The sequence below is a fragment of the Pseudomonas sp. BT76 TE3572 genome, from assembly GCF_050435365.1.
Lineage (GTDB): Bacteria > Pseudomonadota > Gammaproteobacteria > Pseudomonadales > Pseudomonadaceae > Aquipseudomonas > Aquipseudomonas fluorescens_W.
The window spans coordinates 1,370,285-1,600,970 of sequence record NZ_JBNDKE010000001.1; the positions used below are offsets into that span (position 1 = coordinate 1,370,285).

The following is a 230,686-nucleotide window of genomic DNA, read 5'->3' on the forward strand; positions in this document are numbered from 1 at the left end:
CCCCGACGCCGACCTCAGTTTTGATGAGCGCGACAGTGCGCCGTTCGTGCCCAAGTGCAAGGTGATCGACCCGGCCCATACCTGGGGCAATGATCAACGGGTCAGCATCCCGTGGGACAAGACGATCATTTATGAAACCCACCTGCGCGGCATCAGCATGCGTCACCCCTCCGTCCCCGAGAACGTGCGCGGCACCTGCGCCGGGTTGATGGTCGATGATGTGCTGGAACACATCCGCAAGCTCGGCGTGTCGACGGTTGAATTGCTGCCGATTCATGCCTTCGTCAACGACCAGCATCTATTGCACAAAGGCATGACCAATTACTGGGGCTACAACAGCATCGCGTTCTTCGCCCCCGACCCGCGTTACCTGGCCAGCGGCAAAATCGCCGAGTTCAAGGAGATGGTCGCGCACCTGCACGAAGCCAATCTTGAAGTGATCCTCGACGTGGTCTACAACCACACCGCCGAGGGCAACGAACAAGGCCCGACCCTGTCCATGCGTGGCATCGACAACGCCTCTTACTACCGCCTGATGCCCGACGACAAGCGCTACTACATCAACGATTCCGGTACCGGTAACACCCTCGACCTGAGTCACCCGTGCGTGCTGCAAATGGTCACTGACTCCCTGCGCTACTGGGCTTCGGAAATGCACGTGGACGGTTTTCGCTTCGACCTGGCGACCATTCTCGGGCGCTACCACGATGGCTTCGACGAACGTCACAGCTTCCTGGTGGCCTGCCGTCAGGACCCGGTGCTGCGCCAGGTGAAGATGATTGCAGAAGCCTGGGATTGCGGCCCCGGTGGCTATCAGGTCGGTAACTTTCCGCCAGGCTGGGTCGAGTGGAATGACAAATTCCGCGACACCGTGCGTGCGTTCTGGAAAGGCGACGACGGCCAACTGGCGGACTTCGCCAGTCGCATGACAGCCTCCGGCGAGATGTTCAATCAGCGTGGTCGGCGGCCATACGCCTCGGTGAACTTCGTCACCGCCCACGACGGTTTCACCCTCAACGACCTGGTGTCGTACAACGACAAGCACAACGAAGCCAACGACGAGAACAATCAGGACGGCAGCAACAATAACCTGTCCTGGAACCACGGCGTCGAAGGCCCGACCGACGATCCCGAAATCAATGAGCTGCGCCAGCGGCAGATGCGCAATTTCTTTGCCACGCTGCTGCTGTCCCAAGGCACGCCGATGCTGGTGGCCGGCGACGAATTCGCCCGCACACAGGAAGGCAACAACAACGCCTATTGCCAGGACAGCGAGATCGGTTGGGTCAATTGGGACCTGGGCGAAGACGGCAAGGCCCTGCTCAAGTTTGTTAAACGCCTGATCAAGTTGCGCCTGACCTACCCGATCCTGCGTCGCGGCCGGTTCCTGGTGGGCAATTACAACGAGGACATCGGCGTCAAGGACGTCACCTGGCTCGCGCCGGATGGCAGCGAAATGTCCACCGAACAATGGGAAGAAGGCCATGGCCGCTGTCTCGGCATGCTGATGGATGGCCGTGCCCAGGAAACCGGTATCCGCCGCAAGGGCGGTGACGCGACCCTGTTGCTGGTGGTCAACGCGCACCACGACATCGTCAACTTCACCTTGCCGGAAGTGCCTGACGGCTATCACTGGACGTGCATGATCGACACCAATCAACCGTCGATTCGCGGGCAGGAACGCTTCGAGTTCGGGCACGAATATTCCGTCACCGGTCGTTCGCTGCTGCTGTTCGAATTGCAGCATGAGGAAGAAGAGTGAAGTGGGCCTTCAGGGCGTAGCCCGGATAAAAAAACGTATTGAATGGAGCATCGAGGCGACGAATAGCGTGACATGAGCAATACTCTGCTCGCGGCAATCCAGGGTTTGGAGCGCCGCACATTGCTATCAACGAGAACAAGGACGTAGCCATGAAATCGGTTTCCATCAGTGAAAGCAGCCCTCCAGTACAAATCTGGAACAGCGCCCCGCAACTGGACAACATCCCTGTCATCAGCACTCAGACCCTGGTCCCCGCCGGCGCACGCGCGGTAGTGATTGCCCCACACCCTGGCGATGAAGTCGTGACCTGCGGCGGCCTGCTGCAATTGCTCAGCGCCCTGGGTCATCCCCTACAATTGATCTCGATTACCGACGGCAGCGCCAGCCATCCAGGCTCGCAACAGTGGTCGGAGAAGCGCTTGAGCGTTTTCCGCCCCCAGGAAAGCCTCGAAGCCTTGCGCCGGCTCGGGCTGCCGATGCACAGCCTGAAATGGATTCGTGGCGGCTTCACCGACAACGCCCTGGCGGAACGGGAATTTCAGATGAGTCAATTCATTGCCCGTTATCTACGCCCCGGGGATGTGGTGTTCAGCACCTGGCGCGAGGATGGCATTGTCGACCATGACGCCGTCGGCCGGGCTAGCGCCAAGGCAGCAGCAATGGTCGGTGCGGAATTCAACGAAGTACCGGTCTGGGCCTGGCACTGGCCGACGCGTGCTCGAGGGCTCATCCCGTGGCATCGCGCACGCAAGGTGCGCCTGGACACCTGGACCGTCGCGCGCAAAAGCCACGCTACCCACGCCTATGCCAGCCAGCTCGACGGCGAACCGGCCATCGGCCTCGCCCCGCTGCTGCCCCCGGTGCTTCTTGAGCGGATACGGTTGCCCTACGAAATTGTCTTCGTCTGAAGCTGCACTGGCAGCAGCCTGTAGCAGCTGTCGAGCCTGCGAGGCTGCGTTCGGCTGCGCAGCAGTCGTCATCCAGAACATGCAGTTTGCCTGACACACCGCATTGCCGGGTCTTACGACTGCTGCGCAGCCGAACGCAGCCTCGCAGGCTCGGCAGCTGCTACATTCTGGTGTGAAGGCTGCTGGTGACGAATCACTCTGAACTGCCCGCCGCTGCATCAGTCGCATACATAACCAGCCCTGATTCAGAGGAGTGAACGTGACCAGTGATTCCAAGTGGCAGGCCGTCGACTCATCTCCATTGAATACGCCCCCGGCGATTCATCGACTGAGAGTGCTGACAGTCAATACCCACAAGGGTTTTACCGCACTCAACCGACGTTTCATTCTCCCGGAACTGCGTGAAGCGGTACGCAGTACGTCGGCGGACCTGGTGTTCCTGCAGGAAGTCGTCGGTGAACACGACCGCCATTCCTCTCGCTACAACGATTGGCCGCAGACCTCACAATATGAGTTCCTGGCCGACAGCATGTGGAGCGACTTCGCCTACGGTCGTAACGCGGTCTACCCCAACGGTCACCACGGCAATGCCCTGTTATCCAAATACCCGATCCGCGAACATCGCAACCTCGACGTCTCGATCACCGGCCCCGAACGCCGCGGCCTGCTGCATTGCGTGCTGGATGTGCCGGGGCACACTGAAGTCCATGCGATCTGCGTGCACTTGAGTCTGTTGGAAAGCCATCGCCAGTTGCAGCTCCAGCTACTGTGCCAACTGCTCGAATCGTTACCCGACGATGCGCCGGTGATTATCGCCGGCGACTTCAACGACTGGCAGCTGCAAGGCAACACCGCCCTCGCCCGACGCGACTACCTGCATGAAGCCTTCGAGCGCCACCACGGCCGACCGGCCAAAACCTATCCGGCGCGCTTCCCGCTGCTGCGTCTGGATCGAATTTATCTGCGCAATGCCAGCAGTCATGAGCCACGAATACTGGGGCACAAGCCCTGGACGCATTTGTCGGATCACTTGCCGTTGGCGGTAGAAGTGCATCTGTAGCGGTTCAACCACGAACCGAAACGAATGTTCGGTTTCAGCCTCATTATTGACAGTAATAAACAGCGAGAATCAGTCAGCAAATTAGCTGGACAAAGGCCGCTCGAAGACCGGCTGTCGGCTGGTGAGCGGCTCTGATTCGCGGGTTTCGCGATGATTTTTCGTACAAACAAGAACTTAGATAAACGCCAAAAAACAATTAGTTGCATAGGCCAAATTAGCCATACCGCTCATCGTTCATTTTCTTGACGCAGTGGCATCGCTCTTCTTAGCTTCACGTTACTACCCCCGGAAATATCACCCGGGGCACCCCCCCAGACTCCCGCGAAATCGGGCGGCCAGAGGCTTGCCCCACTACATTCGGTCGCCCCTCATTCAGGGTAGGAGAGAGACGCCAGAGCGAGATACGGCATGCGATTGCAAGGTAGACCGCCATGAAAACTTCATTCACCCAACAAGAGATCAAAGTTACTTTTTGCGCTGTCTCGAGTTCACTCCTTCTGTGCTCGTCCATGGATGTACAGGCAAGGCCTGCAGAAGATGAAACCACGCCTTGGTACCGTCAGGATGTTCCGGTCATGACCTTGCCAGCCGTCACTTTCACCACCCCCTACCCCGGCCGCTTCAACGCCGCCTCCGATACACGAACTTCGCACCTGATCATCGAAGACGCTGCGCCTTCGGCCTGGGATCAGGTGTATGGAGAGGCCTCGCGGCAGGCGCAAACCGATGTTCTGGCTCAGGGGTTTGCTATCCCTGGCAGTAGCGAATTCAAAGGTCCGGCGATCCTGACTCTGCAAAGCGGTAGCGGTAATACCCAGCGGGTCGGACTGGTTGGCGGCACCACTCAGTTACAAGGCAACAGCAACGGGCTGCTGACCGGTCGCGCCTTTGCTGACCCCGGCAACGACACCCTCAACCTCGAAGGCCAGAGCCTCGGCGCCTACTGGAGCCTGACCGGGCCCCAAGGCTGGCACGTGGATTTGACGGCCAGCGGCGGCCGGGTCAACGGCTATAGCCTCAATGACCAGGGCGCCCGGCAAGCGACTGAGGGCAGCGCGGTGACGCTGTCGGTAGAAGGTGGTTTCCCCATCGGTCTTAGCGATCACTGGGTAGTGGAACCCCAGGCACAGTTAATCAATCAACGCATTACCCTGGACACCCCGTATGCCGGGTCAGGCAATGCCTCGTCCAGCGATCTGACGTCCTGGAGCGGCCGGGTCGGTGCACGGTTGAAAGGTAGTTACGACATCAACGGCCTGGGGGTCGAACCCTATGTGCGAACCAACTTGTGGCACACGGTGTACACCAGCGATACCGTGAACCTCGATCAGGTCGAGAAGATCAGCAGCAGCCGCTATTCATCGACCGTCGAAGTGGGTTTGGGCCTGGTGGCCAGAGTGACACCCGCCGTGAGTCTCTACGTCAGCGCCGACTACAGCAGTAGTGTGGATGACAATGATTTGAACGGGCTGATTGGGAGTTTGGGTGTGCGGATGCGGTGGTAGAAATATCAAGAGACCTGATCGTTCCCACGCTCCGCGCGTGGGAACGATCAGTATCAGAAGAAGCCTAGCCCTCCGGACGCAGCATCAACACCGCCAACGGCGGCAGGTTCAATACCAACGAGAGGGGCTGGCCATGGCTCGGCTCCTCCTCGGTAAACGCCCCGCCGCTGTTGCCATAGTTAGAACCGGCGTAAGTGGCCGCATCGCTGTTGATCACCTCGGTCCAGCGCCCGGCAAACGGTACGCCGATGCGATACCCCTCACGCGGCACCGGCGTAAAGTTAGCCACCACCAACACCGGCCGCCCATCCCTGCTCCAGCGCATGAAGGCGTAGACGCTGTTGATTGCATCATCACCGATCAGCCACTGGAAGCCTTGCGGCGCGTCGTCCTGATCATGCAGCGCCGGTTCCTCGCGATACAGCCGATTGAGATCGCCGACGAGTTTCTGCACACCTTTGTGTTCCGAGTACTGCAGCAAGTACCAGTCGAGTTGCTGATCGTGGTTCCACTCACGCCACTGACCAAACTCGCAACCCATGAACAACAGCTTCTTGCCCGGATGTGCCCACATGAAACTGAGGTAGGCGCGCAGGTTGGCGAATTTCTGCCAGCGATCGCCCGGCATCTTGTCGATCAGCGAGTGCTTGCCGTGTACCACCTCGTCGTGGGAGATCGGCAGGATAAAGCGCTCGGACCAGGCATACACCAGGCCGAAACTCAGTTCGTTGTGGTGATGGGCGCGGTACACCGGGTCCTGCTGGATGTAGTGCAGCGAATCGTGCATCCAGCCCATGTTCCACTTGTAGTCGAAACCCAGTCCGCCCTGTTGCGTGCCCTGGCTGACACCCGGCCATGCGGTGGACTCTTCGGCAATCACCAGCGCGCCAGGGGCTTCGAGGTTGACCACGTCATTGAGATGGCGCAGGAAATCGATGGCTTCGAGGTTTTCCCGACCGCCGTGACGGTTTGGCACCCATTCGCCGGCCTTGCGCGAGTAATCGCGATACAGCATCGAAGCCACGGCATCGACCCGCAGGCCGTCGACGTGGAAATGTTTGAGCCAGTGCAGCGCCGAGGCCAGCATGTAGCCGTGCACTTCGGTGCGGCCCAGGTTGTAGATCAGCGTGTCCCAGTCCTGATGGAAGCCTTCCTGCGGGTTGCCGTATTCATACAGCGCGGTGCCGTCGAACTGCGCCAGGCCGTGGGTATCGGTCGGAAAATGCGCCGGCACCCAGTCGAGGATCACGCCGATGTCGGCCTGGTGGCAGGCATTGACGAACGCGGCGAAGTCATCCGGCGACCCGTAACGGGCGCTCGGGGCAAATTGCGACAGCAGCTGATAGCCCCAGGACCCGCCGAACGGGTGTTCCATGATCGGCATCAGCTCGATGTGGGTAAACCCCAGATCCTTCACGTAAGGAATCAGCCGCTCGGCCAACTCATGCCAGGTGTACTGGCGGGCGACCTCGCCCAGATCATCCAGCTCACATTGCCACGAGCCAGCATGCAGTTCGTAAATCGACAGCGGCGCACTCGGGCGATGACGGTCGCCCCGGGATTGCATCCACTCCTGATCCTGCCAATCGATGTTCAGCGGCGAAGCGACTTTTGACGCGGTGTCCGGCGGCAGCGAGGTGGCCAGCGCCATCGGGTCAGCCTTGAGCGGCAGAATGCCGTGGGAACCGAGGATTTCGTATTTGTACGTTTCCCCCGCTTGCATGCGCGGGACGAAAATTTCCCATACACCGGTCGGATGACGCAGGCGCATCGGGTGCCGGCGACCGTCCCAGTTGTTGAAGTCACCCACCACCGAGACCCTTTTGGCGTTCGGTGCCCACACGGCGAAACGCACGCCATCGACACCGTCGACCGTTTTCAGCTGCGCGCCCAGGCACGCGCTGAGATCGCGGTGATTGCCTTCGGCGAACAGGTACAAGTCCATCTCGCCGAGCAACGGGCCAAAGCTATAAGGGTCCTCGGAAACCTGTTCGCCGCCGGCCCAGCGGGTTCGCAGCAGATACGGCTGCGCCCGATCGAAGTGCCCGACGAACAGGCCCGGTGTCTGGGTAGACTCAAGGTTGCCGAGTTCTTCCCCGGAGTCCTTGGCCAATACCTGCACGCTCAAGGCGTCCGGTAAATAGGCCCGAATGAATTGCCCACCATGACCATCGCCGTGGGGGCCAAGAATTGCAAAGGGGTCGTGATGTTCGGCGCGAACCAATGCGTCGATGTCCCGCGATCTGGGCAGCAACGCTTCTTTAGCGTGACCCTGTTCCTTGTTCGAGAAACTCATGACTACTCTCCACCAAGATCGGAAAAGGGTTTAAGCCCACTCAATAACCCATACAAACCGTGCAACGGCACGGGCAACCATGTGGGGCGATTTTCTGCCTCATAGGCCACTTCATACGCTGCCTTCTCCAGGCTGAACAACGCCAACGCGGCGTCCTCGCCTTCCGGATCTTGCCATGCATGAGCAAGACTAGCTGCCGCCAGCCGATAAGCGTCGACAAATGCTTGTCTTGCTTCATTTAAATAGCGATCAGCGACACGCTGACGAGCGGCTTGGGCATCGGCCGTGTTGTCGACGTTGTGCACGTTGATCGCCATCGCCGCAGCGTAGTCAAAGGAGCGCAATACGCCACTGACATCTTTGTACGGGCTGTGTTTGCCCCGTCGCTCAGGCAGCGGCCGCGCTGGCTCGCCTTCGAAGTCGATCAGGTAGGCGTCGCCCTTGATCACCAGCACCTGGCCCAGGTGCAAGTCGCCGTGGACGCGAATGCGCAGACCACCGACGGTTTTTTTGCCCAGCTCCTGAACATGACTGAGGATGGCTTTTTTGTTGTCCAGTAAACGAGTGACCAAGGCTTTGTCTGCCGGGTTCAATTCGCCTTGATGCTGTTTGAGCAACTTCAGCGCGTGCTCCAGTTGCGCCGACACGTCCTTGGTGCAGGCCAGGACATCTTTCTGGCTGGTGACCTTCGGGGTGAAGTCCGGGTTGTCGCTGGGCGCCGCCAGCACTTGGTGCATTTCACCGAGACGCTGACCGAGCATGCTGGCGAAGTCTTTTAGTTCACCCAAGGCGTTGTAGTGTTGCTCCTGCTCGGACATGGCGTCTGCCAGCTCGTCGCGCAGTGCCCGTTCGAGGTTGTTCTGGGTCCATTCCCAGGCGTCGCCCTGATTGCTCAAATAGCCCTGAGCAATCATCAGCAGATTGTCCTCACCCGCCGGATCGCGGCGAACCACCGAACCCAGCAGCGGCGAGATATTGCGGAAACCGGCGTGAGTCAGGAACGCGCTCATTTCCAGTTCCGGGTGCACGCCAGTCGCGACCTTGCGGATCAGTTTCAGCACCAGGCTGTTGCCGATCACCACCGAACTGTTGGACTGTTCGGCGGACAGGTAACGCACTTCCGATTCACCGGTCAGACCGAGTTTCGCCAGTTCCCACGTCGGCTCAAAGCAGATATCGCCCGCACTGGAGGGCAGTACGGTATTACTTTGCATGCCCTGCAATACCGCATGCACAAAGGTGTCGAGACTGAAGGCATCAGTGATCAAGCCGACCTGACGCACGCGCCGGACCCGGGACAAGGCCAGTTGCTGAGGCAGCGCAGCACCCACCTGATCTTCGGAGATAAAACCGAACGGCAACTGATAGCGGCTGGTCTGGCCGCCACTGGTGACGTCGATTTCACTCAACAACACGGGGTGCAGCGGATCGCCGAAGCGCACGCCGTAAGCGATGTTGACCTGCTCGATGGCCGCGTCCTTGCCGGCAAACCAGCGGCGATTCTGCAACCAGTTCGGCAAGATGCCCTGCTCCAGCGTGTCGCGGGACGGTGCTTCGAGCAGTTCTTCCATGCGTTTCTTCAACACCAGCGTGGTGAAGTCCGGCAGGCTTTGCGCCGGTTCCACGTGCCAGCTCGGCATCTGGTTTTCCGCCGCCAATGCGAACCAATAGAAACCGTAAGGCGCCAGGGTCAACAGGAAATTCAACTGACCGATCGGCGGGAAGGCGTTACCGCCGAGCATCTCCACCGGCACCATGCCGACGTAGGCCGACAGGTCCAGCTCCGCCGCTTGCGCGCTACGGGACACGTTGGCCACGCACAAAATGATTTCGTGCTTGCCGTCCGGTCCGGTGAATTCCCGGGTGTAGGCCAGGATCCGGCGGTTGCTCGGCGAGAGCATTTTCAGGGTGCCACGACCGAAGGCCTTGGACTGCTTGCGCACGGCGAGCATGCGCCGGGTCCAGTTCAGCAACGAATGCGGGTCGCCGGCCTGGGTTTCGACGTTGACCGACAGGTAACCGTATTGCGGGTCCATGATCGGTGGCAGCACCAGGCTGGCCGGATCGGCGCGGGAGAAACCGCCGTTACGGTCAATCGACCACTGCATTGGCGTGCGCACACCGTCACGGTCGCCAAGGTAGATGTTGTCACCCATGCCGATTTCATCGCCGTAATACAGGGTCGGCGTACCGGGCATCGACAGCAGCAAACTGTTCAGCAACTCCACACGACGACGGTCGCGCTCCATCAACGGCGCCAAGCGGCGGCGAATGCCCAGGTTGATCCGCGCCCGACGGTCGGCCGCGTAGTAATTCCACAGGTAATCGCGTTCCTTGTCGGTGACCATTTCCAGGGTCAGCTCATCGTGGTTGCGCAGGAAAATCGCCCACTGACAGTTAGCCGGGATCTCCGGGGTCTGACGCAGAATGTCGGTGATCGGGAAACGGTCTTCCTGGGCCAGCGCCATGTACATGCGCGGCATCAGCGGGAAGTGGAACGCCATGTGGCATTCGTCGCCGTTCAGGCCTTTGGCATCGGTGTCGCCGAAGTACAGCTGCGTGTCTTCCGGCCATTGGTTGGCCTCGGCCAGCAGCATGCGGTCCGGATAGTTGGCGTCGATTTCGGCACGGATCTGCTTGAGGACGTCGTGGGTCTCGGGCAGGTTTTCGTTGTTGGTGCCGTCGCGCTCGATCAGGTACGGAATCGCGTCCAGCCGCAGACCGTCGATGCCCATGTCCAGCCAGTAACGCATCACCGACAGCACGGCTTTCATGACTTGCGGGTTATCGAAGTTCAGGTCTGGCTGGTGGGAGTAGAAACGGTGCCAGAAGTACTGACCGGCGACCGGGTCCCAGGTCCAGTTGGACTTTTCGGTGTCGAGAAAGATGATGCGAGTGCCATCGTACTTTTGATCGTCATCGGACCAGACGTAGAAATCCCGTGCCGCCGAGCCTTTTTTGGCCTTGCGCGCGCGCTGGAACCAGGCGTGCTGGTCCGAGGTGTGGTTGATGACCAGTTCGGTAATCACCCGCAGGCCACGTTCGTGGGCTTCTGCGATGAACCGCCTGGCGTCGGCCATGGTGCCGTAGTCGGGATGCACCCCACGGTATTCGGCAATGTCGTAGCCGTCATCGCGCCGTGGCGAGGGATAGAACGGCAACAACCAAATGGTGTTGACACCCAGGTCGGCAATGTAATCGAGTTTGGCGATAAGGCCGGGAAAGTCGCCGATCCCGTCGTTGTTGGAGTCGAAAAAAGACTTAACGTGAACCTGGTAGATCACCGCATCCTTGTACCAGAGCGGGTCCTTGATAAAGGTGGCAGCCTTGGGTTTCTTCGCCATTTGTAACTCCTGTTGAATTCGATATCGCCACTGAGCCGAACGCCTACTTGCGGCGAGGAAGCTTGTCGGATCGCCGCACCGTCCCGCTCGGCTGCGAAGCAGTCGTAATCTGCTAGCGAGATGTGACTGACAAACTGTCTTGGGGCCGCTACGCGCCCCAGCGGGAGCAAGCTCCCTCGCCACAAAGACAGTCTCAGGAAATGCTGATTCGCCAGATCCCGAACGGTTGATGCGCCGGGTCGATCCGCATGAATTGGTACTTGCCGTGCCAGGTCCAGCGATGACCGCTCATCAAGTCTTCGCCCTGGGTGCTGGCGTCGTCGGGCAAGCCCATTTCCCACAGCGGCAATTCGAAGTTCGCTTCCTGGACGTTATGCGGATCAAGGCTGACAGCCACCAGAATGAAATTGCTGCCATCCGCGCTGCGTTTGCCGAAATACAGAATGTTGTCGTTCCAGGCGTTGTAGACCTTCAGGCCCAAGTGCGTGTGCAGCGCCGGGTTCTGCCGGCGGATGCGGTTGAGCTGGGCGATCTCGGCAATGATGTTGCCCGGCGCGTTGAAGTCCCGTGGGCGGATCTCGTACTTCTCGGAATTGAGGTATTCCTCCTTGCCCGGCACCGCTGCCGCTTCGCACAGTTCAAAGCCTGAATACATGCCCCACAGACCGGAGCCCATGGTGGCCAGCGCCGCGCGAATCAGAAAACCGGCGCGCCCCGACTCATGCAAAAACGCCGGGTTGATGTCGGGTGTGTTGACGAAGAAGTTCGGCCGGAAGCATTCGCGCCACGGTGATTCATTGAGTTCGGTGAAGTAGGTGGCCAGCTCGGACTTGTTGTTGCGCCAGGTGAAGTAGGTGTAGCTCTGGGAGTAACCGACCTTGCCCAACCGCGCCATCATTGCCGGGGTGGTAAAGGCTTCGGCGAGGAAGATCACCTCGGGGTACAGCGCTCGCACATCAGCGATCAGCCATTGCCAGAACGGCAGCGGTTTGGTGTGAGGGTTGTCGACGCGAAACAGCTTCACGCCCTCCTCGACCCAACCCACCACGATGTCGCGCAACTCGACCCACAGGCTCGGAACCGCATCGGTGGCATAGAAGTCGACGTTGACGATGTCCTGGTATTTCTTCGGCGGGTTCTCGGCGTATTTGATCGTGCCGTCCGGCCGCCAGTTGAACCAGCCCGGATGCTGTTGCAACCACGGGTGATCCTGGGAGCACTGAATCGCGAAGTCGAGGGCGATTTCCAGCCCGTGGTCAGCGGCTGCCGCGACAAGCCGTCGGAAGTCCTCGCGGGTACCCAGTTCGGCGTGAATGGCTTCGTGCCCGCCCTCTTCGCTGCCGATGGCATACGGACTGCCCGGATCGTCCGGCCCGGCGGTCAGGGAATTGTTCGGGCCTTTGCGGTAACTGCGGCCGATCGGGTGGATCGGCGGGAAGTACAGCACATCGAAGCCCATGTCCTGAATCATCGGCAGCCGTGAATGCACATCGTTGAAGGTGCCATGACGGGCCGGATCGTCAGTGATCGAACGGGGAAACAATTCATACCAACTGGCGAACTGCGCCAGGTCTCGTTCGACGTCGAGCGGGTACTCAGGGCTGATGCTCAAATAGGCACGATGATTGGCCTGCGCCATCAGCTCGGCGCTACGTTGGTGCAGAAACAGTTCGACTTGCTCGATTTCGAGCAGACCCGACAATTCATGGTGCAACGCCGCCAGTTGTTCACTCAGCGGCCCTTCGGTACGTTCGGCTGCGTGCTGGACCAGCGTTCGCCCCTCCTGCAACTCCAGGCTGATCGGCACCCTGGCGGCATGTTTTTTCTCCAGCTCATAACAGAAGCTGGCGAACTGATCGATCCAGGCTTCGATGCAAAACACATAACGGCCCTGGCGCGCGACCTGGAACTGGCCCTGCCAACCGTTATTGCCCAGGTCGGCCATGACCTCGCTTTGCCAGGTCTCGTCACCGTCGGCGTGCCAGCGCACTCGCACGGCCAACTTGTCGTGACCATCGGCAAACACTTTGCTGGTCACCACCACGTCCTGACCCACCACGGCTTTGACGGCGAACTGCCCGCCATCAAGGGTCGGCATGGTGTCTTCGATGGCGATGCGCGGTAGCAGTAAAGCCTGCGACAGCGGCATATGAGGGTTGTAGTTGAGCTCTGTCGGTTTTTCAGCAGTCATCGAGCATCTCTCCTTTACGCCCCATGGACGCTCTTGTGTCTGTGGCTTGTAACAAGATAGCCATCCCGCAGGATCGTCCGCCCCGGAATGAACTCACTTAGGTTCCGAGCGACAGGCACCGGTAAAAGTTCACGAGGATTTGCCTGGGCCTTCGGTGGAATCAATTCCTTTACACAGTGGTCAACACACTTAAGCACGACTTACGCCATGTGCCACTGGAGGCTACATTCATGAGCATTCCGATCCCTGCCGAAACGCCTGATCCAAACATCGACAGCCCGACCATTCCGTCGACCGAGCCTGAACCTGTGCCTGAGCAAGACCCGCCCGGTACTGCCCCGCCTCCTCGGGAAGAGCCACCGAGCACCATGCCGCCGGTGGTGTCACACCTACGGGGAATCGCGTTCCAGCATTTTTACGATCTTCGGCATCACGCTGAAGATAGCCAACGCCAGCAACGTGCTAAGCACCGCCGTCGCCTCTCGCCCTAACCCGGCCGAGACACCGATGGCGGCGGTCATCCACAACCCGGCGGCGGTGGTCAGGCCTTTGACGTGCCCCTCGTCGCCCTCGTGGTTTTTCAGAATAGTCCCTGCGCCCAGAAAGCCGATCCCCGCGATCACGCCCTGCACCACCCGGCTCATGGCATCGGCCTGCGAGCCGGACATTTGCGGCACCAGCACGAACAGCGCGGCGCCGAGCGCCACCAGCATGTGGGTGCGAACCCCGGCGGCCTTGCCCTTGTGCTCGCGTTCGAAGCCGAGAATCCCGCCCAGTACCGCCGCCATCAGCAAGCGCACGGTAATGCGCGTCAGCTGTGAAGCGTCGCCAACGTCGGCGAACTCCGCTTGCAGGGTCACCCAAACCTCATGCCACCAGGCGTTCATGGTGTTGTCCTTGTGATGACTGAATAGAAAGTTGCTCTATTGAGGATGGACCGCGTCGACCATTAATCGGTTGCACAGAACGATGATCCTCGGCTGTGTCCTAACACTTAAGAACCCGCAGAAAAAAGGACACTTTCATGACTGTGCGCATCGAAAACCAGACCTGCTTCTTCATTACCGAGACCGGCGAAGAAATTCGTTTGTGTCCCGACGTCACCATCATTACCGACTCGGAAAAAGCCATGTCGGCGGTGGAGCTCAACGGCCAGCGCTTCTACATTACCGAAGCAGAAGCCGACGCATTGACCGTAGCAGGCGCAGTCGACGGGCGTAAGCATTTGAAGGCCACCGACAGTGATTCGGTGATTTGACTGACCCGGATCAACAACCCCCGCAGACGCTTGATATAGGCACCTGCGTCCCGTTGCAGCGGGTGCATCAACTTGTCGCAGGAAGCGGTTCAACGTCCATCTGATCCGCTTTTTATTGCAATAGGTGAGTCTGTTATGCAAACAGATCGCCGCTCATAGTGCTCATGCCTGATGGAGGCTGATGAGCGAAAGACCATGAGCGATAGAATCCCCGTCCGAATTGTTGAAAGTGCCCCGCTAGTGCAAAGCTACGAGCCTTCGCGTCCAAAGATGAAGGCCAAGTCCAGCGACAACCTGATCCACACCCGCAGCTTCACTGGTTTATTCCGTACCCTGCGCATGAGCGGCACGGGGTTTCTGTTTTTGCTGTTTTTCGGCACGGTGTGGTTGAACTGGGGCGGCCGCCAGGCGGTGCTCTGGGACCTTTCCGAAAGCAAATTCCACATCTTCGGCGCCACCTTCTGGCCGCAGGATTTCATCCTGCTGTCGGCGCTGCTGATCATTGCCGCGTTCGGCCTGTTTGCGATCACCGTGTTCGCCGGGCGAGTCTGGTGCGGTTACACCTGCCCACAGAGCTCCTGGACCTGGATCTTCATGTGGTGCGAGAAGATCACCGAAGGCGAACGCAACCAGCGAATCAAGTTGCAAGCCGCACCCTGGGGCCTGAACAAACTGATCCGCCGCTCGGCCAAGCACACCTTGTGGCTGGCCATCAGCCTGTTGACCGGCCTGACCTTTGTCGGCTATTTCACCCCGATCCGGCCGCTGGCCGAAGAACTGCTGACCTTGCAGATGGGCGGCGTCAGCCTGTTCTGGGTGCTGTTTTTTACCGGCGCGACCTACATCAACGCCGGTTGGCTGCGTGAAGCGGTGTGCATGCACATGTGTCCGTATGCGCGGTTCCAGAGCGTGATGTTCGACAAAGACACCCTGACCATTTCCTACGACGTGGCCCGTGGCGAAAACCGTGGCCCGCGCAAACGTGACGTGGCACCGGCTGAAGTCGGCCTCGGTGATTGCATCGACTGCCAGGTGTGCGTGCAGGTCTGCCCGACCGGCATCGACATCCGTGACGGCTTGCAGATGGAATGCATCGGTTGCGCCGCGTGTATCGACGCCTGTGATTCGATCATGGACAAAATGGGCTATGCCCGTGGGCTGATCAGCTACACCTCGGAGCATCAATTGCAGGGTGGCAAGACTCATTTGTTGCGGCCGCGTTTGATCGGCTACACCGCCGTCCTGCTGGTGATGATCGGTGCGCTTGCCCTGGCGCTGGTGGAGCGGCCGATGGTTTCGCTGGACGTGAGCAAGGACCGTGGCCTGTTCCGCGAGAACAGTCAGGGGCAGATCGAAAACATCTACAGCCTGAAAGTCATCAACAAGACCCAGCAACGTCAGGCTTACCGTCTGACCCTGGTCGATGGCGACGGCTTCCTGCTGCAAGGCAAGACCGAACTGAGCCTGGCACCGGGCGAGATTGTGGATGTGCCGGTGTCGGTGGCAATGACCACGGAACGGCCGAGCAGCAGTTCGCAGACGATCAGCTTCAAGATTGTCGACAGCGATGAGCCAGAGATTTATAGCGTGGCGAAGAGCCGGTTTGTTGCGCCGATGAATCGGTGAGCCTTTAAGATGCAATCCTCTGTCAGATGCAGTCCTCTGTGGCGAGGGAGCTTGCTCCCGCTCGGCTGCGTAGCAGTCGTAAATTCTGGGGGCGCTTCGCACCCCAGCGGGAGCAAGCTCCCTCGCCACAACAGCGCACCAACTGAATAACTTCAAACCAGGCCCTCCGATGAAACGCTACGAAAAATTCGCCGACGACATCGCTGAACTGATCCGCTCCGGTGTTCTGGGCCCCGGCCAGCGCGTGCCGTCGGTGCGCTACGCCAGCCAGACCTACGGGGTCAGCCCGTCCACGGTGTTCCAGGCCTACTACCTGCTCGAACGCCGCGGCCTGATCCGCGCTCGCCCGCGTTCCGGCTACTTCGTCAACGCGCACGCGCCGAGCCCGTTCTCGGAGCCGGTGATCAGCAGTCAGGTCAACGAGTCCACCGAAGTCGACGTCAGCGAACTGGTGTTCTCGGTCCTGGACTCGATCAAGGACCCGAACACCGTGCCCTTCGGCTCGGCCTTCCCCAGCCCGACGCTGTTCCCGTTGCAGCGCCTGTCCCGCTCCCTGGCCAGCGCCGCCCGCGAGATGGACCCGCGCATGGTCGTCACCGACATGTCGCCGGGCAACCCGCAATTGCGTCGACAAATCGCCCTGCGCTACATGGTCGGCGGTCTGATGCTGCCCATGGAGGAACTGCTGATCACCAACGGCGCGCTGGAAGCGCTGAACCTGTGCCTGCAAGCGGTCACCGAGCCTGGCGATCTGGTGGCCATCGAAGCCCCGGCGTTCTACGCCTGCCTGCAAATCCTGGAGCGGCTGAAGCTCAAAGCCGTGGAAATCCCAGTGCATCCTCGCGATGGCATCGACCTTGGGGTACTCGCGCAAACCCTGGCACGGCACCCGATCAAGGCCGTCTGGTGCATGACCAGTTTTCAGAACCCGATGGGCGCGACGATGCCCGAGGCGAAGAAACAGGAACTGGTTGAGCTATTGCGCAGCCATCAGGTGCCGTTGATCGAGGACGATGTCTACGCCGAGCTGTATTACGGCCAGCAGGCGCCGAAACCGGCCAAGTCTTTTGATACCGAAGGGCTGGTGATGCATTGCGGCTCGTTCGCCAAAAGCCTGGCCCCCGGCTACCGCATCGGTTGGGTCGCCGCCGGGCGCTATGCGCAGAAGATCGAACGGCTGAAACTCATGACCTCGCTGTGCGCGTCGATGCCGGCCCAGGCCGCCATTGCCGATTACCTGCAACACGGTGGCTACGACCGGCACTTGCGAAAACTGCGCTACGCCCTGGAAGAACAGCAAAGCGCCATGCTCGCCGCTATCGCGCGCTACTTCCCGGCGCAGACTCGTGTCAGTCAACCGGCCGGCGGTTACTTCCTGTGGCTGGAATTGCCAGCGCAGATGGATTCGCTGAAGTTGTTTCAGATGGCGTTGGCGCAAGGGATCAGCATTGCGCCCGGGCCGATTTTTTCACCGACCCAGCGCTTCAGGAATTGTATCCGGCTGAATTACGGCAGCCCCTGGGATGAAACTGCCGAGAAAGCGATGGAGACGTTGGGCCGGATTGTGCGGTCGTTCTAACCACCCCTACCCGATTAAGGTTAGCGTCCGCCACCAAGGTCAACGAATGTCCCGGTCGCATAGGACGCCTTGTCCGACAGCAACCACACAATCGCCTCAGCCACTTCTTCCGGACGCCCGCCCCGAGCCATCGGAATCGCCGACTCCAGCTTGCTGACCCGATCCGGGTCGCCGCTCAATGCGTGGAAATCGGTAAAGATGTAACCAGGGCGCACCGCGTTGACGCGAATGCCTTCGCCGGCCACTTCTTTGGACAGGCCGATGGTGAAGGTATCCAGCGCACCTTTGGAGGCGGCGTAATCGACGTATTCATTTGGTGCGCCCAGGCGTGAGGCCACCGAGGACACGTTAACGATGCTGCCACCCTGCCCGCCATGCTTGGGCGACATGCGCAGGATCGCGTGTTTGGCGCAGAGGATCGGCGCCAGGACGTTGGTTCTGAGAATTTTGAGAATACGGAATTCCGACATTTCATCGATCCGCGACTTTTGCCCGACGGTGCCGGCGTTGTTCACCAGTGCAGTGACCCGGCCCAACTCCGTGTCCACGCGGTGGAACAGCGCGATCACTTCATCTTCGATGCTGACGTCAGCGCGCACCGCGATGGCTTGGGCGCCGAGGGCGCGGACTTGTTCCAGCACAGTTTGCGCAGCGGATTCGTCGGCCTGGTAGTTGATGCAGATCCGATAGCCTTGTTCGGCGGCCAACAGGGCTGTCGCGGCGCCGATACCGCGGCTGCCGCCAGTGATAACGATGACTTTGTCCATGCGAAATGTCCCCCATTCCAAGCGTTAGCGGTCGGGGCCAAGAATAACCGTCATCGCTGGCTTTTGCATGGACTCACATCAATCACATTGTTCTCAACTCACCGCCAATTGCTCTGCACGCAGAATATCGACCATGAAGCGTTCGGCCGGCAGCGGGTGCCCGAGCAGATAGCCCTGCAGCGAATCACAACCGAGTTGCGTCAGGAAGTCTTGCTGCGAGTCGGTCTCCACCCCTTCGGCGACGATCCGCAACCCTAGCGCCTGACCGAGAGCGACGATGGCGGAAACAATGGCGGCGTCATCGCTGTCACGCTCCAGGTCGCGGACAAAACCCCGGTCGATCTTCAGTTCGTTGGCCGGCAGGCGCTTGAGGTACATCAAGCTCGAATAGCCGGTGCCAAAGTCGTCGATCGACAGGTCGACCCCCATGGTCGACAGCTCCTGCAGCACCGTCATGCTCGCATCGGCATCGCTCATGGCGGTGGTTTCTGTGATCTCGAGGGTCAGGCTGTTGGCTGGCAAATGGTGAGTGGCCAAGGCTTTGGCGACGCTCTGGACCAGGCCCGCGTGGCAGAACTGCAAGGCTGAAAGGTTCACCGCAATGCGCCATTCGGTGTACCCGAGCACGTACCACTCGCGCATCTGACGGCAGGCTTCGTTGAGCACCCACTCGCCAATCGGAATAATCAGGCCGGTCTTTTCCGCCAGTTCGATGAACTTGTCCGGCAACAGCATGCCCTGGGTCGGATGTTCCCAGCGCAACAACGCCTCGGCACCGACCGGCCGGCCATTGTTGGCATCGAACTTGGGTTGGTAATAGAGACTGAATTGCTGCTGATCAATGGCGATACGCAAGTCCTGCAATAACTGCAGTTGTTTGCGCGCGTTGCTGTTCATCGAGGCATCGAAGAAGCTGTAGCCGTTTTTCCCGGCGCCCTTGGCGTGGTACATCGCCGCGTCAGCGTTCATCAGCAATTCCTCGGCGGTTTCACCGTTGCCCGGGTATATAGCGATGCCGACGCTGGCGGAAATCTGCAAGTCATGTTCGCCGACCCGGAACGAACGCCCGATCAGCCCGACCTGACGGGCCGCCAGGTTCAATGCGTCATTCTGCTCGCCGAGTTGCACCAGCAATACGAACTCATCACCGCCGATCCGTGCCAGGGTGTCCTGGCTGCGCAAATCCTCGCGCAGGCGCAAGCCGACCTCACGCAACAACAGATCGCCCATATGGTGCCCAAAGGCATCGTTGACCGGTTTGAAACCGTCCAGATCGATGAACATCAACGCAAAACAACCGCTTTGCTCGCGCACCATGGACATCGCCTGATCGATGCGGTCAGCCAGCAACACGCGATTTGGCAGGCCGGTCAGGGTGTCATGCAGGGCCAGTTGCGTCAGTTCGCGGTTGGCCTCGGTCAATGAGTGGGCAAGGCTTGCGGTGCGGGCCTCGAGGCGCGCATCGAGGATCGAGGTCAACAGGGCCAGGCTCAACACGGCCAGGGTGGTGATCAACACCAGATTGTCCAGGCCCTTGCCGTTCAGGCCGCTGACGGCCGCGCCACAGAAACTGCCATCCGGGAAGCGCGCTGCCGCCATGCCGGTGTAGTGCATGCCGACAATCGCGAACCCCATGATCACCGCCGCACCGCCACGGATCAGGCCGACATAAGGTGTGTGCTGGCGCAGGCGGAAAGCGATCCACAACGCGGCGCCCGAGGCGACCACGGCGATCAGCAGCGAGGCGCCGAATAGCGTCGGATCGTAATCGATACCCGGCTGCATGCGCATGGCGGCCATGCCGGTGTAGTGCATGGCGCTGATCCCGGAACCCATGACCAGCGCGCCGAATGCCAATTGCCAGGCTGGCAATCGTGGCTGGCTGACGAGCCACAGGGCAAAGCCGCAGGACAGGATGCCAATCAGCAGAGACAGCAGCGTGATGCCGACGTCGTAACCAAGGTCGATGGGCAAGTTGAACGCGAGCATGCCGATGAAATGCATCGACCACACGCCAACCCCCATGGCAAAGGCGCCGCCCGCCGTCCATAGATGCACGGCCCGGCCCTTGGCCGTGGAGATGCGTTCGGTCAGGTCGAGCGCGGTATAAGAGGCGAGAATCGCCACAAAAAGCGAGATGACAACCAGCGTGGGGGAATAGCTACCGATAAGCATGAGACTACTCGCGACAGCCCCTCCGTACTGCTTCCGTTCTCGGGGGGCAAATCGGGCGATTGTACTGATTGCGCAAAAGAACGCACTGACAAAATAAGCAAATGGCCATCAAGCCGATGAAACGCTTGTTTGACACTTAGCGACGACCGCGTCCTCTGGTAACAGCTGTCGAGTTGCCGTTAGAGAATGGGCGCCTACTCTTTTTCGCTCACTTGCAACGCCCCATCCCAGCCACCGCCCAATGCCGCGATCAACTGCACACTGGCAATCAACCGGCTCTGCAACAGGCTCAGCACGCTGCGTTCATTGTTCAATGCGGTGGCCTGAACGACCACCACGCCCAGGTAAGCGATCACACCGGCCTTGTACTGGTTCTGGGTCAGGCGCAAGGACTCACGCGCCGCGTCCAGTGCTTCCTGGCGCACGCCCGCTTCGTCTTCCAGGACCTTGAGCTGCACCAGGTAGTTTTCCACCTCACGGAAGCCATCGAGCACGGTCTGGCGGTACTTGGCCACGGTCTCGTCGTAGGCCGCTTCGCTGCGGTCGACTTCCGCGGAGCGCTGACCGCCGTCGAACAGGGTCATGGCCAATTGCGGCCCGACCGACCAGAAGCGGTTCGGCACGCTGAACCAGTTGGAAGAGGTACTGCTGCTGTAACCACCGTTCAGACTCAGGGTGAAATCCGGGTAATAGGCCGCCTTGGCCACACCGATGTTGGCATTGGCCGCCATCACCGAGCGTTCGGCGGAGGCGATGTCCGGGCGGCGCTCGAGCAATTGCGAAGGCAGGCTCAGCGGTATCTCGGGCAACGCAGGAATGTCTTGGGTTTCAGCCAGGCTGAACTCGGCCGGCGCTAGCCCGATCAGTACGGCAATGGCGTTCTCGAATTGAGCACGCTGCCAGATCAAATCAACCCTGTCAGCCTGGGTGGTTTTGAGCTGAGTCTGGGCCTGCGCCACCGCATCCTTGCCGGAGACACCGGCGCGGTACTGGTTTTCAGTCATTGTCAGCGAGCGCTGATAGGCCTCGACCGTCGCCTCCAGCAGACGCTTCTGCTCGTCGATCACCCGCAGTTGCAGATAGTTCTGCACCAGTTCCGACTGCTGACTCAAGCGCATCGCCGCCAGATCGGCAAAACTCGCCTCGGCATTGGCGGTGTCGGCTTCAAGGCCTCGGCGCAGCTTGCCCCAAACGTCGGCCTCCCAACTGACGCCGGCCTGTGCGGTGTAAGTGTCACGAATCCCGCTGGAAGAACTGGTCAGGCTCGAACTGCTGCTGCCGGTGCCCTGGCTGGAGCGGTTTTTCCCGACGGTCAGGTCCACAGTCGGGAAAAACGCGCCACGGGCACTGCGTACCAAGGCCTGGGCCTGACGGTACTGGGCTTCGGACTGCGCGACGGTCTGGTTGGAACTGTTGAGTTTTTCAACCAGGCCATTGAGCTGCTGATCGCCATACAACTCCCACCAGGCGCCACGGGCCAGGGAATCACTGGGATTGGCCTGACGCCAGCCGGCCGCTTCCTTGTATTGCGCCGGCGCAGCCGCTTGCGGGCGCTGGTAATCCGGGCCGATGGCGCAGGCGCTGAGCATCGCCACGCACAGCGCCAGGCTCAACAAACGCGAGCCTCGGGCCGTTACCAGCGGTGCAGCCAGAGTGATAAGCGAACGGTCAGTCATAGCGGAGTTTCCAGAGCAGCATCGGTACGCACCCCACGCCAGTGGTTGAAGCGATGGCGCAGTTTGTCGAGATAGAGGTAAACCACCGGGGTGGTGTAAAGGGTCAGCACCTGGCTGAAGATCAGCCCGCCAATGATGGTCAGGCCCAACGGCTGACGCATTTCCGCACCTTCGGCGCGGCTCAGCAGCAACGGTAACGCGCCGAGGATCGCCGCCAGGGTGGTCATCAGTATCGGCCGCAGACGTTGCAGGCAGGCGCTGCGAATCGACTCCAGCGGCGCCATGCCTTGATGTCGCTCCAGCTGCAAGGCCAGGTCGATCATCAGAATGGCGTTTTTCTTCACCACCCCGATCAACAAGAACAGCCCGAGCAGCGAGATCAGGCTGAACTCACCGCCCAGCGCATAGATCGACAGCAACGCGCCAACCCCGGCCGACGGCAAGGTCGAGAGAATAGTCAGCGGATGAATGTAGCTTTCATACAGCACACCAAGCACCAGATACACCGCCACCAGCGCGCCGAGAATCATCCAGGGCTGGCTCTTCTGGGTCGCGGCGAAGGCGTCGGCGGTGCCGGCCATTTTCACGATCACGTCTTCCGGCATACCCAGTTTGGCGATGGCCCGCTCGATGGCCGCCGTGCCCTGCTCCACCGTCACGCCTTCGGCCATGTCGAAGGAAATGCTCTCGGAGGCAAACTGGCCTTCATGGCTGACGCGGTCTTCTTCCAGGCTGTTTTCGTAATGCGCGATGGTCGAGAGCGGAATCCGCGCACCGTCAGCGGTGATCACCTGAACCTGTTTGAGGGTGATCGGGTCCTGGGCATATTTCGGATTGACCTCCATGACCACCTGATACTGGTTAAGGCTGTCGTAAATCGTCGAAATCTGCCGCTGGCTGTAGGCGTTGTTCAGCACCGCGGTGACCATGTCCATGTCGACGCCCAGGCGTTTGGCCTGATCACGGTCGACGATCAGGGTCACCTGTTGGGCGCCGCGCCCTTCACGGGCATCAATCGCCGTCAGCTCCGGCAACGCCTTGAGCGCAACCACCACTTTCGGATACCACTCGCGCAACTCGCCAAGGTCGGCGCTTTGCAGGATGTAGGAATACTGCGACGAGGTCTGTTCACGACCGCCACCAAACTGCAGGTCCTGATCGGCCATCAGCATCAACTGCGCACCGGCGACCTTGGGCATTTCCTTGCGCAGGCGTTCAATGACCTTTTGCGCAGAAATGTTGCGTTCCTTGATCGGCTTCAGCCGTACCAGCATGAAGGCATTGTTGGTGCCGTTGGTGCCGCCGATGAAGCCGGCGACGCTTTGCACCGCATCATCCTTGAGCACGGCACGGCGGAAGGTTTCCATTTTCGGCTGCATTACACTGAATGACAGCCCGTCGTCGCCGCGCACGAAACCGATCAGCTGGCCGGTATCCTGCTGAGGCATAAATGTTTTAGGAACAACAACATACAGTGCAATGTTAACGCCGACTGTCACGAGCAGACTGAGCAAGGTCAACCGACGGTGGCGCAACACCCAGTCCAGACTGGTCGCGTATTTGCCGACCATCCACTCGTTGGCGTGCTGACTCCAGCGCTGCAAACGGTTTTCCTCACCCGGCGTATGCGGCTTGAGCCAGCGGGCGCAGAGCATCGGTGTCAGTGTCAGCGAGACCACCAGCGACACCACGATGGACGCCGCCAACGTGATGGAAAACTCGCGAAACAGGCTTTCGACGATCCCGCCCATGAACAGGATCGACAGGAACACTGCCACCAGCGAGACGTTCATCGACAGCAAGGTGAAACCGACTTCCTGCGCCCCGAGGTAAGCGGCCTTCATCGGCGGTACGCCTTTGTCGATGTGCCGGGAAATGTTCTCCAGCACCACAATGGCGTCGTCCACCACCAGTCCAGTGGCCAGAATCAGCGCCATCAGCGACAGATTGTTCAGGGAGAATCCGTAGAGGTACATCACCGCAAAGGTGCCGACCAGCGACACGGGCACCGCTAGAGTCGGAATCAACGAGGCGCGGAAGTTACCGAGGAACAGGAACACCACCAGAATCACCAGCGTCACGGCAATCAGCAGGGTCATTTCCGCTTCGTGCAAGGTCGCCTTGATCACCGGCGACCGGTCCATCGCCACGTTCAGCTTGACGCTGGCCGGCAACACAGCCTGCAACGCCGGTAGCTGAGCCTTGATTTCGTTGACCGTCTCGATGATGTTGGCGCCGGCCTGACGGTTGATCACCAACAGTACCGCCGCGTCGTTGTTGAAAAAACCGCTGTTGTAGCGGTCTTCGACGCCGTCGCTGACCTTGGCCACGTCCTTCAGGCGCAGGGCCGCGCCGTCCGCGTAGTGAATGATCAGCGACTCGTAATCCTTGGCTTTCTCGAGTTGATCGTTGGCTTGAACCTGCCACAACCGCTGGCTGTCTTCGACCGAGCCCTTGGGCCTGCGCACGTTGGCATTGGCGATGGTGTTGCGCACGTCGTCCAGCGCCACGCCGTACTGGTTGAGCGCCTGCGGTTCGAGTTCGATGCGCACCGCCGGCAAGGAACTGCCGCCAATCTGCACTTCGCCGACACCCTGCACCTGAGACACACTCTGGGACAGAATCGTCGAGGCCAAATCGTAGAGCTGGCCTTTTTCCAGTACGTCGGAGGTCAGCGACAGCACCATGACCGGTGCCTGGGACGGGTTCACCTTCTTGTAGGTCGGCATGCTGCGCATCCCGCTCGGCAGCAAATTACGCGAGGCGTTGATTGCCGCCTGCACTTCCCGCGCCGCGCCGTTGATGTCGCGGTCCAGGTCGAACTGCAAAATCACCCGGGTCGAGCCCTGGCTGGAACGGCTGCTCATGGTGTTGACCCCGGCGATGGCGCCGAAGGAACGCTCCAGCGGCGTGGCCACGGTCGAGGCCATGACCTCAGGGCTTGCACCGGGCAGACTCGCCTGGACCACGATCACCGGGAAGTCCATCTGCGGCAAAGGCGCCACCGGCAACAGGCCGAAGCTCACGCCGCCCAGCAGCAGGATCGCCAGGCTCAGCAACATCGTCGCGACCGGGCGCTTGATGAAAGGTCCGGACAGGTTCATGGCTGTTCTGCCGCTTCCACGGCTTCAGGCTTGCGACCCCAGCGCCGACCGAGGCGGTCGAAGTACAGGTAGATGACCGGAGTGGTAAACAGCGTCAGCACCTGACTCACCAACAAGCCACCCACCATCACCAGACCCAACGGTTGACGCAGTTCCGCGCCGGAACCGGTCGCCAGCATCAGCGGCACCGCGCCGAACAACGCGGCCAGTGTGGTCATCAGAATTGGCCGGAAACGCAGCAGCGCCGCCTGATAGATCGCCGTTTCCGGGTCCATGCCCTGATTGCGTTCAGCGTCGAGGGCAAAGTCGATCATCATGATCGCGTTCTTTTTCACGATACCGATCAACAAAATGATGCCGATGATCGCGATCATGCCCAGGTCATTGCCGCTCAACAGCAACGCCAGCAAGGCACCCACCGCCGCGGAGGGCAAGGTCGAGAGAATGGTGATCGGGTGGATGTAGCTCTCATAGAGCACGCCAAGCACGATGTACATGGTCACCACCGCCGCCAGAATCAGCAGCAAGGTGCTCGACAGCGACGCCTGGAATGCCTCGGCCGCGCCCTGGAACTGGGTCTGCACGCCAATCGGCATGCCGATGTCCTTCTGCACCTGGTCAATGATCTGCACCGCATGCCCCAACGCCACGCCGGGCGCGAGGTTGAAGGACATCATCACTGCCGGGAACTGACCGATGTGGGTGATCGCCAGTTGCGCCTGACGCTCCTCCATGTGCGCCAGACTGGACAGGCGCACTTGCCCGCCGTCAGTGGTTTTCACGTGAATCTGGTTCAGCGCATCCGGGCCGATCCTCTCGCCCGACTGCGATTGCAGCACCACGCGGTATTGGCTGGCCTGGGTGTAGATGGTGGAAATCTGCCGCTGACCGAAGGCGTCGTACAGCGCATCGGTGATGTTCGACACCGACACGCCGACCCGCGACGCCGCATCGCGGTCAATCACCAGATAGACCTGCAAGCCCTTGTCCTGCAAATCGCTGGCGACGTCGGTCAGTTCCGGCCGTTCAGCCAGTGCGTCTACCAGACGACCGCTCCACAGACTCAGCAACTCCGAATCCGGCGACGACATGCTGAACTGGTATTGAGTCCGGCTGACGCGGTCTTCGATGGTCAGGTCCTGCACCGGCTGCATGAACAGGCGGATGCCGGGGAGCTTGTCCAGTTCCGGTTGCAGACGTGCAATCACCTCGGTGGCGCTCAGGTCGCGGTTGCTGTGGGATTTGAGGTTGATCAGCAGACGACCGCTGTTCAGCGTCGAGTTGTCACCGTCGACCCCAATGTAGGACGACAAGCTTTCCACCGCCGGATCCGCCAGGATCACTTTGGCCAGTTCCTGCTGACGCTCGCTCATGGCCGCAAAGGAAATCGACTGCGGCGCCTCGGAAATACCCTGGATCACCCCGGTGTCCTGCATCGGGAAGAAGCCCTTGGGCACCACCATGTAAAGGAATACGGTCAACGCCAGGGTGCCGATAGCCACCATCAAGGTCAGCGGTTGATGCTTGAGAACCCACTTTAACTTGCGCCCGTAAGCCGCGATCATCCAATCAATTGTGGCGCCGCTGGCCCGGTAGAAACGACCCTGTTCTTCTTCCTTGGGTTCACGCTTGAGCAACCGCGCGCACATCATTGGCGTCAGGGTCAGGGACACCACCAGGGAGATCAGGATCGCCACTGCCAGGGTGATGGCAAATTCGCGGAACAACCGCCCTACCACGTCGGCCATGAACAACAGTGGAATCAACACTGCGATCAGCGACAGGGTCAGGGAAATCAGCGTGAAGCCGATCTGTTTGGCGCCCTTGAGCGCCGCATTCAGGGGGCTGTCGCCTTCTTCGATAAATCGGGAAATGTTCTCCAGCATGACGATGGCATCGTCCACCACGAAACCGGTGGCGATGGTCAGTGCCATCAGGGTCAGGTTGTTGACCGAGAAACCCGCGAGGTACATCACGCCGAAGGTGCCGATCAGCGACAGTGGCACGGCCACGGACGGAATGATCGTGGCGCTGGCCCGACGCAGGAACAGAAAGGTCACCATCACGACCAGCGCAATGGCGATCAACAATTCGTGCTGCACGTCGGTGACGGAGGCGCGGATAGTCTGGGTGCGGTCGGTCAGCACGGTGACTTCGAGACCGGCCGGCAGGTTGTCGGTGATGCTCGGCAGCAGGGCTTTGATCCGGTCTACCACTTCGATGACGTTGGCGCCAGGCTGACGCTGGATGTTCAGCAGCACGGCCTGGTTTTCGTTGGCCCACGCCGCCAGACGTTCGTTTTCCGCACCATCGACGATCTCCGCCACGTCCTTCAAACGCAACGGCGCGCCGTTGGCGTAGGCGAGAATCAGGTTGGCGTAGTCCTTGGGCGAGGTCAGTTGATCGTTTGCATCGAGCATCGACACCCGGGTCGGGCCGTCGAAGTTGCCCTTGGGCTGGTTGACGTTGGACGCGCCGATCAAGGTGCGAACATCAGACAGGTTCAAGCCATTGGCGGCCAGCGCCTCGGGGTTGACCTTGATCCGCACGGCCTGACGCTGGCCGCCGGCAATGCTGACCATGCCGACGCCGCTGATCTGGGCAATTTTCTGCGCCATGCGCGTGTCGACCAAGTCATTGAGCTTGGGCAGCAGCATGGTCTTGGAGGTGATGGCCAGCGTCAGTACCGGGGTGTCCGCCGGGTTGACCTTGTTGTACACCGGCGGCGCCGGCAGGTCCTTGGGCAGCAAATTGGTCGCGGCGTTGATCGCCGCCTGCACCTGCTGCTCGGCGACGTCCATGTTGATGTCGAGGCTGAAACGCAGAGTCAGCACCGAAGCGCCGCCGGAACTGGTCGAGGCCATCTGGGTCAGGCCGGGCATCTGCCCGAATTGACGCTCAAGGGGCGCGGTCACGGCGCTGGTCATGACATCCGGGCTGGCGCCGGGATACAGCGTCATGACGCGGATGGTCGGGTAATCGACCTGAGGCAATGCCGACACCGGCAACAGCCGATAGGCGATCACGCCGGCCAGGATAATGGCCAGCATGCTCAGGGTCGTGGCGACCGGGCGAAGGATGAACAGCCGCGAGAGGTTCATGCGCCGCCCTTTTTCGCCTTGTCGGTGGTCGTCGCGTCAGGCGCCGTGGTGGCCGATTTGCCTTGCAGGTGCCCGGCCGGGGTGGCTGGCACGTCCTTGGTGTCGTTGACCACTTCCACTTCGCTGCCTTCCTTCAAGCGGTCGGTGCCTTCAAGGACCACGCGATCCCCAGGGGCCAGGCCTTCGGTAACCACGGTGTTTTCACCGTCACTGGCGCCGACTTTCAACTGGCGAATCGCGACTTTCTTGTCGCCGTCCAGGGCGTAGACAAACGTACCATTGGTGCCGAACTGAATCGCTGCCGAAGGTGCGAGCACCACGTCTTTGAGGGTGTCGGCCAGCAGGTGGACGTTGACGAACTGATTCGGGAACAGCGCCTGATCGCGGTTCTCGTAACGAGCCTTGAATTTCAGGGTGCCGGTAGTGACGTCGATCTGGTTGTCCAGGCTCTGCAAGACGCCGGTGGCCTGCAACTTGGTGTCGCCACGGTCCCAGGCTTCGGCGGGCAGTTTGGCGCCGGTGCGATAACGGGCCAGCACGGTGTCCAGGGTGTTTTCCGGCAAGGTGAAGGCAACGCTGATCGGTTGCGTCTGGGTGATGATCACCAGCGCGGTGGTGTCGTTGGCTGCCACCAGGTTGCCGACGTCCAGCTGACGCAAGCCCACACGCCCGGCAATCGGGGCGCGGATCTTGGTGAATTCCAGATTGAGCTTGGCGTCGTTGACCGCCGCCTGATTGGTTTTGACCGTGCCCTGATACTGGCCCACCAGCGCTTCGGCCGTGTCCAGGGTCTGCTTGGCGATACTGTCTTCGCGATACAGGCCGCGATAGCGTTCTACATCAACTTGAGCGTTTTTCAGTTGTGCCTGGTTCTGCAGCAACGTGCCTTCGGCCTGAAGCAAGGCATTCTGGTAAGGACGCGGGTCAATTTCAGCCAGCAGATCGCCTGCCTTGACCATCTGCCCTTCTTCGAAGGAGATCTTCATCAGCTCACCACCGACGCGGCTGCGCACATTGATGGTGTTCAACGCCGTCACGGTGCCCAGCGCCTTGTAGTACAGCGGGAAGTCGCCCTTGACCGCTGGCGCGACACGCACTGGAACAGGCCCGGTCGCCCCGCCGAAACCCGGACGCATCCCCCCCGACCTGCCGGTATGCCCGGCAACGGCTTTTTGCCCTGCGCCCTCTTTTTGGGCAGTGCCGGCGGGCCAGAATTTCCAGCACAGGCCAGCGATGACCAACAGGACAAGCAGGCCAAACAGCCAGCGACGGGGACTACGGGAAACGGAGGATTGCATGGAATGATCAACCATTGGGCGCGTGGGCTTCTTCTACAGGAGGCTGAACGATAAGCACTGGCGGGCATTAAGCAAAGCGGCTTTACCGGCAATTTACCTTCGGCTTACGTAACAGGAGATTTATCTAAGACACTGAAGCACAAATGAAAACGGCCTGGACAGGGCCAGGCCGTTAACAATTGTAAAACTACTTTTACTTCAGAACGGCGAGTGCTGCTTCGTAGTTCGGCTCATCAGCGATTTCCTTGACCAGTTCGCTGTGCAGAACGTTGTCGTTTTCGTCCAGAACCACGACGGCACGGGCGGTCAGGCCTTTGAGCGGGCCGTCAGCGATGGCAACGCCGTAGTTCTCGATGAACTCGGCACCGCGCAGGGTCGACAGGTTCTGTACGTTTTCCAGGCCTTCGGCGCCGCAGAAGCGAGCTTGAGCGAACGGCAGGTCAGCGGAGATGCACAGCACGACAGTGTTGGCGACATCACTGGCCTGGGCGTTGAACTTGCGAACCGAAGTGGCGCAGGTCGGGGTATCAACGCTTGGGAAGATGTTCAGCACTTTGCGCTTGCCGGCGAAGCTCGCCAGGGTCACGTCGGACAGATTGCCGGCAACCAGGGAAAAGGCTGGCGCCTTGGAACCGGCTTGTGGCAGTTGGCCGTTGACTTGAACCGGGGAGCCTTTAAGAGTGACTTGAGCCATGAACGGAGTCCTTCTGAACGTTGTTGTAGAGAATTTGAAGAGGCCGAAGTTAACCACGAAATGGCCCGACGACCTATGCCCAGATACAAATTGTGATGTCTCGTCGCACACATTGGATACAACCCGAATCCCGCAGGAGCGAGAGATGCGGTCGGTGTACAGCGTACCGCCCTCACCGGCCGCCACCCGGTGTTCATGACGAAAGGCAGCCAGCGTTGTCGATTCAAGCGACGGCCATTCGACTAGGCTGTGAGTCACTCACATCCAGCGGAGATAAGACCATGCGATTCATGATCATTGTGAAAGCCAGCCAGGATTCCGAGGCTGGTGTGATGCCCAGCGAGGAACTGATGACCGCAATGGGCAACTACAACGAGGAACTGGTCAAAGCCGGCATCCTCATCGAGTGCGATGGCCTGCAACCCAGCAGCAAAGGCGCCCGCGTACGTTTCTCGGGCGAAAAGCGCACGGTGATCGACGGCCCGTTCGCCGAAACCAAGGAGCTGATCGCCGGCTATTGGCTATGGAACGTGAAGTCGAAACAGGAAGCGATCGAGTGGGTCAAGCGCTGCCCCAACCCGATGCCAGGCACCGACGCCGAGATTGAGATTCGCCAGGTGTTCGAGGCTGAAGATTTCGGAGACGAGTTCACACCGGAACTGCGGGAGCAGGAAGAGCGGGTGCGTGCGCAGATGAAGAAGGACTGAATAACGGATCATTGTGGCGAAGAGGCTTGCCCTCTCGCCACAGCTAGCAGTCCATCGATTTCAACCCCCTGTTTCGCATTAACTTTTCAGTACACATAATTTCACGCAAACGTGTACAAAAAACCAAAGAGTCCCCCGCTGCGACTGGCGAACCCCGAGTTAGCTGCTAGTTTCAACAGACGTGTCCTACAGGCTTGATAGGAAAGAGATTTCGCAGTAACGGCCGAGAAGTGCCGAGTCGTCCAATGAGCCACGAAGGAACGGGGGATACAGCACCGGTGTAGGTGATCTGAACATTTTCGACATCTTCTTGCTCAAGACTGACGGTGTGCAGCTGGGCATCGGTCCGCAGATCACTGCACCCACCGCCGATCAGGACGAACTGGGCACCGGCACCTGGACGTTCGACCTGAAAAACGACACCCACTACATCCCCATCGGGTTCGGTGGCGGCAAGGTCTGGAAATCCGGTTCCAATATCCTCAATGCATTCGTCGAACCTCAGTGGACCGTGGAACGCAAAGGCGATGGCCTGCCGCAGTTCACGCTGTTCGCCGGGATCAATGTCACGTTTGGCAAATAAGGACTTTCTTATGCACGGTGCAATTCGCGCAGCCGGTTTCAGTTTGATGACCATGTTCGTCAGTTGCGGTGTCGGCGCCCAGGATCCAGATACGCGGATCGGCAAGATCGCGATGGAAGGCGAACTGCCGGCCCATGAGTCCATAGCCAAACTCTACGCCGAGCTGGATTTCCAACAGGCGACCCAGAATTATCTGTGGGCGTTGCCGCTGGTGTCCTACGCGCAATGGCAGGCAGAGTTTCGCGACAAACTCGGCGCCCGCAGCGGCGACCTGATGGTGCTCAACAGTTACGAAGACAAACTGGGCGTGATCACCGCCAACGCCACCACGCCGTACATCCTTGGCTTCGTCGACTTGAATGAAACCGACCGCAAGGTGCGCCTTGCTGGACCTGCGCATAGCGCCACCGCTGGTGAATGCCGATGCGGGCTTCAACGAACGGATGAACGCACACGAGCAACGCCTGATGCAGTTTTATCGGGCGAGTCTGCATGCTTATGAGGGTGACCGCGACGCGTGGGCCAGGGATATTCGCGAGGTGATGCGCGGGGATGGGGGGGATCCGTATTTCCGGTGGTTTTTCGGGGAGTGATACAGCGCCTGCGCAGTGGATCACAACCTCATTTGACAGACGCCGGCCTTCCGGCAAAGCTGCGTCGAGCTTGAATGCGCGCCTGACGGCAAACGCACCCGGACTATGGAAGTCGCAATGCCGAAACATAAAAATAAAGCGGTACAGACACACCCTGATTCGCCACCGACCTTGATCAGCCGTTACCTGTTTCCCGTCACCCTCGGCGTCTTGCTATTGGCCATAGCGGGCATCGGCTGGTTCCTGTTCAGCAGCACACCGGCCCCCATGACGTATGCGCCTGTCAGTACACCGGTCGCTCAGCCGGTCAAACCGCAACCGGTTGCCGTGGCACCGGCAGCGATGGTTGATGAGCAACAATGCCAGGGCTGCCACAGTGAGCAGGTCAAGGACTGGCAAGGCTCCCATCACCAATTGGCGATGCAGGAGGCCAATGCCGAGACGATGTTGGGCGACTTCAAAAACGTCACCTTCAAAGCGGAAAACGAAACCACCCGTTTCTCGCGCAAGGGCGACGAATTCTGGGTCAACACCCACGGCATTGATGGCAAGAATACCGACTTCAAGGTCGCCTACACCTTCGGCATCGCGCCGTTGCAGCAATACCTGATCGAGGTCGGCGAAGGTCGGTTGCAAGCCCTCGGCGTGGCCTGGGATACCGAGAAGCACCGCTGGTTTCACCTCTATCCGGGCCAGGGTGTGAATTTCAAAGACCCGTTGCACTGGAGCAAGCCGAGCCAGAACGCCAACTTCATGTGCGTCGAGTGCCACACCACCGGTTACAAGCGCAATTTCGATACCGCGAAAAACACCTTCGACAGTCACTGGAACAGCCTCGGTGTCGGCTGTCAGGCGTGCCACGGCCCGGCCTCCAATCACCTGGCATGGACGGCAAAAAAAGGTGACCTGGTCCATGCCGGTTTTGCCGTCGACCTGAAGGACAAGAACGCCACCGTCGAAATCGAAACCTGTGCCCGCTGCCACTCGCGCCGCGCGCCATTGGGCGACGGCTTCACCGCCGGCAAGCGCCTGATGGATGACTACCTGCCGAGCCCCCTGACCCGCGAGTTGTACGCGCTGGACGGCAAGATCAAGGACGAAGTGTTCGAACACGGCTCCTTCGCCCAGAGCAAAATGTTCGACAAGGGTGTGCGCTGCAGCAACTGCCACAACCCGCACAGCACCGAGCTCAAGGCACCGGGCAACGGTGTCTGCCTGCAATGCCACAACACCGCCGGCAAGACGTCAATGGACGGCGTCGACGGCAAAGGGCTGCAAGCGAAGAACTACGATTCCATCGAACACACGCGCCACACCATGGGCCAGCCGGGTTCGCAGTGCGTGGATTGCCACATGCCCGGCAAGTTCTACATGGGCAATGACTTCAGGCATGACCACAGTTTCAGCATCCCCAACCCTGAGCGGGCGAAACAACTCGGCACGCCGGATGCTTGCCTGACCTGTCACCAGGGCAAGGCGGGCGACAAGGTCACCGAGCAATTCAAGCTCTGGAACACCACCACTGCGCAGGCACCGCGTTACGACGAAAGCCTGTGGCTGATTCGCAACGGTCAGCCCGGCGCGGCACAAGCCTTGTACGAGCAGCTTCAACTTAGCCATTTGCCAGCGATTCAGCGCGCGACCCTGCTGGCCGAGTTGCCGCTGTACCCAAGCGAACAGGCTTTAAAACTCGCCACCCAGGACTTGAACAACCCGGCCCCGCAAGTGCGTGAAAGCGCCGTCCGGGCGATCAGCGCGTTCCTGCCGCCACAGGAGCGCGCGTCGCTGCTGACGCCATTGCTGGGTGACCCGGTGAAGGCTGTGCGGATTGTCGCGGCCCGGGATCTGCTGAGCGTGGCCCGTAATGGATTGGGCAACGCCCAAGACAACTGGAACACGGCCATCGCCGAATACGAGGACGTTCAGAAGAACCTGGCCGAACGCGCCGAAGCCAATCTCAACCTGGCCATGCTCTATCAAGCCAGCGGTCGTAGCGGCGAAGTCGAATCACTGTTGCGCACAGCCCTCAAGCGCGATCCGGATTTCTACCCGGCGCTGGTGACACTGGTGCAATGGCTGGAGGCGAACGGACGCAGTCAGGAAGCTCAGACGCTGCTGGCACAGAGCCTGAAAGAACATCCGGATGCCGCCCTGCTGCAACACACTCAAGGCCTGTCGCTGGTGCGGGCAGGCAAATCCGCCCAAGCCATGCCGGCCCTGCGCAAAGCCGCACAACTGGAGCCTCAGAACGCCCAGTACGGTTACGTGTTGGCGGTGGCGTTGCACGACAGCGGCAAGGTCGATGAGGCCTGCCAAGAGCTGGAGCGGCTGTTAAAAGTGCAGCCGGCCAATCGCAATGCCCGGTTGTCGTTGATCCAGTACTACCTGGACAACGGGCAGGAGCCGAAGGCGCAGGTGCTGTTGCAGGGCTGGAAGAAAATGAACAGGGGGGATCCTGCGTTGAAGTGATTGATGGTGTGCATCCTTGAAATCCACCCCTCACCCCCCGCCCTCTCCCCATGGGGGCGAGGGGAAAGGGAGCCGATCTTCAAGCCTTTCAAAACCTGAGGTCGACTCGAAATTTCAGGTCGATGTAACTCGAAAAAACACCTCGTTCAGTCCCCTCTACCCCCTGGGGCGGTCCGACGTTTCGGGAGGGTTAGGGTGAGGGGGTGGATCTAAATGACACCCCTCATCTTCACCATGACGACCCGCTCTTCAACGCCAACGCCCGCCGACTGTTCGCCCGCATCGCCTTGATCAGCGACACCGTCCCCACCAGCAAAATCGCCGCGCCAAACAGGAAGTCAATGTTGTACAGCTGAAAGTCCTGCAACGGCCCCACCAGCAATATCCGGATCGCCCCGATACTCACCAGCGTGGCGAGAAAATCGATGCCCGGCTCGTCGCGATAAAACACGTGCATCAGCGGCAGGCAAATCACCAGCAGCAACAGCAAGACGATCACCTTGAATGAGCCTTTGCGCTCGACGCTGAACGCGCATTCATGGGAGGTGAAGGGTTTGTAGTCTTCCTCGCGCACCAACGCGTTTTTCTCATTGATGTACTCGGCCCGGTTGTACTTCTGAACGGGCGTAAAGGTGTTCGACATCTCCATCACCGCGGTGATGTGGCGGAAGCGCAGGTCGATGCGCTCATTGCCCTTGAGGTAATACAGCACCGGTTTGTAGCCATAGCGGTAGGTGTCGAAGGGAAACTCGGTGGCGCGCCCCTGCACGCCAATCGGTCGCGGCTCGAGCTCCGCGTAGGCACTTTTGTTGTCAGAAGCGAGGTTACGGCTCAGGGGGTTGATCCTGACCTGTTCGAGGAAAATCGGCGTGGCGCCGTAGGACCATTGCAGCGGTTCCAGGCGCAGGCGCAGCTCGTTTCGGCCCAGGTCGTAGCGGTTGAAAGTGCGCTCGGAAACAATCACCGCGCCGCTGAGCATGAACTCGCCACGCAGGTTGTTGGTGATGCGCAGGGTCAGCTGATCCTTGCCCAGCGACAGCACATCAGCGGCCGGTGGCGTGCCGCACCAGGCGTAACTGTCGAACGCGCCACCCAACTGACCGCCGCGGTTCTCCTGGAACACATAAAAGTAACCGCCCCACAGGGTCAACATCAGCAGAAACGCGGTTAACCCTAAAATCTTCTTGCCCACACTCAAACCAGACTCCTTTCGGTACGACTTCCTTGTGAGGTGCGGACTCTACCAAAGTGCCATCATCGACCCAAGTACAAATTCCTTGCACCTCCACACAACATTTCCCAAGGCGTGCGGCTAAACCGAATTAATTTAAATTCCGAATGATGGCTCACTGCTATTAGTGCTAGAGTCCGCGCCGGGCAGTCAGCCCCCAATAGTCACATCGAGGCCACATGAAGCGTACCTCGGCCAATGACGGCAAATCCCGGTCTCAAGGATCATCAATGAAAGCTCTCCGCACGCTGTTCACCGTTACCGCCCTGACCGCCACACTGCTGACTTCGGGCTGTGCAAGCATCGTTGGTGACAGCAAATACCCAGTGAACGTTTCGAGCACTCCAAGCGGTGCCGACTTCACCATCAAGAACAAGGACGGAGTTGTCGTTCATAACGGTTCCACACCCAATACCGTTACCCTGCCTTCAGGTCGTGGCTACTTCAAAGGTGAGGCCTACACCATCACCTTCAAGAAAGCAGGTTATGCCGACACCAGCGCTACGCTGGAAACCAGCATGAGTGGCTGGTACTGGGGCAATCTGTTGTTCGGTGGGTTGATTGGCATGCTCGTTGTCGATCCACTCACGGGCGCGATGTACAAACTTCCCGCCGACGCTGCGGGCAATTTCGGCAGCCCACTGCCTGGTGAAGCGCCAAAGAGCCTGACACTGCTCGAAATTGATCAGCTTTCTCCAAGCGATCGAGCTGCTCTGGTCCGTATCAACTGACAGCGCTCGGCGCATCCTGCTCTACAGGATGCGCCATCCTCACCGGGGTTACTCCCGTCGCCTGAACAACGGTCGCGGCTCAATCACCGAACGCCCATACAAAACACTCATCCCGGCCAGCCCCTTGAGCGCATCTTCGGCGGACTTGTCTTCGCGCACCGCGAAGCTGTCGAACCCGCATTGACGCATGTGGCTGAGTTGATCGCGCAGGACGTCGCCGACAGCACGCAACTCGCCCGTCCAGCCCAATCGAGTGCGCAGCAAGTACGCCTGGCTGTAACCGCGACCGTCACGGAAACTCGGAAAATCGAGGGCAATCAGCGGCAGGTGTGAAATCCACGGCTGGAGGCTTTCCACTTCATCGTCCGGCCCCAACCACACGCCCTTTTGCGGTGGACCTTCAAGCCAGCGGGCCAACGGCAGAATCACTGCACCCGTCGGCCATTCATCGTTGACGTCCCTGACCAGGGTCCATGGATCATCAGTGACAATCCGCGCCACACCCTCCTCCAGCCGCAGCACATTGTTCATGCCGACACCTCCAGCAGCTTCGAATAGACCTGCTCTTTGAACGGTTCCAGACCGATACGCTGCAAGGTGTCGACGAACACTTCCTCGCTCTCGCGGTAATTGATGAACGTGGCGATGATCTGCTCGATCACCCCGGGCACTTCGGCGGCGCTGAAGGACGGGCCGATGACTTTGCCCAATGCGCTGTTCTTGCCCTGAGCCCCGCCGAGGGTGATCTGGTACCACTCGCTGCCGTTCTTATCGACCCCAAGAATGCCGATGTTGCCGATGTGGTGGTGGCCGCAGGCGTTCATGCAGCCGGAAATGTTCAGGCTGATGTCGCCCAGGTCATGCAGATAGTCGAGGTCTTCGAAGCGTGCCTGAATGGCTTGTGCGATGGGGATCGACTTGGCATTGGCCAGCGCGCAGAAGTCGCCACCGGGGCAGGCGATGATGTCGGTCAGCAAACCGATGTTGGCGCAACCCAGGCCCTGTTTGCAGGCCAGGCACCAGAGCGTGTAGAGATCAGCCTTCGGCACGTCGGGCAACACAATGTTCTGTTCATGGGCGATGCGAATTTCGCCAAAACCGAACTGCTCGGACCAGTCGGCCACGGCCTCCATTTGCTCGGCCGTGACATCACCCGGCGGTGAGGCGATGCCCGGTTTGGTCGACAGCACCACGCTGGCGTAGCCCGGCACTTTGTGCGGCTGAACGTTGCGCGACACCCAACGGGCGAAGGCCGGGTTTTCGGACAGGCGCGTGCCGAAGTCGAGGTCGGTGTCCGCCAGTGCGCGGTAATCCGGCGGCACAAAGGCACTGGCCACGCGCTCATATTCGACGTCGGTCAACTGCGCCGGGCCGTCCTTGAGGTACTGCCACTCCTCCTCCACTTCCCGGGCAAAGGCTTCGATGCCCAGCGCCTTGACCAGAATCTTGATCCGCGCCTTGTACTTGTTGTCGCGCCGACCGTGGCGGTTGTAGACCCGCAGCACCGCTTCGACGTAGGACAGCAAATGCTGCCACGGCAACCCTTCGCGAATCTGCAACCCGAGGATTGGCGTGCGCCCCAACCCGCCGCCGACGATGACCCGCAGCAACATCTGCCCGTCGGTGCCCGGGTAAAGATAGAGGCCGATGTCATGCATCATGATCGCTGCCCGGTCCTGTTCCGCTGAGCAGATGGCGATCTTGAACTTGCGCGGCAGGAACAGGAATTCCGGGTTGATGGTCGACCATTGGCGCAGGATTTCCGCCAGCGGCCGCGGGTCGATCATTTCATCCGCGGCAACCCCGGCAAAGGCTTCGGTGGTGATGTTGCGCACGCAGTTGCCGGAGGTCTGGATCGCGTGCATTTCCACTTGAGCCAGGCGTTCGAGGATGTCCGGCACCTGAGCCAGTTCGATCCAGTTGAACTGCATGTTCTGCCGGGTGGTGAAGTGGCCGTAGCCGCGATCGTATTCCCGGGCGATGCTCGCCAGCGTACGCATTTGTGGCGCGCTTAACGTGCCGTAAGGAATCGCCACGCGCAGCATGTAGGCGTGTTTTTGCATGTACAGACCGTTTTGCAAACGCAGCGGCAGGAATTCTTCTTCGCTCAACTCATCCGCCATGAAGCGTTCGACCTGATCGCGAAACTGCGCGACCCGCTCAAAGACCAGGGCCCGGTCATAGTCATCGTACTGATACATGTGGCTACCTCATCAGGATTGATCGCACGCTCTGCCCTGTAGCAGCTGTCGAGCACCGCGAGGCTGCGTTCGGACGTAGCAGTCGTAAACCCTGTGCACACGGTTCACCTGACAGACCGAGTCGCTTGGTTTGACGACTGCTTCGCAGCCGAACGCAGCCTCGCGGTGCTCGACAGCTGCTACAGGGTTTGGCAGTGCTTGTGGTAGCGACTATGGACCTGCGGCGCAGCGCGTTACAGATTCACCTGAACGCTAAAAAACCGTATCAGGTTGTGGCAAACGGCCGCAGAGTTACCTCAAATCTGATCCGCATAAACTCGGTTTTTCTGAGTCTGTTTTGTTTCCGGTGGGGTTTCTACAGTGGGCGACATGCCAGTCCGGGTGGCCTGGCAAGACTTTGCAACCGTGGAAGCATTGACCATGAGCACAGCAACAATCGGACAGGCCTATAACTACAAGGTCGTCCGCCAATTCGTCGTGGCAACCGTGGTTTGGGGTGTCGTGGGGATGGCGATGGGGGTGTGGATCGCCTCGCAACTGGTGTGGCCGCAGATGAACCTCGACCTGCCATGGACCACCTTCGGCCGCTTGCGCCCGCTGCACACCAGCCTGGTGATTTTCGGCTTTGCCGGCAGCGCGCAATTCGCCGCCAGTTACTACGCGGTGCAGCGTACCTGCCAGGTGCGGCTGTTTTCGGACAAGCTCGCGGCATTCACCTTTTGGGGCTGGCAGTCGGTGATCGTGGTGATGCTGATCAGCCTGCCGCTGGGCTACACCACCACCAAGGAATACGCCGAGATCGAATTCTCCGGCGCGGTATGGATGACGGTGGTCTGGGTCGCCTACGCCATCGTGTTCTTCACCACCGTGGTGCAACGCAAGACCAAGCACATCTATGTCGGCAATTGGTTCTTCGGTGCGTTCATCGTGGTCATCGCGATGCTGCACGTGGTCAATCACCTGGCCATTCCGGTGGACTGGTTCAAGTCCTATCCGGTGTATTCCGGGGCGACCGACGCCATGGTGCAGTGGTGGTACGGGCACAACGCGGTGGGTTTCTTCCTGACCACCGGGTTCCTCGGGATGATGTATTACTTCGTGCCGAAACAGGTCGGAAGGCCGGTGTATTCCTATCGGTTGTCGATCGTGCACTTCTGGGCGCTGATCACCCTGTACATCTGGGCCGGCCCGCACCACTTGCATTACACCGCGCTACCGGACTGGGCGCAGTCGCTCGGCATGGCCATGTCGCTGATCCTGCTGGCACCGAGTTGGGGCGGGATGATCAACGGGATGATGACCCTCTCGGGTGCCTGGCATAAATTGCGCACCGACCCGATCCTGCGCTTTTTGGTGTTGTCCCTGGCCTTCTACGGGATGTCGACCTTCGAAGGCCCGATGATGGCGATCAAGACGGTCAACGCCCTCTCCCACTACACCGACTGGACCATCGGCCACGTGCACGCCGGCGCTCTGGGCTGGGTGGCAATGATCACCTTCGGCTCGCTGTACCACATGATCCCGAAAGTCTTCGGCCGCGAGCAGATGTACAGCACACCACTGATCAACCTGCACTTCTGGCTGGCGACCATCGGCACCGTGCTGTACATCGCCTCGATGTGGGTCAACGGCATCACCCAGGGCCTGATGTGGCGCGCGATCAACGATGACGGCACGCTGACCTACTCGTTCGTCGAAGCCTTGCAGGCCAGCCATCCGGGATTTGTAGTGCGCTTTGTCGGTGGGGTGTTCTTCCTTAGCGGCATGTTGCTGATGGCTTACAACGTCTGGCGCACGGTGCGGGTTTCGGACGTCGAAATGGCCGAACGCGACGCGCAGATTGCCTGAGGCAAGGGGGCTGAGATGATTGAGGTCGTGCTGAATGTGTTGGGTGTGCTGGCGCTTTGGCTGGCGGTTGAATACTGCCTGAAACACCAGACGGCGGAGAGCCTGGATGAAGCCAGTTTGATTCCGTTTGCCGATGACCCGGAGGTGGCGCGGCGGGTGGAATTGGCGACGGGCAAGAGTGTGAAGTCGGTGGCGCCGGAAGAAGCGAAACCGGGTTGGGGCAACCTGGAAATCTGATACACCACTAAACCACTGTGGGAGTGAGCCTGCTCGCGATGGCGGTGTATCAGTCGACGTCAATGTTGACTGATACACCGCCATCGCGAGCAGGCTCACTCCCACAGGGTTGTGTGTCAGGTCAGGGGGATCAGCTACGCTCGCGGGGAATCAGGCTCTGCAACTGCTGCGCCAAAAAGTTCGCATCGAACGCAAAGGTATCCGGGTCTTTCAAGCCGTTGGTTTTGCGCCATTGCCAGCTACTGGACGGCGGCAGGCACACCAGCGAAATGCTGCCATAGCGCGCGGCCGTCAGGCCCATCACAGCCAGTGAAATCTGACCACCGGCACCCATCACATCCGGCACAAACTCCACCGGTTTACCGGCAATCACAATCGTCAGTTTCTCGGTCTTGAAGGTCGACGTTTCGACCGGAACGCTCGGCCCCGAGGCGACATACGCCTCGCGACTCACCTCCAGCAGATTCGGCGCCTGGACCGGTTCCAGCCATTGCTGGATCTGATCGAACAGCTCACCAATGCGCGTCGCCCACACGGCCGATTGCGACTCGAACAGTTGTTTCTTGTGCGCTTCGCTTTCTGCGTAATGGCGAAGCATCTCACCCAGTTGCTGTACGTCGTCCATTGCGGTGTTCCTTTGTTGAAGCGGTGCTGCGGACTTTGAGCATGGCAGATGCAAGCGGCCAGCGTACGACTAAAAGCGTGAACGGTATTGGCTGGGGGTCATGGCCAGGTATTTGCGAAAGGCACTGCCCATGTGGGACTGATGGGCGAAGCCGGCGTCCAGGGCGATGTCGGCCAGGGACAGGTCGGTGTGTTCGATCATCCGGCGTGCCGCCTGAAGCCGCACTTCAACCAGGTAAGCGTGGGGTGTCAGGCCGATGGCCCGGGTGAAGTCGCGCAGAAAGCGCAGCTCGTTTTGCCCGTAGGTGGCGGCCAATTGTTCAAGGGTCAGGGGTTCGTGGAACTGCTCGGCGATCTGATCAAGCACTTGGGTGAAAACCTTCGGCGTGACACGTTGCGCGGTACTGGCCTTCGGGTTCATCAAACCAACGAATTCCACAGCTCTTTGCTCAAGCGCCAGCCTGTCCGGTTGCGGAGCGAGCAACAGACGCCGCAGTTCCCGGCCCAGCATCAGCGCGCGGCGATTACCTGAAGACTGCACACGGTGGTCAACCGCGGGTAAATGCTGATCGGCCAGCGGCTGGTTCAGACGCATCAGCAGGTATTCGCCACCGCTGGCCGATTCGGAAAACACTTCCACGCCGACCGGGGTGTAAGCCAGCACGCCAGGCAACGTATCGAAATCCACCCGGTGATCCGAATCGATAGCGTGCACGCCTTGTTGACGTTCCAGTGTTACCCCAAGGGTTTGCCACTGCACTGGGTCACGCGCGCTGTAAGCCGCCCGAGGCAAAAGCTGTAAGCAGAGTCTGCCACCCAGCAACTCCTGGCTCAGAACCGTTGGCATGTGAAATTTCCTGATAGATCGCGATGAAGAGCCACGGGTACTCTCAAATAAGGGCATGCTCAAAAACAAAGGGTGGCCATCAACAGGAGCACGACATGCGCACCATCGGCCTTATCGGCGGCATGAGCTGGGAGTCCAGCGCCGAGTATTACCGTCTCATCAATCAGCAGGTGCGCGACCGGCTCGGGCCGTTGCGTTCGGCGAAATTGCTAATGTACAGCGTCGACTTTGGCCCTGTCGAACAGGCCCAGCATGCCGGGCGCTGGGACGATGCCGCGGCGATTCTGGTGGACGCGGCGCAACGGTTGCAGGCGGGTGGTGCCGATTGCGTGGTGCTTTGCACCAACACCATGCACAAAGTGGCCAGGCAGATTCAGGCAGCAATCGACATTCCATTCCTGCACATCGCCGACCCTGTCGGTCAGGCTGCCGTCGAGGCTGGCGCGCTGAAGATTGGATTGCTCGGCACAGCGTTCACCATGGAGCAGGACTTCCTCAAGGAACGCCTGATTTCAATGGGGCTGACCGTACTGGTGCCGGAGGCCGATGAACGTCAGGCCGTCCACCGGATCATCTATGACGAGTTGTGTGTCGGGGTGATCCGCGAGGCGTCACGCAAGGTCTATCAGCAGGTCATCGAATCGCTGACCCGACGTGGCGCCCAGGCGATCATCCTCGGCTGCACGGAAATCGGCCTGCTGATAAAACCCGAGCACAGCGCCCTGCCCTTGCTCGACACCACCGAACTGCATGCTCAAGCGGCGGTGGCGTTCGCCTTGGGCGAGTGACTCAACCGGCCTTGGGTGTGCGTCGCAGACGCGCCATGCTCAAGGCATCCACCAGCGCGCCGTCACGCACGGCGTAGTCGCGAAACAGTCCTTCGGTGTCGAAGCCGAACTTGCGGTAAAGCCCGATGGCGGCTTCGTTGTCGGCGTAGACCGAAAGCTCGACCCGTTGCAGGTTCATCCAGTTGTCGGCGACGTCCAGCGCCGCCGCCAACAGCTTCGAGCCGACGCCCTTGCCCTGCCAGGCCACCGCGACGCCCATGCCGAGATTGCCGGCATGGCTGCGGCGGATCCGTGAAAACTGCTCGAGGCCAATATTGCCGATGACCGTCCCTTGATGCAGCGCTACCAGCTGCACCACGCGCTCGTTGTCGGGCGCCAGGCGCTTGCGCCAGACTTCCGCGGACTGAAATGGCATTTGCAGCACCTGACGGGTAATGGCCGGGTCGTTGTAGAGCGCGGTAATGCCGTCGATGTGGGATTCGTTGAAACGTTCGAGGGAGATGACAGCGTCAGTGGCGGGCATGGGTGATTCATCCTTGAGACAGACATGGCCGCCCACTCTATACCGCCGCAGGTTGTTCGAACCACTCCCGTCGCTCTTCGAAGGTGTTCTGAATCAACTCGACGATCATCTGCACTTGCGCTGCCCCCTCGGACTCGGCATTGACCGCCATCCACACCTGACGCTGCATCGGTTGACCGAACAGCCCCGGCAATTCAATCAGGCCGCGGTCGAAGCGGCTGATGTAGCCGGGCAGCAGGCCAATGCAGGCGCTGCAACGGATCATCTCCAGCATCAGCTGATAGGAATGCAACTGCACCACCCCGGCCAGACGCTGGTCCACGAGGGTATTCCACGGCCGAAAACAGTCGACCTGACGGTCATGCTGCCATTGCACCAGCAGGAAATCCGCCAGGTCATCGAGGCTGTCAGGGCGGGACGCGACCCGTGAATAACGTTTGGCGATGTGGGGCAGATAGTCGAGCCGTGCCAGACACCGGGGCTCGCTGACAGCAAAACTCGGGCCCGGCAGCGGTGAGTCGGTGCCGGCCAGCCACAGCACCACATCGGCACTGACCGCTTGCAGGGAGAGTTCGCTGTCCAGGGTGATGATGTCCAGGCGCACGCTGGCGTTGCGCCGCAACAGAGCCACCAGATCGCGACCGAGAATGTCATGCAGGATCGATTCGGCGACGGCCAGGCGAATCAACGGTTGTTCGATCACCGGCAAGTCGCGCTCGTGGGCCAGGGCAATCAACTGCGATTGCAGCTGCAATCCGTCACGACTGAGGGCCACACCATTCTCTGAGTGGCTGAACAGCGAACACTGCAGGTGCGCTTCAAGTTGCGCCAATTGTTTGCGCAGTTGGGTGGCCTTGATATTGAGACTGCGGGCTGCCTGCATGAAACAGCCGCAACGGGCACTCACCCGAAAAGACTGCGCCAACACCGGATCGATCCCTGCCGCCAGTGTGCGCCAGGGTGAAGTTTTTTCTACGGGTGAGCGGTACTTGGCAACTTGCTGATGACCTGTGGTTTCCATGAATGGCATCGCTGACTCCCTGTCGATCTGTCCTTGAAAGCTTCATCCTGCGCAGGGTTTATGAACCTGATGTGACGCTCAGGGCAGAAAATCGATTCAGCCTCCGGGGGTTTGCCGGAAGCTCACCGCCAGGCGATTCCAGCTGTTGATCGTGGTGACGGCGATGGTCAGGTCGACCATCTCGCCTTCGCTGAACTGCTCCCGCGCCTGCGCGTAGACCTCGTCTGGCACATGGCTCTCAGAGAGCAAGGTGACGGCTTCGGTCCAGGCCAGCGCCGCACGTTCTCGCGGGTTGAAGAAGCCGCTGTCGCGCCAGACCACGATCGAATACAACCGACGGTCAGTCTCGCCCAGGCGCCGGGCATCCACCGAGTGCATGTCGGTGCAGAAGGCGCAGCCATTGAGTTGCGAGGCACGGATCTTGATCAAGTGCAGCAAGGCCGGCTCGATGCTGAGGTTGCTGGTCAAGGCCTCCATGGCAATCATCGCTTTCATCGCTTTGGGCGATGCGCTGTAGTAGTCCAGTCGGGGGTTCATGGAGTGACCTCGTGGATCGAATGTGTGCCCCCCAAGGTAGGCGTTGATACGCAGGCGTTACAGGTCCAATTCTACGAAATACCCGTGGACCACTCAGGCACCAGACCAATTGGAGGTTTTTCGCCCACGCAACTTTTGCGCAGGCGCTCATGCGGGTAATCTGGCCCGACGCACACGCGCTTCAATCGCCCCAGGAGCTTCGCCGGTATGGAACTTCACGTTGTCATCAACGGCCGCAAGGACCTGGCAGGCCAGTTGTATAACCAACTGCGCAGCGCCATCGAATCCGGCCGTCTGGCAGCCGGGACACAGCTACCGCCCAGTCGTTTACTCGCTGAACAATTGGGCATTTCCCGCAAAACCATTTCCGACACCTACACGCAACTGACCTACGAGAACTTCCTCACCGGGGTCATCGGCAAAGGCACCTACGTCAACGCCCGACCGGCGAAAGTTACCCGTAAACAGAGCCATTCGGAGTTGGCCAGTGCCGAGGTCATCGAGTCCTGGCGCAACCTGCCGGTATTTCTGCGCCATCCGACGCTGGAAGGCTCGTTACGCTACGACTTCATCGGCGGCGCCACCAGCAAGGGCCAGTTTCCCCAGGATGACTGGCGGCGCTGCACCGCTCATGCCTTGCGCCAGATCTCCGCTTCCAAGGGTTTCTACAGTCTGCCCGAAGGCCTGCCGGCGCTGCGCAATGCGATCGCACGGCACATCGCGTTTTCCCGCGGGGTCAATTGCCAGGACGAAGACGTGGTGGTGTGCAACGGCGCGCAACAGGCACTGGACCTGATCTCCCGGGTGCTTACGCGTCCCGGCAGCCTTGTCGCCATGGAAGACCCCGGCTATCCGCCCGCACGCCTGTTGTTCGGCACCCACGGCGCGACGGTAATCGGCGTCCCGGTGGATGCCGAAGGCATTCAGGTGGACAAAATCCCCCTTGGCACCCGGCTGATTTACGTCACGCCGTCCCACCAGTTCCCGCTCGGCATGCCGATGAGCCAGGCGCGCCGGGTGGCGCTGCTGGAGCGGGCCCATGAGTTGGGCGCGATCATCATCGAGGACGATTACGACAGCGAATTCCGCTACGAAGGCCGGCCTACCGACTCGCTGCAAAGCATGGATGAACGCGGCATCGTCGCCTACGTCGGGACCTTTTCGAAGACCCTGCTGCCCGAGTTGCGCCTGGGTTATGCGATTCTGCCGCCAGCGATTCTCGACGCGGTCATTCGCGCCAAGCAGCTCACCGACCTGCACACCTCAACCCTGCCTCAATGGGCGCTGGCCAAGTTCATCGCCGAAGGTTGCCTGCTCAAGCACATCCGGCGCTGCCATACGATCTACGCCGGGCGCCGCGAACGGATCCTCGCGCGCATGGCTGGCGATCTTTCACCGTGGCTCGAGGCGGTCCCGACCACCGCCGGGTTCCACATGGTGGTTATGTGCAAAGTGTCTATCGATATTCCATTGGTGATTGAGCTGGCAAAAAAAGTCGAAGTCGGGGTGTATCCCATCGACAGCTTTTTCTATCAGCAAGCGCCGCAGTCCGGGCTTTTCCTGGGTTTTGGCGCCATCGAAACCCTGGACATCGACATCGCCCTGGACCGCCTGCGGGACATTTTGCAGCAGGTCGCCTGACAGATTGGTCTGCGTTTTTATCCCGCGATTGGCTATTGGTGGTCCGGGGATGCAGGCCTATCCTGCATAAGCGTTATCCCTCAATGAGCAGGATTCGTCCGGCCTGATTCAGGAGTGTGAGCAATGTCCAACGAAGTGATCAATACCGTTAAGGTGCAGGCCGCCGCCGGCCGCTCGGACGAACTGGGCAAGCAACTGCAAAAAATTGTCGACACCCTGCGCGAACTACCGGGCTGCGACTCCTATATGGTCGACCGCTGCCCCGAGGACGACAACCGCTGGACTGTCAGCGCCCGCTGGCAATCGGAAGCGGCCATGCAAATGCATTTCAACTGCCCTGAAGTACAAGGCTTTATCGGCCTGATCGACAGCCGTCTGGCCAACAGCGTCGACTTCAACAGCTTTCCTATCGTTTAAAAATTAGGTCGCCGTCTTCGGCCACTCCTACAGGGCAATGGGTACCTCTGCAGGAGTGGCTGGAGGCGGCGATCTTGTTTTTTCAACGCGCATGATTGGTCCCCTCGCCTTCACGAAAATTGGCTGTTTGATTGGCCTGGGCCGAGACTTACTGTGGTCCCTGACAACTAACCACAGCAGGTGATAACCCATGAACGCCTTCCGCTACTGCGCTGCGCCCCTCGCCGCCCTGGCCCTGACCGTTTCCGCCGCGGCATTCGCCCACGACCCTTCGGAAAAAGTCACGGTGTTGCAGGACCAGATGCTGACAAACGTGCCGGGTAAAAAAGCGCTGATGATCGAAGTCGATTACAAACCCGGCCAATCGTCCATCGCCCACAAGCACGAGGGCACGGCCATGGCTTACGTCCTTTCGGGAGCAATCACTTCCCAGGTCAAAGGTGAAAAGGCGATCACTTACAAGGCCGGTGAATACTGGTACGAACCGGCCGGGTCGGAGCATTTGGTCTCGAAAAATGCCAGTACCACCAAACCTGCCAAACTGTTGGTGTTTATGGTGTTAGCGCCAGAAGAAAAAGTATTGATCCCTTTGGAAAACTGATAGCTGTCGCGCCAGCCATAAATAAACAGGCTCGAATTAAGCATTCGGGCCTTTTTATTTCCCGGCGTCATTAACCGGCGCCTTTTAAACCAAACAAAACTAGTGACCACCTGACAAGTGCGGTGATTGGCTATTTCTTTGGGCAACGACAGGTTTAGTCTGGAATTTCCGCCGACTGTGTCCGGCCTATTAACTTTCCGACTCAAGTTGTTTCACGGGAGAAACACCATGAAACTTGCACTTGTCAGTACCTTGACGATAACGGCTCTTTTAACAGGTTGTTCAATACCCACTGCACCGAAGGCTGTTTCTTCGCTCGACGGTATTTTCACCGAGCCGGTGGGCCGCAGCAGTGCCACGCATGTCACCAATGGCAGCAACGTGTCCCTGGGCATCGTCTACAGCCGCAACACTCAAACCAACCGCGCCTACCTTCAAGACTACCAGGCCAACGCCGGCACCGGCTTCGGTCAGAGCCTGCTGGTGCAATCGATTCACAACGCCTACGTTGCCACCTCCAAACCGGACATGGCGGTGGACTGGGTCAAAGCGTCCTTGCAACGTCAGTTTGGCTCGGTGACGGTGTACCCGGACATGCAAAGTCTCAGGGCCGCTAAACCGGACGTGGTCGCCATCGTTGACACGCGCAGTCAATTGATGACGTCGCGCAGTTCGGATATCAGCGCGAATGTCAGCGCTGCGTTCTACGATGCCAACTTCAACTACATCGGCACTGCGCAAGGGCATGACGCTAAAGAACTGAGTCCGGTATGGGCGGACTATAAACGCAGCGAAGAGATAGTTGCCGATATTAACGAACAGCAGAATATGCAAGTCAGGGCTTTGCAGAAGTTTGACCAGTCGCTCAGTAATTTATTGACCAGGCCGACAGATAAAGTGTCGATGATCGATAACACAACAGGTCGGAAGTTGTATTAAGGCGGATGGCCCCATCGTCGGAATGCCGCCCAGACACCCCAAATCCTTCAGACAAAAAAAAAGCCCCGCCTCTTTCGAGACGGGGCTTTTTCATTCAGCGCCTGATCAGGCAGCCGGCTCCAACTCAGCGCTGGCAGTAACAGCGGCAGCGACAGGCACTACCGCTTGACCGCTCAACGCCAGATCCAGCAACTCACGGTTGGCTACCGCATACATGGCGTAATCAGTGCCGCTGGCGGCACGGATTTCTACCAGCATGGCGCGCCAGCGTTCGATCATGCCTTCGTGCTCTTCCATCCACAGCTCCAGACGGGTTTCCACGTCTTGAGTGCCGTCGCCCTGTTGCAGGACGGAGATGGTGATCGCACGTTGTTGCCAGTCGACGTCATCGCGGAACGCTTCACGGGCCAGGGCCTGCCAGTTGTTTTCAACCGGCAGAGCGCTGATCTGTTGCAGGTACCAGGTGATGTCCAGCGCGCTGCCCACGGCGAAGTAAGCCTTCGCCACGTCGGCTGCGTTCTGACCGGTCACGTCGGACGCTTCGATGATCGGCAGCAAGGTGTACAGGTGAGTGGTGCCTGCAACCATGCGTGCCAGCAACTCAGGAACGCCAGCCGCGACGTACGCCTGATAACGGGTCTGCCAGCCTTCGCGAGTCGGGCCTTCCAGCAGTTCGTCGAGCTTGAGGCCCAGCGCTGCCAGATGTGGACCGAAGTGCGCGACGTCACGGGCAGCATTCTGCTCGTTGCGACGGCTGCGCAAGAACCAGCGCGTAGCGCGACGGCCCAGACGCATCAGCTCATCCATCAGCTCCAGTTGCACGTCAGCGGAAACCTGATAGTCCAGGGCTTCGATCTGACGGAACCAGTGCGGGAGGTGGAAGATGTCACGCACGATCACATAAGCACCGGCCACGTTCGCCGGGCTCATGCCGGTCGACTCTTTGAGTCGTTGAACGAAGGTAATGCCCATGTGGTTGACCAGATCGTTAGCGATCTGGGTGCTGACGATTTCACGCTTCAGACGGTGACGGCGCATGGCGTCGGAGAACTTGCTCACCAGGGTCGGCGGGAAAGCGGTTTCCATGTCGCGCGTCAGGTAATCGTCGTCCGGTACCTGAGAATTGAGCAGCGCTTCCTTGAGGTCGATCTTGCTGTAGGAGATCAGCACCGACAGCTCGGCACGGGTCAGGCCATGGCCTTCCGCGAGGCGCTCGTTGATTGCCTCTTCAGCCGGCAGGAACTCGATAGCGCGATCCAGCTTGCCGCGGCCTTCCAGATCGTTCATCAGACGCTTGTATTCGGCGATCCGCACGAAGGCACGGCGCGCTGCCAGGGACAGGGCCTGAGTCTGCTTGTAGTTGTTGCCGAGCACCAGGTTGCCGACTTCGTCGGTCATGCTCGCCAGCAACTGGTTACGTTGCTTGTCGGTCATGTCACCGGCGTGAACCACTTCGTTCAGCAGGATCTTGATGTTTACTTCATGGTCGGAGCAGTCCACACCACCGGCGTTGTCGATGAAGTCGGTGTTGGAACCGCCGCCATTGAGGCCGAATTCGACACGACCCAGCTGGGTCATACCGAGGTTACCGCCCTCGCCCACGACTTTGCAGCGCAGTTCGTTGCCGTTCACGCGCAGTGCATCGTTGGCCTTGTCGCCGACATCGGCGTGGCTTTCGCTGCTGGCTTTGACGTACGTACCGATACCGCCGTTCCACAACAGGTCTACTGGTGCCTTGAGCAAGGCGTTCAGCAGTTCGGTCGGGGTCAGCTTGTCAGCCTGAATGTCGAAGCGCTCTTTCATCTGCGGGGAAATCGCGATGCTTTTCGCGCTACGGGAGAAGATCCCGCCGCCTTCGGACATGATGCTGGTGTCGTAATCCGACCAGGCCGAACGCGGCAGGTCGAACAGGCGCTGACGTTCGGCGAAGCTGTTGGCAGGCTCCGGGTTCGGGTCGATGAAGATGTGCAGGTGGTTGAACGCTGCGACCAGTTGCAGCTTGTCGGACATCAACAAGCCGTTACCGAACACGTCACCGGCCATGTCACCGACGCCGACCACCGTGATGTTGTCTTCCTGAACATTGATGCCGCGTTCGCGGAAGTGACGTTGTACGCCAACCCACGCGCCCTTGGCGGTGATGCCCATTTTCTTGTGGTCGTAACCGGCCGAGCCGCCCGATGCGAACGCATCGCCGAGCCAGAAGCCGTAGTCGATGGCGATACCGTTGGCGATGTCGGAGAAGGTTGCAGTGCCCTTGTCCGCTGCCACTACCAGGTACGGGTCATCGTCGTCATGACGCACGACGTTGGCCGGCGGTACCAGCGCGCCGTCTTTCAGGTTGTCGGTGATATCCAACAGGCCCGAGATGAAGATGCGGTAGCAGGCGATGCCCTCGGCCGCGATCTCGTCACGGCTGCCGCCCAGTGGCAAGCGACGCGGCAGGAAGCCGCCCTTGGCGCCCACTGGCACGATGACCGAGTTCTTCACTTGCTGGGCTTTTACCAGGCCCAGGACTTCGGTGCGGTAGTCTTCTTCACGATCAGACCAGCGCAGACCACCGCGAGCAACGTTGCCGAAGCGCAGGTGCACGCCTTCGACGCGTGGCGAGTAAACGAAGATTTCGAACTTCGGTACTGGCTTCGGCAGCTCTGGAATCTGGTGCGGGTTGAACTTGAAGCTGAAGTAGGACTTGTTCTGACCGTGCGCGTCGGTCTGGTAGAAGTTGGTCCGCAGGGTGGCCTTGATCAGGTCCAGGTAGCGACGCAGGATACGGTCTTCGTTCAACACCTGGACGTCGTCCAGTGCGCTCAGAATCGCGTGTTCCAGACGTTGCTGCTTGTCTTCCAGATCGTCAGAACCGAGCTTGCGCGCCAGGTAGAAACGGGTTTTGAACAACCGGGTCAACTCGCGAGCGATGTCGGTGTGGTTGTTCAGGGTGCTGGCGATGTAACCCAGGTCGAAGCCCAGGCGGATCTGCTTCATGTAACGGGCGTAGGCACGCAGCAGCGCGACATCGCGCCATGGCAGGCCGGCGGTCAGCACCAGGCGGTTGAACGCATCGTTCTCGGCATCGCCGCGCACGATGTGGACGAACGCGTCCTGCAAGGTGTCGTTGAGTTGCTGGATGTCGAGTTCCAGGCCTTCAGCGGCGGTGAACGCGAAATCGTGAATCCAGAACTCGCGGCCACTGTTGTGACGCAGGCGATACGGGAATTCACCCAACACGCGCAGGCCGAGGTTTTCCAGGATCGGCAACACGTCGGACAGTGCCAGCGGGGTATCGGCGTGATACAGCTTGCAGTGCAGCTCGCGCTGACCGGAGACCTGACCCAGTGGCTGATAGAAGCTCATCACCAGCGGATTGGATTCTTTCAGGCTCAGCAGGTGCTGCATGTCGACCACAGCCGAATGCGCGGCGAAACGCTCGCGGTAACCGGCCGGAAAGCCTTTCGGGAAGTCGGCCAACACGTTGGTGCCGTGGGCTTCGCCGAAGGTTTCGACGGTCAGGGCCGAGTAGTCGTCCTGCCAGCTGCGGCAAGCCTGGATCACTTCGTTTTCCAGCTGCTGCGGGTCGATGTCCAGACGGTTTTTCGGATCGACGCGCAGAATCAGTTGCACGCGGGCCAGCACGGACTCGGAGAAGAAGGTCCAGAACTCGCAGTCCGAGGCTTTCAGGCGATCCATCAGCACTTGCTGGATCTTCTGGCGCACTTCGGTGGAGTAGATGTCGCGCGGCACGTAGGCCAGGCAGTAGCAGAAGCGGCCGTACGGGTCTTTGCGCAGGAACACGCGAATCTTGTTGCGTTCCTGGATCTGCACGATCGACATCACGGTGGCAAACAGCTCGTCGACCGGGGTCTGGAACAGGTCGTCGCGCGGCAGCACTTCAACCACCTGGGCCAGTTCCTTGCCCAAGTGAGCCTTGGCCTGGAAGCCGGAACGGCGTTCGATTTCTTCGACCTTGCGGCGGATGTACGGGATGACCCGCACGCTCTCGCCATACACCGAGGAGGTGTACAGGCCCATGAAACGGCATTCCTTGATGACGTTGCCGTCGGCGTCGATTTCACGGATCGACACGTAATCCGGGTAAGCCGGACGGTGTACACGGCTTGGGTGCGCAGCCTTGGCGAACGACAGCAGGGTCGGTTCGCGCAGGTAGTTCACGGCGTAGTCTTCGATGCGCAGGTCATCGTAGGTCAGGCCGGTGCGCAGCAATTTGGTCAGGCCGAGGAAGGAATCCTGGTCGTAGACGATGTGGCCGCCATCGGTTTCATCGCGAACCACGAATTCTTCATAGCCCAGGAAGGTGAAGTGGTTGCCCACGAGCCATTCCAGGAAGCTTTTGATTTCGGCTTTTTCTTGCGGATCAACCTTGAACTGGCTGTTGTCCAGGCCGGTGAGGATCTCCTGGACCTTGGCTTTCATCGGTTCGAAATCGGCGACCGCAACGCGGACTTCACCGAGAACCTGTTCCAGTTCCTTGCTCAGGACATTCAGTTCGGCCGGGTTGGCGCAACGGTCGATTTCCAGGTACATCAACGACTCTTGCAGCACGTCGTCGCCCTGGGTGCCTTTCGGCAGGATTTCCAGCAGCTCGCCCTTGCTGCCGCGACGTACGCTCAGCACAGTGGTTTGCAGGGTATGGATGCTGTAGCCGCGACGGTTCAGCTCGGTGCGTACCGAGTCCACCAGAAATGGCAGGTCGTGGTGCAGCACTTCGACCGCGGTGTGGGTCGACTGCCAGCCGTGGCGTTCGTAATCGGGGTTGTAGACGCGCACTTGCGGTTGCGCGTGATCGAAGCGCTCAAGCAGGCGCCACGCAGAAAGGGTGCAGCCGGCGAGGTCGGACAACCGACGCTGGGTCAGCTCGTCCAGGGAAATGATGCCGAAAAATTGTTCCGCGAACAGCGCCACTTGTGGCAGTGCCTGTTCACTGATGTGCTGGGCCAGTGCCGCTCGCAGTTGGTGCTGGAAGTCGGCTTTGCTGGCTGCGGTGAAGAACGCCATCTGTGGTACTCCGCTTGGGCTTGTTATTGATGGAAGCGTCGCGTGCAAACCCCTTTCGGGGCAATCCGTCACCCTGTTCCTGATTCTCGGGCAGAGGAAACAGGATGACAGGTGGGTGAAGCTGGACGAGACACTCAGGTCACATTCACCTTCCATGAATGGGCATCTGCAAAAACGACTGGGCAAGGTGCAGCGCAATGCCTTTACAGGTGCTCATCCGTTGCGCAGCTTAACCAGTGCGGCAAGCCCCGTGCTTGCAGCGCTGCGACATATTCGGTCATCGGTACGCAGCTTGCGCCTTGTGCATCGAACAACACTAGCAGCCGCACGGTAAAACGGGGGGTTTAAGCCCGGTTTTGCGCCACATCCGTACCAGAAATGACCAGCAACACCCCAGATGTTCACGACACATCCTCTGACAACCAGACGAGCAGAAATTCCCGGCTGCTGGCAGAATCGCCCTTTGTTCGTCTTCACAATGCTCGTCGAGCCAGGAATTCCCCATGCAAATGACCACCGCCCTCTTGATCGTCAACCCGTGCGACGACGAAGAAGACAACATGGCCATGCTCTGCTGCCACAGCGATCAGGGCGATATGTTCCTGATGACCCGTTACCCGGACGAGGACGCGCTGGACATCAGCCTCGGCGACGAGCCTTCGACGCTGGACGGCGTAAAAGTCACCCTCAGCCCTACCCGCCTGCTGATCGAAATCGCCGCCGCTGACGCCGATGCGCTCAATGGTGATGATTCGCTGGAAATCATTCACAGCACTGATGCGGCGGATTTGGCCGAAGTGGAAGAAACGTTGCAAAACATTCTCAAGGGTACTGGCACCTATATCAGCGAGCTTTGATGGTGTCTGAGCGGGCGCCTTCGCGAGCAAGCCCGCTCCCACATTTGATCGCAGTCCACTGAAAGAACGCGGTCACCTGTGGGAGCGGGCTTGCTCGCGAAGAGGCTCGAAAGAGCACCACATCCTTCGAACCTCACAAATCTCCAACAGTTTCCTCAACCATTTCCCGCACTTTGCACAAAATGCCGTTAGTCGCCGCCCCCCGCGATAGATTAAAGTAACGCCCCCAGCCCTGGCGTTATACGAACGTCTTCGGTCACCCTTTCCAGGAACAGTCATCGATGGAACATCGTGAAGCGCTGCTAGCGCTGCGAACCTTTCTTTCAACGCAGATTCTCGGCCAGGAAAAACTCATCGAGCGCTTGCTCATCGCCTTGCTTGCCGACGGCCACATGCTGGTCGAGGGCGCTCCGGGCCTGGCCAAGACCAAGGCCATCAAAGAACTTGCCGAAGGCATCGAAGCCCAGTTCCATCGCATCCAGTTCACCCCCGACCTGCTGCCCGCCGACATCACCGGTACGGAAATCTATCGCCCGGAAACCGGCAGCTTCGTGTTCCAGCAAGGTCCGATCTTCCACAATCTGGTGCTGGCGGACGAAATCAACCGCGCCCCGGCCAAGGTTCAATCCGCCCTGCTCGAAGCCATGGGCGAACGCCAGGTCAGCGTCGGGCGCAGCACGTATGAGCTTTCGCCGCTGTTTTTGGTGATGGCCACGCAAAACCCGATCGAGCAGGAAGGCACCTATCCACTGCCTGAAGCGCAGCTCGACCGCTTCCTGATGCACGTGAAAATCGGCTTCCCGGACGCCGCCGTCGAACGTCGGATCCTGCAACAGGCCCGTGGTGAAGCGCTGAACGGCGAAACCAAGCCCGAGCGCCGGGTCAGCCAGCAGGCGATCTTCGCCGCGCGCAAGGAAATCCTCGGTTTGTACATGGCCGACGCGGTGGAGGAATACCTGGTGCAACTGGTCATGGCCACACGCACCCCGGCCAAGTTCGACCCGGAGATGGCCGAGTGGATCGCCTATGGCGCCAGCCCGCGCGGTTCGATTGCCCTCGACCGCTGCGCCCGGGCCCACGCCTGGCTGGCCGGTCGCGACTTCGTCAGCCCGGAAGACATTCAAGCGGTGCTGTTCGACGTACTGCGCCACCGCATCATTCTTTCCTTTGAAGCCGAAGCCGCGGGCATCGACCAGGACCGGGTGGTCCAGCGGATTCTCGACGTCGTAGCCGTCGCTTGACCCCGATGAACGCCCTCCTGCCGCCCGAGCCGGGCATCCGTGTCAGCCTCGCCGAGCTGATCGAGATGCGCCATCGCGTGCGCGAAGTGCAACTGTTTTCCACACCGAGCCAGCGCAGCCCGCTGATCGGCCTGCATCACTCCAAACTGCGCGGGCGCGGGGTGGACTTCGACCAGGTGCGGGTCTATCAGGCCGGCGATGACGTGCGAAGCATCGATTGGCGCGTTACCGCACGGACCCAGGAACCCCACACCAAGCTGTTCCATGAAGAGCGCGAGCGACCGATTTTCATCATGGTCGAGCAAAGTCGCCGGCTGTTTTTCGGCTCGGGGCTGATGTTCAAATCAGTGCTCGCCGCCCAGGCTGCGAGCCTCATCGGCTGGGCCGCACTGGGTCATAACGATCGGGTTGGCGGACTGGTGTTCGGCAACAACGAACACTATGAAATCAAGCCACGACGCAGCAAACAGAGCCTGCTGCAATTGCTCAACCGTCTGGTGCGGGTCAATCAGTCGCTGCAAACGGAAAACGAGCCGGACCGGGACGCCTTCAACATCGCCCTGCGCCGTGCCCGGGAAGTCCTGCGCCCCGGCAGCCTGGTGATCATCATCTGCGACGAACGCACCTTGTCCGATGGCGCCGAGCAACAGCTGAGCCTGTTGTCGCGGCATTGCGATCTGTTGCTGCTGCCAGTGTCCGATCCACTGGACCACGCCCTGCCCGCCGCCGGGCTTTTGCGCTTCGCCGAACGCGGTGCGCAACTGGAACTCGACACCCTTAATTTCGAGCTGCGCCAGACCTATCGCGCCCAGGCCGAAGCGCGCATCGCTCGTTGGGAATTGCTGGCGCAGAAGCTGCGGGTATTGCTGATGCCCCTGAGCACCCAGAGCGAGATGGTCGAGCAACTGCGCGAGTACCTGAACCCACAGAAACCAGGGAAAGGCCGATGAGCAGCCTCGATCAATTGCAACCGCTGATCTCCCCGCCACCGATCGAATTCTGGCCACCGGCACCGGGCTGGTGGTTGCTGCTGCTGTTACTGCCGCTCATCGGTTTCGGTCTGTGGAAGGCAAGGCACTTCTTTGCGAACAAACGCCCAATCGTGCGCGCCGAACAACCGCTGGACCCGGTGCGCCTCGCCGCGCTGGCAGAACTGGCGCGGATGCCCAAACCCTACGACGGCGCGCCGGCCGGTGCCTGGTTGCAGCAACTCAACGGTTTGCTCAAACGCCTGTGCCGTAACCACTACCCCTACAGCCAGAGCCATACCCTCAATGGGCGCAAATGGCTGGCATTCCTCGACAATCGTTGCCCGGCCGCCGGCCTGACCCGCTGGATGGTGCTGGTCGAAGGCGCCTACAAACCCGAATGCAAACTCGACGACAAGGCCATCGCCGGCCTGACGCAAGCGGTCGACACCTGGATTCGTAAACATGTTTGAGTTCGCCTGGCCGTGGATCTTTGCCCTGCTGCCGCTGCCCTGGCTGATGCGCATCGTGCTGCCTGTCGCCGACAGTGGCGAGCCGGCGCTCAAAGTCAGCTTCCTCGGCGACCTCGAAGGCCTGGTCCGCCGCCGCGCCCGGGCCAACCTGCCGGCCTGGCGTCAACAGGCTCCGTTCATTCTGCTGTGGCTGTTGTTGCTGATCGCCGCAGCGCGCCCGCAATGGCTCGGCGAACCGCTGCCCATCGCCGCCAGCGGTCGCGATCTGCTGGTAGCGGTCGACGTGTCCGGCTCGATGGATTACCCCGACATGCAATGGCAGGACGAAGACGTCAGTCGACTCACACTGGTTCAGCACTTGCTCGGTGACTTCCTTGAAAGTCGCGACGGCGATCGTGTCGGCCTGATCCTGTTCGGCAGCCAGGCTTATCTGCAAGCACCGCTGACGTTCGACCGGCACACCGTGCGCGTGTGGCTGGACGAAGCGCGGATCGGCATCGCCGGCAAGAACACCGCCATCGGCGATGCCATTGGCCTGGCCCTCAAACGCCTGCGCCAACGCCCGGCACAAAGTCGCGTACTGATTCTGGTCACCGACGGCGCCAACAACGGCGGCCAAATCGACCCGCTCACGGCTGCGCGGCTGGCGGCGAGCGAAGGCGTGAAAATCTACCCGATCGGTATCGGCGCCGATCCGGAGCAAAGCGGCACGGTGGGTTTCCTGGGGGTCAACCCGAGCCTCGACCTTGATGAGCCCTCCTTGATGGCGATCGCCGAAGCCACGGGCGGCCAGTATTTTCGCGCTCACGATGACAAGGAACTGCAAGCGATCAAGGACACCCTCGACCAACTGGAACCGGTGACCCAGCAACCGACCCAGGCCCGCCCGGCGCAGGCGTTGTACCACTGGCCTTTGGCGCTGGCGTTGCTGCTGAGCATGCTGTTGGTGGTTCGCGAGCGCTGGCCGGATAACCCGTTGCGGCGACTGTTCACCAAGGACCTTCTGCAAACGCAATTGCCCGACTGGCGCCAGCGGCTTAACCGCCTGCGTCTGCGGAGGCGCCGATGAGTGCACTCTGGCCGTACTTGTTCCGCCCCTGGTGGTTGCTGTTGTTGCCATTGCTGGGCTGGTTGCTCTGGCAACTCTGGCATCGGCAGAAACGCGCCGGGCGCTGGCAGATGATTCTGCCACCGGCCTTCCATGCGGCGTTGCTCAGTGGTGGCAACGGTCGCGACAGCAAATTGCCGTGGGTCATCCTGGGATGTGCCTGGGTGCTGACCGTTCTGGCGCTGCTCGGGCCGAGCTGGGAACGTGTCGAGCAACCCAGTCAGAAACCCGCCGACCCGCTGGTCGTGGTCCTCGAGCTAACCCCTGAAATGCTCGCCACCGACGTACCACCCAACCGGCTGGAACAGTCCCGGCGCAAGCTGTTCGACCTGTTGGAGAACCGCAGCGATGCCCAGACCGCGATTGTCGTCTACGCCGGCAGCGCTCACACGCTGGTGCCGCTGTCGGATGACCTGTCGACCAGCCGTAATTTGCTGGATGCCCTCAAACCTTCGCTGATGCCCCTGGCGGGACATCGCGCCGACCTGGCGGTGACCAAGGCCCTTGCCCTGCTGGCTCAGAGCGCCCTCGGTGACGGGCGGATCCTGCTGATCGGTTCGACCTTGACCGAACTGGAACGCCAGGGGATTCAGCAGGCGCTGGACGGCAAGTCGACACAATTTCTGATGCTCGGTATCGGCACTGCCGAAGGCGCGCCGATCACCCAGGAGGACGGCAGTTTTCTGAAGGACGACCAGGGCGCGATTCTGGTGCCGCATCTGGACGAGCCAAGCCTGAAAGCCTTTGCCAACGACCTCAACGGAAGCTATCGCCACGCGCGCCTGGACGATGCCGATTTGCGCGCACTCGGCTTGTTCGAGGAGCCACGCACGCTGCGCAACAACGGCCAGACCCTGCGCCTCGATACGTGGGCCGATCAGGGTTATTGGCTGTTGTTGCCGTTGCTGCTGCTCGCAGCGTGCGCCGGTCGTCGCGGCTGGTTGTTCTGCTTGCCACTGCTCTTGCTGCTGCCACAACCGAGTTATGCCTTCGACTTCAACGATTTGTGGCTGCGCCCCGACCAACAGGGTCTGGTCTTGCTGAAGCAGAAACGCCCGGCCGAGGCTGCGCAGCATTTCGAAGATCGACAATGGCAAGGCGTGGCGCTCTACGAGGCCGGCGACTACAGCGGCGCCGCCCAGCGGTTCGCCGAAGGCAGCGACGCCCACGCCCACTACAATCGTGGCAACGCCCTGGCCAAAAGCGGTGAGCTGGAAGCCGCGCTGGATGCCTACGAACAGGCGCTGGAGCGTCAACCGGATTTACGCCCGGCCCTGACCAACAAGGCGCTGGTGGAAAGTCTGCTCAAGCAGAAAAACACTCCGCCGCCCGTTGCTCCAGACAAAAACGCCGAAAACCAGGCCGAGCCCCACACACAAGAACCGCCGCCGGGCGCGGCCACGCAACCGTCGGATAATGGCGAACCGAAAACCGACGGCCAACAAACCACGACGGACTCCGACCAACAGAGCAAAACGCCGTCGAAACCCGGCACCAATGAAGTCCCTGGCAGCGAGCTGGGGAATGAAGACACCACCAGACCACCGATGCGTCCGGCCAGCGACAGCATCGATGGTGAACAGCGCCAGGCGCTGGAGCAATGGCTGCGCAAGATCCCGGATGACCCGGGAGAATTGCTCAGACGCAAATTCTGGTACGAACAGCAACAACATCAGGATCAGGGAAAAACTCGATGACCCGCTTCACCACTTTCTTGCTCGCACTGCTGCTCTGGACTGCTCAGGCCCAGGCTGCGGGGCTGGTCGCCAGTGTGGATCGCAGTCGCCTGAACAGCGGCGAAACGATTGAACTGACCCTGGAATCCAACGACGTGACGCAGTTCGGCAAGCCTGATCTGGCACCGCTGGAGCCGCTGTTCGAAGTGCGCGGCACCCGTCAGGTCAACCAGTTGACCACCCTGAACGGCGACAACCGTGCGACCACCCGCTGGATCATCACCCTGCTGCCTCGGCAGAACGGCAGCGTGGTAATTCCGCCACTGCAACTGGGTGACGTACAGAGCCAGCCAATCACTGTGCAAGTGGTCGAGACCGAAACCCAGGACAGCCCGGACAAACGGGCCCCGGTGTTCATCGACGCCAGCCTCGATCAAAACAGCGTGTACGTGCAAGCCCAGGCGATCCTGACCTTGCGCATCTACCATTCGGTGTCGCTGTACGACGACAGCAGCCTGCCCCCTTTGCAAATTCCCGATGTGCGCATCGAGCAACTGGGCGAAGCGCGCACCTACGAGAAAGACATCAATGGCCTGCGCCACGGCGTGATCGAAATGCGCTACGCGATCTACCCGCAACACAGCGGCGAGTTGGTCATTCCGCCGCAAATATTCAATGCCGCACTCGTGGACGCACAGCCCGCCAAGGACTCCGCTGCGCAGGCACCGAAATCCGGCAAATTGATGCGAGTCAGCTCCGCCGAGATTCTGCTGACGGTCAAGGCCAAACCCCTCACCTACCCGGCCGACGTGCCATGGCTGCCGGCCCGCAGCCTCAGCCTGAGCGAAAGCTGGAACCCGGAACCGGACCATGCGCTGGTGGGTGATTCGTTGACCCGCAGCCTGACGGTGAAGGCTGAAGGCCTGGACAGTTCGCAATTGCCGCCGCTGCCCGCTACCGACGTCAACGGCTTGCGGCGCTACCCGGATCAACCGGTGCTGGGCAACCAGAACAGCGAGCGCGGGCTGATCGGCAGTCGCGAAGACCGCGAAGCCCTGGTGCCGACACGTAGCGGCGCAATCGAGTTGCCAGCGGTTGAAGTGATCTGGTGGAACACCTTCGAGGACCACCTCGACCACAGCAGCCTGCCGGCGCGAACCCTGCCAGTGGCGAACAATCCGAGCCTGATGGTCGACACCCCGGCCGGCACACCTCAAGTCTTTTCCGCAGCCGACAACGAAGCCCTCTGGTGGTGGAAACTCAGCACCCTGATCCTGGCCTGCACCACCCTGCTGGGCTTCGGTCTCTGGTGGCGCGCCCGCTGGCAACCGGCGATCCTGCGCGCGGCGCAGACAGGTCCGAGCCCGCGCACCGTACTCGACGATCTCAAGCGCGCCTGTCAGGCCAACGACTCCCACGCCACCCGCCAGGCCCTCGACGCCTGGGCCCGGCAACAACCGGAAACCCTGGCCGATATGGCGGCGCGTTTTGTGCCGTTGTCCGACGCCCTCGACGGCTTGAACGGCGCGCTCTACAGCGAAACCGGCCAGCATTGGCAAGGTGAAGACTTGTGGCGGGCGATCAAGGCGATTCCGATTGCCGAGCGTGTTCAGGACCCGGTGGGCGACAGTGGCCTGCCGCCGCTGTACCCGAAATAACACTAACCCCTGTGGCGAGGGAGCTTGCTCCCGCTCGGCTGCGCAGCAGTCGTAAATCCTGGCGACTCGGTGCGTCAGAAATATCGTAGGGGGCTGCTTCGCACCCCAGCGGGAGCAAGCTCCCTCGCCACAAGATCACATCCATCGCACGATCAGGCTTTTTTGCCAGTAAACTCCCTCCCCTTTGGCCGCCATCATTTTCCTCGCGGCCATCACCTTATTTCCTACGGAGTTTCCCTTGCGTCTGTTTCACACCTCCGACTGGCACCTCGGGCAGAACCTGCACGGCCAGGAACGCGATTTCGAACACGCCTGCTTTCTCGAATGGCTGCTGCGCCAGCTAAAGCTGGACCAGCCAGACGTGCTTCTGATCGCCGGCGATATCTTCGACACGGTCAACCCGCCGGTCAAAGCCCAGGAACGTCTCTACGATTTCATCGTCAGTGCCCATGAACAACAGCCGAAGCTGACCATCGTGATGATCGCCGGCAACCATGACTCCGGTTCGCGCATTGAACTGCCCGCACCGCTGATGCGGCGTTTGCGCACGCATGCGCTGGGTCGTGTGCTGTGGCTGGATGATGGTCAACTCGACGCCGAGCGCTTGTTGCTGCCATTGCCGGATGCCAAGGGCAAAACCGTCGCCTGGTGCCTGGCGCTGCCGTTCCTGCGCCCCGCCGAAGTGACCGGCGCGCACCTGGGTGACAACTACCTGCGCGGTATCGGTCAGGTTCACGAGTGGCTGATCGAAGCGGCCAATGCCAAGCGCAAGCCAGGTCAGGCGCTGATCGCCATCAGCCACGCGCACATGGCCGGCGGTTCGGTGTCGGAAGACTCCGAGCGCAGCCTGATCATCGGTAACGCCGAAGCGCTGCCCGCCAGCCTGTTCGGGCCGAGCATCAGTTACGTCGCCCTCGGCCACTTGCACAAGCCGCAGAAGGTCAATGGTGAAGAGCGCATCCGCTACTGCGGCTCGCCGATTCCGTTGTCGTTCTCCGAGATCGGCTATCAGCACCAGATTCTCGACATCCAACTGAAAGGCGAAACCCTGGTCAGCGTCGAACCCAAGCTGATTCCCCGAGCGGTGAATCTGCAACGCATCGGCCCCGCGCCACTGGCGGACATCCTGCTTCAACTGGCCGACTTGCCGAACATCGACCTGCTGGCCGATATCCAGCGCCAGCCATGGCTGGAAGTTCGGGTGCGTCTCGATGAGCCGCAACCCGACTTGCGTTATCAAGTGGAATCCGCCCTGCAAGGCAAAGCCGTGCGTCTGGTGCGGATCGCCGCTGAATACGCGGGCAACGGCAGCCGCGATGGCGTCGATGACGGCACGACCTTGATCGAACTCGACCAGCTCTCGCCTCAAGAACTGTTCAGCCGCGCCTGGCAGGACAACTACGGCAGCGAGGTCGACGAGCAAACCCTCAAGGACTTCGCCGAGCTGTTGCAAGACGTGCAGATGGAGAGCGAACAACCATGAAGATCCTCGCGATTCGCCTGAAAAACCTCGCTTCACTGGCCGGGCCTTTTGAAATCGATTTTACCGCTGAGCCGTTGGCCAGCGCCGGTCTGTTCGCGATCACCGGGCCGACCGGCGCCGGTAAAAGCACCTTGCTCGACGCCTTGTGCCTGGCGCTGTTCGGTGCTGTGCCTCGGCTGAGCAATGCCCAGGTGTCTGCCAAAGCGCCAGACGCCGACGGCGAGATCAGCACTGGCGACCCGCGCACGCTGCTGCGTCGCGGTACTGGTGAAGGTTATGCCGAAGTAGATTTCGTTGGCATCGATGGCCGTCGCTACCGCGCTCGCTGGGAAGCCAATCGCGCCCGCGAGAAGGCCGGCGGCAAGCTGCAAGCCAGCCGCCAGAGTTTGCGCGACATCGATCTGGATCAACTGCTGGCCAGTCAGAAAGTCGAATTCAAGACCCAGCTCGAATCCGTACTGGGCTTGAACTTTGAGCAATTCACTCGCGCGGTGCTGCTGGCTCAGAGCGAATTCAGTGCGTTCCTCAAGGCTAACGACAACGAACGTAGCGAACTGCTGGAAAAACTCACCGACACCGCGCTGTATACGCGCCTCGGTCGCCGGGCGTTCGACAAAACCAAAGAGGCTCGCGAAGCCCACAAGTTGCTGCAGGATCAGGCCACTGGTGTGACGCCGTTGTCGCCAGAAGCGCGGGCAGAACTCGACGAACGCTTCAGCGAGGCTCAGCAACAACTCAAGACCCAGCAAGCGCAACTCAAGCAACTAGAACTGCAACACACCTGGCTCAAGGAATTGCGCCAGTTGCAGGACGAGCAGCAGAGCGCCACCGAACAGCTGCAATCGGCCCAGCAGCGCTGGGAAGGTCTGGCCGGCGAACGCTTGAAGCTGACTCGCCTGGAGCAACTGGCCCCGCAACGGCACCAGTTCGCCCGCAAGACCGAACTCACTGCCCGGCTCACACCGCTGGCCGCACAGATTCAGCAGCACACCCAACAGCAAACCGAACTGAATGAGCGCCAGGCGCACCTCGAACATAGCCTGAGCGCCGCGCAGACTGCACTGGTCGAAGCCCAAAGCCAACACACCACCAGCGCACCACTGCTGCGTCAGGCATTTGAAGAGCAAAGCACCCTCGCCCGTCTGGCCAAGGATGCCGGCCTCAGTGCCGATCTCAAGCAGCAGGCAGAACTGGCCTGCACTCAGGGCCAAAACACGATCCAAGGCTTGCTCGACCAACAGAAACAGGTCGCCGAACGTTTGCAGCGGATTGCCGGGGAGCTTGAGCAAAGCACCCCTCTGGCGCCCTTGAGCGATGCCTGGAACGCCTACCGTGATCGCCTGCAACAGCTGATGCTGATCGGCAATCGCCTGAACAAGGGCCAGGCTGAACTGGCCGCCCTGGAACAGAGCGCCGCTCGCGCTGCCGAGGATCTGTCCACTCAGCGCCAGAGCCTTGAAGTGCTGTACAAGGAGGCCGGCGCCGAACCGGAAGCGGTGGCCGAGCAGATTCAGATTCTCGGTAGTCTGTTGCAAGACAACCGCAAGCAGCAGCGGGCCTTTGAAGAGCTGACGCGCCTGTGGGCCAGTCAGCAGGAACTGGACAAGCGCGCGTCCGAGCTCCAGCAACGTCAGCTGATCGCTCAGCAAGCGCGTGAGCGTCTGACCCAGGACGGGGTGAAAGCCAAGAACGAATTGGTCGTTGCCGAACAGACCCTGACCGTCACCCGCGAACTGCTGGAACGTCAGCGCCTGGCCCGCAGCGCCAGCGTCGAAGAACTGCGCGAGCAGTTGCAGGACGATCAGCCGTGCCCGGTCTGTGGCAGCCCCGACCATCCCTATCATCAACCCGAAGCCCTGCTGCAAAGCCTCGGTCGACATGATGAAAGCGAACAGGCCAACGCCCAGAAAGCCGTCGACCTGCTGAAAGAAACGCTCACTGACCTGCGCGCTGAAGTGGGCGGCGTGATTGCGCAGCAAAAGGAGTTGCTGCAACAGCAAGAACACCTCGCGACCCAGCAGCAGAGCCTGACGCCTAGCCTTGAGGCACATCCGTTATCTGCGCAACTGCTCACGCAGGATGCGGCTAAACGCGATGTCTGGCTGGTGCAACAAAACAACCAGTTGAACCAAAGCATCACTCAGGATGAACAACGGCAGACCGCCCTGCTCACCCTGCAACAGGACGCCGCGCGCCTTCAACAGCAACTGCGTAGCGCTGAAACGGCGAGCCAGCAAGCTGCCCAACACCTGGCCAACCAGCAACGTGAGTTGAGCAGCGATCGCCAGCGTCTGGACGAGGAGCTGACGGCGTTCAGCACCCTGCTCCCGGCCGATACGCTGCAAGCGCTGCGCAACGAACCGGCCGCGACCTTCATGCAATTGGACCGGCAGATCAGCCAGCGCCTGGAACAACTCGATCAGCAACGCGATGAACTCAGCGAACAGCAACAGCGGCAGCAGACGCTGGAGAAAGAACAGGACCGCCAACTCACTCGCCTCCAGCAGTTGGAAACGGCCCGCCAGCAGTTCGCCGCTCTCGCCGACCAGCAACAGGCCTGCCAGCAAAAACTCACGCAATTGCTCGGCGAACACACCAGCGCCGAGCAGTGGCAGCAGCAACTGGATCAAGCCGTCGAACAGGCGCGCAATGCTGAGGCGACGGCCAATCAGGAACTGCAAACCGTGCGTACGCGGCTGGTGCAGCTGGGCGCCGAACTCAAGGCCCAGCAGGAACGCTCGCAGGCACTGGAAACCGAAGATCGCGAGTTGAGCGGCAAGATTGCCGACTGGCGCGCCTTGCATCCGGAGCTGGATGACGGTGGTCTGGAAGATCTGCTGAGTATCGACGACCAGCAGGTCAGCGAACTGCGTCAGCAATTGCAGCAAAGCGAAAAAGCCATCGAACAGACTAAGGTTCTGCTACAGGAACGCGATCAGCGTCTGCTCAATCATCAAGCACAGCACAACGGCAATCTCGACGCCGAACAGCTGGCGACAGCACTTGCCGAATTGCAAAACCTGTTCACCGCCAGCGAACACCGTTGCGCCGAACTGCGTGCCGAACAGGCCGAGGATCAGCGCCGGCAAAACGCCAATCAGGCCCTCGCGCAGCAGATCGCCGACGCCTACACCGAATACCAGCGCTGGGCACGTTTGAATGCACTGATCGGTTCGGCCACGGGCGACACCTTCCGCAAGATCGCCCAGGCCTACAACCTCGACCTGCTGGTGCATCACGCCAACGTTCAGTTGCGGCAACTGGTGCGGCGCTATCGCCTCAAACGTGGCGGCAGCATGCTCGGGTTGTTGGTGATGGACACCGAAATGGGTGATGAACTGCGTTCGGTGCATTCGTTGTCCGGCGGCGAGACGTTCCTGGTGTCGCTGGCCCTGGCGCTCGGTTTGGCGTCCATGGCATCGAGCACGCTGAAAATCGAATCATTGTTCATCGACGAAGGCTTCGGCAGCCTTGATCCGGAATCCCTGCAACTGGCCATGGACGCGCTCGACGGTTTGCAAGCCCAGGGACGTAAAGTCGCGGTGATCTCGCACGTGCAGGAAATGCATGAACGGATTCCGGTGCAGATTCAGGTCCGCCGTCAGGGCAATGGCCTGAGTACGCTGGAGGTGAAATGAATACGCTGTATTCCTTCCGCCGCTGCCCCTACGCGATGCGGGCGCGCATGGCCCTGCGCTACGCCGGCGTTGCGGTGAACATTGTCGAGGTCAGCCTGAAGGCTAAACCTGCCGAAATGCTCGCGCTGTCGAGTAAAGGCACGGTGCCGGTGCTGAGCGTCGACGGTCGGGTGATCGATGAAAGCCTGGCGATCATGCACTGGGCCCTGGCGCAGAGCGATCCGCAGGATTGGTTGCTCAAGGATGATCCTGTCGGGCAGCAACTCATCGCCGGGCTGATCGAAGAAAACGATCAGGTGTTCAAGGTGTACCTGAATCGCTACAAGTACGCCGAGCGATACCCCGAGCAGCCAATGGCGTTCTATCGCGCCGAGGGCGAGGTGTTTTTGCGCAGGCTTGATGAGTTGCTGGAGGGACGCGACTACTTGCTGGCCGAGCATCCGAGTCTGGCGGATGTGGCACTGATGCCGTTCGTACGGCAGTTCGCCCATGTGGATCGCGAGTGGTTCGGGCAGACGCCCTATCACCGTTTGCAGGCCTGGTTGCAGCAGTTTCTGGAGTCGGATTTGTTTATTGGTGTGATGCAAAAACAAGAAAATACATAAATAAATTGTGGCGAGGGAGCTTGCTCCCGTTCGGCTGCGAAGCAGTCGTGAATCGGCGGATAGAGTATTCCTGAAGAGCCAAGGTTGCAGGTTTTGGGGCCGCTTCGCAGCCCAGCGGGAGCAAGCTCCCTCGCCACAATGGACCTCATCGCTGCCGGCATTTACGCCAACACTTCACACATCTGCAACGCCGAGCAATCTACGTGGAACGGCCCGAAGAAATCGTCCTGACGTTCGATCGGCGGATTGCCGGCCATCAGGCCCAGGGCCTTGGCAGTTTCAATGTTGCGAGCAAGGTTGTGATTGGCTTCGATAGTCCGTGCCACCGACCCCGCCGAGCCCTGTCCGATCCCCAACAAGGAAGATCCATTGGTCATGAACGCCAGGAAGGCGATGACCCAAAGTCTGTGCCCTTTCATTCCCCGGCGACTCCCGAGAGTTCAGCCTGATCGACCATCGCGGTTTGCGAACGGTGTTCAAACTGGATGCCGGGATGAGCGACTTGAATCGGCGCTTCAAGCGGTTGACGCGATTGTGGCGAGAGGCTGACAACCAGCACCAGGACCACGTAAAGAACGATAGCCAGGTAGGCGCCGTGTTTGGCAGAAGTGATGATTGCGCTGGCCATGATGTTCTCCGCAGGCATGTTTCGATGCCCACAGATTCGATCAAAAAAGCGGTGATAACCACTCAGGGTTATCCATAGTAACCATCAGCTTCGTTAATCATTAAGCCAAACTATCTCAGTCTTCAATAAAACTCATCAAGCGCTCGCGGGCCGCATCCGGCTCTTCTGGAACGGGCTGGGTGGCCGAAAGAATGGGGGTGGAATAGAGAAACAGAAGAACCACGGCCAGACGCATTGCCATGCTGTCGATCCTTATCAGGAGAAGGAGTCAAAAAATCAGCGTCAAATTTAAACTTGTGGCCATGTGATATCAAGCAATACATTGATAGCAATATGATGCTGTCGTAAACGCGTTATGCAGGAGCGACATCACTCAGGTTTCTCGAAGCTTTTCAGCTCGATCGGCGCAAGTGACTTCGCTCCTGCATAAAGGGTGCAGGGGTCAAATTTCAAGCTTGGGTTTTGTGATCCAGAGCCGCGTAAAAGTTGGCGCTCTGTTGCAGGTATTTCTGGGTGTAGCTTTGGGCGTGGGATTTTTTGTCGCTGATTTCAATGTTGGCGCTGGCCGGCAACGCAACGGTGGCAGAGATAGCGGAAGCGGCGATTACAGAGAAGAGATTGAAGTTCATGGCGGTGTTCCTCGGATTCAGTTGGCTTGCTTGCCCGGTGGGGCCGTGAAGCAAACTTAACCGTCGAGGTTGGCGCCTTGAAATCTTTTGTAGCATTAGCAGATATCAGCGTCATTAATAGAAGGATGCAGGCCCCATCAACCGGGGCCTGCGGCCTATTGACGCACCATGAACTTGAGATCGCTCGGGGCATCCATCGGCAGTTTTTGCACGGTTTTACCCAGCAGGCCTGTCTTTGAATCGCGCTCGACAACGACAATCTGGTTACTTTTCTGGTTAGCGATCAGCAAGAACTTGCCACTCGGATCGAGGCTGAACTCACGCGGGTGATCACCTTCAACAGAACGGCGCTGCAGTTCCTTGAGGTGCCCGGTCGCAGAATCGATGGCGAACACCAACAGCTGATTGGCGGTGCCACGGTTGCTGACGTAGAGGAACTTGCCATCGCGCGACGCGTGAAGCGCAGCGGCTGCCTTGTCCGAAACGGGCTGACCCGTCGCCAACTCGATCATTTGCGTTTGCTTGAGTTGGCCGTCCTTGTAATCGAACACCGCAACCTGCGCACTCATTTCCATGGTCAGCCACGCGTGCTTGCCATCGGCGCTGAACAGCAGATGACGCGGCCCGCTACCGGGTGGCAACTGGACGGACGCCGGAGTCGCGGCGGTCAAGGGCAGTTCCGGGTTGGCCTTGGGGTCGAAGCGGTAGGCAAAGATCTTGTCGGCGCCCAGGTCATTGGAGAACACATACTTGCCGTCCGGCGACGCAACCGTGGAATGCACGTGCGCCGACATCTGCCGCTCGGGATTGACCCGGCTCGATGGATGGCTGCTCATCTGCACCACGGTTTTCAGCTTGCCGTCGGCGTCCACCGGCAATACCGCCAGCGTGCCGCCCGGATCTTCAGCCACTGAGTAGTTGCTGACAAACAGGTGACTGGCTTCAACGCTGAGGCCCGAGTGCGTCGGTTCGTTGCCCAGGCTCTGCACCTGATTGATCAGGCTCAGCGCATGGGTTTCGGGATCGATCGCATAACTGCTGACGCGCCCTACCGGATCAGTCTGTCCCGGGCCGTTTTCGTTGACCACGAACAGGTGACGCTGATCCTTGGACAGGGTCAGCCAGGACGGGTTTTCACTCTTGACCACTTGCAGCGGTTTGGCATCGATCTGCCCGGTGGCGCTGTCGAAGTTCAGGCGATAAATCCCCTGGCTCTGACCGGCTGTGTAGGAACCGACCAGCAACTGATAGTCGTCGGCCGACGCAACCTGAAAGCCCATTGCGCCGACGCTGCCGGCCATCAGCAGTGGCCAGAGCTTACGCATCCTCATTCACTTCTTCCTCGTCGTCATCACCGCGGAACGCGGTCATGCACACCAACCGGTGCTCGCCGGAACTGCCGGTGATCAGCCAGCTTTGCAAGTCTGGATCGAAGGTCGCGGCCTCGACTTCGGCCGGGGTGAACTCCCAGTGCTTGGACACACGACCGTCCAGGCATTCGATGTGCAGGTTATCGTCTTCATCGAGGGAAAATTCGAAAGCGTGCAGCCCATCGATTTCCACCATATCGCAGTGTTCGAGGGTGGCGAGCAAGGTGTCGGTTGCGGCAGTCATGGCAGTCAATCTTTGAATGGGAAAGACGCAATGATAGCTCATCCCCCTATGATCGTTCCCACGCAGAGCGTGAGAACGATCATCCGTTAGAGGGCTTCGCGCGAAGGTTGGCCATCCACCAACCGTTGAATACGCAGCGGATTGCCATTCTTCAAGGCATCCGGCAGCAAGCTGTCGGGGTAGTTCTGGAAGCACACCGGACGCAGGAAACGGTCGATGGCCAAGGTGCCCACCGACGTACCACGCGCATCGGATGTTGCCGGATACGGCCCGCCGTGGACCATCGAATCGCAGACTTCCACGCCAGTCGGATAGCCGTTGAGCAGGATCCGTCCGACCTTCTGTTCCAGCAACGGCGTCAGCTCAGCGAACTGCTCGAAGTCTGCCGGCTCGCCAATGATCGTCGCCGTCAGCTGTCCGTGAAGACCGTTCAGCGCGGCGCTGAGCTGCGCCTGATCGGCCACTTCGACAAACACCGTGGTGGGGCCGAACACTTCTTCCTGCAGCACTTCATCGCCCTTGATCAACAGGCTGACATCCGCTTTGAACAACTGCGGTTGCGCCTGATTGCCTTGTTGCGGGCTACCGGCCAGATGCTCGATACCGGGATGCGCGAGGAGTTTTTGCAGACCTTTGCCATAGCTGCCCAAGGTTCCGGCATTGAGCATGGTTTGCGCTGGCTGATCGCCGATCAGGCTCGCCACCTGTTGCACGAACGCACTGAATTGCGGCGAACGAATACCGATCACCAAACCGGGATTGGTGCAGAACTGACCACAGCCCTGGACCACCGAAGCGGTGAGGTCGCGGGCCACCGATTCGGCGCGGGCTTGCAGTGCCTGCGGCAACACGATCACCGGGTTGATGCTCGACATCTCGGCAAACACCGGGATCGGTTGTGGACGCGCGGCCGCCATGTCGCACAACGCACGACCACCTTTCAACGAACCGGTAAAGCCAACCGCCTGAATCGCCGGATGCTTGACCAACGCTTCGCCGACGCCACCGCCGTAGATCATGTTGAACACGCCGGCCGGCATGCCGGTTTTTTCTGCGGCGCGGATGATCGCGTCAGCCACCCGTTCAGCTGTGGCCATGTGACCGCTGTGGGCCTTGAACACCACCGGGCAACCGGCGGCCAACGCCGACGCGGTGTCGCCGCCGGCCGTGGAGAACGCCAACGGAAAGTTACTCGCGCCAAACACGGCCACCGGCCCGAGGCCGATGCGGTACTGACGCAAGTCCGGACGTGGCAACGGTTGGCGCTCGGGCAATGCCCGATCGATCCGCGCACCGTAGAAATCACCGCGACGCAGCACCTTGGCGAACAGGCGCATCTGACCGCTGGTGCGACCGCGCTCGCCTTGAATCCGTGCGGCGGGCAGCGCGGTTTCGCGGCAGACCAGCGCAACAAAGTCATCGCCCAGCGCGTCCAGTTCATCGGCAATCGCATCGAGAAATTGCGCCCGACGTTCGGCGCTCAGGCTGCGATAGGTCGGGTACGCCGCGGCGGCAGCCTTGGCGGCGGCATCGACTTCTTCCGGGGTCGCCTGGAAGAAATCGTACGGCAACGCTTCGCCCGTGCTGGCGTCGACGCTCTGTAGTTTGAGCGGGCCGGCCGCATTACGCTGGCCGCCGATGTAGTTGTGACCAAGAATCTGGGTCATGCGTATCTCCTTAAAGGGTGCCAACGGTGCCGGGCTCGAACGCTGCTGCAACCGGTGCAATCCCGTTGATCAACGGTGCACCGAACTCGGCCTGACTGATCTCGAACACGTCACCCGGCCGGGTGCGAATGCCGTCGGCAAAGGACAGGGTCGCGGTGCCGAAGAAGTGAATGTGCACATCGCCCGGACGCAGGAACTGGCTGTATTTGAAATGGTGGTACTCAAGGTTTTCCAGGCTGTGGCACATGTTGGCCTCGCCACTGAGAAACTCGTTCTGCCACAGCACCTCACCGTTGCGCAGGATGCGGCTGGTGCCTGCCAGGTGCTCCGGCAATTCGCCGACCCGAAGTTCCGGGCCATAGCTGCAACTGCGCAGTTTCGAATGGGCCAGGTAGAGGTAATTCTTGCGTTCCATCACATGGTCAGAGAACTCGTTGCCCACGGCGAAACCGAGTCGATACGGTTTGCCGTCGTGGCCGATGACGTAGAGACCGCTGAGCTCCGGCTCCTCCCCCGCGTCTTCGGCGAACGGTGGCAGCGGGAACGGTTGGCCCGGACGCACGACGATGCTGCCGTCGCCCTTGTAGAACCATTCCGGTTGTACACCGGCCTGCCCGGCCACCGGTTTACCGCCCTCCACTCCCCATTTGAAAATGCGCATGGTGTCGGTCATCGCGGCTTCGTCGCCGGCTTGCTGATGCATCTTGTCCCGCGCCGACGCACTGCCCAAATGGGTCAGGCCCGTACCGCTGACCAGCATGTGCGCGGGATCCGGGTGATCCAGCGGCGGCAATATACGCAACGCGGCCAACAGTTCTGCATAGTCATGGCTGATGCCCAGGCCGAGGTTTTTCACCTGCTGCTCAAGATTGACGCCCGCCTCGATCGCGGCCAACGCCAGGTCACGAACGGTGCGTGCGTCTTGCACTTCGCGCACCAGACTGTCTTCGACCACGCCCACCCGGCGCTCGCCGTTACTCAATTCGAACTGAACTAAACGCATGATTTTCTCCTTTGTTATTCAGAACACCGCAGATCCCTGTAGGAGTGAGCCTGCTCGCGATAGCGGTCTAACCTTCAACATCTATGTCGAATGACACTCCGTCATCGCGAGCAGGCTCACTCCTACAGGGGGCGGTGTCAGTCATTCAGGTGCGGGTTGCGCCACGGGCGCTGGCAGCGAATTGGTCGGCCGGCAGTACGTGCTTGCGTTCCAGCAGGCGATAGACCACACCGGTCAACACCAGACCGAACACCATCACGCCAGACAAGAAGTACAGGCCCGAAGCCAGGTTGCCGGTGTATTCCTTCAGTGCGCCGATCACGAACGGGCCGATGTAGCCGCCGAGGTTGCCCACCGAGTTGATCAAGGCGATCCCTGCCGCCGCACTGGCGCCGGCAAAGAAGCGGCCTGGCAAGGTCCAGAACACCGCGGTGCAGGAAAACAGCGCAAAGGCCACCAGGCACAACGCCGCCAGTTGCAGCACCGGCACGGTCAACCAGGCACTGAGAAACAGGCCGATGGCGCCCAACACGTAAAGCACCGCCAAGTGGCCGTAGCGATCATTCAAGCGGTCGGAACTGCGCGGAATGATCAGCAACCCGATGATCCCGAAGATGTACGGCACCGACGACACAAAACCGGTCACCAGATCCGTGCCACCGAACTGTTTGATCAAGGTCGGCAACCACAAGCCCAGGCCGTAGATGCTCAGGGTCACCGGCAGATAGAACAGCGCCAGCAGCAACACGCGTTTGTCCTTGAGGGCGTGCAACGGATTGCCGTGGCGGGTCTGGCCGTACTCCTCAAGATCCTTTTTCAGTTCGCCGGTCAGCCAGTCTTTTTCGGCCTGGTCCATCCACTTCACTTGTTTCGGACCATCCGGCAGCCAACGCAGCACTGGCCAGGTCAACAGGATCGCCGGAGTGCCGATGACGATGAACAGCCACTGCCAGCCATGCAGGCCAAGAACGCCGTCCATGCCGAGCAGACCGCCGGACACCGGGCCGGTGATCAACATGGCGATGGGTTGGGAAAGGATGAATAGTCCAAGGATCTTGCCGCGATGGCGCACCGGGAACCACTGAGTGATGTAGTAGAGAACGCCCGGGAAGAACCCGGCTTCCGCCGCGCCGAGCAGAAAGCGCATCACATAGAAACTGTGCGGCCCCTGGACGAAGGCCATGCCGATGGTGATGGCGCCCCAGGTGACCATGATCCGCGCGAACCAGCGCCGCGCGCCAAAGCGTTCGAGCATCAGGTTGCTGGGAATTTCCAGCAGGAAATAGCCAATGAAAAACAGCCCTGCACCGAGCCCGTAAGCCGCGTCACCGATACCGAGGTCGGCGCCCATGTGCAACTTGGCGAAACCTACGGCGGAGCGATCCACATAGGCGATCAGGTACAGCAGGATCAGGAAGGGAATCAGTTTCAGCGTGATGCGACGAATAAGCCGCAGTTCCTGGCTCATGAGATCGGTCTCCGATTGTTGTTGTTATAGAACCTCGGGGGACGCCTCTCGCGGAAAACCGCCAGGGCCATCCCTCCGTTGAAACGGACTATATAGTAATACTATTTATGCAACAACACTTCCAAACGGCGGAAATTGCGCTTATGTTACGCCTCAGCTCTAACTATATAGTCATACAATAAGAGAACCGATCATGTCTGATAAGAAACCCACCCTGCGCTCCGCCCAATGGTTTGGCACTGCCGACAAAAACGGCTTCATGTACCGCAGCTGGATGAAGAATCAGGGCATCGCCGACCACCAGTTCCACGGCAAGCCGATCATCGGCATCTGCAACACCTGGTCGGAACTGACCCCGTGCAACGCGCATTTCCGCCAGATCGCGGAGCACGTCAAACGCGGGGTGATCGAGGCTGGGGGCTTTCCCGTGGAATTCCCGGTGTTTTCCAACGGCGAGTCGAACCTGCGTCCGACCGCCATGCTCACCCGCAACCTGGCGAGCATGGACGTCGAAGAAGCCATTCGCGGCAACCCGATTGACGGTGTTGTGCTGCTGACCGGTTGCGACAAAACCACCCCGGCGTTGTTGATGGGCGCCGCCAGTTGCGACGTGCCGGCGATTGTCGTCACCGGCGGGCCGATGCTCAACGGCAAGCACAAAGGTCAGGACATTGGTTCGGGCACCGTGGTCTGGCAGCTAAGCGAACAGGTCAAGGCTGGCACCATCACCATTGACGATTTTCTTGCGGCCGAGGGTGGCATGTCCCGCTCGGCGGGTACGTGCAACACCATGGGCACCGCGTCGACCATGGCCTGCATGGCTGAAGCACTGGGCACTTCCCTGCCCCACAACGCGGCGATTCCAGCGGTCGATGCGCGTCGTTATGTGCTGGCGCACATGTCCGGCATGCGCGCGGTGGAGATGGTTCGCGAAGATTTGAAACTGTCGAAAATCCTCACCAAAGAAGCCTTCGAAAACGCCATTCGCGTGAACGCCGCCATCGGTGGCTCGACCAACGCCGTGATCCATTTGAAAGCCATCGCCGGGCGCATCGGTGTGGAACTGGATCTGGATGACTGGACCCGTATGGGTCGCGGCATGCCGACCATCGTCGACCTGCAACCGTCCGGGCGCTTCCTGATGGAAGAGTTCTACTACGCCGGCGGCCTGCCAGCGGTGCTGCGTCGTCTGGGTGAAGCCAACCTGATTCCACATCCGAATGCACTGACCGTCAACGGCAAGACCCTCGGCGAGAACACCAAGGACGCGCCGATTTATGGCCAGGATGAAGTAATCCGCACCTTCGACAACCCGATCCGCGCCGACGGCGGCATCTGTGTGTTGCGCGGCAACCTCGCACCACTCGGCGCAGTGCTCAAGCCTTCCGCCGCCAGCGCCGAACTGATGCAACATCGCGGGCGTGCGGTGGTGTTCGAGAACTTCGACATGTACAAGGCGCGGATCAACGATCCGGAACTGGACGTGGATGCCAACTCGATTCTGGTGATGAAAAACTGCGGACCGAAGGGTTATCCGGGCATGGCGGAAGTCGGCAACATGGGCTTGCCGGCCAAGTTGCTGGCCCAGGGTGTGACGGACATGGTGCGCATTTCCGATGCGCGCATGAGCGGCACGGCGTACGGCACCGTCGTTCTGCACGTGGCCCCGGAAGCGGCCGCCGGCGGACCTTTAGCGACCGTGAAGGAAGGCGACTGGATCGAACTCGACTGCGCCAACGGTCGTCTGCACCTGGACATTCCCGACGCCGAACTGGCGGCGCGCATGGCCGATCTGCAACCGCCACAGCAATTGATCGTGGGCGGTTATCGTCAGCTGTACATCGATCATGTGCTGCAGGCAGATCAGGGCTGCGATTTCGACTTCCTGGTGGGTTGCCGTGGCTCCGAAGTTCCCCGCCACTCCCACTGATCCCCCCCTGTAGGAGTGAGCCTGCTCCGGGCTCACTCCTACATTGGTTGTTCATCTGATTCAGGACCGGGTCCACGCCTGTTATCATGCGCAGCACCCCATCGCCCAGGATCACGCCGTTCCCCATGGATTACCGCAAACCCTCCGACCGCAAAAGCATGCATTCGCGCATCGTCCAGGAACTGGGCATGCAGATCGTTTCCGGACGCTTCAAGCCGTGTGACAAACTGCCCGCCGAAGCCCTGTTGTGCGAGGAGTACGCGGTCAGCCGTCCAGTCCTGCGCGAAGCCACCCGGGTGTTGGTCGCCAAGGGCCTGGTGTATTCCCGTCCGCGAGTGGGCACGGTGGTCAAGCAGCGCAAGGAATGGCACATGCTCGATCCGGATGTGCTGCACTGGCTGATGCAAAGCAGCCCGCAAAATGAATTCTTCGACCTGCTGACCAGCGTGCGCAGCATCATCGAACCCGCAGCGGCTGCCCTCGCCGCGCAGTTCGCCACGGAGGCTGACATCGCCTCTATCGGTGAAGCCTACCAACGCATGGAAGCGGCGCCGACACCGGAAGCGCTGCTGCAACCGGACCTGGATTTCCATAGCCGGATTGCCGATGCGACCCATAACGACTTGCTGGCCAACCTGTGCAACATGCTGTCGGTGGCGATTGCCGAAGCCTTGAAGCATTCCAATCAGCGGCCGAATCTGCATGAACTGGCATTGCCCCGGCACAAGGCGATTCTGACGGCGATCGAGAACCGGGATGCGCTGGGTGCGCGGCATGCGACGTTGGTGCAACTGGATGATGCGCGTAGTGCGTTGAATGCGGTGTTGGGTACCGATCCTTCCTGACACAACACAATCCCATAGCTACAAAAATCCCCTGTAGGAGTGAGCCTGCTCGCGATGACGGAGTGTCATTCGACATAGATGTTGAATGTTAGACCGCTATCGCGAGCAGGCTCACTCCTACAGGGGGGTAGTGTGGAATTCGGGATGTAAAAAAGCCGCAACCAAGGTTGCGGCTTTTCTATTTCAGCCTGGGATCAGTGAGCAAACAACGAATTGCCCTTCTGCCCCGCCAGTTTCTCCGGTTTGATCAGGAACCGTGCCAGCGCTGGCAGTAGCCACAGTGCGCCGAACATGTTCCAGAGCAGCATGAAGGTCAGCATCAGGCCCATGTCGGCCTGGAACTTGATGGCCGAGAAGATCCAGGTGCACACGCCGATCGCCAGGCACAGACCGGTGAACAGCACGGCTTTACCGGTGGACTTCAGCGTCTGGTAGTACGCCTCTTGCAACGGCAGACCGGCACGCAGGAAGCTTTCCAGACGGCTGTAGATGTAGATGCCGTAATCCACGCCAATCCCCACCCCGAGCGCCACAACCGGTAGGGTCGCAACTTTTACGCCAATGCCCATGAAGGCCATCAGGGCGTTGCCGAGAACCGAAGTCAGTACCAGCGGCAGCACGATGCACAACGTCGCCGCCCATGAACGGAAGGTGATCATGCACATGGTCGCCACGCAGATGTACACCAGGACCAGGATGGTCAGCTCGGATTCCTTGATCACCTCGTTGGTGGCGGCCTCGATCCCGGCGTTACCGGCGGCGAGGATGAATTCCAGGCCTTCCTTGTTGTTCTCCTTGGCGAAGTCCTGCACCGCATGCACGGCGCGATCCAGGGTTGCGGCCTTGTGATCGTTTAGGAACACCAGCACCGGAGCCAGGGAGCAACTGTTGTTGTACAGGCCATCAGCCCGAGCGATCGAGTTGTTCAGCACATCCGGGTTACGCGACAGCGTTTCCCATTTCAGGTTGCCCTCGTTCATGCCCTTGATCATCTGCTTGGACACGGTCACCAACGAGATCGCCGACTGCACGCCCTCGGTGTTCTGCATCTTCCACATCAGCTCGTCGATCGGTGCCATGGCTTCGTAGCGCGAGCAGCCTTCTGACTTGGTCTTGACCATCACCACCAACACGTCGGAACTGGTGGAGTAGTTGCTGATGATGAAGTTGTTGTCCTTGTTGTAGCGCGAGTCCGGACGCAGTTCCGGAGCGCCCTGGTCAAGGTCACCGATTTTCAGGTTCTGGCTGTACCAGAGGCCACCGCTGAAAGCCAACAAGGCCAAAACAATCGACACCGGCGCCACTTTCGGGCTGGCAAAGTTCGACAGCAAACGCCAGAACGGATGTTCGCGGTGCGCGTCTTTCTTGCTGCGATCGACGGCGCGTTTGCTGATACCGACGTAGGAAATCGCCACTGGCAGCAGGATCAGGTTGGTGAACACGATCACCGCCACACCAATGGATGCGCCGATCGCCAGTTCACGAATCACGCCGATGTCGATGATCAGCAGCGTGATGAAACCCACCGCATCCGCGAGGATCGCAATCATCCCCGGCAGGAACAGCTGACGGAACGTACGTCGTGCTGCAGTCAGTGCGTTGTCCGCCTCGCTGGACTGCAAGGCAATCCCGTTGATCTTCTGCACACCGTGGGAAATACCAATGGCGAAAATCAGGAACGGCACCAGCATCGAATACGGATCGAGCCCGAAGCCGAAGAAGTGCATCAAGCCGAGCTGCCAGACCACCGCCACCAGCGTCGTACTCAACACCGCCACGGTGCTGCGCATGCAGTTGGTGAACCAGTACAGCAGGATCAACGTGATGATGAAGGCAACGCCGAAGAACATCACCACCATGACCAGCCCATCGATCAGGTCGCCGACTTTCTTGGCGAAACCGACGATGTGGATCTGCACGTTGGGGTTCTGGGCTTCGAATTTATTGCGGATCTTGTCTTCGAGTTCGTGAGAGAACTTGCGGTAATCCAGCGCCAGCAACTTGCCCTGGTCCTGCGGGTCAGGGTAGGACTCCAGCAGCGGGATATCGACAATGCTCGACTTGAAGTCGTTGGCCACCAGACGCCCGACCTGACCGGACTTGAGTACGTTGTTGCGCAACAGGTCGAGGCTTTGCTGGGAACCGTTGTAGCTCTGCGGAATCACTTCACCACCGGCGAAGCCCTCCTCCGTCACTTCGGTCCAGCGTACGCTCGGGCTCCACAGCGACTTGAGGCCGGAACGGTCAACACCGGAGATGTAGAACACCTCGTCGTTGATCTGACGCAGGGTCTCCATGTACTCCTTGGAGAAGATGTCGCCATCAGTGGCTTCCACCGAGATGCGCACCGTATTGCCCAGGTTCGCCAGATCGTTGCGATGCTCCATCATCTTTTGAATGAATGGATGCTCGAGCGGGATCATTTTTTCGAAACTGGTGGACGGCCGGATCAGCGTCGCCTGCCAGAACAGGAAAATACTGACCAGCAGGCAGATGACGATCACTGCCGGGCGGTTGTTGAAAATCAGGCGCTCGAGAAACGTCGCCTTGTCATGATGATGAGTGCTCAAGGATGTCATAGACCCGCCTTCTTATTATTTGCCCGGCTCATTTGGACGACCCATTTTTTCCATTCTCTGCGCCGGCGCCGGTTGGCGAAGTGACACGAACGCCACCCTGTCCTGCCAGAATCAGATTGCCGTTGCCCGCTGCGGTGACTGCCGAAACGGAAATGCGATCCGGACGGTTGAACACGCTGAAGGTTTCGCCGTTGTCGTTACTGCGGATCACCGAGCCACCGTTGCCGACGATCACGATGGAACCGTCATCAAGCAGCGTCGCGCCGGACAGACCGAATTCCAGCGCACCGCGAGCGGCCTTGAGTTCAACCGGCTCCCAGGTCGTGCCGAAATCGGTGGAGCGAAACAGATTGCCTCGCAGCCCGTAGGCCAGCAGCGTATTGGCTTGAGCGGTGCCGATCACGCCGAACAGCGAGCCTTGGTAGGGACCTTCAAGCTTTTCCCAGGTCTGGCCCTCGTCGGCAGAGCGGAACATGCTGCCCTGCTCGCCGACGATGAACAGCCCGGCATCCTTGACCGCGGCAATGCCGTTGAGGTGGTACTGGTCTTCGTTGTCGAGGCGATCGCTGACATCTTCCCAGTGCTTGCCGCCGTCGGTGGTGGCGATCAACGCACCGTAGGCGCCCACGGCAAAGCCGCTGTTGACGTCCTGGAACCAGACGTCGAGCAGCGGCGATTCGCGTTTCAGGTCTTCGAATTGCTTGGTCCAGGTGACGCCGCCGTCCTCGCTCGCGAGGATCTGCGCATCATGGCCGACGGCCCAACCGTGTTTGTCGTCGACGAAATACACCGACGTCAGCATTTGCCGCGTCGGTACCTTGGCTTGGGTCCAGGTCGCGCCCTGGTCATCGGAATACAAAATGTGCCCGCGATCCCCGACTGCCACCAGGCGTTTGCCGGCGTGCACGACGTCGAGCATCAGGCTCTTGCTGGCTTTGGCAGATTCAACGGAATAAACAATGTCGGATGCTGGCGCCGCAGCGGCCAGCGCAGGTGCCGACAGCGCGGCACAGCCCAACAGCGAGAGCGCTGTAGCCAGCAACGCGAATTTGCGTAGTGCCGGCGGGCGGCAGATACCCACACCCATGACAGGCTCACTCATAGACCTTCCCCCATTATTATTGTTAGGTCGTTCAACCTTTCTGGGCGCCATAAGGGATGCTCTTTGCGAATGCCTTTTCTGGAGCATAGTCCTGAAATGCGCAATCTAGAGCCCCCTTCGGAAGCTGGCTTATCCTATCGGGGTTTGGAAAGGTCTGACAATCGACGCCACGTTATGTTTTGTTAACCTGGGGGGGTATGGGGGTTGGGTGAATGTTTGGGTATCAGGTGGGGTGATTGGGGTTTGGGGTTTGGGGTTTGGGGTTTGGGGTTTCGGGGTTTCGGGGTTTCGGGGTTTCGGGGTTTCGGGGTTTCGGGGTTTCGGGGTTTGGTGTACATATCCATTTCTGCGGTAACGGCTACTTATGGTTTCGCTCTTACAGCGAGTCACTTTTCCAGACGCCGAAAAGTAACCAAAAGGCTTCGCCCCGGCGTACGGCGCCTCGCTAAAGCTCCGCGTTCCCTCGCTCCGGTATCCATCAGGGGGCATCGCCTACGGTCTGCTTCGCGACGACCTCCTCTCGATGTGTGCGGCTTCGCCGCACGGCGCTACGCGCCTAACCCCCTGATGAACACCTACGCTCGGCCTGCCGAAGGGGCGAGAGATCAAAAGCAGAATCAAGATCTAAAGCCACAGCCACAGCCACAGCCAGATCAAAAGATCGCAGCCTCGTTTCACTCGACAGCTCCTACAGGGGATGGGTGTACACCCGCTTCTCACCACTCAACAGGCCGAGCGTGAGCTCGCCAGCAGCTTTTGATCTTGATCCACCCGCCCCTTCGGCAGGCTGAGTGGAGGTGTTCATCCGGGGAGTGGCGCGCAGCGCCGTTCGACGCAGTCGAACACGCTGCATGTAGGTCGTCGCGAAGCAGACCGGAGGGCAGTGTCCCCGGATGGATACCGGAACGAAGGAACGCCGAGCCTAAGCGAGGGGCCGGACGCTTGGGGTGAGCGTTTTTTTGCTTACTTTTTTTAGGCGTTTGTAAAAAAAGTGAGTCGCCGTAAGGGCGAAACCCTAAGTCGCCGTTACCGCAGCAACGGATATGTACTCAGTCAACAACAGCATGGTCGGCCCGAAGGCCGCCATAGCAAACCCAAACTCAGGCCAGGCTTTTGCTGACCACCTCAAACACATCACTCGACAACTGACCCGAAGCGCGAATCCGCTCCAGCTCGCCTTTCATCAACGCCTGACGCGCATCGTCATATTTGCGCCAACGAGTCAGCGGCGCCAACTGCCGAGAAGCAATCTGCGGGTTAAACCCGTTCAACTCGATCACCAGATCCGCGAGGAACCGATAACCCGAACCATCCGCCGCATGGAAATTAATCAGGTTCTGCCCGGCAAACGCCCCCACCAGCGCCCGCACCTTGTTTGGGTTCTTGATGTTGAATGCCGGATGCTGCATCAACGCCTTGACCCGCTCCAGACCACCGGGCAACACGCTGCCGGCCTGGACGCTGAACCACTGATCCATGACCAGCGGATTGTCCTTGAAGTGCTCGGCAAAACTGGCCAGGGCCTTGGCTTTCTCGTCTTCGAACGACGAATTGACCAGCACCGCCAACGCCGTCAAACGCTCGGTCATGTTGTCGCTGGTCTCGAACTGCTCAAGCGTCGCCGCCAACACTTCCGGTTTACCGATGAGCATCAGGTACGACAGCGCAATGTTCTGCAACGCGCGACGAGCGAAGTGCTCGGCCTCGGCGACATACGGGGTTTTCTTCGACAGATCGCGATTGGCCTGATAACGCAGCCACAACGCCTCGAACAAACCTTCTGCCAATTGCTTACGAGCAAACTCGCGAGCGATGTGAATGGCGTCAACGTCAGCCACTTCGCTGATCTCGGTCAGATACGCCTCGCCCGGCAGCGAAAGCATTTCCGCGACCATCGCCTGATCCAGCGTCTCGTCCGACAGCACAGTGCGCAAAGCAGAAACCAGACGCTGATCCAGCACCAGCTTCTCGCCCTTTTGCTGCTGAGCAATCAGCTCTTGCAGCACCTGAACCGACAATTGCTGACCCGCATCCCAGCGGTTGAAACCGTCGCTGTCGTGCTGCATCAGGAACATCAGCTGATCGCGGTTGTACGGGAAGCTCAGTTTCACCGGCGCCGAGAAGCCACGTAGCAACGAAGGCAATGGCTGTTCCGCGATGTCGATGAAGGTGAATGTCTGCTCGGCTTCGGTCACCGAAATGACCCGTGAGGTGCCCTGAGCGCTGGCTTCACCGGAAAGACGCAACGCAATGGCCGCGCCTTTGGAGTCCAGCAGGCCCAACTCGACAGGAATCACGAACGGCAACTTCTCAACCTTGTCCGGGGTTGCCGGGCAGCTTTGACGGAACGTCAGGCTGTAGGTTTTCGCCGCCGCGTCGTAGGACTCGCTGACCGCCAAACGCGGTGTGCCGGCCTGGCTGTACCAGCGCTTGAACTGGGTCAGGTCGACGCCGTTGGCGTCTTCCATGGCCTTGATGAAGTCGTCGCACGTCACGGCCTGGCCGTCATGGCGTTCGAAGTACAGGTCGCTGCCTTTGCGGAAGCCTTCGGCCCCAAGCAAGGTATGGATCATGCCGACCACTTCCGAACCCTTTTCGTACACGGTCAGGGTGTAGAAGTTGGAAATTTCGATGAAGCTGTCCGGGCGCACGGCGTGAGCCATGGGGCCGGCGTCTTCGGCGAACTGGTGGGTGCGCAGGTACGCCACGTCCTGGATGCGCTTGACCGTGGCCGAGTTCATGTCGGCGGAGAAACCCGAATCGCGGAACACGGTGAAGCCTTCCTTGAGCGACAACTGGAACCAGTCGCGGCAGGTCACGCGGTTGCCCGACCAGTTGTGGAAGTATTCGTGGGCAACAATCGCCTCGACCCGCTGGTGTGCGGCGTCGGTGGCGGTTTCGGCGCGGGCCAGCACGGCGCTGGAGTTGAAGATGTTGAGGCCCTTGTTCTCCATGGCGCCCATGTTGAAGTCGTTGACCGCGACGATCATGAAGATGTCCAGGTCGTACTCGCGACCGTAGACCTCTTCGTCCCAGCGCATCGACTTCTTCAGACTGTTCATGGCGTGCTGGCACTTGTCGATGTTTTCCGGCTCGACGTAAATGCGCAGCGCCACGGAGCGCTCGGTCATGGTGGTGAAGCTGTCTTCGACGCACCACAAATCACCGGCCACCAACGCAAACAGGTAGGCCGGTTTCTTGAACGGATCTTCCCAGGTCGCCCAGTGCCGGCCGTCTTCGCCAGGACCTGAGGCAATCGGGTTGCCGTTCGACAGCAGCACCGGATAGCTGTGCTGCTCGGCAACCACCGTGGTAGTGAACGTACTCATCACGTCCGGACGGTCGAGGTAATAGGTGATCTTGCGGAAGCCTTCGGCCTCGCACTGGGTGCAGAACATCGTGCCGGATTTGTACAGGCCTTCCAGCGCGGTGTTGGTTTCCGGGTGAATGCGCACGCTGGTGTCGACCGTAAAGCGTTCGCTCAAGGGTTGCAGCGTCAGATGGTTCTCGGTCAACACGTAGTCGTCGGCGCCGAGTTCGCGGTCGGCGAGGTTCACCGTCAACAACTCAAGCTGCTGACCATCCAGCACCAGCGGCGGCAGGCCCGGGCCACGTTCAGGATTGCGGCGCATCACCAGTTGCGCATGGACCAGGCTGTGGTCCTCGAACAACTCGAAGGTCAGGTGCGTCTCGTCGATCAGGTACTCGGGCGCTTGATAGTCCTTCAGGTAGATCATCTTCGGTTGTTCGGTGCGCATGCTGGAGTCCTTACTGATGCACGGCGAGCTGATAGGCCGTGTATTTACGAATATTGATCACGCCAGTGTCGAAGATCAGGTATTGGCCTTTGATCCCTAGCAGCGTGCCTTCGGCAATCGGATTCTTGTCCAGGTTGAAGCTGACGATTTTGGCCGGGTATTGCTCGACCGGATAGCGGATTTCGAGCGTTTCTACATCGGCAATAGTCTGGATCGCCTGTAGGCCGAATCGTTCCTGCAAACCTTGCAAACCTTCGGCGCAACTGTCGAACAGCTGATCACGAACCTGCGCCAGGTCGACCGACACCGCATCGCCCTTGAGTAAAGCACGCCAGTTGGTCTTGTCCGCCACCTGACTGCGGAACAGGTCTTCGACGAAGCCCGACTGCTGACGGGTCGAAACCCGCATGATTGGCAAGGCCTGACGGGCGCCCTGATCGATCCAGCGGGTCGGCAGCTGGGTGGCGCGGGTAATCCCGACCTTCACCCCCGAAGAGTTGGACAAATACACAATGTGATCCGTCATGCAGAACTTCTCGCCCCACTCCGGCTCACGGCAGGTGCCAGCGTCATAGTGGCAACGCTCCGGGCTCATGATGCAGATATCGCATTGGGCCAGTTTGGTCATGCACGGGTAGCAGTAACCCTGGCTGAAACTGGTTTTGGTCTTGCGTCCGCAATGGGAGCAATGAATCGCCCCCAGGTATTCCAGGCGCACCGTGGTCCCGATCAACGGATTGACCGGCACCTCGACGTCGTCCAGACGAAACGCGTACTGCACGTTCGGCCCGTCAAGGCGCGCCGACATTTTGCTGATTGCACCGCGGCCAATCTCGATCAATGGACGGCATCCGATTTGAACAGGATATTCGGCACTTCGATCGACTTGGAGCCGCACTCCTGCACGCCCATGTAACCGGTGCGCTGGTCTTCGGGCAGGTTCTGGATTTCCCAGGCGATCATCGCTTGCAGCGACAGTTCGCGTTGTTCGGCGGTGAGTTTGCCACCGTCGGACCATTTGCCGATTTCCACCGCCAGTTTCAGGCTCTGGTAGATATCAGGGGTGATGTTGTTGATCATTTCGTTAAAAGAGGACATCAAGGGCTCCGCGCTCTTTAATACATAACTGTTTTAGGCGGCCAGTTTACGGCGGTTGTACAAACCACCCAACAAGCCGGTCAAGCATCCGACGAGCAACCCGCCGACGTGGGCCGCATTGGCAATTTCACCGAAGCCGATCATCGAGACCAGCCCCGACAGACACAGCAGCAGCCACACCAGCATCATCACCAGCACGCCGCGCGGCAGGCGATAAGCACGGTTCGGCGACAATATCTGGAAAATCCAGCAATGCCCGAGCAGGCCGTAGAGCACGCCGGACAGCCCGCCGAACAGGGTCGGGCCACTGAAATAATACTGGGCGTAGTTCGAGACCAGGCCGAACAGCAACGTCAGGCCGATCAGGTTGATGCTGCCCTGGCGCGACTCGATACGTCGCCCCAGTTCCCAGTACCACATGCCGTTCATGGCCAGGTGCAGGATGCCGAAGTGGATCAGCATCGGCGTCACCAGACGCCACCACTGCCCCGCCGCCAGGCTGTCGGCCAAGGGCACGAAGTGGATGTACTCGCCGACAACGCGGAAATCAAGGAAGGTCAGCCAGCGCATCGTGTCGAGGTTTTCGCCCAGCAGCGTCACCGCGCCGACAAGCAGGCTCAGCAGCAACACGAATGCTGTCGCCTTGGCGTGGCGCAGTTGCTCGACGAACCCGGGACGATTGATGGTTTGCGCCACCGGAATGTCCAGCTGTTGATCGGGATCACCGGCCGGGAAGCGCTCATACAACACACGCACGTCTTCGCTGATGTTGGCCGGCACCCATAGCACCTGTTCACCCGCCTCTTCGCTGACCCGATGCGGCACCTGCATGCGCTGCAACAGTTTGACGAACCCGCTCAAGTCCACCGCCAGCGGCAGCCGTAAAACGGCAACGGCACTCATCGCAGCACCTCCGGCCGCTCGACATCGACCCAGACAAATTTATGCGGGTCGAGACGGGTTTCCTGGTCCAGGCGGTAGGCAACCAGTTTGCCGTAGAGCACCGCGCTGTAATCCAGGCAGGCCAGGTTCGGCCGGATCGGCGCCGGTTTGCCGCTGCGCCAGTAATGGCCCACGAACAACAATGGCTCATCGACGCCATAGCGCAGCAAGGTGTTTTTTTCAGTGGACGACAGCGGCGTCCGGGCAACGGGTTCGGGCAAGGCGTCGGGCTGGAACACGATGTCTCCGTAAGTTTGCGGGTCGTCTTCCCAGAACTTGGTGCGGAAGAACGAACGCGTCAGGCCATCGCCACTGGTCATGGTCAACCCATGAGGCAAGCGCATGTCAGTGCCACGCAGCAGGCGGTCGAACACGGTGCAGGCGAAACTGCCCGGTACGGCCGAGGCCTGGAGGAAATGTTCATCGACGCAACCATTGGGGAATAGCGCGCGCAGCGGTTCGATCAGCCCCGCGTCCCAGCAGGCATGCACCACCCGGAATCGCCCGGCATCGACGAACAATGGCATCTCATAGAACCATTGCAGGAAATCATGCCAGTCAGCCGGATGGTCTTCGAACTGGGTGAGGGTTTCGCTCAGCAAACGGGCATGGCGCGGGGTGTGCTCACGCACGAACTGCTTGCCGCTGCCCGGGGGTGCCGGCGTGCTCCAGCCGAGGGCGTTGAATTCATGGTTACCCATGATGCACAGCGCCTGGCCGGCTTCGACCATGTCGTGAACGATGTGCAGCGCTTCGCGAATCCGCGGGCCGCGGTCGATGATGTCGCCGACGAACACCGCCATGCGCGACGGATGCCGCCAGACACCACCGTGTTTTTGGTAACCGAGCCGGTCGAGCAAGTGCTCAAGGGTCAGAGCGCAACCGTGCACGTCACCGATCAGGTCGTAGCTACGCGCGGGATCGAGCATCAGTCGCCTCCACCACCCAACTTGCTGCCCCAGCCGAGTTTGGTCCGGCAGACTTCATAGTAGTTGTGATCGAGCGGGTGAATCAGCCGCAGCTTCTGGGCCTTCTTGCTGATGGTGATGGTGTCACCCGGTGCGCAGGTGAAATGGTTCTGCCCATCACAGGAGACTTGCGGGTAAATCTGCATATCTTTGGACACGACGATTTTCAGCTCACTGTTGCCATCGACCACAATCGGCCTGCCCGACAAGGTATGGGGGTACATCGGCACAATCACAATAGCGTCGAGCTTGGGATGCATGATCGGCCCGCCCGCCGACAGCGCGTAGGCCGTCGAACCGGTCGGCGTGGCGACGATCAGGCCGTCGGCCTTCTGGCTGCAGACAAACTGGCCGTCAATGTACAACTCGAACTCGATCATCCGCGTCGACTTGCCGGGGTGCAGCACCACGTCGTTCAGCGCGTCGCCCTGGCCGATGGCCTCGGCGTGACGGCGGACTTCGGCTTGCAGCAGGAAGCGGTTTTCCACCAGATAGTGGCCGTCGAGCACTTCGGCGACTTTGACTTCCAGCTCATCGGGGCGAATATCGGTCAGGAAGCCCAGGCTGCCACGGTTGATGCCGAGCACCGGAATATTGTGTCGGGCCAGCGCGCGGGCGGCGCCCAACAGACTGCCGTCACCACCGACCACAATCACCATGTCACATACTTCACCGAGCATCTTGCGCGACGAGGTTTGCAGGCCATGACCGGGCAAGACTTCGGCGATGGTGTCTTCGAGGATCACGTGCAGGTGACGATCGAGCAGAAACCGTTTCAGTCGGCGGACGGTATCCAGCACCTGAGAACTGCCCAGGCGACCGATGATGCCGATATTACGAAATTGCTCCATGAGGTTCCTGCGCGACGGTGAAAAACACGATTATGGGCGAAAGCGCAGGATAGACAAAATCCTTTCAGCCACAACGGTGTACTCACGATTGAGGCTATGCTCGCAAGATGATCTTATTTCCCGATTTGCTGCAGTTACCCCACCAGTTGCGCCACCCCGAAGTGCGCGACCTGGCCTGGGTCATCCTCGCGCCGCCGATGCTGGGCGTCACGACGTGGCCGCAGCGTCATCCGCTGACCGGCAGTGACTGGGTACAAGCGCCGGAGCGGCTGGAACAGTGGCTGCGGCAACTGGATCGAGACAGTTATGACTTGCTGCACTGGCTGGCGCAGGCCCGAACCCGGCGACTGGGCTTGTACTACGAACGCCTCTGGCAATACGCCGTGCGGCACGCACCGGGTATCGACCTGATTGCCGCCAACATGCCGATCCGCCGCGAAGGTCACACGCTGGGTGAGCTGGACATGCTGCTGCGCGATCGTGACGGCGTGCATCATCTGGAATTGGCAATCAAACTTTACCTCGGCCCGCAAAATGGCGACGGACACGACACGGCGCAGTGGCTCGGCCCCGGCTGCCACGATCGACTGGACCGCAAACTGGCCCATCTGACTCAGCATCAATTACCGATTTCGGCGCGCCCGGAGAGCCGCGAAGTATTGGCCGCGCTGGATATCCAGCAGTTCAGTGCGCATTTGTGGCTGGGCGGCTATTTGCTGTATCCGTGGCCGGGACCTGCCGAGCCACCGAATGGCGCACATCCCCTGCATTTACGCGGTAGCTGGCTGCATCAGAAGGACTGGGCAGACTTTGTCGTGCAGCGCCCGTTCGGTCGCTGGCAACCCCTGCCCCGCCATGCCTGGCTGGCACCGGCCTACTATCCGGTGGAGCAGACCTGGAGCACTGAACAGCTGAATGCCTGGCTCAGCGACCTGGAGCCACTGGCCCCGGCGCGGTTGCTGGTGCGACTCACAGAAAACGCCCAGGGCGATTGGGAAGAAGCCGAGCGGCTGTTTCTGGTGGCGGATCTTTGGCCGAATGTGCCGGGTAATGGCTAGTTTTTGTGGTGATAGCACTGGCCCCATCGCGGGCAAGTCGGATCGCCGCACCGCCGCTCCCACAGGGATTTGTGTTGATCAAAAATATGAGCTTCGCAGGTCCATGTGGGAGCGGGCTTGCCCGCGATGGGGCCAACTCGGTCTAAACGGATAACCGCACAGCCAGCGCCGCCAACGTCACCAACAACACCGGCACCGTCAGCACAATCCCGACCTTGAAGTAATACCCCCAACCGATCCGAATGCTCTTGCGCTCCAGCACATGCAACCACAGCAACGTCGCCAGGCTGCCGATCGGTGTAATCTTCGGCCCCAGGTCACTGCCGATGACGTTGGCGTAGATCATCGCCTCCTTCACCACCCCGGTCGCCTGGCTGGCATCGATCGACAGCAAACCGATCAGCACCGTCGGCAAATTATTCATTGCCGACGACAGCAGCGCCGTCAGCACGCCCGTGCCCATGGCCGCGCCCCACACGCCGTAACCGGCAAAACCATCCAGCCATCCGGCCAGATACCCCGTGAGTCCGGCGTTGCGCAGGCCATACACCACCAGGTACATGCCCAGCGAGAAAATCACGATGTGCCACGGCGCTTCTTTGATGACTTTGCGCGTGGAAATCTTGTGACCACGGGCCGCGATGGCCAGCAGCAACACCGCGCACACCGCAGAGATGGCACTGATCGGAATCCCCAGAGGCTCGAGCGCGAAGCAGCCGAGCAGCAGAATCACCAACACGGCCCAACCGGCATAAAACGTGGCGTGGTCGTGGATCGCTGAAGCCGGATGCTCCAGTTGTTCGGGGTCGTAATCCTTGGGAATGGAACGACGGAAAAACCACATCAGCATCGCCAGGGTTGCCGCGACACTCACCAGGTTGACCGGGATCATCACCGCCGCGTAACGGTTGAAACTGATGTGGAAGAAGTCCGCGGAAACGATGTTCACCAGGTTCGACACCACCAACGGCAGACTCGCCGTATCAGCGATGAAACCGGCGCCCATGACGAACGCCAGGGTCGCCGCCGGGGAAAAGCGCAACGCCAGCAGCATGGAAATCACGATGGGCGTGAGAATCAGCGCTGCCCCGTCGTTGGCGAACAACGCCGACACCAACGCACCGAGCAACACCATGTAAGCAAATAGCTTGCGTCCGCTGCCCCGCCCCCAGCGGGCCACATGCAACGCTGCCCAGGCGAAGAATCCCGCCTCGTCCAACAGCAGACTGATGACAATCAGCGCGACAAAGGTCCCGGTGGCGTTCCAGATAATCTGCCACACCAGCGGGATGTCGCTCAGGTGCACGACCCCGAAAATCAGCGCAAGCACCGCGCCGAATACTGCGCTCCAGCCAACGCCAAGGCCTTTTGGCTGCCAGATCACCAAGGTGATGGTCAGCAGGAAAATCAACGATGCGATCAGCATGCAGTACAGCCTTGTCGAAAAAACAAACCGCGATTCAGCCGCAATGCACGAGCGGAGTAAAGCCCAAACTTGCTTTCCTATCCCTAAACACACCAAGGTCGATGTAGCAGCTGCCGAGCCTGCGAGGCTGCGTTCGGCGACGCAGTCGTCGTAAACCCTGCGAACGCGGTATTCCTGGGACACCGCAGTGCCTGATTTCACGACGACTGCGTCGCCGAACGCAGCCTCGCAGGCTCGACAGCTGCTACGACGGAGCGGTGTGTCATAGCCGGATCACACGGCCCTCGATCGGGACGCTATAGCCTGATCACATGCCCTTCGATCGGTGCGATCTGGCCGTGAAACAGCCGGGAAATCACACTCTGCGCGGCTTCATAGCCTTTGCTCTCGACCACTTCCAGCAATGGTTTGTCAGCCGTAGTCAACTGCCGGTAGAAACGCTGCAAGCCCTCACCAATATGCTGACTGACCCCTTCTGGCCCCCACTCGGCATTGCGCTTGCGGATCTGGATCGGCGCAAAAAAGAACACCGGTTGCGGCCCTTCAATGGCCGTCAATCTAGCCTCATCGGTGCTTTGCGCAGAACCGGCGAAGCAGCTGTAAACCAACTGCCCGGCAAAATGCTGGTGGACCTGATCCCGTAAATCCAGGTCGCCGGAAAAATCTACATACAACGTAGGACGGTCATTGGCCAGGCTCGCCAGTTCTGCATAGGCCACCGTTCGCTCGTAACAACCGAGTTTCTCGACAAACGCCTTGTTGCCGGTCGAGGTCAGCGCCACTCGCTCCAGTCCCGGGTGATTGTCCAGGCAGACCGCCGTGCCATAGGCGGTTTTGCTCGAAGCGCTGGAGATCACCAGTCGAGTTGCGCCGAAGAACTGTTGATCCTGCAGGAAATCCGCGAGCATCGACGAGGTCAGGAACAACGGTTTCAGCAATATCTGCAGGTTTTCGGTTTCAGGGCTGTAGTACGAATCCCAACTGCAACGGGTGTATTGGTTGTACGCCGACGTCAGCGCCTGCCGATGCTCGGCGGCGTCATAGAAACCACGCTCGGTGACCCGTTCCGGGCGCATCCACAGATGGCTGGCAATCGGAAAATACCCGTAGAAACGCTCCCCGACCTCGATGCCGGCCACATCAGACGCCACGACATCGGCAAAACCCCACGCCGGGACGTGCCCCCATTCCGCTAACCCTGTAGGAAAGAATTCCCAGTAGTTCATCGAGTTGCCATAGGCCGCGTAGGTAATGTTGTTGGTGGTCAACGCGCACCGGTCGATCTTGACAATCACCTCGCCGGCGGCCGGAATCAGGCTACGTTGCTCCTGCTCGATTCGACTTTGGTCAAGGGCGTTTTTGCGGGTAATCAGCCGTGTTACCGTGCTTGAACTTTGCATCTTTCAGACTCCTGCTGCGCGTGAGTGGCGGGTCGCACCAGAGTAGTGGCAGCCGATGAAGAGCGGGTTCGGAAATTCCAGGGGCAGCACCTCCACGCTCAATCCCCGCGCCAAGCCGTTGAAACGGCCGAGCCAGGCCCGGGCGATTTTCACCGTAGAGGCAATTTACGAAGCGTTTGTTCGGATTTGGCAACGCGACGGCTGGTCGGGGTTGACCACGCGCGCGGTGGCCCTGGAAGCAGGCGTCGCCATTGGCACGTTGTACGACTATTTCCCGAGCAAGGAAGCCTTGCTGTCAGGTTACGTCCGACATTGCCTGGAGCATCTGTTGCAGCAGGTGGATGAACAGGTCGTACAGCCCACGGATCTGGATTGGCAGACCCGGACCCAGCGTCTGATACGCCTGACCTGTGACCCGGTCGAGACCAGGCAACCGTTGTTCGACTATGAACTGATGACCCTCGAACACCAGATCGCCGAACCCAAACATCATCGGCGAGTGTTCCAGGAGCTGTCGCAGAAGTGGCGCGAAGCCTTCGCAGCCTGTACCGATTTGCCCGTATGCCCTTCAGAAACAACCATTGATGCCTGGCTAATCACGGCGTGGGGCGGTCGCCGGTATTGCGTCACCGCACAACCTGCGGCGGCGCAAACCGCCGCATGGCTGCTGGAGATCGAATCGATGATCTGTGGCCGGCTCCGTGGCTAAGTGAGCGTCATTGCTTTTTATGCTGCTCGACCCACTGCCCATAAGCATTGATGAATTTTTGCAAAAACGGTTTGAGCGACTCGGACAGGTTACCCGCCTCGTCGAACGCGGAACCGGCGCCGCTCAGATAGGCTTCCGGTTGCTGCATGCACGGCACATCCAGAAACACCATCGACTGACGCAGGTGATGGTTGGCGCCAAAACCACCGATAGCGCCCGGCGAAGCACTGATCACCGCTCCGGGCTTGCCGCTCCAGGCACTCTTGCCGTAGGGACGCGAACCCACATCGATCGCGTTCTTCATTGGCGCAGGCACCGAACGGTTGTATTCGGGGGTGACGAACAGCACCGCGTCGGATGAGCTCACTTGTTGCCGGAAAGTGCTGTAGGCTGCCGGCGGTGAATCACCATCGATGTCCTCGTTGTAGAGCGGCAGATCGCCGATTTCGACGATAACCAGTTTGAGATTGGCAGGCGCCAGTTCGGCCAGGGCCAGCGCCACCTTGCGATTGATCGATTCCTTTCTCAAGCTGCCGACCAGTACAGCGATCGTATAGACGTTGCTCATGGAAGATTCTCGACTGTCCGATGGAAAGAGCTTGTAGTTATAGATGACGATTCAACCCGTGGGCGACTGAAAATCGCCGCCCCTGACTATTTTTTTCCTGTAGGAAAACTTACCTCGCCCAACCACGGTCTACTGAGCCGCAAATTGAGTGATTTATCCCCAGAGGTTCTAAGCAGATGGCAGCAGTACTCGTCGGTCAGTTCCATGCAAGAGACGCGGAAGGCCGCGTTTATTCCGTGCATGAGTTCCAGGAATCCACCCCGTCGGCAGACGGCCTCACTGGCTCGGTGCCTGTCACCACTTATAAGCTGGCCATTGGCGATCGCGTTAAAAAGCTCGATGACAACCAGTTTTTGCTGGTGCAATCAGACGTCACTATCGTGCGCGAGCCCGACACCTATGTCGGCAGCCGGCCGGAACCCACGATCGCCTCATAACTCCGTGTTATGAGCAGAAGTCATATGCGCGCACTTGAGTTAGGATTCAGCCACTGACTCCCTCACCTGCTGAACATGGACTTCACGCATGCGTTTACGTCATATCGAAGTGATCCAGGCGCTCTTGCAGACCGGTCACCTAGGCACCGCGGCCGAATGGCTGCAGTTGCCTGTGGCCGAAGTCGAAGGGATTCTGCGCGAAGCCGAGGATCAGTTGGGTTTCATGCTGTTTTCCAGCGTGCGTGGACGCTTGCAGGCTACGCGCGAGGCGCGGGAGTTACAGGCCCAGATCGCCCACGTCTATGAAGCGCTCGAGCCGGTCCAGCGCCTGGCCAACAGCCTCAAGCAATATCAGGCTCCGCCCTTGCGGATCGTCTGCACGCCGCCCCTCGCACAGCAGTTATTGCCACAGAGCATTGCCGCCCTGCGCCGACGCCTTCCTGATGCCCCTTGCACCCTTCTGAGTCAACCGACTCGCGAGATCGTCAGAAACCTGCTGCTGCGCGAAAGCGATCTGGGCCTGAGCCTGCATGACCCCGATCACGCCGACATTCATTGCCAGGTGATCGCCCAAGGCAAACTTCAGCTGCTCGCGCCCCACGGCTGGTTGCAACCCAAACAAAAGTACATCTCGCTGCAGGACCTGGCCGGCCAATCGATGGTTGGCCTGGAAGGTCATGATCCGCTGAGCCCGGCGCTGGAAAACAAGCTGCATGCCCTGCGCCCTGCCCCGGTCATTCAGACCCGGGTACAGACTCACCAGATGATGCGCAGCATGGTCGAGGCCGGTGAAGGCCTGGCCATCGTGGACCCTTTCACCGCCCTCGGGGCCAAATCGGCTGGACTGGATGCCTGCCCGCTGGCGCCGGCCGTGCCGATCAGCCTTTATGCCTTGACCCTCAACAACGGCGAGCCATCAGCGGCGATTCAGGCACTGCTGGGCATCATCACGGAACAAGCCGTGGCGATGCTGGCGAACTAAGCGGCGCTTCCAGCGGGTTATCGAACAATCGATACCAGAACAGCGCCACTTCGGCGGTGTTCGGATCGATCCCGCGATAACGCAGATGATCGATTCCGCCCAGGACGTAACCGCGGCGCTCATAGAGCCGGCAGGCCCCCAGGTTGTTGTTCTGGGTTTCGAGCATGATGCCCGGCAGTTTCTTTTTTCGACTCCAGAACTGCGCCACATCCAGCAACGCCTTGGCCACGCCATGACGGCGCGCCGGCGCATGCACCGCCAACTCGTCGATATGGGCGAAGCCGTTCCAGTTGGTGCTGACCACCAGGTGACCCACCGGCTCATCATCGAGATAAGCCATGAAAATCGCGCTGTCAGCGGCATCGCGGAAACTGCTGAATTCTTCGGGATCAATGCCGTAGCACTTGCGATAGGGCGTGATCGGCGTCACCAGCCACTGCTCCACCGGTTTACCGATTTCGGCTGCGCCGTAGGCCACGACTTCAAAACTGAAGTCACTGCCCCAGATGTAGGCTGCAAAACCATCATCGGCAACGCGTACCGACAGCCCTGGGAATTTCGGATTCATGATCGGTTGCATACTCGGAAAGGTCCTCATTCCTTGATGCAATCAACGGTGTAATGCCGTCCATTGCCCTCGTCTTCGTGTTGCAATCCGTGCACATCAGCGACAAACCCCGGGAAGCTGCTATCGAACGTGCGCGCAAATGCCAGGTAATCGATGATCGAGCGCGTCGACTCGGTAAAGCGCTCGCCGGGCATGATCAACGGAATCCCCGGCGGGTACGGCACCAGCATCACCGCGGCGATCCGCCCATCCAGAGCATCGATCGACACGGCTTCAACTTCGCCACGCACCAATTGATCATAGGCGTCAGACGGCTTAATGGCGATTTCCGGCAGCACCGTGTACATGCGCTTGAGGTGTTTGGCCGTGGCATTGCTGCGGTAGCAGGCGTGCAATTGATCGCACAGATCGCGCAAACCCATGCCCTGATAGCGCGCGACATTCTCTTGCGCCACGCACGGCAGGCAGGTCGCGAGGCTGACATTGGCATCGTAGCTGCGCTTGAACTCCAGCAACTCGGTCAGCAACGTGCTCCATTTGCCCTTGGTGATGCCCATGGAGAACAGCACCAGGAACGAATACAGCCCGGTCTTTTCAACGACCAACCCACGTTCCCAAAGGAATTTGCTGACCACCGCCGCCGGAATCCCGCGCTCGCTGAGGGCGCCGCCTGCTGTCAGGCCAGGCATCACCAACGTGACTTTGATCGGATCAAGCAACACGTAGTCGTCGGTCACGCCGCCAAAGCCGTGCCAGTCAGCGTCGGGCTGCAGCAGCCAGTCATCGGTGATCACCCGATTGATGCCCTCCACCGACGGCGGCTGCCAGATGGAAAACCACCAATCGTCAGCAGCGATGTGCTGGCGCAAATTGGCCAGCGCCCGGCGAAAACTCAGCGCCTCGTCAAACATTTCCTGCAACAGCGATCGTCCGGCCGGGCCTTCCATCATGGCCGACGCCACATCCAGCGAAGCGATGATGCTGTACTGCGGCGAGGTAGAGATGTGCATCATGAACGCTTCATTGAAGCGATCCCGATCCAGCTGCCGCGCGCCGCCGTCCTGCACGTGAATCATCGACGCCTGGCTGAACGCCGCCAGCAGTTTGTGGGTGGAATGGGTGGTGAACACCAGCGGGCCGTCTTCACTGCGGGACGTGCCCATGCCGAAACGTCCGGCGAAGAACTCGTGAAACGCCGCGTAGGCGTACCAGGCCTCATCGAAGTGCAAGACCTCGACGCTGTTGCCCAGTTGCTGCTTGATCAGCTCAGCGTTGTAGCAGAGGCCGTCGTACGTCGAATTGGTCACCACCGCCAACTTGACCTTGGGCGCCCGGCCTTTGGTCAGCGGGCTGGCGTCGATCTTGGCCTGAATCGATTCGCGGCTGAATTCGCTCAACGGAATCGGGCCGATGATCCCCAGCTCATTGCGCTCCGGGCACAGGTACAGCGGAATGGCGCCGGTCATGATGATCGAGTGCAATATCGACTTGTGGCAGTTGCGATCCACCAACACCAAATCATCGCGAGCGACCATCGAATGCCAGACGATTTTGTTGGCGGTTGAGGTGCCATTGATCACGAAGAAGGTGTGATCGGCGCCGAAATTGCGCGCAGCACGGGCCTCGGCTTCTGCCAGCGGACCGGTGTGATCGAGCAAAGAGCCGAGTTCCGGCACCGACACCGACAAATCGGAACGCAGGGTATTTTCCCCGAAGAACTGGTGAAACGCCTGACCCACCGGGCTCTTGTGGTACGCCACGCCGCCGCCATGGCCGGGTGTGTGCCAGGAATAATTGGAGTCGGCCGTGTGCTGCACCAGCGCTTTGAAAAACGGCGGCAGCAGACCATCCAGATACTTGCGAGCCGCTCGGGCGACCTGCCTGGCCAGAAAAGGCACGGTGTCTTCGAACAGATAAAGAATCCCGCGCAGCTGATTGAGTTCAGCCATGGCGTCGGCCGGAGCATTCTCCAGGGTCACCTGCTCACCCAGCGCGAAGATCGGCAAGTCGGGCGCACGCACCCGTGCCAGGCCAATCAGCTCGGCCATGTTGTGCAATAGATGAGAGTGAGTGCTGGCGTCTTCGGCCGCAATCAACATGCAGGAAAGACCGTGATGGGTCGAGGCAACCAGACGCCCTTCGGTGTAATCCACCGCCGAGACAATGCTGAAGCCTTCCTGCTCCAGCTCCCGGGCGATGCCACGCACGCGGTCACCGGCGACGGTGTCGGCCTTGATGTCGCGATGGACGATCAGGACCGGGAATTTCAAATCTTTATACATGGGGCTCAGTGTCCTGAGGCGGCAGACCGTGGTCCGCCAATCACCTCAGGGTAGAGGGTTCGAGCGCATGTGGCGAGTGCGGCGCCCCGAAGGAGGTCATCGCGCGCACCATCGTGTAGCGAGGAATCCAAAGTCGAGATGAGTACTTGTGGCGAGGGAGCTTGCTCCCGCTCGGCTGCGCAGCAGTCGCAAATCCTGAAAATCTGGTGTTACTGGAAGAATGCAAAGGGTCGCTACGCAACCCAGCGGGAGCAAGCTCCCTCGCCACAACAGCCCTTTCACTTAAGGCAGATTTATCAGGCTTGAGCCTTGGCCTCGGCCAGTTGCTGCCAGAGCGATGGGGCGCCGGCGGATTTGGCGATGGTTTCCAGGCGTGCCACGTGTTGGGCCAGGTCATCTTCGCTGGCACGGATAATCCGCGTCGGCTGACGATCGGCCGGCAGACGGCGGATCTCGGTGGCGGAATTGTCCGCGCCTTCCCCGGACCCGTTGCCATCGGAGGCATTGCCGGCAAGGGACAGGCTGGTCTGGCCGCCCGTCATGGTCAGGTAAACGTCGGCGAGGATCTCGGAGTCGAGCAAGGCGCCGTGCAGTTCACGACCGGAGTTGTCGACGCCATAACGTTTGCACAAGGCGTCGAGGCTGTTGCGCTGCCCCGGGTGACGTTCCCGGGCCATCATCAGGGTGTCGAGAATCGAGCAATGTTGCGTGATGTCCGCACGATCGTGCTGGCCCATCAGGGCGAATTCGTTGTTGATGAAGCCAACGTCGAACGCCGCGTTATGGATGATCAGCTGCGCACCCTTGATGAATTCAAAGAACTCATCGGCCACTTCCGTGAAGCGCGGCTTGCCGACCAAAAATTCGTTGGTGATGCCGTGGACGCCAATCGCGCCTTCATCACTCTCGCGGTCCGGTTGCAGGTAAACGTGAAAATGCCGGCCCGTCAGGCGCCGACCGATCAACTCGACACAACCGATTTCGATAATCCGGTGGCCGTCGGTCACCGGCATGCCGGTGGTTTCGGTATCGAGTACAACGGATCTGGTGGCCATCAGTGCTCAGCTCTCAACGGGTCATTCGTGCAAAAGCGGCGATGTTAACACGCTCGCCGGGGTCTTTCAGGTGCCGGCGCTGATCGCTCCCACGCTCTGAGTGGGAACGATCAGTCTGAGGCTTAGGCTTGTTTGTAACCGCGCACTTCGTCTACGCCACGGTTGGCCAATTGGTCGGCGCGTTCGTTGCCATGGTGACCGATGTGCCCGCGCACCCATTTCCAGGTAACGTTGTGGCGATTGACCTGTTCATCCAGCAACTTCCACAGATCAGCGTTTTTCACCGGTTCTTTCGCGGCGGTTTTCCAGCCGCGCTTCTTCCAGTTGTCCATCCACTCGTTGATGCCTTTCATCACGTACTGCGAGTCGGTGACCAGCAGCACGTCGCAAGAGCGCTTGAGTTCTTCAAGGCCGCGGATCGCGCCCATCAGCTCCATGCGGTTGTTGGTGGTGTTGGCTTCGCCGCCCCACAGTTCTTTTTCAATGCCTTTGCACACCAGCAAAGCGCCCCAGCCGCCTGGGCCAGGATTGCCTTTACAGGCGCCGTCGGTGAAGAGTTCTACGCTATCGCTCATGCCAATCTATCCAGAAAATGCGGTGGCTCGCCGATCGGTGATCGACGATGCCCGAGGCCGGGGCAAACCCGGCCGGGAAAATAAAAAGTGTATTACGGATCGATGCGGCGACGATTGACCTTGGCCATCGGCAATGGAATCAGCTTGCCCATCGGTTCGCGCCGCTCCTGACGGACGGGCCGCAGGCCCACCACGATCTTGCGCGCAACCAATAAATAGAAGCCGCCACCCGACAGTTGCCAGTCACCGGCCTTGCGCTCCCAACCGGCCAGACGAGCCTGCCAGGCGGGTGACGCAAGCGGCGGACGATAGCACCCGAAGCGGCGTTTCTCCAGCGCGAAACCCAGCAGGTTCAACCAGTCACCGACTCGCGACGGGGAGATGCAGCGAGCCTTGCGCAAGGCGTCGTGAGCAAAAACGTGACGCAAGCCCCAGGTGCTCCAGGGGTTGATCCCGACGATCAGCAGATGCCCGCCGGGCCGCACGCTGCTCGCCGCTTCGCGCAGCAGGCCGTGGGGTGACAGGCAGAAATCCAGCCCATGCTGCAACACCACCACGTCGGCGGCATGCTCGCTCAAAGGCCACGCCTGCTCTTCGCAGACGATCTCGACACCCGGCAATGGCGCGCCGAGCCGCACATTGCGCTGGACTTGCGGCGCCGACGGCGGCGTTTGGGCCGACGGACCGTAATGCACCAGGTAGCCACCGAAGAACCGTCCCAACTCGTCTTCGAGCATGCGACGTTCTTCGTCCAGCAGAAATTGCCCGATGGGGCCGGACAGCCATTCACGGGCCGCGCTGATCAATGTCAGCCATTCAGGATCAGCCTGAGCGAACGCTTTATCGGTCATTGCATTCTCCAACGCGCCAGGAAGTTCTAAGATGCGCCATTGTTTTCCGCTTGGCGAATCCGACGATGATACAGATCAGTGCCCTGCCCGCCTTCACCGACAACTACATCTGGTTGTTACAAGACCACCGCACCCAGCGCTGTGCAGTGGTCGACCCGGGCGATGCCGCGCCAGTGCAGGCCTGGCTCGCCGCGCATCCGGGTTGGGTGTTGAGTGATATTTTGATCACTCACCATCATCATGACCACGTCGGCGGCGTCGAGCAGCTGAAAAAAGCGACAGACGCGACAGTCTACGGTCCAGCCAGCGAAACCATCCCGCTCCGAGACGTTGCCCTTAAGGACAACGACCGCGTCAGCGTGCTGGGCTGGGACTTCGATGTCTTTGCCGTCCCCGGCCATACCTTGGGGCATATCGCCTATTACCATCATGGTTTGCTGTTCTGCGGTGACACCCTGTTCGCTGCCGGTTGCGGACGCTTGTTCGAAGGCACGCCGGAGCAAATGCATACCTCACTGACGCGCCTTGCCGCGCTGCCTGAAGATACGCTGGTCTACTGCACTCACGAATACACTTTGAGCAACTTGAAGTTTGCCGCAGCGGTCGAACCAGGCAATCCGGACACCGCCGCACGTCTGGAAAAAGTCACCGCACAACGTGAAGCCGGAATCATGACGCTGCCCTCTACTCTGGCGCTTGAAAAGCTGACAAACCCGTTTTTGCGTGTCGACGAAACATCCGTTAAAGAAAAAGTGGACGAACGGAGTGGAACCCAAAACCGGGCTCCGAGTGCGGTCTTTGCTGCTCTTCGTGCTTGGAAAGATAAGTTCTAAGTAGCCATCATGTTGGTACAAAAGTTCTGAATGGTTGACCGCAGGGGGTACGCTTTCTAGAATCGCCCGACATTTTTGCCCGGAACTTACTTCCAGCCAATGTCGTCATCTATTCGTAAAGCCATCAATTCAGACGCATTGACCCGCTTGGCTCAAGCCATTGCGGTGGCTGTGTCCGCCACTTTGGCGGGCTGTTCCAGCCATGTGCCGCAGACCGACGCGACACACACTCCGAACATCGCCGCTCGAGCCAAGCAGAAACCCATCTGGCTCAGCGAAAAACCGACTCCACAAATTCCACAAGACGTCTGGGAGCGCATGCGCCAGGGCTTCCAGCTGCAAGACAACGTGGGCGTCAACCCGCGCATCGAGCAACAGCGCCTGTGGTTCGCCAGCAACCCGTCCTTCCTCGAAAACGCCGGCGAACGCGGCAGCCTCTACATTCACTACATCGTCGAACGCCTTGAAGAACGCAACATGCCGCTGGAACTGGCGCTGCTGCCGGTGATTGAAAGCGCCTACAACCCGATGGCCTATTCCCGGTCCGACGCGGTGGGTCTTTGGCAATTCATTCCTTCCACCGGGCGTTACTTCAACCTGCGTCAAACCCGTTTCTATGATGGCCGTCGCGACATCACCGCCTCGACCACCGCGGCCATGGATTACCTGACCCGCCTGCACGACATGTTCAACGGCGACTGGCTGCTGGCCCTGGCGGCGTACAACGCTGGCGAAGGCACGGTCAGCCGGGCCATCGAGCGCAACGAAAAACTCGGTTTGCCGACCGATTACTGGAACCTGCCGCTGCCGGCAGAAACCCAGGCCTACGTGCCAAAGCTGCTGGCCCTGTCGCAAGTGGTGCTGGCACCTGAAGCCTACGGCGTGAACCTGAACCCGATCGCCAACGAACCGTACTTCCAGGTCGTCGAAATCAACCAGCGCATGGACCTGTCCAAGGTCGCCGCGGTGGCTAACATCGACGAAGACGAACTGTTCCAGCTCAACCCGGCCTTCAAGCAGCGCACCACCATCGATGGCCCCCAGCATTTGCTGGTGCCAACGTCCAAGGCGCAACTGCTGACGGCCAGTCTGTCGACCATGCGTCCTGAAGAGTTGATCAGCAAAAAATCGTTCAAGCCGGTCTTCGAAGGCGCCGACGACTCCGAAATCGCCAGCCTCAAACGCGCCTATCGCGTAAAACGTGGCGACAACCTGGTAGCCATCGCCAAGGCCAACAAGGTTGACGTCAAGGACCTGCAGCGCTGGAACAAGATGAGTGGCAAGGACCTCAAGGTGGGTCAGACCCTGGTAATGCAGGACACCACCAAGCGCAGCGGCGGCCGTGTCAACACGGTCGTGGCGGCAAACAGCAAAACCAACAGCAAAGCAGTCAAGGAAAAGCCGCAGACCCAATACAAGGTCCAGCAAGGCGATTCGCTGTATATGGTTGCCAAACGTTTCAACGTTGAAATGCAACACCTCAAGCGCTGGAACCCGCGTGTTGGCCAGGCGCTGAAGCCGGGTCAGATGCTGACGGTGGCTTCGCCACGCTAAAATGAGCCCCTGATTTCAGGGGCTTTTTTTCGCCTGCCATTTGAGGTCTCGTGTGGTTGCAATCGTATCTGTGGCGAGGGAGCTTGCTCCCGTTGGGCTGCGAAGCAGCCCTGAACCCTGAACATGCGGTGTGTCAGAAATAATAGAGGCGCAGGTTTGGGGCCGCTTCGCAGCCCAGCGGGAGCAAGCTCCCTCGCTACGGGCTCTGTGGCTTGCCGAGCTATCGTGCCAGCAATTAACCCTGCATTAAGTCCCGTCTTTTTCCTGTCGATACAAGCTGTTACTGTACGGGCCACAAAGCCCAAGCCGCCTGGATCGGATCCCTGACTTGAAGCGTCCCCTCCTCCTGCTCCTGATCAGCCTGGCCTTGAGCTCCCCCGCAAGCGCGACGATCAGCGAAAGCCATGGTTATGCGCAGTTCGGCACGCTCAAGTACCCGGCCAGATTTACCCACTTCGACTGGGTTAACCCGCAAGCGCCCAAGGGCGGTACGTTGCGGGTGATGGCGTTTGGCACCTTCGATACGCTCAATCCCTACACCTTCAAGGGTTCAAGCCCGGTTTCCACGCCGAATTTCCTGCAATACGGCATCAACGAGCTTAACGAACCGTTGATGGTCGGCACCGGCCAGTACGCGCCGTCCGGCGATGAGCCGACCTCCAGCTATGGCCTGATTGCCCAATCGGTGGAATACAGCGAAGACCGCAGCTGGGTGGTGTTCAATCTGCGCCCCGAAGCGCGTTTCCACGACGGCACGCCGATTACCGCCTATGACGTGGCGTTCTCTTACCGCTTGCTGCTCAAGGAAGGCCATCCGCAATACCGCACCAACCTTCAGGAAGTGTCGCGGGTCGACATCCTCAATCCGCAGCGCATTCGTTTCGTCTTCAAGCGCGCCGGCAATCCGTTGCTGATCCTGCGCCTGGGCGAATTGCCGGTGCTGCCCCAGCATTACTGGAAAGGTCGCGACTTCAAGGCCACCACCTTCGAACCGCCACTGGGCAGCGGGCCGTATCGCATCACGTCGGTAGAGCCAGGACGGCGGATCGTTTTCGAACGGGTCAAGGATTACTGGGGCAAGGACTTGCCGGTCAATCGCGGCAAATACAACTTCGACCGCATGGAAGTCGAGTTCTACCGCGACAGCGACGTCGCGTTCGAAGCCTTCAAGGCCGGCGAGTTCGACATCTATATCGAGCACCAGGCGAAGAACTGGGAAAACGGCTACAGCTTCCCGGCGGTGCGACGCGGCGACGTCATCAAGGCGCAGATCCCGCATCAGATCCCGACCCAGAGCCAGGGTCTGTTCATGAACTCCCGGCGCCCCGCCTTCTCCGAGACCAAAGTCCGTGAAGCGCTGGGCCTGATGTTCGACTTCGAGTGGACCAACCGCACGCTGTTCAGCGGCGCCTACAAACGCGCCATGAGTTACTACCCCAACAGCGAGTTCTCCGCGACGGGCCTTCCGGTCGGCCATGAATGGCTGATGCTCACGCCGTATCGCGAGCAGTTGCCCGCCAAGCTCTTCACCGAGCCGTTCAGCCTGCCGCAGACCCAAGGGCGCGGCATCCCCCGGGAAACCATGCGCAAGGCCCTGGGCCTGCTTGCCGAGGCTGGCTGGAAGCTCAGTGGCCAGCATGTTCAGAACGCCGCTGGCCAACCGTTGCGTTTGGAGATCCTGCTGGTCAACCCGAACCTGGAACGCATTCTTCAGCCTTACGTCGAGAACCTCGCCAGCATCGGCATCGACGCCCGGCTGCGCACGGTCGATCGCGCCCAGTACAAGCAACGCCTCGATCAGTTCGATTTCGACATGATCCTCATGACCCTCAACCAGACGCTCAGTCCGGGCCTGGAACAATGGCAGTACTTCCATTCCAGCCAGGTCGGGGTCAAGGGCAGCAAAAACTACGCCGGTATTGCCAATCCGGTGGTCGACCATTTACTCGAACAATTGCTCGCCGCCCAGACCCGCGATGAACAGGTCGCCGCCGGCAAGGCCCTGGACCGGGTGTTGCTGTGGCAGCACTACAGCATTCCCAACTGGTACCTCAATTATCACCGCCTGGCCTACCGCAACCGGTTCGCCTTCGTCACCACACCGCCCTACACATTGGGCCTGAGCGCGTGGTGGCTGAAATCTTCGGAGAAGGATCGATGAAACCCGTACGCAACCTGCTCTTGCAGGCCAGCGGTCTGTTGTTCGCCGGGCTGGCCTGTGCCGCCCCGCAACATGCCCTGACCCTGTACAACGAGCCGCCGAAATACCCGGCCGATTTCAAACATTTCGATTACGTGAACCCCGACGCGCCCAAGGGCGGGATCTTCCGTCAGGCCGGTTTCGGCGGCTTTGACAGCCTCAATCCCTTCATCAACAAGGGTGTCGCGGCCGACGACATCAGCATGATCTACGACACTCTGGCCAAACAGGGCCTGGATGAACCGTTCACCGAGTACGGCCTGGTCGCCGGCAAGATCGAAAAAGCCCCGGACAACAGCTGGGTGCGTTTCTACCTGCGCCCCGAAGCGCGCTTCCACGACGGGCATCCGATGCGCGCCGAGGACGTGGTGTTCAGCTTCCAGACCCTGATCAAGGACGGCGCGCCGCTGTACCGCGGTTACTACAGCGATGTCGAGGAAGTGGTCGCTGAAGATCCGCTGACGGTGCTGTTCAAGTTCAAACACAACAACAACCGTGAACTGCCGCTGATCCTCGGTCAGTTGCCGGTGTTGCCGAAGCATTGGTGGGCGACGCGCGATTTCACCAAGGGCAACCTGGAAATACCATTGGGCAGCGGCCCGTACAAGGTCAGTGAAGTGAAGGCCGGGCGTTCGGTGCGCTATGAGCGGGTCAAGGATTACTGGGCCAAGGACCTGCCGGCGAACCGCGGGTTCTACAACTTCGACGTGATGACCACCGACTACTACCGCGACAACACCGTGGCCCTGGAAGCACTCAAGGCCGGGCAGTTCGATTACTGGCTCGAAATGGCAGCAAAGAACTGGGCCAACGCCTACAACATTCCGGCCGTCACCGAGGGCCGGTTGGTCAAGGAACAGATCCCCAACGGCAACCCCACCGGCATGCAGGGCTTTGTCTTCAACCTGCGCCGCCCGGTGTTCCAGGACGTGCGCGTGCGCCAGGCCCTGACCCTGTTGCTGGACTTCGAATGGACCAACAAGCAACTGTTCAACGGCGCCTACGCACGCACCCGTAGTTACTTCGAGAATTCGGAAATGGCTGCCAGCGGCCTGCCGGACGCCGATCAACTGGCGATCCTCGACCCGTTCCGCGGCAAAATTCCCGAGCAGGTGTTCAGCGAGGCGTTCCAGAACCCGGTGACCGACGCCAGCGGCATGATCCGCGCCCAACAACGCAAAGCCTATCAATTGCTGCAAGAGGCGGGCTGGCGGATCGTCGATGACAAGATGGTCGACGCCACTGGCAAACCGGTGACCATCGAGTTCCTGTTGGCGCAGACCGAATTCGAACGGGTGCTGCTGCCGTTCAAGCGCAACATGAGTGACCTGGGCATCGACCTCGTGATCCGTCGGGTCGACGTCTCGCAGTACATCAACCGCGTGCGTTCAAGGGACTTCGACATGATTGTCGGCAGCTTCCCGCAGTCCAACTCGCCGGGTAACGAGCAACGCGAGTTCTGGATGTCCGACGCCGCCGACAAACCCGGCAGCCGCAACTCCATGGGCCTGAAAGACCCGGTGGTGGACCAGTTGGTCGAGCAACTGATCAACGCCGATTCGCGCAAAAGCCTGGTGGCCCATGCACGCGCGCTGGACCGCGTGCTGCAATGGGGCTATTACGTGATCCCCAACTGGCACATCAAGACCTGGCGCGTGGCGTACTGGAACCACATCGGCCACCCGAAAATCTCACCCAAGTACGACATCGGCATCAACACCTGGTGGGTCAAGCCCGACGCCAAACCGGCGGTAGAAGTCGAAACCAAACTGCAAGCCGACCCTGCGGGCACGGAGTAATCAATGCTGGCGTATATTTTTCGGCGACTGCTGCTGATCATCCCGACCTTGCTCGGCATTTTGCTGATCAACTTCGTGATCATCCAGGCCGCCCCCGGCGGGCCGGTGGAGCAGATGATCGCCAAGCTCGAAGGCTTCGAAGGCGCCACCAGCCGCATCGCTGGCGGCGGTGCCGAAGTCTCGGTGGCGGGCTCCGCCTATCGCGGTGCCCAGGGCCTGGACCCGATGCTGGTCAAGGAAATCGAGCACATGTACGGCTTCGACAAATCGGCGCCGGAACGCTTGTGGATCATGATCAAGAACTACGCCACCCTGGATTTCGGCGACAGCTTCTTCCGCGACGCCAAGGTCATCGACCTGATCAAGGAAAAGATGCCGGTGTCGATCTCCCTCGGGCTGTGGAGCACGCTGATCATGTACCTGGTGTCGATCCCGCTGGGGATCGCCAAGGCGACGCGACACGGCAGCCACTTCGACGTCTGGACCAGTTCGGCGATCATCGTCGGCTATGCGATACCGGCGTTCCTGTTCGCCATCCTGCTGATCGTGGTGTTTGCCGGCGGCAGCTATTTCGACTGGTTCCCGCTCAGAGGGCTGACCTCCAACAACTTCGACGAGTTGAGCATGGGCGGCAAGGTTCTCGATTACTTCTGGCACCTGGCATTGCCGGTGACGGCGCTGGTGATCGGCAACTTCGCGACCATGACGCTGCTGACCAAAAACAGCTTCCTCGACGAAATCAACAAGCAGTACGTGGTCACCGCCAAGGCCAAGGGCCTGACCAATCACCGCGTGCTCTACGGCCATGTGTTCCGCAACGCCATGCTGCTGGTGATCGCCGGGTTCCCGTCGGCGTTTATCGGCATCTTCTTCACCGGCTCGTTGCTGGTGGAAGTGATCTTCTCCCTCGACGGCCTCGGGCTGATGAGTTTTGAGGCGGCGATCAACCGCGATTACCCGGTGGTTTTTGGCACGCTGTTCATCTTCACCCTGCTGGGATTAGTGGTGAAACTCATCGGCGACCTCACCTACACCTTTGTCGATCCGCGTATCGACTTCGAAAGCCGGGAGCATTGAGATGAATCTGTCCCCTCTCAATCGCCGACGCTTTGAACTGTTCAAGGCCAACAAGCGTGGCTGGTGGTCGCTGTGGCTGTTTCTGCTGCTGTTTGGGCTGAGCCTCGGCGCCGAGCTGATCGCCAACGACAAACCGCTGGTGGTGCACTACGACAACGGTTGGTACTTCCCGGCGCTCAAGCGCTACCCGGAAACCGCGTTCGGCGGCGAATTCCCGCTGGAAGCCAACTACAAGAGCCCGTACATCCGCGAATTGCTCAAGGAAAAAGACGCCTGGGTGTTGTGGGCGCCGATTCCCTACAGCTATCAAAGCATCAACTACGACCTGAAAGTCCCGGCCCCGGCGCCACCCTCCGTCGACAACCTGCTGGGCACTGACGATCAGGGCCGCGACGTGTTGGCGCGGGTGATCTACGGCTTCCGGATTTCGGTGCTGTTCGCCCTGACGCTGACCATTCTCAGCTCGATCATCGGCGTTATTGCCGGGGCCTTGCAGGGTTTCTACGGCGGTTGGGTGGATTTGGCCGGGCAGCGCTTTCTGGAGATCTGGTCCGGGCTGCCGGTGCTGTACCTGCTGATCATTCTCGCCAGCTTCGTCCAGCCAAATTTCTGGTGGCTGCTGGGGATCATGCTGCTGTTCTCGTGGATGAGCCTGGTGGACGTGGTCCGCGCCGAGTTCCTGCGTGGGCGTAATCTGGAATACGTGCGTGCCGCACGGGCGCTGGGGATGCAAAACGGGGCGATCATGTTCCGTCACATCCTGCCCAACGCCATGGTCTCGACCATGACCTTCATGCCGTTCATCCTGACCGGCGCCATCGGCACCCTGACCGCCCTGGATTTCCTTGGTTTCGGTTTGCCGCCTGGTGCGCCGTCCCTCGGTGAGCTGGTGGCCCAGGGCAAGTCCAACCTGCAAGCGCCGTGGCTCGGCATGAGCGCGTTTGCCGTGCTGGCGTTGATGTTGAGTTTGCTGGTATTCATCGGCGAGTCCGCTCGCGATGCCTTCGACCCGAGGAAGTGAAATGAATCAGGACAATCTGATCGAAGTACGCGACCTGGCCGTCGAATTTGTCGTCGGCGAGCGCGTCCAACGGGTGGTCGAAGGTGTCAGCTTCGATATCAAGCGCGGGGAAACCCTGGCGCTGGTGGGCGAAAGCGGCTCCGGCAAATCGGTGACGGCGCACTCGATCCTGCGGCTGCTGCCCTACCCGCTCGCCCGGCATCCGTCCGGCACCATCGAGTATTCCGGGCAAAACCTGCTGAGCCTGAAAGAGAAAACCATCCGCCACATCCGCGGCAACCGGATCGCGATGATCTTCCAGGAGCCGATGACCTCGCTCAATCCGCTGCACTCGATCGAGAAGCAGATAAACGAGGTGTTGAGCACCCACAAGGGCCTGATCGGCAAAGTCGCGACCAAGCGCACGCTGGAGCTGCTGGAAATGGTCGGCATCCCGGAGCCCGAGAAACGCCTCAAGGCGCTGCCCCATGAATTGTCCGGTGGCCAACGGCAGCGGGTGATGATTGCCATGGCCCTGGCCAACGAGCCGGAACTGCTGATCGCTGACGAACCGACCACCGCGCTGGACGTCACCGTTCAGCTGAAAATCCTCGAATTGCTCAAAGAATTACAGGCCCGATTGGGCATGGCGCTGCTACTGATCAGTCACGATTTGAACCTTGTGCGAAGAATTGCGCATCGCGTATGTGTCATGCAGCGCGGTTGCATCGTCGAACAGGCATCGTGCGAAGAGCTGTTCCGCGCGCCGCAGCATCCGTACACTCGGGAACTGCTGGCAGCGGAGCCCAGCGGCAAGCCGGCAACCAATGTAATTGGCCCGCCGCTGCTGCAAGTCGAGGACCTGAAAGTCTGGTTCCCGATCAAGAAAGGCTTTCTGAAAAAGACCGTCGACCACATCAAAGCGGTGGATGGCATCAATTTCAGCCTGCCTCAAGGCCAGACCCTGGGGATTGTGGGAGAAAGCGGTTCGGGCAAGTCGACACTGGGTTTGGCGATTTTGCGGCTGATCGGCAGCAAAGGCGCCATCCGTTTTGAAGGCAAGCAGCTAGACTGCCTGACGCAGCAACAGGTTCGGCCGCTACGGCGGGAGATGCAGGTGGTGTTTCAGGACCCGTTCGGCAGCCTGAGCCCACGGATGTGCGTGAGCCAGATCGTTGGCGAAGGCCTGCGGATCCACAAGATGGGCACCGAGGCGGAACAGGAACAAGCGATTATTGCGGCACTCAAGGAGGTAGGTCTGGACCCGGAAACCCGGCACCGCTACCCCCACGAATTTTCCGGCGGGCAACGGCAGAGAATCGCCATTGCCCGGGCATTAGTGCTAAAACCGGCGTTGATTCTGCTGGACGAGCCGACATCGGCCCTCGACCGGACAGTGCAACGCCAAGTGGTGGAACTTTTGCGTTCACTGCAAACCAAGTACAACCTGACGTATCTGTTTATCAGCCATGACCTGGCTGTCGTCAAAGCGCTGAGTCACCAGCTGATGGTGGTCAAGCAAGGCCAAGTGGTCGAACAGGGAGACGCGCAAAGTATTTTTGCGGCCCCCAAACATCCGTATACACAGCAGTTGCTGGAAGCCGCTTTCCTGGCTCCAGCCACTGCGCAATAACCTGAAAGAGAGGAGCAACACATGGGTTTTCTCGCCGGTAAGCGCGTACTGATCGTCGGTGTCGCCAGCAAGCTGTCCATCGCATCCGGCATCGCTGCCGCCATGCATCGCGAGGGCGCTGAGCTTGCCTTCACTTATCAGAACGACAAACTCAAGGGTCGTGTCGAAGAGTTCGCACAAAGCTGGGGTTCCAACCCTGACCTGTGCTTCCCGTGCGACGTGGCCAGCGATGAAGAAATCGCCAAGGTTTTCGTTGAGCTGGGCAAGAAGTGGGACGGCCTGGACTGCATCGTGCACTCCGTCGGCTTCGCCCCGGGCGACCAACTGGATGGCGACTTCACCGAAGCCACCACCCGTGAAGGTTTCCGCATCGCTCACGACATCAGCGCCTACAGCTTCGTGGCCCTGGCCAAAGCCGGCCGCGAAATGATGAAAGGCCGCAACGGTAGCCTGCTGACCCTGTCGTACCTGGGTGCCGAGCGCACCATGCCGAACTACAACGTAATGGGCATGGCCAAGGCTTCCCTGGAAGCTGGCGTTCGTTACCTGGCCGGCTCCCTGGGCCCGGACGGCACCCGCGTCAACTGCGTATCGGCTGGCCCGATCCGCACCCTCGCCGCCTCCGGCATCAAGAACTTCCGCAAGATGCTGGCCGCCAACGAAGCGCAAACCCCGCTGCGTCGTAACGTCACCATCGACGAAGTCGGCAACGCCGGCGCCTTCCTGTGCTCGGACCTGGCGTCCGGCATCAGCGGCGAAATCATGTACGTGGACGGTGGCTTCAACACCACGGCCATGGGCAGCCTCGAAGAGTAATCTTCGGTCAGCCAACTAAAAGACCCGCCAGTTTTGGCGGGTTTTTTATTGGCTGAGATTTCACGGAGAAAGCAATCCCTGTAGGAGTGAGCCTGCTCGCGAAAGCGGTGTATCAGTCAGCATCGATGTCGACTGACACGACGCTTTCGCGAGCAGGCTCACTCCCACAGGGTTTTGTGTTTAGCCATCGTTCTGGGTCAGGCACCGGGCAAACAGCTGCTGGATCGGCTGTGTGCGCTGGCTATAGCGCTGCAACAGGACGATCTCGCGGTAGAACGTCAACTCCCCCAACGGAATGATCCGAACCTTCGCCCCATGCTCAAGCCAGAGCCCTGCCTCAGGCAGCAGCGACACCCCCAACCCGCATTCAACCATCTTCACGATGGCTTCCAGCTCATCCAGCTCCAAAGCCACCTGCACATCAATCTGCTGCTCACGCAAAAACCGCGTCACCAATCGTCCACCGAACGAATTGCGGTCGTAACGCACGTGCGGATGGCTCGCGAGTATCTGCAACGGCTCATCGCCTTCAAGTTCTGCCGGCACGATCAATACAAACGGTTCCTTGCGGATGACCTGCGCTGACAGTTCTTTGGGTAACTCGAACGGCGGCTTGATCAGGATCGCCAGATCCACCTCACCGGTGTCCACCTGACTCAACAGGTTCAGCGACACACCGGGCACCAGTTTCGGCTCCAGCAATGGCGCCTGTTGCCTCAAACGCAGCAATGCCTGAGGCAGCAGTCCGGTCTGGGCCGTGGCCACCGCGCCTATTTTCAACTCGCCGCGATACTCACTGACATCATCGCTGACCGCCATGCGACTGAAGGTCTCGAGCATATCCCTGGCCATTGGTAGAGCCCGCTGACCCGCCGCGTTGAGCAGCGCCTGACGTCCAGTGCGGTCGAACAAACGAATACCCAGGGCCTGTTCCAGATTGCGAATCTGCGCGCTGACGGCTGACTGGGTCAGGCCAATGTGCATCCCCGCCGCGGCAAAAGTGCCGTAGCGCGTCACCGCAATGAAGGTTTTCAGTTCTCGCAGCATGGCGTTCTCGACTGATCGAAATAATTTGAGCTCGACGCAAAAATTATCGTCTTTCAATCAAAAAGCACAGGACTAAACTCAATCTGAATCCAGACAGCCGAGGCACATCCGATGCAACTCTCCCCTTTTCACTTGGCCATCCCGGTCTACGACCTGACTGCCGCGCGCAATTTTTATGGCCAGGTATTCGGCCTGGAAGAAGGTCGCTCAAGCGATCATTGGGTCGATTTCAATTTTTTCGGCCATCAGCTGGTCATTCACCTGGCGCCGAAAAACGCCTCTCAAGAAGCCGCGCACACCAATGCTGTCGACGGTCATGACGTGCCGGTGCCGCATTTTGGTGTGGTGTTGGGGATGAACGAATGGGAGGCGCTGGCCGAGCGGTTGAAAGCCCTCGATACCCGATTCGTCATCGAACCGGGCATTCGCTTTCAGGGATTGGTGGGCGAGCAAGCGACAATGTTTCTGTTCGACCCTTGCGGCAATGCACTGGAGTTCAAGGCGTTCAAGGACATCACTCAGTTGTTCGCCAAATGATCCGCCCCGTCCCGGATGCCACGGCCCTCAGTCAGTCCGTGATCAAGGGTGAGGCGACCGCCGCCGTCATCGCCGAAACAGTCCTGGAACGCATTCAGGCGCTGGAGCCGGACATCCGGGCCTTCGTCTCGTTCGATGCCCGAAAAGTACGCACCGACGCTGCGTTGCACAACAGTCGTGGCTTGCTGGCCGGAGTCCCGGTGGGGGTGAAGGATGTCTTTGACAGTGCCGACCATCCGACGCAATTCAACTCGCCCATCTATGCCGGTCATCAACCTGCCCGGGATGCCCATGTGGTGACCCTGCTCCGTCAGGCCGGCGCGCTGATCATGGGCAAGACCCACACCACTGAATTTGCGTACATGCACACCGGCCCGACCCGCAACCCGCATGACCTCGACCGCACGCCGGGCAGCTCCAGCGCCGGTTCAGCGGCCGGGATGGCAGCGGATTTCTTTGCTGTGGCGCTGGGCACCCAGACTGCCGGTTCACTGCTGAAACCGGCGTCCTATTGCGGTCTGTTCGCGTTCAAACCTTCGTTTGGACTGGTATCGCTGGAAGGCGTAAAGCCGCTGGCGCCGAGCTTCGACACCGTAGGCTGGTACGGTCGCTCGGTGCGCGATCTGCACTTGGTGGCGCGGGTGTTGATTCCAGGTTTTGCAGTGCCTGAGGTTGAACCACGTCCTCTGCAATTGGGCTTCTATCGCACAGCGCGCTGGGATCAGGTAGACCCCGAGGTGGCCAACGCCCTGGAACAGGCCGTGGACCACCTGCGTAGCGCCGGCCATCAGGTCAACGACGTGCAACTGCCGGAGGAATTTGCCGGGGTATTCGACGATCACCTGTTAATCAACGATTGCGAAGGCGCCCGTTCTCTGGCGAAGGAGTTTCAACAACACCGCGCACTGTTAAGCCCTTCGACATTGGCAATGTTCGACCGGGCGGCGGCGACAACCTGGGAACAGGAGTCCGCTGCCAAGGCCCGGTTGGCGGCGCTTGCACCGCGCCTGAATGAACGCTGCCAGCCCTACGACGCGATGCTCGGCCCCTGCTGCGGGATGATCGCGCCCGTGGGCCTGGAAAGCACCGGGCCATCGGATTTCATCAAGTTCTGGGGCGCGTTCGGCTGGCCGCAGGTGAATATCCCGCTGGTTCGCGCTGAAGGATCGATGCCTATCGGTTTACAGATGATCGGCCGGTTCAGAAATGACGGTTCGTTACTACGGGTGGCCGAACGGGTCGCTTGCGATTTGCTCACTGGTCGCAGTCAATAAGCCCTCGGCCGTCTCGTGGAGCGCAGGATGAAACTCGATCTGATCGATACTGAAGTGGATGTCATAACCGCGATGCACCGTGGCATTGCGCTCTTCGAGAATTTCTTCGAGTCGCGCCCTGATCGCGGGTATTTCCACAACGCTTGAGCCAGTCAACAACGCAACGAATTTGTCGCTGCCCAGCCGGCCGATCACATCGCTCTCGCGAAAGGCTATTCGCAGCACATCAGCGAAGGTTTTCAGGGCATTGTCGCCCTCGGAACGACCATAGAGATAGTTGATGTGCTTGAAGTCATCAATGTTGAAGAGCAGCAGCGTCGCTGGCTTTTTCAGCTGTAGGCAGACATCCAGCCCTTGTTGGGCCAGCGCTATAAAACCGTGTCGGTTGGAGAGCAGCGTCAACTCGTCCATGCTCGCCATCTGGACGCCCATTAACTCCTCCTCGGCCTTGCGGGCCAAGTCACGCAGCAGCTCGCGCTCCTGCAGTGGCGTGCGCAACGGGTCGGCGCACGCGCCTGGTTTTACCGGTTTGCCTGGGATCAGCATTACTCACTCCATGGGCGGGTATATTTCTTAGAGTGGCTCATACCCGGTTTGACTCCCTGTTAACAGACCGCCGGTCAACTACCCACGACCGGACATGGCCCTCCGGCGTCAGCCCAAAGCTTGAACTGGGTGACGAAAATGTCGTGCGGCACCGGGACCGGCGCCCTTCCCTGACCTGGATTCCAGCCCCAAAGCACCAGTTTGTCGTCGCTGACATGCTTGATCAGCGCGGCGAAATCGCGGTCACCGTTGCTGGAACGGTCCTTGATCATTGCGCACAATTTATCGGCCGGCAGACCGATCCAGGCCATTTTGTGCGCGGCTGGCGGCAGGCTCCAGTGCGGCGCCCCTGGCGGTGCGTGAGCGCCGTAACTGGCCGGCGGATTACTCTCGGCGTGGCAGGTAGCGCAGGGCAAACCCGCCGCGCCCTTGCCGTCCATGCCCCGCACGACGTTCATTGCGTGGGGAATGCCGGCGTCGAATTGCAACGGCGAATCGCCGGGGATATGGCAGTTCTGGCAGCGCGGGCTCTGAAAGACCTTTTGCACGGTATCGAACGCCTTGATGGCCTCCTTATCGTCAGCGAGCACGTGCTCGGCGTAGGCGACCAGGCCGATCAACACCACCGCGCCAAGAATCAGATGTCGTCTCATCTCACACCCCCGACAGTTGCAGCGGCAGTTCCCGCAAGCGCTGGCCGGTCAGGGCGAACACCGCGTTGGCCACTGCCGGCGCCGTGGGCGGCACACCGGCCTCGCCGATGCCACCGGGTTTGTCGCTGCTGGGCACGATATGCACTTCCACCACCGGCATTTCGTTGAGCCGCAGCACTTGATAGTCGTGGTAATTGGATTGCACCACCTGCCCATTCTTGAAGGTCAGTTTGCTGTGCAAGGTAAATCCGAGGCCGAACGTGATGGCCGATTCCATTTGCGCCGCGATGCTCATCGGGTTGACCGCAATGCCGCAATCCACCGCACACACCACCCGGTGTACGCGGATCGCCAGATTGTCCTGGGACACCTCGGCCACTTGCGCAACATAGCTGCCGAAAGACTCATGCACCGCGACACCCAACGCATGGCCGTCCGGCAGTGGCGCCTTCCAGTTGGCTTTCTCGACGGCCAGGTTCAGCACGCCAAGATGCCGTGGATGGTCCTTGAGCAAGGTTCGCCGGTACTCGACCGGGTCCTTGCCGGCCGCCTCTGCCAGCTCGTCGATCAGCGACTCCATCACGAACGCGGTGTGGGTGTGCCCTACCGAACGCAGCCAGAGCACGCGGATGCCGGTTTGCGGGGAATGCAGATCAACCTGGTGATTTGCCAACCCCTCAAGGTAAGGACTGTCGGCAACCCCTTCGACAGACGTCTTGTCGATGCCATTCTTGACCATGGTCGCTTCGAATGACGTGCCCGCCATGATCGACTGCCCGACCATCACATGCTTCCAGGCGATCGGCAGCCCGCCCGCATCGAGGCCGATGCGGGCCTGATGGAGGAACGCGGAGCGGTAGTAGCCACCGCGAATGTCGTCCTCCCGGGACCAGACGGTTTTTACCGGTGCGCCCGCTGCCTTGGCGACTTCCACGGCTTCTGCAACAAAGTCCGAGGTCGGATTGGCCCGGCGACCGAAACCGCCACCCAGAAACTCGGTATGAATCTCCACCTGCTCGGGTTTGAGCCCGGTGATTTTGCCGGCGACCATTTGATCCAGCGTCTGGAACTGGGTGCCGGTCCAGATTTCGCATTTGTCCTGGGTGATTTTCACGGTGCAGTTGAGCGGCTCCATCGGCGCATGGGCCAGGTACGGCACGCTGTATTCGACATCAATGGTCTTCGCCGCTTTCCCCAGACCCGCCGCGACATCACCGGCCTGACTGGCAGACGCCCCAGGGGTGGCGGCGAGTTTGCGGAAGCTTTCCAGCAGTTTCTGACTGTCGAGCCCGGTGTTTGGCCCCAGGTCCCAATCGACCTTCAACGCATCTCGCCCCAGCTTCGCCGCCCAGTAATGGTCGGCAATCACCGCCACCCCGGTGGGCACCTGCACCACTTTGTGCACGCCCGGAATCGCCAGCGCTTCGGCGCCTTCGAAGGATTTTACGCTGCCACCGAACACCGGCGAGCGCGCGACCATGGCGGTCATCAGGCCGTCGAACTGCACGTCCATGCCGAACTTGGCACGGCCGGTGATTTTTTCCGGGGTGTCCAGGCGCTTGGTCGGTTTGCCAATGATTTTCCAGTCCTTGGACTCCTTGAGCTTGATCGACGCCGGATCCGGTACCGGCAGCTTGCCGGCGTCATCGGCCAGTTCGCCGTAGGTGGCGCGTTGGTCGCCGGCAATCACTACACCCGATTCGGTGCGAATTTCGGAGGGCGCGACGTTGAAGCGTTTGGCCGCCGCGTCGATCAACATCAAACGCGCCGCTGCACCGGCCTGCCGGTAGCGGTCGAACTCCATCCAGGTCGAGGTGGACCCGCCAGTGATTTGCATCCCGCCAAACCCGGCCAGGCCATACTCGGCGGCCGAGGCCGGTGCATGTTCGACGCGGATCTTCGACCAGTCGGCGTCCAGTTCTTCGGCTATCAGCATGGTCAGGCCGGTCCAGATACCCTGGCCCATTTCCGAATGGCCGAGCAGCATGGTGACGCTGTTGTCATTGCCGATCCGTAAAAACGCATTGGGCGCGAACACATTGCCTTGATTCTCGGCGCCGATCGCAAAGCGATGGCCACCGGGGATGACAAACGCCACCACCAGACCACCGCCCAGCACCGCGCTGCCCTTGAGGAAACCGCGGCGTGACAGAGGATTGAGGCTGTTCATTGTGCGGACTCCCTTCAACATGGCATCAACCGATCTCGGCGGCGCGTTTGACCGCTGCACGGATCCGTGGGTAGGTGCCGCAGCGGCAGATGTTGCCGGAGAGCGCCTGATCGATGTCGCTGTCGGTGGGCTTGGGGATTTTCGCCAGCAACGCGGCGGCCGACATGATCTGCCCGGACTGGCAGTAACCGCACTGCACCACATCGAGTTCCGCCCAGGCTTGCTGCACCGGGTGCGAACCGTCGGTGGACAGGCCTTCGATGGTGAGGATTTTTTGCCCATTGGCCACCGCTGTGGCGGGCGTGATACAGGAACGCAGCGGCGCGCCGTCGACGTGCACGGTGCAGGCCCCGCACTGGGCGATGCCGCAACCGAATTTGGTGCCGGTCAGGTGCGCGACATCGCGCAGGACCCACAGCAGCGGCATGTCTGCGGGGACATCCAGCGCCTGGTCCTTGCCATTGATGTTGAGGGTCAGCATTGCGAATGTCCTCAGACTCACGGTGTTCTGAAGGGGTTCTCGGGAACCTCGGGTTATCCCTACAGCTAAGCGCAAATTGCCGGGCGAGACAGGTTCATCGACCACCGGTCACACGATGAAGGCGAACAGGATCGCGTTGTAGCAGCTGCCGAGCCCGCGAGGCTGCGTTCGGCGACGAAGTCGTCGTAAACCCTGCGAACGCAGTTTTCCTGGCACACCGCAGAGTCTGACTTCACGACGACTTCGTCGCCGAACGCAGCCTCGCAGGCTCGGCAGCTGCTACATAGAGCGGTTGGGGGCTTAGAAGTCGGTGGACACCGACAGCTCACGCCATGTCTGCAACTCATCGGCGACGAAGGCGTTCTTGGCTTCGATCGCTGCGACACAGTCGCTGCCCAGTGGTAAGCGCAGCGGGGCTTTTTCCGCTTGCACCAGGGTGATCATGGCCTGGGCGAGCTTGTCCGGATCGCCAGGCTGATTCAGGGTCACGGCCTTGGCAATTTTGCGCACCTCACCCGCCGTGCTGTCGTAGTCGGCAATCGAAGCCGGGGATTCGACCAGTGAATTGCCTTCGAGGAACTCGGTACGGAAATAGCCCGGCTCGACAATGGTCACGTTGATGCCCAGCGGTGCCAGCTCGGCGTGCAACGCCTCGCTCAAACCTTCGACGGCAAATTTGGTGGAGCAGTAGACGCCGAAGCCCGGCCCCGACCTGTAGCCGCCCACCGATGAGAGATTGATCACATGTCCACGGCGAGCCGCGCGCATGTGCGGCAGGACAGCGCGCGTGACATTCAGCAAGCCGAAGACGTTGGTTTCGTACACGCGTCGCACTTCATCGGCGCTGGCTTCTTCCACCGCGCCAAGCACGCCGAAACCGGCGTTGTTGACCAGCACGTCGATGCGCCCGAAGTGTTCAATGGCGGCGTTGGCGACCACGACGCCCTGGGCTTCGTTGGTCACATCAAGGGTGGCGGCCAGCAAGCCTGGCTGCTCGCCAAAACGCTGGGTGATGCTGCTGGCGTCACGAGCGGTGGCAACCACAGCGTCGCCATTGGCCAGCGCGGCGGCAGCAATCTTGGCGCCGATACCGCGAGAAGCACCCGTGATGAGCCAGACACGTTTGAAGTTTTGGGAGGTGGTCATGATCGCGAATCCTTGTAGGCAGTTGGGGTAAGCACAAGGTACGCAGGAACATTGGTCGGAAAAATTCCCTCGTGTTACAAGCACTATGAAACGCTCTTTCATAATGGCACCGATATGAATCACGATCCGTTTGATGGCTTGACCGAATTTCTCGCGGTCGCCGAGCACAAAAGCTTCACCCTTGCCGCGACTCGACTAGCCGTGACGCCCACCGCCGTCAGCCATGCGATCAAGCTCTTGGAACGGCGCACTGGCGTGCTGCTGTTTCAGCGCACCACACGCCGAGTGGCACTGACCGAAGCCGGCGCCAGTCTGTTTGCCCGCTTGCGTCCGGCGGCCAGTGAAATCGATGAAGCCCTGGCGGTGCTCAGCGGTTTTCGTGATCAGCCCATGGGCACGCTGCGACTCACGGCACCACGATTGTCCGGGGCATTATTAATGGAGCCGCTGATTCCGCTGTTCCGCGAGGCCTACCCGCAAGTCACTCTCGATATTTCCCTGGACGACGCCACGGTCGACCTGATGGCCGGCGGCTTCGATGCCGGGATTCGTCTGGGAGAGTCGATTGAAAAAGACATGATCGCGGTACGCCTGACACCTGACCTGCAATGGTCGGTGGTGGGCTCCCCGGCGTACTTTGCCAAGGCTGGCAAACCGGTCGTCCCGGAAGACCTGACCCGGCATCAATGCATCGGCTTTCGCTTCTCGACCTCCGGCAGCGCGCATCGCTGGGAGTTTCGCCGCGAGGATCGGGACTTCACCGTGGGCGTCGAGGGCGGCGTGATCGTCAATGACCGCCGGTTGTTGGTGGCGGCCGCACGCAGCGGTTCAGGCCTGGCCTATGCCTGTGATCTGGAGATTGCCGACGAATTGGCGGATGGACGCCTGGAACGGGTGCTGCAACCCTTTGTGCCACTCAGCTCTGCGTTGTACCTGTACTTTCCCAGCCGCACCCAGACGCAGCCGAAATTGCGGGCCTTTATTGATTTGGCCACCCGGTGGATCGCTGAAAAAGGAGGCCTGGGCCGTCGCTGAACCGGCGTCTTCAGGCCACAACGCCGACCCGATTTTTACCCAGCCGATGCTGCGCCAGAAGACGCATCACCCTAATCAGGGTTGTTTCACGTAAGCCGCGCTGTACTTCTGATACTCACCAAAACCGGTCACTTCAGCGGCACCGTTGAGCAACTGCAGGCGAAACAGCGGATCGCCCTTCGGGTCCTTTGCGATGACGAGGTTGCCGGCGAGCAATGGGTACTGATGATGGACCTCAACGGGTGGATCCTTGAGCTGAAAAATGCTCAGGTTGATGTCCGCCATCTCGGGGCCGTTGTCGATCCCCGGCAATACTTTGAGGGTCAACTCGCCGACACGCCGATCCTGGACATTGTTCACGAGGTAGCGCCCTTCTCGCTGACTGTCTGCTACCCGCTCAAGCTTTTGCGCGGCGACCTTGAACGCGGTCGGCCGCACATCGATGCTTAATTGACGAGAGCCGTTGATCCACGTGCCGGTCTGGCGGCCCTGCTCGTTCGGCGTGCCTTCGACAAACCAGTTGCCGATCATCTGACCATCGTCGTCCAGTTCACGCAGAACAATACCGCCATCCTCGTAGGTATTGCCCACCAGCCGGATCGGTTTACCGCTGCCGGTCTTGCTGTAGCGAACTTCGCCAACATAGACCCCCCCCTGAAGTTGCCACCACAGCTCAACGGGGATCTTGTTATCCAGGGTGCCGCGCAACATGACGGGCGCTTCACCGAAGGGCCCCTCGAGGCGACGATGCTCCGTCCACTGGCCAGACCTCAGCTCACGATCGGTAACGTCCACATAGCCATATGGCATGAACGGGTTGGCTTGCGACGGCTTTTGCACCACCTCTATTTTCTCGGCCACCTTCACAGGCCGGTTGTCCTGTATTTTCCAGGTTGCGCTCTGGCGCCAACAGCAACCGCTTTTGGACTGGGTGTGCAGGCTTTTGGTGACCGGGTCGATCTCGAACATGCCCAGATTTGCGTCACGGGTCAGCGCGGAAAAAGGCTTGCTCAACACGAGCGTCGGGCGCTCGGGATCGAACAGATAGATGTCGTAGGAAGGACCGCCATAGCCCGCGTCATTGCCATTACGTACGGCAAGATCTTGTTGCCCGTCGAAATTGAAATCGCGGAACAACAGCAGACTCTGATCGGCATACGCCAGGTTGCGGTCGAATTCCGAAGCTTTGTGGCCAGGCTTGAACAGGGCGAACGCTTCGGCTGACTGGATGCGCTGCAGCACCTGCCCGCCGGCTCTTTTGCGCAACGTAATCAGCGCGGGAGCGCCGTCGAAAGTCTGGCTGGGCGGCTGGGCAAACAGCACGTCAATCACGTATTTCTTCGCGGGGTCCGTGAGGTGATACGTGTGCGGTTCGGCGCTCACCGCAGCGGCGGCCAGCAGACAGGAGACAGCCAACAAACGAGGAATAACCATAATGCAGTGCGTCCTTGCGGCAAACCAGGTCCGCAGTCTAGCGGTTATCGGGTCATGCCGACATTGTTGATTCCGTCGCCAAAGGAAACTCTTTCAACTTGTCGATCTACGGTACGGCCAGACGACCCGAGGCTGACTACGCTGAAAGTCCAGCCTGAGTAATCCGTAGAGGAGCGACGCCATGCACCGTGTTCAAAAACTCACGCCCTGCCTGTGGTTCGACGATCACGCCGAGGAGGCCGCGAAGTTCTACTGTGCAATCTTCGATCATTCGAAAATCACCGCCACTACCTACTACGGCAAGGCCGGTCAGGAGATCCACGGTAGGCCCGAAGGTTCGGTGATGACGGTCAGTTTCGAACTGGACGGTCAGAGTTTTACCGGCCTCAACGGTGGTCCCGTTTTCACGTTCAATGAAGCAGTTTCATTTCAGGTCAATTGCGATACTCAGGAAGAAGTCGACCACTTCTGGGGGCGCCTGTCCGCGGGCGGACCCGCCGAGGCCCAGCAATGCGGCTGGCTCAAGGACAAATTCGGCGTGTCCTGGCAGATCGTACCGGTGGCCCTGATGGACATGATGAAAGACCCTGACACGGCGAAATCACAACGCGCCATGACGGCAATGTTGCAGATGAAAAAACTCGATATCGCTGCACTGCAACGAGCCTTTGACGGTGAGAGCTAATACACTTCGACGCTGACCTGCCGAGGACGCTGACCATGAAGCCCGCCGTTGCCAAAGACGCTGACAAAGCCCCGCGCTTCTGGCGCGACGACGCCCTGCCCTTCATCGAAGCCCGTTCCATCGCCGACGGCCGCGAGGTCTGCTACACCCGGCATTCCCACGAGCACTTCTCCATCGGTGCGATCACGGCCGGGCGCAGTACCTACCTCCACGAGCAATCGGAATTCCAGGTCAGTGCCGGCACCGTGGTGCTGATGAATCCCGGTGATGTCCACGCCTGCAATCCCATCGATGACCAACCGTGGTCGTACCTGATGCTGTACGTCGAGACACCCTGGCTGACCGATTTGCAGCACCAGCTCGGTTTCAGCCAGGACCTGGCGTTTCGCCGGTTTTCCATCACCCACACTCACGACAGCGAGCTGTTTGCCGGTCTGAAGGGTTTGTACGACGTGCTGGTCGATGCGCAACAAGACGTGTTGCGCAAGCAAAGTGCGGCCGTGGAGTTTTTCACCGACGTGCAGCAGCGGCTCAATCCGATCGATCAACCGCTGCGCGAGCCCAATTTCAAACTGGAACGGGCGGCCGATTACATCCGCGACAACTGCACGCACCTGCTCAAGCTCGAAGACATTTGCCAGGCGGCCCAGCTATCGCCGTCCTACTTGATCCGTGCGTTCAAGCAGCATTACGGCATGACGCCCCACGCCTTTCTGGTCAACCGGCGCATCCAGTTCGCCCGTGATCAGCTGCGCAGCGGCAAGCTGATCGCCGATGTGGCGCTCGAAGCCGGGTTCGCTGATCAGGCGCATTTTCAGCGAGCGTTCAAACAACATCTGGCGGCGACACCGGGGCAGTACCGCGGCTAAAACAACAGGTACACCGCGCTCGCCGCCAGCAGCAACGCCATGCTCCGGTTGAGCAGGCGCATGCCCGCCGGGTTACTCAGATAGCCACGTAGAAACGTCCCGGCATAAGCCCAGCAACCGACGGACAGGTAGCAAATCACCAGATACACCGCCGCAAACTGCCAGACCAGCCGCGCCTCGCCATCCGCCACAAACGCGCCCATGCCCGCCACACAGGCCAGCCAGGCTTTCGGGTTGAGCCACTGCATGACCGCGCCGTACAACATCGACGGCGCACGGCCTGACTCCTTCGCATCCAGATGCCCATTGTCGGCGGCCAACTTGAAGGCCATGTACAACAGGAACGCCACACCTGCCCATTGCACCACCTGCGTCAGCGCTGGCCATCGCTGCAACACCTCATGCAGCCCTAATCCCATCAACACCAACAACAGGACGAAACCCAACGTTGCCCCGGCTACATGCCGTTGACTGGCGCGAAAACCAAACTGCGCGCCGGAACTCAACGCCACGATGTTCACCGGCCCTGGGGTTATCGAGGCCACCAAGGCAAACGCCGCCATCGAGATAATCAGACTCATCACAGACCTTCTTCAATTCAGTTGAACGAGGCCTCAAGGTAAAGAGCGACCGGATGGCTGTATTGAACAAAACACCCCTCAGCTGTACCGCGCCCGACGTCCACCACTGTATGGGTCAAGCCACCCCACGCCTGTGATAAAAATACCGTTCCTGCTTTTGGAGCCCCGTCATGGACCTCGCCACCCTCACCCTGTTTCTACCGGCCTGCTTCGCCCTGAACATGGCGCCCGGGCCGAACAACCTGTTGTCGGTCAGCAACTCGACCCGCTATGGCTATCGCATCGCCTGTGTCGCCGGCATCGGCCGGCTGCTCGCGTTCGCCGGCATGATCGCTCTTGCGTCGGCGGGGCTGGCGGTGGTGCTGCAAACGTCGGAATTGTTGTTCTACGGGATCAAGATTCTGGGGGCGGCGTATCTGCTCTACCTCGCCTGGCAATTGTGGCGCGCCGATCCCGGGGCGGAAAACGTGGTGGCGGGCGCGCCGGTGGGAATGTTGGCGTTGGCGCGGCAGGAGTTCCTGGTGGCGGCCGGCAATCCGAAGGCGATCCTGATCTTCACCGCGTTCCTGCCCCAGTTCGTTGACTCGACCCATGCCGTATCGCCGCAATTCGCCGTGTTGGGCGCGTTGTTCCTGGTCCTGGAATGGATCGCCATCGGCGCCTACGCCTACATGGGCCTGCACATGCGCCGCTGGTTCGCCGAACCCCGGGGCAAGCGGCTATTCAATCGTTGCTGCGCGGGATTGTTGTCGGCGGCGGCTTCGGTGTTGCTGATGGCGCGGCGGGCCTGATTGGCGGGATCGCTGGAATTCCCTGTCGATTTTCCGGTGGAGGCGTTGGGCGACGCGTCTTATGCTCACCTCATGAACCTACAAAACGCTTTGCTTCCGCCCCACGCCGAGATGGTTCGCGCCATGCTCGAACGAGACACCGCCTACGAGGGGGTGTTCTTTACCGCGGTCAAAACCACCGGCATCTTCTGTCGCCCCAGTTGCACAGCGCGCAAACCGAAACCGGAGAACGTCGAGTTTTTCGCCCATGCCGATGAGTGCATGTCGGCGGGCTATCGCGCCTGTTTGCGCTGCAAGCCGCTGGACGCGGCGGCCATTGCCCCGGACTGGGTGCAGCGGCTGCTCAAATCCGTAGACGCCGACCCCGACCAGCGCTGGACCGACGCCCAGTTGCTGGCCGAGGGCATCGAGCCGCTGAAACTGCGCCGCTGGTTCAAGCAGCATTTCGGTATGACCTTTCACACCTGGCTGCGCACCCGACGCCTCGGCATGGCGTTGGGCGGGATTAAACAGGGCGATTCCATCGACAACGCGGCGTTCGATTCGGGCTACGAGTCCTTGAGCGGGTTTCGCGATGCGTTTCAAAAGTCCTTCAATATCACACCGGGTCGCGCCGCCAACAGCGAGCCGCTGCTGTTCACTCGCCTGACCACACCGCTGGGGCCAATGATCGCCATGGCCGAACGCCGTGGCTTGGTGCTGCTGGAGTTTCTTGATCGGCCAGCGCTGACCAAGGAAGTTGAAGAACTGCAGAATCGATACGGCTATGCGGTCGCACCGGGACATAACGCGCATTTGCAGCAGATTGAAGCCGAACTGACGCAGTATTTCGCCGGCAAACTCACTGACTTCAACGTTCCACTACACTTGCCTGGCAGCGATTTCGCCCAACAGGTCTGGGCCGAACTGGCGAAGATCCCGTACGGCCAGACCAGCACCTACGGCGCCATCGCGGCGCTATTAGGCAAACCCGGCGCCAGTCGCGCCGTGGGCCTGGCCAACGGGCATAACCGTCTCTCGATTGTCGTGCCCTGTCACCGGGTGATCGGCGCCGACGGCTCGCTGACCGGCTATGGTGGTGGACAACCGCGCAAGGCATTCTTGCTCAGGCTGGAAAAAGCGGCGGTGCAGATCACGCAACAACTCGCATTCTGATTACTTGCAGGTTTCTCAAAAAGTCATAAGGAAGGGCATTCGATGGACACGCTCGACAATCAATTTCACCAGTTGCACCAGGATGGCCTGCTGATTCTCACCAACGTCGGCGATGCCGCCGGGGCGCGAATCGTGGAGCAACTGGGCAGCAAAGCCGTTGCCACCAGCAGCGCGGCGGTGGCCTGGGCTCACGGTTATCCGGATGGCAATGCCCTGCCCCTTGAGCGCCTGATTTCAACGGTCGAGTCCATCGCCCGGGTGATCTCGGTGCCGTTGACCGTGGACATCGAGGCCGGCTACTCCGATGACCTGACGCGGGTGGCCGACCTCATCGATGCGGTGATTGCCGCCGGGGCCGTCGGGATCAATATCGAGGACGGTGCGTCCCCGCCCGAGCTGCTGGTGCGCAAGATCGAAATCGCTCGGCAGGTTGCCAGTCGCCGAAATGTGAAACTGTTCATCAATGCCCGCACTGATGTGTACCTCAAGAGCCTGGTGCCCGCCGAAGATCGCGTGGCCGAGACGCTCAAGCGCGCCGCGTTGTATCAGGCGGCCGGTGCCGATGGGTTGTTTGCTGCCGGGGTCACCGCCGAATACGAGATCGCTGCGCTCTGCCAAGGCACCACGCTGCCAGTCAACGTTCTCGGCCTGCCGGGCCTGCCGTCGCCTGAAGAGCTGAAAGCGCTCGGCGTACGCCGTTTGAGCGCGGGTTCACGCATCGCCGAGTTTCTTTATGGCGCCATGAGCGCACTGGCCAAGAGCTTTCTGGAAACAGGGACACTCGACAGCCGTGAGCTGAAGGCCTTCACCTATGGCGAAGTGAACGCCCTGTTGGCACCGTCCGGGAAAGCTTGACCCCATGCCCGACGCCTATCTGCCCGCCACCGAGTTTCTATCGTCCATTGATGAGGACTGGCGCCGCCACATCGCCGCCATCGGCCCTTGTCTGCATCAGCCCCATGCGGCTCGCGATCCTTATGAGTCGCTGGTGCGGGCGATTGCCTACCAGCAACTGCATGCAAAGGCCGGGGATGCGATTGTCGGTCGGTTGCTGGCGTTGTTTGGGACGGGCGCGTTCCCGAGGCCTGAACAGATTGTCGCGACTGAGTTCGATCAACTGCGCAGTTGCGGGTTTTCCGCCAGCAAGATCGCGACCATTCAGGGCATTGCCCAAGCGGCGCTGGACGGTGTGGTGCCGGATTACGCTGAGGCACTGGCCATGGAAGATGAAGCGCTGATCGAACGTTTGATCACCCTGCGTGGGGTTGGGCGCTGGACGGTTGAGATGTTGCTGATCTACAGCCTGGAACGGCCGGATATCTTGCCGGCCGATGACTTTGGCGTGCGTGAGGGGTATCGGCGGATGAAGGGGCTGGAGGTGCAGCCCAATCGCAAGCAGATGATTGAGATCGGGCTGGGGTGGAGTCCGTTTCGGACGGTGGCGGCGTGGTATTTGTGGCGAGTGCCGAAACCACCCCTCACCCCAACCCTCTCCCCAAGGGGTAGAGGGGGCTGACCGTGAGGATCTTGAGGTTTACATCGACCTGAAAGTATTTTGTTGAATCCATAATCGACTCGGTTTTTCAGGTCGATGAATATCTTCTTACACCTTGATCAGTCCCCTCGCCCCCTTGGGGCGGTCCGACGTTTCGGGAGGGTTGGGGTGAGGGGGCGATTTCAAAGCCCCGACTTCAACCGACTGAACGCCCGAATCAAAGCCCGGTTAAACGCCTTGCCATTGTCATTCTTGCTATACAACGAAGCCCTCACCTCAGCCGACGGGTACGTCCCTGGATCATTGCGAATCGCCGGATCAATCAAGCCGTCCGCCGCCGTAATCGCATTGGCGTAGTGGATGGTATCCGTGATCGGCGCAATCACCTCCGGCGTCATCAGATAATCCATCAACGCCAGCCCCGCCTGTGGATGAGGCGCATCCTTGGGAATGACCATCGCGTCGAACCAGATCAACGTGCCCTCCTTCGGTATCCGATAACTCAGCTTGAACGGCTTTTTCGCCGCCTCGGCCTGTCCGGCAGCGATGGCCACGTTGCCGTTCCACGACATGGCGACGCAGGTGTTGCCATTGGCCAGGTCGCTGATGTTCAGGTCATTGTCGAAGTAGCGGATGTAGGGCCGGATCTTCGCCAGTTGCTGCTCGGCCCGCTTCAGGTCATCGAGGTCCTGACGGTTGATGTCCAGGCCCATGTACTTCATGACCGCGGCGAAAACCTCGTTGGGATCGTTGAGCAAACTGACCCCGCAATCGGCAAATTTCGACACCACCGCCGGGTCGAACAGCATCGCCCAGCTGTCCCGTGGCGCATCGGGCAAGCGCTGCTTGATCGCCTGTTCCTGATAGCCGACGCCAGTGGTGCCCCAGGCGTAGATCCCGGCGTACCGGTTGCCCGGATCGAACACCGCCATGTGCTGGCGGAACTCGTCACCCACGCCGGCAAAATGCGGCAGCTGTTGCGGGTTCAGGGTTTGAATCGCACCACTCTGGATCGCCCGGGACAAATGCTGGCCGGCGGTCAGCACCAGGTCATAGCCGCTGCGGCCGGTGAGCAGTTTGGTCTCTACGGTTTCCAGGGAGTCGAAGTGGTCGGCCACCACGTGGATGCCGGTTTTCTTCTCGAAATTGGTCAGGGTGTCCGGGGCCAGGTACTCGCCCCAGATGTACAGATTGACCACCGGTTTAGCGGTGTCGGCGGCCTGCACACACAGGGGCGCGAGCACCAGCAGTAATGCTTGAGTCAGTTTGTGCAGGCCCATTTTCAAACTCCCTTTTTGTTGCAGGCACTGCCTGCGTACTGCGGCATGGTGATGCAGGCGACATTGCCGCCGCCGAGGAGGATTTCCCGGGAGTTTTCGATACCGACGATTGTGTGTTGCGGGAACAGTTCGGCGAGGGTCGCCTGTGCGGCCTGATCGTTGCGATCGCCAAACAGCGGCACCACGATTGAAGTGTTACCGGCGTAATAATTGATATACGAGGCACAGATTTTGGTCCCGGCCTGACGGGTGTGCGTGCTGTCTTGCTGATCCAGACCTTCGGCTTCTTCAGCGGTCCATTCCAGCACGTCCGGTTGCGGCAGCTTGTGCACTTTCAGCTCGCGACCACGGCTGTCGCGGGTGCTGCGCAGAATGTCGTAGGCCTCCTGGTAGATTTCCCATTGCGGATCATCGCGATTGTCGGTCCATTGCAGCACCACTTCACCGGGACGCACAAAGCAGGCGAGATCGTCGACATGGCCGTCGGTTTCGTCGAACTTGCAGCCACGTGGCAGCCAGATGATTTGCTCGGCACCGAGGTAATCGGTCAATCGCCGGGTGACTTCTTCCTTGCCCAAATGCTGGTTGCGATTGCGGTTGAGCAGGCATTGCTCGGTGGTGAGAATGCTGCCCTGGCCGTCGCTCTGGATACCACCCAGTTCAGCAATCAGCGGCGCGCGGTAGCGGTCGAAGCGTTCGATTTCGAGGATTTTGCTGGCGATTTGGTCGTCCTTGTCCCACGGGTAATAGAGGCCACCGTCGAGGCCGCCATAAGCGTTGAACTCGAAGTCCACGCCGCGCACCTCACCGCTGTCGTCATTGACCACAAAGCAGGGGCCACTGTCGCGGAACCAGGTGTCGTTGCAGGTCATTTCCACCACCCGCACTTGAGGCGGCAATTGGCGGCGAGCGGTGGCGAACTGCGCAGCGGAGGCGCACACGGTGACCGGTTCGCTGCGGGAGATGGCAGTGACGATCTGCACCCAGACTTTCTGCGCAGGCTTGGCGCCATTGCGCCAGACGTCGGTGCGCTCCGGCCAGCCGAGCCAGCAACCGGACTTGGTTTCGAACTCGCCGGGCAGGCGAAAGCCATCGAGTTTTGGGGTGGAGTCGAGCAAACGTGCCATGGTCAAACCTCATCAGCGGGGATTGGAATGACCACAGGCTACGGTCGCCGGCGCCCTCCTCGCCAACGATGATTATTTCGGAATACTTGAATTCAACTCATCAATCGATCAGCTGATCGTTGAACCATTCCAGCATCTGCGCCACTGCCGGGCGCTCCAACCGCACGCGCTCACACACCAACGCATATTGGCCGAGTGCCGTCATGCTGGAGGTGAACGGCCGGACCAGACGACCGCTGAGCAAATCCTCCTGAGCGGTCAAGTTATCGCCCATGGCCACACCCTGGCCTTGAGCCGCCGCTTCCAGCGCCAAACCGGCGTGGGCGAAATACAGTTGCCGTTCGGGGCGCTGATCGCCGGCATGGCTGGTGAGCCAGGCGGTCCAGGTCTTGCCGTCCTGATCGTCGTGCAGCAGACAGTGGCGTGCCAGATCCTTCGGGGTTTTCAAGGTGCCTTGGTTGAACAGACCGGGGCTGCACACCGGGAAGAACTGCAACGCCGGCAAGGGCCGGACGAAGTAGGCGCTGCTGTCCACCGGGCCGGTGCCGTAAGTGATCGCCAGGTCGATGTCTTCGCCCGGCGCCGTGGCGTCGATCGGTTGTTCGTAGAGGTGCAAGGTGATGTGCGGATAGCGCGCGTAGAAATCCGTCAGGCGACTCATCAACCACTTTTGTGCCAGCTCGGCAGTCACCGCCAGGCGCAACACCGCCAGTGATGACGGGTCACGCAACTCATCGCAGGCATCGCCGATCAGTTCGAAGGCCTGCTGCAAGCTTTGCATCAGGCGCCCGGCAGCCATCGTCGGGCGAATCTGCCGGCCTTCACGGATGAACAGCGTCACGCCCAATTGCTCTTCGAGCTGGCGAATCTGATGGCTGACCGCGCTGTCGGTGACGCACAACTCCGACGCCGCCCGGCCGAAATGGGCGTGACGGGCGGCGCATTCGAAGGTTCTGAGTGCTGCCAGAGAAGGCAGTCGTCGCATGGCAAAGGCTCCAACAGGAAGGCGCCCATGCTGCCCCGGTCATGGGTGGGCGTCCAGTGGGACTGCGTTATCGTTCTTCGCGAGCAAGTCGAGGGTCGCTGAAGGTCTAGGCTGTCTTGGGTAAGTTCCAGACCCGTCGGAGGTTCCCATGCAGCTCGAAGGCTCCTGCCATTGCGGCGCAGTGTCGTTCAATTTGGACAGCGCCCACCCCTACCCCTATCAGCGCTGCTATTGCTCAATCTGCCGCAAGACCCAGGGCGGTGGCGGTTATGCGATCAATCTGGGCGGCGATGCCGGCAGCCTGAAGGTGCGCGGTCGCAAGCACATCGCGATTTATCACGCACGACTCAAGGGCGAAGGCGATAAACGCGCCCACAGCAGCACCGCCGAGCGGCATTTCTGTTCTCTGTGTGGTTCAGGCTTGTGGCTGTTCAGCCCGGAATGGCCGGAGCTGATTCACCCGTTTGCCTCTGCCATCGACACCCCGCTGCCGGTGCCACCGGAGCACACGCACTTGATGCTCGGTTCCAAGGCGCCGTGGGTGGAAGTCGAGGCGCATCCCGGGGATCAGCAGTTCGACGTCTATCCCGAAGAATCCATCGCCGAGTGGCATGAGCGCTTGGGTTTAAGCCGCTAAGCCGGTTCACAGTCTTTGACAGTTTCCCGACAAAGCTGTCAAAGATTGCTGGCCGGCAGCTGCCTAGCATGGGCGCATCCAAACTCCCACGGGTGCTCCCATGTTTCGCTCGCTATCTCTGTCGTTGACTTCGCTTTGCCTGCTCCTTCCCTCTGACACTTTGCGTGCTGAAGACTGGCGCTACACCTTACGGGCCGGTGCAGCCAGCGTGCCCCGTTACAGCGGCAGTGACGAACGCGTGGTAGCGCCGCTGCTGGGCGGTGAAATCGTCAGCCCTTACGGATTCTTTCTGGACACTGAAAAGGGTCTGGGCTGGGCGTTTGACGAGGACGACTTCGGCCTTGGCGTGTACATCGGCGCCAGTGATGTGCGCAAGGATCGCAAGACCGGGTTCAAAGGTTCGGATGAGCTGAACGGCATGGGCTCGATCAAGTCGCGCCCGGCGCTGGGGCTCGACGGGACTTACCACATGGGGCCGATTATTCTCGGCGCGAGCTTTGAACATGCGCTGGAAAAAGACGATGAGGATCATGACACCGGCTCGGCGTGGAACCGGTTGAAACTGAGCATCAGCACGCCGCTTTATGAGGGTGACTATGGCAAGGTCGCAGGCAGCCTCAACAGTCTGTTTGGTGACAGCAATTACGTGCGCACCTGGTACGGCGTCAGCGATGTCCAAGCTTCGCGCAGTCGGTTCAGGGCTTATGACACACATGGCGGGCTGGTGAGTCGTGGGGCGGATTTGACCTGGACAGTGCCCGTCAATGATCAGTGGAGTGTTTCGACGGTGCTGGCCGTGCAATATCTGGCCAACGATGCGGCGGATAGCCCGATTGTTGAGCGGCGGATGCAGACATCATTGGCCAGCAAGGTTGTTTACAACTTCTGACCATGCGGTGTTGCAGATGGCCCTATCGCGAGCAAGCTCGCGAAGGGGCCAGTAAGAACAATACAAACTTAATCCTGATGCGCCCAGGTCATGCGAAATGACGCCCCGCCCCACGGCGAGTCCATAACTTCCACTTGTCCGCCATGGGATTGCGACACCCGCCGGACCAGCGCCAGGCCCAGGCCGAAGCCGCCAGTGCGGCGGTCGCGGCTGGCGTCCAGGCGCGAGAACGGCTCGAAGATTTTCTCCCGCCCGTCCACCGGCACGCCGGGCCCGTCGTCGTTGACCCGCACTTCGTAGTGATCACCGGTGCGCACCAACGACACTTCCACCCGCTCATCGGCATAACGGATGGCATTGCGCAGCAGGTTGATCACCGCCCGGGCCATGAAACGCGGCTCGATGCGAACCTCATCGACCTGACACTCGACAATCAGCAATTGCACGCCGGCGGCTTCAGCTTCCAGCGCGACGCTGCCGACCACGCTGTCGAGCCAACTGCTGGCCTGAATGTTTTCCCGAGTGATCACCGTGGCGCCGCGCTCGAGGCTGGCATAGGTGAGCAGTTCGGACACCATCTCTTCCAGCTCGCCGAGGTCGGCGTACATGTCGGCAATCAGTTCACGGTTTTGGGCCGGATCGGGTTGCTGCTTGAGTTGATCGAGCTCGAACGACAGCCGGGCAATCGGCGTGCGCAATTCATGGGACACCGCGTTGGTCAGCTCGCGCTGATTGGCAATCAGGCCTTCGATGCGGGCGGCCATCTGGTTGAAGTGGTCGGCGAGGTCACGAATGTTCGAACGCTTGGAGAGCTGAATACGCGCCGATAAATCGTTATCGCCAAAACGCTCCGCCGCCAGACGCAGCTTCTCCAGATCACGCCAGTGCGGCCGCACCCAGCAGAACAGCACAATCCCCAACAAGACTCCGAGCATCGAATAGGCGGCGATGATGTAGAGGGTATTCAGTTGGGTTTCGGCCGGCATCTCGATGCTGAGCAATTGCTGGCCATCGTCGATGCGCGAAATGAACCGGGTGTAACTCTTGCGCAACACCAGGAGGTTGTTGTCCAGTTCGGTTTTTTCCGCGTCGCTGAGTGCCAGTTGATCGGCATCCACCAAGCTGAGTTGCAGCCCGTAATGCGGTTGGAGCGCGGTTATCTCCTGCTCGCGCCCTTGCCTGTCGAGCGGTCGCAATTGTTCAACCAGCGAGTAGGCCTGCCCGCGAACGGCTTCGCGGTTGTAGGTTTTCAAACTGCCGTCGAGTAACGCGTTAAAGGTTCGGTCAACCAGCTCCAGCGAGCCCACCAGGCCGACCGCCAGGACGATAAACAGGCCGAAATAAAGACGCAGCATCTACAACTCCCAAGCAAACGGATTGAACAGGTAACCCTTGCCCCAGACGGTCTTGATGCACACCGGTTCCCGAGGGTTGTCCTTGAGCTTGCCCCGCAGTTTGCTGATGTAGACGTCAACGCTGCGGTTGAGACCGTCGAACGCGATACCGCGCATGCGGTTGAGAATATCGTCGCGGGACAGCGTCTTGCCGGCGGCGCTCGCCAACAACCACAGCAGTTCGAACTCCATGGTGGTGAGTTCGATACCCTCACCCGCCAGCCGCACTTCCCGGCAGCTGCGGTCGATGCTCAGATGGCCGAACTCCAGAGCGCTGCACACGCCGCTGTCCGGCGTTTGGCGACGTTGCAAGGCGCGCAACCGGGCCAGCAGAACCGGCGGTTTGATCGGTTTGATCACGTAGTCATCGGCGCCGGACTCCAGGCCGAGGATGTGATCAAGGTCGTCTTCCTTGGCGGTAAGAATGACGATCGGCGTGTCGGACACGCTGCGGATCTCGCGGCACACGTGCAGGCCGCTCTGGCCCGGTAGCATCAGGTCGAGCACGACGACTTTCGGTTTGAATTCGAGGAACGCGGCCAATGCGAGGTCGCCGCGGTGCACCTGCCGAACCTCAAAGCCATGTTGCGACAGGAAATGCGCGATCAGCCCGGCGAGCTTTTCGTCGTCTTCCACCAGCAGTACTTTGCCAAAACCCAGGTTATCCATAACGACCGTCTGCCAGCCCTTGCGTGAAGTGGCCGGCATTATGGCGTCAATCGGTGACCGGACGGTTATCGCAGGCAGCAAAAACCGGCCTCGGGGGCCGGTTTTCGGAGATGTTTCATTCTTTTAAGAGTTTTTAACAATTCACCTGCAAAGATCGCAGCCTCGTTTCACTCGACAGCTCCTACAGGAAATGCATTCCAATGTAGGAGCTGTCGAGTGAAACGAGGCTGCGATCTTTTGATCTTCACGCCACTGCTGGGACACCGCTGTGGAAACGAAACTCCACGTCCGGTGACTCGATCAGCTCCTGCTCGGCGGCGCGGACCTTGTCGATCACTTGCGCGATGTCCTTGGCGTCTCCGTACTGGTAGGCCAGTTTCAGGTAACCCTGGAAATGCCGGGCCTCGCTTTTCAGCAAGCCGAAGTAGAACTTGCCCAGCTCTTCGTCCAGATGCGGCACCAGCGCTTCGAAACGCTCGCAGCTGCGGGCTTCGATAAACGCGCCGACCACCAGGGTGTCCACCAATTTGACCGGCTCGTGGCTGCGCACCACCTTGCGCAGGCCCGAGGCGTAGCGCCCGGCGGACAGCTGACGCAGCCCGATCTTGCGCTTTTTCATCAGGCGCATGACCTGTTCGTGGTGCACCAGTTCTTCCCGGGCCAGACGCGACATCAGGTTGATCAGATCGACGTGGGAGTGATACTTGGCGATCAGGCTCAACGCGGTACTGGCGGCCTTGAATTCGCAGTTCTTGTGATCGATCAGCAGGGTTTCCTGATCGGCCAGCGCGGCTTGAACCCAGCCATCGGGGGTGCGGCAGCCGAGGAACTCGTGAATTTCGGGAAGGATCATGGGGCTCACGGATAAGAGGTTCAAAATCGAAGGGCGCCGATTATACCGGCCTGCCGGCAGACCACCAGTCGCGACCGTTGATATACATCAAGTCCCGAAAGGCCAACCAGCAACTATAGTTGTCCAACGCAGTATTTTTTACTTCATGGAGATCCCGATCATGCAAGCCATTCGCAGCATTCTGGTGGTCCTCGAACCTGAACACTCGGAAAGCCTGGCGCTCAAACGGGCCAAGCTGATTGCTGGCGTGACCCAGGCTCATCTGCATCTGCTGGTCTGCGACCGCAAGCATGACCACAGCGGCATGTTGGGCGTACTCAAGGCCGCGCTGATCGAGGACGGCTACAGCGTCACCACCGAGCAGGCGTGGAACGAAAGCCTGCACGAAACCATCGTCGATGTGCAGCAGGCTGAAGGCTGCGGCCTGGTGGTCAAACAGCATTACCCCGACAGTTCGCTGAAAAAAGCCCTGCTGACCCCGGCGGACTGGAAACTGCTGCGTTACTGCCCGACGCCGGTGCTGCTGGTCAAAACGTCGAAACCCTGGACTGGCGGGGTCATTCTGGCGGCGATCGATGTCGGTAGTACCGATGGTGAACACCGCACTTTGCACTCTTGCATTGTCGATCACGGTTACGACATCGCTAGCCTGGCCAAGGCCCATTTGCACGTGGTCAGCGCCCATCCGTCGCCGATGCTGTCGGCGGCCGACCCGACGTTGCAACTCAGCGAAACCATCGAGGCGCGCTATCGCGAACAGTGCAAGGCGTTTCAGGCCGAGTTCGACATTGATGACGAGCACCTGCATATCGAGGAAGGTCCGGCGGATGTGTTGATTCCGTTCATGGTCCACAAGCTGCAGGCGGCGGTGACGGTCATCGGTACCGTGGCGCGGTCCGGGTTGTCAGGGGCGTTGATCGGGAATACGGCGGAGGTAGTGCTGGATGCGGTGGAGAGCGATGTACTGGTGCTGAAGCCGGATGCGATCATGGACCATCTGGAGGAGATCGTGACGCAGCATTGAGATTTGCGGTGCCGGATAGATCGCCATCGCGAGCAAGCTCGCTCCCACAGGGGATTTGTGAATGCCACAGATCCAATGTGGGAGATTCTATGTTGCAGGGCAACCCTGCAACTTCAGGCCGGCTGGTATTCGCTCTGATTTTTCATCAGGGCAAATGCCACCCGACAGAGTTTCCGGGCAAGGGCCACCAATGCCTGGGTTTTCGAGAAGCCTCTTGCCAAATACGACTCGTAAAACGGTTTCCATTTAGCTGAGCGACAGGCTGCCATTGCGGCGTTGTAAGCCAACCGGCGTACTTCCGGATCCCCTTTTTTGCTCAGGTGCCGGGGGCCGTTCTTCTTCCCGGAGTCATCGACCGTAAGGTCCATCCCTAGAAACGCGATGAACGCATCACTATTGGCAAAATCACCGCGCATAAAGGTCGTCGCCAACCCGGTTGCAGTCAGTTCGCCAACACCTTCGATGGCTTTGCAGCGGTCGATATTCTCTTCAATTCCCGCCTCTTTGCTGACCTTGCGCAGCAGTTTCTGAATGGCCTGATCCGCTTGCTTGAAGGCCTTTTGCTGGGCGGCCTGCACTTTCTTCAACAAGGGTTCATTGGCCCAGCTCAGCATCAGGCCAGCATGGTTCTGGATCAGCGTTGCACGTCTGTGGAGCAGGCTTTTCAGCGAGGTGTAGGCCTTGGGTGGCGGGCTCCAGATCCGTAGTCCGTCTTGTTCGTTCGTCAAATAGCGCGCCAGCAGACGGGCATCGCAGGGATCGTTCTTGGCGCGCTGGCCGATGCCGCGGCGATAGTTGCTTACCCGATAAGCATCCACGACATAGACCTGGTGACCCATCGCATGGGCCAGCTCGACAGTGTCCAGGTGGTAGATGTTGGTGGCTTCAACGGCGATAGCGCTTTGGGCGGGCAATGTTTTAAGCCAGCGTTTAAGGGCTGTTCGATCGTTCTTGATGGCGTCAGTGGATTGCAGGTCGGAGCGATAGACAACTATTTCAGCCTTGGCGATATCGATGCCAACAACCGTCTGCGAAGTAAGGATTGTCATGACGAATCCTCGGAGCTAGGGTTTAAGAGCTTGTCGGGGTCTACCGTTGCGCTGGCTTGCCTCTATCGTCGGTTTTACCGATGAATTCCTTATCGGCGCTTTGGGTAGAAAGGGCGGGACGAGAAGTCTCCCACGGTCCGTACTGGCTAGAGTCGGAATCGAGCTTTTAGTCACGCCCACCCCTTCAAGTCTAAACATACAAGCGAGCTTGCTCCGGGCGGCGTTCCGACGATGCTTTTAGGCGCCGAAGGCGTCTTTTAGGAAACCCGGTGCGATGTAGCGCTGGTAATGCGCCTCGGAGAGCAAAAAGAACTCCCGATCAATGGCATCCCGCAGTTCCGGCAGGTTCCAGTCGCGAAACTCCGGCATCAGCACCATCCCGTAGGCTTCCAGGTTGTTGATGACCCGCGCGCCCCGCGCAATCAACTGATACGCCCAGCAATACTCCGACTGATGCGGCACAAAGCGGATTTTGCGCTGTTCCAGTTGCAGACGCAGGCGCTGGGGATCGAAAACCTCCAGCTTGCTGGCCATCACCTGGGACAGCAGCAACTCAAGACGCAGCCACACCGCGCGCTTTTCCTCCTCGTTGTAACCATTCCAGTTGATCACTTCATGGTGAAAACGCTTGCAGCCACGGCACACCAAGTCACCGTAAACAGTGGAGCAGAGGCCGACGCAGGGGGTCTTGATGGTCTGATTGGGCATAGGTTGGGAAAGCACGGGAAAGCAGAACAGGTCGGCATGTTAGCCCTTTGTCTAACATTCATCACCCCTCAAAGTTCAGAGCCTAACTTACCTTTCCATTTTTTTTGCCGTAGAATCAGCCAGCCTTTTAAGGCGCCAATGTCCGTTAGAAGCTGTTTTCAAAGCGTCACGAGCACAGTCGTTCCTTCAGAGCGGTGTTGGCGAAGGGTTTTTCCAGCGGGGAAAAGCCCAACGCCAACCCTCATCAGCTCCCCGTTCTGCAGGCGTAAAACTTTGAAAGCAGCTTCTGTAAGGAATTGTCGGTAATTCTGGCTAAGTGGCCCACAACGCCACGCAGCGCATGAGTACGGCAATTTCGGGATGAGCGTCCCGGACACCCATTTGGGACCACTGATGAGGGTAATAACTGTGCTTGAAGCCTACCGCAAACATATCGAAGAGCGTGCAGCACTGGGTATCGTTCCCCAGCCGTTAAACGCCGAACAAACTGCAGGCCTGGTCGAGCTGCTGAAGAATCCCCCGGCTGGCGAAGAAGCTTTCCTCGTTGACCTGATCACCAATCGCATTCCACCAGGTGTGGACGAAGCAGCCTATGTAAAGGCCGGCTTCCTGTCTGCCCTCGCCAAAGGCGAAGCAAAATCCCCTCTGATCGACAAGAAACGCGCTGTTGAACTGCTCGGCACCATGCAGGGCGGCTACAACATCGTGACTCTGGTCAATCTGCTGGACGACGCCGAACTGGCGCCAGTCGCTGCCAAAGAACTCAAGCACACGCTGCTGATGTTCGACGCTTTCCACGACGTCGCTGAAAAAGCGAAGAACGGCAACGTTCACGCTAAAGGCGTGCTGCAATCCTGGGCTGACGGCGAGTGGTTCAAGAACCGCCCTGTCCTGGCCGACAAGATCAGCCTGCGCGTGTTCAAGGTCACTGGCGAAACCAACACCGACGACCTGTCCCCTGCTCCAGACGCCTGGTCCCGCCCGGACATCCCGCTGCACGCCCTCGCCATGCTGAAAATGGCCCGTGAAGGCATCGTGCCTGACGCCCAGGGCGTCACCGGTCCGATGAAGCAGATCGAAGAAATGCGCAACGCCGGCTTCCCGATCGCCTACGTTGGCGACGTGGTCGGTACCGGTTCTTCGCGTAAATCCGCCACCAACTCGGTGCTGTGGTTCTTCGGCGACGACGTTCCTTACGTGCCGAACAAGCGTGCCGGCGGTTTCTGCTTCGGCAGCAAAATCGCTCCGATCTTCTACAACACCATGGAAGATGCTGGCGCACTGCCAATCGAATTCGACGTGACCAACATGCACATGGGCGACGTGATCGACCTGTACCCGCATGCTGGTAAAGTCTGCAAACACGGCACTGACGAAGTCCTGACCACCTTCGAAATGAAGACCCCGGTGCTGTTGGACGAAGTTCGTGCTGGCGGCCGTATCCCGCTGATCATCGGCCGCGGCCTGACCGACAAGGCTCGTGCCGAATTGGGCCTGGGCCCTACCGACCTGTTCAAACTGCCAGAAGCACCTGTCGACACCGGCAAGGGCTTCACCCTGGCACAGAAAATGGTCGGCAAGGCTTGCGGCCTGCCAGAAGGCAAAGGCGTTCGTCCAGGTACTTACTGCGAACCGAAAATGACCACCGTCGGCTCTCAGGACACCACCGGTCCTATGACCCGTGACGAACTGAAAGACCTGGCGTGCCTGGGCTTCTCGACCGATCTGGTCATGCAGTCCTTCTGCCACACCGCGGCTTACCCTAAGCCGATCGACGTGACCACCCACCACACCCTGCCAGACTTCATCATGACCCGCGGCGGCGTTTCCCTGCGTCCGGGCGACGGCATCATCCACAGCTGGCTGAACCGTATGCTGCTGCCGGACACCGTCGGTACCGGTGGTGACTCGCACACCCGTTTCCCGATGGGCATTTCGTTCCCGGCCGGTTCCGGCCTGGTAGCGTTTGCCGCAGCCACTGGCGTTATGCCGCTGGACATGCCGGAATCGATCCTGGTGCGCTTCAAAGGCAAAATGCAACCGGGCGTCACCCTGCGTGACCTGGTTCACGCCATTCCTTACTTCGCGATTCAGGCTGGCCTGCTGACCGTCGAGAAGAAAGGCAAGAAGAACGCCTTCTCCGGCCGCATTCTGGAAATCGAAGGCCTGGACAACCTGAGCATCGAGCAAGCTTTCGAGCTGTCCGACGCCTCGGCCGAACGTTCGGCTGCCGGTTGCACCATCAAGCTGTCGAAAGAGTCGATCACCGAGTACCTGAGCTCCAACGTCACCCTGCTGCGCTGGATGATCGGCGAAGGCTACGGCGATGCACGTACCCTGGAGCGTCGTGCTCAAGCGATGGAAGCCTGGATCGCCAACCCTGAGTTGATGGTTGCCGATGCTGACGCCGAATACGCTGAAATCATCGAAATCGACCTGGCCGACATCAAAGAGCCTGTGCTCTGCGCGCCAAACGATCCGGACGACGCCCGTCTGCTGTCCAGCGTTGCTGGCGAGAAGATTGACGAAGTGTTCATCGGTTCGTGCATGACCAACATCGGTCACTTCCGCGCTGCCGGCAAGTTGCTGGAACAGGTCAAAGGTCAGCTTCCAACCCGTCTGTGGCTGTCGCCACCGACCAAAATGGACGCTCACCAGCTGACCGAAGAAGGCTACTACGGCATCTACGGCAAGGCTGGCGCTCGCATGGAAATGCCGGGTTGCTCGCTGTGCATGGGTAACCAGGCACGTGTAGAGCCGAACTCGACTGTTGTGTCGACGTCGACCCGTAACTTCCCGAACCGTCTGGGTGACGGCGCGAACGTCTACCTGGCTTCGGCCGAGCTGGCGTCTGTTGCTTCCATCCTGGGTCGCCTGCCGACCGTCGAGGAGTACATGGAATACGCTGGCAAGATCGACAGCATGGCGGCCGATGTTTACCGCTACCTGTCCTTCGACCAGATCGCCGAGTTCCGTGAAGCTGCTGCGAACGCCAACATCCCGGTCGTTCAAGCCTAACGCTGCAACGCAATAAAAAACGCCGCCCATCGTGAGATGAGCGGCGTTTTTTTATGCCAGTATGAAGATCAAATGTGGGAGCGGGCTTGCTCGCGAATGCGGTGTGTCATTCGACAGTTATGTTGACTGACACACTGCATTCGCGAGCAAGCCCGCTCCCACAGGTTATGCGGATGACTTGAGTGCTTGTTGCACTGCGCCGTCGACACTCAAGTCACTGAAAATAACCTGCTCGCGCTCCCGTGCCGGCAACTTCGACAGAACGGCCTGAGCCTCGTGCTTGAGCCGCGCCAGAATCAGCAGCTTGTCCTCGGCTCGCACTTGCATAAAAAACGCTTCCAGCGCTTCGATGCTGGTGCCGTCCAGATTGGGAGACTCCTCCAGACTGAGAATGATCGTATGAATCGGTGGCGATGCATGCCGGGTCAAGCGCAATGCACCGCCCAGAATGCGCTCCACGTTGGCAAAAAACAGCGCTTCGCTCGGCCTGACGATCAGTACACCGGGGATCTCGCGGGCCTGAGGGTGGCGTTGCAGATCGACAAAATCATGACCGCTACCTATCTGCCCCAGCACCTGAATATCCGCCGATGACATCTGTTTCAACATCAGGACCACGCTGATTACCACCGCCACTAACAGACCGTCCAATACCCCCAGCACCAGCACCGCTGCCACCGCGCAAATCACCAGCAGACGATCGCGACGCCAGACGAAATACCGGCCCAAGGGCTGCAGGCTCAAGCCACGCGCCAATGCGTGAATGACAATGGCCGCCAGCACTGGCTCAGGGGTCAGCGCAACCCAGGGCAACACCGTCAAGACGATGAGCAACACCACCCCCGCCGCTACCGCGCCCGCCAGACGCGAGCCGGCACCCGCCGCCTCATTGGCCGACGTCGCAGAATAACCGGCACCTGCCGGCATGCCATGGAACAGGCCCGACAGCAGATTGGCGGCACCGAGGGCCAGCAGATCGCGGTTCGAGGACACACGGTCGCCGTGCTTGAGCGCAAACGAGGTGATTGATCCATAAGACTCGGCATACAGAATCATCACCATGGCAAACGCCAGTTCGCCCAGGCGCAACCAGTCGGTAAACGGCAACACGGGAAGACGCGGCACTTCCAGGCTCAGATCAATCACGCCGATCAGTTTCACCCCATAAGCTGGCAAGTTCAGCCATTGGCCGGCCGCGATGCCGAGCGCCACCACCAACAAACCTCCCGGCAAACGCCTGACCCGGGCGCACAGCCACAACACCAGCAAGGACACGACCGCCACAAGGGCGCCGACCCGGTTCCACTGTGGTAACTGCTCAAGCAGTTGCGGCACGAACCGGATCAGGTTGCCATTGCTCAAGTGCACATCGACGATGCTCGCTACTTGCTTGAGGATGATCGTCACGGCGAGGCCGAAGGCAAAGCCTCTCAGCACCGGTTTGGCAATGAACGACGTCACGCTGCCGAGCTTGAACAGTCCGGCCAGCAGGAAAAATCCACCCGTCACCAGCACCAGACCAATCGCCAGGGTCATGCGCAGGCCCGAGTCACCATTGGCCAACGTGGCTGTGGCGGCGGCCAGTACCGCCGCCGAAGACGACGTAGCAGAAACGATGGCAAAACGACTGGTGCCGAACAACCCGTAGCACAGCAGGCCGGCAAATAGCGCAATCACGCCCGCCTGTGGCGGCAATGCAGCAATGCTTGAATAGGCGACCGCCTCGGGCAACAACAAACCGGCAATCGACAACCCGGCCATTACGTCCAGCCAGCGGTTTGGCCTGTCGGCACGGGGTTGCGCCGATGCACCGTGGGCATCTGCCATAAAGCGTCTCCAGAGAAAGGGGCAATCCCGCGGCAAACGGTCTACGACGCGCTGATGCAGCCGCAAGCTTAGCCGCTAATCCCATGGAACGTGTGCGCTGGGTCAGGTACAAGGCGGTTTCAATGCCTGCACGAAGACCAAATGTGGGAGCGGGCTTGCTCGCGAAGGCGGTGTCCCAGTCAACATTCATGTCGACTGATACTCCCTCTTCGCGAGCAAGTCGGATCGCCGCACCGCCGCTCCCACAGGGTATTCAGCGTGTCAGCCGTGATTGGCTAACCTGCGATTCAGGCAGTCAACGAGTAGATCAACGCCGAGATCGCCACCAGGCCCACCGCCGTCACGAAGACGTTGGAAGCCTGACCACGATAACGCGCCATGGCCGGAACCTTGCGGATCGCGTACATCGGCATCAGGAACAGGATCGCGGCGATGATCGGGCCACCGAGGGTTTCGATCATCCCGAGAATGCTCGGGTTCAGCGTGGCAACGATCCAGCAGACCACCAGCATGAAGGCGGCAGTCATGCGATCCAGGGTCTTCGGTGCCGGGCGCTTGCCGCTCTTCACGATCAGACCTTTCAGGCCTTCGCTGGCACCGATGTAGTGGCCCAGGAATGACTTGGAAATGGCCACAAACGCAATCAACGGTGCCGCGAAGGCGATGGTCGGGTTGCTGAAGTGGTTGGCCAGGTACGACAGGATCGACAGGTTCTGCGCCTTGGCTTCAGCCAATTGCGCTGGCGACAGGGTCAGCACGCAACTGAACACGAAGAACAGCACCATCACCACCATCAAGGCGTGGGCACGGGACAGGATCTGCGAGCTACGCTCTTCGGCGTGATCGCCATAACGACGCTTCTGGTCCACCGCGAACGCCGAGATGATCGGCGAATGGTTGAACGAGAACACCATCACCGGAATCGCCAGCCACAGCGTGTGCAGCAGTGCCGACGGTTCTGGCAGCGTCGACGCGGTGGCGAGAATGCCGCCGTTCCAGTGAGGAATCAGGAACACCGCGAGGAACAGCAGCGCAACAATGAACGGATAAACCATCAGGCTCATGGCCTTGACGATCACCTGCTCGCCGCAACGTACCACCGCCAACAGGCCGAGAATCAGTACCAACGACAGCACGGCGCGCGGTGGCGGCATGATGTGCAGTTGATGCTCGAGAAAACTGCCCACGGTGTTGGTCAGGGCCACGCTGTAGATCAACAGGATCGGGAAGATCGCAAAGAAGTACAGCAAGGTGATCAGCGCGCCAGCCTTGATCCCGAAGTGCTCTTCCACAACTTCAGTGATGTCCGCGCCTTCGCGTCCGGATAACACAAAACGTGTCAGGCCACGGTGTGCGTAAAACGTCATAGGGAACGCCAGCACCGCCAGGACCAGCAACGGCCAGAAGCCGCCCAGACCCGCGTTGATCGGCAAAAACAGCGTGCCAGCCCCGATGGCCGTGCCAAACAGGCCCAGCATCCAGGTGGTGTCATGGCGATTCCAGCTCTCAAGCGTCGCTGGTGCCGCCGATACATAGCGTTCGTCGACGCTATTGGCCTGATCATTCATCCGGTGGGATCTCCGCATTCCGGTCAGTTGCTACCCGGTCAGGACGAGTCGGAAAAATCCGACAGGCAGCGCCCTGGCCGAAACAGGGGCGCGATTGTCCGGGATTAATGAGCAGAAGCAAAGACTTAGCTGAGGAGTGGTTGTGCGGATCAGATCCATTGGCCCCCTTTATTAAATAGATGTTTTAAAAAATCTATTTAATAAAGGATTGCCGTCATGTAATTTTGATCCCGCTTGCTGACCGGCAACCTAATTTCGGAGCCCTCTCATGCCACTCGTTCGCGTCGACATCAAAAAGCATCAAGACCCTACTTTTGCCAAACGTGTCGGGCAATTGATCTACGCCGCCATGCACAGCGCCATTGGCGTGCCGGAGAACGATAACTTCCAGATTCTTGCCGAGCACGATGAACAGCATTTCATCTTTGATCCCGGCTACCTGGGCATCAATCGCACCGACAATCTGGTGGTGATTCAGATCACCCTGAGCGAAGGCCGCACCCTCGAGCAGAAAAAACTGCTCTACAAAACCATTGCCGAGAGCCTTAACGCGGAACTGGCGGTGCGACTGGAAGATGTGTTCATCAATCTGGTGGAGGTCAAGAAAGAGAACTGGTCGTTTGGCAACGGCATTGCTCAATACGCCCTCTGATTTCTACCTTTTGTATTCCTGTGAGCCGCCAATGCCCCGAGTCTCCCGCAAACAAGCCGAACTCAACCGCGAGATCATCGTCGAGGCCGCCACGCGTCTGTTTCGCGAACGCGGCTTGCACGGGATCAGTGTCGTCGATGTGATGGGCGCAGCCGGCCTCACCCATGGCGGGTTCTACGGTCACTTCGAATCCAAGGAAGCGCTGGCGCAAGAGGCGTGCAGCCGGGCGTTCACCCAATCGATGGAGCGCTGGAAGCAGAAAATAGAGGATAACGACGACAGCCTCTCGGCCCGCGAACGCATCATCGCGCCCTACCTGTCCGCGGCCAATCGCGATAATCCGGGCGAAAGCTGCCCGGTGACCGCGTTTGCCGGCGACATGTGTCATGAAACAGCTGAAAGCGGATTGCACCAGACCTACACCCAAGGGCTGGAGGCTTTGTTGCAGATGCTGGCACCACTGATGGGCGCGGATCAGCCCGGCACCAATCGGCAAAAAGCGCTGGTGGACTATTCGCTGATGGTCGGCGCCCTGACCCTGGCCCGTGCGACCCGGGGTGACGCTTTGTCCGATGAAATACTCGACGCAGCGCGGACGTTTCTCACCTCGGAAACGGCCGTTAAATAAACACAGCGCAGTGAACTCAAGGCCCCGCCAGCAATGGACGGGGCCTTGTCGTTTCTGCCGTCCATTCGGCACTTTTCGTACGCCCCCCAAGAAAAAGGTGTTGCACACCGTGGATAGGTAAGCGCTCCTACACTGAGGTCGAAAGCCACAAGCCTGCTATCTTTGGTAAATGCCAAACCGTTGCGGAATCAGCTATTTGAAGCAACGTTTTGAAGCAACTTTCGAGCCCCGATTTACTGATGCCCTCAGGAGCCCAGCATGCCCGCAACCGTTCTGGTACTGGTCGAAACCATCAATGATTACCTGCCGATTCTCGAACATCAGGGTTTTCACCTGATTCTGGCTCCCACACCTGCCGAGCGCGCCGATGCCATTAAACGCCATGGCGCGCAGATCGATGCGGTGCTGACCCGCGGCCCATTGGGCCTGTATGCCGACGAAATAGCCGCCCTGCCCAATCTCAAGATCATCTGCGTGATCGGCGCCGGCTACGAACACGTCGACCTGCAAGCCGCCGCCAACCGGGGCATTACGGTCACCAACGGCGCCGGAGTCAATGCCTCTTCAGTCGCCGACCATGCCATGGCGATGCTGCTGTCGCTGGTGCGTGACATTCCCCGTTGCGACGCCGCCGTGCGCCGGGGTGAGTGGCCGAAAATCATGCGCCCTTCCCTGGCGGGCAAGCACTTGGGCATCCTGGGACTCGGTGCGGTCGGAATGGCCATCGCCAAACGCGCCGCCCACGGCTTCGACATGACGGTCAGTTACCACAACCGCCAGCATCGCAGCGATGTGCCGTACAGCTTCCGCTCGACGCCCACCGAGTTGGCACGGGAATCAGACTTTTTGGTCGTCGCCACCCCCGGCGGCCTGGGCACCAAACACCTGATCAACCGACAGGTACTCGACGCCCTGGGCCCAAACGGGTTCATCGTCAACATCGCCCGAGCCAGTGTGATCGTCACCGCAGACCTGATCAGCTCGCTTGAGCAGCGCAGGATTGCCGGCGCTGCGCTGGATGTCTTCGACACAGAACCCCAAGTACCCAATGCCTTCAAGACGTTGGCCAATGTGATCCTCACCCCGCATGTCGCCGGTTTGTCCCCGGAAGCCACTCAAGGCACCGTGGAGCTGGTAGGTCGCAATCTGGTGGCGTTCTTCACCGGCAATCCGGTATTGACCCCGATTGCCCTGCCCTCGTCGACGAGTATGATCTGAGCACCATTCAAACAGGTGTATCAAAAACAATGATTGCCCGGCAACACGCTCGCCTATAAGGGCGTTTCGTGGTTGTGGGTGTCGGGCGTGCGCATTAGATTAGCCAATAGTCTCAGGCCTCCAGAATAAGCAGAAGGGATAAGCATGGCGCTTACTGACCAGTCCACCCGTATCCGCACCGGCGAAGAACTCGATGCCAGCCTGATCGATCCGTACCTCAAGGCCCACATTCCGGGCCTGAGTGGTTTGCCGCAGATCAGCCAGTTTCCAGGCGGTGCGTCGAACCTCACCTACTTGCTGGAATACCCCGAACAGGAGTTCGTCCTGCGTCGCCCGCCCTTTGGCCACAAGGCCAAGTCCGCCCACGACATGGGCCGCGAATTTCGCATCCTCAATCAGCTTCGTGATGGTTTCCCGTACTGCCCGAAAGCCTACGTGCACTGCACCGATGAATCGGTGATCGGCGCCGAGTTCTACGTGATGGAACGGGTCAAGGGGATCATCCTGCGCTCCGAACTGCCACCGGAACTAGGGCTGGATTCGGCGAAAACCGAAGCGCTGTGCAAAAGTTTCATTGACAAATTCGTTGAACTGCACCGAGTCGACTACAAGGCCTATGGCTTGGGCGACCTCGGCAAACCCGAAGGTTATGTCGCGCGGCAGATCAAAGGCTGGAGCGATCGCTACGAGAAAGCACTGACGCCGGACGCGCCGAAGTGGGAAGCGGTCAAAGCCTGGCTCAACGACAAGATGCCGGCCGATCACCCGACCTCCAGCATCGTCCACAACGATTACCGCTTCGACAACGTGATCCTCGACCCGAACAATCCGATGGACATCATCGGCGTGCTCGACTGGGAACTGACCACCCTCGGCGACCCGCTGATGGACCTTGGCAACACCCTCGCCTACTGGATCGAAGCCGGTGACCCGGCTCCGGTGCAAATGATGCGCCGCCAACCGAGCCACGCCCCGGGCATGCTGACCCGCCGTGAGTTCGTCGATTACTACGCCGAGCGTTCAGGCATCCAGATTGACAACTTCGACTTCTACTACACCTACGGCCTGTTCCGCCTGGCCGGCATCGTGCAGCAGATCTACTACCGCTTCTTCCATGGTCAGACCCAGGACAAACGCTTCGCGCAGTTCATTCACATGAACAAACTGCTGGAGCAAATGAGCCTGCAAGTCATCCAGAAATCCAGCCTCTGATCACGCCACGGGCCCCAATAACAAAACTTTTTATAAGAGAATCCCATGTCCAAGACTCAGTTGTTCGACCTCGACGGCAAAATCGCATTTGTATCCGGCGCCAGCCGCGGCATCGGTGAAGCCATCGCCAAACTGCTGGCCCAGCAAGGCGCCCATGTCATCGTCTCGAGCCGTAAACTCGACGGCTGCCAGCACGTGGCCGATGCGATCATCGCCGCTGGCGGTAAAGCCACTGCCGTGGCTTGCCACATCGGTGAAATGGAACAGATCAGCCAGGTCTTCGCCGGCATTCGCGAACAGTTCGGGCGCCTGGACATCCTGATCAACAACGCGGCGACCAACCCGCAGTTCTGCAACGTACTGGACACCGACCTCAGCGCTTTCCAGAAAACCGTCGACGTGAACATCCGCGGTTACTTCTTCATGTCGGTGGAAGCCGGCAAGCTGATGCGCGAAAACGGCGGCGGCAGCATCATCAACGTCGCCTCGATCAACGGCATCTCGCCGGGGATCTTCCAGGGCATCTACTCGGTGACCAAAGCGGCGGTCATCAACATGACCAAAGTGTTCGCCAAGGAATGCGCGCAGTTCGGCATCCGCTGCAACGCCCTGCTGCCAGGTCTGACCGACACCAAGTTTGCTTCGGCACTGGTGAAAAACGAGGCTATTTTGAACACCGCATTGCAGCAGATCCCACTCAAGCGTGTGGCGGATCCGAGCGAGATGGCCGGTGCGGTGTTGTATCTGGCCAGTGATGCGTCGAGTTACACCACCGGGGTTTCGTTGAATGTGGATGGTGGGTTCTTGTCCTGATCCGATTTACCGGATGAACAAAAGGCAGCCTTAGGGCTGCCTTTTTTTGCCCTGCCTTATCGTTCCCACGCAGTGTGGAAACGATTACACGAAAGAATTTTAATTCCATAATTTGCAAATAATGAATATTTATTCCATAAATAGCCCTCCTGAAAATAAAATCCAAAAGGACCCCGGCTATGCGCGAACTCGGTATCGGACTCATCGGCACAGGTTTCATGGGCCGCGCCCATGCCTTGGCGTTTCGCAACGTCAGTGCGGTTTTCGAACTGCCCCTCAAGCTCAAACTCGCCGCGCTGGCCGACGCCGATCCGCAGCGTGCCCGCCACTGCGCCGATGCCTGGGGTTTCGACACCGCTCATAGCGACTGGCAACAACTGATCGATGACCCCAAGGTCAATCTGATCGCCATCACCACACCCAATCACCTGCACTACCCCATGGCCATGGCCGCCCTCGCCGCCGGCAAACCGGTCTATTGCGAGAAGCCGTTGGCGGTGAGTCTGGAGCAGGCCGACGCCATGCGCCTGGGGGCCAAAGCGGCAGGCGTGGTGACGCGGGTGGGTTACAACTATCAGCACAACCCGATGATCGGGCTCGCCCGGCAGCTGATTGAAAACGGCGATTTGGGTCAGATCATCAGTTTCCAGGGTGAATTCAGCGAAGACTTCATGGCCGATCCCGCATCACCCTGGTCCTGGCGTTGCGATTCCGATCATGCCGGTGGCGCACTGGCCGATCTGGGCAGTCACCTGTTGGCCATGGCCCGCTATCTGGTGGGCGATGTCGAGGCAGTGAGCGCCGACACCCAGACCGTGCACCGACAACGTCCCGCCAAGGCTGGCAGTCACGAGCAACGCAATATCGCCGTCGACGATCAGGTCCACGCCTTGTTGCGGTTTGCCAATGGCGCCCGGGGCACGTTCAGCAGCAGTTGGCTCAAGCACGGCTACAAGAATCACCTGAGTTTCGAAATCAGCGGCACCCGAGGGACTTTGGTGTTCGATCAGGAACGCCTGAATGAATTGCGACTGTTTCGTGCCGGTCAGGACGGTTTCCAGCGCTTGCTGGCAGGGCCGAATCTGCCGGGTTATGCAGCGTTCAGCCCGGCGGCAGGGCATCAGTTGGGTTACAACGAACTCAAGACGCTGGAAGTCCATGATCTGGTGATGGCGCTGGCAGGCTTATCTCAGGGTGGAACAGATTTCGAACAGGCATGGGAAGTCGAACGCCTGGCGACCGCCATTCGACTGGCAGCGCAAGAATCACGGTGGGTCAGGATCGAGGAAGTCTGAGCGAAACACACGAATGCCCGCCAGCAGCACAGCGCCGCTGGCGGTTCAACGTGAGCAGATGGACGCTTACTGAGTGACGCAACGAGTCAGCGTCGTTTCCCGGGTCACCTGCCCTTCAGCCCTCATATCACCTTGCACATCGGTGTTTTCAGTGGTCTGGCAGGTGCGTACAGGAGGTGGAGGCGGCGCGGCGGGAGGTGGCGGCGGAGGACTCGCACAACCACCCAGAATCGCTATCCAGAGTGCGAACGACAGTGTTGCAAAAGTGCGTTTCCCAAGACTTTTCATAGGTTGACCCGCGGTAAGTGATCGACATATTTCCGCGACCCAACTGCCTCACCGCGAACCCGCGGACCGGTCACAGAAAAAATACTCTCGTATTCTTTATACGACCGCCGGCAAAACCCGACAGTTCCTATGACGTCTCGCGACGATGCAACGTATTGCACTCGAGTTCATAACGCAGCTCTTCGATCAACGCTGCCACCGCCTCCGGTGTTCTTAGCTTGGCCACGCTCAACCCGGTGACCACCAGATCCACCTGCCCCGACACCGGATGATAGAGCTTCACCGTCAGTGAACGAGCCCCCGTAACAGTGCAGTCACAGGCCAGCGGCGAAAAGCTCCGCTCCAGCTGCATACGCAATTGCGCCACATAAATCATCCGGCAGTTCCTGTAGCTGTTTCGAAAGGGAGGCGATACCCGAAGACCTGTATCGCACCCTGATAGCCTAAGAACTGCTGCGCCCGGCCAGAACATGAATTTGCACCCCCTCAAGTAGTGCATTTGCACCTAACGCTGGGCCTTGGGCCGCCACTCGCTGGAGAACAAACCGCGCTCGCGAGCCCAGACAATCGCCTCGCTACGACTGTGAACGTCGAGTTTGGAATACACCGTCGACACATGGTTGCGCACCGTGTTCGGCGCGAGCTTGAGCCGCGCGGCGATTTCCTTGTCGGCCAGGCCTTCGCAGATCAGGCCGAGCACATCGCGCTCGCGAGCGGTCAGGTCGGTGAAAGACACACTAGGCAACCGTGGCGAGTTGACGTTTTTGACGTTAGCGAGCTTCTCGATGAGCGTGCGGCTGAACCAGGAGGCGTCTTTCATCACCTCTTCGATCGCCGACACCAACTCCAGCTCCGTGCGTTTACGCTCGGTGATGTCCATGAACACCAGCAGGTAGCAGGGACGGTCCTGAATGTTCACGGTGTCGGCCGAGACCGCGCAATCGATCAATCCGGCGCCTTTCTTGCGTACCTGAACATCGACACGATCCACGCGTCCGGTTTTTTCCAGCGCCGTAAACAGCCGCGCGCGGGCGCCTGCGTCATCGATAAAATCGATCTGCGTTACCGATTGGCCAAGCACTTCTTCACTGGAATACGCGAGCGTATCGAGGAAGGCTTCATTGACGTCCATCACCACCTGATCGCTGGCGTTGCACACCAGGATCGGCACCGGGGTCAGTCGAAAAGCCTTGGCGAAGCGTTCCTCGCTCTGACGCAAGGCGAGTTCGGCCTTATGCCGAGGCTCGATGTCCACAAACGAAAACAGCATGCAGGCTTCGTCGTGCAGCTCAAGGGGCTGGCCGGCGACGATCACCTGTTTGCTGCCACCGTCGTGTAACTTCAACTGAGCCTGCATCTGCGGAATGGTTGCCCCTTCGAGCAACCGCTGCTTGGCCAGGTCTTTGTTTTCGGCGCCCTCCAGCACGTCCAGTTCATAGGTCGAACGGCCGATCACCTGATCACGGGCATGGCCGGTCATCTCCAGGAAGCCCGGGTTGACTTTGATGTAACGCAAATCGCTCAGGCGACAGATCACCGCCGGGGCCGGGTTGGCATTGAAGGTTTTTTCGAAACGCTGCTCGGCGCTGGCCCACTCCGTGACATCGTTCATGATCAGCACCAGCGACTCCGGCTTGCCAGCGCTGTCGGCCAATACCATGCTGCGCACGCTGTGGACCCAGGTGCGCTCTTCGTCGTCCACCGGTGTCACCTCAACCAGCACATCACTGAAGGACTCGCCTCGGGCAACGCGGCTGATCGGATAATTGTCGACCTGAACCGGATGATTATTGCGATAACGCAAGGCGAAGCGCTCGGCGAACTCCCTGGCATTCGCCCCCAGCTCGCTGAGCTGCCCGACACCATGCATGGCCAGCGCGGCGTCATTGGCCCATAGGAGGGTCTGGTCGAGTTCCAGCAGAATCACCCCATCGGACAGGCCGGCGATGATCTGCTGCAACTGGCGGCGATTGGTTTCGGTGATCAGGACGTCCTGGCTCATTGGATCTCCACGCTTGCGGCGGCGCATTCATGCGCCGCCCTGTGAAGATTACGACCGCAGGCAATCATGATCGTGCAGATATGCCGGGCGATACGGGTGCAGGAGCTGGCGCAGCCTGCGATCTTTTGATCTTCAGGCCGCCAATTGACCACTGGCAATCGCCGCCGAAGCCGCCAGCATCGCCCGCAACAACACCGCACACCCGGCCGCCAGGTCATCTGGCGCGGCGTTTTCGATTTCGTTGTGGCTGATGCCGCCTTCGCACGGTACGAAGATCATCCCGGCCGGGCCGAGTTCGGCGAGGAAGATTGCGTCGTGCCCTGCTCCGCTGACGATGTCCATGTGCGACAGGCCCAACCCTTGGGCGGCGCCGCGTACCGCTTCGACGCAACCTTTGTCGAAGTACAGCGGCGGGAAATCCGCAGTGGGTGTGAGTTCGAAGGTCAGGCCGTGTTCCTCGCAGGTGGTTTCGATGACTTCGCGGACTTCGGCGATCATCGAGTCCAGGCGCGCCGGTTCCAGATGACGGAAGTCCAGGGTCATGCGCACTTCGCCGGGGATGACGTTGCGTGAGCCGGGATAGGCTTGCAGGCAGCCAACGGTGCCGCAGGCGTGCGGCTGATGACCAAGAGCAGCGCGATTGACCGCACCGACGATCACCGAAGCGCCGACCAGAGCATCCTTGCGCAGGTGCATCGGCGTCGGGCCGGCGTGGGCTTCGACGCCACGCAATTTCAGGTCGAACCATTTCTGCCCGAGCGCGCCCATCACCACACCGATGGTTTTGTGTTCGTCTTCAAGGATCGGGCCTTGCTCGATATGGGCCTCGAAATAGGCGCCGACGGCATGGCCGCTGACCTCGCGTGGGCCGGCGTAGCCGATGGCGTTCAACGCTTCGCCGACGGTGACGCCCTCGGCATCGACCTTGGCCAGGGTTTCTTCGAGGGTGAATTTTTCTGCAAATACGCCGGAGCCCATCATGCACGGAGCGAAGCGTGAACCTTCCTCGTTGGTCCAGACCACGACTTCCAGCGGCGCTTCGGTTTCCACGCCCAGGTCATTGAGGGTACGCAGCACTTCGACGCCGGCCAGTACGCCGAAACAGCCGTCGAACTTGCCGCCGGTGGGTTGGGTGTCGATGTGGCTGCCGGTCATCACCGGCGGCAGGTTCGGGTTGCGACCGGGGCGGCGGGCGAAGATATTGCCGACGGCGTCGATGCTGACGGTGCAACCGGCCTCCTCGCACCAGTTGACGAAAATGTCCCGGGCCTGACGGTCGAGGTCGGTCAGGGCCAGGCGACAGACGCCACCCTTGACCGTGGCGCCGAGCTTGGCCAGGTCCATGAGCGACTGCCACAAGCGGTCGCGGTTGATGTGCTGATGGGTGGACTGCAGAACGTCTACGGCAGCGTTCATGATGATCTCCTCAGGCAGTTGTTATAGGTTACTTCAGGCATTTTTTTGGTGTCTTGGAGGCCGTCATCGCGGGCAAGCCCGCTCCCACAGTGGATGGTGTGTACATAGCATTTGTGTACGACCTCAATCCCTGTGGGAGCGGGCTTGCCCGCGAAGAGGCCATCCGCTAGACCGCAGATTTCGCAACAGACGGACTGGGGCGCATCGAGCACAACCCGTAGTAAATCAGCCCACCCAGCGCCGAGCCGGTGAACCAGCCATAGTCGTAGAACCAGCTGAATGCAGTGCTGCCGAGCGACAGCAGCGTCAGCGCCACCGGCACACCGAACGCGATAAACCCGAACCAGTTCCACGCCGGGTAAACGTCATCGCGATAGAGGCCGGCCAGGTCCAGTTGCTGTTTCTTGATCAGGAAATAGTCCACCACCATGATCCCGGCGATCGGGCCCAACAGGCTCGAATAGCCTAGCAACCAGTTGGAATACACCGTCTCCAGGCTTAAATCCGAGACGATCAAACCGAGCTTCTTCAACAGCTCATGGGCCATCAGCGCCAAGCCTACAAGACCGGTGAGCAACACCGCTTTGGTGCGGTTGATGAACTTGGGGGCGACGTTCTGGAAATCGTTGGTCGGCGAAACAATGTTGGCCGCTGTGTTGGTCGACAGCGTGGCGATGATGATCAGTGCCATGGCCAGTGCGACCCAGACCGGGCTCTGGATATGACCGATCAAGGTAACCGGATCGGAGACAGTGACGCCCACCAGTTTGACCGAGGCGGCCGTCATTACTACGCCGAGGGAGGCGAACAGGAACATGGTCAGGGGCAAGCCGATGATCTGCCCGACGATCTGATCCTTCTGGCTTTTCGCATAGCGGCTGAAATCCGGAATGTTCAGGGACAAGGTGGCCCAGAACCCGACCATGGCGGTCAGTCCCGCAGCAAAGTAACTGACGACGCTTGCCCCTTCCGGACGCTTGGCCGGGATGGCCATCAATTCCGTCATCGATACGTTTGGCATCGCCCATACCAACAGCCCCACGCCCACCAGCACCAACAACGGTGCCGAGAGGGTTTCCAGCCATTTGATTGAGTCCGCGCCGCGAATCACCACCCACAGGTTCAGCGCCCAGAAGATCATGAAGCCGATCACTTCACCGGTCCCGCCCAGGGCTTTCCATCCGTCGAATACCGAGCCCAGAAACAGGTGAATCGCCAGCCCGCCGAACATCGTCTGGATGCCGAACCAGCCGCACGCCACCAAGGCGCGGATCAGGCACGGAACGTTGGAACCGAGGACACCGAAGGACGACCGCAACAACACCGGAAACGGAATGCCGTACTTGGTGCCGGGGAAGGCGTTCAGGGTCAGGGGGATCAACACGATGATGTTGGCGAACAGAATCGCCAGCAGCGCTTCGCCGACGCTCAGGCCGAAATACGCGGTGAGCACGCCGCCGAGGGTGTAGGTCGGCACGCAGATCGCCATGCCGACCCACAATGCGGTGATGTGCCATTTGTTCCAGGTTCGTTCGCGCACCTTCGTCGGTGCCATGTCGTGGTTGTAACGGGGACTGTCGAGGACATCACTGCCAGCCTCGAGCTCAAACAAGCCGTCGCGCTCGGTCACTTGCGATCTGATCTGTTGCATGGCCGCTCCACTGTTCTTTGAATTATTTTTTGCTCATCAGGGGGCTGGCGGCATCAATAAACGTGCCGGGCACCCCGTTTGCGCATCGGGCAGTTCCATAAAAACTTTGTAACCAACTGATGTTTATCAGTTTTATTTATATAGCCGATGAGTCACCGGTTACTTGCTTGTTCACTCAGGCTAAATGCCAGGCAAGTTGTCCGAACCGTCAGGACTCAATCTGGTGCATACCACTTTTTTTCAACGTTGCGCATCAACCATAGACCATCCTCAAGCGGCTGATTTCACATAAGAAATCTCGTCTATTTTTACAACCTGTCAAGTGCGTCAAAATGGTGAGAGGCCTCACCATTTTGGTGATTCTCAGTTTTAATTGTTAATTATCAATAACTTAAAATAGATATAAGCTTATAAAAAATATTCTTGCTCAATCCTTAAACTCAGACTAGCGTTTATTCCTGACAGCGCTGACAGGAATACACCCGTTTGCGTCGGCTTCATATAAAACATTTAGAACCGGCACAAGTCGGTCATTGCCTGCGAGGAACTCGGAATGTCTCTGTTGATCCGTGGCGCCACCGTTATTACCCATGATGAAAGTTATCGCGCCGACGTCTATTGCGCCGACGGCGTGATCAAAGCCATCGGCGAAAACCTTGATGTTCCCGCCGATGCCGAAGTGCTCGACGGCAGCGGCCAATACCTGATGCCCGGCGGCATCGATCCGCACACGCACATGCAACTGCCCTTCATGGGCACGGTGGCCAGTGAAGACTTCTTCAGCGGCACCGCGGCGGGACTTGCCGGTGGCACCACGTCGATCATCGACTTTGTGATTCCCAATCCGCAGCAATCCTTGATGGAAGCCTTTCATCAGTGGCGCGGCTGGGCCGAGAAGTCGGCGTCGGATTACGGTTTCCACGTCGCGATTACCTGGTGGAGCGAACAGGTCCGCGAGGAAATGGCCGAGCTGGTCAGCCAGCACGGGGTCAACAGCTTCAAGCACTTCATGGCCTACAAGAACGCGATCATGGCCGCCGACGATACGCTGGTGGCCAGTTTCGAGCGCTGCCTGGAACTGGGCGCAGTGCCGACCGTGCATGCGGAAAACGGTGAGCTGGTCTATCACCTGCAACGCAAATTGATGGCCCAGGGCATGACCGGTCCGGAAGCGCATCCGTTGTCGCGCCCTTCGCAGGTTGAAGGTGAAGCGGCCAGTCGGGCGATCCGCATCGCCGAAACCCTGGGCACGCCGCTGTACCTGGTGCATGTCTCGACCAAGGAAGCCCTCGACGAAATCACCTACGCCCGCAGCAAGGGCCAACAAGTCTATGGCGAGGTCCTGGCCGGGCATCTGCTGCTGGACGACAGCGTCTACCAACACCCGGACTGGCAGACCGCCGCCGGTTACGTGATGAGCCCGCCCTTCCGTCCACGCGGCCATCAAGAAGCACTTTGGCACGGCCTGCAATCGGGCAACCTGCACACCACCGCCACCGACCATTGCTGCTTCTGTGCCGAGCAAAAAGCCGCGGGCCGTGACGACTTCAGCAAAATCCCCAATGGCACGGCCGGTATCGAAGACCGCATGGCGGTGCTCTGGGATGAAGGGGTGAACACCGGGCGTTTGTCGATGCAGCACTTCGTGGCGCTGACCTCCACCAACACGGCGAAGATCTTCAATCTCTATCCACGTAAAGGCGCGATTCGCGTCGGGGCCGATGCGGACCTGGTGCTGTGGGATCCAGAGGGTACGCGGACCATCTCGGCCAAGACGCATCACCAACAGGTCGACTTCAACATCTTTGAAGGCAAGACCGTGCGCGGTGTGCCGAGCCATACCGTCAGCCAGGGCCGGGTGGTATGGGCCGATGGTGATTTGCGCGCCGAGCGTGGTGCCGGGCGGTATGTCGAACGGCCGGCGTATCCGGCGGTGTTTGATTTGCTGAGCAAGCGGGCTGAGTTGAACAGGCCGGTTGCTGTGAAACGCTGATCTGCCCTTTGTGGCGAGGGAGCTTGCTCCCGCTGGACTGCGCAGCAGGCCCAAAGCCAGTCGACTTGGGGGTCAGGACAACCGAGTTGGCAGGATATGGGGCGGCTTCGCCACCCAGCGGGAGCAAGCTCCCTCACCACAGGATGATGCGAAAAAACCAATGCCCATCAGAGGCAGTACCTCAATAACCGTGAGGCCAACACCGTGATCAAGACCCTGAACCACCTCCCGCATCCGCACGAGAATGCGGCCGCCCTCGCCGGCCATTTCACCGACCTGGCGCCACCGCTCAACGACCGTCAAGCCCATCTGGAAGCCTCGCGCTGCCTGTACTGCTACGACGCGCCGTGCGTGAATGCCTGTCCGAGCGAGATCGACATTCCGTCATTCATCCGCAATATCCATCAGGAAAACGTTCAGGGCGCCGCGCAGAAAATCCTCTCGGCGAACATCCTCGGCGGCAGTTGCGCCCGGGTATGCCCGACAGAAGTGCTTTGCCAGCAAGCCTGCGTGCGCAACAACGACCATGAATGCGCACCGGTGCTGATCGGCCTGTTGCAACGTTACGCCGTCGACAACGCACACTTCAGCGAACACCCCTTCACGCGTGCGGCATCCACCGGCAAGCGCATCGCCGTGGTTGGCGCCGGTCCGGCCGGTTTGTCCTGCGCTCACCGCAGTGCCATGCACGGTCATGACGTGGTGATTTTCGAGGCACGGGAAAAGGCTGGCGGCCTCAACGAATACGGGATTGCCAAGTACAAACTGGTGGATGACTACGCGCAGAAGGAGCTTGAATTCCTATTGGAAATCGGCGGGATCGAAATCCGCCACGGGCAAAAACTCGGCGAAAACCTCACCCTCAGCGATCTGCATCAGCAGTTCGACGCGGTGTTCCTCGGCCTCGGTCTGGCCGCCAGCAAACAGCTGGGGCTTGCTCATGAAGAGGCACCCGGCCTGCTGGCCGCCACCGATTACATCCGCGAACTGCGCCAGGCCGATGACCTGACCCAGCTCCCCCTCGCTGACCGTTGCATCGTTTTGGGCGCCGGCAACACCGCCATCGACATGGCCGTGCAAATGGCTCGCCTCGGGGCACGCGACGTCAACCTGGTGTACCGCCGCGGTGTCGAGGAAATGGGCGCCACCGGCCACGAACAGGACATCGCCAAAGCCAATCAAGTGCGCTTGCTGACCTGGGCACAACCCGAAGAAGTCCTGCTCGATGCTCAAGGCCAGGTACGCGGCATGCGCTTCGCTCGGACCTGGTTAGTCGAAGGTCGCCTGCAAACCACCGGCGAAACCTTCGAACTGGCCGCCGACGCCATCTTCAAAGCCATCGGCCAGGCCTTCGACGCCAGCGCCCTCGTCGACCCTCTGGCCCGTGAACTCAAGCGCCAGGGCGAGCGGATTCAAGTGGACGAAAACCTGCGCACCAGCATCCCCGGCGTGTACGCCGGCGGCGACTGCACCAGCCTCGATCAGGACCTCACCGTGCAGGCCGTGCAGCACGGCAAACGGGCCGCCGAGGCCATCAACGCCCAACTCATGCTCAACGTGGAGGCTGCGTAAATGGCCGATCTCTCGATTGTCTTCGCCGGCATCAAAGCCCCCAATCCGTTCTGGCTGGCCTCCGCGCCACCGACCGACAAGGCCTACAACGTGGTCCGCGCCTTCGAGGCCGGTTGGGGTGGCGTGGTCTGGAAAACCCTGGGTGATGACCCGGCGGCGGTCAACGTGTCGTCCCGCTACTCGGCGCACTTCGGTGCCAACCGTGAAGTGGTGGGTTTCAACAACATCGAGTTGATCACTGATCGCTCACTGGAGATCAACCTGCGGGAAATCACTCAGGTCAAAAAGGACTGGCCGGACCGTGCACTGATTGTGTCGCTGATGGTGCCCTGCGTTGAAGAATCCTGGAAATTCATCCTGCCGCTAGTGGAAGCCACCGGCGCCGATGGCATCGAGCTGAACTTCGGTTGCCCGCACGGGATGCCGGAGCGCGGCATGGGCGCGGCGGTCGGCCAGGTGCCGGAATACGTCGAACAGGTCACCCGTTGGTGCAAGACGTACTGCTCGCTGCCGGTGATCGTCAAGCTCACGCCGAACATCACCGACATTCGCGTCGCCGCTCGCGCAGCTCATCGTGGCGGCGCGGATGCGGTGTCGCTGATCAACACGATCAACTCGATCACCAGCGTCAACCTGGAGCGCATGGTCGCCAATCCCGCCGTGGGCAACCAGAGCACCCACGGTGGTTATTGCGGTTCGGCGGTGAAGCCGATTGCGCTGAACATGGTCGCCGAAATCGCCCGTGACCCACAGACGCAAGGCCTGCCGATCTCCGGCATTGGCGGCATCAGCAGCTGGCGCGACGCGGCGGAATTTATTGCGCTGGGCAGCGGCTCGGTGCAGGTGTGCACGGCGGCGATGCTGCATGGCTTCCGGATTGTCGAGGAGATGAAGGACGGCTTATCGCGCTGGATGGACAGTCAGGGCTACGCCAGCGTGTCAGAGTTTTCCGGGCGTGCGGTGGGCAATACCACGGACTGGAAGTACCTGGACATCAACTATCAGGTGATTGCCAAGATTGACCAAGAGGCGTGCATTGGTTGCGGTCGTTGCCACATTGCTTGCGAAGACACTTCGCACCAGGCGATTGCGAGCCTTAAGCAGGCGGACGGGACGCACAAGTATGAAGTGATTGATGATGAGTGCGTGGGGTGCAACCTGTGTCAGATCACGTGCCCGGTGCAGGATTGTATTGAGATGGTGCCGATGGAGAACGGGAAGCCGTTTCTGGATTGGAATCATGATCCGAGGAATCCGTACCACGTCGCCCTTTAGATTGGGGACTGATCCTGAAACCCCCCCTCACCCTAACCCTCTCCCCAGAGGGTAGAGGGGACTGACCGATGTGTTTGTTTGAAAGACTGCGACCTGAGATACCGAGTCGAACTCAGGTTTGAATACAACGAAGATCGGCTCCCTTTCCCCCTCTCCCCTCTGGGGAGAGGGGGGGTTTTCAAGGCTCCAACCCAATCCCCCGCAAGATCACACTCGTCACCGTCTGCACCGCCCGCTCGAACTGCATGTCCGACAACGGCTGATGGTCATTCAGAATATTCACCTGATGATCAAAGTCGGCGTAGTGCTGGGTCGACGCCCAGATCATGTACAGCAGGCTCGAAGGTTCCACCGGCAGGATGCGTTTGTCGTCCACCCACTGGCGAATTTTCGCTTCTTTCATCTTGGCCCAGTCGTACAGACTGACGTCCAGTTTCTCACCCAGGGTCGGCGCACCATGGATGATTTCGTTGGCCCAGACTTTGGACCCATAAGGCCGGCTGCGGGAGTGGTTCATCTTGGCGCGGATGTAGCTGCTGAGCACCACGCGCGGGTCGTCGAACATCTCGAAGCACAGGGCGTCCTGTTTCCACACCTCCAGCAAACCCAGCAACACCGCGCTGTACAGCTCACTCTTGGTGCTGAAGTAGTAATGCAGGTTGGAGCGCGGCAGTTGCACTTCGGCGGCGATGTCGGCCATGGCGGTGCCGCCGAAACCTTTTTCGGCGAAAACCTTTTCGGCCCCCAACAGGATTTTCTCGACGTTACTGCGACGAATCTCGATCTTGTGATTGCCCATGAGGGCTCCCTGACTACAGCGTTGATCAAGACTAGCATCCGCTCTAGCTCGCGGCGACAAGGGAAAACGAAACTTCGTACACCCAGCGTCTCGCAGGTAAACTGGCGGCCTTTTCGAACCCGCCTCAGAGGTATTCCACGATGCTGCTCAAGAAAACCCTGAACACCGTCGCCCTGCTCGGCTCGCTGTTCGCCGCTTCATCGGTGTTTGCCCACGCCCATCTGAAAAGCCAGACCCCGGCCGCCGACAGCACGGTGAGCGCGCCGTCGGAACTGCGTCTGGTATTTTCCGAAGGCGTTGAAGCGACCTTTTCCAAGGTCACGATCAGCAAGGACGGCAGCAACGTGGCGGTGAAAAGCCTCGCCACCGAAGGCAGCGACAAGAAAACCCTGATCGTCACCCCGGCCGCACCGTTGGCAACGGGCGCCTACAAAGTCGAATGGCACGCGGTGTCGGTCGATACCCACAAAAGCGAAGGCGCCTATGGCTTCAAGGTTGGCCAGTAATTCATGACGAGCGCGATGGTGCTGTGCCGCTTTCTGCATTTCACCGTCGTGCTGATGCTGTTCGGGGCGTGGGTGTTCAGGCCGCTGCTGGTCAATGGCGACGCTGGACATCTGGATCAGCGACTGACGAAGACAAGCCGCTGGCTGGCGGCGCTGGCGTTGGTCACTGGCGTTAGCTGGTTGCTGTTGATCACCGCCAGCATGGCCGGTTCGTGGGACGCGGCATTCGATCCGTCGACCCTGCGACTGGTGCTGGGCAAGACATTTTTCGGCCAGGTCTGGCGCTGGCACTTGCTGCTCAATGCGTTGTTGGTCGCGCTGCTGATGACGCCCTTGCGTTCAAACCTGCCCCTGCGAATCGGCCTCGCCAGTCTGCTGCTGGCCACCCTCGCCCCGGTCGGCCACGGCGCCATGCTCGACGGCCTCAACGGCCAATTGCTGATCCTCAATCAAATCATTCACCTGACCTGCGTCGGCGCCTGGCTCGGCGGTTTGATGTTGTTGGTAATGATCCTGCGGCAGCCGGCAGAGCATTCAATCAAGGCGACCTTGCAACGCTTCAGCGGCGTTGGTTACGTCTTGGTGGCGGGGTTGGTGATGACCGGTTTGATCAACGTTCGCGTACTCACCGGGCAGTTCTGGCCGACGCCGTTGTGGTCCGGGTTTGCGCTGATTCTGTTGATCAAGGTGGTGCTGGTCGCCGCGATGCTGGGGCTGGCGCTGTTCAATCGACTGCGGATCAACGACTGCGAGCAGCGTCCGACGGCTCTGAAAAGCAGCGTTATCTTCGAATGGTTGCTGGGGATGGGAGCGGTGGCTGCCGTTTCTTTACTCGGCACTATGCCGCCGATGATCACTGGCTAAAACACAGAATCCTGTGGGAGCGGACTTGCTCCCACAGGGGTTCTTCGACATACCATAAAATCGCGCCAAGTCATCGTACAACTTCTGATTGACATTCCCCGTAACACTTGCAAATAATCCGCCCCGACGTTGTACGACGACGTATAACAAAAAATAAAAACAACAAGAAACACAGGAGCGTCACTGTGAGCAAGCTCGTCCGCAATTCCTCCGTCTGCACCCCTCGCCCAACCTTCGCACGCCGTACTGCCCTGAGCCTGATCGGTTGCAGCAGCCTGGCCCTCGCCCTGCCCATGACCAGTCATGCCGAAGGTTTCGTCGATGACGCCAAAGCCACGCTGAACCTGCGCAACTTCTACATCAACCGCAACTTCACGAACCCGGCCTACCCGCAGGGCAAGGCTGAAGAGTGGACGCAAAGCTTCATCCTCGACGCCAAATCCGGATTCACCCAGGGCCCCGTCGGTTTCGGCATGGATGTGCTGGGCCTGTACTCGGAAAAGCTCGACGGTGGCAAAGGCACCGGCGGCACCTCGTTGCTGCCGATTCATGATGACGGCCGCCCGGCCGACAATTTCGGGCGCCTGGGTGTGGCGCTGAAAGGCAAAGTCTCGAAAACCGAATTGAAGGTCGGCGAATGGATGCCGGTGTTGCCGATCCTGCGCTCCGACGACGGCCGCTCGCTGCCGCAAACCTTCCGTGGTGGTCAGGTGACATCCACCGAGATCAGTGGCCTGACGCTCTATGGCGGCCAGTTCCGCGCCAACAGCCCGCGCAACGATGCGAGCATGGAAGACATGTTCATGAACGGCAAATCGGCGGCCTTCACCTCGGACCGTTTCAACTTTGGCGGCGGTGAATATGTGTTCAACGAAAAGCGCACCCAGGTCGGCGTCTGGTACGCGCAACTCAGCGACATTTATCAGCAACAGTATTTCAACCTGAGCCACAGCCAGCCCATCGGCGACTGGACCCTCGGCGCCAACCTTGGTTACTTCATCGGCAAGGAAGACGGCAGCGCACTGGCCGGCGACCTCGATAACAAAACCGCGTTCGCCATGCTCTCGGCCAAATACGGTGGCAACACCTTCTATGTCGGCCTGCAAAAACTCACCGGCGACGATGTCTGGATGCGGGTCAACGGTACCAGCGGCGGCACCTTGGCCAACGACAGCTACAACTCCAGCTACGACAACGCCAAGGAAAGATCCTGGCAGCTACGCCACGACTACAACTTTGTAGCGCTCGGCATTCCCGGCCTGACCATGATGAACCGCTACATCAGCGGCGATAACGTGCACACAGGCACCATCACCGACGGCAAGGAATGGGGCCGCGAATCAGAACTGGCTTACACCGTACAGAGCGGCGTGCTGAAGAACCTCAACGTCAAATGGCGTAACGCGTCGATCCGCAAGGACTTCAGCACCAATGAATTCGACGAAAACCGCATTATCATCAACTACCCGATTTCGTTGTTGTAAGCCGAGGGGCTGGGGGATCAACACGAGCCCTGTGGGAGCGAGCTTGCTCGCGATGGCGGCGTTACATTCAACATCAATGTATTTGACATAAAGCCATCGCGAGCAAGCTCGCTCCCACAAAGTGCTTCGCAGTGTCAGCGGATGCAGGAATGACCCTCCGTCAAATTCAACCGATGACGCGTTGACAACGACCTGAGACCCTAACGATACTTCGCCCCAGTCGTACGACAACCTACAACAAATTCAATAACAATGACTGCTTGTTCAGGGACTCCCATGACCATCACTACTCAAGCCCGCGCTCCTTTCAATCGTCTCCTCCTGACCGGTGCCGCCGGTGGCCTTGGCAAAGTCTTGCGCGAAAGCCTGCGCCCCTATGCCAACGTGATTCGCCTGTCGGACATCGCCGACATCACCCCGGCCATCGATGACCGTGAAGAAGTCATGCCCTGCGACCTGGCAGACAAGCAAGCAGTCCATCAACTGGTCGAAGGCGTGGACGCAATTCTGCACTTCGGTGGCGTGTCGACGGAGCACTCGTTCGAAGAGATCCTCGGCGCCAACATCTGCGGCGTGTTCCACATCTACGAAGCCGCTCGCCGCCATGGCGTGAAGCGGGTGATTTTCGCCAGTTCCAACCATGTGATCGGCTTCTATAAGCAAGATGAAGTCATCGACGCCCACTCCCCTCGCCGCCCGGACAGCTACTACGGCTTGTCCAAGTCCTACGGCGAAGACATGGCCAGTTTCTACTTCGATCGCTATGGCATCGAGACCGTCAGCGTGCGCATCGGCTCTTCGTTCCCGGAACCGCAAAACCGCCGGATGATGAGCACCTGGCTGAGCTTCGGTGACCTGACCCAACTGCTCGAATGCGCGTTGTACGCGCCGAACGTTGGCCATACCGTGGTCTACGGCGTGTCCGATAACAAGAACGTCTGGTGGGATAACCGTTTCGCGGCCGGCCTGGGATACAAGCCCCAGGACAACTCCGAAGTGTTCCGCGCAAAAATCGAAGCCCAACCGATGCCGGCCGCGGATGACCCGGCGATGGTTTACCAGGGTGGCGCGTTTGTCGCGTCTGGCCCGTTCGGCGACTGACCTTCCTCACTCCAGATAAAACCCCGAGGTTGCCATGCAAGCCGAATTGATTGTCGATGCCCGTAACGCAGTCGGTGAATGCCCGGTCTGGGTCCCCGAGGAAAACGCCCTGTATTGGGTTGATATTCCTGTCGGAGGCCTCCAACGCTGGAGCGCCGAAACCGGCCATGTCCATGCCTGGACGGCGCCGCAGATGCTCGCCTGCATTGCACGTCACAGCAACGGCGGCTGGGTGGCCGGGATGGAAAGCGGGTTCTTTCATCTGCACCCGCATAACGATGGCAGCCTCGACAGCAACCTTCTGGCTCCGGTCGAACACGCCCGTACAGATATGCGCCTGAACGATGGGCGCTGCGATCGTCAGGGGCGTTTCTGGGCCGGCAGCATGGTGCTGAACATGGGCGCCAACGCTGCCGACGGCACGCTGTATCGCTACAGCGCCGGTCAACGCGGGCCACTCGAGGCGCAACTCAGCGGGTTTATCGTGCCCAACGGCCTGGGTTTCAGCCCGGATGGCCGGACGATGTACCTGTCTGACTCTCATCCCCTGGTCCAGCAAATTTGGGCCTTTGATTACGACACCGACAGCGGCACGCCGTCCAACCGGCGGCTGTTTGTCGACATGCATCAGTTCCCTGGTCGTCCCGACGGGGCGGCGGTCGATGCCGAAGGCTGCTACTGGATTTGCGCCAATGACGCCGGGCTGATTCACCGTTTCACTCCCGACGGCCGACTGGACCGTTCCCTATCCGTACCGGTGAAAAAACCGAGCATGTGCGCCTTCGGCGGCAGTCGTCTGGACACACTGTTCGTGACCTCGATCCGCCCTGGCGACGACCATGACGAACAGTCGCTGGCGGGCGGTGTATTCGCCCTCAATCCGGGCGTGCAAGGCTTGCCGGAACCGCAGTTCCAGGGATGAACCCGGTCCCCATGTAGCAGCTGCCGAAGGCTGCGTTCGGCTGCGCAGCAGTCGTAAAACCATACGGCGCGGTGTATCAGGAAAATCGCATTCACCGGATTGACGACTGCTACGCAGCCGAACGCAGGCTTCGCCAGCTGCTACAGGGCTCAGCGGTGTTCTTACATCAGAGTTCAATTGAAATGACGCCAATGTTGCTGAACCTTGAAGACGAATTCACCCACCTCACCCTCGCCCCGCAACTCGGTGGCAGCATCGTCAACTGGAGCGTTCGCGGCTCGGGGCTGCCGCTGTTGCGCCACAGCGATGCTCACGCGCTGAACACCGGCCTGCCGGGCAAGCTCGGGGGTTTTCCCTTGGCGCCGTGGTCAAACCGCATTGCCGAAGGCGGCTTTGAATGCCCCGATGGCTGGCTGGCACTGACACCCAACAGCCTCACCGATCCCCTGCCGATTCACGGCAGCGCCTGGCAACAGCCGTGGCAGGTGGTTTCGCAGACGCGCGATGAAGTCATCCTGCAACTCGACAGCACCACGCCCTTCGCCTATCGCGCCCGGCAACGATTCCATCTGAGCGACGGCAAGCTGAGCCTTGATCTCAAGGTCACCCATCTGGCCGAACGTCCTGCCTGGCATGGGTTGGGTTTGCACCCTTACTTTCCGCGTACCACGGGCACCCAGTTGCAGGCGCAAGCCCGGCAAGTCTGGTTGTGTGACGGGAGCAAACTGCCGACACACCTCAGTGCGTTGCCGGCCGAATGGGATTTCCAGTCGATCAAGGCGCTACCTGAGACATTGGTCGACAACGGCTTCTGCGAATGGGATGGCCACTGCCTGATACGCCAGCCAGCGCTGGGCTATGAGCTGGAATGCCAGGCCACCGGCAGCGATTACTACCTGCTCTACTGCCCGGTGGGCCTGGATTTTTTCTGTATCGAACCGGTGAGCCACCCGGTCAACGCGCATCACCTGCCCGGTCGACCGGGGTTGCGATTGCTGGAGCAAGGCGAGTCAGCCGAGCTCGGTTTCAGCCTGCAATTTCGCTACCCCAGCAACTGACTCAGCACCGCACGCAACTTCCCGGGTTTCACCGGTTTGTTCAGCAGCGGTGCGTCGAGTTTCTGCAATGAGCGCCGACATTGATCCGTGCGGTCAGCGGTGATGATGACCGCCGGAATCGCCCGGTGGAAATGCTCGCGCAAATGCCGGACCACATCACAACCCACCACCCCGTGATCGAGGTGGTAGTCCGCCAGAATCAGTTCCGGTGGTCGCCCCTGCAAGGCCGCCAGTGCAGAGAATTCATCGGTGGCCGTGACCACTTCGCAACCCCATTGCCCGAGCAGCGCGCTCATGCTTTCGAGGATGCTCACTTCGTTGTCCAGCACCAGCAAACGCCGGCCCGGTAATGGATTTCCGGTGCCCGGCAGGGGCGCGGCCTGACTGATCGGTAGCGGAACCTCATGGGAAATCGGCACGTCGATGCTGAACATCGAACCGCGTCCCGGCAGCGAATGAACCCCGACTTTATAGCCGAGAATCTTGGCGATCCGTTCAACGATCGCCAGCCCAAGGCCCACACCCTTGCGGTCGGCGGCGCGTCCGACATCCAGTTGGTTGAACTCGAGGAAAATCGAATCCAGTCGATCCGCCGCGATCCCGCGCCCGGTGTCCCAGACTTCCAGACGCAGCATTTCACCCCGGCGTCGGGCACCCAGCAGGATGCTGCCCTCATCGGTGTAGCGGCAGGCGTTGCTGAGGAAGTTGCGCAGAATCCGCGTCATCAGGCGCAAGTCGGTGCTGATGGCGTAATCGCCCATGTGCACCCGCAGATTCAACCCTGCGGCTTGCGCCACTGACTGGAACTCCGACACCAGCGGCGCGAGCAATTCATCGAGGCGGTACAGCGCAATGTCCGGTTTGACCGCCGCCTGATCGAGCCGGGAAATATCCAGCAAATCGGTGAGCAAATCTTCCGCGCCTTCCAGTGCCTGATGCGTACGCTCCACCAGCACTTGCTCGACGTCGGGCAGCTTGCGCTCGCGCAAGGTGGAGATCAGCAAACGCGCGGCATTCAGCGGTTGCAGCAGGTCATGGCTGGCGGCGGCGAGGTATTTGTCCTTGCTGCGATTGGCGGCCTCGGCGGCGTCCCGGGCATCGCGCAAGGCCTGGGCAATCTGTTTACGCTGGGTGATCTGCTGTTGCAGGTTACGGTTGGCCTCAAGCAACTCGTCGGTGCGCGCGGTGACGCGCTGCTCCAGTTCGTCGTTGAGTTGCTGCAGGCGCTGCTGGGCGAGTTTGCGTTCGGTGATGTCGGCGACAAACCCCTCCACCAGCCCTTCCTGATCGGGCTTGAGCAACAGGTTCATCAGAACGTCGAGGCTGCTGCCATCCTTGCGCCGCAATTGGGTTTCGTAGCCGAGCAGGCTGCGCTCGCGCTTGAGCAGTTCACCGATGTTTTCCAGCTCTTGAGCGCCGCCGACAAACAGGTTGCTCGCCAGATCCGCCAGCGAGAACAGCACTTCCTGAGGATCCTGATAGCCGAGCATCCGCGCCAGTGCCGGATTGGCGGCGCGCATGCCTTCCAGGAGGCTTGCCTGAAAGATCCCGTGGACCGCGTTTTCGAACAGCCATTTGTAGCGATTGCGCTCGGCTTCCAGCTCGTCGAGGCGCGCGGCCAGTTCCGGGTAATGACTCTTGCGCGCCGAGTGGCTGCCTAATCCCAGTAACCCCGCCAGCGCCCGTTGCTGTTCGTCAGAGGGCTTCGCCATAGACGACCTCGACATCACGCTGACTGGACTCGCGCGGGTTGGTCAGGATGCACGGATCGTGCATGGCGTGTTGCGACAGGAACGGAATGTCCGCCGTGCTCACCCCGTGCAATCCGAGGGTTTCGTGGAAGCCGATGGCGTGTTTCAGGGCGATCAGGTGTTCGACCAGACGCCCGCAAATCTGCCGGTGATTCAAGCCACGGCAATCGATGCCAAAGGTCTCGGCGATCACCTTGAAGCGCTCCGGTGCGGAACTGTAGTTGAACGCCACCACGTGCTCCACCAGCACCGCGTTGCACAGCCCATGAGGCAAGTCGAGAAAGCCACCGAGGCTGTGGGACATCGCGTGCACCGCGCCGAGGATCGCGTTGGAGAACGCCAGCCCGGCCTGCATGCTGCCGAGCATGATTTTCTCGCGCAGGGCGATGTCGTTCGGGTTGGCGATCATCTGCACCAGGTTGCCGTTGATCAGGCGCATCGCCTCCAGCGCATGGGGGTCGGTCAACGGCCCGTGACCGGTGGAAACAAACGCTTCGATGGCATGCACCAACGCATCGATGCCGGTACAGGCTGACAGGAACGGGTCCATGCTCAGGGTGGTTTCCGGGTCGATCAGCGACACGTCCGGCACCACCGCCTTACTGACGATGGAGAACTTCATGCGTTCTTGCTGGTTGGAGATGATCACGAATTGCGAGACATCGGCTGAGGTCCCGGCGGTGGTCGGAATCAGGATCAGCGGCGGGCTGGGGACGCGGATGGTGTCCACGCCTTCGAATTCGAGGATGCTGCGCCCGTGGGCGACGACTATGCCGATGCCTTTGCCGCAATCCATCGGGCTGCCGCCACCGACGGCCACGATCACATCGCAATGATTTTCCCGGTACAGGTCGGCGCCGAGCATCACTTCTTCGACCCGCGGGTTGGGTGAGACCGCCGTGTACAGGACGTACTCGATGCCCTGGGCTTGCAGGCTGGCCTCGACATCGGCGACCCAACCGGCGGCAATCACCCCGGGATCGCTGACCAGCAGCACCTTGCGCGCACCAAAGGTTTTGGCGCAATTGCCGACGTTGTGCCGGCAGCCGGCACCAAAGATGATTTCAGGCGAAACGAATTTACGCAGCTGGCTGAGACTCTGGCTCATTGGAAAGTCTGTTTTTATTGTTTTGGAAGGTAATGTCCACACTAAAGCATCCGGCGGTGAATGCAATCAGACCAATGGGTAGCCCCGGGCTCACCCGCGATAGATCAGTCGCGAAGCTTTCTCGTTACGCAACGTCAGGTGTTCCATGCCCAGCCCCGGTGCGTCGGCTTCCTCGCGGGCCTTGAGTATCACACCGTGGTGCGGGGATTTGCTGCACACCGGGTCCGCGTTGGCGGCATCGCCGGTCAGCATGAATGCCTGGCAGCGGCAGCCGCCCAGGTCCTTGTGCTTTTCATCGCAGGAGCGGCACGGCTCCTTCATCCAGTCATCGCCACGAAAGCGATTGAAACCGAAAGAATCAGTCCAGATGTGCTCGATGCTGTGCTCGCGCACGTTGGGAAACTGCACCGGCAACTGGCGGGCGCTGTGGCAAGGCAATGCCGTGCCGTCGGGGGTGATGTCGAGAAACAGATTGGCCCAGCCGTTCATGCAGGTCTTGGGGCGTTCTTCGTAGTAATCCGGGGTGACGAAGATCAGCTTGCACGGGTGACCCTGCGCTTCAAGACGCTCGCGGTATTCGTTGGTGATGCGCTCGGCACGCTGCAATTGTTCGCGCGTGGGCAACAGGCCAACCCGGTTGAGCTCGGCCCAGCCGTAAAACTGGCACGTCGCCAATTCGACGAAATCCGCTTCCAGTTCCAGGCACAAGTCGATGATCTGCGCGATCTGGTCGATGTTGTGCCGATGGGTGACGAAGTTCAGCACCATCGGGTAGCCCTGGGCCTTTACCGCCCGGGCCATCGCGAGTTTCTGGGCGAAGGCCTTGCGCGAACCGGCGAGCATGTTGTTCACCGCTTCGTCGGCGGCCTGGAAGCTGATCTGGATATGGTCCAGCCCCGCGACCTTGAAATCGCGCACTTTCTGCTCGGTCAGGCCGATGCCCGAGGTGATCAGGTTGGTGTAGTAACCCATGTCCCGGGCAGCCTTGATCAGTTCGGCCAGGTCCTGGCGAACCAACGGCTCACCGCCGGAAAAGCCCAGTTGCGCGGCGCCCATCTCACGGGCCTCGCGGAACACCCGGATCCATTCTTCGGTGCTCAACTCTTCGCCTGATTGGGCAAAGTCCAGGGGATTGGAGCAATACGGGCATTGCAGCGGGCAACGATAGGTCAACTCCGCCAACAGCCACAGCGGCGGCCCCGGACGCGAGTCATTCGATCCAGAATTGAGCATGGGCCACCTCCAGAAACGCCAGCACATCTTCATCGATCCCCGGTACGCCGGGGAAACTCTCAGACAGTCGATCAATGATCGCCGCGACACTGCGCTGGCCGTCCACCAGACCGAGGATCTGCCCGGCACTGGTGTTGAGTTTGATCATGCCTTCGGGGTACAGCAGCACGTGACAGTCCTGACGGGGTTCCCATTGCAGGCGAAAACCCTGGCGCAGCGACGGTGATTGCTCGCGGTTGATCAGGCTCACAGGGCAATCCCCCGATGCCAGACCTGCTCCGTGGTGACGCTGTGATACGGCGGGCGCTCCAGCTCGTAGGCCATGCTCATGGCGTCGAGCATGCTCCACAGCACGTCGAGCTTGAATTGCAGGATTTCCAGCATGCGCTGCTGGCCCTCGACCGTGACGTAGTGCGCCAGGGTGATGCGCAAGCCGTGCTCGACATCCCGTCGTGCCTGACTCAGGCGAGTACGGAAATAGTCGTAACCGCCGACGTCGATCCACGGGTAATGGGTCGGCCAGGCATCGAGCCGGGATTGGTGGATCTGTGGCGCAAACAACTCGGTCAGCGAACTGCTGGCAGCTTCCTGCCAACAGGCGCGACGGGCGAAATTGACGTAGGCGTCCACGGCGAAACGGACACCGGGCAGCACCAATTCCTGCGAAAGGATTTGCTCGCGATCCAGCCCCACCGCTTCGCCCAGCCGCAGCCAGGCTTCAATCCCGCCATCGCTGCCGGGTGCACCGTCGTGATCGAGTATCCGTTGCAACCATTCCCGGCGTACGTCGCGGTCCGGGCAGTTGGCGAGAATCGCCGCGTCCTTCAGGGGGATGTTCACCTGATAGTAGAAGCGATTGGCGACCCAGCCTTGAATCTGCCTGCGGGTTGATCGGCCGGCGTACATGGCTTGGTGGAATGGATGGTGGATGTGGTAATACGCGCCTTTGGCGCGCAGGGCTGCTTCGAATTCGGCTGGGGACATGGGTGTGTCAGTCATTGCGGTTCTCCGGGGAATCTGCGGTGTCTGGTCTGGCCTCATCGCGAGCAGGCTCGCTCCTACAGGGGAATGCGATCGACTGTGGGAGTGGGCTTGCTCCGGGCGGCGTTCCGACGAAGGGGCCCTCCGCTACAGCTCAATACTCATGCCGTCATAGGCCACTTCGATCCCGCGCCGATCCAGCAGCGCCCGCTCGGCCGAGTCTTCATCGAGGATCGGGTTGGTGTTGTTGATGTGGATCAGCACCTTGCGCTGGCGGGTGAAGCCTTCAAGGATGTCGAGCATGCCGCCGGGGCCGCTTTGCGACAGGTGCCCCATTTCACTGCCCAGGTTCTGGCCGACTTCGCAGACGCGCATCTCGTCGTCGCGCCACAAGGTGCCGTCCAGCAACAGGCAATCGGCACGTTGCATCCAGCTCAGAACCTCGTCGTCGACCTGTCCCAGGCCCGGCGCGTAGAACAGCGAAGCGCCGCTGCGCCGGTCTTCGATAAACAAGCCTATGGTGTCGCCCGGCTGCGGATTGCCGCGATTGGGCGAGTACGGCGGTGCGTTGCTGACCAAGGGGATCGCGCGAAATCGCAGGTGCGCGCACGCCGGGATGCTGAAGGGCTCGCGGTCGAGCCCGACCGGCTGCCACTGCAACCCACCGTTCCAATGCTTGAGCATGGTGAACAACGGGAAGCCGCTGCTCAGGTCTTCATGGACCCGTTCGGTGCACCAGACCTGGTGCGGGCAACCTTCGCGAAGGCTCAACAGGCCGGTGCAATGGTCGATCTGGCTGTCCAGCAGGACGACACCAGCGATTGCGGTATCACGCACCCGGCGTGCCGGTTGCAGCGGCGCGAAACTCTCGAGTTGCGCGCGAATGTCCGGTGAAGCATTGCACAGCACCCAATCCACACCGTTGTCGCTCAGGGCAATCGAGGACTGGGTGCGCCGTTGGGCCCGCAGGCTGCCATTGCGCATCGCGGCGCACTGGCGGCAGTTGCAATTCCATTGCGGAAAACCACCGCCAGCGGCGGAACCGAGAACGCGAATGTGCATGGGCAATGCTCCAGAAGGCAGGCCCGGCCAACATGACGGCTGGCCGGGTGAACAATCAGCGGTTGGCGAAATACATCGTCACTTCGAAGCCAATGCGCAGATCGGTAAACGCGGGTTTAGTCCACATGGGTCAATCCTCTTCTTATGCCGGACGATTCCGGTAAAGCCATTAATGCACGGGGCGCCAGGCACCCGAATGCTACTTTCGAACGAGGTGGCGGCGTGCATTGGTAGGGGGTGTCGCGGAGTGTCAGACACGGCCATTCGCGGGCAAGCCTCGCTCCTACAGATCACATAAACCTGTAGGAGCGAGGCTTGCCCGCGAAGGTCGTTACACGGTCTCGTGTCGAATCAGAAGAACCCCATCGGATTGATGTCGTAGCTCACCAGCAGGTTTTTGGTCTGCTGATAATGGTCGAGCATCATCTTGTGGTTTTCACGGCCGACACCGGACTTCTTGTAGCCACCGAACGCGGCGTGGGCCGGGTACAGGTGGTAACAGTTGGTCCAGACACGCCCGGCCTTGATCGCGCGGCCCATGCGGTAGGCGCGGTTGATGTCGCGGGTCCACAGGCCGGCGCCGAGGCCGAACTCGCTGTCGTTGGCAATGGCCAGGGCTTCGGCTTCGTCCTTGAAGGTGGTGATACCCACCACCGGGCCGAAGATTTCTTCCTGGAACACGCGCATTTTGTTGTGGCCCTTGAGCAGGGTCGGCTGGATGTAATAACCCGTCGACAAGTCGCCTTCAAGACGCTCGGCTGCGCCGCCGGTGAGCAGCTCGGCGCCCTCTTCCTGGGCGATTTTCAGGTACGAGAGGATCTTGTCGTATTGCTGCTCGGACGCCTGGGCGCCGACCATGGTTTCGGTGTCCAGCGGGTTGCCGCGCTTGATCTTGACGATCTTCTTCATCACCACTTTCATGAAGTCGTCGTAGATCGACTCCTGCACCAGCGCTCGCGATGGACAGGTGCAGACTTCGCCCTGGTTGAAGAACGCCAGCACCAGACCTTCGGCGGCCTTCTCGATGAACTGCGGCTCGGCTTGCATGATGTCTTCGAAGAAGATGTTCGGCGACTTGCCGCCCAGTTCGACCGTGCTCGGAATAATGTTCTCGGCCGCGCATTTCATGATGTGCGCGCCAATCGGGGTGGAACCGGTGAAGGCAATCTTGGCGATGCGCTTGCTGGTGGCCAGCGCCTCACCGGCTTCGCGACCGAAACCCTGAACGATGTTCAGCACGCCGGGTGGCAGCAAATCGGCGATCAGTTCAGCGAAGACCATGATCGACAGCGGCGTCTGCTCGGCGGGTTTGAGTACCACGCAGTTACCGGCGGCCAGGGCCGGCGCGAGTTTCCAGGCGGCCATCAGCAGCGGGAAGTTCCACGGGATGATCTGACCGACCACGCCCAATGGCTCGTGGAAGTGATAAGCCGTGGTCAGCTCATTGATCTCGGCGGCACCGCCCTCTTGAGCGCGGATGCACCCGGCGAAGTAACGGAAATGGTCAGCGGCCAGCGGCACGTCAGCGTTGAGGGTTTCGCGCACGGCTTTGCCGTTGTCCCAGGTTTCGGTGACAGCGAGGATTTCCAGGTTCTGCTCGATGCGGTCGGCGATTTTCAGCAGCACCAGGGAGCGGTCCTGCGCCGAGGTCTTGCCCCAGGCATCAGCCGCGGCATGCGCTGCGTCGAGGGCTTTTTCGATGTCGGCGGCGCTGGAGCGAGGGAATTCGGCGATCACTTCACCGGTGACCGGCGAAGAGTTGGTGAAGTACTCACCATTGACCGGAGCGACGAACTCGCCGCCGATGAAATTGCCGTAGCGCGGTTTGAACGTAACGACGGCGCCAGGTGTACCAGGTTGTGCGTAGATCATGGTGGGCCTCTGTCTGGGTCGATGCCTGTCGGGCAAACAGGCGATGAACCGATAGTAGAGAGCCCTGCGCGTCAGACGAATGCGCCGTTGGCAGGAGGACTCTCGTTATTTGGTAGTAGGTTTGCGCGAATCTATCTGTGGCGAATCTCACTGTAGGAGTGAGCCTGCTCGCGATGACGGAGTGTCAGTCAGCATCACTTTTGACTGGAAGTCCGCTATCGCGAGCAGGCTCACTCCTACAGGGGTTAAGCGGTGAGCTCAGGGTTAGTGTTTGGCCACTACAAGGTCTTTCGGCAGCTTGAAGGTCCAGAGCATGCCGCCCTGGTTGAAGTCCTTGATGCGCTTGGCCACTTCGCCACCCCACAGCGGTACGGCGCCACCCCAACCGGAGAGAACCGAGACGTACTGTTCGCCGTCCATTTCCCAGGTGATGGGCGAGCCGAGTACGCCGGAGCCGGTCTGGAATTCCCAGACTTTCTCGCCAGTCTTGGCATTAAACGCCTGCAGGAAACCTTCCGGCGTACCGGTGAACACCAGGTTGCCCTTGGTGGTCAGCACTCCGCCCCACAACGGCGCGAAGTTCTTGTGGCGCCAGACTTCCTTGCCGGTTTTCGGATCGATGGCGCGCAACACGCCGATGTAATCTTCATTCAATGGCTTGATGGTGAAACCGGCACCAAGGAACGCCGCGCCTTTCTTGTAGGCGATGCCTTCGTTCCAGATGTCCATGCCCCACTCGTTGGACGGCACGTAGAACAGTCCGGTGTCCCTGTTGTAGGCCATCGGCATCCAGTTTTTCGCGCCAAGGAACGCCGGGGCTACAAATACCGAACTGCCTTTGGCTTCAGTGCCGGGCGCGCCTGGGCGGCTGGCTTCGTTGTAGATCGGCCGGCCGTCTTTATCCAGGCCGGTGGCCCAGGTGATTTTGTCCACGAACGGGAAGCCGCGAATGAATTTGCCGTTGGTGCGGTCCAGCACGTAGAAAAAGCCGTTACGGTCCGCGGTCGCGGCGGCTTTGATCTCTTTGCCGCCTTCGGTGTAGTTGAACGAGACCAGCTCGTTTACGCCGTCATAGTCCCAGCCATCGTGAGGCGTGCTCTGGAAGTGCCATTTGATGGTGCCGTCATCCGGATTGAGCGCCAGACGCGACGACGAATAGAGGTTGTCGCCAGGACGCAGGTGCGAGTTCCACGGTGCCGGGTTGCCGGTACCGAACAGCAGCAGATTGGTTTCAGGGTCGTAGTAACCGCCTAGCCAAGGGGCGGCGCCGCCGGTTTTCCAGAGATCGCCGGGCCAGGTCTTGCCGGCTTCACCGCCGGAGATACCGTTCTCTATCGCTTTGCCGTCCTTGTAGGTGTAACCCATGTGGCCTTCGACGGTTGGACGGGTCCACAGCAGGTCGCCGTTTTTCGGGTCGTAGGCTTCGATTTTGCCAACCACCCCGAACTCGCCACCGGCGACACCGGTGATCAGTTTGCCGTTGATCACCAACGGCGCGGCGCTGATGGAATAGCCTTCCTTGTGGTCGGCGACTTTCTTGCTCCAGACGACCTTGCCGGTGTCCTTGTTCAGGGCCACGAGCTTGGCGTCGAGGGTGCCGAAGATCACCAGGTCGCCGTACAGCGCGACACCACGGTTGATCACGTCGCAGCAAGGGCGGATGTCATCGGGCAGGCGTGCATCGTATTGCCAGAGTTTCTTGCCGGTGCGCGCGTCCACCGCAAACACCCGCGAGTAAGAACCGGTCATGTACATCACGCCGTCCTTGATCATCGGCTGTGCTTGCTGACCGCGTTGTTTTTCACCGCCGAAGGAGAACGCCCAGACCGGCCGCAAATCCTTCACGTTGTTGACGTTGAGCGTGTCCAGCGGGCTGTAGCGTTGACCCTGGACGCCCAGACCGTTGGTGACGACCTGCTCCGGGTTCTTGGGGTCCTGGAGGATGTCTTTATCAGTGACGCCGGCCAATGCCGAGCCAGACAACAGCATGGCACTGAGCAGCACACTCAAGACGAAGGGTTGGCGACGTGCGGGTTGGGTCATGACGGCTACCTCTGCAGTTTTTGTTATACCCGGGAAATTTTCCCGGTCTGGTGCAGATTCTTGGGCGCCGCCGCCCTTGGAACAATTGCCCGCAGTGCTGAGTTTGCTAGTTCCTTAGTACCGGGTCGGATGATGCCAACGAGTTAGGACTCACCTCGACCTGTAGCAGCTGGCGGAGCCTGCGTTCGGCTGCGTAGCAGTCGTAAAATCAGCGCTCGCGGTGCATCAGGAAAACCGTGCAAACCGGATTTACGACTGCTGCGCAGCCGAACGCAGGCTTCGCCAGCTGCTACAGGGGGTTGTGTCGCCGCTAGGTCACTGGTTCGCGGCGGAATCGACTCGGGTCATTTGGCCGCGTTCGTAACGCGGATACAGATGGCTGACGCTGCGGATCAGCTCGTAGCGGCTCAGAGTGATCTCGGCGAAACGCTCGGGAATGGGGCTGCGGATCATCTCGGCCATGTCGCTGCCATTGGCGGCGCCGTCGCGCATGAGCTGATCGAGCCAGCTAAGGTAGTCACGCATTTGCTCGAACGGCAGTTGATCGCTGGCCACGGGGCCGTGACCGGGGACGATCAGCGTCCACGGCAGGCCTTGAAGGGTGGCGATGTCCGCCAGCCACACCGACAGCCCCGGACTGTTGGGCGTGGTCAGCGCCCGTTGGTAAAACACCAGATCCCCGGCAAACAACACGCCGGTTTTCTGGTCGAGAATAGCCAGATCCGCGCCCGTGTGCCCACCCAGGCCCAGCAGACGCAGATCGTGATCCCCAAAACTTCGCACGCCAGGCGTCAGCGCCTCGGTCGGCAACACCACTTCGGTGCCGCGCATCCAGTCGCCCACCAGGCGGTACATGTTCTCGGCCATGGCATCGCCCTGCTGATGCAACAGCTCGGTGGTGCCGGCCAATGCGCCGATCGGCACGTCACTGAAGGCCTGGTTGCCGAGCACATGATCAGGATGATGATGGGTCAGCAACACCTCGATCACCGGTTTGTCGGTGATCGAGGCAATCGCCTTGCGCATCGCTTCGCCGTAGCGTTTCGACGGCCCGGTGTCGATCACCACCACACCCTGCTCGGTAACGATGAACGCGGTATTGACGATGTTGCCGCCATTGGCCTTGGCAAAATTGTCGGTGCTGCCTTCCAGCAGCCAGGTGTCTTCGGCGATCTGCCGGGGTTTGAGTATGTATTCAAGATCCGCCAAGGCCGGCAGGCTCAAACCGATAAACAACAGCAGCATCCAGCGCATCACGCGCTCCTTTGGGTCAGGGTATGGCCGCATCGAATTGATTGCCGCTGTTGTCGCGCAGCATCAGGCGCGTCTGCCCTGCCCCTTCGATATCGAAGGCCAGGTTGGGGTTTTCACTGACGGCGGGAAACAGCTCCAGACGGGCCAGCAGTTGATCGTTCTGATCCCGCAGTTCGGCATGGTTGATGAAGAATTCCGGGATGCCGCTGACCATGCCGTTGTCCATCGGATGCGCCACCTGCAAGCGCACACGGCTGAATTCGCCCCGGGGATAACGACCGCCCAGCACTTCGCCGATGTGCTCTTCCCATCCCGGCTGAGTGCGCACCACACTCGGCGCCGTGCAACCGCCGCCCGCCGCATCGATCAGCGTCGAGCCGACATGCCAGACCCCATCGCGAGTCAGTACCGCCGCACGCAACGGCGTGGCCTGTTCGATACGGATGCGGATCGACAGCCAGGGCAGCACGCGGTCCAGCGGCTGGAAATCGACAATTTTCGGCAAAGGGTTGAGCTCGGCCCAGGCGAGGATTTTCACCACCTCGCCCTTGAACGCTCGCGCATCGATTTCCAATGGCACCTGCCGGGCATCTTCGGCGAACGGTGGCGCCAGCAGCTTGACCCGCTCGTCGAACACGAACGGCGCATCGCCGAGCATTTGCTTGTGATAGAAGGCCCACATCACCGAGGGCACCGGGTCTTTGCCCGGCTCGATGTCTACCGCGTGCGCGGCGATGGGTAACCAACAGGCCAACAGGCAACTCGCTCGCCAGTTCACTATTGATACATCTCGGGCACGTCATAGCGCAGGCCGTAATGGCCATAAATGGTTTTGACCGCGCCCTCGCGGATCAAGGCTTCCAATGCCTCTTCCACGGCATAGGCCAGTTGCCGGTTGCTTTCGTGCACCGCCATGCCGATCTCCCAAAGTTGCTTGCCCATGTTCGGGTAGGCGTTTTCCGCCAGCGCCACTTGCGGGTCCGCCGCTTCATGCACTTGCCAGTCGATCTCGCCGCGCATGGCCATGACGGCGTCAACTTCACCGGCCTTCATGGCCGCGAAAGCCTGGGGCACGCCGGGGTAGTGGTGGGTTTTGCCGGCAAGCATGCCGTTGAACACCGAGGTCAGGTAGAACGACGGCACGCTGTCAACTTCGACGCCGATCGGGTGGTGCTCGAACACGGCGACGCTGCCCACCTTGTCCAGCCGGCGGCGGTCATAGGCGACCTGCCATTGTTCGTTCTGGTACGGACCGAACATCACTACATGGCCGTTTTCCAGCTCGCCCAGTTCATTGCGTTTTTGCGCGTAATCGCGGTCATACGGCACGCGCATCATCAGGTCGGCCAGTTGCAGATCATGCAACTGACTGGCACGCCAGATGTAATCGCGCAGATCGTCATCGAGCTTCTCGCCGGCCGGCGCCCAAATCAACGTCAGGCGTACGCCGAGGGCCTTGGCCAGCGCTTCGGCGAGCTCGACATCAACGCCACGGGCCTGGCCGGCGTCCTCGAAACTGTAGGGGGCGAAGTCCTTGTAGACCGCTACTTTCAGCTCCCCGGCGGCGATCATTTCGTCATAGGTACGAACCTGCGCCTGCACTGCCTGGCAGCACAGCAACACAGCACTGATCAACACAGCGAGCAGGCGCATGGGTTACTCCTCGACGTGAACGCTGTCCAGATAAGTGCGTACCGCCCACAAGGCTTCCTGGCTCAGGTAGTCGGCCATCTTCGGCATGTAGACCCGGCCGTCACGCACGGCGCCATGGCGCACGCGTTCGACGAACCACTCATCACCGGCATCAGCGACATCGAGCATGCGCAAATCAGGGGCGATGCCGCCGGATTTGGCTTCCAGGCCATGACAGGCCGCACAGTTCTGGTTGTACGCCGAAGAGCCGATTTCCAGGGCCTTATCGTGTTCCGGGGAGGTGCGGTAAGGGTTCACCGATGCCCAACCATCGGCATCCACCGGTACGCCAGCGTCCTTGATCGGGGTCAGGCCCGGGGTGGCGACAGCCTGGGGAACCACATTGCCGTGGGCCCAGACGGAACCTGCGCTGATAAAACCGGCCAGCAGTCCGGCAACGAGTAAGGCGTTGCGTTTTGTTTTCATTGTTATGCCCTCTTGATTGCACGCAAAACCTCTTTGAAGAGGCTATGGCACCCATCTTAGGAAGGGCTTCGCACAAGCCCCATGCTGCTTTGGTGGGCGCGGTCTAGTCCCTTGGTAGTAGGGCGTGTGGCGTGCATCCGGGTACGCTTCCGACGCCTTTACTACCTTGGTACTGGCTCACTGGTACTTTCTGCATATTTCCTTCTGCCTCACAGCATTCCTATGCTGGCGCTACCTGTAATGGAGTGCCTTATGCGCCAGCTTGCCCCTTACGCCCTGATCTACCTGTTGGCGATTGCCTGCGCCGCCGGGCTGGCGACCCAGAGCCAGGCCGCGGACGCGCCGTTGCAGGTGCAGATCGGCTACCTGGGCTATCGCCCCGACCCGGGACCGTTGCTGTCGAACGTCATTCCCGAGCCGGTCGATGCCGGGTTGCGTGGCGCCGAACTGGCGATCACTGACAGCAACAGCACAGGACGTTTCCTCAACCAGAGCTACAGCCTGGTCAGCGCCACCGTCGACAATCCCGATGCCTTGGTCGAAGCGGCCAAGGCTCAGCATGAACAAGGTCTGCGCCTGTTTGTCGTCAACGCACCGGCCGCCAGCCTGCGCCGGCTCAGCGCCGTGCTACCCGACAGTTTGCTGTTCAACACCGGCAGCCCCGACGACAGCCTGCGCACCACCGACTGCCTGCCGAACGTGCTGCACAGCCTGCCGAGTCGGGCGATGCTCGCCGATGCGCTGGCGCAATTTCTGGTGGTGCGCAAATGGCAACGGGCGCTGCTGATCGTCGGCCCGACCCCGGACGATCAAGCCTATGCCGCCGCCCTGCGCCGCGCCGCCAAACGCTTCGGCCTGAAACTGGTCGCGGAAAAAGCCTGGAGTTTCGACAACGATCAGCGCCGCAGCGCCCAGGCCGACATGCCGCTGTTCACCCAGACCGCCGAGTACGACGTGGTGCTGGTGGCGGATGAACGCGGTGATTTCGGCGAATACGTGCCCTACCAGACCTGGTACCCACGGCCGGTCGCCGGCACTCAGGGCCTGACCCCGGTGGGTTGGCACAAAACCGTGGAAACCTACGGCGCCGCCCAGTTGCAGAAACGCTTCGAAGCCCTGACCGGGCGTTGGATGAATGACCGCGATTTTGCGGCCTGGATCGCCGTGCGCAGCATCGCCAGTGCGGTGAGCAAGTTGCGTCAGGTCGATGCGAGGGCGATCCGTACGCTTGAGATCAGCGATCAATTGCCGCTGGACGGTTTCAAGGGGCGCAAGCTCAGTTATCGGCCGTGGAACGGCCAGTTGCGCCAGCCGATCCCCATCGTGCAGCCCCGGGCGCTGGTCAGCACGTCGCCGCAAGACGGCTTCCTGCACCCCTTCAACGAAATGGACAGCCTCGGCTACGACAAGCCCGAGGTCAGTTGCCGCTTTCCCTGATTCAACTTCCACAACAATGAAAAAAAAAAGGAATCCGCCATGCGCCGCACCCTGCTCTCTTGCGCCCTGCTGCTCGCCGCCGGACAGGCCGCGGCCAGCACCGCTTGGGTCTCCAACGAAAAAGACAACAGCCTGAGCCTGATCGACCTGCAGACCCTGCAAGTCACCGACACCCTGCCCGTCGGCCAGCGCCCGCGCGGTCTGCTGCTGTCCCACGACAATAAGCTGCTGTACATCTGCGCCAGCGACTCGGACCGGGTCCAGGTGATGGACGTGGCTACGCGCAAGATCATCAAGGAACTGCCCTCGGGCAAGGATCCAGAGCAGTTCGCCCTGCACCCGAATAATCGCTGGTTGTACGTTTCCAACGAAGACGATGCGCTGGTGACAGTGATCGACACCGAAACCTCCAAGGTGCTGAGCCAGATCAACGTCGGCGTCGAACCCGAAGGCATGGCCGTCAGCCCCGACGGCAAGTGGGCGGTAAACACCAGTGAAACCACCAACATGCTGCACTGGATCGACACCAGCACCCAGACCCTGGCCGACAGCACCCTGGTGGATCAGCGGCCGCGCTTCGTCGAGTTCACGCCGGATGGCTCCAAGCTCTGGGCCTCGGCGGAAATCGGCGGCACGGTGACCATTCTCGACGTCGCGACCCGCAAGACCCTCAAGACCCTGACCTTCCAGATCAAGGGCGTGCACCCGGATAAAGTCCAACCGGTCGGCATCAAGCTCAGCGCCGACGGCAAGTACGGTTTCGTCGCGCTCGGCCCCGCCAATCATGTGGCGGTGATCGACGCCAAGACCTTTGAGATTCTTGATTACCTGCTGGTCGGCCGGCGTGTCTGGCAGATGTCGTTTACTCCGGATCAAAAGCAATTACTGGCCACCAACGGTGTCAGCGGCGACGTGTCGGTGATTGATGTCGACAGCCTCAAGGTCACCCAATCGATCAAGGTCGGGCGCTATCCGTGGGGCGTGGTGGTGACGCCATGAACGCACTCGAAGTCAGCGAGCTGAGTTTCGCTTATGGTGCGAAAGAGGCATTGCGCCAGGTGAGTTTCAGCCTCGCGCCCGGCCGGTTTGCGGCGCTGCTGGGGCCGAACGGCGCAGGCAAATCGACGCTGATTGCCCTGCTCACCCGGCTCTACGATTTGCAGCGCGGTGACATCCGCGTCGGCGGCTGTTCGTTGCGCAACGCGGCGCGTCCGGCGCTCAAGCAATTGGGTGTGGTGTTTCAGCAAAGCACGCTGGACCTGGACCTCAGTGTCGAGCAAAACCTGCGTTATCACGCTGCACTCCATGGGATGTCCCGACGTCAAACCGGCCTGCGGGTCGACGCCGAACTGGCACGCCAAGCCTTGACCGAACGCCGTCGCGAGCGGGTCCGCGAACTCAATGGTGGCCACCGTCGTCGAGTTGAAATCGCCCGCGCGCTGCTGCATGAGCCGCGCCTGCTGCTGCTCGACGAAGCCAGCGTCGGCCTCGACCCGGCCAGTCGGCTGGCGCTCAATCAGCACATTCGCAGTTTGTGCCGCGAGCAGAACATCAGCGTGCTCTGGACCACCCATTTGCTGGATGAAGTGCAGCCCAGCGACGACTTGTTAATCCTGCATCAGGGCCGGCTGGTCGCCAGCGGACAAGCCGACGCCCTGAGTCTGGAGCACGGCGGCGACCTGGGTTCGGCCTTCACTCGACTGACCACTTTAGGAGCCGCCCAATGAATGCCTACTGGCAATGTTTCAGCGGCATCGTGCTGCGTGAATGGCTGCGTTTTGTGTTGCAGCGCACGCGGTTTCTCAGTGCGCTGGTGCGGCCATTGTTGTGGCTGCTGGTGTTCGCCGCCGGTTTTCGCGCGGCACTCGGGATCGCGATCATCGAGCCCTACGACACCTACATTCCGTATGAGGTTTACATCATCCCCGGGCTGGCCTGCATGATCCTGCTGTTCAACGGCATGCAAGGTTCGCTGTCGATGGTCTACGACCGGGAAATGGGCAGCATGCGCGTGCTGCTGACCAGCCCCCTGCCCCGGACCTTCCTGCTGTGCAGCAAACTGTTGGCCACCTCGCTGATCTCGCTGATGCAGGTGTACGCCTTTCTGGCGATTGCCTGGGTGTACGGCGTGCAACCACCGGCCATGGGGCTGTTGATCGCGTTCCCGGCGTTGCTGCTGGTGGCGTTGATGCTCAGCGCGCTGGGTTTGTTGCTGTCGAACGCGATCCGTCAGCTGGAGAACTTTGCCGGGGTGATGAATTTCGTGATCTTCCCGCTGTTTTTCCTGTCGTCGGCGCTGTATCCGCTGTGGAAAATGCGCGAGTCCAGCGAGTGGCTGTACTGGTTGTGCGCCTTGAACCCGTTCACCCATGCGGTGGAACTGGTGCGGTTTGCCTTGTATGAACGCTTCAATCCGTTGGCGCTGGCGGTGTGCGTGGGGCTGACGCTGGTGTTCGCCCTGCTCGCCGTATTCACCTTCAACCCGCAACACGCCGCCCTGCGCAAAACCAACTGACAACACAAATCCCCCTGTGGGACTTGTGTTGAACGGGGTGAAATTACTACTTTAGTACTGGTTTTCCTGTCTATCGTCGCATTCCAATCGCACCGAGACTGGCATGTAATAGGTTCATAACTATAAGGATTGAACCCCATGCCGCGTGCCCGACGTCGTCTGCTGCGCCCTTCTCTCGCTGCGCTATCGCTGAGCCTGTTGCTGGGTGTCGCGCAGGCCGAAACCCCGCTGTTCTCCGCTGACGGCTATCGCATCGGTCTGTACCGCAGTCCGACCCCGAATCAAGTACAGGGCGCCGGCATCATCGATACCGCGGCCCTGCAAACCCTGCTGACCCAAACACCGCGTCCGGTGCTGATCGACGTCTACCGCCGCCAGTGGTTGCAAGGACGTTTCATCGAGGACCAGCCCCACGAGAACCTCCCCGGCAGCCATTGGCTGGCCAATACCGGCGACGGTGACCTGACGCCCGACTGGCAGGACTATTTTGCGCGTAAGCTAAACACATTGACCGAAGGTGATCTCGCGCAACCGCTGGTCTTCTACTGCCGCTCCGATTGCTGGCTGAGCTGGAACGCCGTGAAGCGCGCCGCCGCCATGGGCTATAAGACGCTGTATTGGTATCGCGACGGCCTGGACGCCTGGCAGGCAGCCAATCTGCCCGTGACGCCGGCTCAGCCCGAGCCCTTTCCCTGACCTTTACGCGTGCGTGTTGTTGCCACACCCTAATCAAAATAATGAGGTGAAAGGCTATGTACAAAATTCTGATTGCCGACGATCACCCGCTGTTTCGCGAAGCCATTCATAACGTCATCAGCGATGGTTTTCCGGGCAGCGAGGTGATGGAAACCGCCGACCTGGACAGCGCCCTGGTGCTGACACAGGAACACGATGATCTGGACCTGATCCTGCTCGACCTGAACATGCCCGGCATGCACGGCCTCAATGGCCTGATCAACCTGCGCAACGAAGCGCCGACCATTCCGGTGGTGATCGTCTCGGCCGAACAGGACAAACAAGTCGTGCTGCAAGCCATCACTTATGGCGCAGTGGGTTTCATCACCAAATCCTCGCCACGGGTGCAGATGACCGAGGCCATCCAGCAGATCCTCAACGGCAATGTCTACTTGCCGCCGGACATCATCCGCACGCAAAAATGCGGTACACGGCGCATGAACGATGCCCCGAGCTTCCCACCGGAACTGCTCCAGGCCTTGACCCGCAAGCAATTGCTGGTGCTCGAACGCATGACCAAGGGCGAGTCGAACAAACAGATCGCCTACACCCTGGAAATCGCCGAAACCACAGTCAAGGCCCATGTCTCGGCAATCCTGCGCAAACTCAATGTGCACAATCGGGTGCAGGCGATTTTGAGCGCGGGCGACATAGATTTCGGGTCTTATCTGCGGCGCTGATTCTGGTAGACCGAGTCGGCCCCATCGCGGGCAAGCCCGCTCCCACAGGGTTTGTGTTGGAACATAGTTTGTTTGAACACTGCAAAACCTGTGGGAGCGGGCTTGCCCGCGATGGGGCCAGTGAACACACCAGAAGACTCAAGGCCTGCCGAGCAAGTGACTCATCGCTGTCTTGAGCTTCATCGGCCGCACCGGTTTGTGCATCAGGGTGTGGCCCAGTTCGCGGATTTGCTGCTTCAGCTCGTTGCTGTAGTTGGCGGTGATCATCATTGCCGGAATCGCTGAACCGCGTCGGGCGTTGATCCGGGCCACGGCATCGACGCCGTTCTGATCGTCGTCCAGGTGATAATCGGCGATCAGCAGATCGGCTTCTTCGTGGTAGTTGTCCACTTGCCGCGCCAGGTCCTCCTCGGACAGTGCCGTGACCACCAGACATCCCCACCCTTCGAGCAACGTGCGCATGCCGGCGCAAATGGCCGCGTCGTTGTCCAGCACCCACACCCGCGCCCCACGCAGACGTTCCAGCATCGGTTCACTCATCAGCAAACTCGGCAGCGCCTTGGGCGCCGTGGCGCTGAGCGGCACTTCGATAGAGAACATCGAGCCCTTGCCCGGCCACGAACGCACATGAATGCGGTGACCGAGAATCCCGGCAATCTTTTCGACGATCGCCAGACCCAGGCCCAAACCGCGATCCTGATCGGGACGCTGCACGTCACCGCGTTTGAATTCCTGAAAAATCTCTTCCAGGCGGTTTTCGGCGATGCCCATGCCGCTGTCCCAGACCTCGATCGACAGGCGCTGGTGATGACGCCGGCAACCGAGCACCACACGACCGCTGTAGGTGTAGCGAATGGCGTTGCTCAACAGATTTCGAAGGATCCGCGCCAGCAACTGAATGTCGCTGCGCACCAGTGCCGAACAGGGAATGAAATGCAGTTCAAGGCCTTCGCTGCGGGCGACCTGGGTGTACTCGGCCGCGAGGTTCTCCAGCAATTCGCTCAGGGCAAACGGCGCGATGTCGGCCTTGATCACCCCGGCATCCAGTTTGGATATATCGACCAGCGTACCCAGCAGGTTCTCCACATCTTCCAGGGAGTTGCTGACATTACGCACCAAAATCGCATTGGCCACCGGCTCCCGCCGTTCAAGCAACGCGCTGGTAAACAGCCGCGCGGCGTTGAGCGGTTGCAGCAAATCGTGACTGACGGCGGCGAGAAACTTGGTCTTCGACAGGTTGGCCTGTTCAGCCTCGAGTTTGGCTTCACGCAGGCGAGATTCCGCTCGCCGACGCTCGTCGATTTCACGCAGTAATTGGTCGTTGAGCGTGGTCAGTTCCGCCGTGCGTTCGCGCACCCGCAACTCAAGATTCTGATAGGCCTGGTGCAGCGCTTCAGCGGTGCGGCGGCGTTCGGTGATGTCGCGGATCAACACGAAAATCCCCACCACTTCCCCGGTGGCCAGGCGATTGGGTACGTAGGAGCGCAGCATGTAGCGCTCCTGATTGTTGATGTTGGTTTCGGCGAACTCGAAGGTCACGCTCTCACCGGCCAAGGCCCGGGCCACGTAGGCTTCCAGACGCTGATAATGCTGTTCGCTGTGGACTTCGCGCAGGCTCTGCCCAAGCATCACGCCCCGAGGCCAGCAGTACCATTCTTCATACACCTTGTTGGTGAACTCGTAGACCAGGTCGGCATTCAGATAGGCAATCAGCGCCGGCACATGGTCGGTGATCAGGCGAATCCAGCGCTCGCTTTCGCTCAACGCTTCGGCGTGCTGATAGCGTTCGGTGATGTCGGTGAAGGTGTTGACGAAACCGCCGGTGGGCAATGGATGGGTGCGAATTTCCAGCACCCGGCCATCGTAGAGGCGCTGCTCGCATTCCTGCACGTGCCGCCCGTTCAGATCGCGACTGGCCGGGGTCAGCAGGTTCAATTCGCTGTCGCCGATCACTTCGGCAAACGGACGATGGGCCGCCACCGGGGCCAGGCCGCTCAGCTCAAGGAAACGCCGGTTCCACAATTCCAGAATGCCCTCGGCGTTGACCATCGCCACCCCTTGGGACAGGTTGTCGACCGCTCGTTGCAACAAATGGGATTTCTGCGCCACCGCCTGCTCGCGGCGCACGGTTTCGCTGAGTTTGACGTCGGTAATGTCGGTGAAAAGAATCACCCGCCCGCCTTCCTGAGTCGGCCTTTCGCTGACTTGTAACCAGCGACCGTCCTGCAGGCGATAGAGCAGGTTTTCGTCGGCATGCCCGCGCGGCTCTTCAGTGAACAATCCGGTGGCGGACATCAGTCGCTTGACCTCGGCCAGGCGCATGCCGGCGTTGATCCGCACCCGGCTGTTGCCCCAGAACGCCTTGAAGCGGCTGTTGAACAGCACGATCCGCTGGTCCGCATCGAACAGCACAAACGCATCGGAAATGCTCTCGATCGCATCGATCAAATGCTGATGCGCGGTTTCCGCGCGCAGGCGTGCCTCGCTGAGCAAGTGGTTGCCCGACTTGAGTTCAGCCATGGCCTGGTTCAAGGCATCGGTGCGCTCACGCACCTGCTCGGCCAGCACCACCGAATGCTGGAACGCCGCGTAGGGGTCGTTGCCGCGAGTGATGCCGGACTCGATCCGCTCGATCAGCGCGCCATTGATGCGTTGCAGTTTGTGGTTGTCGCGCTGCAGGCTGGCGATCTGTGCCTGAAGCTCAACGGTGTCCAGGGGACCGGCCTCGGGCAATGGCAACCCCGGTGAAGGTCTGGTTGATGTGCATGCCATTGAACTGTTCTCCGTAGGTGTTGAAACCCATCACCCGTTGATCACGCAAAAACGTTCCGATCTGCTCCAGACTGCCGCCGTCTTCCAGTTCCAGACGCCTGAGAAAGCAGTCGCAGCCGATGGTCAGCAACAGATCGCCGAGGCGCTCCTGCAAGCCTTCGAACAGGGTTTGCAGGTTCGGCAGCATCGGGCCTGGCGTCATGACGGTGAGGACGATGCCGTTTTCCACCGCGCAGTAGAAACTCAGGCTCAAGTCCGGGTGAACCTGCTGGATCGCCCGCACGTAATACTGATCGTTGATCCGCACGGCCAAAGGGTGCGCGGCGAAGATCCGGTGATCGAGCTCGGCCACCGGCACGCCAATGTGCCGGGCGTATTCCTCGGCGGCCGGCTCGGCATTCAGTTCAAAGACCCGGCGCGAGGCGCTGTCGGCCCCGGTGACCACCAGTTTTTCCGCCCTCGGCAGGATGTGGTGCGTGGTGAACACCTCGAAATCCAGCCAGGTGTTGACCAGCACCACCACCGCCGCGCCGCTGTGAAACTCGCCATTGAAATAGACGTGGGTGTGGGTCAGGTAATTGTCGTCGCCGGCCGAACCGCCGAAATGCGGAATGTCGCCCAACGCCGCGCTCAGGGCCGCGAGGACCATTTCTTCCCGGCTGGACAAACCATCGAGCAGGGTCAACGCAAAGCTGTTGCCCTTGATCGGCGCCAGGGTATTGCTGCGACAACCACTGACCAGTCGCTCGACCATTTGCTGGGCGTCGATCAGGCTGAAGCGTTCCATTTCGCAGATCAGTTCGGCGTCGATGGAAAAATGCCGGTGGTCGAAGCCCACCGCGGTCACGCAATTGCGGCCGTAGCCAAGGGGCGTGATTTCCCCGGCGCTGGTGCAACCCACCAGGCGAATGCCGCCGAAGCTTTGTTGCAAGGCCTGGCCCAGCGCCTGCAAGTCGTACTCGGCGGAACAGAAGAACAGCACGAAGCCCAAGTGCGGGTGCAACAGTTGCCGCGCCAGCTCCTGCGCCACTTGTTGGGCATCGGTGGCCTGGGACATTGCACTGACCACACCTTCATCACTCTGGACCTGCTGCATTGTCGCCTCCCGCAGGTGCGCATGTATGAGGTTCGAGTGTACGAAGCCTGTGAGCGGCTACGTATGCTACTTGGGTAGCGGGTAGCCGCTTCGATGGGATGAGAGTGGACGGATTGCGGCGTGGTGACCGACGCTTTGTGGCGAGGGAGCTTGCTCCCGCTGGACTGCGAAGCAGTCCCAACCGGCCGATGCGCGACCAGGATCGGGACCGCTACGCGGTCCAGCGGGAGCAAGCTCCCTCGCCACAGGTATCTGCGTCGCTACAGGCTTACCAGGTCAGCACCGCCCCCACCGCAAAGGTGTCGGTGTCTTCGTTCTGGTCGCTGGTGTCGTGGCCGTTGATTGCGAACTGGTTGTACTCGGCCACCAGCTTGAGGTTGTCGTTGACGTCATGGAACAGCGCAATGCCGCGCGTTTCATAGTCCGCGCCGCTGCCGACCACGCCATTGCCGTCGTCGTTGGTCTTGCCGTAAGACAAGGCCAACCGGTTCTTGCCCAGTTTGTAGGAGCCCTGCAGCAGGTAACCGTCGCTGTCGACATTGCGCAGGGTCGGTTCGCCGGCGTTGTTGGTGAAGAACGGGTTGATGCCCTTGGCCTGGAAGCCGGAGCCCGTGAGGGACAAGCCGCCCATTTTCGCCTGCACGCCATAACCGACGCCTTTGGAGGTGACGGACGCGACGGTGGAATCGGTATTGTCCGATGTCTGGTAGCTGCCGTTGACCCAGCTGTAGATCTTCGCGCCGGCAACGTCGAACTGATAGGTGATCTCGCTCTCGGTGCGCGGATTCTCCTGGTAGGCCTTGCCCAATGGACTGCTGTCGTTGGTGTCCACCGGGTCCATGATCCCCACGGCCACCCGCAAGCCCTCCATCACCGGCGTGCGATAGGTAATCTGCGACGTCGGGAACGGGTACGGATAACCCGTGCCGATGTTGCCGAACGACACCCCACCACCGTCCACCAGGCCCAGGGAATCGCTGACCTGGCCGTACCCGGCGAGCATTTCATCCAGCAGGATGTTGGAACGGGCAAACAGGCCAAAGTCCTTGCCGATCAGCACTTCGCCCCACTCCGGGTTGGCCACCGTGCCGTAGAACTGCCGCACGTCGATGGCAGTGTCGGTGCCGTTGGTTTCGCTGTCGTTGATGGTCACCCAGAAGGACGACCGGGCGCCGAGCTTGAGGTCATCGACCTGCTTGCTCATGTTGAAGCCCAGGTAGTTGGGCAGAAAACCCATCTTCACACGCGCCTGTCGCCGGTCGAACTGGTCACCAGCACGGTCCACTTTGCTGTTCACATAGAAAGCGTTGATGTAGCCGTCGGTGGAAAACGTGGTCTGGTCCTTGTCGTACAGCACGATCTCGGCTTCGGCCATCGAGCTCAAACCGAGGGTCGACAGGCTGGCGATGAAGGCAGGCAAGAAACGATGCTTGATGTTCTTATTGTTGTGCATGACGCGCTCCGCAGCGGGGGACTGGATGTCGGAGGCGATTATCGAAAGCTGACCGGCGGCGTCATACGCTGCCTTGGCGGCGGTTCTGAAGTGCTTTGGAGTGGCAGGCAATGCGCGACAAGTTCGGTGTAAGACCGTCCATCGACGAGGCCCGAAACTTAAGGTGTACGCCTGTGGAACGGACTGGCGTCCACAGGAACCGGTACTTGTTAGACGCCCGCTCTAAACAGCATGTAAGCGGCGACCACGACACAAATGCTGGCGAAGCCGATCTGTAATCCCCGGGCCGGTATTCGCGCGCAAAGTCTTCGGCCAATGATCATGCCGACGATGCTCGCGACGATAAATGCCACGCCCCAAGCAATCCTTAATAGTGCTCAAGCGTCGTACAAAGCAATGAAAAACCTTACAAAAAAAACAGAGCCGCCTGAAAGAATTTTCCGAAAGATCAAACAAAAAACAAGAGTTCTTGAAATTTCAAACATCAAAAAATATACATACACCTACACAACACCAATCTCAGAATCACACGCTGTCTTTTCAAAGCCGGGGCAATATGAAAAACGCAATATCACCTACAAGAAGTGAAAACTTTTCCGACTGGTATCAACAAGTCATCAGTCAGTCTGAACTGGCTGAAAACTCTCCCGTTAGAGGTTGCATGGTCATCCGCCCATGGGGCTATGGCATATGGGAGCAAATTCAACGAGAGCTTGATCAAAAATTCAAGGATACAGGCCATGTGAACGCATATTTCCCACTTTTGATCCCATTATCCTTTCTTCAAAAAGAAGCAGAGCACGTCGATGGTTTTGCCAAGGAGTGCGCAGTCGTAACCCATCACCGTCTGGAACAGACCGCAGATGGAAAACTCACTCCCGCTGGTGAACTGGAAGAGCCTTTGATCATCAGGCCTACCAGCGAAACGGTGATCGGTGCCTCCTTTTCACGATGGGTGCAAAGTTATCGGGATCTGCCGCTACTCATCAATCAGTGGGCCAACGTCCTGCGCTGGGAAATGCGTCCAAGGATCTTCCTGCGCACCTCAGAGTTCCTATGGCAGGAAGGCCACACCGTTCACGGTTCCAGTGAAGAGGCCTTGGACGAGACGCTGAAGATGCTGGACATCTATGAGCGGTTTACTGTCGAGCACCTGGCCATACCAGTAATCAAGGGTGAAAAGTGCTCATGGGAACGTTTCCCGGGCGCTGTCAGCACCTACACCATCGAGGCAATGATGCAGGACGGTAAGGCCTTGCAAGCAGGCACCTCACATTTCCTGGGACAAAATTTTGCCCAGGCATCAGACATCCGCTTTGTTAATAAGGAAGGGGTAAAAGAACTGGCTTGGACCACTTCGTGGGGTGTTTCCACGCGTTTGATTGGTGCCATGATCATGGCTCATGGCGATGACGATGGCCTGGTGATCCCACCGCTGGTTGCACCGACGCAGGTCATCATTGTTCCGATCGTACGCAGTGAACAGGATGCCGAAGTCATCCATGCTTACTGCGACAAGCTGCAAAAGCAGATCTCCCGAAAGAAACTGAAGGGACAAAACCTGCGTGTAAGCGTTGATAAGCGGGACATGAATGGCAGCGAAAAAAAGTGGTATCACATCAAGCGCGGTGTGCCTGTTCGGGTCGAGATCGGGATAAAGGAACTGGAGCAGAACATGGTTTCTTATTCCTGCAGAGACAACAGCAAGAACACGTTAAACGATGAGATGATTAGCTTTGTTAAAGACTTGCCAAAAATACTGCAGACTATTCAGGTAGGCATGCTTGAAAGTGCCAGAAAAAAGCTGTCGGACAATACCGAAACAGTTACTACACTTGACAACTTCAAACAAGCTTTCAAACGCAAGGACAAACTCAATACATTCGTTCTCGCCCCCTTCATCGATGACGAAAAAGTTGAGAAAGCCATTAGCGAACTGGGTGTAACAGTTCGATGCATTCCACTCGCTCAACCCAAGGTTGCAGCCACCTGCTTATTTACAGGTCAGCCCACCAAATCCTGGGCACTGTATGCGAAGTCATATTGATCCTTGATCACCAACAGCCCCGTTTGCCAGGGGCTTTTTTGTTATCGGTTGGATTAACTTTCTCCCTTCTACATAGAAAATCACACCCCCCACCATCAGCAACACCAGCAAGTACAACAAAAAATACAGCGGATTGAAGCCGGCGAGAATGAAGCCACACACCACCGGCGTCGACGCCGCGCCCAGGTAAGTGAGGTTTTGCGAACTGTAGTAAGCCCCTGCCATGTGCGCCGGTGCTATCCGGGTGATGTAGAAGCAGAAGCTGGATTTGAGCCTGCGCTACCAGCCGCTGAAACCGCCTCTCGATCTTATGCCTTGAGCAACATGTAACCCGCCACTACCACGCAAACACTGGCAAATCCCAGCTGCAACCCTCGGGCCGGCACGTGGGAAGACATCCGTCGGCCAATCAGCATCCCGACGATGCTCGCGACGATGAACACGGCGCCGGTGGCGTTGATGGACACTCCCGCATGGAGCGCGCCGATGACACCAGTCAACGAGATCAGACTGATCACCATCAAGGAAGTGGCGACGATTCCGCGCATCTGCACGTCGGTCAGTTGCTTGAACGCCGGGACGATCAGGAAGCCGCCGCCCACCCCCAGCAACCCGGAGACCACCCCGGTCACCGCACCCAGTGCCGCGAGGGTCGCGGTGCACTTGGCGGTCCAGGAAAAGCGCCCGGTCTGCTGATCGAGCATGCAGTTCTTCTGGCCCCAGTTGGCGTGCCCGTGGTCGCTTGGACCTTCGTCCTGGCGCTCACGGCGCAGCATCCGCCAGGCCACCATGACCATCAGCAGGCTGAACAGGATCATCAGGATTTTTTCCGGCAACTGATGGGCGAAGTAGATGCCGACCGGCGAAAAAACCGCCCCCAGCAGGGCGATCAGCAACGCTGCGCGATAACGCACCAGACCATGGCGCAACCCGTCGATTGCGCCGACAGCCGCCGCACTGCCCACTGCGAACAGTGCGACCGGCGCAGCCTGGGTCATGGTCAAACCCAGCCCCAGCACTAAGGCCGGCACCGCAAGAATCCCGCCACCGGCGCCGGTCAAACCAAGTACCAACCCCATCACTACGCCAAAAAAACTCGCCAGCAACATAAAACTCTCGTGATCTGCAAAAAAGCCGGGAGCGCCCGGTATCGATGACTGACAGGATAGAGCCCGCGCAGCTTTTTTCATTAATTGAATTGATGCGGGCTGGTCAGCGCAGGGAAAATGAAACTACCCTCATGACTTGTCCAGAAAGAAACGGCCACCATGCCCGCCTTGATTGAAGCTTTTTTAGACCCAGCCTCGTCGACCTACAGCTACGTGATCTACGAGCACGATGGCGGACACTGCGCGATCGTCGACCCGGTGCTCGACTACGACCCCGCCGCCGGACGAACCGCCACCGTCCAGGCCGACAAGATCATCGCCTTCGTTCGCCAACATCAGTTGCAGGTGCAATGGCTGCTGGAAACCCATGCCCATGCCGATCACCTGTCCGCCGCACCGTATTTGCGTCGGGAACTGGGCGGCAAGATTGCTATCGGCGAATCCATCAGCAAGGTTCAGGGCGTGTTCAAGACCCTGTTCAACCTTGAGCCGGAATTTCGCAGTGACGGTTCGCAGTTCGATCATCTGTTCGCGCCGGATGAATCGTTTCTCATCGGCAACCTGAAAGCCACGGCCCTGCATGTTCCCGGCCACACGCCGGCGGACATGGCCTATTTGATCGACAGCGATGTGATTCTGGCGGGCGATACGCTGTTCATGCCGGACGTGGGCACCGCGCGCTGCGACTTTCCCGGCGGCAATGCCAACCAGATGTTTGCTTCGATTCGCAAACTGCTGGCCTTCCCTGCCAGCGTTCGACTGTATGTCTGCCACGATTACCCACCCGCAAACCGCGAACCTCAGTGCATGAGCACAGTGGGCGAGCAGCGCAAAAGCAACATTCATATCCATGACGGTATCGACGAAGCCGCGTTCGTCGCCATGCGCACCCATCGCGATGCGGGGTTGGGCATGCCGACGCTGTTGCTGCCGGCCATCCAAGTGAATGTGCGGGCGGGGAATATGCCGCCGGCCGAGGACAATGGCGTGACTTACCTGAAGATCCCGATCAACAAACTCTAAACCGAACACATAACCCGTAGCAGCTGTCGAGCACCGCGAGGCTGCGTCCGCGGTTTACCTGAAGGAACTCGGTTGCAGGGTCTACGACTGCTTCGCAGCCGAACGCTGCCTCGCGGTGCTCGACAGCTGCTACAGGGAATTTGCGCTTAGTTGTTGAGGGTCAGGCCATTCGCCGGCAACGGCAGCGCAGTTTTATAACGCACCTGCTTGAGCGCAAAGCTCGAACGGATGTTGGCGACACCGGGGACTTTGGTGAGGAAGTCCATCATGAAGCGCTCCAGCGACTGAATGGTCGGCACCAGTACGCGAATCAAATAGTCCGGGTCGCCGGCCATCAAATAGCATTCCATTACTTCCGGGCGATCCGAGATCGCCTCCTCAAAGTGCTGCAACGCCTCCTCCACTTGCTTCTCCAGGCTCACATGAATGAACACATTCACATGCAGCCCCAGCAGCTCGGCATCCAGCAGCGTCACTTGCTCACGAATCAGGCCCAATTCTTCCATCGCCTTGACCCGGTTGAAGCACGGCGTCGGCGACAGGTTGACCGAGCGTGCGAGGTCGGCGTTGGTGATGCGCGCGTTCTCCTGAAGGCTGTTCAAAATGCCGATATCGGTACGGTCCAGTTTGCGCATGAGACAAAACCACCTGTTTTTTATGTTTATGCAGATTTTTTATCCTCAAATGATCGCCAACGCAACGAAACAGAGAGAAATATTCTTCTTGGCCCGGCCTATGATTGTTGTAGGACAAGAATTCTTTCATCGAAGAATGACGGTCAGCTCACTACAAAAAATTCACAAGATCGAGCGTAGAAGCCATGAACCAAGCGTACGAACCGCTGCAACTGCACGTTCCCGAACCATCGGGTCGTCCTGGCTGCAAAACCGACTTCTCCTACCTGCGTCTGACCGACGCCGGCACGGTGCGCAAACCCCCAATCGACGTTGAACCGGCCGACACCGCTGATCTGGCCAAAGGCCTGATTCGCGTGCTCGATAACGAGGGCAATGCCCTCGGCCCATGGGCTGAAGGCGTACCGGCCGAGATCCTGCGTAAAGGCATGCGCGCCATGCTCAAGACGCGGATCTATGACAACCGCATGGTGGTCGCCCAGCGCCAGAAAAAAATGTCGTTCTACATGCAGAGCCTTGGCGAAGAAGCCATCGGCAGCGGCCAGGCCCTGGCATTGAACGTCGATGACATGTGCTTTCCGACGTACCGCCAGCAAAGCATTCTGATGGCGCGAGACGTGCCGCTGGTGGACCTGATCTGCCAACTGCTGTCCAACGAGCGCGATCCGCTCAAGGGACGTCAGCTGCCGATCATGTATTCGGTCAAAGACTTCGGTTTCTTCACCATTTCCGGCAACCTCGCCACTCAGTTCGTACAAGGCGTGGGCTGGGGCATGGCCTCGGCGATCAAGGGCGACACCAAAATCGCCTCGGCCTGGATCGGCGACGGCGCTACCGCTGAATCCGACTTTCACACCGCCCTCACCTTCGCCCACGTTTACCGTGCGCCAGTGATCCTCAACGTGGTCAACAACCAATGGGCGATCTCCACATTCCAGGCGATTGCCGGTGGTGAAGCCACTACGTTCGCCGGTCGTGGCGTCGGTTGCGGCATTGCCTCCCTGCGGGTCGATGGCAACGATTTCGTCGCGGTCTACGCCGCCTCTGCCTGGGCCGCCGAACGTGCGCGCCGTAACCTCGGCCCGACCATGATCGAATGGGTCACCTACCGCGCCGGTCCGCACTCCACTTCTGATGATCCGTCCAAATACCGTCCTGCCGACGACTGGAGCTACTTCCCGCTGGGCGACCCGATCGCGCGCCTGAAGCAGCACCTGGTGAAAATCGGTCAGTGGTCCGAAGAGGAACACGTCGCCGTCAGCGCCGAACTGGAAGCCGAAGTGATCGCCGCGCAAAAAGAAGCCGAGCAGTACGGCACCCTCGCCGGCGGCCAGATTCCGAGCGCCGCGACCATGTTCGAAGACGTCTATAAAGAGATGCCGGAGCACTTGAAGCGCCAGCGTCAAGAGTTGGGGATCTGACATGAACGATCACAACAACAAAATCGAGTTGGAAACCGCCATGACCACAACCACCATGACCATGATCCAGGCCCTGCGCTCGGCCATGGATGTGATGCTTGAGCGTGACGACAACGTCGTGGTGTTCGGCCAGGACGTGGGCTACTTCGGCGGCGTGTTCCGTTGCACCGAAGGCTTGCAGAACAAGTATGGCACCTCCCGGGTGTTCGACGCGCCGATCTCCGAAAGCGGCATCGTCGGCGTCGCCGTCGGCATGGGCGCCTACGGTCTGCGGCCAGTGGCCGAGATCCAGTTCGCCGATTACGTGTACCCGGCGTCGGACCAGATCATTTCCGAAGCCGCCCGCCTGCGTTATCGCTCGGCCGGCGAGTTCACCGCCCCGATGACCCTGCGCATGCCTTGCGGCGGCGGCATCTACGGCGGCCAGACGCACAGCCAGAGCATCGAAGCGATGTTCACCCAGGTCTGCGGTTTGCGCACGGTCATGCCGTCCAACCCTTACGACGCCAAAGGCTTGTTGATCGCCTCCATCGAAAACGATGACCCGGTGATCTTCCTCGAGCCAAAACGCCTGTACAACGGCCCGTTCGACGGTCACCACGAACGTCCGGTAACCCCGTGGTCGAAACACCCGGCCGCGCAAGTGCCGGACGGTTACTACACCGTGCCGCTGGACGTCGCCGCCATCACCCGTCCGGGCAAGGACGTGACCATCCTGACTTACGGCACCACCGTTTACGTGTCGCAAGTGGCGGCTGAAGAAACCGGTATCGATGCTGAAGTCATCGATCTGCGCAGCCTGTGGCCGCTGGACCTGGACACCATCGTCAAGTCGGTGAAGAAAACCGGCCGTTGCGTGATCGTTCACGAAGCGACCCGCACCTGCGGTTTCGGCGCCGAACTGGTCGCCCTGGTGCAAGAGCACTGCTTCCACTACCTGGAAGCGCCTATCGAGCGCGTCACCGGTTGGGACACCCCCTACCCGCACGCACAAGAGTGGGCGTATTTCCCTGGTCCGTCCCGGGTGGGCGCGGCTTTGCATCGGGTTATGGAGGTCTGAATGGGCACGCACGTTATTAAAATGCCGGACATTGGTGAAGGCATTGCAGAAGTTGAATTGTCGGTATGGCACGTCAAAGTCGGCGACATGGTCGTCGAAGATCAGGTTCTCGCCGATGTCATGACTGACAAGGCGATGGTCGATATCCCGTCGCCGGTGAACGGCAAGGTGATTGCGCTGGGTGGTGTGCCCGGCGAAGTCATGGCGGTTGGCAGCATCCTGATCAGCATTGAAGTCGAAGGCGCGGGCAACGTTAAAGAGTCGGCTCAGCCTGCACCTGTTAAAGAAGCACAGGTTGCGGCGCCGAAAGTTGCCGCCGCTGTTGAAAGCAAACCGGTCGCTGCTGTAGCGCCACGAGCTGCCGTATGCCAAGGCCCGATGGTTGCTCGCGAAGCCGATGAGCGTCCGCTGGCCTCCCCGGCCGTGCGCAAACATGCGCTGGACCTCGGCATCCAGTTGCGTCTGGTGCGTGGCACCGGCCCTGCCGGTCGGGTGTTGCACGAAGACCTCGACGCCTATCTGGCTCAGGGTCAGCAGCCGCAATCCACCGCTGCCGCCGCTTACGCCCAGCGTAACGACGAAGAACAAATCCCGGTCATCGGCATGCGCCGCAAGATTGCCCAGCGCATGCAGGACGCCACTCAGCGCGCCGCTCACTTCAGTTACGTCGAGGAAATCGACGTCACCGCCGTGGAAGAACTGCGCGCTCACCTGAACGAAAAACACGGCGCGACCCGTGGCAAGCTGACCTTGCTGCCGTTCCTGGTCCGCGCTCTGGTTGTTGCCCTGCGCGACTTCCCGCAGATCAACGCCCGTTACGACGACGAAGCCCAAGTCATCACGCGCCTCGGCGCGGTGCACGTGGGCATCGCCACCCAAGCCGACATCGGTTTGATGGTGCCGGTGGTCCGTCACGCCGAAACCCGCAGTCTGTGGGACAGCGCTCAGGAAATTTCTCGCCTCGCTACCGCTGCCCGCACTGGCAAGGCCAGCCGCGATGAGCTGTCCGGCTCGACCATCACCCTGACCAGCCTCGGCGCCTTGGGCGGTATCGTCAGCACCCCGGTGTTGAACCTGCCGGAAGTGGCGATCGTCGGCGTCAACAAAATCGTCGACCGCCCGATGGTCGTCAAAGGCCAGATCGTGATTCGCAAGATGATGAACCTCTCCAGCTCCTTCGATCACCGTGTGGTCGATGGCATGGACGCGGCGCAATTCATCCAGGCCATCCGTGGCTTGCTCGAACAACCCGCCACCCTGTTTGTGGAGTAGGTCATGCAACAGACTTTGAACACCACGCTATTGATCATTGGCGGCGGCCCCGGCGGTTATGTGACGGCGATTCGTGCCGGTCAGTTGGGCATCTCGACCATTCTGGTGGAAGGCGAATCCCTGGGCGGTACTTGCCTGAATATCGGCTGCATTCCGTCCAAGGCGTTGATCCACGTCGCCGAACAGTTTCACCAGACGCAACACCACAGCCAGCACTCGGCGTTGGGCATCAGCGTGTCGGCGCCGACGCTCGATATCAGCAAGAGTGTTGAATGGAAGGACGGCATCGTTGATCGCCTGACCACGGGCGTTTCGGCGCTGCTGAAAAAGAACAAAATCCAGGTTATTCAAGGCTTTGCGAAAGTTATTGATGGTAAAACCGTAGAAGTCGGCGACACGCGTATTCAGTGCGAACACCTGGTGCTGGCCACCGGCTCGAAAAGCGTGAACCTGCCAATGCTGCCGATTGGCGGGCCGATCATCTCCTCCACCGAAGCCCTGGCGCCGACGTCCGTGCCGAAACGGCTGATCGTGGTCGGTGGCGGTTACATCGGTCTGGAGCTGGGGATTGCCTATCGCAAGCTCGGTGCCGAGGTCAGCGTGGTCGAGGCCCAGGATCGCATCCTGCCGGCCTACGATGCCGAACTGACGCAGCCTGTGCATGACGAACTGAAAAAGCTCGGCATAAAGCTTTACTTGAAGCACAGCGTCCAAGGCTTTGATTCTGTTAGCAATACATTGCAAGTTCTTGACCCGGACGGTGACACCTTGAACCTGGAAACCGATCAGGTGCTGGTGGCCGTTGGCCGCAAACCGAACACCCAAGGCTGGAACCTCGAAGGTTTGAACCTGGACATGAACGGCTCGGCGATCAAGATCGACAACCGCTGCCAGACCAGCATGCGCAACGTGTATGCCATCGGCGACCTGAGCGGCGAACCAATGCTCGCGCACCGGGCCATGGCCCAGGGCGAGATGGTGGCCGAACTGATCAGCGGTAAATCCCGCGAGTTCAACCCGACTGCCATCGCCGCCGTGTGCTTTACCGACCCGGAACTGGTCGTTGTCGGCAAGACCCCGGACGACGTCAAGGCGGCGGGTCTGGACTGCATCGTTTCCAGCTTCCCGTTTGCGGCCAATGGCCGGGCGATGACGCTGGAATCGAAAAGTGGCTTCGTGCGGGTCGTGGCGCGGCGTGACAATCATGTGATTGTCGGCTGGCAGGCGGTCGGCGTGGGCGTGTCGGAATTGTCGACGGCGTTCGGTCAGAGCCTGGAAATGGGCGCACGACTGGAAGACATTGCCGGCACCATCCATGCGCATCCGACCTTGGGCGAAGCTGTACAGGAAGCGGCGTTGCGCGCGCTTGGCCACGCGTTGCACCTCTAAAGACGCACACCAAACCCTGTAGCAGCTGTCGAGCAACGCGAGGCAGCTGCTACATCGGGTGCATCGATGGTCGCAGAGATTGAATTCCGGCTGCGAAACGGGCCCGGAATGAAGTATTGTTGTCCCCATCCAGAAAAACGTCAGAAGCCTTGAACCGTTTCGGCGGTTGTTAAGTGATAGAGGGTGTCATGGGTAACGAAAGCATCAATTGGGACAAGTTGGGTTTTGACTACATCAAGACAGACAAGCGCTATCTGTCGCACTGGCGTAATGGCGAGTGGGACAAAGGCACCCTGACCGAAGACAATGTGCTGCACATCAGCGAAGGTTCCACTGCCCTTCACTATGGCCAGCAATGCTTCGAAGGGCTGAAGGCCTATCGCTGCAAGGACGGTTCGATCAACCTGTTCCGCCCGGACCAGAACGCCGCACGCATGCAACGCAGCTGCGCGCGCCTGCTGATGCCACAGGTGTCCACCGAACAGTTCGTCGAAGCGTGTAAGGAAGTGGTCCGCGCCAACGAGCGTTTCATCCCGCCTTACGGCACCGGCGGCGCGCTGTACCTGCGCCCGTTCGTGATCGGCGTGGGTGATAACATCGGCGTGCGTACCGCCCCCGAGTTCATCTTCTCGATTTTCTGCATTCCGGTCGGTGCCTATTTCAAGGGCGGCCTGACCCCGCACAACTTCCTGATCTCCAGCTACGACCGCGCCGCGCCACAAGGCACCGGTGCAGCCAAGGTCGGTGGTAACTACGCGGCCAGCCTGATGCCAGGTTCCCAGGCCAAGAAAGCCCACTTCGCCGACTGCATCTACCTGGACCCGATGACCCACACCAAAATCGAAGAAGTCGGTTCGGCCAACTTCTTCGGGATCACCCACGACAACAAGTTCGTGACCCCGAACTCGCCGTCGGTCCTGCCGGGCATCACCCGTCTGTCGTTGATTGAACTGGCAAAATCGCGTCTGGGCCTGGAAGTGATCGAAGGCGACGTGTTCATCGACAAGCTCTCCGACTTCAAGGAAGCCGGCGCTTGCGGTACTGCTGCGGTGATCACACCAATCGGCGGCATCAGCTACAACGACCACCTGCACGTGTTCCATAGCGAAACCGACGTCGGCCCGGTCACCCAGAAGCTCTACAAAGAGCTGACGGGCGTACAGACCGGCGACATCGAAGCGCCAGCGGGTTGGATCGTCAAGGTTTGATTTGACGGGGCCTGGGCCCAAGCGGCATATAACCCACCCATCGCTTTGGCGATGGGTGGGTTTTTATTGCCAAAAGAAAGGCAATTCAGGGTCCGTACCCACTCCATAGCTCACTTGTTAAACTCACCCATTTTTCAGAGCCGTAAGGCTAAGGGCTGCGCCGTGAATTTAGAAACTTTGACGATGCATTGGAAGTCGGAAGTTTCAAACAAGAAAAAACCGGGAAGTCGCATCGGCCTGATAACCAACATTATTAAACGAACCAGAAAGAACAACACGCTCAGGTACTTGTTTGTATTTAGACTTGCGCAGTATTTAAATGCTCGAAAAGGTTTGTTCCACGTTTATGCGAAACGATTGGAAAGGAAGATCAATCTAAAGTACGGGGTTGATATAAGTATTGATGCCAAAATAGGGCCCGGCTTTCGTATCGGCCATTTGCCTGGGATCGTCATCACTGGCCATGTTCAGATCGGCCGAAATTTCTTTATCCGTCAAAACACCACCATTGGCATAAAAACCATGGGGTTACCTGAATATGAACTCAAGATCGGTGATAACGTAAGTATTGGGGCAAATAGTTGCATCATCGCCGACACCCTCTCAATTGGCGATAACGTTACTATCGGGGCCATGTCCTTCGTCAATAAAAACATTCCTGAAGGCGCTACTTTTTATAACGCCCGATAATTTTGAGAACCTGCTGGTGTGTGCTCATCCTCAGCAATGCGGGCAAACAACCACTCCACAAACACCCGTGTCTGCGCCGTCACGTCCGGCGCAACACCGTAGTAATAACGCGGCAACGGCATCCGCAATTCGGGCAGTGGGCACATCAGGCGACCGCTCGAGAGGTGGGTGCCCAGCAAAGAGGTCGGGCACAAGGCAATGCCCTGTCCTTCCACAGCGGCCTCAAGCACCAAATGCATGTGGTCAAACTGGCGTGTGACCTGAGTGGCTGACTGGCCTTGCCCAAAATGCAGGGCCCAATTGTGCCAGTCTTCGCGACGCGCCTTGGCGGTCAGTAACGTGTGCTGGCTCAGGGACGCGAGGTCTTCAAGGGCCATGCGCTCGATCAGCGAGGGTGCCGCGACCAGCAACAGTTCGTCTTCGAAAAGCACTCGAGCCTCTATCGCCGGCGCCCAGTCGTCACGACCACGGCGAATGACGATGTCGAACCCGTCGCGTGCATGATCCGGTGCCTGGGTTTGGGTAATCACTTGCGGTTTGATGTCCGGGTGCCGCGCAATGAAATCCTCCAGCCTGGGCATCAGCCAAAGCATCGCAAAGGACGGACGGACATTGATCTTCACGGTTGGCAGCGAGGCATGTTGCTTGAGCGCAGCGGCGGCGTTGGCGATCTGCGCCAGCCCGGCGCTGACCTGCTCATAAAAACGCTGGCCGGCCGGCGTCAGCACCGATTGACGGACACGCCGCTCGAACAACAGCACGCCCAGGTGTTCCTCAAGCAATTTGATATGCCGGCTGACGGCACTGTGACTGACATGCAGCTCTTCGGCCGCCAGGCTGAAACTCTGATGGCGAGCAGCAACGGCGAAGGCGCGAACAGCATTAAGTGGGGGGAGTTGATTTGTCATGCGTCTAATTTAGTCACATATGCAGCGCATTTAAAGCGTTTGTCACGCTCACGTCGCCACGCCAATCTGCCCGCACGCAGCCTGCGCCAACTGACGGAGCAAGACATGAACAGCTACGGACTCTTTCTGCTTTTCGCCACCTTGACCATTTTGAGTCCAGGGCCTGGCGTGGTCCTGACCCTGTCCAACGCAGTACGCCACGGCTGGACGGGGGCCGTGCCGGGCATTCTGGGGATCGCATCGGGAGCGTTTATCGTCGCCGCCATTAGCGCCACCAGTGTCGGCCTGATCCTCAGCACCTCCGCGAACGCCTTCACCGCATTGAAATATGCCGGGGCGGCCTATCTGTTGTACCTGGGTTACAAAAGCTGGGGTTCGGATCGTTTAAGCTCGTTGCTTGAAACACGCCCCTCAAGCCCGGGCTATCGCTTCCTTGAAGCGGCTTCGCTCCAGTTTTTGAACCCCAAGGCTGTGTTTTTCTTTCTGGCGGTGTTTCCGCAATTCATCGACACCTCGGCGCACTTCTCCACCCAGTTCTTCAAGTTGGTGGCCTCCTACGCCGTACTGGTGATTCTGGTGCATGGCAGCTATGCCTTGCTCGCCAATGCTGCCAAAGGCTGGTTGTCCAGCTCGAAGGGTTCCTGGCTGGCGGCGAAAGTCTCGGGCGTGACGTTCGCCGGTTTCGGCGTGCTGATGGCCTCGGCCAGTCGCTAAGGCGCAGAACTGGCGATCGCGCGGCGTCTGGTCTCGGTGGACGCGGGTTGTGCTGCCGATAGCTGAACCGGCAGTTCAACGGCAAACCGACTGCTGAGTTCCCAGTCCTATGAAGCCACCGCCGGGCTGATCGGCATCAATTCCCGGGACAGTTGTTGGCGTTGAGTATTGCCAGCGCCACATTGAGGGAGATTCTGGCAATGAAACCTGCGCTAGACCAATTGGAATGGCACTACCGCCCTTCTCTCAACGGCCGCATTCCGCTCTTCAGCGATTGCCCCTGAGGCATCAAGCGTTGCGATACTCGACGGTCAAGTGAGACAACTCATGAACCGGCGCCAGACGTTCGCGAACGTTGTCGGCACTCACTCCCGCTGCCGCCACTACGCTGACAATCGCTGCCCGCGCCTCAGGCCCGACCTGCCAGACGTGAAGGTCGCTGATGTGCACGTCACCCGACGACTCCAGCAGTTCACGAATTTCAGCGGCCACGTGCTCATCGGTGGTGTCGAGCAGCACCGCAACACTGGTGCGCATCAGGCCATAGGCCCACTTGGCGATGACAATGGCGCCGACGATGCCCATCACCGGGTCCAGCCAGACCCAACCGAGGTAACGGCCGGCCAGCAAAGCGGCAATGGCCAGCACCGAAGTCAAGGCGTCGGCGAGCACATGGACATACGCTGAGCGCAGGTTGTTGTCGTGATGGTGGTGATGTCCGTGGCCATGATCATGGCCGTGATGCCCATGATTGCCCGCCAGCAAAAACGCACTGACGATGTTTACCGCGAGCCCCACCACCGCAATCATCGTCGCCTCCGAAAAGGCCACGGTGGTCGGCTGAAACAGTCGCAAGATGGATTCACCGGCGATACCGAGCGACACCAGCCCCAACACCATGGCCGAGGCAAAACCGGCCAGGTCACCGACCTTGCCGGTACCGAAGCTGTAACGGGCATTGTTGGCATTGCGTCGGGCAAAACCGTACGCCGCCGCCGCAATGCCCAAGGCACCGGCATGGGTCGCCATGTGAAAACCATCGGCCAGCAGTGCCATGGAGCCGGTGATGTAACCGGCAGTAATCTCGCCAATCATCATGACGAAGGTCAGCGCCACCACCCACAAAGTGCGGCGGGCGTTTTCATCATGGGAGGCGGCGAGAAACATGTGGTCGTGAGAAAAATTCGAAGCTTGCGGCGTTTGTGTCATGTGTCCGGATCTCTATTTCGAGTAACGGCGAATGGCTTGCAGCAACTCTTCCAGGCCTTCGGCGCGCTCTTCGTCGCTGAGGCCAGGACGTGCGACATGTTCACGGGCGTGGGCGTCGATGAACTGATCCATCAAACCGTTAACCGCACCGCGGACAGCCGCAACCAGATGCAAGGTCTTCGCACAATCGGCGTCGGACTCAAGCGCCCGCTCTATGGCCTGCACCTGACCTGAAATGCGCCGAACCCGGTTGAGCAAGTCATCTTTGTGTTCGTGGATGTGCGCCATACCTATACCCCCTACCCCTATATGGCGCACATAGTCACTGATCCCGGTAGAACTGGCAAGACGACAATCAGCGAGGGTCTATCGAAACCCCGCTAAAAAATCCGCATCCGTAACAGTCACGCCAGTCGCTGCACAACAAAATCGATAAAGGCTTTCAACTTGGGCAGTGATTTGCGCGAGCGTGGATACACCATCTGTACCGGCTTGGGCGGCGGCGCGTAGGCGTCCAGGATCCGCACGAGTTCGCCTTTGGCCAAGGCGGCTGACACCAGGAAGTCGGGCTGCATCAAAATCCCCTCTCCGGCCACGGCGGCCTGCAGCAGAACTTGGCCGTCATTGCTTTTCAGCACCGCCCCTTCAGGCCAGGGAACCTCGCTGGCGCCGTTTTTCAAAGGCCAGGCAAACCGGTTGTTCCAGGACGTGTGGGTGAGGATTCTGTGTCGGTGCAGGTCCTCGGGGGATTGGGGTTCCTGCCATTGCTCCAGATACCGGGGCGATGCGCAGATCACCATTCGATACGGTGGCAATGGTTTGGCCAGCAGGTTCACGCCGATCAGTTCGGAAATCCTGAACGCCAGATCGAATGACGTTTCGTACAGGTCCACCACTTCGTTGCTCAGAATCAGCTCGACCTGGATCTGCGGATAACACTGCATGAACTCCGACACCAGAGGACCGACCAATGCCACGCCGAGGGTCATCGGCGCGGTGATTCGCAACAGGCCGCTGGGCTCCGGGCTCGACGCCTCCACCCGGCTGAACGCGTACTTCACCTGCTCCAGCGCCCGCTTGGCTTCTTCATAAAACAACTGCCCTTCGCCGGTGATGGACTGGCGTCGCGTGGTGCGTTGAATCAGTTTGGTATTGAGGGTTTTCTCCAGGCTCTGGATATGCCGTCCCACCATGACCGCCGACATCCCGACTTCACTGGCCGCATCGGCGAAGCTACCCGCCTCGACCACGGCGACGAAAACTTCCATTTGCCTGAGTTTGCTCATGACCATGCCTTGTGAAGGGAGGAACGGAACGCTTGATTAAGTACATCAGGTTAAAGGAGTAATAACCGGCAATGCGTTTATCACGAAGGGCTTTCTCCCTAGAGTCACTTAATTAAAGTGAACAACGAGGCTCCATTGATGCAAACCCTACTACTGGACACGTCACTGAGTTCTTTTGCGCGGGCAGACCTTCTGCTAGGCCCCACGCCCATTCAACGCGCCGAACGCCTCGAACAACTGCTGGGCTTGAAGTCGCAGGGAATCGGCCTGTTTCTCAAGCGCGACGATCATATGCTGATTGGCGGTGGCGGTAACAAACTGCGCAAACTCGAATTCCATATCGGCGCAGCGCTGGCGGCCGGAGTCGACACGGTGATCACCGTGGGCGGCATTCAGTCCAACCATGCGCGCCTGACCGCCGCGGTGTGTTCTCGCCTGGACCTTGCCTGCGAACTGATCCTGACCCGCGCGGTTCCCAAAACCGATGTGGATTACGAACTCAACGGCAACGTTCTACTCGACCAATTGTTTGGCGCAAACCTACAGGTGCTTGCCGGTGGCAGCGCCTCACTCGCCGTGGCCGAAACACGGGCCACGCAACTTCGGGATTCGGGGCGCAATGTGCTGGTGATTCCCACGGGTGGTTCAACACCGCTGGGCAGTCTCGGTTATGCGCGTTGCGCGGCGGAGATCGCGCAACAGGAGACGGAACTCGGCCTCACCTTCAATCAAGTCGTAGTGCCCAACGGCAGCGCCGGTACCCACGCCGGGCTCGCGGCGGGCTTCCAGTTGCTGGGCCGAGGCACCTCGATCGTCAAGTCCTATTCGGTTTTGTCCGATCAAGACACGTCAGCGGCCAGAACCCGGCAATTGACCCAGGACGCACTGGCGCTGTTGGGCAGTAGCGCCATTGTGCAGGCTGAAGAGATCGCCATCGACGGCAGTCAGTTGGGCGACGGTTACGGCCTGCCGACGCCAGCCATGCAGGAAGCCGTGCGCCTGATGGCCCGCGCCGAAGGCCTGTTGATCGACCCGGTGTACTCCGGCAAAGCGTTTGCCGGTCTGTTGGCCGATCTCAGGCAAGGACGCTTCCGTTCCGGGGACAATGTGCTGTTTGTGATGACCGGTGGAACACCGGGTCTTTATGCCTACAGGGAAACCTTTCAGTCTTAGCGGTTAATCGTGGCGGGGCAGCACTTCCAGTAGTTCATAGAGTTTCAGACTCGTCCTACATCTATCAAATGCCGTTTGATATAGCGTCCGCATCGTTTTCAAAAGATGAAACAAGGACGCTCATGGCTCGCAAAACAGGCATACCGAGGATTCATAACCCACCTTCAGGCGATGGGCACCGCGTCTATCAAGATCCATCAATGAGCCATGATGAAGCGACGACGCTTCTTACAAGCGGAGTGGATACGAATGTTACTGCCGCATTGATTTCCATCGGTCTGAATGAAGCAGATAACACCTGGGCTCAGAACACTTGCATTAAATACCTCGCAAGTGAGACCGAATCGGTTACAGCATCCGCCATCACGGCTCTTGGTCATCTCGCTCGTCGTCATGGAGAACTGGATAAGGAAACGGTGCTGGCGACACTCGACAAGGTGAAAAACAAATTCCCTTCCCTTGAAGGAATTATTGCGGACACGCTTGACGATATTGACGCATTCGCCTGATCCGCCGGAGACCTCGAACGAACGAACATTGTGGCGAGGGGGCTGCCCTCGTCATAAAATCAATCATCGCGCGTCAGCACTTCCAGCAATTCAATCTCAAAGATCAGGTTCGAGTTCGGCGTGATCTTGCCCATGGTCCGTTCACCGTAGGCCAGATGCGCCGGCACCAGCAACGTGCGCTTGCCGCCGACCTGCATGCCCATAATCCCCTGATCCCACCCCTTGATCACCCGACCCGTGCCAATCACGCACTGGAACGGTTTACCCCGGCTGTAGGAAGAATCGAACTCTGTGCCGTCTTCCAGCCAGCCGCGGTATTGGGTGGTAATCAGCGCGCCTTTGACGGCGGCTTTGCCGTCGCCCACCTGGATGTCGATTACCTGAAGCTCATCATTCATTGCATGCACTCGTGTGTTCGTTTGCCTGAAAGGCGTTATGGGCGCCGTTTTCCCAGAAATGCGCCTGATTGGCAACCGATTCGATCTGTTTCTGGCATTAACCGTGAACTAACATAAGCAACACCTAACCCCACGGATCAATACGCCATGATGGCAACCCCTGAATGAATGTGGACTGGACCAGCGCCACCATCGGCTCAATGATGCTAGCCCTGATCGTCGCGTTGATCTGTCGCGAGCGCTCGCTGCAAAAACAGCTGGCCGAGTATCGCGTGCTGATCACCAGCCTGACGGATGGGCAAAATATCCGCCAGGATGGCGACGCCGAACGCTTCAAGCGCAGCCAGTATTTCGCCCGCATCGGTACGTGGGACTGGGATGTCGACACCGACAAGCTCTACTGGTCGGACGCGATCTACGGCATGTTTGGCTTCAAGATCGACGAAGTAACGCCCTCCTACGCGCTGTTTTGCTCATGTGTTCACCCGGACGACCGGGCCAAGGTCCGGGCCGGGGAATTGCGTTGCCTGGCAACCGGCGACAACCATGACGAGGAATACCGGGTGGTCTGGCCCGACGGCACGATCCGCTGGCTTCGGGAAACCGGCAATGTGGTCAAGAACGACCACGATGCAACGATCAAGATGATGGGCGTGGTACGCGATATCACCGAGGAAAAAGCCTCCGCCAGCTACCTGCAGCACCTGGCCCACTTCGACCCGCTGACCGGTCTGCCCAATCGTCTGGTGCTCGAGGAGCGTCTGTCCGAAGCGCTGGAACAGGCACGTATCAGCGCCACGAGGGTTGCGCTGGTATTTGTCGACCTCAATGGTTTCAAGGCAATCAACGACCATTACGGCCATGCCGCCGGCGACCGGGTACTGATCACCACCGCCACTCGCCTGAAGAAAATCCTGCGTTCAACCGATACCGTCGCCCGGATCGGTGGCGACGAGTTTGTGGTCATCCTTCAAGGCCTGCCCCAAGGCAACAGCCTGCAAGACGAAGCCCGCAGCATCTGCCAGAAAATCTTCGTCGAACTGTCGCCACCGGTGACCATCGGTAATGATCAGCGCCACATCGGCACCAGCCTGGGGGTCGCGGTGTTCCCGGACCATGCGCCGAGCATGGACCGGTTGATTCATATTGCGGATCTGGCGATGTATGAGGCGAAGCGCAGTGGGAATAATCAGTATCGGTTGGGCGAGCAAACGATGAGCCCTAGCCGGGTCGATTGACCCGTTCAGTCCTTGCGCTGGCCGAAAGGAATGCCGTTAAAGGTGTGGGTGCAGCAATCACAATAAGGCGCCATGCCTTCGGCCGTCAGCTCAGGATTGACGATCCGCAAACGCCCTTGATCATCGACATACAAGCCGCTGAAGTAGCTCGACTCTCCCAGACACACCTGCTCCTTCCTTTCGTTTTCATGCAGAGCCACCATCCAGAACACCGGTTCAGGCCGATCGAGGCGAGCCACCGCTTCGCTGAAAACCTCATCCCATTGCCCACCGACGCGAGACAGCAGAAACCGGAACAATGGCGTGTAATCGAACCCGTGCCGACGAGTTCCATGCATCGAACCCCGTGACGCATCGTTTTTGATTTCATTCTTGGTATTGCGCTGATGCCGGTAATGCCCGGTAATTTCGTTACGCCAGACACCCCAAGTGCGGGTATTGACCTTGCGGTAAAGGGGTTTCTTTTCCAACGAGTCGCTCCTGACATCCAGTCAATGAAATCGCCAGCGAGCTTTACCGGAACTGCAGGCGATTTCAATCAGCCTTCAATGGCCAAATGTTGCTTGCGCCCTAACGCTCCACTGGCGTGATATCAATAATCGTCCCGTTGGTAATCATCACCATCATGTACTTGTCGTTGATCTGCACCCACTGTGCCTGAGCCTTCGGGGCTTTCAGGCCTTTCTGTTTCCAGTTGGTCAGGGCCTTTTCGCTGCGCTGGTAAACGTCGGGGGCACGATCACCCTTCACCAGTTGGCGGGAGTTGTTAACCCCCGGCTGGACGGTTTTTTGCGGTGGGTCATCCGCTTGAACAATGGGACTGATACCGGCAACGCCGGCGGCAATGGCCAAGGCGGCGATGAGGGATTTGCTGTTCATGGGGTGATCCTCCAGTGATGTCGTGGTACCCGAACTCCGACTGCGCTAGCGATAAATCATTCATTACTGTTGCGATGATTCTGTGCCGAACTGTACGGGGGACCAGGCGCAGCGTCAGCGTACGCTGCGAAAAAACCATCGGTATTCGCCATGCACATCGCCATTCTGACCTTTGACGGTTTCAACGAGCTGGATTCCCTGATCGCCTTCGGCATGCTCAGCCGGGTTTCCCTGCTCGGCGACAAGGCGTGGCGCGTGAGCATTGCTTCGCCAACGCCGCGGGTCACGTCCATGAATGGTTTGACCATCGATGCTCACGTCGACCTGGTTGAAGCCTGTCAGGCGGATGCAGTGCTGGCAGGCAGTGGCAGGAAGACGCGCGAAGTGGCCGGCGATCCGGCGATCATGGGGCAGTTGCGCCTTGATCCAGCGCGACAACTGCTGGCGGCCCAATGCTCCGGCACCTTCCTGCTGGCCAAACTCGGCTTGCTCGGCCAAGCCCCCGCCTGCACCGACACCACCAGCAAACCGTGGGTGCAAGCGGCGGGAGTCAACATCGTTAATCAGGCGTTCTACGCCAATGGCAACATCGCCACCGCCGGCGGCTGTTTGTCGGCGCAGTACCTTTCGGCGTGGTTGCTGGCACGGCTCAAGGGCACTGAAACGGCGCGGGAGGTTTTGCACTATTTCGCCCCGGTTGGCGAGAAAGAAGAGTATGTGGCGCGAGCGTTTGCTCATATCGAGGCCAGTCTGTAACGGCGCAGTCCGCGAATGCATTGATCCGTTTCACACATCAATGCATGCCAACAATGCAATTAACATATCGATCACCCTGCGCCACTATCCGCCCCAATAAGAACCGTGCGCCGCGTCCAGGCGGTGCACGTCATAAAAGCGGTGGAGTACACGTCTATGACAGCATCAACCCAACGGCCCGCGACTTCCGGTCGCTCCCGGGCCAGTGCGATTTTCCGGGTCACCTCGGGCAACTTCCTCGAACAATTCGACTTCTTCCTTTTCGGTTTTTACGCCACGCAGATCGCTGCTGTGTTCTTCCCGGCCAGCAGCGAGTTCGCCTCGCTGATGATGACCTTCGCGGTGTTCGGCGCAGGCTTTCTGATGCGACCGTTGGGCGCCGTGGTGCTGGGCGCCTACATCGATGATGTGGGTCGGCGCAAAGGCTTGATCGTCACCCTGTCGATCATGGCCAGCGGCACGATTTTGATTGTGCTGGTACCCGGTTACGAAACCATCGGGCTGTTCGCCCCGGCCATCGTCCTGATCGGCCGCTTGCTGCAAGGCTTCTCGGCCGGCGCAGAAATGGGTGGCGTCTCGGTGTACCTCTCGGAGATCGCCACGCCCGGCAACAAAGGCTTCTTCACCAGTTGGCAGTCGGCCAGCCAGCAAGTGGCAATCATTGTCGCGGCGGCGTTGGGCTATGGCCTGAACCAATGGATGGCGCCAGCGATGATTGCCGACTGGGGCTGGCGAATTCCGTTTTTCGTCGGCTGCATGATCGTGCCGTTCATTTTTTTCCTGCGCCGTAACCTTGAGGAAACCGAAGCGTTCGCCGCCCGTAAACACCGCCCGAGCATGGGCGACGTGTTCCGCACGCTGGCGCAGAACTGGGTGATCGTGTTCGCCGGGATGATGATGGTTGCCCTGACCACCACCGCGTTTTACCTGATCACCGTGTATGCACCGACCTTCGGCAAGACCGTGCTGCACCTGAGCACGTCTGATGCATTGCTGGTGACTTTGCTGGTGGGCGTTTCGAACTTCTTCTGGTTGCCGATTGGCGGCGCACTGTCGGACCGCATCGGCCGTCGTCCGGTGCTGATTGCCATGGCCCTGCTGACCTTGGCCACGGCGTATCCGGCGCTGACGTATCTGGTGCAGGCGCCGAGCTTCATCAACATGCTGTTGGTGCTGCTGTGGTTGTCGTTCATTTACGGTTTGTACAACGGCGCGATGATTGCCGCGCTGACGGAAATCATGCCGGTCGAAGTGCGGGTCGCCGGGTTCTCGCTGGCTTACAGCCTGGCCACGGCGGTGTTCGGTGGTTTTACGCCAGCGATATCGACCTTCCTGATCCAGTACACCGGCGACAAGGCTGCGCCCGGTTACTGGATGAGTTTTGCCGCGCTCTGTGCCCTGTGCGCGACGCTGTATCTCTATCGCCGTTCGACCGGTCGCTTGCAACCGGCGATGTCCTGAACCCTGAGAGCACATGACCATGAAAAAGCTATTCAATGTTGCAGCCCTGTCTTTGCTGGTCAGCCTGGGGCTGAGCGCCGTCGCCCAGGCCGAAGAGATCCGGGTGATGACCTCCGGCGGTTTCACCGCCGCCTATAAAATCCTCGGCCCGAAATTCGCCGCCTCCACGGGCAACACACTGGACACCGCCCTCGGCCCCTCGATGGGCAAGGCGCCGGAAGCGATTCCCAATCGTCTGGCTCGCGGTGAAAAAGCCGACGTGGTGATCATGGTCGGCTACGCCCTCGATGACCTGATCAAGCAAGGCAAAGTCGATCCCGCCTCACGGGTAGAGCTGGCTGACTCGCGGATCGGCCTGGTGGTACGTGAAGGCGCACCGAAGCCGGACATCAGCTCTGTCGACGGTCTGAAAAAGACCTTGCTCGACGCGAAGTCCGTGGCCTATTCCGACAGCGCCAGTGGCGTGTACATCGAGGAACAATTGTTCAAACGGCTGGGCATCGAAGACCAGCTCAAACCCAAGTCGACGATGGTTGCGAAAATCCCGGTGGGCTCGGTGGTAGCCACCGGTGACTATCAACTGGGCTTTCAGCAGGTCAGCGAGTTGCTGCCGGTGCCAGGCGTGAGTTTTGTGGCGAAGATTCCAGAATCGGTGCAGTCAGTGACACGTTTCGCCGCCGGCATTCCGGTGGGGGCGCAACACCCGGCCGAAGCCAAGGCGCTGCTCGAATACCTGGCCTCCACCGCTGCTCAGCCGGATGTGAAAGCCACCGGGCTGGACTCGGTCAAACGCTGACCTGGACTTTCATTTCCACCACCAGCCTTTCCAGTTCCAGTGCCGCCGGGGTCAAGGTACGACCCCGGCGCTTGATCAAACCGACACTGCGCATCACCTGCGGATCGGTCAGCGGTACTCGTGTCAGGATCGGGTGATCTGCCGCCGGCATCGCCATCAACGGCACCGCTGCCACGCCCAACCCCGCTTCGACCAAACCAATCATCGTCGTCACATGCCGGGTTTCGCAGATGCTCGGCCGCTGCGGCACGATGCCCGTGAGCGCCTGGTCCAGCAGAAAGCGATTGCCGGACGTCTTGTCCAGCGAGATATAGTCCTGCTGATAAAACTCATCCCACGTCACGCTGCTGCGTCCGGCCAACGGATGATCGCGCCGGCACGCCACCACATAACCTTCCTGTACCAGCGGCTCGAACTCCACTTCCGCCTCCAGGGTGCCCATGAAACTCAGGCCGAAATCCGCCTCGCCATTGACCACCGCACTGAGCACTTCGTGGGCGCTGGAGTCGAGCACCTTGACCTTGATCCGTGGAAACTGCCGGTGGTAGTGCGCGATTACTCGCGGCATGAAGTAGTAAGCCGCTGAAGGCACGCAGGCGACAGTGACGTGGCCGAGGCGGGTCGAGGCGACTTCGCTGATGCCCAATAGCGCCACGTCCAGGTCGTCCAGCAGACGTTCGACGCTCGGCATAAAACCGCGTCCGGCCTGGGTCAGGCTGACCTTGCGAGTGGTGCGCTCGAACAACCTCACACCGAGGGCGTCTTCGAGTTTTTCGATGCGCCGGCTCAACGCCGGTTGCGAAATGCGCACCGCGTCGGCCGCCTTGCGAAAGCTGCCCTGCTCCACCACGGCGCGAAAGGCTTGCAAGTCGTTAAGGTCGAAGTTGATGGCCATGGTGCGCACTCGGGAACGGACAGATTGATCAGCTTATCCTATGAATGTAACCAATTGATGCGAAATATAACCTTCCGCTGAGCGTTCGTGGCTGACGCATCAAGCGCCAGCCTTTATCCTTGTCACCCCCGCCGTACCGAGTGAATGGAGTTTTTGTCATGCCCCATGAAGGCAACCTGTTGCAAGCCGCTGTCGTGTTTCTGTTCGCGGCGGTGCTCACCGTCCCCTTGGCCAAGCGCCTGCAACTGGGGGCGGTGCTGGGTTATCTGTTTGCCGGCGTGATCATCGGCCCGTCGGTGCTGGGCTTGATCGGCAATCCGCAAAGCGTCGCCCACATTTCCGAACTCGGGGTGGTGTTGCTGCTGTTCATCATTGGTCTTGAACTGTCGCCGCGACGTTTGTGGGTGATGCGCAGATCGGTGTTCGGCGTCGGCCTGGCGCAAGTGCTGCTGACGGGCTCGGTGATTGGTGTGCTGGCGTTGTTCGTGTTCGGCCAACCGTTGAACAGCGCGATCGTGTTGGGCTTGGGCCTGGCGCTATCCTCCACCGCGTTCGGTTTGCAAAGCCTGGCCGAGCGCAAGGAACTGACCAGCCCCCACGGGCGGTTGGCGTTCGCGATTCTGTTGTTCCAGGACATCGCCGCCATCCCGTTGATCGCCATGGTGCCGTTGCTGGCGGGCGGCGATCACACCAGCAGCGCTGGCGAAGGTCTCAATCACGGCTTGCGCGTACTGGGCAGCATCGCGGTGGTGGTGATCGGTGGGCGGTATCTGCTGCGCCCAGTGTTCCGGGTGGTGGCCAAGACCGGTTTGCCGGAAGTCTCGACCGCCACTGCATTGCTGGTGGTGATCGGCACGGCGTGGCTGATGGACCTGGCCGGCGTGTCCATGGCGCTGGGGGCGTTCCTCGCCGGGTTGCTGCTGGCGGACTCCGAATACCGTCACGAACTGGAAGCGCAAATCGAACCGTTCAAGGGATTGCTGCTGGGGCTGTTTTTCATCAGTGTCGGCATGGGCGCCAATCTGAGTCTGCTACTGAGCGCGCCGATCACAGTGCTGGGCCTGACCTTGTTGCTGATCGCAATCAAATTGCCGCTGCTGTTTGTTGTCGGTCGGCTGGCCGGTGGCTTGGGCAAGGTCAGTGCGATTCGCCTCGGCATCGTGCTCGCGGCCGGTGGTGAATTTGCGTTTGTGGTGTTCAAGATTGGCCGCGACCAAGGATTGTTCGAGCCGCGCCTGTACGACTTGCTGGTACTGACCATCACCTTGTCCATGGCGGTGACGCCGCTGCTGTTGCTGGTGTGTGCACGACTGGTCAGCCCCAAGGTTCAGCCGGTGGTGGTGCCGGAGAAATTCCGCGAGATCCATACCGACACGCCGCGCGTGGTGATCGCCGGCATGGGCCGTATGGGGCAGATCGTTGCGCGGATTTTGCGCGCGCAAAACATCAAGTTCGTCGCCCTCGACACCTCGGTGGAAACCATCGAACTGTCGCGCAGCTTCGGCGGTGTGCCGGTGTTCTACGGCGATCCGATGCGCCCGGAAATCCTCAGTGCGGCCAAGGTCGAGCAGGCGGAATACTTTGTCATCGCCACCGACGACCCGGACACCAACATCAAGACCGCCGAACTGGTGCACAAACTCTACCCGCACATCAAAATCATCGCCCGGGCGCGTAACCGTCAGCATGTGCATCGGCTTGTGGACCTTGGCGCCGAGGCCATTCGGGAAACCTATTATTCGAGTCTGGAAATGAGCCGGCGCACCCTGGTCGGTCTGGGTTTGACCCAGGCCCAGGCCGATGCGCGGATCAAGCGTTTCAAGCATCACGACGAGCAGGTGCTGGAGGCCCAGCATGCGATTTATGACGATGCGGCGAAGGTATTGCAGACGGCACAGGAAGCCCGGGCGGAACTGGCGAGGTTGTTTGAGTCGGATCAGTTGGGGGAGCAGGAATCGGGTAAGGTTTGAGATCCAGCCCCTCACCCTAACCCTCTCCCCACGGGGCGAGGGGACTGACCGAGGAGTTTGGTTGAAATACTGCGACCTGAGATATCGAGTCGAACTCAGGATTTGAAAGCAATGGAGATCGGCTCCCTTTCCCCCTCTCCCCTGTGGGGCGGTCCGACGTTTCGGGAGGGCTGGGGTGAGGGGATGGATCTAACTGACACACAATCATTCGAGCAAACCCATCCCATGACCACCACCCACCAACCCGCCCCCGCCCCCGCCCCCGCCCTGAAGGAAATCTTCAACGCCGACCGCCTCCAACACATCGCCACCGAGATGACCGCGGTCTACCCCGAATTCAATGCCAAGGCCTTCCTGAAACTGGCCAACGACGGGCTTGCCGAGTTATCGATCATGCAACGCATGGCCCGGGTCAGCGAGTGCCTGCACGCGGTCCTGCCGTTGAGTTATGAAGAGACGCTTGAGGTGCTGCGCGCCCTCGCTCCGCGCTTGAACAGCGGCTTCGTCAGCATTTCATTACCGCATTACGTCGCGACGTACGGCGCACATGCCTTCGAACAATCCATGGACGCGCTGAAATACTTCACCACCTTCGGCTCCTCTGAATTCGCGATCCGCCATTTCCTGCGCAGCGACACCGAACGCTCACTGGCGGTCATGCACGAGTGGTCACTGGACGAAAACGAGCACGTCCGCCGCCTGGCCAGCGAAGGCAGCCGACCGCGCCTGCCGTGGTCGTTTCGACTGGAACAGATTCAGGCTGACCCGACATTGGCGGCCGCGATCCTCGACAACCTCAAGGCCGACGACAGCCTTTACGTGCGCAAGTCCGTGGCCAACCACCTCAACGACATCACCAAGGATCATCCAGAATGGGTGCTGGACCTGATCGAAGGCTGGTCGCTGGACAACAAACACACCGCATGGATCGCCAAACACGCTCTGCGCAGCCTGATCAAACAGGGCAACCAACGCGCGTTGGCGATCATTGGCGCGGGCGGCAAGCCTGAGGTCGAGATCATCGATGTGAAGGTGGAACCGGCGGTGATTCGTCTGGGTGAAAAAATCACCCTGTCCTTCGCCGTGAAATCCACGGTCCAGGACAGTCAGCGACTGGTGATCGACTACGCCATCGATTACGTAAAAGCCAACGGCAGCACATCGGCGAAGGTGTTCAAGCTCAAGGCGCTGACGCTTCCCGGCAAGGCTACCGAGACCATTGCTCGTAGCCAGCAGATCAAGGAACTCACCACCCGCAAACACTACGTGGGCAAACACGCCGTGCACGTGTTGATGAATGGAGAGCGCCTGGCCAGCACCTCATTCGAAATTCTCCCTTGAAACACGACCCCTTCCAGGAGCAAAGCTTGCTCGCGAAGGCGTCAGGTCTGGCACACCGCGTCTTCGTTCATCGCGAGCAAGCTTTGCTCCTACAGGGGATTGGGTCCCAGCAACAGCCCCTGCTCCGCCTCACACAACCCCACCACGTAATCCCACAACACCCGCAACCGCACCGATTTGTGCAACTCACGCCGCGTGCTGATCCAGTAGCTGCGCTGGATGCTCTCATCCGGCAACAACGGCACCAGGCCGGGATCGGCGCTGGCCATGTAGCACGGCAGCACGGCAATCCCCAGGCCTGAGCGCGCAGCCTGTTGCTGGGCGATGACGCTGGTGCTGTGGAAGACCACCTGCGGATTGCGGCAGAAGCTGTTGAGGAACATCAACTCCTGGCTGAACAGCAAGTCATCGACATAGCCGATCCAGGCGTGGCGAGCGAGGTCTTCGCGGCTGCGCAGCGGTGGCGAACGGTCGAGATACTCCTGGCTTGCATACAGCGCCAATCGATAGTCAGTCAGTTTGCGCGTGACCAGCATGTCGGCGGCCGGGCGTTCGAGGTGGATGCTGATTTCGGCCTCGCGATTGAGGATGCTGACGAACCGTGGCACCGCCACCAGCTCCACTTCCAGCCCCGGATAACGCTCGAACAAGCCGTTCATGCGGCTGGCGAGGAACATGATGCCCAACCCCTCGGTCACGCCGACGCGGATCTTGCCCAGCGGCGCCGAGGACTGAGTGATTTCTTCCTGCGCCAGCAGCGCGACGTTTTCCATCGCTTCAGCATGTTTGAGCAACGCTTCGCCCGCAGGGGTCAGCTCATAACCCTGGGCATGCTGAACGAACAACGCGGTGCCGAGGCTCTTTTCGATGGCCTCGATGTGCCGGGCCACGGTCGCGTGGGTGGTGTTCAAACGGCGGGCAGCGGTGAGCAAACGCCCGCTGCGCTGCAACTCTAGAAAAAACCGCAGGTCATTCCAGTCGAACATGAACCGTCCTTGAGGTGGGGCTGTTTAAAAACGCACAGCGGCTGCGCAAAAACTAACATTCTTTTGACGAAAGCTAACAACTAGGATGACCTACAACAAGAACAACAAGATGAGGTCACGGATGCAGACTTCCCTGGATGAATACGACTACATCGTGGTCGGTGCCGGCCCGGCCGGTTGTTTGCTGGCCAATCGGTTGTCGGCCGATCCGCAGAATCGCGTGTTGCTGCTCGAAGCCGGCGGCCGCGATAACTATGCGTGGATTCACATCCCCGTGGGTTACCTGTTCTGCATCGGCAACCCGCGCACCGACTGGTGCTTCAAGACTGAAGCGCAACCCGGCCTTCAAGGTCGCGCCCTGAGTTACCCGCGGGGCAAGGTGCTCGGCGGCTGTTCCTCGATCAACGGCATGATCTACATGCGCGGCCAGGCCGGCGACTACGACGGCTGGGCGGCTCAGGGCAATCCCGGCTGGAGCTGGAACGACGTGCTGCCGTTGTTCAAAAAGAGCGAAAACCATTTTGCTGGCGACTCGCAGTTTCACGGCGCCGCCGGGGAATGGCGGATCGAACGTCAGCGACTGGCGTGGCCGATTCTCGATGCCTTCCGCAGCGCCGCCGAGCAAAGCGGCATCGCCAGCATCGATGACTTCAACCAGGGCGACAACGAAGGCTGCGGCTACTTCCAGGTCAATCAGAAGTCCGGGATTCGCTGGAACGCGGCCAAGGCGTTTCTCAAACCGATCCGCAACCGCCCCAATCTCAACGTGCTGACCAACGTCGAAGTCGACCGCGTGCTGCTGGAAAACGGCCGTGCGTCAGCGGTCAGCGCGCGTTGGCAGGGTCAGGCGAAAACCTTCAAGGCGCGCAAGGAAATCGTGCTGTGCGCCGGTTCTGTCGGCTCACCGAGCATCCTGCAACGTTCCGGGATCGGCCCTCGCCCGCTGCTGCAAAAACTGGGGATCGGCGTTGCCCATGAACTGCCCGGCGTGGGTGGCAATCTGCAGGATCACCTGCAACTGCGCCTGATCTACAAACTGGAAAACGCCCGCACCCTTAACCAGATCGCCGGCAGCCTGTGGGGCAAGATGGGCATGGGCCTGCGTTACCTGTATGACCGCAGCGGCCCGTTGTCCATGGCGCCGAGCCAACTCGGAGCCTTCGCCCGTTCAGGGCCGGAGCAGACGTCGGCGAATCTCGAATACCACGTTCAGCCGCTGTCGCTGGAGCGTTTCGGCGAACCGTTGCATGCGTTCCCCGCCTTCACCGCGTCGGTGTGCGATCTGCGCCCGCAAAGCCGTGGCCGCATCGAAATTCGCTCCACCGATCCGCAGGAACCACCGCTGATTCAGCCCAATTACTTGAGCCATCCGGAGGACTTGCGGGTGGCCGCGGATGCCATTCGCCTGACCCGGCGCATCGTCGCCGCACCGGCGCTGCAAGCATTCAAACCGGTCGAGTACTTGCCCGGCGACAGCTTGCAGAGCGAAGAACAATTGCACGAAGCCGCCGCCCGCATCGGCACCACCATCTTCCATCCGGTCGGCACCTGCCGCATGGGTAACGACGCGGACGCCGTGGTCGATGCGCAACTCAAAGTCCACGGCATCCCCGGCCTGCGCATCGCCGACGCCTCGATCATGCCGCGTATCACCTCGGGCAACACGTGTTCGCCTACGCTGATGATTGCCGAAAAGGCTGCACAACTGATCCTCAACCCTACTGAACACACCGAACCTGTGGGAGCGAGCCTGCTCGCGAAAGCGGTATTACATTCGACATAGATGTCGACTGACCCGACGCAATCGCGAGCAGGCTCACTCCTACAGGGGATCGCACTGAATTTACGGACGTTGAAAATTACCCGCTGCAAGGAACACGCAACACCAGTGGAACAAAAAAAACAATCACTGTGAGGGATACCGATATGTCAGAACATGTTCAGCCTCTGGAAGCCGTGCGCAGCGCGGGCACCAGTCAGGAAACCCAGAAAGTCATCTTCGCCTCGTCACTCGGGACGGTCTTCGAGTGGTACGACTTTTTCCTCTATGGCGCCCTCGCGGCGGTGATCAGCAAACAGTTCTTCGCCGGGGTCAACGACACCACGGCGTTCATCTTTGCGCTGATGGCCTTCGCTGCCGGCTTCATCGTGAGGCCATTCGGCGCCTTGGTGTTCGGCCGGCTGGGGGACATGATCGGGCGTAAATACACGTTCCTTGCAACCATCATCCTCATGGGCCTGGCGACCTTCTGCGTCGGGTTGCTACCGACCTACTCGAGCATCGGCATTGCCGCGCCGATCATCCTCGTGGTGCTGCGCATGCTTCAGGGTCTGGCCCTGGGTGGTGAATACGGCGGCGCTGCGACCTATGTCGCGGAACACGCGCCGATGGGTAAACGCGGCTTCCACACCAGCTGGATTCAGTCCACTGCGACCCTCGGTTTGCTGCTGTCGCTGCTGGTGGTGCTCGGCTGCCGCTACTTCACCGGTGACCAGTTCGAAGTCTGGGGCTGGCGGATTCCGTTCCTGTTTTCGATCATTCTGCTGGGGATCTCGACCTGGATTCGCATGAGCCTGCACGAGTCGCCGGCGTTCGTGAAAATGAAAGAAGAAGGCAAGCTCTGCAAGTCGCCGCTGCGCGATTCCTTCGGCAAATGGGAAAACCTGAAAGTCGTGCTGATCGCCCTGTTCAGCATCAACGCCGGGCAAGCCGTGACCTTCTACGCGGCGCAGTTCTACGTACTGTTCTTCCTCACCCAGTTCTTGAAAATGGACCCGGCGCTGGCCAACAGCTTGCTGATTGTCAGCGTAATCATCGGCGCACCGTTCTTCATTTTCTTCGGCTGGCTGTCGGATAAAGTCGGGCGCAAACCGGTGCTGATGATCGGCCTGCTGCTGGCGACTGCACTGTACTTCCCGATCTTCAAGTCCATCGCCCACTACGCCAACCCAGCCATCGACCAGGCCAGCCGTCAGGCACCGATCACCGTGTTGGCGGACCCGGCCACCTGCACCTTCCAGTTCGACCCGGTGGGCAAGGCGAAATTTGATAGCCCGTGCGACAAGGTCAAAACCTTCCTGGTGAAACAGGGCCTTCCCTACAACAGCGAAGCGGCCCCGGCCGGCAGCGCCGTGCAGGTGAGCGTCGGTGAAGTGAAACTCGATGGTTACGATGAAGCGGCCCTGCGTGGCGCCGTGACCCTGGCCGGGTATCCGTCAAAAGCCGATACACAACAGGTCAACAAACCGATGATCGTGGCGCTGATGGTGGCGCTGATCATCATTTCCGCCATGTGCTACGGCCCGCTGGCAGCGCTGATGGTCGAACTGTTCCCGACCCGCATCCGCTACACCTCGATGTCCCTGCCGTACCACATCGGTAATGGCTGGTTCGGCGGTTTCCTGCCAACGGTGTCGTTTGCCTTGGTGGTGTACACCGGGGACATCTTCTACGGGCTCTGGTACCCGGTGCTGATTACCGGGGTGAGCCTGGTTGTCGGGATGATCTGTTTGCGTGAGACCAAGAACGTGGATCTGGATACCAACTGAGGTCACCACCATCCCCTGTGGTGAGGGAGCTTGCTCCCGTTGGCCTGCGCAGCAGGCCTGATCCAGCCGCCTCGGTGTGTCAGAGTCATCGAGTTGGCTGGATTGGGGCCGCTTCGCAGCCCAACGGGGCGGTGCGACGTTTCGATAAATCCCCTCACCACAGGGTAAGCTCGACGACATCGGCAGCCCCGCCACTCACAGACAGAGGCACCATGATCATTTCATCCGCATCTGACTATCGCGAGGCAGCACGTCGCAAACTCCCGCGTTTTTTGTTTGATTACATTGATGGCGGGGCTTATGCAGAGCACACCCTTAGGGCCAATAGCGCTGATCTGACCGGCATCAGCCTGCGTCAGCGCATTCTGAAAAACGTCGAAACCCTGAGCCTTGAAACCACCCTCTTCGATCAACCACTTTCAATGCCGATCATCTTGGCGCCGGTCGGCCTGACAGGCATGTTTGCCCGTCGTGGTGAAGTGCAGGCGGTAAAAGCGGCGGAAAACAAAGGCATCCCGCTGTGCCTTTCAACGGTTTCGGTGTGTTCGATCGAGGAAGTCTCGGCACAAAGCCAACAGTCCATCTGGTTTCAGCTGTATGTGTTGAAGAACAGAGGCTTCATGAAAAATGCACTGGAGCGGGCGAAGGCCGCCGGTGTGAAAAACCTGGTGTTTACCGTGGACATGCCCACGCCCGGCGCCCGATACCGGGACGCACACTCGGGCATGTCAGGCCCTTTTGCATCATCGCGGCGAATGCTTCAGGCCATGACCAAACCCGACTGGGCATTCAACGTTGGCCTCATGGGGCGTCCACACGACCTGGGCAATATCTCGAAGTACCTGGGCAAAGCCGTCACGCTCGAAGACTACATGGGCTGGTTGGCCAACAACTTCGACCCTTCGATCAGCTGGAGCGATCTGGAGTGGATTCGTGAGTTCTGGAAAGGCCCGATGATCATCAAAGGCATTCTCGATCCTCAAGATGCCAGGGATGCGGTCAGTTTTGGCGCGGACGGCATTGTGGTGTCGAACCACGGCGGGCGACAGCTGGACGGCGTGCTCTCCACCACCAAGGCATTGCCGCCCATCATGCAAGCCATCGGCAATGATTTGACGGTGCTGGTCGACTCGGGAATCCGCTCGGGACTTGATGTCGTACGGATGTTGGCGCTGGGCGCAAAAGGCGTATTGCTGGGGCGTTCCATGGCCTATGCGCTGGCCGCCGATGGCCAACGCGGGGTGGAAAACATGCTGGATATCTTCGCCAAGGAAATGCGCGTCGCCATGACCTTGACCGGGGTGACTTCGATTAGCCAGATTGATGAATCCACATTGGTGGATGCTGTTCGATGAGCTGAACACCTGACCTTAAAACGCCGCGCCCATGCGCGGCGTTTTCGTTTAGGCCTGGAAGCGAGCCTCACTCGACGTCTTTGAGCACCTCAAACGTGACTTGATCAGGATAGAACGCCATGTAGCCGCGAATCTGATCGACTGACACTTTGGGGTCTTCATAGCTCCACACCGCGTTAGCGCCCTCATGTCCCGGGACTTGCAGACTGAAATAGCTGGCATCGCCCTTGTAGGGGCAATAACTCGTGTGATCGGTGCGGGCAAAGTACTTTTCATCGATATCCTCCCGCGGTACGTAATAGACCGGGGGATAGTTGGCCTCGAGCAACACCAGCGCCCGTGCGGACGCGGCCACCTGGATACCGTGAAACTTTACAAGCAGGCAGCCCGGCTGCTCTGCGATGGTGATGACAGGACTAGGACCGGTGCTTTTCATGAAATACGTTCCTCATGATACTGATGGGCTGCGCTGCAGCCCCAAAACCTGAGACCACGACTTTCAGGTATAACCCAGATTTTGCACTCGCGACGGCTTCGCAGCCGAACGGGACGGTGCGGCGTTCCGACGAGCTTCCTCGACGACCTGGATAATGCCAAGCCCTGCACCGTGAGGTCCTTTCCTTCCACCGAATTGAATATTCGAAGTCGGCGAAACATCGTCTACGATCAATAGCACCGTTGTCACCCCTACTGCGCAGTCAGGCAGTCGTGGCGTGGGGGTTCGAGTCTCAGAAACTTGAGGGTCCCTACATGCCCGCCACGAAGTTTTCTCTCGATCAGAAAATTATCACCCTGGATGCCCGTCCCGATCGCCTCGACCTGCGCGATCGGATCTTCACCCCACGGGTCCAGTCACTGCCGCCCTCCTGGCCCGCAGACAAAGACATCGCCACCGAACTCTCGGCGTACTTGGGTAAAGGCCTGGTGCTATTCCAAGGCAACGAAGGTGCATGCACAGGGTTCGGGCTGGCGGCAGTGGTCAACTATCTGTTGTGGCTGCGGGACCGGGCGTCCATCAAGACAAGCCCGCGTCAGCTTTATCATCTGGCCAAACTCTATGACGAATGGCCAGGCGAGGACTACACCGGTTCCAGTTGTCGCGGCGCGTTGAAGGGATGGCATAAGCACGGAGTCTGCGCGGAGGAACTGTGGCCCTATACCGTCAAGCCCGACGGATCGGTTCCAGCGTTTGAAGCACCCGCCGAGAATTGGGCCATGGACGCCGTGACCCGGCCGCTGGGGGTTTACTACCGCGTCGAGAAAGACGACATCACTGCCATGATGGCGGCGCTGTACGAAGCGGGTGCGCTGTATGTTTCCGCCAATGTGCATCAGGGTTGGGCACTGATGCAGCCCAAAGGCAAAAAACGTCCGCCGGCGGTATTCCAGAGCATGTCTGAGCTACCCGTCATCAAGTGGCCGGCAACCCCTCAGGGCGGTCACGCCTTTGCCTTGATCGGCTACACCAGTCAGGGCTTCATCGTGCAGAATTCCTGGTCCACCGACTGGGGGTTCTCGGGCTTCGCCCTCCTGACGTTCGAGGACTGGCTGGCCAATGGCACCGACGCCTGGACCGTGGCCCTCGGCGTGCCGATCGAACACGGCGCGTTATCGCACAACGCGCGGCCTTCACGTTCCCGGGCCGATGTTCAATCACCGTTTCGTAGCGCCCTGTCGAGCTCCAACGCCAAGCGTGAAGGTTTCTCGCTGTTCACCGCCGGTGCCCGCGATACCGGTCGCAAAGGGCTTCCCCTGTTGACCATGGATCAGGCGTATGGCCTGACCATCGTGATGGAAAACAACGGCAGCATTGGCCCCCGTCTCACCGACGTCGAAAACGTCCGCGCGGGCGTCAAGCGAATCGTCTACGAGTCACCGCGCGCCTGGTACGACAAGCTCCCGGCGGCTAACAAACCCGCTGTGCTGCGCATCGCCATCATTGCTCACGGCGGGCTCAACTCCGAGCAGGATTCCATCAACCGAATCTGTGCGATGGCGCCCTACTTTCTTGAAAACGGCATCTATCCATTGTTTGTCACTTGGCGCACCGGGGCGCTGGAGACGTTTGCCGACATCGTCCAGGACGCCCTCCCGGGTCTGTTTCCCGGGGCGGGTGGCATCAGCGATGTGTTGAAGACCCTCAAGGACAAGGCCCTGGAAGGTTTTGATCGCACGGTGGAACTGGCGACCAAAAAACTCGGCGGCGATCAGTGGAGCCAGATGAAGCAGAACGCCGAAGCGGCCGCAGTCGCAGGCTTTACCCCGCGCGGGCTGGTGGAAATGGCCGAGAACCTGAAAAAACTGATCGCCGACATGGGCAAGAAAAACGTCGAGCTTCATCTGATCGGTCATTCCGCCGGGTCCTTGATCAATGGCCACTTGGCTCAACTGCTGTCAGCCAGAAGCTTGGCCATCGAAACGTCGGCGCTGATGGCCCCGGCCTGCACCCTCGATTTCGCCAACCAGACCTACCGCAAAGTCATCGAAGGTGGAGGCCTCAAGCGCAAGGACTTCCATATCTACATCATGTCCGACAGCCGCGAACAGGATGACAACGTCATCGGCGTGTACCACAAATCCCTGCTGTACCTCGTTTCCCGGGCCTATGAAGAACTGCAACGCATGCCGCTGCTGGGCATGGCCAAAAGTCTGGACAAGGACTTCCAGGACTTCAGCAATCCCGATCTGGCGGAGTGGAACATCGCCGCCAAAAACATGACCGAACAGTGGAACCAGTTTTACTTTGGGAAAACCATTCCGGCCGGGTTTGCCGCAACGGGTCGCGGGCTACCTGAAGAATTTGCGAAAACCCTGCATATCTTTAACGATCCGAAAATGAACTATGGCGGGGGCACCAAAAAAGACACCTCCCACGGAGGCTTCGATAATGATGTGAACGTCATTACCGCAGCGTTGCTGACCATTCTCAGGCGAGAGCCCGACGGGAAGCTGGACCAGCCGGTGATTAGCCTGAACTACTGAGGCACTGCGCAATGAATCGCAACGCACCGACTGTACATCCATACAGATAAAGATTGCCCCATCGCTCATCAGCCGCCATTCTGTCCGCCTCTCGACAGTTGATGAGTGATGGTGGTTATGCGGCTGTACCTCTGTGAAAAACCTTCCCAGGCCAAAGACATTGCGGCCGTCCTCGGCGCCAAGCGTCGTGGCGACGGCTGCTGGCTGGGAACGGACGTCACGGTGACCTGGTGCATCGGCCATCTGCTGGAAACCGCGCCGCCCGACGCCTATGACGCGCGTTACAAGCGCTGGGTGCTGGCGGATCTGCCGATCATTCCAGACAAATGGAAGATGACCGTCAAACCGCGCACGGCCAGCCAGTACAAAGCGGTCAAGCGGCTGCTCGGCGAGGCCACGGAACTGGTGATCGCCACCGACGCCGACCGTGAAGGCGAGATGATCGCCCGGGAACTGGTGGAGCATTGCCGTTATCGCGGGCCGATCCAGCGGCTATGGCTGTCGGCGCTGGACGATGCGTCGATCCGCAAGGCGTTGGCCGCCCTGAAGCCGGGGGCCGAGACCTTCAGCCTGTACCATTCGGCACTCGGGCGCTCGCGGGCCGACTGGCTGATCGGGATGAACATGAGTCGGCTGTTCACGCTGTTGGGGCGTCAGTCCGGTTATCAGGGCGTATTGCCGGTCGGTCGGGTGCAAACGCCGACCCTGCGCCTGGTGGTGGATCGCGACCGCAGCATCGCCGATTTCGTGCCGGTCGCCTATTGGGCCATCGATGTGCAACTGCTGCACGACGGCACCGCGTTCACCGCCCAGTGGCGTGCGGCCTCCGAGGTTTGCGACGATCAGGATCGCTGCCTGAATCAGGCGTTGGCACAAAAGGCAGCGGCAGCCATTGGCAGTGCGGCGAGTGCCCGGGTGATCAAACTGCGTACCGAGCGGATGCGCGAAGTCGCCCCCCTGCCCTTCGATCTGGGCACCTTGCAGGAAGTCTGCTCGAAGAAGCTCGGGCTCGGCGCCCAGGAAACCCTCGATATTGCCCAGGCCCTGTACGAAACCCACAAGGTCATCACCTATCCCCGCAGCGACTGCGGTTATCTGCCCGTGAGTCAGCACAGCGAAGCACCGGGCATTCTTGCCGCGCTGAGGCAGGCTGATCCGGCACTGAACGCCTTGAACGATTTCCTCGAACCTCTGCGCCGCTCACGGGCCTGGAACGACGCCAAGGTCAGCGCTCACCACGGCATCATCCCCACGGCCGCGGCGAAAAACCTCGAGCGGCTGGCGGGCAAGCAGCGGGCGGTCTACACCTTGATCCGCGCGCGTTACCTGGCGCAGTTTCTACCCAACCATGAATACGACCGGACCCAGGCCGACTTCGACTGCGCCGGTGAAGCCTTGCGTGCCGTCGGCAAGCAGATCGTCGAGCCCGGCTGGAAACGCGCCCTGCCCGAGGCTCTCGCCCCGGCCAAGGGCCGCGAAGCGCCGGCGCCGCAAACGCTGCCGGCATTGGCCGAAGGACGTGACTGCGCGGTGGCCGACGTCAAGCTCAAGGACCTCTGGACGCAACCGCCCAAACCGTTCACCGAAGGCGATCTGATCAAGGCGATGAAGAACGTCGCCAAACTGGTGGAAGATCCCCTGCTCAAGCAGAAACTCAAGGACACCACCGGCATTGGCACTGAAGCGACCCGCGCCTCGATCATCCAGGGCCTGCTCGACCGTGGTTACCTGATCAAGAACGGCAAGGCCCTGGCCGCCACCCCGGCCGCGTTCAGCCTGATCGATGCGGTGCCGCGTGCCATTGCCGACCCCGGGACCACGGCGATCTGGGAGCAGGCGCTGGACATGGTGCAGAGCGGCGAGATGAGCCTCGAAGAATTCGTCACCAAACAGGCCGCGTGGATGAGTAAACAGGTCGCCCGTTGCGCCGGCCTGAGCCTGACCATCAGCGGACCGGCAAGCCCCGCCGGGCGCGGTGCCACACCGTGGAAAAACAAACGCAAGCCCGCCAAACGCAAGCCCTCGACCGGCACCAAACGCGCGGCAAAACCGGCGAGCAAGGCTTGAGGGCACTTCGAGCGAGCAAAAAGAGTCTAGTGTTCTTCAAGCCCAACGACAGCCCCATTTTCTGATAAGGCACCGACCATGATTATCGTGCATCACCTGAACAACTCCCGTTCCCAGCGGATTCTCTGGTTGCTGGAAGAACTGGCCATCCCTTACGAGCTGAAATGCTATCAGCGCGACCCGAAGACCAACCTGGCACCGCCGGAATTGAAAGCGATCAATGCCCTTGGCAAATCACCGGTCATCGAAGACGGCGCGCAAAAGCTGATCGAGTCCTCGGCGATCATCGACTACCTGATTCGCCGCCATGGCGACGGTCGCCTGCAACCCGATCCGTCTACCCCTGCCTATGACGAATACGTGCAGTGGCTGCATTTCGCCGAAGGCTCGGCGATGTTGCCGCTGATGTTGAACCTGTACGTGGGGCGTCTTGGTGAAGCCGGCGCGCCGTTGCATCCGCGGATCAATTCGGAGGTGGCCAACTACCTGGGTTACCTCGACACGGCACTGAGCCAGTCCGATTACCTGCTGGGCGATCAGTTCAGCGCCGCCGACATCCAGATGAGTTTTATCGGTGAGATCGCCAGAGCCCAAGGCAAGCTCGGCAACTATCCTCATATAACGGCCTGGATTGAACGCTTTCAGGCTCGCCCGGCCTATCAGGCCGCACTGAAAAAAGGCGGAAAATACGATTTCGCCCCCCACTGAGTGCGCCCCAGGAGCCTACTAGCATGCCCTTGATAGAACTGCACGCCGCCCAGCGCGACGAACTGGAAACGATTGAAAACCTGATGCAGTTCTACCTGTATGACTTCAGCGAGTGGCTGCCGCTGAAGCTCGGTGAGCATGGTTTCTTCAACGCCCAGCCCAAACCGGGTTACTGGCGAAAACCCGCAACCAGGCCGTTTCTGATCAAGGTCGACGGTGAATTGGCCGGCTTCGTGACGGTGGATGATGAAACCCATCTTCACGGCGCCGAGTACAACATCGGCTACTTTTTTGTCAGTCGACGCTTTCGTGGCCAAGGCGTCGCGACATTTGTCGTTTCCACCCTCTTGAGCCAGTTC

At 59.9% G+C, this 230,686-nt stretch carries 195 protein-coding genes and 6 pseudogenes (2 of these 201 cut by a window edge); 103 read left to right on the top strand and 98 right to left on the bottom strand.

What is annotated here, in order from left to right:
* The 4 genes from glgX to ABH912_RS06180 form a co-directional block, all read left to right on the top strand.
* A protein-coding gene (glgX, locus tag ABH912_RS06165) for a glycogen debranching protein GlgX (protein ID WP_429510078.1) crosses the window boundary here: on the top strand, positions 1 to 1,762 show its 3' portion. Its footprint begins 398 nt before the window's first position; only the last 1,762 of its 2,160 coding nucleotides appear in the window; its start codon lies off the left edge, out of view; the stop codon is at positions 1,760 to 1,762.
* 149 nt (positions 1,763 to 1,911) lie between these two features.
* Entirely contained in the window at positions 1,912 to 2,670 is a 759-nt protein-coding gene (locus ABH912_RS06170) for a PIG-L deacetylase family protein (RefSeq protein WP_033054725.1), read from the top strand.
* A 259-nt stretch (positions 2,671 to 2,929) separates the two neighbouring features.
* Positions 2,930 to 3,730, top strand: coding sequence for an endonuclease/exonuclease/phosphatase family protein (locus tag ABH912_RS06175; RefSeq protein WP_033054724.1), 801 nt, complete (start codon positions 2,930 to 2,932; stop codon positions 3,728 to 3,730).
* Between the two features lie 431 nt (positions 3,731 to 4,161).
* Positions 4,162 to 5,235, top strand: a complete 1,074-nt coding sequence (locus tag ABH912_RS06180; protein ID WP_033054722.1) for an autotransporter domain-containing protein — start codon at positions 4,162 to 4,164, stop codon at positions 5,233 to 5,235.
* Between the two features lie 64 nt (positions 5,236 to 5,299).
* On the opposite strand, the gene glgB is transcribed toward ABH912_RS06180, so the two are convergent.
* From glgB to ABH912_RS06200, 4 genes are all read right to left on the bottom strand, one after another.
* Positions 5,300 to 7,531, bottom strand: a complete 2,232-nt coding sequence (glgB, locus tag ABH912_RS06185; protein WP_429510079.1) for a 1,4-alpha-glucan branching protein GlgB — start codon at positions 7,529 to 7,531, stop codon at positions 5,300 to 5,302.
* Positions 7,532 to 7,533: 2 nt separating this feature from the next.
* The gene (gene treS / locus ABH912_RS06190; protein WP_429510080.1) at positions 7,534 to 10,875 is read right to left on the bottom strand and encodes a maltose alpha-D-glucosyltransferase; all 3,342 of its coding nucleotides are present in this window, start codon (positions 10,873 to 10,875) and stop codon (positions 7,534 to 7,536) included.
* A 193-nt stretch (positions 10,876 to 11,068) separates the two neighbouring features.
* Positions 11,069 to 13,066, bottom strand: coding sequence for an alpha-1,4-glucan--maltose-1-phosphate maltosyltransferase (locus ABH912_RS06195; RefSeq protein ID WP_429510081.1), 1,998 nt, complete (start codon positions 13,064 to 13,066; stop codon positions 11,069 to 11,071).
* A 389-nt stretch (positions 13,067 to 13,455) separates the two neighbouring features.
* Entirely contained in the window at positions 13,456 to 13,953 is a 498-nt protein-coding gene (locus tag ABH912_RS06200; RefSeq protein ID WP_033054717.1) for an MgtC/SapB family protein, read from the bottom strand.
* Positions 13,954 to 14,090: 137 nt separating this feature from the next.
* On the opposite strand from ABH912_RS06200, the gene ABH912_RS06205 reads away from it, so the two are divergent.
* The 3 genes from ABH912_RS06205 to mapR all read left to right on the top strand — a co-directional run bounded on the left by ABH912_RS06205 (position 14,091) and on the right by mapR (position 17,529).
* Positions 14,091 to 14,324, top strand: coding sequence for a DUF3203 family protein (locus ABH912_RS06205; RefSeq protein ID WP_046053580.1), 234 nt, complete (start codon positions 14,091 to 14,093; stop codon positions 14,322 to 14,324).
* A 195-nt stretch (positions 14,325 to 14,519) separates the two neighbouring features.
* Complete coding sequence (gene ccoG, locus ABH912_RS06210) at positions 14,520 to 15,950, top strand: cytochrome c oxidase accessory protein CcoG (protein ID WP_429510082.1); 1,431 nt, start codon at positions 14,520 to 14,522, stop codon at positions 15,948 to 15,950.
* A gap of 169 nt (positions 15,951 to 16,119) precedes the next feature.
* The gene (mapR, locus tag ABH912_RS06215) at positions 16,120 to 17,529 is read left to right on the top strand and encodes a GntR family transcriptional regulator MpaR (RefSeq protein ID WP_429510083.1); all 1,410 of its coding nucleotides are present in this window, start codon (positions 16,120 to 16,122) and stop codon (positions 17,527 to 17,529) included.
* 20 nt (positions 17,530 to 17,549) lie between these two features.
* Here mapR and ABH912_RS06220 read toward each other — a convergent pair whose 3' ends face one another.
* The 7 genes from ABH912_RS06220 to tpx form a co-directional block, all read right to left on the bottom strand.
* Positions 17,550 to 18,296: an SDR family oxidoreductase gene (locus ABH912_RS06220; RefSeq protein ID WP_033054710.1), complete on the bottom strand. Its 747-nt coding sequence runs from the start codon at positions 18,294 to 18,296 to the stop codon at positions 17,550 to 17,552.
* Between the two features lie 93 nt (positions 18,297 to 18,389).
* Positions 18,390 to 20,471: a putative bifunctional diguanylate cyclase/phosphodiesterase gene (locus ABH912_RS06225; RefSeq protein ID WP_429510085.1), complete on the bottom strand. Its 2,082-nt coding sequence runs from the start codon at positions 20,469 to 20,471 to the stop codon at positions 18,390 to 18,392.
* Positions 20,472 to 20,665: 194 nt separating this feature from the next.
* Positions 20,666 to 22,147, bottom strand: a complete 1,482-nt coding sequence (locus tag ABH912_RS06230) for an efflux transporter outer membrane subunit (protein ID WP_033054707.1) — start codon at positions 22,145 to 22,147, stop codon at positions 20,666 to 20,668.
* Positions 22,144 to 25,251: an efflux RND transporter permease subunit gene (locus tag ABH912_RS06235; RefSeq protein WP_429510087.1), complete on the bottom strand. Its 3,108-nt coding sequence runs from the start codon at positions 25,249 to 25,251 to the stop codon at positions 22,144 to 22,146. The genes ABH912_RS06230 and ABH912_RS06235 overlap by 4 nt, the downstream gene beginning before the upstream one ends.
* Complete coding sequence (locus ABH912_RS06240) at positions 25,248 to 28,352, bottom strand: MdtB/MuxB family multidrug efflux RND transporter permease subunit (RefSeq protein ID WP_429510088.1); 3,105 nt, start codon at positions 28,350 to 28,352, stop codon at positions 25,248 to 25,250. Before ABH912_RS06240 ends, ABH912_RS06235 begins: the two co-directional genes overlap by 4 nt.
* Complete coding sequence (locus tag ABH912_RS06245) at positions 28,349 to 29,665, bottom strand: MdtA/MuxA family multidrug efflux RND transporter periplasmic adaptor subunit (RefSeq protein ID WP_033054704.1); 1,317 nt, start codon at positions 29,663 to 29,665, stop codon at positions 28,349 to 28,351. Before ABH912_RS06245 ends, ABH912_RS06240 begins: the two co-directional genes overlap by 4 nt.
* Before the next feature lie 178 nt (positions 29,666 to 29,843).
* A complete protein-coding gene (tpx, locus tag ABH912_RS06250) occupies positions 29,844 to 30,344 on the bottom strand; it encodes a thiol peroxidase (RefSeq protein WP_033054703.1) in 501 nt (166 codons plus the stop codon).
* A 281-nt stretch (positions 30,345 to 30,625) separates the two neighbouring features.
* Here tpx and ABH912_RS06255 point away from each other — a divergent pair, with 281 nt between their 5' ends.
* The 5 genes and pseudogenes from ABH912_RS06255 (at position 30,626) to ABH912_RS06275 (ending at position 34,696) form a co-directional block, all read left to right on the top strand.
* Positions 30,626 to 31,051 (top strand): YciI family protein, encoded by a 426-nt coding sequence (locus ABH912_RS06255; protein ID WP_429510091.1) that lies wholly within the window; start codon positions 30,626 to 30,628, stop codon positions 31,049 to 31,051.
* 241 nt (positions 31,052 to 31,292) lie between these two features.
* Positions 31,293 to 31,634, top strand: a pseudogene (locus ABH912_RS06260) (hypothetical protein); the annotation flags it as partial.
* Positions 31,635 to 31,644: 10 nt separating this feature from the next.
* Positions 31,645 to 32,001, top strand: a pseudogene (locus ABH912_RS06265) (DUF1254 domain-containing protein); the annotation flags it as partial.
* Between the two features lie 13 nt (positions 32,002 to 32,014).
* Positions 32,015 to 32,227 (top strand): annotated as a pseudogene (locus ABH912_RS06270) (hypothetical protein); the annotation flags it as partial.
* Positions 32,228 to 32,344: 117 nt separating this feature from the next.
* The gene (locus ABH912_RS06275; protein WP_429510093.1) at positions 32,345 to 34,696 is read left to right on the top strand and encodes a tetratricopeptide repeat protein; all 2,352 of its coding nucleotides are present in this window, start codon (positions 32,345 to 32,347) and stop codon (positions 34,694 to 34,696) included.
* A gap of 229 nt (positions 34,697 to 34,925) precedes the next feature.
* Here the strand turns inward: ABH912_RS06275 and ABH912_RS06280 are convergent, their stop codons facing one another.
* Positions 34,926 to 35,894: a hypothetical protein gene (locus ABH912_RS06280; RefSeq protein ID WP_429510094.1), complete on the bottom strand. Its 969-nt coding sequence runs from the start codon at positions 35,892 to 35,894 to the stop codon at positions 34,926 to 34,928.
* Positions 35,895 to 36,157: 263 nt separating this feature from the next.
* Between ABH912_RS06280 and ABH912_RS06285 the strand changes: the two genes are divergently transcribed.
* Positions 36,158 to 36,658 (top strand): hypothetical protein, encoded by a 501-nt coding sequence (locus tag ABH912_RS06285; RefSeq protein WP_033054696.1) that lies wholly within the window; start codon positions 36,158 to 36,160, stop codon positions 36,656 to 36,658.
* Positions 36,659 to 36,706: 48 nt separating this feature from the next.
* On the opposite strand, the gene ABH912_RS06290 is transcribed toward ABH912_RS06285, so the two are convergent.
* Positions 36,707 to 37,189, bottom strand: a complete 483-nt coding sequence (locus ABH912_RS06290; protein WP_033054695.1) for a DUF934 domain-containing protein — start codon at positions 37,187 to 37,189, stop codon at positions 36,707 to 36,709.
* A complete protein-coding gene (locus tag ABH912_RS06295) occupies positions 37,186 to 38,859 on the bottom strand; it encodes a nitrite/sulfite reductase (protein WP_033054694.1) in 1,674 nt (557 codons plus the stop codon). The genes ABH912_RS06290 and ABH912_RS06295 overlap by 4 nt, the downstream gene beginning before the upstream one ends.
* A 420-nt stretch (positions 38,860 to 39,279) precedes the next feature.
* On the opposite strand from ABH912_RS06295, the gene ccoN reads away from it, so the two are divergent.
* Positions 39,280 to 40,707 (top strand): cytochrome-c oxidase, cbb3-type subunit I, encoded by a 1,428-nt coding sequence (ccoN, locus tag ABH912_RS06300; protein ID WP_429510097.1) that lies wholly within the window; start codon positions 39,280 to 39,282, stop codon positions 40,705 to 40,707.
* A 15-nt stretch (positions 40,708 to 40,722) separates the two neighbouring features.
* A complete protein-coding gene (locus ABH912_RS06305; protein ID WP_429510098.1) occupies positions 40,723 to 40,944 on the top strand; it encodes a cbb3-type cytochrome c oxidase subunit 3 in 222 nt (73 codons plus the stop codon).
* Positions 40,945 to 41,074: 130 nt separating this feature from the next.
* On the opposite strand, the gene ABH912_RS06310 is transcribed toward ABH912_RS06305, so the two are convergent.
* Together ABH912_RS06310 and ABH912_RS06315 are read right to left on the bottom strand one after the other, a co-directional pair.
* Positions 41,075 to 41,569 carry a hypothetical protein gene (locus ABH912_RS06310; RefSeq protein WP_033054692.1) on the bottom strand — a complete coding sequence of 165 codons (495 nt, stop codon included), beginning with the start codon at positions 41,567 to 41,569 and terminating at the stop codon, positions 41,075 to 41,077.
* Positions 41,570 to 41,638: 69 nt separating this feature from the next.
* Positions 41,639 to 42,415: a helix-turn-helix domain-containing protein gene (locus ABH912_RS06315; protein WP_429510100.1), complete on the bottom strand. Its 777-nt coding sequence runs from the start codon at positions 42,413 to 42,415 to the stop codon at positions 41,639 to 41,641.
* A gap of 95 nt (positions 42,416 to 42,510) precedes the next feature.
* Here ABH912_RS06315 and ABH912_RS06320 point away from each other — a divergent pair, with 95 nt between their 5' ends.
* Entirely contained in the window at positions 42,511 to 43,203 is a 693-nt protein-coding gene (locus ABH912_RS06320; protein ID WP_429510102.1) for an aspartate/glutamate racemase family protein, read from the top strand.
* Between the two features lies 1 nt (position 43,204).
* Here the strand turns inward: ABH912_RS06320 and ABH912_RS06325 are convergent, their stop codons facing one another.
* The 3 genes from ABH912_RS06325 to ABH912_RS06335 form a co-directional block, all read right to left on the bottom strand.
* Positions 43,205 to 43,726, bottom strand: coding sequence for a GNAT family N-acetyltransferase (locus ABH912_RS06325; RefSeq protein WP_033054686.1), 522 nt, complete (start codon positions 43,724 to 43,726; stop codon positions 43,205 to 43,207).
* 37 nt (positions 43,727 to 43,763) lie between these two features.
* Complete coding sequence (locus tag ABH912_RS06330; protein ID WP_429510104.1) at positions 43,764 to 44,756, bottom strand: LysR family transcriptional regulator; 993 nt, start codon at positions 44,754 to 44,756, stop codon at positions 43,764 to 43,766.
* 87 nt (positions 44,757 to 44,843) lie between these two features.
* Positions 44,844 to 45,284 carry a carboxymuconolactone decarboxylase family protein gene (locus ABH912_RS06335; protein WP_429510106.1) on the bottom strand — a complete coding sequence of 147 codons (441 nt, stop codon included), beginning with the start codon at positions 45,282 to 45,284 and terminating at the stop codon, positions 44,844 to 44,846.
* 207 nt (positions 45,285 to 45,491) lie between these two features.
* On the opposite strand from ABH912_RS06335, the gene ABH912_RS06340 reads away from it, so the two are divergent.
* The 4 genes from ABH912_RS06340 to ABH912_RS06355 all read left to right on the top strand — a co-directional run bounded on the left by ABH912_RS06340 (position 45,492) and on the right by ABH912_RS06355 (position 48,882).
* On the top strand, positions 45,492 to 46,925 hold the full coding sequence (locus tag ABH912_RS06340; RefSeq protein ID WP_429510108.1) for a PLP-dependent aminotransferase family protein: 1,434 nt from the start codon (positions 45,492 to 45,494) through the stop codon (positions 46,923 to 46,925).
* Between the two features lie 123 nt (positions 46,926 to 47,048).
* Positions 47,049 to 47,342: a putative quinol monooxygenase gene (locus ABH912_RS06345; protein ID WP_008150809.1), complete on the top strand. Its 294-nt coding sequence runs from the start codon at positions 47,049 to 47,051 to the stop codon at positions 47,340 to 47,342.
* A 190-nt stretch (positions 47,343 to 47,532) separates the two neighbouring features.
* Entirely contained in the window at positions 47,533 to 47,943 is a 411-nt protein-coding gene (locus tag ABH912_RS06350) for a cupin domain-containing protein (RefSeq protein ID WP_429510110.1), read from the top strand.
* A 228-nt stretch (positions 47,944 to 48,171) separates the two neighbouring features.
* A complete protein-coding gene (locus tag ABH912_RS06355; protein ID WP_429510112.1) occupies positions 48,172 to 48,882 on the top strand; it encodes an ATPase in 711 nt (236 codons plus the stop codon).
* Between the two features lie 105 nt (positions 48,883 to 48,987).
* Here ABH912_RS06355 and ABH912_RS06360 read toward each other — a convergent pair whose 3' ends face one another.
* Complete coding sequence (locus ABH912_RS06360) at positions 48,988 to 53,895, bottom strand: NAD-glutamate dehydrogenase (RefSeq protein WP_429510113.1); 4,908 nt, start codon at positions 53,893 to 53,895, stop codon at positions 48,988 to 48,990.
* 503 nt (positions 53,896 to 54,398) lie between these two features.
* On the opposite strand from ABH912_RS06360, the gene ABH912_RS06365 reads away from it, so the two are divergent.
* The 10 genes from ABH912_RS06365 to ABH912_RS06410 all read left to right on the top strand — a co-directional run bounded on the left by ABH912_RS06365 (position 54,399) and on the right by ABH912_RS06410 (position 67,602).
* Entirely contained in the window at positions 54,399 to 54,752 is a 354-nt protein-coding gene (locus ABH912_RS06365) for a hypothetical protein (protein ID WP_033054675.1), read from the top strand.
* A gap of 281 nt (positions 54,753 to 55,033) precedes the next feature.
* Complete coding sequence (locus tag ABH912_RS06370) at positions 55,034 to 55,993, top strand: AAA family ATPase (protein ID WP_008150800.1); 960 nt, start codon at positions 55,034 to 55,036, stop codon at positions 55,991 to 55,993.
* Positions 55,994 to 55,998: 5 nt separating this feature from the next.
* Entirely contained in the window at positions 55,999 to 56,943 is a 945-nt protein-coding gene (locus ABH912_RS06375; protein WP_429510116.1) for a DUF58 domain-containing protein, read from the top strand.
* A complete protein-coding gene (locus ABH912_RS06380; RefSeq protein WP_033054673.1) occupies positions 56,940 to 57,434 on the top strand; it encodes a DUF4381 domain-containing protein in 495 nt (164 codons plus the stop codon). The genes ABH912_RS06375 and ABH912_RS06380 overlap by 4 nt, the downstream gene beginning before the upstream one ends.
* Entirely contained in the window at positions 57,427 to 58,503 is a 1,077-nt protein-coding gene (locus ABH912_RS06385) for a vWA domain-containing protein (RefSeq protein ID WP_429510118.1), read from the top strand. The genes ABH912_RS06380 and ABH912_RS06385 overlap by 8 nt, the downstream gene beginning before the upstream one ends.
* Positions 58,500 to 60,239 (top strand): tetratricopeptide repeat protein, encoded by a 1,740-nt coding sequence (locus tag ABH912_RS06390; RefSeq protein WP_429510119.1) that lies wholly within the window; start codon positions 58,500 to 58,502, stop codon positions 60,237 to 60,239. The genes ABH912_RS06385 and ABH912_RS06390 overlap by 4 nt, the downstream gene beginning before the upstream one ends.
* A complete protein-coding gene (locus ABH912_RS06395) occupies positions 60,236 to 61,876 on the top strand; it encodes a BatD family protein (protein WP_033054666.1) in 1,641 nt (546 codons plus the stop codon). Before ABH912_RS06390 ends, ABH912_RS06395 begins: the two co-directional genes overlap by 4 nt.
* A 238-nt stretch (positions 61,877 to 62,114) precedes the next feature.
* On the top strand, positions 62,115 to 63,359 hold the full coding sequence (locus ABH912_RS06400; RefSeq protein ID WP_033054665.1) for an exonuclease SbcCD subunit D C-terminal domain-containing protein: 1,245 nt from the start codon (positions 62,115 to 62,117) through the stop codon (positions 63,357 to 63,359).
* Positions 63,356 to 66,997, top strand: coding sequence for an AAA family ATPase (locus ABH912_RS06405; RefSeq protein WP_429510122.1), 3,642 nt, complete (start codon positions 63,356 to 63,358; stop codon positions 66,995 to 66,997). Before ABH912_RS06400 ends, ABH912_RS06405 begins: the two co-directional genes overlap by 4 nt.
* Positions 66,994 to 67,602: a glutathione S-transferase gene (locus tag ABH912_RS06410; protein WP_033054661.1), complete on the top strand. Its 609-nt coding sequence runs from the start codon at positions 66,994 to 66,996 to the stop codon at positions 67,600 to 67,602. The genes ABH912_RS06405 and ABH912_RS06410 overlap by 4 nt, the downstream gene beginning before the upstream one ends.
* Positions 67,603 to 67,763: 161 nt before the next feature.
* On the opposite strand, the gene ABH912_RS06415 is transcribed toward ABH912_RS06410, so the two are convergent.
* From ABH912_RS06415 to ABH912_RS06455, 9 genes are all read right to left on the bottom strand, one after another.
* The gene (locus ABH912_RS06415; protein WP_033054660.1) at positions 67,764 to 68,021 is read right to left on the bottom strand and encodes a hypothetical protein; all 258 of its coding nucleotides are present in this window, start codon (positions 68,019 to 68,021) and stop codon (positions 67,764 to 67,766) included.
* Positions 68,018 to 68,230: a hypothetical protein gene (locus ABH912_RS06420; protein ID WP_033054659.1), complete on the bottom strand. Its 213-nt coding sequence runs from the start codon at positions 68,228 to 68,230 to the stop codon at positions 68,018 to 68,020. The genes ABH912_RS06415 and ABH912_RS06420 overlap by 4 nt, the downstream gene beginning before the upstream one ends.
* A 115-nt stretch (positions 68,231 to 68,345) precedes the next feature.
* Positions 68,346 to 68,471 carry a hypothetical protein gene (locus ABH912_RS06425; RefSeq protein WP_269434503.1) on the bottom strand — a complete coding sequence of 42 codons (126 nt, stop codon included), beginning with the start codon at positions 68,469 to 68,471 and terminating at the stop codon, positions 68,346 to 68,348.
* 208 nt (positions 68,472 to 68,679) lie between these two features.
* Positions 68,680 to 68,859, bottom strand: a complete 180-nt coding sequence (locus tag ABH912_RS06430; RefSeq protein ID WP_033054657.1) for a hypothetical protein — start codon at positions 68,857 to 68,859, stop codon at positions 68,680 to 68,682.
* 155 nt (positions 68,860 to 69,014) lie between these two features.
* On the bottom strand, positions 69,015 to 70,184 hold the full coding sequence (locus ABH912_RS06435) for a lactonase family protein (RefSeq protein ID WP_033054655.1): 1,170 nt from the start codon (positions 70,182 to 70,184) through the stop codon (positions 69,015 to 69,017).
* On the bottom strand, positions 70,177 to 70,473 hold the full coding sequence (locus ABH912_RS06440; protein ID WP_033054654.1) for a DUF5629 family protein: 297 nt from the start codon (positions 70,471 to 70,473) through the stop codon (positions 70,177 to 70,179). The genes ABH912_RS06435 and ABH912_RS06440 overlap by 8 nt, the downstream gene beginning before the upstream one ends.
* Before the next feature lie 86 nt (positions 70,474 to 70,559).
* Positions 70,560 to 72,140 carry an aldehyde dehydrogenase (NADP(+)) gene (locus ABH912_RS06445; RefSeq protein ID WP_033054652.1) on the bottom strand — a complete coding sequence of 527 codons (1,581 nt, stop codon included), beginning with the start codon at positions 72,138 to 72,140 and terminating at the stop codon, positions 70,560 to 70,562.
* A gap of 10 nt (positions 72,141 to 72,150) precedes the next feature.
* Entirely contained in the window at positions 72,151 to 73,143 is a 993-nt protein-coding gene (araD1, locus tag ABH912_RS06450; protein WP_429510125.1) for an AraD1 family protein, read from the bottom strand.
* Between the two features lie 145 nt (positions 73,144 to 73,288).
* Positions 73,289 to 74,611, bottom strand: a complete 1,323-nt coding sequence (locus tag ABH912_RS06455) for an MFS transporter (RefSeq protein WP_033054649.1) — start codon at positions 74,609 to 74,611, stop codon at positions 73,289 to 73,291.
* 193 nt (positions 74,612 to 74,804) lie between these two features.
* Between ABH912_RS06455 and ABH912_RS06460 the strand changes: the two genes are divergently transcribed.
* Entirely contained in the window at positions 74,805 to 76,541 is a 1,737-nt protein-coding gene (locus tag ABH912_RS06460; protein WP_429510127.1) for an IlvD/Edd family dehydratase, read from the top strand.
* A 125-nt stretch (positions 76,542 to 76,666) separates the two neighbouring features.
* Entirely contained in the window at positions 76,667 to 77,386 is a 720-nt protein-coding gene (locus ABH912_RS06465; protein ID WP_033054647.1) for a FadR/GntR family transcriptional regulator, read from the top strand.
* Between the two features lie 194 nt (positions 77,387 to 77,580).
* Here ABH912_RS06465 and ABH912_RS06470 read toward each other — a convergent pair whose 3' ends face one another.
* The 8 genes from ABH912_RS06470 to ABH912_RS06505 all read right to left on the bottom strand — a co-directional run bounded on the left by ABH912_RS06470 (position 77,581) and on the right by ABH912_RS06505 (position 88,684).
* Positions 77,581 to 79,965 (bottom strand): efflux RND transporter permease subunit, encoded by a 2,385-nt coding sequence (locus tag ABH912_RS06470; RefSeq protein ID WP_033054645.1) that lies wholly within the window; start codon positions 79,963 to 79,965, stop codon positions 77,581 to 77,583.
* Between the two features lie 28 nt (positions 79,966 to 79,993).
* On the bottom strand, positions 79,994 to 81,067 hold the full coding sequence (locus ABH912_RS06475; protein WP_429510129.1) for a WD40/YVTN/BNR-like repeat-containing protein: 1,074 nt from the start codon (positions 81,065 to 81,067) through the stop codon (positions 79,994 to 79,996).
* Between the two features lie 1,100 nt (positions 81,068 to 82,167).
* Entirely contained in the window at positions 82,168 to 84,825 is a 2,658-nt protein-coding gene (pepN, locus tag ABH912_RS06480) for an aminopeptidase N (RefSeq protein WP_429510131.1), read from the bottom strand.
* Between the two features lie 10 nt (positions 84,826 to 84,835).
* A complete protein-coding gene (locus ABH912_RS06485) occupies positions 84,836 to 85,666 on the bottom strand; it encodes a DUF2797 domain-containing protein (RefSeq protein ID WP_033054639.1) in 831 nt (276 codons plus the stop codon).
* Positions 85,663 to 85,923, bottom strand: a complete 261-nt coding sequence (locus tag ABH912_RS06490) for a YeaC family protein (protein ID WP_008152127.1) — start codon at positions 85,921 to 85,923, stop codon at positions 85,663 to 85,665. Before ABH912_RS06490 ends, ABH912_RS06485 begins: the two co-directional genes overlap by 4 nt.
* A 33-nt stretch (positions 85,924 to 85,956) precedes the next feature.
* A complete protein-coding gene (locus ABH912_RS06495) occupies positions 85,957 to 86,826 on the bottom strand; it encodes a rhomboid family intramembrane serine protease (protein ID WP_033054638.1) in 870 nt (289 codons plus the stop codon).
* Entirely contained in the window at positions 86,823 to 87,797 is a 975-nt protein-coding gene (locus ABH912_RS06500) for a metallophosphoesterase (RefSeq protein WP_429513060.1), read from the bottom strand. Before ABH912_RS06500 ends, ABH912_RS06495 begins: the two co-directional genes overlap by 4 nt.
* Positions 87,794 to 88,684, bottom strand: a complete 891-nt coding sequence (locus tag ABH912_RS06505) for an NAD(+) kinase (protein WP_007906781.1) — start codon at positions 88,682 to 88,684, stop codon at positions 87,794 to 87,796. Before ABH912_RS06505 ends, ABH912_RS06500 begins: the two co-directional genes overlap by 4 nt.
* Positions 88,685 to 88,791: 107 nt before the next feature.
* Here ABH912_RS06505 and ABH912_RS06510 point away from each other — a divergent pair, with 107 nt between their 5' ends.
* Entirely contained in the window at positions 88,792 to 89,742 is a 951-nt protein-coding gene (locus ABH912_RS06510) for a DUF1853 family protein (RefSeq protein WP_429510132.1), read from the top strand.
* Between the two features lie 142 nt (positions 89,743 to 89,884).
* Here the strand turns inward: ABH912_RS06510 and ABH912_RS06515 are convergent, their stop codons facing one another.
* Positions 89,885 to 91,168: an arsenic transporter gene (locus tag ABH912_RS06515; RefSeq protein ID WP_033054635.1), complete on the bottom strand. Its 1,284-nt coding sequence runs from the start codon at positions 91,166 to 91,168 to the stop codon at positions 89,885 to 89,887.
* Between the two features lie 296 nt (positions 91,169 to 91,464).
* Positions 91,465 to 92,568, bottom strand: coding sequence for a DUF2855 family protein (locus ABH912_RS06520; protein ID WP_429510133.1), 1,104 nt, complete (start codon positions 92,566 to 92,568; stop codon positions 91,465 to 91,467).
* A gap of 55 nt (positions 92,569 to 92,623) precedes the next feature.
* Here ABH912_RS06520 and ABH912_RS06525 point away from each other — a divergent pair, with 55 nt between their 5' ends.
* Positions 92,624 to 93,277 (top strand): TetR/AcrR family transcriptional regulator, encoded by a 654-nt coding sequence (locus ABH912_RS06525; protein WP_033054633.1) that lies wholly within the window; start codon positions 92,624 to 92,626, stop codon positions 93,275 to 93,277.
* A gap of 7 nt (positions 93,278 to 93,284) precedes the next feature.
* Here ABH912_RS06525 and ABH912_RS06530 read toward each other — a convergent pair whose 3' ends face one another.
* Positions 93,285 to 93,845 (bottom strand): NADPH-dependent FMN reductase, encoded by a 561-nt coding sequence (locus ABH912_RS06530; protein WP_033054631.1) that lies wholly within the window; start codon positions 93,843 to 93,845, stop codon positions 93,285 to 93,287.
* Positions 93,846 to 94,021: 176 nt separating this feature from the next.
* On the opposite strand from ABH912_RS06530, the gene ABH912_RS06535 reads away from it, so the two are divergent.
* Entirely contained in the window at positions 94,022 to 94,282 is a 261-nt protein-coding gene (locus ABH912_RS06535) for a hypothetical protein (protein ID WP_033054629.1), read from the top strand.
* Positions 94,283 to 94,370: 88 nt separating this feature from the next.
* Positions 94,371 to 95,264, top strand: a complete 894-nt coding sequence (locus ABH912_RS06540; RefSeq protein WP_033054627.1) for a LysR family transcriptional regulator — start codon at positions 94,371 to 94,373, stop codon at positions 95,262 to 95,264.
* Here ABH912_RS06540 and ABH912_RS06545 read toward each other — a convergent pair.
* The 5 genes from ABH912_RS06545 to ABH912_RS06565 all read right to left on the bottom strand — a co-directional run bounded on the left by ABH912_RS06545 (position 95,230) and on the right by ABH912_RS06565 (position 100,595).
* Entirely contained in the window at positions 95,230 to 95,844 is a 615-nt protein-coding gene (locus ABH912_RS06545) for a GNAT family N-acetyltransferase (protein ID WP_429510134.1), read from the bottom strand. The genes ABH912_RS06540 and ABH912_RS06545 overlap by 35 nt on opposite strands.
* Before the next feature lie 14 nt (positions 95,845 to 95,858).
* Positions 95,859 to 98,114 carry an Orn/Lys/Arg decarboxylase N-terminal domain-containing protein gene (locus ABH912_RS06550; protein WP_429510135.1) on the bottom strand — a complete coding sequence of 752 codons (2,256 nt, stop codon included), beginning with the start codon at positions 98,112 to 98,114 and terminating at the stop codon, positions 95,859 to 95,861.
* A 296-nt stretch (positions 98,115 to 98,410) separates the two neighbouring features.
* Positions 98,411 to 99,169, bottom strand: a complete 759-nt coding sequence (dnaQ, locus tag ABH912_RS06555; protein WP_033054619.1) for a DNA polymerase III subunit epsilon — start codon at positions 99,167 to 99,169, stop codon at positions 98,411 to 98,413.
* 122 nt (positions 99,170 to 99,291) lie between these two features.
* Positions 99,292 to 99,744, bottom strand: coding sequence for a ribonuclease HI (gene rnhA / locus ABH912_RS06560; RefSeq protein ID WP_008152099.1), 453 nt, complete (start codon positions 99,742 to 99,744; stop codon positions 99,292 to 99,294).
* A 92-nt stretch (positions 99,745 to 99,836) separates the two neighbouring features.
* Positions 99,837 to 100,595, bottom strand: a complete 759-nt coding sequence (locus ABH912_RS06565) for a methyltransferase domain-containing protein (protein WP_008152097.1) — start codon at positions 100,593 to 100,595, stop codon at positions 99,837 to 99,839.
* Between the two features lie 65 nt (positions 100,596 to 100,660).
* Between ABH912_RS06565 and gloB the strand changes: the two genes are divergently transcribed.
* From gloB to fabI, 8 genes are all read left to right on the top strand, one after another.
* Entirely contained in the window at positions 100,661 to 101,428 is a 768-nt protein-coding gene (gloB, locus tag ABH912_RS06570; RefSeq protein ID WP_429510136.1) for a hydroxyacylglutathione hydrolase, read from the top strand.
* Positions 101,429 to 101,527: 99 nt separating this feature from the next.
* On the top strand, positions 101,528 to 102,982 hold the full coding sequence (locus ABH912_RS06575) for a transglycosylase SLT domain-containing protein (protein ID WP_033054614.1): 1,455 nt from the start codon (positions 101,528 to 101,530) through the stop codon (positions 102,980 to 102,982).
* Between the two features lie 328 nt (positions 102,983 to 103,310).
* Positions 103,311 to 105,143, top strand: coding sequence for an extracellular solute-binding protein (locus ABH912_RS06580; protein ID WP_429510137.1), 1,833 nt, complete (start codon positions 103,311 to 103,313; stop codon positions 105,141 to 105,143).
* Entirely contained in the window at positions 105,140 to 106,981 is a 1,842-nt protein-coding gene (locus ABH912_RS06585; protein WP_429510138.1) for an extracellular solute-binding protein, read from the top strand. The genes ABH912_RS06580 and ABH912_RS06585 overlap by 4 nt, the downstream gene beginning before the upstream one ends.
* 3 nt (positions 106,982 to 106,984) lie before the next feature.
* Entirely contained in the window at positions 106,985 to 108,058 is a 1,074-nt protein-coding gene (locus ABH912_RS06590) for a microcin C ABC transporter permease YejB (protein WP_033054607.1), read from the top strand.
* 1 nt (position 108,059) lies between these two features.
* Positions 108,060 to 109,079, top strand: a complete 1,020-nt coding sequence (locus ABH912_RS06595) for an ABC transporter permease (RefSeq protein ID WP_033054605.1) — start codon at positions 108,060 to 108,062, stop codon at positions 109,077 to 109,079.
* A 1-nt stretch (position 109,080) separates the two neighbouring features.
* Complete coding sequence (locus tag ABH912_RS06600; protein WP_046054814.1) at positions 109,081 to 110,691, top strand: ABC transporter ATP-binding protein; 1,611 nt, start codon at positions 109,081 to 109,083, stop codon at positions 110,689 to 110,691.
* Between the two features lie 21 nt (positions 110,692 to 110,712).
* Entirely contained in the window at positions 110,713 to 111,507 is a 795-nt protein-coding gene (gene fabI / locus ABH912_RS06605; protein ID WP_008152082.1) for an enoyl-ACP reductase FabI, read from the top strand.
* A 180-nt stretch (positions 111,508 to 111,687) separates the two neighbouring features.
* On the opposite strand, the gene ABH912_RS06610 is transcribed toward fabI, so the two are convergent.
* Entirely contained in the window at positions 111,688 to 112,554 is an 867-nt protein-coding gene (locus tag ABH912_RS06610) for a LysR family transcriptional regulator (RefSeq protein WP_429510139.1), read from the bottom strand.
* Between the two features lie 111 nt (positions 112,555 to 112,665).
* Here ABH912_RS06610 and ABH912_RS06615 point away from each other — a divergent pair, with 111 nt between their 5' ends.
* Both ABH912_RS06615 and ABH912_RS06620 read left to right on the top strand, forming a co-directional pair.
* A complete protein-coding gene (locus ABH912_RS06615) occupies positions 112,666 to 113,091 on the top strand; it encodes a VOC family protein (protein WP_429510140.1) in 426 nt (141 codons plus the stop codon).
* On the top strand, positions 113,088 to 114,365 hold the full coding sequence (locus ABH912_RS06620) for an amidase (RefSeq protein ID WP_429510141.1): 1,278 nt from the start codon (positions 113,088 to 113,090) through the stop codon (positions 114,363 to 114,365). Before ABH912_RS06615 ends, ABH912_RS06620 begins: the two co-directional genes overlap by 4 nt.
* Here ABH912_RS06620 and ABH912_RS06625 read toward each other — a convergent pair.
* From ABH912_RS06625 to ABH912_RS06645, 5 genes are all read right to left on the bottom strand, one after another.
* Complete coding sequence (locus tag ABH912_RS06625; protein WP_033054595.1) at positions 114,312 to 114,911, bottom strand: GGDEF domain-containing protein; 600 nt, start codon at positions 114,909 to 114,911, stop codon at positions 114,312 to 114,314. The two genes, ABH912_RS06620 and ABH912_RS06625, sit on opposite strands and share 54 nt — an antisense overlap.
* Positions 114,912 to 114,985: 74 nt before the next feature.
* Entirely contained in the window at positions 114,986 to 115,564 is a 579-nt protein-coding gene (locus tag ABH912_RS06630; RefSeq protein WP_033054594.1) for a hypothetical protein, read from the bottom strand.
* A 1-nt stretch (position 115,565) separates the two neighbouring features.
* Positions 115,566 to 117,734: a molybdopterin cofactor-binding domain-containing protein gene (locus tag ABH912_RS06635; RefSeq protein ID WP_429510142.1), complete on the bottom strand. Its 2,169-nt coding sequence runs from the start codon at positions 117,732 to 117,734 to the stop codon at positions 115,566 to 115,568.
* Positions 117,735 to 117,759: 25 nt separating this feature from the next.
* Positions 117,760 to 118,215, bottom strand: a complete 456-nt coding sequence (locus tag ABH912_RS06640) for a (2Fe-2S)-binding protein (protein ID WP_046052829.1) — start codon at positions 118,213 to 118,215, stop codon at positions 117,760 to 117,762.
* A gap of 300 nt (positions 118,216 to 118,515) precedes the next feature.
* Positions 118,516 to 119,361, bottom strand: coding sequence for an oxidoreductase (locus ABH912_RS06645; protein ID WP_429510143.1), 846 nt, complete (start codon positions 119,359 to 119,361; stop codon positions 118,516 to 118,518).
* 114 nt (positions 119,362 to 119,475) lie between these two features.
* On the opposite strand from ABH912_RS06645, the gene ABH912_RS06650 reads away from it, so the two are divergent.
* Positions 119,476 to 120,396: a LysR family transcriptional regulator gene (locus ABH912_RS06650; RefSeq protein ID WP_429510144.1), complete on the top strand. Its 921-nt coding sequence runs from the start codon at positions 119,476 to 119,478 to the stop codon at positions 120,394 to 120,396.
* Positions 120,397 to 120,471: 75 nt separating this feature from the next.
* On the opposite strand, the gene ABH912_RS06655 is transcribed toward ABH912_RS06650, so the two are convergent.
* Positions 120,472 to 121,830 (bottom strand): XAC2610-related protein, encoded by a 1,359-nt coding sequence (locus tag ABH912_RS06655; protein WP_429510145.1) that lies wholly within the window; start codon positions 121,828 to 121,830, stop codon positions 120,472 to 120,474.
* Positions 121,831 to 122,011: 181 nt separating this feature from the next.
* Between ABH912_RS06655 and ABH912_RS06660 the strand changes: the two genes are divergently transcribed.
* Together ABH912_RS06660 and ABH912_RS06665 are read left to right on the top strand one after the other, a co-directional pair.
* Positions 122,012 to 122,515, top strand: coding sequence for a VOC family protein (locus tag ABH912_RS06660; RefSeq protein ID WP_033054588.1), 504 nt, complete (start codon positions 122,012 to 122,014; stop codon positions 122,513 to 122,515).
* 35 nt (positions 122,516 to 122,550) lie between these two features.
* Positions 122,551 to 123,384, top strand: a complete 834-nt coding sequence (locus ABH912_RS06665) for a helix-turn-helix domain-containing protein (protein WP_429510146.1) — start codon at positions 122,551 to 122,553, stop codon at positions 123,382 to 123,384.
* Here the strand turns inward: ABH912_RS06665 and ABH912_RS06670 are convergent.
* Entirely contained in the window at positions 123,381 to 123,965 is a 585-nt protein-coding gene (locus tag ABH912_RS06670; protein WP_429510147.1) for a LysE family translocator, read from the bottom strand. The two genes, ABH912_RS06665 and ABH912_RS06670, sit on opposite strands and share 4 nt — an antisense overlap.
* 170 nt (positions 123,966 to 124,135) lie before the next feature.
* Here ABH912_RS06670 and ABH912_RS06675 point away from each other — a divergent pair, with 170 nt between their 5' ends.
* The 4 genes from ABH912_RS06675 (at position 124,136) to ABH912_RS06690 (ending at position 127,427) form a co-directional block, all read left to right on the top strand.
* A complete protein-coding gene (locus tag ABH912_RS06675) occupies positions 124,136 to 124,756 on the top strand; it encodes a LysE family translocator (protein ID WP_429510148.1) in 621 nt (206 codons plus the stop codon).
* A gap of 72 nt (positions 124,757 to 124,828) precedes the next feature.
* Positions 124,829 to 125,911 (top strand): bifunctional transcriptional activator/DNA repair enzyme AdaA, encoded by a 1,083-nt coding sequence (locus ABH912_RS06680; protein ID WP_429510149.1) that lies wholly within the window; start codon positions 124,829 to 124,831, stop codon positions 125,909 to 125,911.
* Positions 125,912 to 125,953: 42 nt separating this feature from the next.
* The gene (locus tag ABH912_RS06685; protein ID WP_429510150.1) at positions 125,954 to 126,766 is read left to right on the top strand and encodes an isocitrate lyase/PEP mutase family protein; all 813 of its coding nucleotides are present in this window, start codon (positions 125,954 to 125,956) and stop codon (positions 126,764 to 126,766) included.
* A gap of 4 nt (positions 126,767 to 126,770) precedes the next feature.
* A complete protein-coding gene (locus ABH912_RS06690) occupies positions 126,771 to 127,427 on the top strand; it encodes a DNA-3-methyladenine glycosylase family protein (RefSeq protein WP_429510151.1) in 657 nt (218 codons plus the stop codon).
* Between the two features lie 161 nt (positions 127,428 to 127,588).
* On the opposite strand, the gene ABH912_RS06695 is transcribed toward ABH912_RS06690, so the two are convergent.
* The 3 genes from ABH912_RS06695 to ABH912_RS06705 all read right to left on the bottom strand — a co-directional run bounded on the left by ABH912_RS06695 (position 127,589) and on the right by ABH912_RS06705 (position 130,798).
* Entirely contained in the window at positions 127,589 to 128,686 is a 1,098-nt protein-coding gene (locus ABH912_RS06695) for an extracellular solute-binding protein (RefSeq protein ID WP_429510152.1), read from the bottom strand.
* Between the two features lie 2 nt (positions 128,687 to 128,688).
* Positions 128,689 to 129,813 carry an agmatine deiminase gene (gene aguA / locus ABH912_RS06700; RefSeq protein ID WP_429510153.1) on the bottom strand — a complete coding sequence of 375 codons (1,125 nt, stop codon included), beginning with the start codon at positions 129,811 to 129,813 and terminating at the stop codon, positions 128,689 to 128,691.
* A 100-nt stretch (positions 129,814 to 129,913) separates the two neighbouring features.
* Positions 129,914 to 130,798 (bottom strand): LysR substrate-binding domain-containing protein, encoded by an 885-nt coding sequence (locus tag ABH912_RS06705; protein WP_429510154.1) that lies wholly within the window; start codon positions 130,796 to 130,798, stop codon positions 129,914 to 129,916.
* A gap of 148 nt (positions 130,799 to 130,946) precedes the next feature.
* Between ABH912_RS06705 and ABH912_RS06710 the strand changes: the two genes are divergently transcribed.
* Positions 130,947 to 131,435: a GFA family protein gene (locus tag ABH912_RS06710; protein ID WP_429510155.1), complete on the top strand. Its 489-nt coding sequence runs from the start codon at positions 130,947 to 130,949 to the stop codon at positions 131,433 to 131,435.
* A 100-nt stretch (positions 131,436 to 131,535) separates the two neighbouring features.
* Positions 131,536 to 132,324 carry a MipA/OmpV family protein gene (locus ABH912_RS06715; RefSeq protein WP_429510156.1) on the top strand — a complete coding sequence of 263 codons (789 nt, stop codon included), beginning with the start codon at positions 131,536 to 131,538 and terminating at the stop codon, positions 132,322 to 132,324.
* A gap of 68 nt (positions 132,325 to 132,392) precedes the next feature.
* Here the strand turns inward: ABH912_RS06715 and ABH912_RS06720 are convergent, their stop codons facing one another.
* From ABH912_RS06720 to ABH912_RS06730, 3 genes are all read right to left on the bottom strand, one after another.
* Positions 132,393 to 133,679, bottom strand: a complete 1,287-nt coding sequence (locus ABH912_RS06720) for an ATP-binding protein (RefSeq protein WP_429510157.1) — start codon at positions 133,677 to 133,679, stop codon at positions 132,393 to 132,395.
* Positions 133,680 to 134,387 carry a winged helix-turn-helix domain-containing protein gene (locus ABH912_RS06725; RefSeq protein WP_429513061.1) on the bottom strand — a complete coding sequence of 236 codons (708 nt, stop codon included), beginning with the start codon at positions 134,385 to 134,387 and terminating at the stop codon, positions 133,680 to 133,682.
* Between the two features lie 244 nt (positions 134,388 to 134,631).
* Complete coding sequence (locus ABH912_RS06730) at positions 134,632 to 135,240, bottom strand: tRNA-(ms[2]io[6]A)-hydroxylase (RefSeq protein ID WP_046052842.1); 609 nt, start codon at positions 135,238 to 135,240, stop codon at positions 134,632 to 134,634.
* A gap of 160 nt (positions 135,241 to 135,400) precedes the next feature.
* Here ABH912_RS06730 and ABH912_RS06735 point away from each other — a divergent pair, with 160 nt between their 5' ends.
* Entirely contained in the window at positions 135,401 to 136,264 is an 864-nt protein-coding gene (locus ABH912_RS06735) for a universal stress protein (RefSeq protein ID WP_429510158.1), read from the top strand.
* An 87-nt stretch (positions 136,265 to 136,351) separates the two neighbouring features.
* Here ABH912_RS06735 and ABH912_RS06740 read toward each other — a convergent pair.
* Positions 136,352 to 137,313: pseudogene (locus ABH912_RS06740) on the bottom strand (IS110 family transposase).
* A 237-nt stretch (positions 137,314 to 137,550) separates the two neighbouring features.
* Entirely contained in the window at positions 137,551 to 138,021 is a 471-nt protein-coding gene (locus tag ABH912_RS06745; RefSeq protein WP_046048871.1) for a DUF1289 domain-containing protein, read from the bottom strand.
* Between the two features lie 408 nt (positions 138,022 to 138,429).
* Here ABH912_RS06745 and acnB point away from each other — a divergent pair, with 408 nt between their 5' ends.
* Positions 138,430 to 141,039, top strand: coding sequence for a bifunctional aconitate hydratase 2/2-methylisocitrate dehydratase (gene acnB / locus ABH912_RS06750; RefSeq protein WP_429513063.1), 2,610 nt, complete (start codon positions 138,430 to 138,432; stop codon positions 141,037 to 141,039).
* A gap of 165 nt (positions 141,040 to 141,204) precedes the next feature.
* Here acnB and ABH912_RS06755 read toward each other — a convergent pair whose 3' ends face one another.
* Positions 141,205 to 142,866 carry a SulP family inorganic anion transporter gene (locus ABH912_RS06755; RefSeq protein ID WP_429510159.1) on the bottom strand — a complete coding sequence of 554 codons (1,662 nt, stop codon included), beginning with the start codon at positions 142,864 to 142,866 and terminating at the stop codon, positions 141,205 to 141,207.
* Between the two features lie 287 nt (positions 142,867 to 143,153).
* A complete protein-coding gene (locus ABH912_RS06760) occupies positions 143,154 to 144,434 on the bottom strand; it encodes a serine/threonine transporter (protein ID WP_429510160.1) in 1,281 nt (426 codons plus the stop codon).
* Positions 144,435 to 144,702: 268 nt separating this feature from the next.
* Between ABH912_RS06760 and ABH912_RS06765 the strand changes: the two genes are divergently transcribed.
* From ABH912_RS06765 to ABH912_RS06790, 6 genes are all read left to right on the top strand, one after another.
* Complete coding sequence (locus ABH912_RS06765; RefSeq protein WP_429510161.1) at positions 144,703 to 145,086, top strand: tautomerase family protein; 384 nt, start codon at positions 144,703 to 144,705, stop codon at positions 145,084 to 145,086.
* Between the two features lie 31 nt (positions 145,087 to 145,117).
* The gene (locus tag ABH912_RS06770) at positions 145,118 to 145,714 is read left to right on the top strand and encodes a TetR/AcrR family transcriptional regulator (protein WP_429510162.1); all 597 of its coding nucleotides are present in this window, start codon (positions 145,118 to 145,120) and stop codon (positions 145,712 to 145,714) included.
* Between the two features lie 258 nt (positions 145,715 to 145,972).
* Entirely contained in the window at positions 145,973 to 146,932 is a 960-nt protein-coding gene (locus ABH912_RS06775) for a 2-hydroxyacid dehydrogenase (RefSeq protein ID WP_033054564.1), read from the top strand.
* Positions 146,933 to 147,076: 144 nt separating this feature from the next.
* Positions 147,077 to 148,144 carry a phosphotransferase family protein gene (locus ABH912_RS06780; protein ID WP_429510163.1) on the top strand — a complete coding sequence of 356 codons (1,068 nt, stop codon included), beginning with the start codon at positions 147,077 to 147,079 and terminating at the stop codon, positions 148,142 to 148,144.
* Between the two features lie 45 nt (positions 148,145 to 148,189).
* Positions 148,190 to 148,957: an SDR family oxidoreductase gene (locus tag ABH912_RS06785; protein WP_429510164.1), complete on the top strand. Its 768-nt coding sequence runs from the start codon at positions 148,190 to 148,192 to the stop codon at positions 148,955 to 148,957.
* A 179-nt stretch (positions 148,958 to 149,136) separates the two neighbouring features.
* Entirely contained in the window at positions 149,137 to 150,252 is a 1,116-nt protein-coding gene (locus tag ABH912_RS06790; protein WP_429510165.1) for a Gfo/Idh/MocA family protein, read from the top strand.
* Between the two features lie 415 nt (positions 150,253 to 150,667).
* On the opposite strand, the gene ABH912_RS06795 is transcribed toward ABH912_RS06790, so the two are convergent.
* The 4 genes from ABH912_RS06795 to ABH912_RS06810 all read right to left on the bottom strand — a co-directional run bounded on the left by ABH912_RS06795 (position 150,668) and on the right by ABH912_RS06810 (position 155,609).
* Positions 150,668 to 150,916, bottom strand: coding sequence for a DUF1652 domain-containing protein (locus tag ABH912_RS06795; RefSeq protein WP_033054560.1), 249 nt, complete (start codon positions 150,914 to 150,916; stop codon positions 150,668 to 150,670).
* A 129-nt stretch (positions 150,917 to 151,045) separates the two neighbouring features.
* Complete coding sequence (locus ABH912_RS06800) at positions 151,046 to 152,542, bottom strand: helix-turn-helix transcriptional regulator (RefSeq protein WP_033054559.1); 1,497 nt, start codon at positions 152,540 to 152,542, stop codon at positions 151,046 to 151,048.
* 132 nt (positions 152,543 to 152,674) lie between these two features.
* Positions 152,675 to 153,958, bottom strand: coding sequence for a Zn-dependent hydrolase (locus ABH912_RS06805; RefSeq protein ID WP_429510166.1), 1,284 nt, complete (start codon positions 153,956 to 153,958; stop codon positions 152,675 to 152,677).
* Between the two features lie 166 nt (positions 153,959 to 154,124).
* Positions 154,125 to 155,609, bottom strand: a complete 1,485-nt coding sequence (locus tag ABH912_RS06810) for an NCS1 family nucleobase:cation symporter-1 (protein ID WP_429510167.1) — start codon at positions 155,607 to 155,609, stop codon at positions 154,125 to 154,127.
* A 553-nt stretch (positions 155,610 to 156,162) separates the two neighbouring features.
* Here ABH912_RS06810 and hydA point away from each other — a divergent pair.
* From hydA to preA, 3 genes are all read left to right on the top strand, one after another.
* Positions 156,163 to 157,602: a dihydropyrimidinase gene (gene hydA, locus ABH912_RS06815; protein ID WP_033054554.1), complete on the top strand. Its 1,440-nt coding sequence runs from the start codon at positions 156,163 to 156,165 to the stop codon at positions 157,600 to 157,602.
* Between the two features lie 204 nt (positions 157,603 to 157,806).
* Positions 157,807 to 159,174: an NAD(P)-dependent oxidoreductase gene (locus ABH912_RS06820; RefSeq protein ID WP_033054552.1), complete on the top strand. Its 1,368-nt coding sequence runs from the start codon at positions 157,807 to 157,809 to the stop codon at positions 159,172 to 159,174.
* The gene (gene preA, locus ABH912_RS06825) at positions 159,175 to 160,449 is read left to right on the top strand and encodes an NAD-dependent dihydropyrimidine dehydrogenase subunit PreA (protein WP_429510168.1); all 1,275 of its coding nucleotides are present in this window, start codon (positions 159,175 to 159,177) and stop codon (positions 160,447 to 160,449) included. It abuts the gene before it with no gap.
* A 178-nt stretch (positions 160,450 to 160,627) separates the two neighbouring features.
* Here the strand turns inward: preA and ABH912_RS06830 are convergent, their stop codons facing one another.
* Positions 160,628 to 161,248: a TetR/AcrR family transcriptional regulator gene (locus ABH912_RS06830; RefSeq protein WP_008149783.1), complete on the bottom strand. Its 621-nt coding sequence runs from the start codon at positions 161,246 to 161,248 to the stop codon at positions 160,628 to 160,630.
* Between the two features lie 140 nt (positions 161,249 to 161,388).
* Here ABH912_RS06830 and copC point away from each other — a divergent pair, with 140 nt between their 5' ends.
* The 6 genes from copC to ABH912_RS06860 all read left to right on the top strand — a co-directional run bounded on the left by copC (position 161,389) and on the right by ABH912_RS06860 (position 167,183).
* Positions 161,389 to 161,754 (top strand): copper homeostasis periplasmic binding protein CopC, encoded by a 366-nt coding sequence (copC, locus tag ABH912_RS06835; protein ID WP_429510169.1) that lies wholly within the window; start codon positions 161,389 to 161,391, stop codon positions 161,752 to 161,754.
* 3 nt (positions 161,755 to 161,757) lie between these two features.
* Positions 161,758 to 162,618, top strand: coding sequence for a copper homeostasis membrane protein CopD (gene copD, locus ABH912_RS06840; protein ID WP_429510170.1), 861 nt, complete (start codon positions 161,758 to 161,760; stop codon positions 162,616 to 162,618).
* Between the two features lie 185 nt (positions 162,619 to 162,803).
* Positions 162,804 to 164,102, top strand: a complete 1,299-nt coding sequence (locus ABH912_RS06845) for an OprD family porin (RefSeq protein ID WP_429510171.1) — start codon at positions 162,804 to 162,806, stop codon at positions 164,100 to 164,102.
* 276 nt (positions 164,103 to 164,378) lie between these two features.
* Positions 164,379 to 165,203, top strand: coding sequence for an NAD-dependent epimerase/dehydratase family protein (locus ABH912_RS06850; RefSeq protein WP_429510172.1), 825 nt, complete (start codon positions 164,379 to 164,381; stop codon positions 165,201 to 165,203).
* 34 nt (positions 165,204 to 165,237) lie between these two features.
* Positions 165,238 to 166,125: an SMP-30/gluconolactonase/LRE family protein gene (locus tag ABH912_RS06855; RefSeq protein ID WP_429510173.1), complete on the top strand. Its 888-nt coding sequence runs from the start codon at positions 165,238 to 165,240 to the stop codon at positions 166,123 to 166,125.
* A gap of 182 nt (positions 166,126 to 166,307) precedes the next feature.
* On the top strand, positions 166,308 to 167,183 hold the full coding sequence (locus ABH912_RS06860) for an aldose 1-epimerase (protein ID WP_429510174.1): 876 nt from the start codon (positions 166,308 to 166,310) through the stop codon (positions 167,181 to 167,183).
* On the opposite strand, the gene ABH912_RS06865 is transcribed toward ABH912_RS06860, so the two are convergent.
* From ABH912_RS06865 to pedF, 13 genes are all read right to left on the bottom strand, one after another.
* Complete coding sequence (locus ABH912_RS06865) at positions 167,168 to 168,895, bottom strand: hybrid sensor histidine kinase/response regulator (protein WP_429510175.1); 1,728 nt, start codon at positions 168,893 to 168,895, stop codon at positions 167,168 to 167,170. The genes ABH912_RS06860 and ABH912_RS06865 overlap by 16 nt on opposite strands.
* Positions 168,879 to 170,042, bottom strand: a complete 1,164-nt coding sequence (ercA, locus tag ABH912_RS06870) for an alcohol dehydrogenase-like regulatory protein ErcA (protein WP_033054541.1) — start codon at positions 170,040 to 170,042, stop codon at positions 168,879 to 168,881. The genes ABH912_RS06865 and ercA overlap by 17 nt, the downstream gene beginning before the upstream one ends.
* A gap of 90 nt (positions 170,043 to 170,132) precedes the next feature.
* Entirely contained in the window at positions 170,133 to 171,275 is a 1,143-nt protein-coding gene (pqqE, locus tag ABH912_RS06875; protein WP_429510176.1) for a pyrroloquinoline quinone biosynthesis protein PqqE, read from the bottom strand.
* Positions 171,253 to 171,525 (bottom strand): pyrroloquinoline quinone biosynthesis peptide chaperone PqqD, encoded by a 273-nt coding sequence (pqqD, locus tag ABH912_RS06880; RefSeq protein ID WP_033054537.1) that lies wholly within the window; start codon positions 171,523 to 171,525, stop codon positions 171,253 to 171,255. The genes pqqE and pqqD overlap by 23 nt, the downstream gene beginning before the upstream one ends.
* A complete protein-coding gene (gene pqqC, locus ABH912_RS06885) occupies positions 171,522 to 172,274 on the bottom strand; it encodes a pyrroloquinoline-quinone synthase PqqC (RefSeq protein WP_429510177.1) in 753 nt (250 codons plus the stop codon). Before pqqC ends, pqqD begins: the two co-directional genes overlap by 4 nt.
* Positions 172,275 to 172,403: 129 nt before the next feature.
* Positions 172,404 to 173,318 carry a pyrroloquinoline quinone biosynthesis protein PqqB gene (pqqB, locus tag ABH912_RS06890; protein ID WP_429510178.1) on the bottom strand — a complete coding sequence of 305 codons (915 nt, stop codon included), beginning with the start codon at positions 173,316 to 173,318 and terminating at the stop codon, positions 172,404 to 172,406.
* Positions 173,319 to 173,373: 55 nt separating this feature from the next.
* Positions 173,374 to 173,445, bottom strand: coding sequence for a pyrroloquinoline quinone precursor peptide PqqA (gene pqqA, locus ABH912_RS06895; protein WP_003253598.1), 72 nt, complete (start codon positions 173,443 to 173,445; stop codon positions 173,374 to 173,376).
* A gap of 224 nt (positions 173,446 to 173,669) precedes the next feature.
* A complete protein-coding gene (exaC, locus tag ABH912_RS06900; protein WP_095128184.1) occupies positions 173,670 to 175,190 on the bottom strand; it encodes an acetaldehyde dehydrogenase ExaC in 1,521 nt (506 codons plus the stop codon).
* Positions 175,191 to 175,454: 264 nt separating this feature from the next.
* Positions 175,455 to 177,233: a PQQ-dependent methanol/ethanol family dehydrogenase gene (locus tag ABH912_RS06905; protein WP_033054532.1), complete on the bottom strand. Its 1,779-nt coding sequence runs from the start codon at positions 177,231 to 177,233 to the stop codon at positions 175,455 to 175,457.
* A 315-nt stretch (positions 177,234 to 177,548) separates the two neighbouring features.
* Positions 177,549 to 178,487: a quinoprotein relay system zinc metallohydrolase 1 gene (locus ABH912_RS06910; RefSeq protein ID WP_429510179.1), complete on the bottom strand. Its 939-nt coding sequence runs from the start codon at positions 178,485 to 178,487 to the stop codon at positions 177,549 to 177,551.
* Between the two features lie 16 nt (positions 178,488 to 178,503).
* Positions 178,504 to 179,265, bottom strand: coding sequence for a quinoprotein dehydrogenase-associated SoxYZ-like carrier (locus ABH912_RS06915; RefSeq protein WP_429510180.1), 762 nt, complete (start codon positions 179,263 to 179,265; stop codon positions 178,504 to 178,506).
* Positions 179,265 to 180,140: a substrate-binding periplasmic protein gene (locus ABH912_RS06920; protein ID WP_033054528.1), complete on the bottom strand. Its 876-nt coding sequence runs from the start codon at positions 180,138 to 180,140 to the stop codon at positions 179,265 to 179,267. The genes ABH912_RS06915 and ABH912_RS06920 overlap by 1 nt, the downstream gene beginning before the upstream one ends.
* A 3-nt stretch (positions 180,141 to 180,143) precedes the next feature.
* Positions 180,144 to 180,605 (bottom strand): cytochrome c-550 PedF, encoded by a 462-nt coding sequence (gene pedF / locus ABH912_RS06925; RefSeq protein ID WP_033054527.1) that lies wholly within the window; start codon positions 180,603 to 180,605, stop codon positions 180,144 to 180,146.
* Positions 180,606 to 180,857: 252 nt separating this feature from the next.
* Here pedF and ABH912_RS06930 point away from each other — a divergent pair, with 252 nt between their 5' ends.
* The 6 genes from ABH912_RS06930 (at position 180,858) to ABH912_RS06955 (ending at position 185,972) form a co-directional block, all read left to right on the top strand.
* Positions 180,858 to 182,042 (top strand): ABC transporter substrate-binding protein, encoded by a 1,185-nt coding sequence (locus ABH912_RS06930; protein WP_033054525.1) that lies wholly within the window; start codon positions 180,858 to 180,860, stop codon positions 182,040 to 182,042.
* A gap of 39 nt (positions 182,043 to 182,081) precedes the next feature.
* Positions 182,082 to 183,041, top strand: a complete 960-nt coding sequence (locus ABH912_RS06935; protein ID WP_033054524.1) for a YVTN family beta-propeller repeat protein — start codon at positions 182,082 to 182,084, stop codon at positions 183,039 to 183,041.
* Positions 183,038 to 183,769, top strand: a complete 732-nt coding sequence (locus tag ABH912_RS06940) for an ABC transporter ATP-binding protein (RefSeq protein WP_429510181.1) — start codon at positions 183,038 to 183,040, stop codon at positions 183,767 to 183,769. The genes ABH912_RS06935 and ABH912_RS06940 overlap by 4 nt, the downstream gene beginning before the upstream one ends.
* Complete coding sequence (locus ABH912_RS06945; RefSeq protein ID WP_429510182.1) at positions 183,766 to 184,557, top strand: ABC transporter permease; 792 nt, start codon at positions 183,766 to 183,768, stop codon at positions 184,555 to 184,557. Before ABH912_RS06940 ends, ABH912_RS06945 begins: the two co-directional genes overlap by 4 nt.
* 138 nt (positions 184,558 to 184,695) lie before the next feature.
* A complete protein-coding gene (locus ABH912_RS06950; protein WP_033054520.1) occupies positions 184,696 to 185,253 on the top strand; it encodes a PQQ-dependent catabolism-associated CXXCW motif protein in 558 nt (185 codons plus the stop codon).
* Between the two features lie 56 nt (positions 185,254 to 185,309).
* On the top strand, positions 185,310 to 185,972 hold the full coding sequence (locus tag ABH912_RS06955) for a response regulator transcription factor (protein ID WP_008149733.1): 663 nt from the start codon (positions 185,310 to 185,312) through the stop codon (positions 185,970 to 185,972).
* Between the two features lie 138 nt (positions 185,973 to 186,110).
* On the opposite strand, the gene nahK is transcribed toward ABH912_RS06955, so the two are convergent.
* The 4 genes and pseudogenes from nahK to ABH912_RS06975 form a co-directional block, all read right to left on the bottom strand.
* Positions 186,111 to 188,705 carry a hybrid sensor histidine kinase/response regulator NahK/ErcS' gene (nahK, locus tag ABH912_RS06960; RefSeq protein ID WP_429513065.1) on the bottom strand — a complete coding sequence of 865 codons (2,595 nt, stop codon included), beginning with the start codon at positions 188,703 to 188,705 and terminating at the stop codon, positions 186,111 to 186,113.
* Positions 188,674 to 189,840 carry a nitric oxide-sensing protein NosP gene (gene nosP, locus ABH912_RS06965; RefSeq protein WP_033054515.1) on the bottom strand — a complete coding sequence of 389 codons (1,167 nt, stop codon included), beginning with the start codon at positions 189,838 to 189,840 and terminating at the stop codon, positions 188,674 to 188,676. The genes nahK and nosP overlap by 32 nt, the downstream gene beginning before the upstream one ends.
* A 268-nt stretch (positions 189,841 to 190,108) precedes the next feature.
* Positions 190,109 to 191,293: a porin gene (locus tag ABH912_RS06970; protein WP_429510183.1), complete on the bottom strand. Its 1,185-nt coding sequence runs from the start codon at positions 191,291 to 191,293 to the stop codon at positions 190,109 to 190,111.
* 209 nt (positions 191,294 to 191,502) lie between these two features.
* Positions 191,503 to 191,649: pseudogene (locus tag ABH912_RS06975) on the bottom strand (sulfite exporter TauE/SafE family protein); the annotation flags it as partial.
* A 200-nt stretch (positions 191,650 to 191,849) separates the two neighbouring features.
* Here ABH912_RS06975 and proS point away from each other — a divergent pair.
* Positions 191,850 to 193,340 carry a proline--tRNA ligase gene (gene proS, locus ABH912_RS06980; RefSeq protein WP_033054510.1) on the top strand — a complete coding sequence of 497 codons (1,491 nt, stop codon included), beginning with the start codon at positions 191,850 to 191,852 and terminating at the stop codon, positions 193,338 to 193,340.
* Here proS and ABH912_RS06985 read toward each other — a convergent pair.
* On the bottom strand, positions 193,332 to 193,565 hold the full coding sequence (locus ABH912_RS06985; protein ID WP_429510184.1) for a hypothetical protein: 234 nt from the start codon (positions 193,563 to 193,565) through the stop codon (positions 193,332 to 193,334). The two genes, proS and ABH912_RS06985, sit on opposite strands and share 9 nt — an antisense overlap.
* 83 nt (positions 193,566 to 193,648) lie before the next feature.
* Positions 193,649 to 194,449, bottom strand: coding sequence for a sulfite exporter TauE/SafE family protein (locus tag ABH912_RS06990; protein ID WP_429510185.1), 801 nt, complete (start codon positions 194,447 to 194,449; stop codon positions 193,649 to 193,651).
* 159 nt (positions 194,450 to 194,608) lie between these two features.
* On the opposite strand from ABH912_RS06990, the gene ABH912_RS06995 reads away from it, so the two are divergent.
* Positions 194,609 to 195,472: an MBL fold metallo-hydrolase gene (locus ABH912_RS06995; protein WP_033054504.1), complete on the top strand. Its 864-nt coding sequence runs from the start codon at positions 194,609 to 194,611 to the stop codon at positions 195,470 to 195,472.
* 146 nt (positions 195,473 to 195,618) lie between these two features.
* Here the strand turns inward: ABH912_RS06995 and bkdR are convergent, their stop codons facing one another.
* The gene (gene bkdR / locus ABH912_RS07000; protein WP_033054503.1) at positions 195,619 to 196,107 is read right to left on the bottom strand and encodes a Bkd operon transcriptional regulator BkdR; all 489 of its coding nucleotides are present in this window, start codon (positions 196,105 to 196,107) and stop codon (positions 195,619 to 195,621) included.
* Between the two features lie 185 nt (positions 196,108 to 196,292).
* Here bkdR and ABH912_RS07005 point away from each other — a divergent pair, with 185 nt between their 5' ends.
* The 6 genes from ABH912_RS07005 (at position 196,293) to ABH912_RS07030 (ending at position 203,147) form a co-directional block, all read left to right on the top strand.
* Positions 196,293 to 197,528, top strand: a complete 1,236-nt coding sequence (locus ABH912_RS07005; RefSeq protein ID WP_033054501.1) for a 3-methyl-2-oxobutanoate dehydrogenase (2-methylpropanoyl-transferring) subunit alpha — start codon at positions 196,293 to 196,295, stop codon at positions 197,526 to 197,528.
* Position 197,529: 1 nt separating this feature from the next.
* A complete protein-coding gene (locus tag ABH912_RS07010; RefSeq protein ID WP_033054499.1) occupies positions 197,530 to 198,588 on the top strand; it encodes an alpha-ketoacid dehydrogenase subunit beta in 1,059 nt (352 codons plus the stop codon).
* Entirely contained in the window at positions 198,589 to 199,860 is a 1,272-nt protein-coding gene (locus ABH912_RS07015; protein ID WP_429510186.1) for a dihydrolipoamide acetyltransferase family protein, read from the top strand.
* Positions 199,861 to 199,863: 3 nt separating this feature from the next.
* Entirely contained in the window at positions 199,864 to 201,249 is a 1,386-nt protein-coding gene (gene lpdA / locus ABH912_RS07020) for a dihydrolipoyl dehydrogenase (protein ID WP_033054495.1), read from the top strand.
* Positions 201,250 to 201,437: 188 nt separating this feature from the next.
* Positions 201,438 to 202,457 (top strand): branched-chain amino acid aminotransferase, encoded by a 1,020-nt coding sequence (locus ABH912_RS07025; RefSeq protein WP_429510187.1) that lies wholly within the window; start codon positions 201,438 to 201,440, stop codon positions 202,455 to 202,457.
* A gap of 162 nt (positions 202,458 to 202,619) precedes the next feature.
* Positions 202,620 to 203,147, top strand: a complete 528-nt coding sequence (locus tag ABH912_RS07030; protein WP_033055193.1) for a serine acetyltransferase — start codon at positions 202,620 to 202,622, stop codon at positions 203,145 to 203,147.
* Here the strand turns inward: ABH912_RS07030 and ABH912_RS07035 are convergent.
* Positions 203,132 to 204,055 carry a LysR substrate-binding domain-containing protein gene (locus ABH912_RS07035; protein WP_429510188.1) on the bottom strand — a complete coding sequence of 308 codons (924 nt, stop codon included), beginning with the start codon at positions 204,053 to 204,055 and terminating at the stop codon, positions 203,132 to 203,134. The genes ABH912_RS07030 and ABH912_RS07035 overlap by 16 nt on opposite strands.
* Before the next feature lie 105 nt (positions 204,056 to 204,160).
* On the opposite strand from ABH912_RS07035, the gene ABH912_RS07040 reads away from it, so the two are divergent.
* Entirely contained in the window at positions 204,161 to 204,769 is a 609-nt protein-coding gene (locus ABH912_RS07040) for a LysE family translocator (RefSeq protein ID WP_429510189.1), read from the top strand.
* A gap of 125 nt (positions 204,770 to 204,894) precedes the next feature.
* Positions 204,895 to 205,053, top strand: a pseudogene (locus ABH912_RS07045) (cytochrome P450); the annotation flags it as partial.
* 4 nt (positions 205,054 to 205,057) lie between these two features.
* On the opposite strand, the gene dmeF reads toward ABH912_RS07045, so the two are convergent.
* The 3 genes from dmeF to ABH912_RS07060 form a co-directional block, all read right to left on the bottom strand.
* Positions 205,058 to 205,978, bottom strand: a complete 921-nt coding sequence (gene dmeF / locus ABH912_RS07050) for a CDF family Co(II)/Ni(II) efflux transporter DmeF (protein ID WP_429510190.1) — start codon at positions 205,976 to 205,978, stop codon at positions 205,058 to 205,060.
* Positions 205,979 to 205,990: 12 nt separating this feature from the next.
* Entirely contained in the window at positions 205,991 to 206,266 is a 276-nt protein-coding gene (locus ABH912_RS07055) for a metal/formaldehyde-sensitive transcriptional repressor (RefSeq protein ID WP_033054491.1), read from the bottom strand.
* Between the two features lie 116 nt (positions 206,267 to 206,382).
* Entirely contained in the window at positions 206,383 to 207,264 is an 882-nt protein-coding gene (locus tag ABH912_RS07060; protein ID WP_429510191.1) for a LysR substrate-binding domain-containing protein, read from the bottom strand.
* 138 nt (positions 207,265 to 207,402) lie between these two features.
* On the opposite strand from ABH912_RS07060, the gene ABH912_RS07065 reads away from it, so the two are divergent.
* Positions 207,403 to 208,437 (top strand): D-cysteine desulfhydrase family protein, encoded by a 1,035-nt coding sequence (locus ABH912_RS07065; protein WP_429510192.1) that lies wholly within the window; start codon positions 207,403 to 207,405, stop codon positions 208,435 to 208,437.
* Between the two features lie 200 nt (positions 208,438 to 208,637).
* Complete coding sequence (locus tag ABH912_RS07070) at positions 208,638 to 208,946, top strand: hypothetical protein (protein ID WP_033054483.1); 309 nt, start codon at positions 208,638 to 208,640, stop codon at positions 208,944 to 208,946.
* A gap of 59 nt (positions 208,947 to 209,005) precedes the next feature.
* On the opposite strand, the gene ABH912_RS07075 is transcribed toward ABH912_RS07070, so the two are convergent.
* Positions 209,006 to 209,344: an FKBP-type peptidyl-prolyl cis-trans isomerase gene (locus ABH912_RS07075; RefSeq protein WP_033054480.1), complete on the bottom strand. Its 339-nt coding sequence runs from the start codon at positions 209,342 to 209,344 to the stop codon at positions 209,006 to 209,008.
* Positions 209,345 to 209,508: 164 nt separating this feature from the next.
* On the opposite strand from ABH912_RS07075, the gene ABH912_RS07080 reads away from it, so the two are divergent.
* On the top strand, positions 209,509 to 210,582 hold the full coding sequence (locus ABH912_RS07080; protein WP_033054478.1) for a sensor domain-containing diguanylate cyclase: 1,074 nt from the start codon (positions 209,509 to 209,511) through the stop codon (positions 210,580 to 210,582).
* 5 nt (positions 210,583 to 210,587) lie between these two features.
* Here the strand turns inward: ABH912_RS07080 and ABH912_RS07085 are convergent, their stop codons facing one another.
* Together ABH912_RS07085 and ABH912_RS07090 are read right to left on the bottom strand one after the other, a co-directional pair.
* Entirely contained in the window at positions 210,588 to 211,052 is a 465-nt protein-coding gene (locus tag ABH912_RS07085) for a hypothetical protein (RefSeq protein ID WP_429510193.1), read from the bottom strand.
* A 100-nt stretch (positions 211,053 to 211,152) separates the two neighbouring features.
* A complete protein-coding gene (locus ABH912_RS07090; protein WP_429510194.1) occupies positions 211,153 to 211,461 on the bottom strand; it encodes an RcnB family protein in 309 nt (102 codons plus the stop codon).
* 150 nt (positions 211,462 to 211,611) lie between these two features.
* On the opposite strand from ABH912_RS07090, the gene ABH912_RS07095 reads away from it, so the two are divergent.
* From ABH912_RS07095 to ABH912_RS07105, 3 genes are all read left to right on the top strand, one after another.
* Positions 211,612 to 212,217 (top strand): DJ-1/PfpI family protein, encoded by a 606-nt coding sequence (locus tag ABH912_RS07095; protein ID WP_033054474.1) that lies wholly within the window; start codon positions 211,612 to 211,614, stop codon positions 212,215 to 212,217.
* Between the two features lie 156 nt (positions 212,218 to 212,373).
* Positions 212,374 to 213,678 carry an MFS transporter gene (locus ABH912_RS07100; RefSeq protein WP_033054472.1) on the top strand — a complete coding sequence of 435 codons (1,305 nt, stop codon included), beginning with the start codon at positions 212,374 to 212,376 and terminating at the stop codon, positions 213,676 to 213,678.
* A 19-nt stretch (positions 213,679 to 213,697) separates the two neighbouring features.
* Positions 213,698 to 214,474 (top strand): substrate-binding domain-containing protein, encoded by a 777-nt coding sequence (locus tag ABH912_RS07105; RefSeq protein ID WP_033055191.1) that lies wholly within the window; start codon positions 213,698 to 213,700, stop codon positions 214,472 to 214,474.
* On the opposite strand, the gene ABH912_RS07110 is transcribed toward ABH912_RS07105, so the two are convergent.
* Positions 214,464 to 215,369 (bottom strand): LysR family transcriptional regulator, encoded by a 906-nt coding sequence (locus ABH912_RS07110; RefSeq protein ID WP_033054471.1) that lies wholly within the window; start codon positions 215,367 to 215,369, stop codon positions 214,464 to 214,466. The genes ABH912_RS07105 and ABH912_RS07110 overlap by 11 nt on opposite strands.
* 158 nt (positions 215,370 to 215,527) lie before the next feature.
* Here ABH912_RS07110 and ABH912_RS07115 point away from each other — a divergent pair, with 158 nt between their 5' ends.
* Both ABH912_RS07115 and ABH912_RS07120 read left to right on the top strand, forming a co-directional pair.
* A complete protein-coding gene (locus ABH912_RS07115; protein ID WP_429510195.1) occupies positions 215,528 to 217,339 on the top strand; it encodes a monovalent cation:proton antiporter-2 (CPA2) family protein in 1,812 nt (603 codons plus the stop codon).
* A gap of 225 nt (positions 217,340 to 217,564) precedes the next feature.
* Positions 217,565 to 218,680: a DNA alkylation repair protein gene (locus ABH912_RS07120; protein WP_429510196.1), complete on the top strand. Its 1,116-nt coding sequence runs from the start codon at positions 217,565 to 217,567 to the stop codon at positions 218,678 to 218,680.
* Positions 218,681 to 218,769: 89 nt separating this feature from the next.
* Here the strand turns inward: ABH912_RS07120 and ABH912_RS07125 are convergent, their stop codons facing one another.
* Positions 218,770 to 219,666, bottom strand: a complete 897-nt coding sequence (locus ABH912_RS07125) for a LysR family transcriptional regulator (protein ID WP_429510197.1) — start codon at positions 219,664 to 219,666, stop codon at positions 218,770 to 218,772.
* A gap of 121 nt (positions 219,667 to 219,787) precedes the next feature.
* Here ABH912_RS07125 and ABH912_RS07130 point away from each other — a divergent pair, with 121 nt between their 5' ends.
* From ABH912_RS07130 to lldD, 3 genes are all read left to right on the top strand, one after another.
* Entirely contained in the window at positions 219,788 to 221,449 is a 1,662-nt protein-coding gene (locus tag ABH912_RS07130; protein WP_429510198.1) for a GMC family oxidoreductase, read from the top strand.
* A gap of 143 nt (positions 221,450 to 221,592) precedes the next feature.
* On the top strand, positions 221,593 to 223,215 hold the full coding sequence (locus ABH912_RS07135; protein ID WP_429510199.1) for an MFS transporter: 1,623 nt from the start codon (positions 221,593 to 221,595) through the stop codon (positions 223,213 to 223,215).
* A gap of 212 nt (positions 223,216 to 223,427) precedes the next feature.
* Entirely contained in the window at positions 223,428 to 224,570 is a 1,143-nt protein-coding gene (lldD, locus tag ABH912_RS07140; RefSeq protein WP_033054463.1) for an FMN-dependent L-lactate dehydrogenase LldD, read from the top strand.
* Positions 224,571 to 224,637: 67 nt separating this feature from the next.
* Here the strand turns inward: lldD and ABH912_RS07145 are convergent, their stop codons facing one another.
* A complete protein-coding gene (locus tag ABH912_RS07145) occupies positions 224,638 to 225,006 on the bottom strand; it encodes a DUF427 domain-containing protein (protein ID WP_046048949.1) in 369 nt (122 codons plus the stop codon).
* Between the two features lie 314 nt (positions 225,007 to 225,320).
* On the opposite strand from ABH912_RS07145, the gene ABH912_RS07150 reads away from it, so the two are divergent.
* The 4 genes from ABH912_RS07150 to ABH912_RS07165 form a co-directional block, all read left to right on the top strand.
* A complete protein-coding gene (locus tag ABH912_RS07150; protein WP_429510200.1) occupies positions 225,321 to 227,552 on the top strand; it encodes a C1 family peptidase in 2,232 nt (743 codons plus the stop codon).
* A 117-nt stretch (positions 227,553 to 227,669) separates the two neighbouring features.
* A complete protein-coding gene (locus ABH912_RS07155) occupies positions 227,670 to 229,619 on the top strand; it encodes a DNA topoisomerase III (RefSeq protein WP_429510201.1) in 1,950 nt (649 codons plus the stop codon).
* 78 nt (positions 229,620 to 229,697) lie between these two features.
* Positions 229,698 to 230,327 (top strand): glutathione S-transferase family protein, encoded by a 630-nt coding sequence (locus tag ABH912_RS07160; protein WP_429510202.1) that lies wholly within the window; start codon positions 229,698 to 229,700, stop codon positions 230,325 to 230,327.
* Positions 230,328 to 230,350: 23 nt separating this feature from the next.
* Positions 230,351 to 230,686, top strand: partial view of a GNAT family N-acetyltransferase gene (locus ABH912_RS07165; protein ID WP_429510203.1) — the 5' portion only. 168 nt of this gene lie beyond the right edge of the window; 336 of the gene's 504 nt are visible here — the first part of the coding sequence; its start codon is at positions 230,351 to 230,353; its stop codon lies off the right edge, out of view.

Bases quoted from the DNA above. Each gene is read 5' to 3' on its own strand.
- ABH912_RS07040 (WP_429510189.1), top strand. From the start codon at position 204,161: ATGAACAGCTACGGACTCTTTCTGCTTTTCGCCACCTTGACCATTTTG.
- proS (WP_033054510.1), top strand. From the start codon at position 191,850: ATGAAAAACGCAATATCACCTACAAGAAGTGAAAACTTTTCCGACTGG.
- ABH912_RS07145 (WP_046048949.1), bottom strand. From the start codon at position 225,006: ATGAAAAGCACCGGTCCTAGTCCTGTCATCACCATCGCAGAGCAGCCG.
- dnaQ (WP_033054619.1), bottom strand. From the start codon at position 99,169: ATGGCCACCAGATCCGTTGTACTCGATACCGAAACCACCGGCATGCCG.
- ercA (WP_033054541.1), bottom strand. From the start codon at position 170,042: ATGAGCCAGAGTCTCAGCCAGCTGCGTAAATTCGTTTCGCCTGAAATC.
- ABH912_RS06440 (WP_033054654.1), bottom strand. From the start codon at position 70,473: ATGACTGCCGCAACCGACACCTTGCTCGCCACCCTCGAACACTGCGAT.
- ABH912_RS06345 (WP_008150809.1), top strand. From the start codon at position 47,049: ATGTCCAACGAAGTGATCAATACCGTTAAGGTGCAGGCCGCCGCCGGC.
- bkdR (WP_033054503.1), bottom strand. From the start codon at position 196,107: ATGCGCAAACTGGACCGTACCGATATCGGCATTTTGAACAGCCTTCAG.
- ABH912_RS06240 (WP_429510088.1), bottom strand. From the start codon at position 28,352: ATGAACCTCTCGCGGCTGTTCATCCTTCGCCCGGTCGCCACGACCCTG.
- ABH912_RS06195 (WP_429510081.1), bottom strand. From the start codon at position 13,066: ATGACTGCTGAAAAACCGACAGAGCTCAACTACAACCCTCATATGCCG.
- ABH912_RS06235 (WP_429510087.1), bottom strand. From the start codon at position 25,251: ATGAACCTGTCCGGACCTTTCATCAAGCGCCCGGTCGCGACGATGTTG.
- ABH912_RS06945 (WP_429510182.1), top strand. From the start codon at position 183,766: ATGAATGCCTACTGGCAATGTTTCAGCGGCATCGTGCTGCGTGAATGG.
- ABH912_RS06575 (WP_033054614.1), top strand. From the start codon at position 101,528: ATGTCGTCATCTATTCGTAAAGCCATCAATTCAGACGCATTGACCCGC.
- ABH912_RS06685 (WP_429510150.1), top strand. From the start codon at position 125,954: ATGGACACGCTCGACAATCAATTTCACCAGTTGCACCAGGATGGCCTG.
- ABH912_RS06995 (WP_033054504.1), top strand. From the start codon at position 194,609: ATGCCCGCCTTGATTGAAGCTTTTTTAGACCCAGCCTCGTCGACCTAC.
- gloB (WP_429510136.1), top strand. From the start codon at position 100,661: ATGATACAGATCAGTGCCCTGCCCGCCTTCACCGACAACTACATCTGG.
- ABH912_RS07010 (WP_033054499.1), top strand. From the start codon at position 197,530: ATGAACGATCACAACAACAAAATCGAGTTGGAAACCGCCATGACCACA.
- ABH912_RS07125 (WP_429510197.1), bottom strand. From the start codon at position 219,666: ATGTTCGACTGGAATGACCTGCGGTTTTTTCTAGAGTTGCAGCGCAGC.
- ABH912_RS06645 (WP_429510143.1), bottom strand. From the start codon at position 119,361: ATGACCACCTCCCAAAACTTCAAACGTGTCTGGCTCATCACGGGTGCT.
- ABH912_RS06590 (WP_033054607.1), top strand. From the start codon at position 106,985: ATGCTGGCGTATATTTTTCGGCGACTGCTGCTGATCATCCCGACCTTG.
- ABH912_RS06940 (WP_429510181.1), top strand. From the start codon at position 183,038: ATGAACGCACTCGAAGTCAGCGAGCTGAGTTTCGCTTATGGTGCGAAA.
- ABH912_RS06930 (WP_033054525.1), top strand. From the start codon at position 180,858: ATGCGCCAGCTTGCCCCTTACGCCCTGATCTACCTGTTGGCGATTGCC.
- ABH912_RS06405 (WP_429510122.1), top strand. From the start codon at position 63,356: ATGAAGATCCTCGCGATTCGCCTGAAAAACCTCGCTTCACTGGCCGGG.
- ABH912_RS06780 (WP_429510163.1), top strand. From the start codon at position 147,077: ATGGCGCTTACTGACCAGTCCACCCGTATCCGCACCGGCGAAGAACTC.
- ABH912_RS06865 (WP_429510175.1), bottom strand. From the start codon at position 168,895: ATGGCGAAGCCCTCTGACGAACAGCAACGGGCGCTGGCGGGGTTACTG.
- ABH912_RS06985 (WP_429510184.1), bottom strand. From the start codon at position 193,565: ATGGCAGGGGCTTACTACAGTTCGCAAAACCTCACTTACCTGGGCGCG.
- ABH912_RS07080 (WP_033054478.1), top strand. From the start codon at position 209,509: ATGAATGTGGACTGGACCAGCGCCACCATCGGCTCAATGATGCTAGCC.
- ABH912_RS06715 (WP_429510156.1), top strand. From the start codon at position 131,536: ATGTTTCGCTCGCTATCTCTGTCGTTGACTTCGCTTTGCCTGCTCCTT.
- ABH912_RS06415 (WP_033054660.1), bottom strand. From the start codon at position 68,021: ATGAAAGGGCACAGACTTTGGGTCATCGCCTTCCTGGCGTTCATGACC.
- ABH912_RS06625 (WP_033054595.1), bottom strand. From the start codon at position 114,911: ATGCTGATCCCAGGCAAACCGGTAAAACCAGGCGCGTGCGCCGACCCG.
- ABH912_RS06610 (WP_429510139.1), bottom strand. From the start codon at position 112,554: ATGCTGCGAGAACTGAAAACCTTCATTGCGGTGACGCGCTACGGCACT.
- ABH912_RS06425 (WP_269434503.1), bottom strand. From the start codon at position 68,471: ATGGCAATGCGTCTGGCCGTGGTTCTTCTGTTTCTCTATTCCACCCCC.
- araD1 (WP_429510125.1), bottom strand. From the start codon at position 73,143: ATGCGTTTAGTTCAGTTCGAATTGAGTAACGGCGAGCGCCGGGTGGGC.
- ABH912_RS06490 (WP_008152127.1), bottom strand. From the start codon at position 85,923: ATGTCCTCTTTTAACGAAATGATCAACAACATCACCCCTGATATCTAC.
- ABH912_RS06475 (WP_429510129.1), bottom strand. From the start codon at position 81,067: ATGAGTGAGCCTGTCATGGGTGTGGGTATCTGCCGCCCGCCGGCACTA.
- ABH912_RS06725 (WP_429513061.1), bottom strand. From the start codon at position 134,387: ATGGATAACCTGGGTTTTGGCAAAGTACTGCTGGTGGAAGACGACGAA.
- ABH912_RS07135 (WP_429510199.1), top strand. From the start codon at position 221,593: ATGTCAGAACATGTTCAGCCTCTGGAAGCCGTGCGCAGCGCGGGCACC.
- fabI (WP_008152082.1), top strand. From the start codon at position 110,713: ATGGGTTTTCTCGCCGGTAAGCGCGTACTGATCGTCGGTGTCGCCAGC.
- ABH912_RS06465 (WP_033054647.1), top strand. From the start codon at position 76,667: ATGGATTACCGCAAACCCTCCGACCGCAAAAGCATGCATTCGCGCATC.
- ABH912_RS06805 (WP_429510166.1), bottom strand. From the start codon at position 153,958: ATGAACGCTGCCGTAGACGTTCTGCAGTCCACCCATCAGCACATCAAC.
- ABH912_RS06860 (WP_429510174.1), top strand. From the start codon at position 166,308: ATGACGCCAATGTTGCTGAACCTTGAAGACGAATTCACCCACCTCACC.
- ABH912_RS06970 (WP_429510183.1), bottom strand. From the start codon at position 191,293: ATGCACAACAATAAGAACATCAAGCATCGTTTCTTGCCTGCCTTCATC.
- ABH912_RS07075 (WP_033054480.1), bottom strand. From the start codon at position 209,344: ATGAATGATGAGCTTCAGGTAATCGACATCCAGGTGGGCGACGGCAAA.
- exaC (WP_095128184.1), bottom strand. From the start codon at position 175,190: ATGATCTACGCACAACCTGGTACACCTGGCGCCGTCGTTACGTTCAAA.
- ABH912_RS06435 (WP_033054655.1), bottom strand. From the start codon at position 70,184: ATGCGTAAGCTCTGGCCACTGCTGATGGCCGGCAGCGTCGGCGCAATG.
- ABH912_RS06245 (WP_033054704.1), bottom strand. From the start codon at position 29,665: ATGGTTGATCATTCCATGCAATCCTCCGTTTCCCGTAGTCCCCGTCGC.
- ABH912_RS06790 (WP_429510165.1), top strand. From the start codon at position 149,137: ATGCGCGAACTCGGTATCGGACTCATCGGCACAGGTTTCATGGGCCGC.
- ABH912_RS06445 (WP_033054652.1), bottom strand. From the start codon at position 72,140: ATGACCCAGATTCTTGGTCACAACTACATCGGCGGCCAGCGTAATGCG.
- ABH912_RS06950 (WP_033054520.1), top strand. From the start codon at position 184,696: ATGCCGCGTGCCCGACGTCGTCTGCTGCGCCCTTCTCTCGCTGCGCTA.
- ABH912_RS06720 (WP_429510157.1), bottom strand. From the start codon at position 133,679: ATGCTGCGTCTTTATTTCGGCCTGTTTATCGTCCTGGCGGTCGGCCTG.
- ABH912_RS06585 (WP_429510138.1), top strand. From the start codon at position 105,140: ATGAAACCCGTACGCAACCTGCTCTTGCAGGCCAGCGGTCTGTTGTTC.
- ABH912_RS06355 (WP_429510112.1), top strand. From the start codon at position 48,172: ATGAAACTTGCACTTGTCAGTACCTTGACGATAACGGCTCTTTTAACA.
- ABH912_RS06305 (WP_429510098.1), top strand. From the start codon at position 40,723: ATGATTGAGGTCGTGCTGAATGTGTTGGGTGTGCTGGCGCTTTGGCTG.
- ABH912_RS06690 (WP_429510151.1), top strand. From the start codon at position 126,771: ATGCCCGACGCCTATCTGCCCGCCACCGAGTTTCTATCGTCCATTGAT.
- rnhA (WP_008152099.1), bottom strand. From the start codon at position 99,744: ATGAGCGATAGCGTAGAACTCTTCACCGACGGCGCCTGTAAAGGCAAT.
- ABH912_RS06565 (WP_008152097.1), bottom strand. From the start codon at position 100,595: ATGACCGATAAAGCGTTCGCTCAGGCTGATCCTGAATGGCTGACATTG.
- ABH912_RS06830 (WP_008149783.1), bottom strand. From the start codon at position 161,248: ATGGGCAATCACAAGATCGAGATTCGTCGCAGTAACGTCGAGAAAATC.
- ABH912_RS06855 (WP_429510173.1), top strand. From the start codon at position 165,238: ATGCAAGCCGAATTGATTGTCGATGCCCGTAACGCAGTCGGTGAATGC.
- ABH912_RS06320 (WP_429510102.1), top strand. From the start codon at position 42,511: ATGCGCACCATCGGCCTTATCGGCGGCATGAGCTGGGAGTCCAGCGCC.
- ABH912_RS07065 (WP_429510192.1), top strand. From the start codon at position 207,403: ATGCAAACCCTACTACTGGACACGTCACTGAGTTCTTTTGCGCGGGCA.
- ABH912_RS06660 (WP_033054588.1), top strand. From the start codon at position 122,012: ATGCACCGTGTTCAAAAACTCACGCCCTGCCTGTGGTTCGACGATCAC.
- ABH912_RS07055 (WP_033054491.1), bottom strand. From the start codon at position 206,266: ATGGCGCACATCCACGAACACAAAGATGACTTGCTCAACCGGGTTCGG.
- ABH912_RS06675 (WP_429510148.1), top strand. From the start codon at position 124,136: ATGGACCTCGCCACCCTCACCCTGTTTCTACCGGCCTGCTTCGCCCTG.
- ABH912_RS06290 (WP_033054695.1), bottom strand. From the start codon at position 37,189: ATGAACAATGTGCTGCGGCTGGAGGAGGGTGTGGCGCGGATTGTCACT.
- ABH912_RS06775 (WP_033054564.1), top strand. From the start codon at position 145,973: ATGCCCGCAACCGTTCTGGTACTGGTCGAAACCATCAATGATTACCTG.
- ABH912_RS06630 (WP_033054594.1), bottom strand. From the start codon at position 115,564: ATGAGACGACATCTGATTCTTGGCGCGGTGGTGTTGATCGGCCTGGTC.
- ABH912_RS06655 (WP_429510145.1), bottom strand. From the start codon at position 121,830: ATGGTTATTCCTCGTTTGTTGGCTGTCTCCTGTCTGCTGGCCGCCGCT.
- ABH912_RS06180 (WP_033054722.1), top strand. From the start codon at position 4,162: ATGAAAACTTCATTCACCCAACAAGAGATCAAAGTTACTTTTTGCGCT.
- ABH912_RS07035 (WP_429510188.1), bottom strand. From the start codon at position 204,055: ATGACAAATCAACTCCCCCCACTTAATGCTGTTCGCGCCTTCGCCGTT.
- ABH912_RS06650 (WP_429510144.1), top strand. From the start codon at position 119,476: ATGAATCACGATCCGTTTGATGGCTTGACCGAATTTCTCGCGGTCGCC.
- ABH912_RS06505 (WP_007906781.1), bottom strand. From the start codon at position 88,684: ATGGAGCAATTTCGTAATATCGGCATCATCGGTCGCCTGGGCAGTTCT.
- dmeF (WP_429510190.1), bottom strand. From the start codon at position 205,978: ATGACACAAACGCCGCAAGCTTCGAATTTTTCTCACGACCACATGTTT.
- ABH912_RS06170 (WP_033054725.1), top strand. From the start codon at position 1,912: ATGAAATCGGTTTCCATCAGTGAAAGCAGCCCTCCAGTACAAATCTGG.
- ABH912_RS07120 (WP_429510196.1), top strand. From the start codon at position 217,565: ATGACCACCACCCACCAACCCGCCCCCGCCCCCGCCCCCGCCCTGAAG.
- nosP (WP_033054515.1), bottom strand. From the start codon at position 189,840: ATGCAGCAGGTCCAGAGTGATGAAGGTGTGGTCAGTGCAATGTCCCAG.
- ABH912_RS06525 (WP_033054633.1), top strand. From the start codon at position 92,624: ATGAAGAGCGGGTTCGGAAATTCCAGGGGCAGCACCTCCACGCTCAAT.
- copC (WP_429510169.1), top strand. From the start codon at position 161,389: ATGCTGCTCAAGAAAACCCTGAACACCGTCGCCCTGCTCGGCTCGCTG.
- ABH912_RS06990 (WP_429510185.1), bottom strand. From the start codon at position 194,449: ATGTTGCTGGCGAGTTTTTTTGGCGTAGTGATGGGGTTGGTACTTGGT.
- ABH912_RS06540 (WP_033054627.1), top strand. From the start codon at position 94,371: ATGCGTTTACGTCATATCGAAGTGATCCAGGCGCTCTTGCAGACCGGT.
- ABH912_RS06205 (WP_046053580.1), top strand. From the start codon at position 14,091: ATGACTGTGCGCATCGAAAACCAGACCTGCTTCTTCATTACCGAGACC.
- tpx (WP_033054703.1), bottom strand. From the start codon at position 30,344: ATGGCTCAAGTCACTCTTAAAGGCTCCCCGGTTCAAGTCAACGGCCAA.
- ABH912_RS06535 (WP_033054629.1), top strand. From the start codon at position 94,022: ATGGCAGCAGTACTCGTCGGTCAGTTCCATGCAAGAGACGCGGAAGGC.
- ABH912_RS06230 (WP_033054707.1), bottom strand. From the start codon at position 22,147: ATGACTGACCGTTCGCTTATCACTCTGGCTGCACCGCTGGTAACGGCC.
- copD (WP_429510170.1), top strand. From the start codon at position 161,758: ATGACGAGCGCGATGGTGCTGTGCCGCTTTCTGCATTTCACCGTCGTG.
- pepN (WP_429510131.1), bottom strand. From the start codon at position 84,825: ATGCGCACCGAACAACCGAAGATGATCTACCTGAAGGACTATCAAGCG.
- ABH912_RS06935 (WP_033054524.1), top strand. From the start codon at position 182,082: ATGCGCCGCACCCTGCTCTCTTGCGCCCTGCTGCTCGCCGCCGGACAG.
- ABH912_RS07115 (WP_429510195.1), top strand. From the start codon at position 215,528: ATGCCCCATGAAGGCAACCTGTTGCAAGCCGCTGTCGTGTTTCTGTTC.
- ABH912_RS06510 (WP_429510132.1), top strand. From the start codon at position 88,792: ATGATCTTATTTCCCGATTTGCTGCAGTTACCCCACCAGTTGCGCCAC.
- ABH912_RS06515 (WP_033054635.1), bottom strand. From the start codon at position 91,168: ATGCTGATCGCATCGTTGATTTTCCTGCTGACCATCACCTTGGTGATC.
- mapR (WP_429510083.1), top strand. From the start codon at position 16,120: ATGAAACGCTACGAAAAATTCGCCGACGACATCGCTGAACTGATCCGC.
- ABH912_RS06360 (WP_429510113.1), bottom strand. From the start codon at position 53,895: ATGGCGTTCTTCACCGCAGCCAGCAAAGCCGACTTCCAGCACCAACTG.
- ABH912_RS06385 (WP_429510118.1), top strand. From the start codon at position 57,427: ATGTTTGAGTTCGCCTGGCCGTGGATCTTTGCCCTGCTGCCGCTGCCC.
- ABH912_RS06905 (WP_033054532.1), bottom strand. From the start codon at position 177,233: ATGACCCAACCCGCACGTCGCCAACCCTTCGTCTTGAGTGTGCTGCTC.
- ABH912_RS06545 (WP_429510134.1), bottom strand. From the start codon at position 95,844: ATGCAACCGATCATGAATCCGAAATTCCCAGGGCTGTCGGTACGCGTT.
- ABH912_RS06730 (WP_046052842.1), bottom strand. From the start codon at position 135,240: ATGATCCTTCCCGAAATTCACGAGTTCCTCGGCTGCCGCACCCCCGAT.
- ABH912_RS07110 (WP_033054471.1), bottom strand. From the start codon at position 215,369: ATGGCCATCAACTTCGACCTTAACGACTTGCAAGCCTTTCGCGCCGTG.
- ABH912_RS06275 (WP_429510093.1), top strand. From the start codon at position 32,345: ATGCCGAAACATAAAAATAAAGCGGTACAGACACACCCTGATTCGCCA.
- ABH912_RS06410 (WP_033054661.1), top strand. From the start codon at position 66,994: ATGAATACGCTGTATTCCTTCCGCCGCTGCCCCTACGCGATGCGGGCG.
- ABH912_RS06430 (WP_033054657.1), bottom strand. From the start codon at position 68,859: ATGAACTTCAATCTCTTCTCTGTAATCGCCGCTTCCGCTATCTCTGCC.
- ABH912_RS06455 (WP_033054649.1), bottom strand. From the start codon at position 74,611: ATGAGCCAGGAACTGCGGCTTATTCGTCGCATCACGCTGAAACTGATT.
- ABH912_RS06800 (WP_033054559.1), bottom strand. From the start codon at position 152,542: ATGAGCCAGGACGTCCTGATCACCGAAACCAATCGCCGCCAGTTGCAG.
- ABH912_RS06420 (WP_033054659.1), bottom strand. From the start codon at position 68,230: ATGGCCAGCGCAATCATCACTTCTGCCAAACACGGCGCCTACCTGGCT.
- ABH912_RS06670 (WP_429510147.1), bottom strand. From the start codon at position 123,965: ATGAGTCTGATTATCTCGATGGCGGCGTTTGCCTTGGTGGCCTCGATA.
- ABH912_RS06495 (WP_033054638.1), bottom strand. From the start codon at position 86,826: ATGAGTGCCGTTGCCGTTTTACGGCTGCCGCTGGCGGTGGACTTGAGC.
- ABH912_RS06285 (WP_033054696.1), top strand. From the start codon at position 36,158: ATGAAAGCTCTCCGCACGCTGTTCACCGTTACCGCCCTGACCGCCACA.
- ABH912_RS06200 (WP_033054717.1), bottom strand. From the start codon at position 13,953: ATGAACGCCTGGTGGCATGAGGTTTGGGTGACCCTGCAAGCGGAGTTC.
- ABH912_RS07155 (WP_429510201.1), top strand. From the start codon at position 227,670: ATGCGGCTGTACCTCTGTGAAAAACCTTCCCAGGCCAAAGACATTGCG.
- ABH912_RS06795 (WP_033054560.1), bottom strand. From the start codon at position 150,916: ATGATTTATGTGGCGCAATTGCGTATGCAGCTGGAGCGGAGCTTTTCG.
- lldD (WP_033054463.1), top strand. From the start codon at position 223,428: ATGATCATTTCATCCGCATCTGACTATCGCGAGGCAGCACGTCGCAAA.
- ABH912_RS07160 (WP_429510202.1), top strand. From the start codon at position 229,698: ATGATTATCGTGCATCACCTGAACAACTCCCGTTCCCAGCGGATTCTC.
- ABH912_RS06595 (WP_033054605.1), top strand. From the start codon at position 108,060: ATGAATCTGTCCCCTCTCAATCGCCGACGCTTTGAACTGTTCAAGGCC.
- lpdA (WP_033054495.1), top strand. From the start codon at position 199,864: ATGCAACAGACTTTGAACACCACGCTATTGATCATTGGCGGCGGCCCC.
- ABH912_RS06470 (WP_033054645.1), bottom strand. From the start codon at position 79,965: ATGACATCCTTGAGCACTCATCATCATGACAAGGCGACGTTTCTCGAG.
- ABH912_RS06365 (WP_033054675.1), top strand. From the start codon at position 54,399: ATGCAAATGACCACCGCCCTCTTGATCGTCAACCCGTGCGACGACGAA.
- pedF (WP_033054527.1), bottom strand. From the start codon at position 180,605: ATGAAAACAAAACGCAACGCCTTACTCGTTGCCGGACTGCTGGCCGGT.
- ABH912_RS06550 (WP_429510135.1), bottom strand. From the start codon at position 98,114: ATGTATAAAGATTTGAAATTCCCGGTCCTGATCGTCCATCGCGACATC.
- ABH912_RS06390 (WP_429510119.1), top strand. From the start codon at position 58,500: ATGAGTGCACTCTGGCCGTACTTGTTCCGCCCCTGGTGGTTGCTGTTG.
- ABH912_RS07025 (WP_429510187.1), top strand. From the start codon at position 201,438: ATGGGTAACGAAAGCATCAATTGGGACAAGTTGGGTTTTGACTACATC.
- ABH912_RS06850 (WP_429510172.1), top strand. From the start codon at position 164,379: ATGACCATCACTACTCAAGCCCGCGCTCCTTTCAATCGTCTCCTCCTG.
- ABH912_RS06680 (WP_429510149.1), top strand. From the start codon at position 124,829: ATGAACCTACAAAACGCTTTGCTTCCGCCCCACGCCGAGATGGTTCGC.
- ABH912_RS07095 (WP_033054474.1), top strand. From the start codon at position 211,612: ATGCACATCGCCATTCTGACCTTTGACGGTTTCAACGAGCTGGATTCC.
- ccoN (WP_429510097.1), top strand. From the start codon at position 39,280: ATGAGCACAGCAACAATCGGACAGGCCTATAACTACAAGGTCGTCCGC.
- ABH912_RS06640 (WP_046052829.1), bottom strand. From the start codon at position 118,215: ATGCTGACCCTCAACATCAATGGCAAGGACCAGGCGCTGGATGTCCCC.
- pqqB (WP_429510178.1), bottom strand. From the start codon at position 173,318: ATGCACATTCGCGTTCTCGGTTCCGCCGCTGGCGGTGGTTTTCCGCAA.
- ABH912_RS06315 (WP_429510100.1), bottom strand. From the start codon at position 42,415: ATGCCAACGGTTCTGAGCCAGGAGTTGCTGGGTGGCAGACTCTGCTTA.
- ABH912_RS06615 (WP_429510140.1), top strand. From the start codon at position 112,666: ATGCAACTCTCCCCTTTTCACTTGGCCATCCCGGTCTACGACCTGACT.
- preA (WP_429510168.1), top strand. From the start codon at position 159,175: ATGGCCGATCTCTCGATTGTCTTCGCCGGCATCAAAGCCCCCAATCCG.
- ABH912_RS06760 (WP_429510160.1), bottom strand. From the start codon at position 144,434: ATGAATGATCAGGCCAATAGCGTCGACGAACGCTATGTATCGGCGGCA.
- ABH912_RS06705 (WP_429510154.1), bottom strand. From the start codon at position 130,798: ATGCGACGACTGCCTTCTCTGGCAGCACTCAGAACCTTCGAATGCGCC.
- ABH912_RS06340 (WP_429510108.1), top strand. From the start codon at position 45,492: ATGGAACTTCACGTTGTCATCAACGGCCGCAAGGACCTGGCAGGCCAG.
- ABH912_RS06765 (WP_429510161.1), top strand. From the start codon at position 144,703: ATGCCACTCGTTCGCGTCGACATCAAAAAGCATCAAGACCCTACTTTT.
- ABH912_RS06370 (WP_008150800.1), top strand. From the start codon at position 55,034: ATGGAACATCGTGAAGCGCTGCTAGCGCTGCGAACCTTTCTTTCAACG.
- ABH912_RS07070 (WP_033054483.1), top strand. From the start codon at position 208,638: ATGAGCCATGATGAAGCGACGACGCTTCTTACAAGCGGAGTGGATACG.
- treS (WP_429510080.1), bottom strand. From the start codon at position 10,875: ATGGCGAAGAAACCCAAGGCTGCCACCTTTATCAAGGACCCGCTCTGG.
- ABH912_RS06395 (WP_033054666.1), top strand. From the start codon at position 60,236: ATGACCCGCTTCACCACTTTCTTGCTCGCACTGCTGCTCTGGACTGCT.
- ABH912_RS06665 (WP_429510146.1), top strand. From the start codon at position 122,551: ATGAAGCCCGCCGTTGCCAAAGACGCTGACAAAGCCCCGCGCTTCTGG.
- ABH912_RS06770 (WP_429510162.1), top strand. From the start codon at position 145,118: ATGCCCCGAGTCTCCCGCAAACAAGCCGAACTCAACCGCGAGATCATC.
- ABH912_RS06350 (WP_429510110.1), top strand. From the start codon at position 47,533: ATGAACGCCTTCCGCTACTGCGCTGCGCCCCTCGCCGCCCTGGCCCTG.
- ABH912_RS06955 (WP_008149733.1), top strand. From the start codon at position 185,310: ATGTACAAAATTCTGATTGCCGACGATCACCCGCTGTTTCGCGAAGCC.
- ABH912_RS06600 (WP_046054814.1), top strand. From the start codon at position 109,081: ATGAATCAGGACAATCTGATCGAAGTACGCGACCTGGCCGTCGAATTT.
- pqqC (WP_429510177.1), bottom strand. From the start codon at position 172,274: ATGACTGACACACCCATGTCCCCAGCCGAATTCGAAGCAGCCCTGCGC.
- ABH912_RS06810 (WP_429510167.1), bottom strand. From the start codon at position 155,609: ATGCAACAGATCAGATCGCAAGTGACCGAGCGCGACGGCTTGTTTGAG.
- ABH912_RS06755 (WP_429510159.1), bottom strand. From the start codon at position 142,866: ATGGCAGATGCCCACGGTGCATCGGCGCAACCCCGTGCCGACAGGCCA.
- pqqE (WP_429510176.1), bottom strand. From the start codon at position 171,275: ATGCTCAATTCTGGATCGAATGACTCGCGTCCGGGGCCGCCGCTGTGG.
- ABH912_RS06255 (WP_429510091.1), top strand. From the start codon at position 30,626: ATGCGATTCATGATCATTGTGAAAGCCAGCCAGGATTCCGAGGCTGGT.
- ABH912_RS06785 (WP_429510164.1), top strand. From the start codon at position 148,190: ATGTCCAAGACTCAGTTGTTCGACCTCGACGGCAAAATCGCATTTGTA.
- ABH912_RS07100 (WP_033054472.1), top strand. From the start codon at position 212,374: ATGACAGCATCAACCCAACGGCCCGCGACTTCCGGTCGCTCCCGGGCC.
- ABH912_RS07015 (WP_429510186.1), top strand. From the start codon at position 198,589: ATGGGCACGCACGTTATTAAAATGCCGGACATTGGTGAAGGCATTGCA.
- ABH912_RS06635 (WP_429510142.1), bottom strand. From the start codon at position 117,734: ATGAACAGCCTCAATCCTCTGTCACGCCGCGGTTTCCTCAAGGGCAGC.
- ABH912_RS06745 (WP_046048871.1), bottom strand. From the start codon at position 138,021: ATGCCCAATCAGACCATCAAGACCCCCTGCGTCGGCCTCTGCTCCACT.
- ABH912_RS06920 (WP_033054528.1), bottom strand. From the start codon at position 180,140: ATGCGCCTGCTCGCTGTGTTGATCAGTGCTGTGTTGCTGTGCTGCCAG.
- ABH912_RS07105 (WP_033055191.1), top strand. From the start codon at position 213,698: ATGAAAAAGCTATTCAATGTTGCAGCCCTGTCTTTGCTGGTCAGCCTG.
- ABH912_RS06710 (WP_429510155.1), top strand. From the start codon at position 130,947: ATGCAGCTCGAAGGCTCCTGCCATTGCGGCGCAGTGTCGTTCAATTTG.
- ABH912_RS07150 (WP_429510200.1), top strand. From the start codon at position 225,321: ATGCCCGCCACGAAGTTTTCTCTCGATCAGAAAATTATCACCCTGGAT.
- ABH912_RS07090 (WP_429510194.1), bottom strand. From the start codon at position 211,461: ATGAACAGCAAATCCCTCATCGCCGCCTTGGCCATTGCCGCCGGCGTT.
- ABH912_RS06735 (WP_429510158.1), top strand. From the start codon at position 135,401: ATGCAAGCCATTCGCAGCATTCTGGTGGTCCTCGAACCTGAACACTCG.
- ABH912_RS06620 (WP_429510141.1), top strand. From the start codon at position 113,088: ATGATCCGCCCCGTCCCGGATGCCACGGCCCTCAGTCAGTCCGTGATC.
- ABH912_RS06295 (WP_033054694.1), bottom strand. From the start codon at position 38,859: ATGTATCAGTACGATGACTATGACCGGGCCCTGGTCTTTGAGCGGGTC.
- ABH912_RS06325 (WP_033054686.1), bottom strand. From the start codon at position 43,726: ATGCCCGCCACTGACGCTGTCATCTCCCTCGAACGTTTCAACGAATCC.
- ABH912_RS07130 (WP_429510198.1), top strand. From the start codon at position 219,788: ATGCAGACTTCCCTGGATGAATACGACTACATCGTGGTCGGTGCCGGC.
- ABH912_RS06220 (WP_033054710.1), bottom strand. From the start codon at position 18,296: ATGGACAAAGTCATCGTTATCACTGGCGGCAGCCGCGGTATCGGCGCC.
- ABH912_RS06910 (WP_429510179.1), bottom strand. From the start codon at position 178,487: ATGCGCTGGATGCTGCTGTTGTTTATCGGTTTGAGCCTGCCGGCCTTG.
- hydA (WP_033054554.1), top strand. From the start codon at position 156,163: ATGTCTCTGTTGATCCGTGGCGCCACCGTTATTACCCATGATGAAAGT.
- ABH912_RS06695 (WP_429510152.1), bottom strand. From the start codon at position 128,686: ATGGGCCTGCACAAACTGACTCAAGCATTACTGCTGGTGCTCGCGCCC.
- ABH912_RS06460 (WP_429510127.1), top strand. From the start codon at position 74,805: ATGTCTGATAAGAAACCCACCCTGCGCTCCGCCCAATGGTTTGGCACT.
- aguA (WP_429510153.1), bottom strand. From the start codon at position 129,813: ATGGCACGTTTGCTCGACTCCACCCCAAAACTCGATGGCTTTCGCCTG.
- ABH912_RS06310 (WP_033054692.1), bottom strand. From the start codon at position 41,569: ATGGACGACGTACAGCAACTGGGTGAGATGCTTCGCCATTACGCAGAA.
- ABH912_RS06530 (WP_033054631.1), bottom strand. From the start codon at position 93,845: ATGAGCAACGTCTATACGATCGCTGTACTGGTCGGCAGCTTGAGAAAG.
- ABH912_RS06225 (WP_429510085.1), bottom strand. From the start codon at position 20,471: ATGCTTATCGGTAGCTATTCCCCCACGCTGGTTGTCATCTCGCTTTTT.
- ccoG (WP_429510082.1), top strand. From the start codon at position 14,520: ATGAGCGATAGAATCCCCGTCCGAATTGTTGAAAGTGCCCCGCTAGTG.
- glgB (WP_429510079.1), bottom strand. From the start codon at position 7,531: ATGAGTTTCTCGAACAAGGAACAGGGTCACGCTAAAGAAGCGTTGCTG.
- ABH912_RS06375 (WP_429510116.1), top strand. From the start codon at position 55,999: ATGAACGCCCTCCTGCCGCCCGAGCCGGGCATCCGTGTCAGCCTCGCC.
- ABH912_RS06330 (WP_429510104.1), bottom strand. From the start codon at position 44,756: ATGCCATTCATGGAAACCACAGGTCATCAGCAAGTTGCCAAGTACCGC.
- ABH912_RS07060 (WP_429510191.1), bottom strand. From the start codon at position 207,264: ATGAGCAAACTCAGGCAAATGGAAGTTTTCGTCGCCGTGGTCGAGGCG.
- ABH912_RS06520 (WP_429510133.1), bottom strand. From the start codon at position 92,568: ATGCAAAGTTCAAGCACGGTAACACGGCTGATTACCCGCAAAAACGCC.
- ABH912_RS07005 (WP_033054501.1), top strand. From the start codon at position 196,293: ATGAACCAAGCGTACGAACCGCTGCAACTGCACGTTCCCGAACCATCG.
- ABH912_RS06335 (WP_429510106.1), bottom strand. From the start codon at position 45,284: ATGAACCCCCGACTGGACTACTACAGCGCATCGCCCAAAGCGATGAAA.
- ABH912_RS06380 (WP_033054673.1), top strand. From the start codon at position 56,940: ATGAGCAGCCTCGATCAATTGCAACCGCTGATCTCCCCGCCACCGATC.